This window comes from Thioclava marina, from assembly GCF_002020135.1.
GTDB classification, from domain to species: Bacteria; Pseudomonadota; Alphaproteobacteria; order Rhodobacterales; family Rhodobacteraceae; genus Thioclava; species Thioclava marina.
Genome location: NZ_MPZS01000001.1, coordinates 1,731,410 through 1,956,073 on the forward strand (window position 1 = coordinate 1,731,410; position 224,664 = coordinate 1,956,073).

Annotated in this window: 221 protein-coding genes and 4 tRNA genes (2 of these 225 only partly in view); 115 read left to right on the forward strand and 110 right to left on the reverse strand. The window is 63.6% G+C overall.

What is annotated here, in order from left to right; translation table 11 throughout:
• From narH to BMG00_RS08385, 4 genes are all read right to left on the reverse strand, one after another.
• On the reverse strand, nt 1–20 hold the 5' end (the start) of the coding sequence (gene narH / locus BMG00_RS08370; protein ID WP_078526345.1) for a nitrate reductase subunit beta. 1,504 nt of this gene lie to the left of the window's left edge; the window shows 20 of its 1,524 coding nt (coding positions 1–20); the start codon lies at nt 18–20; its stop codon lies beyond the left edge, outside the window.
• On the reverse strand, nt 17–3,745 hold the full coding sequence (locus BMG00_RS08375; RefSeq protein WP_078573951.1) for a nitrate reductase subunit alpha: 3,729 nt from the start codon (nt 3,743–3,745) through the stop codon (nt 17–19). The genes narH and BMG00_RS08375 overlap by 4 nt, the downstream gene beginning before the upstream one ends.
• A gap of 66 nt (nt 3,746–3,811) precedes the next feature.
• Nucleotides 3,812–5,206 carry a NarK family nitrate/nitrite MFS transporter gene (locus tag BMG00_RS08380; protein WP_078573952.1) on the reverse strand — a complete coding sequence of 465 codons (1,395 nt, stop codon included), beginning with the start codon at nt 5,204–5,206 and terminating at the stop codon, nt 3,812–3,814.
• Between the two features lie 76 nt (nt 5,207–5,282).
• Entirely contained in the window at nt 5,283–6,692 is a 1,410-nt protein-coding gene (locus BMG00_RS08385) for an MFS transporter (protein ID WP_078526351.1), read from the reverse strand.
• Between the two features lie 247 nt (nt 6,693–6,939).
• On the opposite strand from BMG00_RS08385, the gene BMG00_RS08390 reads away from it, so the two are divergent.
• The gene (locus BMG00_RS08390; RefSeq protein WP_078526353.1) at nt 6,940–7,650 is read left to right on the forward strand and encodes a cyclic nucleotide-binding domain-containing protein; all 711 of its coding nucleotides are present in this window, start codon (nt 6,940–6,942) and stop codon (nt 7,648–7,650) included.
• Nucleotides 7,651–7,653: 3 nt separating this feature from the next.
• Here the strand turns inward: BMG00_RS08390 and BMG00_RS08395 are convergent, their stop codons facing one another.
• From BMG00_RS08395 to BMG00_RS08440, 10 genes are all read right to left on the reverse strand, one after another.
• Nucleotides 7,654–7,896, reverse strand: coding sequence for a hypothetical protein (locus BMG00_RS08395; RefSeq protein WP_245794969.1), 243 nt, complete (start codon nt 7,894–7,896; stop codon nt 7,654–7,656).
• A complete protein-coding gene (locus BMG00_RS08400) occupies nt 7,877–9,397 on the reverse strand; it encodes a cytochrome D1 domain-containing protein (RefSeq protein ID WP_078574279.1) in 1,521 nt (506 codons plus the stop codon). Before BMG00_RS08400 ends, BMG00_RS08395 begins: the two co-directional genes overlap by 20 nt.
• A gap of 85 nt (nt 9,398–9,482) precedes the next feature.
• The gene (nirJ, locus tag BMG00_RS08405) at nt 9,483–10,694 is read right to left on the reverse strand and encodes a heme d1 biosynthesis radical SAM protein NirJ (protein ID WP_078573955.1); all 1,212 of its coding nucleotides are present in this window, start codon (nt 10,692–10,694) and stop codon (nt 9,483–9,485) included.
• A gap of 4 nt (nt 10,695–10,698) precedes the next feature.
• Nucleotides 10,699–11,175 (reverse strand): siroheme decarboxylase subunit beta, encoded by a 477-nt coding sequence (ahbB, locus tag BMG00_RS08410; protein ID WP_078573957.1) that lies wholly within the window; start codon nt 11,173–11,175, stop codon nt 10,699–10,701.
• On the reverse strand, nt 11,175–11,648 hold the full coding sequence (locus BMG00_RS08415) for an Lrp/AsnC family transcriptional regulator (protein ID WP_078573958.1): 474 nt from the start codon (nt 11,646–11,648) through the stop codon (nt 11,175–11,177). Before BMG00_RS08415 ends, ahbB (BMG00_RS08410) begins: the two co-directional genes overlap by 1 nt.
• Nucleotides 11,645–12,634, reverse strand: a complete 990-nt coding sequence (gene ahbB / locus BMG00_RS08420) for a siroheme decarboxylase subunit beta (protein WP_078526365.1) — start codon at nt 12,632–12,634, stop codon at nt 11,645–11,647. The genes BMG00_RS08415 and ahbB (BMG00_RS08420) overlap by 4 nt, the downstream gene beginning before the upstream one ends.
• A gap of 3 nt (nt 12,635–12,637) precedes the next feature.
• The gene (locus tag BMG00_RS08425; RefSeq protein WP_078573960.1) at nt 12,638–13,798 is read right to left on the reverse strand and encodes a cytochrome D1 domain-containing protein; all 1,161 of its coding nucleotides are present in this window, start codon (nt 13,796–13,798) and stop codon (nt 12,638–12,640) included.
• Nucleotides 13,795–14,103, reverse strand: coding sequence for a c-type cytochrome (locus BMG00_RS08430; RefSeq protein WP_078573961.1), 309 nt, complete (start codon nt 14,101–14,103; stop codon nt 13,795–13,797). Before BMG00_RS08430 ends, BMG00_RS08425 begins: the two co-directional genes overlap by 4 nt.
• Nucleotides 14,096–14,884: a uroporphyrinogen-III C-methyltransferase gene (cobA, locus tag BMG00_RS08435; protein WP_078573962.1), complete on the reverse strand. Its 789-nt coding sequence runs from the start codon at nt 14,882–14,884 to the stop codon at nt 14,096–14,098. Before cobA ends, BMG00_RS08430 begins: the two co-directional genes overlap by 8 nt.
• A 75-nt stretch (nt 14,885–14,959) precedes the next feature.
• Nucleotides 14,960–16,717 (reverse strand): nitrite reductase, encoded by a 1,758-nt coding sequence (locus BMG00_RS08440; protein ID WP_078573964.1) that lies wholly within the window; start codon nt 16,715–16,717, stop codon nt 14,960–14,962.
• 279 nt (nt 16,718–16,996) lie between these two features.
• Between BMG00_RS08440 and BMG00_RS08445 the strand changes: the two genes are divergently transcribed.
• The 9 genes from BMG00_RS08445 (at nt 16,997) to BMG00_RS08485 (ending at nt 26,694) form a co-directional block, all read left to right on the forward strand.
• Nucleotides 16,997–18,982, forward strand: a complete 1,986-nt coding sequence (locus tag BMG00_RS08445) for a NosR/NirI family protein (protein WP_245794970.1) — start codon at nt 16,997–16,999, stop codon at nt 18,980–18,982.
• Entirely contained in the window at nt 18,979–20,205 is a 1,227-nt protein-coding gene (locus BMG00_RS08450; RefSeq protein WP_078573967.1) for an NnrS family protein, read from the forward strand. Before BMG00_RS08445 ends, BMG00_RS08450 begins: the two co-directional genes overlap by 4 nt.
• Complete coding sequence (locus BMG00_RS08455; RefSeq protein ID WP_078573973.1) at nt 20,202–21,092, forward strand: FAD:protein FMN transferase; 891 nt, start codon at nt 20,202–20,204, stop codon at nt 21,090–21,092. The genes BMG00_RS08450 and BMG00_RS08455 overlap by 4 nt, the downstream gene beginning before the upstream one ends.
• Before the next feature lie 92 nt (nt 21,093–21,184).
• Nucleotides 21,185–21,640 (forward strand): c-type cytochrome, encoded by a 456-nt coding sequence (locus BMG00_RS08460; RefSeq protein ID WP_078526380.1) that lies wholly within the window; start codon nt 21,185–21,187, stop codon nt 21,638–21,640.
• Between the two features lie 19 nt (nt 21,641–21,659).
• A complete protein-coding gene (locus BMG00_RS08465) occupies nt 21,660–23,051 on the forward strand; it encodes a cbb3-type cytochrome c oxidase subunit I (RefSeq protein ID WP_078526382.1) in 1,392 nt (463 codons plus the stop codon).
• 39 nt (nt 23,052–23,090) lie between these two features.
• On the forward strand, nt 23,091–23,897 hold the full coding sequence (locus tag BMG00_RS08470) for a CbbQ/NirQ/NorQ/GpvN family protein (protein ID WP_078573974.1): 807 nt from the start codon (nt 23,091–23,093) through the stop codon (nt 23,895–23,897).
• An 8-nt stretch (nt 23,898–23,905) separates the two neighbouring features.
• On the forward strand, nt 23,906–25,852 hold the full coding sequence (locus tag BMG00_RS08475; RefSeq protein ID WP_078526386.1) for a nitric oxide reductase activation protein NorD: 1,947 nt from the start codon (nt 23,906–23,908) through the stop codon (nt 25,850–25,852).
• Nucleotides 25,849–26,412 (forward strand): cytochrome c oxidase subunit 3 family protein, encoded by a 564-nt coding sequence (locus BMG00_RS08480; protein WP_078526388.1) that lies wholly within the window; start codon nt 25,849–25,851, stop codon nt 26,410–26,412. The genes BMG00_RS08475 and BMG00_RS08480 overlap by 4 nt, the downstream gene beginning before the upstream one ends.
• 3 nt (nt 26,413–26,415) lie before the next feature.
• Nucleotides 26,416–26,694, forward strand: coding sequence for a hypothetical protein (locus BMG00_RS08485; RefSeq protein ID WP_078526390.1), 279 nt, complete (start codon nt 26,416–26,418; stop codon nt 26,692–26,694).
• On the opposite strand, the gene BMG00_RS08490 is transcribed toward BMG00_RS08485, so the two are convergent.
• Nucleotides 26,691–27,392 carry a Crp/Fnr family transcriptional regulator gene (locus BMG00_RS08490; protein ID WP_078526392.1) on the reverse strand — a complete coding sequence of 234 codons (702 nt, stop codon included), beginning with the start codon at nt 27,390–27,392 and terminating at the stop codon, nt 26,691–26,693. The genes BMG00_RS08485 and BMG00_RS08490 overlap by 4 nt on opposite strands.
• Nucleotides 27,393–27,672: 280 nt before the next feature.
• Here BMG00_RS08490 and BMG00_RS08495 point away from each other — a divergent pair, with 280 nt between their 5' ends.
• The 4 genes from BMG00_RS08495 to BMG00_RS08510 are packed head-to-tail and all read left to right on the forward strand — an operon-like array spanning nt 27,673 to nt 31,352.
• Nucleotides 27,673–28,362, forward strand: a complete 690-nt coding sequence (locus BMG00_RS08495; protein WP_146642585.1) for a CerR family C-terminal domain-containing protein — start codon at nt 27,673–27,675, stop codon at nt 28,360–28,362.
• Nucleotides 28,359–29,306: an HlyD family secretion protein gene (locus BMG00_RS08500; RefSeq protein WP_078573977.1), complete on the forward strand. Its 948-nt coding sequence runs from the start codon at nt 28,359–28,361 to the stop codon at nt 29,304–29,306. Before BMG00_RS08495 ends, BMG00_RS08500 begins: the two co-directional genes overlap by 4 nt.
• Nucleotides 29,299–30,219: an ABC transporter ATP-binding protein gene (locus BMG00_RS08505; protein WP_078573979.1), complete on the forward strand. Its 921-nt coding sequence runs from the start codon at nt 29,299–29,301 to the stop codon at nt 30,217–30,219. Before BMG00_RS08500 ends, BMG00_RS08505 begins: the two co-directional genes overlap by 8 nt.
• The gene (locus BMG00_RS08510) at nt 30,216–31,352 is read left to right on the forward strand and encodes an ABC transporter permease (protein ID WP_078573980.1); all 1,137 of its coding nucleotides are present in this window, start codon (nt 30,216–30,218) and stop codon (nt 31,350–31,352) included. The genes BMG00_RS08505 and BMG00_RS08510 overlap by 4 nt, the downstream gene beginning before the upstream one ends.
• Before the next feature lie 69 nt (nt 31,353–31,421).
• On the opposite strand, the gene BMG00_RS08515 is transcribed toward BMG00_RS08510, so the two are convergent.
• Nucleotides 31,422–31,595, reverse strand: a complete 174-nt coding sequence (locus BMG00_RS08515; protein WP_038075379.1) for a DUF1328 domain-containing protein — start codon at nt 31,593–31,595, stop codon at nt 31,422–31,424.
• A 191-nt stretch (nt 31,596–31,786) separates the two neighbouring features.
• Between BMG00_RS08515 and BMG00_RS08520 the strand changes: the two genes are divergently transcribed.
• From BMG00_RS08520 to BMG00_RS08530, 3 genes are all read left to right on the forward strand, one after another.
• The gene (locus BMG00_RS08520) at nt 31,787–31,981 is read left to right on the forward strand and encodes a PLD nuclease N-terminal domain-containing protein (protein WP_078526402.1); all 195 of its coding nucleotides are present in this window, start codon (nt 31,787–31,789) and stop codon (nt 31,979–31,981) included.
• 104 nt (nt 31,982–32,085) lie between these two features.
• The gene (locus BMG00_RS08525) at nt 32,086–32,505 is read left to right on the forward strand and encodes a phage holin family protein (RefSeq protein WP_078526404.1); all 420 of its coding nucleotides are present in this window, start codon (nt 32,086–32,088) and stop codon (nt 32,503–32,505) included.
• The gene (locus tag BMG00_RS08530) at nt 32,502–33,539 is read left to right on the forward strand and encodes a hypothetical protein (RefSeq protein ID WP_078573982.1); all 1,038 of its coding nucleotides are present in this window, start codon (nt 32,502–32,504) and stop codon (nt 33,537–33,539) included. Before BMG00_RS08525 ends, BMG00_RS08530 begins: the two co-directional genes overlap by 4 nt.
• 158 nt (nt 33,540–33,697) lie before the next feature.
• On the opposite strand, the gene BMG00_RS08535 is transcribed toward BMG00_RS08530, so the two are convergent.
• Nucleotides 33,698–33,895, reverse strand: coding sequence for a CsbD family protein (locus BMG00_RS08535; protein ID WP_078526408.1), 198 nt, complete (start codon nt 33,893–33,895; stop codon nt 33,698–33,700).
• Between the two features lie 150 nt (nt 33,896–34,045).
• On the opposite strand from BMG00_RS08535, the gene BMG00_RS08540 reads away from it, so the two are divergent.
• Nucleotides 34,046–35,107, forward strand: a complete 1,062-nt coding sequence (locus BMG00_RS08540) for an AI-2E family transporter (protein ID WP_078573983.1) — start codon at nt 34,046–34,048, stop codon at nt 35,105–35,107.
• Between the two features lie 3 nt (nt 35,108–35,110).
• On the opposite strand, the gene BMG00_RS08545 is transcribed toward BMG00_RS08540, so the two are convergent.
• From BMG00_RS08545 to BMG00_RS08560, 4 genes are all read right to left on the reverse strand, one after another.
• Nucleotides 35,111–36,679, reverse strand: a complete 1,569-nt coding sequence (locus tag BMG00_RS08545) for a phospholipase D family protein (protein WP_078573984.1) — start codon at nt 36,677–36,679, stop codon at nt 35,111–35,113.
• Nucleotides 36,680–36,742: 63 nt separating this feature from the next.
• Complete coding sequence (locus BMG00_RS08550; RefSeq protein ID WP_078573986.1) at nt 36,743–38,584, reverse strand: sensor histidine kinase; 1,842 nt, start codon at nt 38,582–38,584, stop codon at nt 36,743–36,745.
• Nucleotides 38,581–39,171 carry an RNA polymerase sigma factor gene (locus BMG00_RS08555; RefSeq protein ID WP_078526416.1) on the reverse strand — a complete coding sequence of 197 codons (591 nt, stop codon included), beginning with the start codon at nt 39,169–39,171 and terminating at the stop codon, nt 38,581–38,583. The genes BMG00_RS08550 and BMG00_RS08555 overlap by 4 nt, the downstream gene beginning before the upstream one ends.
• Nucleotides 39,168–39,314: a NepR family anti-sigma factor gene (locus tag BMG00_RS08560; protein ID WP_038076168.1), complete on the reverse strand. Its 147-nt coding sequence runs from the start codon at nt 39,312–39,314 to the stop codon at nt 39,168–39,170. Before BMG00_RS08560 ends, BMG00_RS08555 begins: the two co-directional genes overlap by 4 nt.
• A gap of 99 nt (nt 39,315–39,413) precedes the next feature.
• On the opposite strand from BMG00_RS08560, the gene BMG00_RS08565 reads away from it, so the two are divergent.
• The gene (locus BMG00_RS08565) at nt 39,414–40,211 is read left to right on the forward strand and encodes a response regulator (RefSeq protein WP_078526418.1); all 798 of its coding nucleotides are present in this window, start codon (nt 39,414–39,416) and stop codon (nt 40,209–40,211) included.
• A gap of 253 nt (nt 40,212–40,464) precedes the next feature.
• On the opposite strand, the gene mgrA is transcribed toward BMG00_RS08565, so the two are convergent.
• Nucleotides 40,465–41,496 carry an L-glyceraldehyde 3-phosphate reductase gene (gene mgrA, locus BMG00_RS08570; RefSeq protein WP_078573988.1) on the reverse strand — a complete coding sequence of 344 codons (1,032 nt, stop codon included), beginning with the start codon at nt 41,494–41,496 and terminating at the stop codon, nt 40,465–40,467.
• A gap of 103 nt (nt 41,497–41,599) precedes the next feature.
• Between mgrA and BMG00_RS08575 the strand changes: the two genes are divergently transcribed.
• A complete protein-coding gene (locus BMG00_RS08575) occupies nt 41,600–42,472 on the forward strand; it encodes a YihY/virulence factor BrkB family protein (RefSeq protein WP_158521700.1) in 873 nt (290 codons plus the stop codon).
• 45 nt (nt 42,473–42,517) lie between these two features.
• Here the strand turns inward: BMG00_RS08575 and BMG00_RS08580 are convergent, their stop codons facing one another.
• From BMG00_RS08580 to BMG00_RS08600, 5 genes are all read right to left on the reverse strand, one after another.
• Nucleotides 42,518–46,126, reverse strand: a complete 3,609-nt coding sequence (locus BMG00_RS08580; protein ID WP_078573989.1) for a translocation/assembly module TamB domain-containing protein — start codon at nt 46,124–46,126, stop codon at nt 42,518–42,520.
• Nucleotides 46,126–47,883, reverse strand: coding sequence for an autotransporter assembly complex protein TamA (locus BMG00_RS08585; RefSeq protein ID WP_245795006.1), 1,758 nt, complete (start codon nt 47,881–47,883; stop codon nt 46,126–46,128). The genes BMG00_RS08580 and BMG00_RS08585 overlap by 1 nt, the downstream gene beginning before the upstream one ends.
• 150 nt (nt 47,884–48,033) lie before the next feature.
• Nucleotides 48,034–48,558: an isopentenyl-diphosphate Delta-isomerase gene (gene idi, locus BMG00_RS08590; protein WP_078526429.1), complete on the reverse strand. Its 525-nt coding sequence runs from the start codon at nt 48,556–48,558 to the stop codon at nt 48,034–48,036.
• 142 nt (nt 48,559–48,700) lie between these two features.
• On the reverse strand, nt 48,701–49,201 hold the full coding sequence (gene secB, locus BMG00_RS08595; protein ID WP_078526431.1) for a protein-export chaperone SecB: 501 nt from the start codon (nt 49,199–49,201) through the stop codon (nt 48,701–48,703).
• 58 nt (nt 49,202–49,259) lie between these two features.
• A complete protein-coding gene (locus BMG00_RS08600; RefSeq protein WP_078526433.1) occupies nt 49,260–49,757 on the reverse strand; it encodes an FxsA family protein in 498 nt (165 codons plus the stop codon).
• Between the two features lie 118 nt (nt 49,758–49,875).
• Between BMG00_RS08600 and BMG00_RS08605 the strand changes: the two genes are divergently transcribed.
• Genes BMG00_RS08605 through BMG00_RS08615 form a run of 3 tightly spaced genes read left to right on the forward strand, consistent with a single transcriptional unit; the run spans nt 49,876 to nt 52,018 of the window.
• A complete protein-coding gene (locus BMG00_RS08605) occupies nt 49,876–50,535 on the forward strand; it encodes a Tim44/TimA family putative adaptor protein (RefSeq protein WP_078526436.1) in 660 nt (219 codons plus the stop codon).
• Nucleotides 50,469–51,428, forward strand: coding sequence for a murein transglycosylase A (mltA, locus tag BMG00_RS08610; protein WP_245794971.1), 960 nt, complete (start codon nt 50,469–50,471; stop codon nt 51,426–51,428). Before BMG00_RS08605 ends, mltA begins: the two co-directional genes overlap by 67 nt.
• Nucleotides 51,425–52,018 (forward strand): Smr/MutS family protein, encoded by a 594-nt coding sequence (locus tag BMG00_RS08615; RefSeq protein ID WP_078573992.1) that lies wholly within the window; start codon nt 51,425–51,427, stop codon nt 52,016–52,018. Before mltA ends, BMG00_RS08615 begins: the two co-directional genes overlap by 4 nt.
• On the opposite strand, the gene BMG00_RS08620 is transcribed toward BMG00_RS08615, so the two are convergent.
• The 3 genes from BMG00_RS08620 to hslV all read right to left on the reverse strand — a co-directional run bounded on the left by BMG00_RS08620 (nt 52,015) and on the right by hslV (nt 55,093).
• On the reverse strand, nt 52,015–53,043 hold the full coding sequence (locus BMG00_RS08620) for an alpha/beta hydrolase (RefSeq protein WP_158521702.1): 1,029 nt from the start codon (nt 53,041–53,043) through the stop codon (nt 52,015–52,017). The two genes, BMG00_RS08615 and BMG00_RS08620, sit on opposite strands and share 4 nt — an antisense overlap.
• 120 nt (nt 53,044–53,163) lie before the next feature.
• Nucleotides 53,164–54,471 (reverse strand): ATP-dependent protease ATPase subunit HslU, encoded by a 1,308-nt coding sequence (gene hslU, locus BMG00_RS08625; protein ID WP_078573995.1) that lies wholly within the window; start codon nt 54,469–54,471, stop codon nt 53,164–53,166.
• Between the two features lie 64 nt (nt 54,472–54,535).
• Nucleotides 54,536–55,093 carry an ATP-dependent protease subunit HslV gene (gene hslV / locus BMG00_RS08630; RefSeq protein ID WP_078526444.1) on the reverse strand — a complete coding sequence of 186 codons (558 nt, stop codon included), beginning with the start codon at nt 55,091–55,093 and terminating at the stop codon, nt 54,536–54,538.
• Between the two features lie 93 nt (nt 55,094–55,186).
• On the opposite strand from hslV, the gene BMG00_RS08635 reads away from it, so the two are divergent.
• On the forward strand, nt 55,187–56,092 hold the full coding sequence (locus tag BMG00_RS08635) for a hypothetical protein (protein WP_078573996.1): 906 nt from the start codon (nt 55,187–55,189) through the stop codon (nt 56,090–56,092).
• Between the two features lie 144 nt (nt 56,093–56,236).
• On the opposite strand, the gene trxA is transcribed toward BMG00_RS08635, so the two are convergent.
• The 8 genes from trxA to regB all read right to left on the reverse strand — a co-directional run bounded on the left by trxA (nt 56,237) and on the right by regB (nt 68,174).
• Nucleotides 56,237–56,557, reverse strand: coding sequence for a thioredoxin (gene trxA, locus BMG00_RS08640; RefSeq protein ID WP_038075443.1), 321 nt, complete (start codon nt 56,555–56,557; stop codon nt 56,237–56,239).
• A 54-nt stretch (nt 56,558–56,611) separates the two neighbouring features.
• The gene (gene addA, locus BMG00_RS08645; RefSeq protein ID WP_078573998.1) at nt 56,612–59,998 is read right to left on the reverse strand and encodes a double-strand break repair helicase AddA; all 3,387 of its coding nucleotides are present in this window, start codon (nt 59,996–59,998) and stop codon (nt 56,612–56,614) included.
• Entirely contained in the window at nt 59,995–62,961 is a 2,967-nt protein-coding gene (addB, locus tag BMG00_RS08650; RefSeq protein ID WP_078573999.1) for a double-strand break repair protein AddB, read from the reverse strand. Before addB ends, addA begins: the two co-directional genes overlap by 4 nt.
• Nucleotides 62,951–63,637, reverse strand: coding sequence for a nucleotidyltransferase family protein (locus BMG00_RS08655; protein ID WP_078574001.1), 687 nt, complete (start codon nt 63,635–63,637; stop codon nt 62,951–62,953). The genes addB and BMG00_RS08655 overlap by 11 nt, the downstream gene beginning before the upstream one ends.
• Nucleotides 63,621–64,607, reverse strand: coding sequence for an aminoglycoside phosphotransferase family protein (locus tag BMG00_RS08660; protein ID WP_078574002.1), 987 nt, complete (start codon nt 64,605–64,607; stop codon nt 63,621–63,623). Before BMG00_RS08660 ends, BMG00_RS08655 begins: the two co-directional genes overlap by 17 nt.
• Complete coding sequence (tsaE, locus tag BMG00_RS08665; RefSeq protein ID WP_078526458.1) at nt 64,600–65,067, reverse strand: tRNA (adenosine(37)-N6)-threonylcarbamoyltransferase complex ATPase subunit type 1 TsaE; 468 nt, start codon at nt 65,065–65,067, stop codon at nt 64,600–64,602. Before tsaE ends, BMG00_RS08660 begins: the two co-directional genes overlap by 8 nt.
• Before the next feature lie 39 nt (nt 65,068–65,106).
• Nucleotides 65,107–66,702 carry a PAS-domain containing protein gene (locus BMG00_RS08670; protein ID WP_093469944.1) on the reverse strand — a complete coding sequence of 532 codons (1,596 nt, stop codon included), beginning with the start codon at nt 66,700–66,702 and terminating at the stop codon, nt 65,107–65,109.
• A gap of 89 nt (nt 66,703–66,791) precedes the next feature.
• Complete coding sequence (gene regB, locus BMG00_RS08675) at nt 66,792–68,174, reverse strand: sensor histidine kinase RegB (protein WP_078574004.1); 1,383 nt, start codon at nt 68,172–68,174, stop codon at nt 66,792–66,794.
• 110 nt (nt 68,175–68,284) lie between these two features.
• On the opposite strand from regB, the gene BMG00_RS08680 reads away from it, so the two are divergent.
• From BMG00_RS08680 to BMG00_RS08690, 3 genes are all read left to right on the forward strand, one after another.
• Nucleotides 68,285–68,947 (forward strand): SCO family protein, encoded by a 663-nt coding sequence (locus BMG00_RS08680; protein WP_078526463.1) that lies wholly within the window; start codon nt 68,285–68,287, stop codon nt 68,945–68,947.
• A 54-nt stretch (nt 68,948–69,001) separates the two neighbouring features.
• Nucleotides 69,002–69,556, forward strand: a complete 555-nt coding sequence (locus BMG00_RS08685; RefSeq protein ID WP_078526465.1) for an ActR/PrrA/RegA family redox response regulator transcription factor — start codon at nt 69,002–69,004, stop codon at nt 69,554–69,556.
• Nucleotides 69,557–69,623: 67 nt separating this feature from the next.
• The gene (locus tag BMG00_RS08690) at nt 69,624–69,929 is read left to right on the forward strand and encodes an H-NS histone family protein (protein ID WP_078526467.1); all 306 of its coding nucleotides are present in this window, start codon (nt 69,624–69,626) and stop codon (nt 69,927–69,929) included.
• Nucleotides 69,930–69,990: 61 nt separating this feature from the next.
• On the opposite strand, the gene BMG00_RS08695 is transcribed toward BMG00_RS08690, so the two are convergent.
• Nucleotides 69,991–70,575 carry an HD domain-containing protein gene (locus BMG00_RS08695; protein WP_078574006.1) on the reverse strand — a complete coding sequence of 195 codons (585 nt, stop codon included), beginning with the start codon at nt 70,573–70,575 and terminating at the stop codon, nt 69,991–69,993.
• A gap of 149 nt (nt 70,576–70,724) precedes the next feature.
• Here BMG00_RS08695 and BMG00_RS08700 point away from each other — a divergent pair, with 149 nt between their 5' ends.
• The 3 genes from BMG00_RS08700 to BMG00_RS08710 all read left to right on the forward strand — a co-directional run bounded on the left by BMG00_RS08700 (nt 70,725) and on the right by BMG00_RS08710 (nt 73,285).
• Complete coding sequence (locus tag BMG00_RS08700; RefSeq protein WP_078574007.1) at nt 70,725–71,222, forward strand: hypothetical protein; 498 nt, start codon at nt 70,725–70,727, stop codon at nt 71,220–71,222.
• A 75-nt stretch (nt 71,223–71,297) separates the two neighbouring features.
• Entirely contained in the window at nt 71,298–72,689 is a 1,392-nt protein-coding gene (ahcY, locus tag BMG00_RS08705) for an adenosylhomocysteinase (RefSeq protein WP_078574009.1), read from the forward strand.
• 254 nt (nt 72,690–72,943) lie between these two features.
• Nucleotides 72,944–73,285 (forward strand): DUF2853 family protein, encoded by a 342-nt coding sequence (locus BMG00_RS08710; RefSeq protein WP_078526475.1) that lies wholly within the window; start codon nt 72,944–72,946, stop codon nt 73,283–73,285.
• Nucleotides 73,286–73,340: 55 nt separating this feature from the next.
• Here the strand turns inward: BMG00_RS08710 and BMG00_RS08715 are convergent, their stop codons facing one another.
• Nucleotides 73,341–73,958, reverse strand: a complete 618-nt coding sequence (locus BMG00_RS08715; RefSeq protein WP_078527231.1) for an enoyl-CoA hydratase/isomerase family protein — start codon at nt 73,956–73,958, stop codon at nt 73,341–73,343.
• A gap of 115 nt (nt 73,959–74,073) precedes the next feature.
• Between BMG00_RS08715 and BMG00_RS08720 the strand changes: the two genes are divergently transcribed.
• From BMG00_RS08720 to BMG00_RS08730, 3 genes are all read left to right on the forward strand, one after another.
• Nucleotides 74,074–75,561, forward strand: a complete 1,488-nt coding sequence (locus tag BMG00_RS08720) for a DUF2125 domain-containing protein (protein WP_158521703.1) — start codon at nt 74,074–74,076, stop codon at nt 75,559–75,561.
• A 69-nt stretch (nt 75,562–75,630) separates the two neighbouring features.
• Entirely contained in the window at nt 75,631–76,980 is a 1,350-nt protein-coding gene (locus tag BMG00_RS08725; RefSeq protein ID WP_078526479.1) for a TldD/PmbA family protein, read from the forward strand.
• Complete coding sequence (locus tag BMG00_RS08730; protein ID WP_078526481.1) at nt 76,967–77,752, forward strand: 3'(2'),5'-bisphosphate nucleotidase CysQ; 786 nt, start codon at nt 76,967–76,969, stop codon at nt 77,750–77,752. Before BMG00_RS08725 ends, BMG00_RS08730 begins: the two co-directional genes overlap by 14 nt.
• A 3-nt stretch (nt 77,753–77,755) precedes the next feature.
• Here the strand turns inward: BMG00_RS08730 and BMG00_RS08735 are convergent, their stop codons facing one another.
• The gene (locus tag BMG00_RS08735; protein ID WP_078574025.1) at nt 77,756–78,385 is read right to left on the reverse strand and encodes an NrsF family protein; all 630 of its coding nucleotides are present in this window, start codon (nt 78,383–78,385) and stop codon (nt 77,756–77,758) included.
• Nucleotides 78,382–78,933: a sigma-70 family RNA polymerase sigma factor gene (locus BMG00_RS08740; protein WP_245794972.1), complete on the reverse strand. Its 552-nt coding sequence runs from the start codon at nt 78,931–78,933 to the stop codon at nt 78,382–78,384. The genes BMG00_RS08735 and BMG00_RS08740 overlap by 4 nt, the downstream gene beginning before the upstream one ends.
• 156 nt (nt 78,934–79,089) lie before the next feature.
• Here BMG00_RS08740 and BMG00_RS08745 point away from each other — a divergent pair, with 156 nt between their 5' ends.
• The 5 genes from BMG00_RS08745 (at nt 79,090) to BMG00_RS08765 (ending at nt 82,096) form a co-directional block, all read left to right on the forward strand.
• The gene (locus tag BMG00_RS08745) at nt 79,090–79,362 is read left to right on the forward strand and encodes a BufA1 family periplasmic bufferin-type metallophore (protein ID WP_078526485.1); all 273 of its coding nucleotides are present in this window, start codon (nt 79,090–79,092) and stop codon (nt 79,360–79,362) included.
• 52 nt (nt 79,363–79,414) lie between these two features.
• Entirely contained in the window at nt 79,415–80,257 is an 843-nt protein-coding gene (gene bufB, locus BMG00_RS08750; RefSeq protein ID WP_078574026.1) for an MNIO family bufferin maturase, read from the forward strand.
• The gene (locus BMG00_RS08755) at nt 80,241–81,014 is read left to right on the forward strand and encodes an HvfC/BufC N-terminal domain-containing protein (RefSeq protein WP_078574028.1); all 774 of its coding nucleotides are present in this window, start codon (nt 80,241–80,243) and stop codon (nt 81,012–81,014) included. Before bufB ends, BMG00_RS08755 begins: the two co-directional genes overlap by 17 nt.
• Complete coding sequence (locus BMG00_RS08760; RefSeq protein ID WP_078526491.1) at nt 81,011–81,478, forward strand: DoxX family protein; 468 nt, start codon at nt 81,011–81,013, stop codon at nt 81,476–81,478. The genes BMG00_RS08755 and BMG00_RS08760 overlap by 4 nt, the downstream gene beginning before the upstream one ends.
• An 81-nt stretch (nt 81,479–81,559) precedes the next feature.
• On the forward strand, nt 81,560–82,096 hold the full coding sequence (locus tag BMG00_RS08765; RefSeq protein ID WP_245795007.1) for a flavin reductase family protein: 537 nt from the start codon (nt 81,560–81,562) through the stop codon (nt 82,094–82,096).
• Here the strand turns inward: BMG00_RS08765 and BMG00_RS08770 are convergent.
• Genes BMG00_RS08770 through BMG00_RS08785 form a run of 4 tightly spaced genes read right to left on the reverse strand, consistent with a single transcriptional unit; the run spans nt 82,084 to nt 85,942 of the window.
• The gene (locus BMG00_RS08770) at nt 82,084–82,647 is read right to left on the reverse strand and encodes a PqiC family protein (RefSeq protein WP_158521704.1); all 564 of its coding nucleotides are present in this window, start codon (nt 82,645–82,647) and stop codon (nt 82,084–82,086) included. The genes BMG00_RS08765 and BMG00_RS08770 overlap by 13 nt on opposite strands.
• A 12-nt stretch (nt 82,648–82,659) precedes the next feature.
• Nucleotides 82,660–84,699 (reverse strand): PqiB family protein, encoded by a 2,040-nt coding sequence (locus tag BMG00_RS08775; protein ID WP_078526497.1) that lies wholly within the window; start codon nt 84,697–84,699, stop codon nt 82,660–82,662.
• On the reverse strand, nt 84,699–85,331 hold the full coding sequence (locus tag BMG00_RS08780) for a paraquat-inducible protein A (protein ID WP_078574030.1): 633 nt from the start codon (nt 85,329–85,331) through the stop codon (nt 84,699–84,701). The genes BMG00_RS08775 and BMG00_RS08780 overlap by 1 nt, the downstream gene beginning before the upstream one ends.
• Nucleotides 85,307–85,942, reverse strand: a complete 636-nt coding sequence (locus tag BMG00_RS08785) for a paraquat-inducible protein A (RefSeq protein WP_078526501.1) — start codon at nt 85,940–85,942, stop codon at nt 85,307–85,309. The genes BMG00_RS08780 and BMG00_RS08785 overlap by 25 nt, the downstream gene beginning before the upstream one ends.
• A gap of 124 nt (nt 85,943–86,066) precedes the next feature.
• On the opposite strand from BMG00_RS08785, the gene BMG00_RS08790 reads away from it, so the two are divergent.
• From BMG00_RS08790 to BMG00_RS08810, 5 genes are all read left to right on the forward strand, one after another.
• Nucleotides 86,067–86,915: a flagellar motor protein MotB gene (locus BMG00_RS08790; protein WP_078574031.1), complete on the forward strand. Its 849-nt coding sequence runs from the start codon at nt 86,067–86,069 to the stop codon at nt 86,913–86,915.
• 97 nt (nt 86,916–87,012) lie between these two features.
• The gene (locus BMG00_RS08795) at nt 87,013–88,347 is read left to right on the forward strand and encodes a flagellar hook protein FlgE (RefSeq protein WP_078526505.1); all 1,335 of its coding nucleotides are present in this window, start codon (nt 87,013–87,015) and stop codon (nt 88,345–88,347) included.
• Nucleotides 88,348–88,377: 30 nt separating this feature from the next.
• Nucleotides 88,378–89,832, forward strand: a complete 1,455-nt coding sequence (gene flgK / locus BMG00_RS08800) for a flagellar hook-associated protein FlgK (protein ID WP_078526507.1) — start codon at nt 88,378–88,380, stop codon at nt 89,830–89,832.
• 1 nt (nt 89,833) lies between these two features.
• Nucleotides 89,834–90,838: a flagellin gene (locus BMG00_RS08805; RefSeq protein ID WP_078574034.1), complete on the forward strand. Its 1,005-nt coding sequence runs from the start codon at nt 89,834–89,836 to the stop codon at nt 90,836–90,838.
• Complete coding sequence (locus BMG00_RS08810) at nt 90,835–91,932, forward strand: flagellar basal body P-ring protein FlgI (protein ID WP_078574036.1); 1,098 nt, start codon at nt 90,835–90,837, stop codon at nt 91,930–91,932. The genes BMG00_RS08805 and BMG00_RS08810 overlap by 4 nt, the downstream gene beginning before the upstream one ends.
• A 152-nt stretch (nt 91,933–92,084) precedes the next feature.
• On the opposite strand, the gene BMG00_RS08815 is transcribed toward BMG00_RS08810, so the two are convergent.
• The 4 genes from BMG00_RS08815 to BMG00_RS08830 form a co-directional block, all read right to left on the reverse strand.
• Nucleotides 92,085–92,160: transfer RNA gene (locus BMG00_RS08815), tRNA-Thr, on the reverse strand.
• A gap of 52 nt (nt 92,161–92,212) precedes the next feature.
• The gene (locus BMG00_RS08820) at nt 92,213–93,682 is read right to left on the reverse strand and encodes a heme biosynthesis protein HemY (RefSeq protein ID WP_078526513.1); all 1,470 of its coding nucleotides are present in this window, start codon (nt 93,680–93,682) and stop codon (nt 92,213–92,215) included.
• A 10-nt stretch (nt 93,683–93,692) separates the two neighbouring features.
• Nucleotides 93,693–95,003: a COG4223 family protein gene (locus tag BMG00_RS08825; RefSeq protein ID WP_078574039.1), complete on the reverse strand. Its 1,311-nt coding sequence runs from the start codon at nt 95,001–95,003 to the stop codon at nt 93,693–93,695.
• Between the two features lie 69 nt (nt 95,004–95,072).
• Entirely contained in the window at nt 95,073–95,795 is a 723-nt protein-coding gene (locus BMG00_RS08830) for a uroporphyrinogen-III synthase (protein WP_078574041.1), read from the reverse strand.
• Nucleotides 95,796–95,868: 73 nt separating this feature from the next.
• Between BMG00_RS08830 and tsaD the strand changes: the two genes are divergently transcribed.
• From tsaD to phoB, 11 genes are all read left to right on the forward strand, one after another.
• On the forward strand, nt 95,869–96,963 hold the full coding sequence (gene tsaD / locus BMG00_RS08835; protein WP_078574043.1) for a tRNA (adenosine(37)-N6)-threonylcarbamoyltransferase complex transferase subunit TsaD: 1,095 nt from the start codon (nt 95,869–95,871) through the stop codon (nt 96,961–96,963).
• Nucleotides 96,960–97,916 (forward strand): NAD(P)H-dependent glycerol-3-phosphate dehydrogenase, encoded by a 957-nt coding sequence (locus tag BMG00_RS08840; protein WP_078574045.1) that lies wholly within the window; start codon nt 96,960–96,962, stop codon nt 97,914–97,916. Before tsaD ends, BMG00_RS08840 begins: the two co-directional genes overlap by 4 nt.
• Nucleotide 97,917: 1 nt before the next feature.
• Entirely contained in the window at nt 97,918–98,187 is a 270-nt protein-coding gene (locus tag BMG00_RS08845; RefSeq protein ID WP_078574047.1) for a YciI family protein, read from the forward strand.
• On the forward strand, nt 98,187–98,609 hold the full coding sequence (locus BMG00_RS08850; protein ID WP_078574049.1) for an EVE domain-containing protein: 423 nt from the start codon (nt 98,187–98,189) through the stop codon (nt 98,607–98,609). Before BMG00_RS08845 ends, BMG00_RS08850 begins: the two co-directional genes overlap by 1 nt.
• A 246-nt stretch (nt 98,610–98,855) precedes the next feature.
• A complete protein-coding gene (locus BMG00_RS08855) occupies nt 98,856–99,542 on the forward strand; it encodes a sirohydrochlorin chelatase (RefSeq protein ID WP_078574051.1) in 687 nt (228 codons plus the stop codon).
• Between the two features lie 130 nt (nt 99,543–99,672).
• The gene (locus BMG00_RS08860) at nt 99,673–100,713 is read left to right on the forward strand and encodes a substrate-binding domain-containing protein (RefSeq protein WP_078526529.1); all 1,041 of its coding nucleotides are present in this window, start codon (nt 99,673–99,675) and stop codon (nt 100,711–100,713) included.
• 72 nt (nt 100,714–100,785) lie between these two features.
• Nucleotides 100,786–101,994: a phosphate ABC transporter permease subunit PstC gene (gene pstC, locus BMG00_RS08865; RefSeq protein ID WP_078574053.1), complete on the forward strand. Its 1,209-nt coding sequence runs from the start codon at nt 100,786–100,788 to the stop codon at nt 101,992–101,994.
• Nucleotides 101,991–103,340 (forward strand): phosphate ABC transporter permease PstA, encoded by a 1,350-nt coding sequence (pstA, locus tag BMG00_RS08870; protein WP_078526534.1) that lies wholly within the window; start codon nt 101,991–101,993, stop codon nt 103,338–103,340. Before pstC ends, pstA begins: the two co-directional genes overlap by 4 nt.
• Nucleotides 103,341–103,352: 12 nt before the next feature.
• Nucleotides 103,353–104,150 carry a phosphate ABC transporter ATP-binding protein PstB gene (pstB, locus tag BMG00_RS08875; RefSeq protein ID WP_078526536.1) on the forward strand — a complete coding sequence of 266 codons (798 nt, stop codon included), beginning with the start codon at nt 103,353–103,355 and terminating at the stop codon, nt 104,148–104,150.
• Between the two features lie 12 nt (nt 104,151–104,162).
• Entirely contained in the window at nt 104,163–104,864 is a 702-nt protein-coding gene (gene phoU / locus BMG00_RS08880) for a phosphate signaling complex protein PhoU (protein WP_078526538.1), read from the forward strand.
• Nucleotides 104,865–104,867: 3 nt separating this feature from the next.
• A complete protein-coding gene (phoB, locus tag BMG00_RS08885; RefSeq protein WP_078526540.1) occupies nt 104,868–105,560 on the forward strand; it encodes a phosphate regulon transcriptional regulator PhoB in 693 nt (230 codons plus the stop codon).
• On the opposite strand, the gene BMG00_RS08890 is transcribed toward phoB, so the two are convergent.
• Nucleotides 105,545–106,429, reverse strand: coding sequence for a ribokinase (locus BMG00_RS08890; RefSeq protein WP_078574062.1), 885 nt, complete (start codon nt 106,427–106,429; stop codon nt 105,545–105,547). The genes phoB and BMG00_RS08890 overlap by 16 nt on opposite strands.
• An 82-nt stretch (nt 106,430–106,511) precedes the next feature.
• Nucleotides 106,512–108,779 carry an NADP-dependent malic enzyme gene (locus BMG00_RS08895; RefSeq protein WP_078526545.1) on the reverse strand — a complete coding sequence of 756 codons (2,268 nt, stop codon included), beginning with the start codon at nt 108,777–108,779 and terminating at the stop codon, nt 106,512–106,514.
• 117 nt (nt 108,780–108,896) lie between these two features.
• Between BMG00_RS08895 and mutS the strand changes: the two genes are divergently transcribed.
• Complete coding sequence (gene mutS, locus BMG00_RS08900; protein ID WP_078574063.1) at nt 108,897–111,542, forward strand: DNA mismatch repair protein MutS; 2,646 nt, start codon at nt 108,897–108,899, stop codon at nt 111,540–111,542.
• Nucleotides 111,543–111,600: 58 nt separating this feature from the next.
• Here the strand turns inward: mutS and BMG00_RS08905 are convergent, their stop codons facing one another.
• Together BMG00_RS08905 and hrcA are read right to left on the reverse strand one after the other, a co-directional pair.
• Nucleotides 111,601–112,149, reverse strand: coding sequence for a nucleotide exchange factor GrpE (locus tag BMG00_RS08905; protein WP_078574064.1), 549 nt, complete (start codon nt 112,147–112,149; stop codon nt 111,601–111,603).
• Between the two features lie 5 nt (nt 112,150–112,154).
• Complete coding sequence (hrcA, locus tag BMG00_RS08910; protein WP_078526552.1) at nt 112,155–113,216, reverse strand: heat-inducible transcriptional repressor HrcA; 1,062 nt, start codon at nt 113,214–113,216, stop codon at nt 112,155–112,157.
• Nucleotides 113,217–113,336: 120 nt separating this feature from the next.
• Between hrcA and rph the strand changes: the two genes are divergently transcribed.
• Genes rph through BMG00_RS08935 form a run of 5 tightly spaced genes read left to right on the forward strand, consistent with a single transcriptional unit; the run spans nt 113,337 to nt 116,547 of the window.
• Entirely contained in the window at nt 113,337–114,050 is a 714-nt protein-coding gene (gene rph / locus BMG00_RS08915; RefSeq protein ID WP_078526554.1) for a ribonuclease PH, read from the forward strand.
• A complete protein-coding gene (rdgB, locus tag BMG00_RS08920; protein ID WP_078574065.1) occupies nt 114,047–114,655 on the forward strand; it encodes an RdgB/HAM1 family non-canonical purine NTP pyrophosphatase in 609 nt (202 codons plus the stop codon). The genes rph and rdgB overlap by 4 nt, the downstream gene beginning before the upstream one ends.
• A gap of 1 nt (nt 114,656) precedes the next feature.
• Nucleotides 114,657–115,040 (forward strand): RidA family protein, encoded by a 384-nt coding sequence (locus BMG00_RS08925; RefSeq protein ID WP_078574066.1) that lies wholly within the window; start codon nt 114,657–114,659, stop codon nt 115,038–115,040.
• Nucleotides 115,040–116,194 (forward strand): radical SAM family heme chaperone HemW, encoded by a 1,155-nt coding sequence (gene hemW, locus BMG00_RS08930; RefSeq protein ID WP_078574282.1) that lies wholly within the window; start codon nt 115,040–115,042, stop codon nt 116,192–116,194. Before BMG00_RS08925 ends, hemW begins: the two co-directional genes overlap by 1 nt.
• A complete protein-coding gene (locus BMG00_RS08935; protein WP_078574067.1) occupies nt 116,194–116,547 on the forward strand; it encodes a YbaN family protein in 354 nt (117 codons plus the stop codon). The genes hemW and BMG00_RS08935 overlap by 1 nt, the downstream gene beginning before the upstream one ends.
• On the opposite strand, the gene BMG00_RS08940 is transcribed toward BMG00_RS08935, so the two are convergent.
• From BMG00_RS08940 to BMG00_RS08970, 7 genes are all read right to left on the reverse strand, one after another.
• On the reverse strand, nt 116,548–117,429 hold the full coding sequence (locus BMG00_RS08940) for a ParB/RepB/Spo0J family partition protein (protein ID WP_078574068.1): 882 nt from the start codon (nt 117,427–117,429) through the stop codon (nt 116,548–116,550). It lies immediately after the preceding gene.
• Nucleotides 117,430–117,432: 3 nt separating this feature from the next.
• Nucleotides 117,433–118,248 carry a ParA family protein gene (locus tag BMG00_RS08945; RefSeq protein ID WP_078574069.1) on the reverse strand — a complete coding sequence of 272 codons (816 nt, stop codon included), beginning with the start codon at nt 118,246–118,248 and terminating at the stop codon, nt 117,433–117,435.
• On the reverse strand, nt 118,241–118,858 hold the full coding sequence (rsmG, locus tag BMG00_RS08950; protein WP_078574070.1) for a 16S rRNA (guanine(527)-N(7))-methyltransferase RsmG: 618 nt from the start codon (nt 118,856–118,858) through the stop codon (nt 118,241–118,243). Before rsmG ends, BMG00_RS08945 begins: the two co-directional genes overlap by 8 nt.
• Entirely contained in the window at nt 118,855–120,717 is a 1,863-nt protein-coding gene (mnmG, locus tag BMG00_RS08955; protein WP_078574071.1) for a tRNA uridine-5-carboxymethylaminomethyl(34) synthesis enzyme MnmG, read from the reverse strand. Before mnmG ends, rsmG begins: the two co-directional genes overlap by 4 nt.
• A gap of 12 nt (nt 120,718–120,729) precedes the next feature.
• A complete protein-coding gene (gene mnmE, locus BMG00_RS08960) occupies nt 120,730–122,013 on the reverse strand; it encodes a tRNA uridine-5-carboxymethylaminomethyl(34) synthesis GTPase MnmE (protein ID WP_078574072.1) in 1,284 nt (427 codons plus the stop codon).
• Between the two features lie 34 nt (nt 122,014–122,047).
• Nucleotides 122,048–123,319, reverse strand: a complete 1,272-nt coding sequence (rho, locus tag BMG00_RS08965; RefSeq protein WP_078526572.1) for a transcription termination factor Rho — start codon at nt 123,317–123,319, stop codon at nt 122,048–122,050.
• Between the two features lie 137 nt (nt 123,320–123,456).
• A complete protein-coding gene (locus tag BMG00_RS08970; RefSeq protein WP_078574283.1) occupies nt 123,457–123,921 on the reverse strand; it encodes a CopD family protein in 465 nt (154 codons plus the stop codon).
• A 402-nt stretch (nt 123,922–124,323) separates the two neighbouring features.
• Here BMG00_RS08970 and BMG00_RS08975 point away from each other — a divergent pair, with 402 nt between their 5' ends.
• From BMG00_RS08975 to nadC, 7 genes are all read left to right on the forward strand, one after another.
• Nucleotides 124,324–124,917, forward strand: a complete 594-nt coding sequence (locus tag BMG00_RS08975) for a Maf family protein (RefSeq protein ID WP_078574073.1) — start codon at nt 124,324–124,326, stop codon at nt 124,915–124,917.
• Nucleotides 124,914–125,753 (forward strand): shikimate dehydrogenase, encoded by an 840-nt coding sequence (locus BMG00_RS08980; protein WP_078526576.1) that lies wholly within the window; start codon nt 124,914–124,916, stop codon nt 125,751–125,753. The genes BMG00_RS08975 and BMG00_RS08980 overlap by 4 nt, the downstream gene beginning before the upstream one ends.
• Nucleotides 125,750–126,337, forward strand: a complete 588-nt coding sequence (gene coaE, locus BMG00_RS08985; protein WP_078574074.1) for a dephospho-CoA kinase — start codon at nt 125,750–125,752, stop codon at nt 126,335–126,337. The genes BMG00_RS08980 and coaE overlap by 4 nt, the downstream gene beginning before the upstream one ends.
• A gap of 4 nt (nt 126,338–126,341) precedes the next feature.
• Nucleotides 126,342–127,040 (forward strand): DNA polymerase III subunit epsilon, encoded by a 699-nt coding sequence (dnaQ, locus tag BMG00_RS08990; protein ID WP_078574075.1) that lies wholly within the window; start codon nt 126,342–126,344, stop codon nt 127,038–127,040.
• 102 nt (nt 127,041–127,142) lie between these two features.
• Nucleotides 127,143–128,195: a quinolinate synthase NadA gene (nadA, locus tag BMG00_RS08995; RefSeq protein ID WP_078526582.1), complete on the forward strand. Its 1,053-nt coding sequence runs from the start codon at nt 127,143–127,145 to the stop codon at nt 128,193–128,195.
• A complete protein-coding gene (locus tag BMG00_RS09000; protein ID WP_078574076.1) occupies nt 128,192–129,742 on the forward strand; it encodes an L-aspartate oxidase in 1,551 nt (516 codons plus the stop codon). Before nadA ends, BMG00_RS09000 begins: the two co-directional genes overlap by 4 nt.
• A gap of 1 nt (nt 129,743) precedes the next feature.
• Nucleotides 129,744–130,580 (forward strand): carboxylating nicotinate-nucleotide diphosphorylase, encoded by an 837-nt coding sequence (gene nadC / locus BMG00_RS09005; RefSeq protein WP_078574077.1) that lies wholly within the window; start codon nt 129,744–129,746, stop codon nt 130,578–130,580.
• 4 nt (nt 130,581–130,584) lie between these two features.
• On the opposite strand, the gene BMG00_RS09010 is transcribed toward nadC, so the two are convergent.
• The 7 genes from BMG00_RS09010 to BMG00_RS09040 all read right to left on the reverse strand — a co-directional run bounded on the left by BMG00_RS09010 (nt 130,585) and on the right by BMG00_RS09040 (nt 137,541).
• Nucleotides 130,585–131,070, reverse strand: a complete 486-nt coding sequence (locus BMG00_RS09010) for an RNA pyrophosphohydrolase (RefSeq protein WP_078526588.1) — start codon at nt 131,068–131,070, stop codon at nt 130,585–130,587.
• 32 nt (nt 131,071–131,102) lie between these two features.
• The gene (locus tag BMG00_RS09015) at nt 131,103–132,500 is read right to left on the reverse strand and encodes a S41 family peptidase (RefSeq protein ID WP_078574078.1); all 1,398 of its coding nucleotides are present in this window, start codon (nt 132,498–132,500) and stop codon (nt 131,103–131,105) included.
• 2 nt (nt 132,501–132,502) lie between these two features.
• The gene (locus BMG00_RS09020) at nt 132,503–133,645 is read right to left on the reverse strand and encodes a murein hydrolase activator EnvC family protein (RefSeq protein WP_078574079.1); all 1,143 of its coding nucleotides are present in this window, start codon (nt 133,643–133,645) and stop codon (nt 132,503–132,505) included.
• Nucleotides 133,642–135,165, reverse strand: coding sequence for a 2,3-bisphosphoglycerate-independent phosphoglycerate mutase (gpmI, locus tag BMG00_RS09025; RefSeq protein WP_078574080.1), 1,524 nt, complete (start codon nt 135,163–135,165; stop codon nt 133,642–133,644). Before gpmI ends, BMG00_RS09020 begins: the two co-directional genes overlap by 4 nt.
• A gap of 59 nt (nt 135,166–135,224) precedes the next feature.
• The gene (rlmH, locus tag BMG00_RS09030) at nt 135,225–135,692 is read right to left on the reverse strand and encodes a 23S rRNA (pseudouridine(1915)-N(3))-methyltransferase RlmH (protein ID WP_078526596.1); all 468 of its coding nucleotides are present in this window, start codon (nt 135,690–135,692) and stop codon (nt 135,225–135,227) included.
• Nucleotides 135,693–135,702: 10 nt separating this feature from the next.
• Entirely contained in the window at nt 135,703–136,059 is a 357-nt protein-coding gene (gene rsfS / locus BMG00_RS09035; protein ID WP_078526598.1) for a ribosome silencing factor, read from the reverse strand.
• A gap of 138 nt (nt 136,060–136,197) precedes the next feature.
• Nucleotides 136,198–137,541: a mechanosensitive ion channel family protein gene (locus BMG00_RS09040; protein WP_078526600.1), complete on the reverse strand. Its 1,344-nt coding sequence runs from the start codon at nt 137,539–137,541 to the stop codon at nt 136,198–136,200.
• A 246-nt stretch (nt 137,542–137,787) separates the two neighbouring features.
• On the opposite strand from BMG00_RS09040, the gene leuC reads away from it, so the two are divergent.
• From leuC to BMG00_RS09065, 5 genes are all read left to right on the forward strand, one after another.
• The gene (gene leuC / locus BMG00_RS09045) at nt 137,788–139,212 is read left to right on the forward strand and encodes a 3-isopropylmalate dehydratase large subunit (protein ID WP_078574081.1); all 1,425 of its coding nucleotides are present in this window, start codon (nt 137,788–137,790) and stop codon (nt 139,210–139,212) included.
• Nucleotides 139,213–139,224: 12 nt separating this feature from the next.
• A complete protein-coding gene (gene leuD / locus BMG00_RS09050) occupies nt 139,225–139,830 on the forward strand; it encodes a 3-isopropylmalate dehydratase small subunit (protein WP_078526604.1) in 606 nt (201 codons plus the stop codon).
• A 115-nt stretch (nt 139,831–139,945) separates the two neighbouring features.
• Nucleotides 139,946–140,458, forward strand: coding sequence for an HdeD family acid-resistance protein (locus BMG00_RS09055; protein WP_078526606.1), 513 nt, complete (start codon nt 139,946–139,948; stop codon nt 140,456–140,458).
• A gap of 269 nt (nt 140,459–140,727) precedes the next feature.
• Nucleotides 140,728–141,555, forward strand: coding sequence for a hypothetical protein (locus tag BMG00_RS09060; RefSeq protein ID WP_146642589.1), 828 nt, complete (start codon nt 140,728–140,730; stop codon nt 141,553–141,555).
• A 47-nt stretch (nt 141,556–141,602) separates the two neighbouring features.
• Complete coding sequence (locus BMG00_RS09065; protein WP_342745844.1) at nt 141,603–142,592, forward strand: endonuclease/exonuclease/phosphatase family protein; 990 nt, start codon at nt 141,603–141,605, stop codon at nt 142,590–142,592.
• Here BMG00_RS09065 and BMG00_RS09070 read toward each other — a convergent pair.
• Nucleotides 142,556–143,476: a Rossmann-fold NAD(P)-binding domain-containing protein gene (locus BMG00_RS09070; protein ID WP_078574083.1), complete on the reverse strand. Its 921-nt coding sequence runs from the start codon at nt 143,474–143,476 to the stop codon at nt 142,556–142,558. The genes BMG00_RS09065 and BMG00_RS09070 overlap by 37 nt on opposite strands.
• 215 nt (nt 143,477–143,691) lie before the next feature.
• Between BMG00_RS09070 and leuB the strand changes: the two genes are divergently transcribed.
• The 3 genes from leuB (at nt 143,692) to BMG00_RS09085 (ending at nt 146,024) form a co-directional block, all read left to right on the forward strand.
• Nucleotides 143,692–144,795 carry a 3-isopropylmalate dehydrogenase gene (gene leuB, locus BMG00_RS09075; protein ID WP_078526612.1) on the forward strand — a complete coding sequence of 368 codons (1,104 nt, stop codon included), beginning with the start codon at nt 143,692–143,694 and terminating at the stop codon, nt 144,793–144,795.
• Between the two features lie 116 nt (nt 144,796–144,911).
• On the forward strand, nt 144,912–145,895 hold the full coding sequence (locus BMG00_RS09080) for a DMT family transporter (protein ID WP_078526614.1): 984 nt from the start codon (nt 144,912–144,914) through the stop codon (nt 145,893–145,895).
• Between the two features lie 52 nt (nt 145,896–145,947).
• Nucleotides 145,948–146,024: transfer RNA gene (locus BMG00_RS09085), tRNA-Pro, on the forward strand.
• Nucleotides 146,025–146,482: 458 nt separating this feature from the next.
• Here BMG00_RS09085 and BMG00_RS09090 read toward each other — a convergent pair.
• The 3 genes from BMG00_RS09090 to BMG00_RS09100 are packed head-to-tail and all read right to left on the reverse strand — an operon-like array spanning nt 146,483 to nt 148,092.
• The gene (locus BMG00_RS09090; RefSeq protein ID WP_078526616.1) at nt 146,483–147,223 is read right to left on the reverse strand and encodes an SDR family oxidoreductase; all 741 of its coding nucleotides are present in this window, start codon (nt 147,221–147,223) and stop codon (nt 146,483–146,485) included.
• Nucleotides 147,224–147,251: 28 nt separating this feature from the next.
• Complete coding sequence (locus BMG00_RS09095) at nt 147,252–147,716, reverse strand: cyclophilin-like fold protein (protein WP_245794973.1); 465 nt, start codon at nt 147,714–147,716, stop codon at nt 147,252–147,254.
• A complete protein-coding gene (locus BMG00_RS09100) occupies nt 147,697–148,092 on the reverse strand; it encodes a (R)-mandelonitrile lyase (protein ID WP_078526620.1) in 396 nt (131 codons plus the stop codon). The genes BMG00_RS09095 and BMG00_RS09100 overlap by 20 nt, the downstream gene beginning before the upstream one ends.
• A 113-nt stretch (nt 148,093–148,205) precedes the next feature.
• Between BMG00_RS09100 and BMG00_RS09105 the strand changes: the two genes are divergently transcribed.
• The 6 genes from BMG00_RS09105 (at nt 148,206) to BMG00_RS09130 (ending at nt 153,584) form a co-directional block, all read left to right on the forward strand.
• The gene (locus tag BMG00_RS09105; protein WP_078526622.1) at nt 148,206–149,093 is read left to right on the forward strand and encodes a LysR family transcriptional regulator; all 888 of its coding nucleotides are present in this window, start codon (nt 148,206–148,208) and stop codon (nt 149,091–149,093) included.
• Between the two features lie 255 nt (nt 149,094–149,348).
• Nucleotides 149,349–149,921, forward strand: coding sequence for a dTDP-4-dehydrorhamnose 3,5-epimerase (gene rfbC / locus BMG00_RS09110; protein WP_078526624.1), 573 nt, complete (start codon nt 149,349–149,351; stop codon nt 149,919–149,921).
• Nucleotides 149,918–150,955, forward strand: coding sequence for a dTDP-glucose 4,6-dehydratase (gene rfbB, locus BMG00_RS09115; protein WP_078574085.1), 1,038 nt, complete (start codon nt 149,918–149,920; stop codon nt 150,953–150,955). The genes rfbC and rfbB overlap by 4 nt, the downstream gene beginning before the upstream one ends.
• A complete protein-coding gene (gene rfbD, locus BMG00_RS09120; RefSeq protein WP_078526628.1) occupies nt 150,952–151,797 on the forward strand; it encodes a dTDP-4-dehydrorhamnose reductase in 846 nt (281 codons plus the stop codon). The genes rfbB and rfbD overlap by 4 nt, the downstream gene beginning before the upstream one ends.
• Nucleotides 151,797–152,663: a glucose-1-phosphate thymidylyltransferase RfbA gene (gene rfbA / locus BMG00_RS09125; RefSeq protein ID WP_245794974.1), complete on the forward strand. Its 867-nt coding sequence runs from the start codon at nt 151,797–151,799 to the stop codon at nt 152,661–152,663. Before rfbD ends, rfbA begins: the two co-directional genes overlap by 1 nt.
• A 6-nt stretch (nt 152,664–152,669) precedes the next feature.
• On the forward strand, nt 152,670–153,584 hold the full coding sequence (locus BMG00_RS09130; protein WP_078574086.1) for a glycosyltransferase: 915 nt from the start codon (nt 152,670–152,672) through the stop codon (nt 153,582–153,584).
• A 3-nt stretch (nt 153,585–153,587) separates the two neighbouring features.
• On the opposite strand, the gene BMG00_RS09135 is transcribed toward BMG00_RS09130, so the two are convergent.
• Nucleotides 153,588–154,226, reverse strand: coding sequence for a ChrR family anti-sigma-E factor (locus BMG00_RS09135; protein WP_078526634.1), 639 nt, complete (start codon nt 154,224–154,226; stop codon nt 153,588–153,590).
• A complete protein-coding gene (locus BMG00_RS09140; RefSeq protein ID WP_211274116.1) occupies nt 154,223–154,810 on the reverse strand; it encodes a sigma-70 family RNA polymerase sigma factor in 588 nt (195 codons plus the stop codon). The genes BMG00_RS09135 and BMG00_RS09140 overlap by 4 nt, the downstream gene beginning before the upstream one ends.
• Before the next feature lie 189 nt (nt 154,811–154,999).
• Here BMG00_RS09140 and BMG00_RS09145 point away from each other — a divergent pair, with 189 nt between their 5' ends.
• Genes BMG00_RS09145 through BMG00_RS09160 form a run of 4 tightly spaced genes read left to right on the forward strand, consistent with a single transcriptional unit; the run spans nt 155,000 to nt 158,790 of the window.
• Nucleotides 155,000–156,310: an NAD(P)/FAD-dependent oxidoreductase gene (locus tag BMG00_RS09145; RefSeq protein ID WP_078574088.1), complete on the forward strand. Its 1,311-nt coding sequence runs from the start codon at nt 155,000–155,002 to the stop codon at nt 156,308–156,310.
• Nucleotides 156,307–157,059, forward strand: a complete 753-nt coding sequence (locus BMG00_RS09150) for a DUF1365 domain-containing protein (RefSeq protein ID WP_078574089.1) — start codon at nt 156,307–156,309, stop codon at nt 157,057–157,059. The genes BMG00_RS09145 and BMG00_RS09150 overlap by 4 nt, the downstream gene beginning before the upstream one ends.
• Complete coding sequence (locus BMG00_RS09155) at nt 157,059–158,222, forward strand: SAM-dependent methyltransferase (protein WP_078574284.1); 1,164 nt, start codon at nt 157,059–157,061, stop codon at nt 158,220–158,222. The genes BMG00_RS09150 and BMG00_RS09155 overlap by 1 nt, the downstream gene beginning before the upstream one ends.
• A 1-nt stretch (nt 158,223) precedes the next feature.
• Nucleotides 158,224–158,790 carry a DUF3833 domain-containing protein gene (locus BMG00_RS09160; protein WP_078574090.1) on the forward strand — a complete coding sequence of 189 codons (567 nt, stop codon included), beginning with the start codon at nt 158,224–158,226 and terminating at the stop codon, nt 158,788–158,790.
• Here BMG00_RS09160 and mtgA read toward each other — a convergent pair whose 3' ends face one another.
• The 8 genes from mtgA to BMG00_RS09200 all read right to left on the reverse strand — a co-directional run bounded on the left by mtgA (nt 158,791) and on the right by BMG00_RS09200 (nt 170,113).
• Nucleotides 158,791–159,534, reverse strand: a complete 744-nt coding sequence (gene mtgA, locus BMG00_RS09165; protein ID WP_078526642.1) for a monofunctional biosynthetic peptidoglycan transglycosylase — start codon at nt 159,532–159,534, stop codon at nt 158,791–158,793.
• A 31-nt stretch (nt 159,535–159,565) separates the two neighbouring features.
• Nucleotides 159,566–160,492, reverse strand: a complete 927-nt coding sequence (locus BMG00_RS09170) for a Hint domain-containing protein (RefSeq protein ID WP_078574091.1) — start codon at nt 160,490–160,492, stop codon at nt 159,566–159,568.
• A gap of 138 nt (nt 160,493–160,630) precedes the next feature.
• Nucleotides 160,631–161,206 (reverse strand): DUF1269 domain-containing protein, encoded by a 576-nt coding sequence (locus BMG00_RS09175; protein WP_078574092.1) that lies wholly within the window; start codon nt 161,204–161,206, stop codon nt 160,631–160,633.
• Nucleotides 161,207–161,281: 75 nt separating this feature from the next.
• Nucleotides 161,282–165,820 (reverse strand): glutamate synthase large subunit, encoded by a 4,539-nt coding sequence (gene gltB / locus BMG00_RS09180; RefSeq protein ID WP_078574093.1) that lies wholly within the window; start codon nt 165,818–165,820, stop codon nt 161,282–161,284.
• Nucleotides 165,817–166,575 (reverse strand): hypothetical protein, encoded by a 759-nt coding sequence (locus BMG00_RS09185; RefSeq protein WP_211274117.1) that lies wholly within the window; start codon nt 166,573–166,575, stop codon nt 165,817–165,819. Before BMG00_RS09185 ends, gltB begins: the two co-directional genes overlap by 4 nt.
• Nucleotides 166,576–166,611: 36 nt before the next feature.
• A complete protein-coding gene (locus tag BMG00_RS09190; protein WP_078574094.1) occupies nt 166,612–168,045 on the reverse strand; it encodes an NAD(P)-dependent oxidoreductase in 1,434 nt (477 codons plus the stop codon).
• A 219-nt stretch (nt 168,046–168,264) separates the two neighbouring features.
• On the reverse strand, nt 168,265–169,062 hold the full coding sequence (locus BMG00_RS09195) for an undecaprenyl-diphosphate phosphatase (RefSeq protein ID WP_078526652.1): 798 nt from the start codon (nt 169,060–169,062) through the stop codon (nt 168,265–168,267).
• 64 nt (nt 169,063–169,126) lie between these two features.
• On the reverse strand, nt 169,127–170,113 hold the full coding sequence (locus tag BMG00_RS09200; protein WP_078526654.1) for a complex I NDUFA9 subunit family protein: 987 nt from the start codon (nt 170,111–170,113) through the stop codon (nt 169,127–169,129).
• Between the two features lie 160 nt (nt 170,114–170,273).
• Here BMG00_RS09200 and BMG00_RS09205 point away from each other — a divergent pair.
• Nucleotides 170,274–170,358: transfer RNA gene (locus BMG00_RS09205), tRNA-Leu, on the forward strand.
• A 150-nt stretch (nt 170,359–170,508) separates the two neighbouring features.
• Here the strand turns inward: BMG00_RS09205 and BMG00_RS09210 are convergent.
• The 8 genes from BMG00_RS09210 to BMG00_RS09245 all read right to left on the reverse strand — a co-directional run bounded on the left by BMG00_RS09210 (nt 170,509) and on the right by BMG00_RS09245 (nt 178,744).
• Complete coding sequence (locus BMG00_RS09210) at nt 170,509–170,859, reverse strand: hypothetical protein (protein ID WP_245794975.1); 351 nt, start codon at nt 170,857–170,859, stop codon at nt 170,509–170,511.
• An 11-nt stretch (nt 170,860–170,870) separates the two neighbouring features.
• Nucleotides 170,871–171,647, reverse strand: a complete 777-nt coding sequence (locus tag BMG00_RS09215) for a DUF6478 family protein (protein WP_093469953.1) — start codon at nt 171,645–171,647, stop codon at nt 170,871–170,873.
• A gap of 157 nt (nt 171,648–171,804) precedes the next feature.
• A complete protein-coding gene (locus BMG00_RS09220; RefSeq protein ID WP_146642591.1) occupies nt 171,805–172,446 on the reverse strand; it encodes a hypothetical protein in 642 nt (213 codons plus the stop codon).
• An 83-nt stretch (nt 172,447–172,529) separates the two neighbouring features.
• Nucleotides 172,530–173,168 (reverse strand): ATP-binding cassette domain-containing protein, encoded by a 639-nt coding sequence (locus BMG00_RS09225; RefSeq protein WP_078574096.1) that lies wholly within the window; start codon nt 173,166–173,168, stop codon nt 172,530–172,532.
• On the reverse strand, nt 173,165–174,820 hold the full coding sequence (locus tag BMG00_RS09230) for an ABC transporter permease (RefSeq protein ID WP_078574097.1): 1,656 nt from the start codon (nt 174,818–174,820) through the stop codon (nt 173,165–173,167). Before BMG00_RS09230 ends, BMG00_RS09225 begins: the two co-directional genes overlap by 4 nt.
• 7 nt (nt 174,821–174,827) lie before the next feature.
• Nucleotides 174,828–176,015: an ABC transporter substrate-binding protein gene (locus tag BMG00_RS09235; protein ID WP_078574098.1), complete on the reverse strand. Its 1,188-nt coding sequence runs from the start codon at nt 176,013–176,015 to the stop codon at nt 174,828–174,830.
• Nucleotides 176,016–176,027: 12 nt separating this feature from the next.
• Nucleotides 176,028–176,633, reverse strand: a complete 606-nt coding sequence (locus BMG00_RS09240; protein ID WP_078574099.1) for a CDP-alcohol phosphatidyltransferase family protein — start codon at nt 176,631–176,633, stop codon at nt 176,028–176,030.
• On the reverse strand, nt 176,630–178,744 hold the full coding sequence (locus tag BMG00_RS09245) for an FAD-dependent oxidoreductase (RefSeq protein WP_078574100.1): 2,115 nt from the start codon (nt 178,742–178,744) through the stop codon (nt 176,630–176,632). Before BMG00_RS09245 ends, BMG00_RS09240 begins: the two co-directional genes overlap by 4 nt.
• 134 nt (nt 178,745–178,878) lie before the next feature.
• Here BMG00_RS09245 and BMG00_RS09250 point away from each other — a divergent pair, with 134 nt between their 5' ends.
• Both BMG00_RS09250 and nagA read left to right on the forward strand, forming a co-directional pair.
• Nucleotides 178,879–179,700 (forward strand): glucosamine kinase nucleotide-binding domain-containing protein, encoded by an 822-nt coding sequence (locus BMG00_RS09250; protein ID WP_078526670.1) that lies wholly within the window; start codon nt 178,879–178,881, stop codon nt 179,698–179,700.
• On the forward strand, nt 179,688–180,830 hold the full coding sequence (gene nagA / locus BMG00_RS09255; RefSeq protein ID WP_078574101.1) for an N-acetylglucosamine-6-phosphate deacetylase: 1,143 nt from the start codon (nt 179,688–179,690) through the stop codon (nt 180,828–180,830). The genes BMG00_RS09250 and nagA overlap by 13 nt, the downstream gene beginning before the upstream one ends.
• A 4-nt stretch (nt 180,831–180,834) precedes the next feature.
• On the opposite strand, the gene serB is transcribed toward nagA, so the two are convergent.
• On the reverse strand, nt 180,835–181,707 hold the full coding sequence (gene serB / locus BMG00_RS09260) for a phosphoserine phosphatase SerB (RefSeq protein ID WP_078526674.1): 873 nt from the start codon (nt 181,705–181,707) through the stop codon (nt 180,835–180,837).
• A 159-nt stretch (nt 181,708–181,866) separates the two neighbouring features.
• Here serB and BMG00_RS09265 point away from each other — a divergent pair, with 159 nt between their 5' ends.
• The 3 genes from BMG00_RS09265 (at nt 181,867) to BMG00_RS09275 (ending at nt 185,480) form a co-directional block, all read left to right on the forward strand.
• Complete coding sequence (locus tag BMG00_RS09265; RefSeq protein ID WP_078574102.1) at nt 181,867–183,012, forward strand: phosphoserine transaminase; 1,146 nt, start codon at nt 181,867–181,869, stop codon at nt 183,010–183,012.
• Nucleotides 183,013–183,084: 72 nt separating this feature from the next.
• The gene (serA, locus tag BMG00_RS09270; RefSeq protein WP_078526678.1) at nt 183,085–184,680 is read left to right on the forward strand and encodes a phosphoglycerate dehydrogenase; all 1,596 of its coding nucleotides are present in this window, start codon (nt 183,085–183,087) and stop codon (nt 184,678–184,680) included.
• 65 nt (nt 184,681–184,745) lie between these two features.
• Nucleotides 184,746–185,480, forward strand: coding sequence for a metallophosphoesterase family protein (locus BMG00_RS09275; RefSeq protein ID WP_078574103.1), 735 nt, complete (start codon nt 184,746–184,748; stop codon nt 185,478–185,480).
• 3 nt (nt 185,481–185,483) lie between these two features.
• Here BMG00_RS09275 and BMG00_RS09280 read toward each other — a convergent pair whose 3' ends face one another.
• On the reverse strand, nt 185,484–186,356 hold the full coding sequence (locus BMG00_RS09280; RefSeq protein ID WP_078574104.1) for an MBL fold metallo-hydrolase: 873 nt from the start codon (nt 186,354–186,356) through the stop codon (nt 185,484–185,486).
• 165 nt (nt 186,357–186,521) lie between these two features.
• On the opposite strand from BMG00_RS09280, the gene BMG00_RS09285 reads away from it, so the two are divergent.
• Nucleotides 186,522–187,697, forward strand: coding sequence for an acetyl-CoA C-acyltransferase family protein (locus BMG00_RS09285; protein ID WP_078574285.1), 1,176 nt, complete (start codon nt 186,522–186,524; stop codon nt 187,695–187,697).
• A gap of 128 nt (nt 187,698–187,825) precedes the next feature.
• Nucleotides 187,826–190,045, forward strand: coding sequence for a response regulator (locus tag BMG00_RS09290; RefSeq protein WP_078574105.1), 2,220 nt, complete (start codon nt 187,826–187,828; stop codon nt 190,043–190,045).
• Here BMG00_RS09290 and recQ read toward each other — a convergent pair.
• Together recQ and BMG00_RS09300 are read right to left on the reverse strand one after the other, a co-directional pair.
• Nucleotides 190,036–192,099, reverse strand: a complete 2,064-nt coding sequence (gene recQ, locus BMG00_RS09295; protein ID WP_078574106.1) for a DNA helicase RecQ — start codon at nt 192,097–192,099, stop codon at nt 190,036–190,038. The genes BMG00_RS09290 and recQ overlap by 10 nt on opposite strands.
• On the reverse strand, nt 192,099–192,398 hold the full coding sequence (locus tag BMG00_RS09300; protein WP_038146533.1) for a YggT family protein: 300 nt from the start codon (nt 192,396–192,398) through the stop codon (nt 192,099–192,101). The genes recQ and BMG00_RS09300 overlap by 1 nt, the downstream gene beginning before the upstream one ends.
• Nucleotides 192,399–192,526: 128 nt before the next feature.
• Between BMG00_RS09300 and BMG00_RS09305 the strand changes: the two genes are divergently transcribed.
• The 9 genes from BMG00_RS09305 (at nt 192,527) to dxs (ending at nt 201,176) form a co-directional block, all read left to right on the forward strand.
• Nucleotides 192,527–193,057 carry a thioesterase family protein gene (locus BMG00_RS09305; protein WP_078526690.1) on the forward strand — a complete coding sequence of 177 codons (531 nt, stop codon included), beginning with the start codon at nt 192,527–192,529 and terminating at the stop codon, nt 193,055–193,057.
• A gap of 333 nt (nt 193,058–193,390) precedes the next feature.
• Nucleotides 193,391–194,740, forward strand: coding sequence for an MFS transporter (locus BMG00_RS09310; RefSeq protein WP_078574107.1), 1,350 nt, complete (start codon nt 193,391–193,393; stop codon nt 194,738–194,740).
• A gap of 2 nt (nt 194,741–194,742) precedes the next feature.
• Nucleotides 194,743–195,636, forward strand: a complete 894-nt coding sequence (gene mepA / locus BMG00_RS09315; protein ID WP_078574108.1) for a penicillin-insensitive murein endopeptidase — start codon at nt 194,743–194,745, stop codon at nt 195,634–195,636.
• Entirely contained in the window at nt 195,609–196,538 is a 930-nt protein-coding gene (locus tag BMG00_RS09320) for an esterase-like activity of phytase family protein (RefSeq protein WP_078574109.1), read from the forward strand. Before mepA ends, BMG00_RS09320 begins: the two co-directional genes overlap by 28 nt.
• 87 nt (nt 196,539–196,625) lie before the next feature.
• A complete protein-coding gene (locus tag BMG00_RS09325; protein ID WP_078526698.1) occupies nt 196,626–197,258 on the forward strand; it encodes a queuosine precursor transporter in 633 nt (210 codons plus the stop codon).
• Nucleotides 197,259–197,609: 351 nt separating this feature from the next.
• Nucleotides 197,610–198,005 (forward strand): c-type cytochrome, encoded by a 396-nt coding sequence (locus BMG00_RS09330; protein ID WP_078574110.1) that lies wholly within the window; start codon nt 197,610–197,612, stop codon nt 198,003–198,005.
• A gap of 123 nt (nt 198,006–198,128) precedes the next feature.
• Entirely contained in the window at nt 198,129–198,365 is a 237-nt protein-coding gene (locus BMG00_RS09335; protein ID WP_038075727.1) for an exodeoxyribonuclease VII small subunit, read from the forward strand.
• Nucleotides 198,366–199,232: a polyprenyl synthetase family protein gene (locus BMG00_RS09340; protein ID WP_078526703.1), complete on the forward strand. Its 867-nt coding sequence runs from the start codon at nt 198,366–198,368 to the stop codon at nt 199,230–199,232.
• Nucleotides 199,233–199,253: 21 nt separating this feature from the next.
• Nucleotides 199,254–201,176, forward strand: coding sequence for a 1-deoxy-D-xylulose-5-phosphate synthase (gene dxs, locus BMG00_RS09345; RefSeq protein ID WP_078574111.1), 1,923 nt, complete (start codon nt 199,254–199,256; stop codon nt 201,174–201,176).
• Nucleotides 201,177–201,218: 42 nt separating this feature from the next.
• On the opposite strand, the gene BMG00_RS09350 is transcribed toward dxs, so the two are convergent.
• From BMG00_RS09350 to mbfA, 5 genes are all read right to left on the reverse strand, one after another.
• Entirely contained in the window at nt 201,219–201,836 is a 618-nt protein-coding gene (locus BMG00_RS09350; RefSeq protein WP_078574112.1) for an HAD family hydrolase, read from the reverse strand.
• The gene (locus tag BMG00_RS09355) at nt 201,829–202,287 is read right to left on the reverse strand and encodes a YaiI/YqxD family protein (RefSeq protein ID WP_425444000.1); all 459 of its coding nucleotides are present in this window, start codon (nt 202,285–202,287) and stop codon (nt 201,829–201,831) included. Before BMG00_RS09355 ends, BMG00_RS09350 begins: the two co-directional genes overlap by 8 nt.
• Entirely contained in the window at nt 202,284–203,114 is an 831-nt protein-coding gene (gene fghA / locus BMG00_RS09360) for an S-formylglutathione hydrolase (RefSeq protein WP_078526712.1), read from the reverse strand. The genes BMG00_RS09355 and fghA overlap by 4 nt, the downstream gene beginning before the upstream one ends.
• A gap of 10 nt (nt 203,115–203,124) precedes the next feature.
• On the reverse strand, nt 203,125–204,042 hold the full coding sequence (locus tag BMG00_RS09365) for an AEC family transporter (RefSeq protein ID WP_078574114.1): 918 nt from the start codon (nt 204,040–204,042) through the stop codon (nt 203,125–203,127).
• Nucleotides 204,043–204,229: 187 nt separating this feature from the next.
• Nucleotides 204,230–205,207, reverse strand: a complete 978-nt coding sequence (gene mbfA / locus BMG00_RS09370; protein ID WP_078526716.1) for an iron exporter MbfA — start codon at nt 205,205–205,207, stop codon at nt 204,230–204,232.
• 158 nt (nt 205,208–205,365) lie between these two features.
• Between mbfA and BMG00_RS17615 the strand changes: the two genes are divergently transcribed.
• Nucleotides 205,366–205,530 carry a hypothetical protein gene (locus BMG00_RS17615; protein ID WP_158521705.1) on the forward strand — a complete coding sequence of 55 codons (165 nt, stop codon included), beginning with the start codon at nt 205,366–205,368 and terminating at the stop codon, nt 205,528–205,530.
• Here BMG00_RS17615 and trhO read toward each other — a convergent pair.
• A complete protein-coding gene (trhO, locus tag BMG00_RS09375; protein WP_078574115.1) occupies nt 205,527–206,432 on the reverse strand; it encodes an oxygen-dependent tRNA uridine(34) hydroxylase TrhO in 906 nt (301 codons plus the stop codon). The genes BMG00_RS17615 and trhO overlap by 4 nt on opposite strands.
• A gap of 98 nt (nt 206,433–206,530) precedes the next feature.
• Between trhO and pncA the strand changes: the two genes are divergently transcribed.
• A complete protein-coding gene (gene pncA, locus BMG00_RS09380) occupies nt 206,531–207,130 on the forward strand; it encodes a bifunctional nicotinamidase/pyrazinamidase (RefSeq protein ID WP_078574116.1) in 600 nt (199 codons plus the stop codon).
• A gap of 3 nt (nt 207,131–207,133) precedes the next feature.
• Complete coding sequence (gene pncB, locus BMG00_RS09385) at nt 207,134–208,441, forward strand: nicotinate phosphoribosyltransferase (protein WP_078526723.1); 1,308 nt, start codon at nt 207,134–207,136, stop codon at nt 208,439–208,441.
• A 4-nt stretch (nt 208,442–208,445) separates the two neighbouring features.
• Here the strand turns inward: pncB and BMG00_RS09390 are convergent, their stop codons facing one another.
• The 7 genes from BMG00_RS09390 to dapF form a co-directional block, all read right to left on the reverse strand.
• Nucleotides 208,446–209,933, reverse strand: a complete 1,488-nt coding sequence (locus BMG00_RS09390) for an inorganic phosphate transporter (protein WP_245794977.1) — start codon at nt 209,931–209,933, stop codon at nt 208,446–208,448.
• Between the two features lie 83 nt (nt 209,934–210,016).
• Nucleotides 210,017–210,460, reverse strand: coding sequence for an NUDIX hydrolase (locus BMG00_RS09395; protein WP_093469958.1), 444 nt, complete (start codon nt 210,458–210,460; stop codon nt 210,017–210,019).
• The gene (locus BMG00_RS09400) at nt 210,457–211,434 is read right to left on the reverse strand and encodes a phosphotransferase enzyme family protein (protein ID WP_078526727.1); all 978 of its coding nucleotides are present in this window, start codon (nt 211,432–211,434) and stop codon (nt 210,457–210,459) included. The genes BMG00_RS09395 and BMG00_RS09400 overlap by 4 nt, the downstream gene beginning before the upstream one ends.
• A complete protein-coding gene (locus BMG00_RS09405; protein ID WP_078526729.1) occupies nt 211,431–212,693 on the reverse strand; it encodes an aspartate aminotransferase family protein in 1,263 nt (420 codons plus the stop codon). Before BMG00_RS09405 ends, BMG00_RS09400 begins: the two co-directional genes overlap by 4 nt.
• A complete protein-coding gene (gene arfB / locus BMG00_RS09410) occupies nt 212,683–213,105 on the reverse strand; it encodes an alternative ribosome rescue aminoacyl-tRNA hydrolase ArfB (RefSeq protein WP_078574287.1) in 423 nt (140 codons plus the stop codon). The genes BMG00_RS09405 and arfB overlap by 11 nt, the downstream gene beginning before the upstream one ends.
• A gap of 196 nt (nt 213,106–213,301) precedes the next feature.
• On the reverse strand, nt 213,302–214,564 hold the full coding sequence (gene mtaB, locus BMG00_RS09415; RefSeq protein ID WP_078574117.1) for a tRNA (N(6)-L-threonylcarbamoyladenosine(37)-C(2))-methylthiotransferase MtaB: 1,263 nt from the start codon (nt 214,562–214,564) through the stop codon (nt 213,302–213,304).
• The gene (dapF, locus tag BMG00_RS09420) at nt 214,561–215,397 is read right to left on the reverse strand and encodes a diaminopimelate epimerase (RefSeq protein ID WP_078574118.1); all 837 of its coding nucleotides are present in this window, start codon (nt 215,395–215,397) and stop codon (nt 214,561–214,563) included. The genes mtaB and dapF overlap by 4 nt, the downstream gene beginning before the upstream one ends.
• Nucleotides 215,398–215,503: 106 nt before the next feature.
• Here dapF and BMG00_RS09425 point away from each other — a divergent pair.
• Nucleotides 215,504–215,579: transfer RNA gene (locus BMG00_RS09425), tRNA-Lys, on the forward strand.
• A gap of 114 nt (nt 215,580–215,693) precedes the next feature.
• On the forward strand, nt 215,694–216,305 hold the full coding sequence (locus BMG00_RS09430; protein WP_078526735.1) for a DedA family protein: 612 nt from the start codon (nt 215,694–215,696) through the stop codon (nt 216,303–216,305).
• Nucleotides 216,306–216,311: 6 nt separating this feature from the next.
• Here the strand turns inward: BMG00_RS09430 and BMG00_RS09435 are convergent, their stop codons facing one another.
• Nucleotides 216,312–217,076, reverse strand: coding sequence for a sulfotransferase family protein (locus tag BMG00_RS09435; RefSeq protein ID WP_078574119.1), 765 nt, complete (start codon nt 217,074–217,076; stop codon nt 216,312–216,314).
• 267 nt (nt 217,077–217,343) lie between these two features.
• Between BMG00_RS09435 and BMG00_RS09440 the strand changes: the two genes are divergently transcribed.
• The 8 genes from BMG00_RS09440 (at nt 217,344) to BMG00_RS09475 (ending at nt 223,038) form a co-directional block, all read left to right on the forward strand.
• Nucleotides 217,344–218,174 carry a hypothetical protein gene (locus BMG00_RS09440; RefSeq protein ID WP_078574120.1) on the forward strand — a complete coding sequence of 277 codons (831 nt, stop codon included), beginning with the start codon at nt 217,344–217,346 and terminating at the stop codon, nt 218,172–218,174.
• A gap of 81 nt (nt 218,175–218,255) precedes the next feature.
• Entirely contained in the window at nt 218,256–218,870 is a 615-nt protein-coding gene (locus tag BMG00_RS09445) for a ribonuclease D (RefSeq protein ID WP_078574121.1), read from the forward strand.
• Entirely contained in the window at nt 218,851–219,807 is a 957-nt protein-coding gene (locus BMG00_RS09450) for a KpsF/GutQ family sugar-phosphate isomerase (RefSeq protein ID WP_078526743.1), read from the forward strand. Before BMG00_RS09445 ends, BMG00_RS09450 begins: the two co-directional genes overlap by 20 nt.
• Nucleotides 219,807–220,409 (forward strand): hypothetical protein, encoded by a 603-nt coding sequence (locus BMG00_RS09455; RefSeq protein ID WP_078526745.1) that lies wholly within the window; start codon nt 219,807–219,809, stop codon nt 220,407–220,409. The genes BMG00_RS09450 and BMG00_RS09455 overlap by 1 nt, the downstream gene beginning before the upstream one ends.
• Before the next feature lie 8 nt (nt 220,410–220,417).
• A complete protein-coding gene (lptA, locus tag BMG00_RS09460) occupies nt 220,418–220,918 on the forward strand; it encodes a lipopolysaccharide transport periplasmic protein LptA (RefSeq protein ID WP_078526747.1) in 501 nt (166 codons plus the stop codon).
• Entirely contained in the window at nt 220,918–221,697 is a 780-nt protein-coding gene (gene lptB, locus BMG00_RS09465) for an LPS export ABC transporter ATP-binding protein (RefSeq protein WP_245794978.1), read from the forward strand. The genes lptA and lptB overlap by 1 nt, the downstream gene beginning before the upstream one ends.
• 265 nt (nt 221,698–221,962) lie before the next feature.
• Nucleotides 221,963–222,538, forward strand: a complete 576-nt coding sequence (gene hpf, locus BMG00_RS09470; RefSeq protein WP_078526749.1) for a ribosome hibernation-promoting factor, HPF/YfiA family — start codon at nt 221,963–221,965, stop codon at nt 222,536–222,538.
• 35 nt (nt 222,539–222,573) lie between these two features.
• On the forward strand, nt 222,574–223,038 hold the full coding sequence (locus BMG00_RS09475; RefSeq protein WP_078526751.1) for a PTS sugar transporter subunit IIA: 465 nt from the start codon (nt 222,574–222,576) through the stop codon (nt 223,036–223,038).
• 61 nt (nt 223,039–223,099) lie between these two features.
• Here BMG00_RS09475 and BMG00_RS09480 read toward each other — a convergent pair whose 3' ends face one another.
• Nucleotides 223,100–224,491, reverse strand: coding sequence for a nodulation protein NodH (locus BMG00_RS09480; protein WP_078574122.1), 1,392 nt, complete (start codon nt 224,489–224,491; stop codon nt 223,100–223,102).
• A gap of 1 nt (nt 224,492) precedes the next feature.
• Nucleotides 224,493–224,664, reverse strand: partial view of a DUF5927 domain-containing protein gene (locus tag BMG00_RS09485; protein WP_078574123.1) — the final stretch only. 1,526 nt of this gene lie beyond the right edge of the window; the window shows 172 of its 1,698 coding nt (coding positions 1,527–1,698); the start codon falls outside the window, past its right edge; its stop codon occupies nt 224,493–224,495.

Here is a 224,664-nt window from a genome sequence, read left to right on the forward strand (position 1 = left end):
ATTTGTGCGCGGACTCTCATTCTGCTGCCTCCTGGGTAGCGGGCTCATCGAGCCAGTCGATCTTCTTCATCTTGCGGACCACGACGAATTCGTCCCGGTTCGCACCGACGGTGCCGTAGTAGTTGAAACCGTAGGCGAGTTGAGCGTAGCCGCCGATCATATGCGTGGGCTTGAGCGTGGCGCGGGTCACCGAGTTGTGGATCCCCCCGCGCAGGCCCGTCTTCTGGGAGCCCGGCGTGTTCACGATCTTCTCCTGCGCGTGATACATGAAGATCGTGCCTTCCTTCATCCGCTGCGAGACGACCGCCCGCGCGGTCAGCGCGCCGTTGACGTTGTAGGCCTCAACCCAGTCGTTATCTTCGATCCCGGCTTTCTTCGCGTCGGTCTCCGAAATCCAGACCACCGGCCCGCCGCGGTTCAGCGTGAGCATCAGCAGGTTGTCGGTATAGGTGGAGTGGATGCCCCACTTCTGGTGCGGAGTGATGAAGTTCAGCACGACATGCTTGTCGTCGCCGGCGAGCACATCTTGCGTCACGGTCTTCAGGTCGACCGGCGGGCGATAGGACACGAAGCCCTCGCCGAAAGCGCGCATCCAGAGGTGATCCTGATAGAGCTGCTGACGACCCGATAGGGTGCGCCACGGGATCAGCTCATGCACGTTCGTGTAGCCGGCGTTGTAGCAGACTTCCTCGCTCTCGATACCCGACCAGGTCGGGGACGAGATGATCTTGCGCGGTTGCGCGGCGATATCGCGGAAGCGGATCTTCGTGTGCTCCTGCCCTTCGGCAAGGTGCTTGTGCCCGCGGCCGGTGGGTTTCTCGAGCGCCCCCCAAGCCTTGACCGCAACCTCGCCGTTGGTTTCAGGCGCGAGCATCAGGATCACCTCGGTTGCATCGATATCGGTATCGATTTTCGGGCAACCTTTGGCGGGACCATCCTCCCATTCGCCATTGAGTTTGCGAAGCGCTTCGACCTCGTGCTTGGTATCCCAGCCGATCCCCTTGCCGCCATTGCCCAGCTTGTCCATCAGCGGACCAAGCGCCACGTACCGATCGTAGATCGCGCCGTAGTCGCGCTCGACCGTGACGTAGTTGGGCGCGGTCTTGCCCGGGATCAGGTCGCATTCGCCCTTCTTCCAATCGCGCACCTCTGGCTGAGCCAATTCGCCCGCCGTGTCGTGCAGGATCGGCGCCTGGACAATGTCGGTTTCCTTGCCGAGAACCTCCGGTGAAACCTCCTGGAATTTCTTGGCGATCGCCTTGAAGATCTCCCAGTCGGACTTCGACTCGTAGGCAGGGTCCACAGCCGCTTGAAGCGGGTGAATGAACGGGTGCATGTCCGAGGTGTTGAGGTCGTTCTTTTCATACCAGGACGCGGTCGGCAGAACGACGTCGGAATAGACCGCGGTCGTCGACATACGGAAGTCGATGCAAACGAGCAGGTCGAGTTTGCCTTCCGGCGCCTTGTCGTGCCAGACCGCCTCCTTCGGCTTCGCCCGACCTTCCTCGCCAAGATCCTTGCCGAGAATCCCGCTGTCGGTGCCGAGCAGGTGACGAATGAAGTATTCGTGCCCCTTGCCCGACGAACCCAGAAGATTCGAACGCCACACATAGAGATTGCGCATCCAGTTTTCCGGGGCGTCAGGGTCCTCGCAGGACATCTGCAGCTCACCGGACTTCAGCTTTTCGGCCACGTAATCCTTGGGATCCATGCCGGCAGCCTTGGCGGCCTTGGTGACCTCGAGCGGGTTCGTCTTGAGTTGCGGAGCCGACGGCAGCCACCCCATCCGTTCAGCGCGGATGTTGTAGTCGATCAGCGAGATGTCCCAGTCACCCTTCGGCGCGGTGGGCGAAAGGATCTCGCTCACGCCGAGCGTCTCGTAGCGCCACTGGTCGGTATGGGCGTAGAAGGCCGAAGTTCCGTTCATCTGCCGCGGCGGGCGCGACCAGTCGAGACCGAAAGCCAGAGGCAGCCAGCCGGTTTGCGGGCGAAGCTTTTCCTGTCCCACGTAGTGGCTCCAGCCACCGCCTTCCTGACCGACGCAACCGCACATCACCAGCAGGTTGATGATACCGCGGTAGTTCATGTCCATGTGATACCAGTGGTTCAGACCGGCCCCGAGGATCACCATGGACTTGCCATGCGTCTTCTCGGCATTGGTCGCGAACTCACGGGCCACGGCGATGATCTTGTCGGCCGACACGCCGGTGATCTTCTCCGCCCAGACGGGGGTGTAGGGCAGGTCATCGTCGAAATTGTGGCTCACCCAGTCGCCGCCCAGCCCCCGGTCGAGACCGTAATTGGCGCAGAGCAGGTCGAACACGGTAGCGACCATGCCTTCGCGGCCATCGGCGAGCGTGACCTTTTTCACCGGCACGTTGCGAGTGAGCACATCGGGATGCTGGCACTTGACGAAATTCTCGGTGGCAGCGCCGCCGAAATAGGGGAAATCGACCCCGACCACGTCATCGTGGTCCTCTTCCATCACCTGGCTCAGGCGCAGCCGCGTCTCCTTTGCACCGGCGCGGTCCTCGAGGTTCCATTTGCCTTCTTCGCCCCAGCGGAAGCCGATCGACCCGTTGGGTACGACCAAATTGCCGGAGGTTTCGTCATGGGCGACGGTCTTCCAGTCGGGGTTGTTCGCCTCACCCAGCGCGCCGTCGAGATCGGAGGCGCGCAGCATCTTTCCGGGAACGTGACGCCCGTCTTGCTCGTCGAGCAGCACCAGCATCGGCATGTCGGAGTAGCGCCGCGCGTAATCCTCGAAATACTCGGCCTGTCGGTCGAGGTGGTACTCGCGCAGGATCACATGCCCCATCGCCATGGCGAGCGCACTGTCGGTGCCCTGCTTCGGGTTGAGCCAGATGTCACCGAACTTGGAGGCTTCCGAGTAGTCGGGGCAGATCACGGCAGACTTGGTGCCGCGATAGCGGGCCTCGGTATAGAAATGGGCGTCCGGCGTGCGGGTTTGCGGCACGTTCGAGCCCCAGATCAGCAGATAGCCCGCGTTATACCAGTCGGCGGATTCCGGGACGTCGGTCTGCTCGCCCCAGGTCTGCGGCGAGGCAGGCGGAAGATCGCAGTACCAGTCATAGAAGGACAGACAGGTGCCTCCCAGAAGCGAGAGGTAGCGCGCACCGGCAGCGTAACTGACCATCGACATCGCCGGGATCGGCGAGAAGCCGAAGACGCGATCGGGCCCGTAGGTCTTCGCAGTATAGGCATTCGCGGTCGCTGCGATCTCGGTCGCCTCGTCCCAGCTCGCGCGCACAAAACCGCCCTTCCCGCGGGCCTTGGTGTATTCGGCGCGCAGCAGAGGATCGCTCTGGATGGCGGTCCATGCCGCGATTGGCGACTTGGTCTTGCGCATCTCGCGCCACATTTTCAGCAGCTTGCCGCGTACCATCGGATATTTCATCCGCGCCGCGGAATAGAGATACCAGCTATAGGAAGCGCCTCGAGCGCAGCCGCGCGGCTCGTGATTGGGCAATCCCGGCCGGGTGCGCGGATAATCGGTCTGCTGCGTCTCCCAGGTCACGATCCCGGATTTCACGTAGATCTTCCAGCTGCACGACCCGGTGCAGTTCACGCCGTGGGTCGAACGCACGATCTTGTCGTGGCGCCAGCGGGAGCGATAGGTGTCTTCCCATTTGCGGTCCTCGCGGGTCACTTGCCCGTGGCCATTCGAGAACTGCTCCAATTCCTTCGATTGCAGGAAGTTAAGTCTGTCGAGCAAGTGGCTCATGTCGCGTCTCCTTGCGGAAATGGGTTAGAGGCGCGCGCCGAGGGACGACGGCGCGCGCCGGTCGTGTCAGCAGGGAACGGACGCACCCTTGCGGCTGTAGAAGAACCAGGTGACCACCACGCAGAGCGCGTAGAAGATCATGAAGCCCCACAGTGCCGCATTCGGTGCGCCGGTCAGGCTGATCGACGTGCCGTAGAATTTCGGGATGAAGAAGGCGCCATAGGCCGCGATCGCCGAGGTGAAGGCGATGATCGCCGAGCTTTCCAGCTCCGATTGCTTGAGAGTGGCGGCAGCGTCCAGATGCGGGTTCAGACGCGGCACTTCCTGACGCATGATCGAGGGGATCATCTGGAAGGTCGAGGCATTGCCCACGCCGGTCAGGAAGAACAGCGCCATGAAGCAGGCGAAGAAGCCCCAGAAGTTGCCTGCGTCACCGGCCGAGGGCAGGAACTGCAGAACGCCCCAGACCGCCACTATCATGCCGACGAAGGTCCAGAAGGTCACGCGACCACCACCGAACTTGTCCGAGATCCAGCCCGTGCCAGCCCGGCTCAGCGCACCCACGAGCGGACCGAGGAAGGCGTATTGCAGAGCGTCCACTTCGGGGAACTGCGTCTTCATGAGGAGCGGGAAGCCCGCCGAGTAGCCGATGAAGCTCCCGAAGGTGCCGGTGTAGAGCACGCACATCACCCAGTTGTGGAAGCGCGAGAAGATCACCGATTGCTGCTTGAACGAGGCACTGGCCGACGCGATGTCATTCATCCCGAACCATGCGGCGATCGCCGAAAGCACGATGAAGGGCACCCAGACGAAGCCCGCGTTTTGCAGGAAAAGCTCACCACCGGCAGTCAGTTGCTGCGGCGCGCCGCCAAGCGCGCCGAACACGCCCGAGGTGATCACGATCGGCACGACGAACTGCATCACCGACACGCCCGCATTGCCAAGACCCGCGTTCAGCGCCAGGGCATTGCCCTTGGTCTTCTTGGGGTAGAAATAAGCAATGTTGGCCATCGAGGAGGCGAAGTTGCCGCCGCCGAAACCGCACAGCAGAGCGAGCAGCAGGAAGACGGTGTAAGGGGTATCGGGGTTCTGCACCGCAAAGCCGATGCCCAGTGCGGGCAGAAGCAGCGTCGCGGTCGAGAAGGCCGTCCATTTGCGGCCGCCGAAGATCGGGATCATGAAGCTGTAGAAGATGCGCAGCGTCGCGCCCGAAAGACCCGGCAGCGCCGCAAGCCAGAACAGTTGGCCGGTGGAGTAGTTGAAGCCGATCGCCGGAAGCTTTGCGACCACGACCGACCACACCATCCAGACCGAAAAGGCCAGCAGCAGGTTCGGGATCGAGATCCAGAGGTTGCGCGCCGCAATGGCACGGCCACGCGATGACCAGAACTCGGGATCTTCAGGACGCCAGTCGACAAGGGTGTGGCCTTGCTGCGCGACCGCTTGGGATGAGGTTGCCATGGGTTGTTCCTCCCGTTTGGCGGATTGATGGAATTGCGGGGCCCGGCGCGTTCTCGTCGCGCCCCGCGGTCGCGCGTCAGGCGCTGGCTACGGCCACTTTCCGGGTCTCGATCGCGTTGAGAGCGTGTTCGAGCTCGGCATTGGCCTTGTCGGCGCGTTTGCGCAAAGTCTGGATGTTGGCGATCGCGAAAGCCGCGCGCTCCTCATCTTCCTGCCTCGTGGAGAAGCGGACGAAGAAGGCGAGGAACGAGGCGGCGGTGACCACCATGCCCAGGATCAGGAAGGCCTCGTGCCAGTCCATCGCGCCCTTGAAGAGGAAGCCGGCGAGCACCGCACCGGCGTTACCGCCCGCGCCCACGACACCGGCCACCGCGCCCAGCGCCTTCTTGTTGATGAAGGGCACCACCGAATAGGTCGCCCCTTCCGCCATCTGCGTGAAGAGCGAGAAGACGATCAGCGACGGAAGAGCGAGGAAAAGCACCTGCATCTGGCTGAAGATCATCAGCGCGATGCCTTCGAAGAGGAGGCACATGAAGAGCCAGAAGGACCGGCCGCGCAGCCCCCAGAGCGAGCCGAAATTGTCACCGAACAGACCGCCCAGCGTGCGCGCGAAGATGTTCATCAGGCCGAAGGAGGCAGCGACGAGGCCGGCGGCCACGAGGCTCAGGTTGAAGTAGTCCGCGAAATAGAGCGCGGCGACGTTGTTGATCGTCAGCTCGATGCCGAAGCACGCGCCGTAGATCACGAACAGCATCCACACGCGGTAGTCAGCCATCGCGGTCCAGTAAGCGCCGGTGACGGTCTTCTTTTCCGGCATCATGCCACGGGCGCGCAGGTCGTCGTAATTGCCGTCGGGCGCATCCTGCGTCAGGAAGTAGTAGCCGATCCCGATAAGAAAGATGATCACGCCGACGACGACCATCGACAGGCGCCAGCCGAGCGCCTCGGAGAAGCCGAAGCCCACCACGAAGACCGAGAAAAGCAGCGGCATCACGAATTGCGTCACCCCGCCGCCGAGGTTGCCCCAGCCCGCCGAGGTGGCGTTGGCCTGGCCAACCACGTTCGACGCGAACATCACCGAGGTATGGTATTGGGTGATGACGAAGGACGCCCCGATCCCGCCGATCAGGATACGGAAGATCAGGAAGGTGGTGAAGTCATGCGCAAGGCCGATCCCCATCACCGGCAGAGAGCCGAGGATGAGCAGCCAGGTGTAGGATTTGCGAGGGCCAATCCGATCCACGAGCCAGCCGATGAACAGACGCGCGAAGATCGTCATCGACACCGAGCCGATGATCGCCCAGCCCACCTGGCTCTTGGTCAGGTGCAGTTCGTCGCGCACCACCGCCATGAGCGGCGCGATCCCGAACCATGCAAAGAAGCAGGCGAAGAACGCAAACCACGTCATGTGGAAGGTTCGGATCTGCACCATCGTCACGTTGAAAAAGTTTGGCCACAGGGAGGTGGCCTTGTTCTGGAGCTCCATGCTCTGTCCCTCCTGGTATTTCATCCGTTGCGAAACGGAAGCGTCACGAGGAGGTATGTCGAGGCACGCACGCAGGAGGCTTGATCAAGATCAAACTCTCCCGGAAGCTGGAGCGAAATAAACGGCGCCGTAGAATCAGTCAGGTCGCATGACGCAACGCATCAAGGCGCCATGGGTGGCATGTCAGCCGCACGCTTGATAAATATCAAGTCAACACCACGCACCAGCCCTGAGCGAAGGAAAACGAATGCCGATTCGGGTCAAGGATGACGAAGCCGCAGAGGTTCGGGCGCTCGATCTTTTCACGGGCCTCGAAGACGATGACTTCGCAGCCTTGATGCGGGGTGCCTATGTGCAGACCTTCCCTCCCCGTATCGAACTGGCCAGTCAGGGCGAGCGCAGCGATTTCCTGCATGTGGTCACTGGCGGCGCGGTCGAGATGTTCGCGAGCTGGAACGGGCGCGAGACCGTGATGGCCACGCTCGAACCGGTATCAACCTTCATTCTCGCGGCGACGATCTGCGACGCGCCCTATCTCATGTCGGCGCGCACGCTCGAGAAATCCCGTATCGTTTTGGTGCCATCGGAAGACGTGCGGAAGATCTTCGATATCAACGCCGATTTCGCGCGAGCGGTCGTCACGGAACTGGGTCGCAGCTATCGCGCGGTGGTCAAGAGCACCAAGAACCTGAAACTGCGCACGTCGCTGGAGCGGCTCGCCAATCACCTGCTGCAGCGCTACGCGATGGAAGGCAATCCCACCGCCTTCGAACTGGGGCAGGAAAAGCGCCATCTGGCTTCCTATCTCGGGATGACGCCGGAAAATCTCAGCCGGGCGATCCGCCAGTTGGAGCCTTACGGTGTCACTTTCGAAGGCAATATCGTGACGATCACGAACCCGGAGGATCTGACGAACTTCGCCAAGCCTTCGCCGCTGATTGACGATCCCTGGTCGTGATCGTCAGCGCCGACCCTCTGCCTCGTCGATCAACCCTTTCACCCAGACGGAAAAGCCCCATGACGCGGGCACGCCCAGCGGCAGCGAGAGCGCCAGCGCCACGAGCGGCGGGATTGCGGGCAGGCCGATCCATTGCCCCATCAGCCCCAGCATGAAGAGGTTGATCGCGACCGCCGCCGCGGCGAAGGGATAAAGCAACACCATCAGCCGCGACAGGCGCGGTCCCTCAGTGGCTGGTGCCGTCATCGAAGGTGATCTTGTTCCAGACATTGTATTTCCCCGAGGGCTTGCGCATCGGCAGCCGCTTCACCTCTTCGAGCGTCTTCGCATCATAGACGATGACCGCGCCGTCATCCTCCCAGATCGAGACCAGCGCATAAGAGCCGTCCTTGGTGAATTCGACATGGGCGACCGTCTTGCCCGGCGCGGGATCGAGCGTCTTGACGATCTCGAGGCTCTGCTTGTCGATGACGTGCATCTTGTCCTTGTTCGGACCGAAGAAGACATCGGCCCAGACATAGGGCGAATTCTCATGGCTGCGCAGGAAGAACCCCGGCCCCATCGTCTTGATCTGGCGCACAAGCGACCAGTCCTTCATATCGATGACCGAGAGCACGCCTTCCTTGAGATGCGGCGTCGCCATCACGCGAGAGCCATTGCGCTCCCAGCTGATCCCGGAACCCAGATGCGGCATTCCCGGCAGCGGCAGTTCGGAGATCGCGCGGCCCACATCGAGATTGACCACCACGCCCTTGTCGCCGTCGCGGTTTGCACCGATCAAATTGCGATAGTCGGGCGAGAAGAAGAAATCGTCGAGCGGCTCGTCGATCAGGATGCGGCGGCGTGCGAACAATCCCTCCTCGGCGCCGAGCTGTTCTTCCATGCTCTGCTCGTGGCTGTGCACGAAGCCGTCATGGAAGGGCCCGGCGTTCGGGCTGGTCGCGATTTCCCAGATTTCCGGCGCATCCTTGAGCGCGAGAACGAAGCTTTCGCGCTGCGGCGCCTGATAGACCGCCGAGACGCGCGATGGCGTGCCGTCGCGGGCGACCACGTCGCGCACTGTGACCACCGACAGATCCTCGGTCGACAGGATGGTCAGCGTGCGTGGCAGGTAATTGGCGACCGCGAGCCATCTACCGTCATGGCTCATCGCGATGTTGCGGCTATTGAGGCCCGCGCGCACCTGACCGACCACCTGCAGTGACCAGATATCGTATTTCTGCACCCAGCCGTCACGGCTCATGATGAATACATAATGCCCGTCGGGAGAGAATTTCGGGCCACCATGGACTGCGAAAGGCGTCGCGAAGCGGTCGAGCACCTCGAACGTGTCTCCATCGAGCACCGACACATGGTGATCTCCAGTTTCCACGACGAGGGTGATGTTCATCGGATCGGCGGTGAAGACCGGCGCCTTGGCGGGTTTGTAATCCGGGTTCAGCTCCAGGCTCTCATTCGCCATCTCGACCGACCACCGCGGCACCTCGGCGAGCGGCGTTTCGACATAGCGCGAGATCGCGGCGATCTGCTCTGCAGTGAGCTGATCGGAAAACCCCGCCATCTGCGTCGCGGGACGGCCCTCGGCGATCACTTTTTCCAGCTTGGGCCCATACATCCGCCCGAGCGTTTCGGGGATCAATGCCGGACCCGTGCCGCCAAGACGCCCTTCGCCATGACAGACTGCGCAATGCTCGTTGAAAAGGGCCGCCGCGCTCGGTTCGGCCTCGGCGGCTTGTGCGACGCTCATCACGGCAAGCAACACGACGATGCTCGTCACCAACCCCCCGGCCGGAAGCGCCAGCGAGCGGTGCAGAGGATAGCGGGCGAGCGGATCAGAAGAAGCGATGCGCGGGGTCATGGCTCTTGCCTCGGAAACGGGTGACGGTGACGCGCTGAGCCTCGGCATCGAGGCCGATCTCGGACGCGCCAAGATAGCAGGCCGGATCTTCGGCCCAGGGATCGCCGGTCAGTTGCAGCGCGCGGATCCGGGTATTGCCGCCGCAGACCGACTTGTAGGCACAGGCACCGCACCGCCCCTTGAGCGGGCGGGGCCGCGTGCGCAATGTGGCCAGCATCGGATCGTCGCCGGTCCAGAGGTCCGAGAACGGCGTCTGCTTGACGTTGCCGATCGTGTAATCGGACCAGTAGGTGTCGGGATGCACACGGCCCAGCGTGTCGATATTGGCGACGCCAAGTCCCGAGGAGTTCCCGCCCCATGCCTCCAGATGCGCCCGGATATGGGAGGCTCTCTCGGGGAAATTCTTCTCGACCCAACGCAGGAAATAGACCGCATCGGCATCGTTGTTGCCGGTGACGATCTCCAGCGGCTGATCTTCGGCCACCGCGACCCAGGCCCTGTCGAGCAACTCGTCGAGGGCCGCGCGGGTGCGGCCATGTTCGGTGTCATCGCCGCGGTGCTTGTCGCCCCGCCCGGCATAGACGAGATGCGAGAGGTAGAACTTGTCGGCACCCTCGCGGTCGCACAGATCCATCATCTGGCCCAGCTGATCGGCGTTGTCCTCGGTGATGGTAAAGCGCAGCCCCACTTTCACATTCCGCGCGAGCAGCTCGCGCACCCCCGTCAGCGCCGCGTCATAGGCTCCTTCGAGGCCACGGAACCAGTCATTCGTCGCCCCGATGCCGTCAAGCGAGATCCCGACATAGTCGAAGCCCAGATCCGCAATCCGACCGGCATTCTCGGCATTGATCAGCGTGCCATTCGTCGAGAGCGACAGGTGGCGGAAGTTCAGCGCCTTCGCACGCTCGGCCAGTTCGAAGAAATCGAACCGGGAGAGGGGTTCGCCGCCCGAGAGGATCAGCGCCGGAATGCCGTAAGCCTTGAGATCGTCGAGGACCCCCATCGCCTGCTCGTGGCTCAGCTCGCCGGGAAAATTCACATCGGCCGAGGTGGTGTAGCAGTGACGGCAACGAAGATTGCAACGCCGCGTGAGGTTCCAGATCACCACCGGCTTCACCGGCCCCTCGCGGCGGCGCACCGGGGTCGGATGGACCAGTTCGCGCATGTATTGGGTCAGTCGAAACATCGTCTCAGTCCTTCCTCAGCCGCAGCCCGGTCTTCTTCAGGATGCGGGTCGAATAGAGAATGTCGCTCTCGCGGCAGGCTTCGCCCAGGAGGGCCGCGATCTGGGCGCGCTTGGTCTCGACCTCGGCGCGGTCGTGTCCGTGGATCATCGCGAAGAGATTGTAGGGCCAGCCCTCGCCGCGCGGACGCAGGTAGCAATGCGAAACGAAGTCGAGCGCGCCGATCATGGGACCGAGATCGCGAACCTTTTCGTCGTCGACGTCCCAGACCGACATGCCATTCGCCGTCATGCCGAGCGCGTAATGATTTGGCGCAAGCGCGATGCGACGGATCACTCCGCGCGCCAGCATGTCACGCATCCGCGCCATGACCTCGTCTTCGCTCAGACCGATCTGCGAAGCGATCTGGGCGTAGGGCTGCGGGCACAGGGGCAAGCCGCCTTGCGTGGCCGCGACGATCCGTTTCTCGATTGCATCCAACATCAGGCTGTGACCCTGAAACCCACGAAGAACTCTTCGAGTTTCGGGAAACGGAGCACCTTCAGCCCCGTTTCCCGCTCGATCTCATCGGCTGTTGTCTCGATACCTTCCGGAGCTACCGCGGCGAGGACGAACCACATGTTCAGCCGATGAGTGCGTTCATAATTGTGGGCGACCTCCGGGTGGGCATTGACCAAAGTCATGACCCTCTCGAAATCACTTTCGGGCACCTCCATCGCGCAGAGGCAGAACTCTCCACCCATCGGCGCGACGTCGAAGAACGGACCGAAACGGGTGATCGCCCCGATCTCGCGCAGGTTCGCAAGCCGGTCGATCAACTCCGCCCCGGTCACGCCAAGACCGGCCCCCGCCTCGTCGAAGGGACGCGACGCGATCGGAAAGCCGTCTTGAAGGGTGTTGAGAATAGCGCGATCGATCGCGTCGAGCGCATCATCGGGAAGCGGCTGACGTCTCATTGCGCAGCCTCCAGCCTGGGACGATCGAGCAAGGCACCGGTCTGCTTGAAGCAGCGGATCGAGAACAGGACCTGATGGCTCGCACCCGCCAGTTCCGGCAGTGCGGCGGCCTTTTCGACCGCCGCCAACGCCTCACCGCGGGTCTTTGCGTGGATCATCGAGAACAGCGTGTGATCCCACTCCGGCGTGCCGCGACGCTCGTAGCACAGCGTCACCTCGGGCAGGTTCACCAAGGCATGGCCAGCGGCGGGCACACGTTCCTCGGGCAGTTTCCACACCACCATCGCGTTCGAGCGCCAACCCAGGGCGCGGTGACGCACGATCACGCCAAGGCGGGTGATGATGCGCGCATCGAGAAGCGCCCGGATACGGGCCAGAATATCGGCTTCGGAGCGACCGAGATTGCGCGCAAGCTCCGCATAGGGTTCCTCGGTGATCTCCAGCCCGTCGGTCAGCGCCTGCAAAATCGCTCGGTCGCCTTCCTGGATCGCCCCGGTATCGGCCCCTTCCCCCATGCGCAGACCATGGCGTGGTCCGTTCAGCTTGAACCCGAGATCGACATTGAAAGCCCGCTTGAGCGGAAGATCGAGAACCGGCAGACCCGTGCGCGCCTCGATCCGCGCCAGTGTCGCCGCCAGCATCTCGGCATCGGGGGCGGTGGCGACAAACCAGATGTTCCAGTCGTGCTCGCGCAGGTAGGAATGGTTCACGCCGGGTTCCTGCCCCACGATCCGCGCCATCTCGTCGATCTGCCACTCCGGCGCGGCAATTGCCGCGAGCGTCGAGACACCGACCGTGTTGGGTCGGCAGGTCGCCCCGACCCGCGCGACCGTGCCTTCGGCCACCATTTCGCGCAGACGCGCAATTACCCGGGGGACCCCGACGCCCAAGTCGCAGGCGATCGCGGAAAAGGGCTCGGGCGTCACCGGAAAACCGCGCTGCCAGTCGTCAAGCAGACGGTGATCCAAATCGGTCAGGTAGGCCATGTTTCAAAGCCCCAGTCTGTGGGCGCGCGCGGTGAAGAAGATCCCCGAGGGGCTTTCCGCCGCGATCTCGCCGATGGGTTGCAACGTCGTCGTGTCGTAGATCACCACCTTGTTTTCATCGCGCACCGAGACCCATGCCTCCGTGCCGCGCGACGTGAATTCCATGTGCAGAACCGCCGGGCCGGGTTTCATCTCGCCGACGATCTGGTGCGTCATCGAGTCGATCACCTGCACCGTGTCATTGAGCGGGTGGGCGAAGTTCACCCAGACCTGTCGACCGCCCGGCCGCGCCATCGCGAAGACCGGCTGGCCATAGGTCTCGGTGCGGCCGGTCTCTTCGAGCGAGCGCGAGTCGATCCAGAGAACCTCGTGGTGATGGACCGCCGGCAGCACGATCTGGTCGCCCGCCTTCGCCCAGCCCTCGAGATGGGGCATCTTGTAGACGGGCATTTCCTCCTGCCCGCGTCCGTAATGCGGCAGGATGCGTCGCGGCTCGGGAGTCTCGTCCCACAGGTCGATCGCGGCGAGCCCGTCCTCACCGAATAGCCCCGCGATATAGGTGCGCCCGTCATCGGTCACCAACGCATCATAGGGTTGCTCGCCCACATGGGCGAAGGTCGTGATCCTGGGCTCTGCCCCCGACATGTCGACGATCCGGGTCTCGCCCGTATCCCAGACCGAGAAGACGAATTTGCGGCCCGGGGCGTCCTCTAGCCCCAGCGCTTTTCCCTCGGCCGGGATATCGGCCACGAGATCGAGCGTGTCGGCATCGAAGATCTTGATCCCGCCGGGCTCGTAATTCGCCACCGCGATCAGCTTGCCGTCATCCGAGATCGCCCCGCCGATCGAATTCCCCGATTGCAGGATTCGCTTCACGATTTTCTGCGAGAGAATGTCGATCTTGCTCAGCCCGCCATCGCGACCGAACACATAGGCAAAGCGTTCGTCGGGCGAGAAGACGAGAGAGGCGTGCGAGAGATCTCCGAGCCCTTCGATACGCCCGATCGCGGCATGTTCGGACTGGTCGATGATCAGGACCGAGCCCGTCGCGCGCTCGACGATCACGCCGAGATCTCCGGTGGCACGCAACTCGGTCGCGCCGAGCGGGGCGGCCAGCGCGGAACAAAGCAGCAGGGCGGATGAGAGTGTGAGGGCGCGTTTCATTTCTCTGCCTCCAGCAGATAATCGGCAATCCAGTAGGCTTCCTCTTCGGTCATGATCGGACGCCAGGGCGGCATCGCGCTGCCGGGCATGCCGTCGAGGATGATCGTGGCGAGAGTCTCGCGGTCCTGGCCGTCGAGAGCCTCGCGGGTGAGCGGCGACCCGAGGCCGCCCTTGCGGGTCAGGCCATGACACGAGCCGCAATCCTGTTCGACGAGATGGCTCAGCCGCGTCGCGTCGGCGGCGGTGATCTCGCCGGCGCCCGCTGGCAAGGCGGCGAGGATCAGCAGGGCTGCGAGGCTACGCATGGGCCGCAAGGCCGTGGCGCTCCAGCCAGTCAGAGACCGGCAGGCCGTGCGCCTCCTCCGCTTTGTAGAGCGAAACCACCTCGCCGATGAAGAACAGCACCGGCGCCTTGAGACCCGTTGCGGCCTCGGCGATCGTGTCGAGCTGCCCGACGACGCGACGTTCGCGCGGGGTGGTCGCCGAAGCGATGGCCATGGCGGGCGTGCTCGCAGGCAGGCCGCGCGCGATCAGTTCGGCGGAAATCGTGACCATATTGGCGGCGCCCATATAGACGACGAGCGTGGTCTCGGGCGAGGTCAGGCTGTCCCAGTCGAGATCGAGATCGGCATCCTTCGCGCGATGTCCGGTGACGTAGCGCACGCCCGTCGCCAGCCCGCGATGGGTCAGCGGCACATGGGTCGAGCTGGCGGCACCCTGAGCGGCGGTGATGCCCGGAACATAGTCATAGGGGATACCGGAGGCCTCGAGTTCGGCGGCCTCTTCCGAGCCACGTCCGAAGATCAGCGGGTCTCCCCCCTTCAGCCGCGCGACGCGCAGCCCCTCGCTCGCAAGCTCCACGAGAATTTCGTTGATCCGATGTTGCGGCACGCAATGATAGCCGGCCTCCTTGCCGACCGCGACCAGTCGCGTCGTGGCGGGGATCAGCGCCATGATTTCGGGAGAAACGAGGCGGTCATAGACCACGACATCGACCTCTTTGAGCAAGCGCAGCGCCTTGCAGGTCAGCAGTTCTGGATCGCCCGGACCAGCGCCGATGAGATGAACCTTGCCAAGCTGGGTCATATGTCGTCTCCCTTGCAGCTCGCTCGCGTGAGGATGGGAAGGGCCAGACGGCCCCTCCCCTGTTTTCCAAGAGGATCAGTAGATATCCTTCTGGGTGTTGGTGACGTTGAACTTGCCGGTCGGCGTGATCAGGCGCGGGTCCTTGATCACCTGTTTCAGCTCCAGCGTCTTGTCATCGACCACGACGATCGCGCTCTCCTTGTCCTTGGCGTTCCAGACCGAGAACCAGACTTCCGTGCCTTCCTTGTTGAATTCAGGCTGCACGACGCGCGGCTGGCCATCGGTGATGCCCGACCATTCGACGATCGGCAGGACCTTGAACTCGGGATCCGCATCCGCCGTCATCGAGTCGATGTTGAACACCGCGACCGAGCCCGAGATATCGGCTTCGGGGTTGAGCGGCGCGTCCACATAGAGGTGGTTCGAACCCGGATAGGTCTTGATGAAGAGCGAGCCGCCACCCAGCGCGTAGAACGTGTCCACGAGTTTCCAGGCATTGTCGGCATGGCCCTCGGGGTCGGTCCCGATCAGAGCCACGGTCTCGTCGCCCAGGTGCGAGGTCGCCCAGACCGGCCCGAAGACCGGGTGGTTGAAGTTCGCCCCCCGACCCGGGTGCGGCGTCTGGCCGTCGGTTTCGACGATGCCGACGAGCTTGTCTTCCTTGGTGTCGACGATCGCCACCTTGCCGCGCGCGTTGGCCGCCACGAGGAAATAGCGATGGGTACTGTCGAACCCGCCATCGTGCAGGAACCGTTCCGCTTCGATCTCGACCGTCTTGAGGTTCTTCAGATCGGTGTAATCGACAAGAAGGATCTTGCCCGTTTCCTTCACGTTGACGATGAACTCGGGATTGTAGTGCGAGGCCACGATCGAGGCGACGCGCGGTTCCGGGTGGTAGGTCTGCTCGTCATAGACGTTGCCGCGGGTCGACACGATCTTGAGCGGCTCGAGCGTCTCGCCGTCCATGATCACGTATTGCGGCGGCCAGTAGGAGCCGGCGATCGCATACTTGTCTTCCCAGCCTTCGAATTTCGACGTCTCGATCGAGCGCGCTTCCGAGCCCACCTTGATCTCGGCCACCGTGTCGGGCTTTTCCATCCACAGGTCGATCATGTTGACCTTGGCATCGCGGCCGATGACGAACAGGTAGCGACCCGAAGCCGACAGGCGTGAGATGTGAACCGCATAGCCGGTGTCGATCACGGCGTGGATCTCGTAGGTCGCGCCGTCGATCAGCGCCACCTGACCGGAATCGCGCAGCGTGACCGACATCAGATTGGTGATGTCGATATCGTTCATCTTCTGGGTCGGACGGTCTTCGGGCGCGACGATGACCTTCCAGCTGTCTTTCATCTCCGGCATGCCGAATTCGGGCGGCGCGGGCGGCTCGAGTAGCACGTAGCGCGCCATCAGGTCCACTTGCTCTTCGCTCAGTTCGCCGGAGGTCCCCCAGTTCGGCATCCCCGCCGGTGAACCGTAAGTGATGAACGCGTTGAGGTGATCGTAGCCAAGTTCCCGCGTGATATCGGGCGTCAGGGGCTTGCCGGTCGCGCCTTTGCGCAGCACCCCGTGGCACCCCGCGCAACGCTGGAAGTAGATTTTCTTCGCGGTGTTGAACTCGTCGGCGGTCATCACCGGATCGCCCGGTTTCCGACCCGGAAGTTCGACCTGAATCTCGGCCAGAGTCGTCATCGAGGGCTCATAGGCCGCGGCGGGCGTGTCGCCATGGTCGGCGGGCTTTTCCTCGGCCCAGGCGCCGGAAACGCCAAAGGTGAGCGCCAGGGCTGCGCTGGCGAGCAACGTCGTCCTTGCTTTTTGAGCTTGGGTTTTCATCACGGGAATCTCCGTTCGCTGGTGAGGCTGAGCGGAAGATGGCGCTTCACGCGGGCGTGATCCTTGACTTTCGTTAAGGCGGCAGACGGCCCTGTTCGCGATTGTGCGGGCAGTTTCCTTGGTAGATCCCACATGACACCAAAGACTCACTGTTTCCCTACGACTTGCGCGCGCGTCTTCGGACGCCGCGCAGTTTTTTGTCTGGGAATTCTTCTCTCTTCCTTCGCGCTCGCTCAGGCGCAGCATCTCGACGCTCCGGCCCGCTCGGGAACCGGAGGCGTGGCCACTGACGCGATCAGCGCAGCCCAGCCCGACGCCACCCTCGCAACCGCCTTGCTCGGCGTTGCCGGACCCGTTTCGCTGCGCCGGTCGGCAGAAGGCGTTCCCGGATGGGGCGTCGTCTCGGCAAGCGGCGAGACGCTCGGCTATATCGGCTCGACCTGGGAAATCGCAGGGTCGGTCGGCTATTCGGGGCGCCCGCTTGATATTCTCGTCGCGATCGACACGAAGGCGAAGATCGCCGGCGCGCGGCTGATGCGGCATTCCGAGCCGGTGCTGACACTTGGTATTTCCGAAGCGGACATCGCCGCTTTCGTGAACGGTTTCGCGGGGATCGACCTTGCGGCCCCGCGCTCTGAAATCCTCGAGCCCCAGGAGGGCGCCCCCGACGTGATCGCCCGCGCCACGGTTTCGACCGGGGTGATCCGCGACGGCATCTTGCGCACCGCCCGCACCCTCGCGATCGGGCGCGGGCTGATCTCGGACAGTGCCGGCATCGACCGGATCAGCTATGCGCCCTCGGACTGGAATGCCCTTCTCGCCAAGAAAGCCCTGCGCCGCGGCTTCGCGAGCATGAGCGACGCGGCACTTGCCTCAGCCGAAGCGAAAGTTTCGGTGCAGCCGGGCGAGGCTCCCTTCCTCGAATTCTGGACCGGCTTGATCGACCCACCGACCGTCGGACAGAACCTGCTTGGTCAACAGCTCTACACGCAAGCTGTCGGCTCACTCGGTCCGCGTGATGCTGCGCTGATCGTGATCTCGCGCGGGCTCTATTCGCCGCGCGGTCCGCTCTGGCGCAGATCGGGCCAGTTCGACCGGCTTACCATCTTGCAGGGCGCAACGCGCTATCACCCCAAGGCCGAGGATGTCCTGATCGTCAAGCGCCTCGCCATAACGGGCGCCCCCGAGATCAAGGAGGCGAGTGTCTTTCGCCTGCCCGGAGACGCGATCGATCCGACTTTGCCCTTCCGGGTCGAGGTCACCGCAAGCTGGCCCGCCAGGACCGGCGCGCAGATCGTCTATGTGATCGGCGCCGATTACGCACTGCCGGCAATCTGGCGCCTCGCACCGCCCGCCCCGCCCGAGCCTCTATGGCGGGAAATCTGGGCGGCCAAGCGCATTCAAACCGGCATCGTCGCGACCATGCTTGGCGTGCTGACACTGATCCTCTTTGCACAGGAATGGATCGTGCATCGCCCGAAACTGTGGCGCCGGTTGCGGCTCGGCTTCCTCGCCACCACGCTTTTCGTGCTCGGATGGGGGCTCAACGGTCAGCTTTCGGTGGTGCAGGTCGTGGCCTTCGTTCAATCGCTGTTTTCCGGCTTCCGCTGGGAGACCTTCCTGATCGAACCGGTGATCTTCCTGCTCTGGGCTTTCGTCGCCTTGGGTCTGTTGTTCTGGGGGCGTGGTGTCTTCTGTGGCTGGCTCTGCCCCTTCGGCGCGTTGCAGGAGTTGCTCAACGAGACCGCACAGAAACTCGGCATCAGGCAAATCTCTGTTCCGCAGGCGCTCCACGAGCGGCTCTGGGCGCTGAAATACACGCTCTTTGTCGCGATCGTCGCGCTCTCGTTCTATTCGATGCATGACGCGCTGGTCCTCGCCGAGGCCGAACCCTTCAAGACCGCGATCTCCCTGCGCTTCCTGCGTGCCTGGCCCTTCGTCCTGTTCGTGCTGGCGCTTCTGGTGGCGGGCCTCTTCGTCGAGCGGTTCTATTGCCGTTACCTCTGCCCGCTGGGCGCGGGGCTCGCGATCCCGGCAAAGCTGAAGATTTTCGACTGGCTCAAGCGCCGCCCGCAATGCGGCCGCGAATGCCGATATTGCGAGACGCAATGCACCGTGGGCGCCATCGACCCGCTGGGCCGGATCAACCCCAATGAATGCGTGCTCTGCCTGCGTTGTCAGGTGATCCAGCATGACGAGACCGCCTGCATGATCCTCAAGCGTCGCGTCCGCGCCGCTCAAGCCGCGAAGGAGAGCAACAAATGAGTGCCATGAAACGCCTCTTCGGAGAAGGATTCCGGGTCTTCTTCCTCGCTGCCGGGATCTGGGCCGTGGTCTCGATCCTTGTCTGGGGACTTTATCTGGGCATCCACGCGGCGGGCGGGATGCTCTGGGATCTGCCCTTCACGATGGCCCCGCATCTCTGGCACGGCCACGAGATGATCTTCGGATACGGCACCGCGGCAATGGCGGGGTTCTTCCTGACCGCCGTGCCGAACTGGACGGGCGCACAGGCCGCGCGCCATGCCTTCATCGCGAGCGCCGCGGCCCTGTGGCTCGCCGGGCGGGCCGCGGTCTGGTATTCGGCGGCTTTGCCCGACTCGCTCGTCGCATCGATCTGCCTCGGGTTCCTGCCGCTCCTCGGCGCAAAGCTCGCAATGCAGCTCGTGAAACGACCAAAGCCTCAGAACATGATGTTTCTCGGGCTGATCACGCTGCTCTGGCTTGGAGAATGGCGCGTTCAACTCGACTGGATGGGCCTGCCCTGGGGCGACGCCGAGGCCGGACTGCGCGGCGGGCTTTACGCACTCGTCGCGATGATTGCCGTTCTTGGCGGGCGCGTAACCCCCGCCTTCACCCGCAATGCGATCATCCGCGAGTCGCTTGAAGCGCATGGACACGAGCCCGCCGAAACCGCCTTGCCGGAGAAACGCGCCCACCTTGAAAAATTGGCCATCATCGCCGCCATCGCCACCGCCATCGGGGCGCTCGCAGGGCTTCCCGATTTCATCGAGGGCACGGTGATGCTGGTTTTCGGCCTTGCGCAGATGACCCGCATGATCGGCTGGAAAAGCGGCTTCGCGATGACGCGCCCGATCCTCGCGGCTCTGCATCTGGCGATGGCGCTGACCGGGCTGGGCGCGCTGCTGGGAGGGCTGGCTCTGCTCGGCTTCGGCTCCGAGATCGGAGCGCTGCATGTCACGGCGATCGGCGGCGTGGGAGGGATGACACTCGCAATGATGAGCCGGGCAACACTAGGCCATACCGGCCGGCCGCTCATCGCGCCCTATGGCATCGCGCTCTCCTATGCCTTGCTGCCACTGGCCGCGGCGCTTCGTTGGGTGGCGTCGGCCTTCCCCGCCGAGTTCTACTTTACCGGAGTGCTCGGTTCGGCCCTCGTCTGGACCTTCGCCTTCGCACTCTATCTGGCCGCGCTCTGGCCCGCCTTCTGGTTGCCACGCCTGCCGCGCATGGAGACTTCGAGATGAACCGGCGCCAAGCCCTGACCCTGATCGCCGCCGCAGCCGCCATGCCGGTGCTGTCCGCGCGCGGTGCGCCATTGCGCCAGACCTGGGAAGGCCGCGCGATGGGGTCCCCCGCCCGGATCACGCTGAGCGGGGTCACTTCCGAGCGCTCTTTCACCATTTTCCAGAAAGTAGAGAAAGAGATCGAGCGGCTTGAAAACATCTTCTCCTTGCATCGGGATAGCGCCCTGACCCGGCTCAACCGCGACGGAAGACTGGCCTGGCCCGAGCCGGAGATGCTCGAGGTGATCGAGATCGCGACTTCCGTTCACGCCGCCACGCTCGGCGCCTTCGACCCGACGATCCAGCCGCTCTGGCAGGCGCTTGCGCTCGGGCGCGATCCGGCAATGGCGCGCGCCCTCGTCGGCTGGGAGAATCTTTCCGTGAACGAACGCGAGATCCGCCTCGCGCGCCCCGGCATGGCACTGAGTTTCAACGGGATCGCGCAAGGCTACCTCGCCGATCGGATCTCGGCGCTGTTGCGTGCGGAAGGTTTGCGCGATGTGCTCGTCGACATGGGCGAAATCGCGGCCCGGGGGCAGCGCCCCGAGGGCGGTCCCTGGCGGGCGGCACTGGCCGATCCGCTCGGCACGATCAAGGGCGAAACGGACCTGAGCGATCGCTGTCTCGCGGTCTCCTCCCCGCGTGGCACATTGATCGGTCCGGAGGGAGCGCAGTCCCATATCCTCGGGCCGCAGGGTCAACCCCCGCGCTGGTCGCTGGTCGCGATCACTGCGCCTTCGGCGGCGTTGGCCGACGCACTTTCAACCGGGGCCTGCCTGTTGACGCGCGAAGCGATCGACGCCGCACTCGGCCAGTTCCCGGACGTCCAGCTCGCGCATATTTCCTGACGCAATCGCTCACGATTGACTTTCGTTAAGGCGAGTCGGTTCACGACGGGGTGATCTGCCGACATCGACAATCGCTCCGAAAGGAAGGCGCAATGCGCGAAGTCATGACCAAGAGCATGGCCCGCAATATTTTCTATGGCGGATCCCTGTTCTTCATCCTCATCTTTCTGGGCCTGTCAGCCCATAGCCACTTCTACATAACGAACACCTCGACGAATGCCGAAACGCTCACGCCCTCGGTGATCGCCGGCAAACGGATCTGGGAAGAGAAAACCTGCATCAACTGCCATACGATCATGGGCGAAGGCGCATACTTCGCGCCGGAACTGGCCAATGTGATGACCCGCTGGGGGATCGAGCCAGACGACCATGAGGGCGCGAAGGACGCGCTATCGGGCTGGATGCAAGCGATGCCCACGGGCATCGAGGGGCGCCGCCAGATGCCCCATTTCGACCTGACCGACGAACAGTTCCAGGAACTCGCCGATTTCCTTCTCTGGGTCGACACGATCGACGCCCAGAATTGGCCGCCCACGGATGCCGGCTGAGGCGAGAGGAGACAGATCCATGAAATACCAGACCCAGAAAATCGCGCTCGTCTACATGGGCACCGCGCTCGGCCTCTTCGCCATTCAGGTGACGATGGGCCTCATCATCGGCTGGATCTATGTGCAGCCGAACTTCCTTTCCGAGCTGCTGCCCTTCAACGTCGGCCGCATGCTGCATACCAATGCGCTGATCGTCTGGCTGCTGCTGGGCTTTTTCGGCGCGGCCTATTTTCTGCTGCCCGAGGAAAGCGAGCGCGAGATCCACTCGCCGACGCTGGCCTATCTCCAGCTGATCATCCTCGTGGTCGGCACGCTGGGCGCGGTGGTGACCTACACCTTCAACCTCTTCGAAGGGAATATCTTGCTCGGCAAGGAGGGGCGCGAGTTCCTCGAACAGCCGATCTGGGTGAAGGTGGGCATCGTCGTGGCCGCGCTGATGTTCCTCTACAACGTCACGATGACGGTGCTGAAGGGGCGCAAGACCGCGATCACCAACATCCTGCTGCTCGGCCTCTGGGGGCTGGCGCTGCTGTTCCTCTTTGCCTTCTACAACCCCGGCAACCTCGCGCTCGACAAGCAATACTGGTGGTATGTCGTGCACCTCTGGGTCGAAGGCGTGTGGGAACTGATCATGGCCTCGATCCTCGCCTACCTGATGCTGAAACTGACCGGCGTTGACCGCGAGGTCGTCGAGAAGTGGCTCTACGTGATCGTCGCCGCCGCGCTGTTCTCGGGCATCCTGGGCACCGGGCACCACTATTACTGGATCGGCACGCCGGGCTACTGGCAGTGGATCGGCTCGATCTTCTCCTCGCTCGAGGTGATCCCCTTCTTCGCGATGATGGCCTTTGCCTTCGTCATGGTCTGGAAGGGCCGCCGCGACCACCCGAACAAGGCGGCGCTGCTGTGGTCGCTCGGCTGTGCGACGCTCGCCTTCTTTGGCGCAGGCGTCTGGGGCTTCCTGCACACGCTGCACGGGGTGAACTTCTACACCCACGGCACGCAGATCACGGCGGCCCATGGTCACCTCGCCTTCTTCGGCGCCTATGTCGCGCTGAACCTCGCGATCATGTCCTATGCCTTCCCGATCCTGCGCGGACGTGACCCCTATAACCAGGTGCTCAACATGGCCTCGTTCTGGCTGATGGCGGGCGGCATGACCTTCATGACCTTCACGCTGACCTTCGCGGGTACGGTGCAGACCCACCTGCAGCGCGTGATGGGGATGAACTACATGGAGGTGCAGGACCAGCTCTGGGTGTTCTACGTCATGCGCTTCGGCTCGGGCGTGGCGGTTGTGCTGGGTTGCGTGCTCTTCATCTACGCACTGGCCTTCCCGGGTCGTGAAGTCGTGGCCCCCGGCCCCGCCCAACGCTCCAAGGAACCCCCTGAAACCGTCCCGGCCGAGTAATCCCGGCCCGGACGCCCACCAATGACAGGAGTGCCAGGAATGAACGCGCATATGAAACTGGAGGGGGCGGCCGAAGCCCCCTTCTACCTGCCCCAAGGCGATGAGTGCGACGTTTTCGCAACCGCCGCTCAAGCCGATTTCCCGGTTCTTCTCAAGGGACCGACCGGCTGCGGCAAGACCCGCTTCGTCGCGCATATGGCCGCGAAGCTGGGCCGGCCACTCTACACGGTGGCCTGCCATGACGACCTCTCAGCGGCCGACCTGATCGGACGCTACCTGCTGAAGGGAGGCGAGACGGTCTGGGTCGACGGTCCGCTGACCCGCGCGGTGCGCGAAGGCGCGATCTGCTATCTCGACGAGGTGGTGGAGGCCCGCAAGGACGTGACCGTCGTGCTCCACCCGCTGACCGACGACCGGCGCATCCTGCCGATCGACCGCACCGGGGAAGAGCTGGAGGCCGCACCGGGCTTCATGCTCGTGGCCTCCTACAACCCCGGTTATCAGAACATTCTCAAGACTCTCAAACCCTCGACCCGCCAGCGCTTCGTCGCGATGGAGTTCGACTTCCCCGCGCCGCAACGCGAATGCGAGGTCGTCGCGCGCGAAAGCGGGCTGGCCGAGGACCGCGTGAAGCCGCTCGTGCGTCTCGCCGGAAAGCTGCGCTCGCTCAAGGGGCAGGATCTGGAGGAAGGGGTCTCGACCCGGCTCGTGGTCTATGCCGCGAGCCTGATCGCGCTTGGCATGAGTGTCGAACGCGCGATCGACACCGCAATGATCGAACCCTTGTCGGATGATGAGGACGTCAAACGCGGGCTCCGCGATCTTGTCACGGCCGTTTTCGGGTGAGGCCGGCCGTGTCCAGGATCGAATTCGAGCCATGGGAACCCGAAGAGAGTGTCGGGAAACTGTGGCACGCAATCGCCAGCCGTCTGGACGCCCCAGAGGCGTATGACGGAGCCCGCGTTGACCTCTCCGAGGTCGGCGGACGGCTGGCAGTCTTCTTCCGCGCGCTCGGTGGCCCCGCAGCCACCGAACTGCGCCCCGTTGCCCATGAGGTGAGCCGGCACCGGCTCTCCTTTCTGCGCCGCCTCGGTACCGAGGCCGAGACCGCGCCACGCGCGAGCTTCGATGGCGAGGCCCTGCGTCTGCCCGCGCAGATCGCAATTTTTCCCGCGCGCGAAGCCAATGCCGCGGTGTATCTATGGCTTGCCGCCTGCGCGTCGCAAGCTCCGGTCATTTCAGCCGCGCCGGACGATCCGTTGCAGGCAGATCTCGCCCGGATTGCAGACGCGAACCGGATGGTGCGCGCCACGCTCGCGGAGGCGCCGGGTCTTCGCGCGCTTTACGCCGATCTCGCCGCGGCGATCGCCAGCTTGCGGCCGATGCCTTCCCTGCCGCCTTCCGAAGCCGCCGTCGAGGCACTGATCCGGGCCGAGCTCGGAGATCCCGCCGAACTTTCCGATCTGGCCCACAGCTACCGCGATGCTCTGCGGGCGGGCGAACTGGGGTCGATCTGCGCGCCGCGCGGCTACCGCCCTGCGCGCCCGGTCGCCCTTTGGCCCGATCTACGCCAGACAGGCCGGTCCGAGCCGACCGCGGTGGAAACCCGCGCGGCAGAGCCCGCCGCCGAAGAGGCGAGCGAAAGCGACAAGATGCATCGCGCGCGCCGCCGCAAGGCCGACCAGATCGAGCGCAATGACAGCTTCATCCTGCACAAGTTCGAGGCGATCCTCAGCTGGGCGGAATTCCTCAACCTGAACCGCCGCGTCGACGATGACGAGAATGACGACGCTAAGAAGGCTGCCGACGACCAGGAGGAAATCGGGCTCGGCCAGATCTCCAAGGCTCCTGCGACGCGGTTGAAGCTCCACCTCGATCTCGCCCCGGAAGATGCCGATCGCGAGCGGGTTTCGGGCCGGTTCCTCTACCCCGAATGGGAGGCGCGCTCTGGCGCCTATCTGCCCGACCACTGCTGCGTCCTCGCAAGTCCCGCCGATCCGTCCGAGGAATCGCCCGCCTTCGTCACCGACACCAAGGCCGCGCGGCGTGTGCGCGCCGTGAAGCGCCAATTCGAGGCCCTGCGCCCGGGGCGGGTGACGACATCCGGCCATCTCGACGGCGACGATCTGGACATGGAATCGACGGTGCGCGCCGCCGCCGACTTACGCGCAACCGGCGAGGCGAGCGAGCGCATCTGGCGCCAGTCGCGGCCCCTGAAGCGCGATCTCGCAGTCTCCATCCTGCTCGATGTGTCGCGATCCACCGAAAGCGCGGTCTCTGGCCGCCAAGTGATCGACATCGAACGCGAGGCGCTGGCGGCGCTGGCCTGGGGGCTCGATGCCTGTGGCGATGATTTCGCGATTCACGCGTTTTCGTCGCTCAAGCGCGACCGGGTCTACATGCTCGGCTGCAAGGAGTTCGGGGAGCCGATGGGCCCTGCCGTCGAAAGCCGGATCTCGGCGCTGAAACCGGGCTTTTACACGCGACTTGGCGCCGCGATCCGTCATGCCTCCGCCGATCTCGCACGGCAGGCGCGCAAACGTCGGCTTCTTCTCGTGATCACCGATGGCAAACCCAATGACCTTGACCATTACGAAGGTCGCCACGGCATCGAGGACAGCCGCATGGCGGTGCTCGAGGCGCGCCGCTCGGGCGCGAGCGTCTTCGGCATCACCATCGACCGCGAGGGCAAGGCGTGGTTCTCGCGCATTTTCGGACGTGGCGGTTTCGCGGTGATCCCGCATCCCGACCGGTTGACGGCGGCGTTGCCCGAAATCTACCGGCAGTTGGTAGGCGCATGAGCGAGACCGGCACAGACGATTTCTCCCCGCTCGACCAGCTTCCGGGCGACCTGATGATGTGGGTTCTGATCGTCTCGGAACTGCTCGTCTTCGGGGCGGGGCTGGCCGCTTTCCTCGGGGTGCGGATCACCGATCCTGCGGGCTTCGCGGCGAGCCAGGACCTGTTGCACCGCACTGCTGCCGGGGTGAACACGCTGGTTCTCGTGACCTCTGGCTTCCTCGCAGCCCTCGCGGTGCGTTCTGCCGAGGCGGGACGGATCGGCGCCACACGAGTGCGTCTCGCCGCGGCATCGGCACTGGGCCTCGTCTTTCTTGTGATCAAGGGTTTGGAATATCTCGAGAAAGCCCGCCACGGCATCGGCATCGAGACCGACAGCTTCTTTACCTTCTATTACCTGCTGACCGGGTTTCATGCCGCCCATGTCATCGCCGGGATCGTGATCCTCGGCCTGGTCGGCATTCGTTGCGCACCACGCACCGTCGAGGTGGGCGCCGCCTTCTGGCACATGGTCGATCTCGTGTGGGTGTTGCTTTTTCCCGTCATCTATCTGTTGAGGTAAGCCATGCGCGCGCTTCGTGATCCTCTGATCCGCGCCTGGGCCTGGCTGATCGCCCTGTCGGCAGCCTCCACCGCGCTGGCGGTCGCGGTGAGCCAGGGCCTTCTGAGCGGGCGCGGCGTCACCCTCGGCGGGGCGGCGATCCTGATCCTCGCCTGGGCCAAGGCGAACGTGATCCTGTCGCGCTATCTCGGACTCGCGCAGGCGCCGTTCTGGCATCGCGGCTTTCGGATCGTGCTTGGCCTCTATGCAGTGCTGCTGCTCGGTCTCTACCTGATCGCCTAGCGCTTCGCCCAGGCCTCTGCCGGGTCTTCCTCGACATAGTCGCGCAGAGCCTCGATGTCGTCGATGATGGCGAGGCTCTGTTTCACCTGCACACCTTTATCGCGCAGCTTCGCAAAGGCACGGCTGAGGCTCTCGGGCTTCATCCCGAGACGTCCAGCAATCAGCACCTTGTCGTAGGGCAGCGCAACTTCGCAACAGCCCTCCTCGCAGGGCGCAAGCTCAAGCAGGAACTCGGCCACGCGCTGCGCCCCGGTCTGCGCCTTGAGCTGTTCGATCTGTGCCACGAGCCGATGCAGATGCGCGAAGGTTGCAGACAGCAGCGAGAGCGCGAGACCCGGCTGCCGTTCGATCAACCTCAGAATCGCGTCCGTTTCGAGACGGATCAGGGTCGCTTCGGTCGCGCATTCCGCCGAGACCGGATAGGCATCGTGCGAAAACGCCACCGCTTCGCCGAAACTGTGACCCTTGGTGAAGACCCCGACCACTGCCTCGGACCCGTTCGGCGCGATGCGATAAAGCTTCACCCAGCCGCTGACGACGATATAGACCGCGCGCGCCTGCTCACCCTGGAGAAAGATCGTCGCCCCCCGATCGAGTTGCCGCAGCATCGCGGTCGAGAGTATCGCGTCCTGCGCATCGCGCGGCGCGCTCGCCAGAAGCAAAGATCGACGGGCGGTTTCAAGATAGTGACTTTGCATATGGCGTCCCCTTCGTCGGGACTTCTTCGCATTTTCAGACTGTCAGGTGAAGGGGCGAACGCCATCGAAACGAAGACAAAGGGCGCGTTACGCAGAGCCAAACTTTGTTGAAACCTTTGATGAAACTGGCATTCTCGGCCTCGCAGATGAGGATAAGCGGATTGCTTCGTCTTCGGTCTCGCAAAGCCCCCAAGCGACTGCGAAGCTTGCAAGACATGATCCCTGCGAACGCGGCAGTTGTTTGGTCGTCACTTAGCGGCGATCATCACCAACATGCGAATTGACTTCAATCAAACGTTTGATTAATTTTCTGCGCATGGACCCCGTGATCGCCCCTCCGCCCAAAGGTACTGCGCTTGCACTGATTGATGCGGCTATTGCCCTCTTTGGCACGAAGGGCTTCGCGGCGACCTCAACGCGCGAAATTGCCGAGCGCGCCGAGACGAATGTCGCCTCGATCTCCTATCATTTCGGGGGCAAGGACGGCTTGCGCCGCGCCTGCGCCGAGGAATTCGTACGCCGCATGCACGAAATCCTTGGCCCGCCCGTCGCCCTCGAGCACCTGAGCCCGACGGAGGCGGAAACCCTTCTCAAGAACCTCCTGCACGTGATGACCGTCCGTGTCCTGACGGAATCCAGCAATGCCTTGATGGTCAATTTCGTTATTCGCGAAATTACCGAAAAAAGCGAAACGATTGATATTTTTTATAATTCATTGATTGCGGTCGCCCATAAGCGCCTCAGCATGCTTTGGTCGATCGCGACTGGCGCACGGGCCGACAGTCCTGAAACGGCGCTGCGTGCCTTTTCGGTGATCGGTCAGGTCGTCTACTTCCGCCTCGGCTCCGAGATCGTCCTGCGCCGCATGGGTTGGGCCGAGCTGGGCCGCGAGCAAGCCGAAGACATCTACCGCGTTCTGCAGCGCAATCTCGACGCCTTGCTCGACCAAGCCCGGAGGGCTGCACCATGATCCTATGCTCGATCCCGATCCTGTCCGGCTTCCTGTCCGCCTGCACGGTTCCGGCCCCGCTCGCCACCGGCTATGTCGAGGGCGATTACGTCCTGATCTCGCCGGTCACCACCGCCCAGATCGAAACCCTCCCCGTGAAACGCGGCGACCGCGTGACAAACGGCGAGATAATCGCGGGGCTCGAAAAAAGCGATGCGAAGATCGCCGTGGCACAGGCCGAGGCTTCGGTCGCCAAGGCGAAAAGCGAACTGGCTAACCTGCTCGAAGGCAAGCGCCCCGAGGAAATCCAGGTGATCGAAGCCACGCTCGCCTCGGCACAAGCGCAGGAGGCCGAGGCGAAACGCTCCGTCGATCGCATCGCAACGCTGGTCGAGCGCGGCGCGGCGACCCAGACCCAGCTCGACGACGCGCGCACCACGCTCGAGGTGGCCACCGCCAAGGTCGCGGAAGCGAAGGCCAATCTTAATGTCGCGAAACTGCCTGCCCGCCCGCAGCAGATCGCTGCCGCCGAGGCCGCCGTTCGATCGGGACAGGCCGATCTCGACAAGGCGAACTGGGTTCTGGAGAAACGCGACCTCCATGCGCCCGCCGACGGGATCGTCTCGAATGTCATCCACCGCGCGGGCGAGATCGTCTCGCCCTCCACGCCGATCCTCTCGATCCTGCCCGACAACGCGGTGAAACTCAGCCTCTTCCTGCCGGAAAAGAGCCTTTCCGGCGTGACGGTCGGCGATACGCTTTCGGTTCATTGCGACGGCTGCGCGCCCGATCTGACCGCGACCATCACCTATATCGCGGACGGGCCTGAATTTACCCCGCCGGTGATCTACTCGCTGCAAAACCGGCAGAAGCTCGTCTACCTCGTCGAGGCGCGCCCCGACAAACCCGGCGCACTGAAACCCGGCCAGATCGTGGATGTGACGCGGGAAGGGACCGATGGCTGAGCAAAACGCCATCGAGGTTTCGGGCCTGACCAAGCGGTTCGGCGAGAAAACCGTCGTCGATCACGTCTCGCTCGAGGTGAAGCGCGGCGAGATCGCGGGGTTTCTTGGCCCCAACGGCTCGGGAAAGACGACGACGATCCGCATGATGTGCGGGCTGCTGACGCCTGACGAGGGTCAGGGCCGCGTCCTCGGCCATGACATCTTGCACGAAGGTCCGACCATCAAGCGCGAGGTCGGCTATATGACCCAGCGCTTTTCCTTCTACGAAGATCTCACGATCGAGGAGAACCTCGCCTTCGTCGCGGGCGTCTACCAGCTCGGCCGTCAGGCGGTGCGCGACACGCTGGCCGATCTCGGACTGACTTCGCGGCGCACGCAGCTTGCGGGCGCGCTTTCGGGCGGCTGGAAACAGCGCCTCGCGCTGGCGGCCTGCATCATGCACCGCCCGCAGCTCCTGATGCTCGACGAGCCCACCGCGGGCGTCGACCCCAAGGCCCGGCGCGAGTTCTGGGACGAGATCCACGAACGCGCCGCCGACGGGCTGACCGTGCTCGTCTCGACCCATTACATGGACGAGGCCGAGCGCTGCCATCGGATCAATTACATCGCCTATGGCAAGCTGATCACCCGCGGCACGGTGCCCGAAGTGGTGCGCGATGCAGGGCTTTCGACCTTCGTTCTGAAAGGTCCGCGCCTGTCCGAAGCCCAGCGCCTTCTCAAAGGCAAGCCCGGCGTCGATCAGGTCGCGCCTTATGGCACGGATTTACACGTAATCGGCCGAAACTGGGTCGAATTGGAGCGGTCCGTCACCGAGGCAGCCAATGCCACCGGCAGCGAGGCCGAAGCCGCCGAGACCAGCCTCGAGGACGTGTTCATCCAGCTCATGGGCGAAGCGCAGGACAATATGGCATGAACCGGTTTCTCAATTTTCGCCGCCTGCTCACGCTGATCCGCAAGGAGGCGATCCAGATGCGCCGCGACCGGCTGACCTTCGCGATGATGCTGGGCGTGCCGCTGATGCAGCTGATGCTGTTCGGCTTCGCGATCAACAACGACCCGAAGCACCTGCCCGCCGCCCTCGTCGCGGCCGATGAGGACAAGTACACCCGCGCGATGGTCACCGCGCTGGAAATGACGGGTTATTACGATTTCACCTATCCCAATGCGAGCGCCGCCCAGGCCGAGCATCTTCTGGCTTCGGGAACGGTCGCCTTCGTGGTCACCGTTCCTTCAGATTTCGGCACACGGCTCGAGCGCGGCGACAATCCCAAGATCCTGATCGAGGCCGATGCGACCGATCCGGCGGTGGCGTCGGGCGCGGTCTCGACACTCAGTCAGGTCGCCTCCGACGCGGTCACCCGCGCCACGGGCCAGGAATGGGACAAGAAGACCAAGACCGCCCAGCAGGTTCAGGTCGTCGTGCACAAGCTCTACAATCCCGAGGGGCTCACGCAGTTCAACATCGTCCCCGGCCTTCTCGGGGTGATCTTGCAGATGACGATGGTGATGATGACCTCCATGGCGCTGACGCGCGAGACCGAACGCGGCACGATGGAGAACCTGCTCTCGATGCCCGTCTCCCCCCTCGAGATCATGCTCGGCAAGGTGCTGCCCTATTTCGGTGTCGGCGCGGTGCAGGTGATGGTGGTGCTTTTGGCTTCGAAACTCATTTTCCACGTGCCCTTCATGGGCAGCTTGTGGCTTCTCTTCGCGGGGATCCTGCTTTTCGTGATGGCACTGGTGATCCTGGGCTACCTGATCTCGAGCGTGGTGCGCACGCAGATGCAGGCGATGCAGGTGACGATCTTCTATTTCCTGCCCTCGATCCTGCTCTCGGGCTTCATGTTTCCATTCCGTGGCATGCCCGACTGGGCGCAATATCTGGGCGAGACCCTGCCGCTCACCCATTTCCTGCGGATGATCCGGGGCGTGATGCTGAAAGGCGCAAGCTTTGCAGATGTCTCGGGACCGCTCTGGGTGCTGGGGCTCTTCGTGGTGGTCTTCGCGCTGGCAGCCCTCAGCCGTTTCCGCCGCACGCTGGACTGACAGCAGGACGAATTGAAGAAAGGGCCGCCCCCGAAGGAACGGCCCTTTGAAATTCATCTCATCCCCGGATCAAACCGGCGGCTTACCGCGAACTGCGCGGGCGACCATGGCCACCACGAACAGGATCAGGAAAACCACGAACAGGATCTGTGCGATCCCGGCCGACGCGCCAGCGATGCCGCCGAAACCAAGCGCCGCGGCAATAAGCGCGATGATGAGGAAAGTCAGGGCCCAACCAAGCATGGGTCTTCTCCTTGCATCTGTTTCAAACAACGGCGCGACTTGCTGCGCCTTTCATGGCAGACAAACACGCCCAACGGTGTCAGGTTCCGGAATCGGGGCCGAACTTATTTCGGGAACCTCATGCGCGGCGAAACGTTCCGCGTGCGCGAATCTTTTGAGTCGGTAAGCTCATCGGGAGAAAGGCAGAGGCGATGCATTTCAACATGACACATCTGGGCGGCTTCTGGGGAATCGTCCTGCTCGCGCTGGATATCTGGGCGCTGGTCTCGATCGTGGGATCGAACCGTCCCACCGGCACGAAAGTCCTTTGGGCGCTTCTGGTGTTCCTGCTGCCGCTCGTGGGCTTCTTGATATGGCTCATCGCCGGACCGCGCGCGAAGTCGTAAATTGCGGGCTTACGGTTCACCTGCCGGCGGGAACCCACATCCTCTGATCGCGTTGAGAGATCAGACGGCGTGGCATCCCGCCGCGCACCGTTCGGGAGACTTTGATGAGCGAACATCATGGCGATGATGACACGGGCCACCGCAAGCGGGGCAGTGTCAGCGAGCTGCTTGAACGCGTGGTCGAACAGACCCGCGAGATTGCGCGCGCCGAGGCCGAGCTCGTCCGGGCAGAGGCGGCCCATCGTGCAAGCCTCTTGCGCAACGCGGTGGTCCTCGCCGCGATCGCGCTGGTCTTTGCATTCGGCGCCATTTTCCCGCTGACGCAGTCGGCTGTCCTCGGCCTGCAATGGGCCGGGATCGCCGAGGGCCCCGCGACGCTGATCGTGGGCGCGGTGCTGCTCATCTGCGGCATCATCCTCGCGCTCGTCGCGGCCTCGCTGCTTCGCAAGGTCTCGAGCCCTCCCGACCGGATCAAGGAGAACCTGTCCGCTGATGCGCGGACCCTCAAGGAGAGCTTGAAATGACCGAGAAGAGAACGATCAAGGAAATCGAAGACCGCCTGCGCGACGATCGTGCCGATCTCGCCTCGATGCTGGCTGACCTGACGGGTCGCGTCGCCCCCGATTACCTGTCCGATCAGGTCTCGCAGTTGGTGCGCGAATACGCCAAGCCCGTCGCGAAACGCGCCGAAGAGGCCGTGCGTGAGAACCCCGTGGCCTTTGCACTGGCTGGCGCCGGTCTCGCCTGGCTGCTGTTGAAAAACCGCAAACCCGACAGTCCGGAAATCGAAGACGACATCGCCGAGGCCGATCCGCTGATGATGTCGGGCGTACCGGTCAGCGATGACTGGATCGACGAGATCGACGAGCTGCGCGCCGAAGCCTCCGCGCGCCTCGACCAGATCGAAGTCGATGCGAGTTCCGCCAAGGACAGCGCCCGCGATTTCGTCAAGGAACGCGCCGAGGTCCTCGCCGATTTCGCTTCCGACCTGCGGGGCACGCTGGCTTCCGGGCTTGGCGAACTGAGCGAAGAGGCGCGCGAGCGCATAGTCAAGGCCCGCGAAGCGGCCTATTCCGCGCGAATGAAAATTCAGGACAGCGCGGTGAAGGCCGGTTCGAGCGGGACGCAGATGATCAAGGATCACCCGCTGATCGCCACAGCGCTCGGGATCGCCATCGGCGCGGCCATCGTCAGCGCCCTGCCCAAGCCCGAGATCAGCCGCCGCAGCTTCGGCCCGCGCGCGAATCGTCTGATCGACGAGGCCCAGCGTCTCTATGCCGAAGAGAAATCGCGTGCGCGCAAGGTCGCCAGCGAGGTCGCGGGCGAGTTCAGGAAAACCGCTCGTTCGGTCACCGAGACCGCAAAGGACGAAGCACGCCAGACCGCGCGTGACATCTCGGATCAGGCCGTGAGCGCGAGCCAGGATCTGGCGGAGCGGCTCGCCCAACAGCTCGCAAACGAGGCCAACCGTGCGCTGCGCGACGTCGGCAAGTCGCTGCGCGAGGGTAAGGCCGAGGCAACCCGTCCGAGCGGTTCGGGCAATCACATCGCGCATTGATCGCGCGCTGAACGAACGACCGAAAGGCCGGGCCTCGCGCCCGGCCTTTTGCTTTTGCATCGCATCCCTCTTCCGCGCCCGTCACCCCCTTCACCCACCCAAAGAAAAACGGCGCACCGGTTTCCCGGCACGCCGTTTTCCCTTGAATCAGTCTCTGATCAGACCTTGTCGAACCAATCGTCTACTTCCTTCTCGGCAGCCTCTTTGGTCTTGCCGTATTTCTGCTGGACCAGACCCACGAGCTGTTCACGATGGCCTTCGGCCTGCGCCAGTTCGTCATCGGTCAGCTCGCCCCATTTCTCGCGAGCCTTGCCCTTGAGTTCTTTCCAGTTGCCTTTGATCTCATCCCAATTCATCGCGCCTCTCCTTTCAGGGTCGCAGTTGAAGTCTCTGCAGGCTCAACGCTCCGCCCGAGGCGCTGTTCCACTTTCGCCAAGCAATAAAAACGGGAACCACAAGCCCGAAGCGACGTTGTCAGCGAAACACCGGGAGACTGTTTACTCACAATGTATCGCCTGGAGACCCTCTCGCGCGCGTCGGTTGTCGTAATCGCCGTAATTGCCGTCGTCGCCGCGCTCGAGCAGGTGGAGAGCCTCTTTGCCCCCGTGACGCTTGCGTTGGTGGTCGGCATCGTGCTCTCGCCGATTTCCGATGCATGGGAGAAAAGAGGATACGCGCCCGTCTGGGGGGCGCTCACCTCGCTCGTGATCTCGCTGATGGTGGCGGCGCTGCTGGTTCTGGTGATCCAGCCCGTCGTGTCCGAACTCTCGCGCCAGGCGCCGAAGGTCTGGAACGACATGCGCTCCACCGTCATCGAGATGCGCCAAATGGTGCAGGGCATTCAGGACGCTTCCAATCAGGTGAGCGAAGCCATTGCCCCCGCCGCCGACACCGCCAAGCAGAAAGCGGCGACCGACAAGGCCGCGATGCCCGATGCCGCCGATATCGTGATGCTGGCACCGGCGCTTCTGGCCCAAACGCTGATCTATATCGGTACGCTGTTCTTCTTCCAGCTGTCGCGCCCGCAGATCTATAACTGGATCGCCAAGCACCTTGCCGAACCCGCCGAGCGCGGCGCGACAGCGAACCGGCTGCGCACCGCCGAGACCCGGGTGTCGCGGTATTTCCTGACGATCACGGTGATCAATGCGGGGCTCGGCTTTCTCGTCGGGATCGCGATGCAGGTGATCGGTCTGCCCAACGCCCCGCTCTGGGGGGTCGTGGCCTTCCTGATCAACTACATTCTCTATCTTGGCCCCGCGACGCTCGTGGTCGCCCTGGTCTTCGCCGGGGTCGCGGCCTTCGACGGGGCACGCGTGATCCTGCCGCCGCTGGTCTATATCGCGCTCAACAGCACCGAGGGCCAGTTCGTCACCCCCGCCGCGATCGGACGGCAGATGCGGATCAACCCGCTTCTCGTCTTTCTCTCGCTCACTTTCGGGATCTGGCTCTGGGGTCCGCTGGGCGGTGTGGTGGCGATTCCGCTCCTGCTCTGGGCCCTCGTGCTGACCGACAGCCTGCCCGAACCGCGCGAGCCCACCACCTCAAGCCCCGAAGCCGAGAGCTGATCCTCAGACCATTTCCTCGGGGATGAAGGGCAAGCGCCGCCCGGCCCGTTTCGCCGCATCCAGATCGTAGGGCAGCAGGAAGCCGCGCCGGTCCTCGACGGGTTGCGCCGCATTCATCCGCGCAAGTTCCGCCCAGGCCGAAACTGCCCGCGTAGGGTCGAAAAATGCCTCTTCGGGCGCGCTCGGCAACCAGTGGCGCATGATCCGGTGGCGCATCGCCTCGATCCCGTCATTGCGCCGCAGATAGACCCCTGCCTCGGTATCCCAGCGAAGCGACCGCCCGTTGAGATTGGCCGAGGTGATCAGCGCCGCCTCATCGTCGAAGATCGACACTTTCGCATGAACGTAAACGAGCGGCGCCCCCTTGCTGCGGATCACACCGTCATCCTGCGCATCGGGCGTCCGGGGCCTTGCGGGACAGCCGACGAAAAGACGGCTGCCGAACCCTTCCATCAACGTCTCGATCGCGCGCGCCTGAAGCGCCTCGCCATAGCGCACGTCCAGACCGGGCTTGTCGGCAAAGGCCAGATCCTCGGGCGCGGCGGGCAGCATCAGGATCAGCCCGAGCCTCGGATTGGAGCGTGCCGCCTTCGCCAGATGCCGCGCAAGATCGCGCGAGCGGAAATACTGCGTCTCGAGATAGATCAGCTGCTGGGCGCGCGAGATCAGCATCTCATGCGCGCTCTCGATCTCGGTGCGATAGATCCGTGGCGCGATGTGAAACAGGTTGCGTTTCCGGCGCTGCGAGAGCGTGCGCAGCAGGCGGCGCGGCGGTCGGGCCTCGTCCGCCCCGGAGCAGCTTTCGTGAAAGCCCTCCAGATGCGCCTTGGCTTCCTTCACCACCGGACCGCTCATCATCAGCTGGACATCATGCCATGTCTGCTCGCCCTTGCGCGCGTGAGCCGGCGTGTCATAGCGCCGGTCATCAAGGTCCAATCCGCCGATATAGAGCCTCTTTCCGTCAAAAACGGCGAGCTTCTGATGATGCGTCGCGGGGCAGAGCTCGGGCAGAATTCCGGGCTTGCGCGAAAAGGTGCCGTCATCGCCCTGGCTGAGATATTGCGCCAGCCCAGGCATGTCACGCAACGCCGTCAGGCGCTCCGTCTTCGGCATCTCGTTGAGCCAGCCGGAATGGCCCTTCAGCTTGCGCCAGACCAGCGGAGTGAAAGCCAGACGAGGCACGATCCCGGCCCGCGCCGGGTGCATCAGCGCGCGCACCCGCAGCTTCGCGCGCGGCCCCGCCAGTTCGCGCGCGGCGGCGAACATCCGAATCGAGCTCCAGGTCATCCGGTGCAGTTCCGGTCGAGCACAGGGATCGAAGTCGCACAGATCCATGCGGATCTCGACCCCGCGCCGCAGCACGTAAACGATCAAGTCGAACCAGGTGTCCCCGACCTCGCGCGCCCGGCTGGAGCGCAAAGTCGTGTTGAGATCGAAGACGCGGAAAGAGGCCAGGATTTCGTGACGCGAATCAAGAAATGCGGCCTCGAGTGCCGGATAGGCCTCAGCCGCTGTCAGGAGCAGCTTCGCCCTGCTCTCTGCCCGAATTCCCGCTTTCCTCAACCGATCCATACGGCCTGCTTTGTGACGGCCGCGACGGCGCGAAGCCCATCACGGCGGCGTGAAACCCATGCGTTACTCTGATGAACCTGTTTCACCCTGAGAAGATTTCAACCCTTCGGCGTGGCGCAACTCGCTCTCGACGAGTGGGCGAAGGACAAAATCCGCTTCGAGGATGTATTCGGTTTCCAAAGTCTCGATACGCAGCTGCCCTGCGAGCTGCTGCACGAAGGCGTTGACCAGCTGCGAGCCGAGCCCTGTGCCGTCAACCGTCTCGGAATGTTCCGCGTCAGGATCGACGGTGTTGGCAACGCGCAGCCGCGCCTGCATCCCCTCGCCCCGCCGCAAGCTGATGTCGAGCTTCGGCGTGCCTTCTTTGGCGGAGGCATATTTCATCGCGTTGGTCATCGCTTCGGTCAGCAGGAGCGACAGCGGCACGGCCTGATCCGGTGTCAGGTGGATTTCGTCGATCTGGCAATCGACGGAAATATGCCGCCCCGGTCCGGTCGCGAGCCGCGTGATCTGGCGCACGATATCGGGCAACAGCTCCTGCGCGCGAATGTCGGTGAGGCCCGAGGTCTGGTAGAGGCCCCGGTGAATCGTCGCAAGGCTGATCACCCGCTCCTGCAGGCCCTTCATCAACCCCTTGGCCTCTGGCGTCCTTGCCTGGCGCATCTGCATGTTGATGATCGAGGCGATGAGCTGGAGGTTGTTCTTCACCCGGTGATGCACCTCGCGCAGCAGCACCTCCTTGTGATGAACCATATCCTCGAGTTCGGCCTCGTCATGCAGGATCGTCTCGGTCATCCGGTCATAGGCTTCAGCGAGGTCGCGGATCTCCGAAGGGGCGCCCGAAAGGTCGAGCTTGCCCACGATACGGCTGCCTGTCGCGAAATTCGAAAGCGCGCGCGAGAGCTTGCGCACATGGCCGATCACCAGCTTCTGCATCGCGAAATAGGCCACCAGAAGGCTGGCCGCCCACATCAGCGCCGGGAACAGAACGGGCGAGATATCCGCAAAGGGGCTGAGCGCCGAGGCCGCCTGCGCGGGCCAGCTGCCCAGCGCATAAAGTTCGTCCGGCACCAGTTCGACAACGGAATAGACCCGCTCGTTGCCCCGGTTGGAATCGCCCGAGAAGGTCACCGCCCCCGCCTGCGCGAGAAGCTTGAGCGAACGATCCGCGGGCAGATGCGACTGCGTGTTCGACAAGCCGTCCGAGGAGGTCAGGATCGTGCCTTCCCTGTCGAAGGTCATGATCACCAGCGGGCGGTCATCCGCGAGTTTGGGACCATCCTCGGCCAGCGACAGCTCGGTATGGGGCATCGAGATCGCGACGATCCCGATATGCTGGCCGACATTGTTGAAAACCGGCTGCGCGACCCCCAGCACCGAAGTGCCCGAGACCGGCGCTTGGCGGTTGACGAAGAAGGTCGTGGTCTTGGATTTCGAGATTCTCTCGTAAATGTCCTGCCCGGCGAAATCATAGGCCTGACGGGTGTTCGAGCAGGTCATCTTGCCCGAATCGGGAATGAAGGCCACGAGCGAGAAACTCGGGAAGGCCTGTGCGATCTCGCGCATCCAGCGGCTGCAGGCATCGGCATTGCCCACCAGAGGCTGCACCGTGTTGGCAAGAACCCGCGCCGCGTCCTGAGCGTGCTGGATCACACGGGTCTCCCCCGCCACGGCGCGCATCGTCTCGCCCATCAGCGCGGCTTCGGACCGCGCCTGCGCCTCGCGCACCACAGAGGTGGATTGCAAGATCGCGATGATCAGCAGCGGGAAGAGTGCGACCGCCAGCATCAGCGCCAGCCGCACCCCCAGCCCGTCGAACGAGACAAGGCGCCGCCGCTTCCGATCACGGATCGGGGCGGCGCCGGTTTGATCTTCCACTGCCGCATCCGCAGCTTGAGAACTCATGCGGCGGCGACTCCGGACTTACCCATAACGGCGAGCGAGTTCCGGTCGGCTCCGGCAAGGATGTCCTCGCCTTCTTCGAGACCGAGCATTTCCGCGAGCCGTGCCCGTGCGCGGTTTGCCCGGCTCTTCACCGTACCGACGGCGACGCCCATCATTCCGGCCGCTTCCTCGTAGGAGAACCCCGAAGCCCCCACCAGAGTCAGGACTTCGCGGTGTTCGGGGCTGAGCTGATCGAACGCCTGCACGAAGTCATTCATCGCGAGACGCCCGTCATGCGCCGGCTTTTCGTACAAGGTCGCGGCATGGATCCCCTCGGGGTCGGCCACCTCGCGCTTGCGCTTGCGTCGATCGGAATAGAACGTGTTGCGCAGGATCGTGAACAGCCAGGCGCGCAGATTGGTGCCGCGCTCGAACTTTTCGATATTGGACCAGGCTTTCACGATCGTGTCCTGGACCAGATCGTCGGCGGCCGCGGAATTGCGCGTCAGCGACAGCGCGAAAGCGCGCAGGGCACCCAGATGTTCAGGCAATTCATCGCGCGGATCGCGCGCTTCGGTGGCCGGGGTGGCGCGGGAGGACGTCGTCATTTGCCGCCCTCCTTTGCCTTGAGTTGAGCCAGGAGATCCTTGAACCGATCCGGCACCTCTTCCTGAAGCGCCTCTTCGTAAACCCGCTTGAGGTTTTCATTGATCTGCTCTCGGATACTGGCCTTGGACTTTTCGTCAGGCATGTCACTATACATTCCGGTTCCCGATCCCATCATTTTGCACGGAACCAAACGCGGGACCAGATCGTTTGGTTCCCGAAAAACGTCAAAAAGGGGGTTTTCATGTCCGAAGACATCGCCGGCACCATCGGGGCCAATCTGCCGTATCTGCGGCGCTACGCCCGTGCCCTTACCGGCAGCCAGGACAGCGGCGACCGTTACGCCGCGGCCACGCTCGAGGCCATTCTCGAAGATACGTCGCCTTTCGAGAACAACGACCCGAAAGTCGCCTTGTTCCATGCTTTCCACCTCGTCTGGGCCTCGGCCGGTTCACCTTTGGGTGAACCCGACAACCGCCTGTCGGCGCGCGCGCAGGACCATATGTCCTCGCTCACGCCCAACACGCGCGAGGCGCTTCTGCTCCACTCGATCGAGGGATTCCGCGTCGAGGAAATCGGCGCGATCATGCAGATCGAGGCCGATGAAGCCAAGGAACTGATCGACATCGCCATCCGCGAAATGGAAAGCTCGATCGCGGGCAAGATCATGATCATCGAGGACGAAGCCATCATCGCGATGGATATTCGCGCCATCGTCGAGGATATGGGCCATTCCATCACCGGCATCGCACGCACCCGCAGCGAGGCGGTGGAGCTTGCCGCAAAGGAAAAGCCCGACCTGATTCTCGCCGACATCCAGCTCGCCGACAATTCCTCGGGCATCGACGCGGTGAACGACATTCTCGCGCAGTTCGGCCCCGACCTGCCCGTGGTCTTCATCACCGCCTTCCCCGAGCGCCTGCTGACCGGCGAGCGCCCGGAACCGGCCTTCCTGATCACCAAGCCCTATACCGAGAGCCAGGTGCAATCGGCCGTCAGCCAGGCGATGTTCTTCTCCTCGACGGAGACGCTCGCGGCCTGATTTTCGCTGGAATAGAGCCTGATTAGAAAGCCCCGGAGGATGCTCCGGGGCTTTTTTCTCAAAGATGGCTCCTCGGTTCTTGGGTTGGCGCGGGGCGACCAGCCCCGGGCCGCGCCCGACCCTCCCCCCGGGAGGGCGCATTGGTGATGGCATCGCCGGTACAAGCGACCTGCGGGCTTATGAGATAAACCGCAGACCACAAGCGCAGCAAAGCGCCCACCCAGGGGTCGGGCGCGCCCCTTTCCGTCTTGCCTCAAACCCCTTCCGTGGACCGCGCCCAGAGGTTGATCTCCTCGTCGCTCGCATGGCTGTCGATCTCGGCAAGCTCATCGTCGGTGAACTCGAGGTTCGACACTGCACCGGCACAATCCACCACCTGCTCGGGCTTCGAGGCCCCGATCAGCGCCGAAGTGATGCCGCCATTGCGCAGCACCCATGCAATCGCCATCTGCGCCAGGGTCTGCCCGCGCCGCGCCGCGATTTCGTTGAGCGCACGGACCTTCTCCAGCGCCCCTTCGGTGATCGTGCCCGGATCGAGCGATTTGCCCTGATCGGCCCGCGAGCCTTCGGGAATCCCGCCCAGATATTTCTTCGTCAGAATCCCCTGCGCCAGCGGCGTGAACGCGATCGAGCCCACGCCCAGCTCTGCCAGCGTATCCTTCAGCCCGTCGCGTTCGACCCAGCGGTTGAGCATGTTGTAGCTCGGCTGGTGGATCAGAAGGGGCACGCCCATCTCCTTGAGGATCGCCGCCGCCGCGCGGGTACGCTCGGAATTGTAGCTCGAAATCCCGATATAGAGCGCCTTGCCCGAGCGCCAGATATGCTCCAGCGCGCCCATCGTCTCTTCCAGCGGCGTCTCCGGATCGAACCGGTGCGAATAGAAGATATCGACGTAATCGAGCCCCATCCGCTTGAGCGACTGGTCGCAGGACGCGATCAGGTATTTCCGGCTGCCCCACTCGCCGTAGGGACCGGGCCACATGTCATAACCGGCCTTCGACGAAATGATCAGCTCGTCGCGATAGCCCGCGAAATCGGTGCGCAGGATTTCCCCGAACGCTTCTTCCGCCGACCCGGCAGGCGGGCCGTAATTGTTGGCTAGATCGAAATGGGTGATGCCGTGATCGAAGGCGGCCTGACAGATCGCGCGTTTCGTCTGATGCGGCGTGTCATGGCCGAAATTGTGCCAAAGCCCCAGCGAGACGGCGGGAAGCTTGAGGCCGGATCGCCCGCAATAGCGGTAGGTCATGCGCGAATAGCGATCCTCGGCGGGATGGTAGCTCATCTGATCCTCCTGAGATGTTAGCGGAAACAGACCACAGCCGGAGCTCCGCCGCAAGTTGCGCTCGCGAAGGGCTTGCGCAATGGTGAGCGCAAAGGAGATCCGCGTGAGAGAAACAGCGAAATTCGGCCTCAGCCTGTTCGGGCGACTCGTGGAATCGAATATCACCCTCGTGTCGGCCGGCGTCGCCTTCTACGCGATGCTCGCGATCTTTCCCGGCATCTCCGCCACCATCGCGATCTGGAGCGCCTTTGCCGATCCGGCGGTGATCCACACCTATCTCAAGGTCGCCTCCGAGTTCATCCCGCCCGAGGCCTATGCGCTGATCAACGATCAGATCCAGAGCTGGCTGATCGGGCCGCGCCCGTCAATCGGGTTGGGGGTGATCATTTCAGCCGCGGTGACCTTGTTCTCCGCACGCGCGGGTGTGGCGGCGCTGGTGCTCAGCCTCAACGTGATCCACGGCACCAAGCCCCGCGCGACGATCTGGAGCTTCATCATGGGCTACCTGATGACGGTTTCTCTGGTGGGCGTGATGCTCGCCGCGCTGGCGACCGTCGTCATCGTGCCGATAGTCGTGAATTTCCTTCCTTTCCATGAGGTTACCAAGATTCTCCTCTCGGGCCTGCCTTGGGGCGCGATGATCCTCTTGATGTTCACCGCGCTGGGGATTCTCTACCGTTACGGGCCGAATACCGAAGGCAAGCGCGACCCGATCCTCACGCTTGGCGCAGTCCTGGCGGCGGCAGTCTGGAGTCTCAGCTCGCTCGGACTGACCTACTACCTCGCGAATTTCGGCAATTACAACAAGGTCTACGGATCGATCGGGGCGGTGATCGCGCTTCTGGTCTGGCTCTACCTGAGCGCCTTCTCGGTGCTGCTGGGAGCGGCGCTGAATGCCGAGCTGAGCGCATTTCGCAAACGTCAGGCCATCGCGGCTCAGGAAGCCGAAAAGGACGCGCAGCCGCAGACTGAATAAGCGCAGCTTATCCGTTCCCTCGGGAAATAAGCTGCGCTTATGCGATCAGTAGTTGCGCTCGAAATAGACGCCGAGCGTGCTCTGCCCCTCGGAGTCGACCGATCCGCGCGCGGTCACGTTCTTCGTCACGTCGAGATTGAGATTGACCTGCGAGGTGCCGTCGCCGCTCACCGTGACATCGGTATAGATATTGTCGGTGAGATATTTCCCGACCTTGAGCTGCGTGTTGCCCTCGGCATCGGTCGATACGTCGAGATCGTCGAGCCCGAAATTCTTGCGCAGGTTTCCGATGATCCCCTCGCCGCCCTTGCCCGCCAGCGTCGCCACGGCCGAGGCCAGTTGCGCGGCTTGCAACACCGAGAGATTCTCGATCGAGCGCCCGAAGATGAGCCGCGCGAGAACCTCGTCCTGCGGCAGCTCGGGCGAGGAGGTGAAGGTCACGTTCGGCTCGGTTGCGCGGCCCTCGATATTGATCGAGATCGTGTAGTCGTCCTGACTCGTGGTCGCGGTGAAGGTCAGCCAGGGAACGAGCGCGCCCTGCAGCGCGATCTTGCCCTGATCGAGCGTGAAACGCTGACCGAGAATGTCGAGACGCCCGCGCACGAGGTTGAACTGCCCGATCGGGATCACGTCCGAGGTGGTTCCGGTGACGCGCAGGCTGCCGCCGAGTTCGGCATCGAGGCCGCGCCCGCGCACGAAGATCCCGCGCGTCGAGGCGATCGTCACATCGAGCGGATAGGACGGACCGGCCTTTGCTCCCGCCGCATCGGCGGGTTTCGTCGAGAGCAGGCCCGCCCGGTTCAGCGTCTGGCGCACCGCCGTGCTTTCGCCGACATGGGTCATCCCCTCAGGCACCGCCGCCCCGCCGCCAAGCCCCGAAGAGGGCACGCGCAGTTCGGTATCCTCGAGCGTGATCAGCCCAGCGATCTTCGCGCCGCCCGCAAGAGGCCCATCCATCGTGATCGTGCCCGAGGCGCGGGTGTCGTATAGCTCGGGATCGCGCAGCCGCGCGCGATCGAGGCGGATCGTGAGATTGCCGTCATAGGGCGCGGAAAGCGCGACTGGCCCGCTGACGCTCAGCGACCCGCCGGTGCTGAGCCGTCCGTTCAGATCGAGCTGCGCCGACCCGCCCGAGAGGTTCACCGTGGTATTCACGTCCTGAAGCACCATGCCGAGATTGGGCGCGACGATCTTGGTGCCATTCGCGCTGACCGTTCCCGAGAGCGCCGACAAACCCGGCTTGCCATTGAGCCGCAGGTCGAAGCTGAGCGGGCCTTGCAGCGAGCGCGGCTCGATGAAGGCATTGACCAGGGCGGTCTGGGCCTGACCGGTGATGCTCAGATCCGCATCGCCGAAATCGGACGAGACGCGGCCCGAAACCTTCGCCTCCGTGCCCCCCGGACCAGAGCCCGAGAGGGCAAGGTCATAGCCCTTGCCATCGTCGCCAATCGTGCCCGACAGGTTCACCGGTCCGGCGAAGCCTGGCGCGAACAGCGCCGCGTTGGACAGGCGGGTGACCAGGTCGAGCGTGCGCCCGGTCTCCCCGGCCGTCCCCGTGGCCGAAACCTCGAGTTGGGGGTTATCGAGTTGCAGGTCGCGGAGCAGGATCTGGCCCGCAGTATAATCGGCCAGGAGCGAGAGCTTGGTCGTGCCAGCCAGAACCTTGTCGGCCTCGGCCTGACCGAGCGCGAGCGAACGGCCCGTCCCGTCGAGCTTGAGCGTGTAGGTCTCGCCCGCGAAGGTGACGGTCGCATCCGCGTCAAGCGCGCCGCTATAGCCACCGCCAAGGATCGAGAGATCCTGCGCGCTCAGCTTCGCCGTCAGCTTGCCGTCCTCGCTCGCCAAACTGCCCTGCGCCTGAAGCGTGCCCGCGGCGGTCTTCACGTCGAGCAGGTCGAGCGTCAGGCCGGTCTCGTCGCGTCTGGCCGAAGCGATGATCTCGGAGCGGCCCGCGAGCGCGCGGTCGGCCTGGGGCTGGTCGATCGTGATGTCCTGACCGACGACATTGAGATCGGCGTCGAAGGCGCCGGTCAGCACCGTGTAGCTGCCGGCGACCGAGGCCTGCGCCTTGCCCGAAAGCGTGCGGCCCGCCAAGCCCGAGATCACGCCCAGATCCGCGTGATTGACCTCTGCCTTGCCCTTGATCGTCACGCCCTTGTCGAGATCGGAGATCGTGAGATTGGCGTCGGCGCGATAGTCGCGCCCCAGAAGCGAAAGCTGCGAGAGGCGCAGCGGCTTGTCCTGTTGCCAGGAGAACACCGCCTTGGCCGTGGCGAAGGGACCGACGGCCTCACTGAGTGCGGGATCGGAGAATTCGAGACCGTTGAGGCCAAGGAGCACCGTGCCGCCGAGGCTGGGCGGCGCGCTTTGACGGATGCGGCCCGACCCCGAGAGGTTGGCGGTCAGCATCTTCGTGCCGTCCTCGCGGCGCAGCTGGTCGAGCCTGCCCGAAAGTCTCCAGCCATCGCCCTGCGCCTTGTCATAGGCGAGGTTGATGGTGCCCGATTGCACCCAGGTCTTCGTGCCCGACAGCGGCAGCAGAACCTCCTGCCCGTCGCCAACCCCGAGCTGGCCCGTCAGCTCGAATTTCTCGGGCATGTTGTTGGTGCCGATCAGCGCAGAGCCGCTCAGCTGGAGCGCGCGCGACTTCAGGTCGAGCCCCTTGATCTGGGTCTGCCCCGAGGCGCTGCGGCTGCCGGTCACGACAAGCGCGACTTCCTCGCCGAAGAAAGCGCGGTACTCTTCGGGCAGAAGCGGGCGCACGTCACCGCCGAAAGCGGCAGAGAAACTGGTCTGGGCGGGCGCGCCTTCGGGGGCGCCTTTCGGCACCGCCTTTTTCACCGTCACCTGTCCGGCGAGGCGCTGCTGGCCCTGCGTGCTCAGCACGATATCGGCGGTGAAATCGTCGATCGGGCCGCTGCCCGAAACCGCGAGCGTCATCGGCGGTTCGCCCGGCAGGCCGATGCGCTTGGTGATGATGCCGCCCTGCCCCTCGTCGACAAGTAGATCGAGGCCCAGCTCGCGCGAGCCATTGTCATAGGAGGCCGTCAGCGAAAAGGTGCCCTTTTCCCCGTCGATCCGGTCGATCGCGAGTTTGGCCTTGCCCTCGCCCCCGGCCAGAGACATCGAGCCGCTGACCTTCACCGTCGCGGGTTGCCCGAGGATCGGTGCGCCGAGGATCACCTTCTTCGCGTCGATCTTGCCGATATTCACCGAAACCGGCAGATCGGGGAGCGCGAAGGGTTTCGCCTCGGGGCTGGGGGTGCCGTCGCTGGCTTGCGCACCGGGCAGGCGCGGCAGGTCGATCTCGGCGGCGGACAGCTCGTCGATCTCGATCTTGCCGCTCAGAAGGGCCGTGCGGTTCCACTGGATCGCGCCGTCCTTGATCGTGATCCACGCCCCGTCCTCATCGGAGATCGTGAGCTGGGTGAAGGTCGCGCGCGAACTCAGCGCGCCCGCGAACCCGTCAAGCCGCACCGTGCGCCCCGCGCCCGAAAGGTTATCCTCGATCAGCCCGGTCAGATAGGAACGGTCGCGCGCGGTCTGTTCGGCCGTGGCGGCGCCCGCCCCGGCATCGGTCGGGGGCGTGGTGTCCTGCGCGCCGGCGATCAGCGGGGTCAGGCAGAAAGCGAAGAGGAGCGCGAAACGTTTCATCAGAAAGCCTGCCCGATACCGATATAGATCTGTGCGCCCGAGCCGGTGCCGCCCGAAACCGGGAAGCCGACATCGAGGCGGATCGGGCCGATCCCGGTCTTGTAGCGCACACCCAGACCCGCACCGGCCTGCGAGCCGCTCTCGCCGCCGCCCGAGACATAGCCGTAATCGTAAAAGGCCACCGCGCCGATGTTCTTCGTGATGCCGAAACGCGCCTCGCTCTGGATGCCGACGAATTCGGTCCCGCCCGTGGTGAGCGTGCCGCCATCGAGCACCGTCACGCCGAGAGACTGGTAGGGCTGGCCGCGCACCGTGCCACCGCCTCCCGAGTAGAACAGGTAGTCGCGCGGGGTCTCTGCGAGGTCGGCGCCGACGACACTGCCGAGCTGCAACCGGCCCGCCAGAACGAAGCGCTTGCTTTCGCCGAAGCTCTTGTAGGCGCGCAGGTCACCGGTGAGCTGGGCTCCCGTCCCTGTGTTCTGGTCGAGCCCGAAGAAGGGCGTCACCCCGGCCTGCACGTAATAGCCCCTTGTCGGGTCCATCTTGTTGTCGCGGTCGTCCCAGGTGAGCTTGGTGGGCAGGTACACCTGGCGGAAGATCGTCTCGCCGCTGCTGTCGGTGACCTTCGACCAGCCGTAATTGATCGAGATGTCGCCCGTGAGCTTGTCAGAGAAGATGCGCGTCAGACCGAAGCCGATATCGAAAGCATCCTCGTCGTAATCGTCTTCGTTCTTGTGGCTGAGTTCGGTCGTCACATAGGCGTTGGTATCGGGGTTGAAGGTCGCCGGACGGTCGATCCGCGCGCCGATCGAATAATCGATGCCGCCGGTCGCCCCGCCGATCCCGCTCACCCCGGTATCGATGCGGAAACGCTCACCGCCCCCGAAGAGGTTGCGATGCATCCAATAGCCCGAAAGCCCGAGACCGTCGGTGCTGTTGAGCTCTGCCCCGACCCCGATCTTGCGCTTTTTCTGCTCGACCACGGCAAGGCTCACATCGAGGCTGTCATCGGGGTTGAGAACCTTCGCCTCGGTCACCGCGACGGAGGAGAAGATGCCGGTACGCTGGAGCCGCGCCTGCACCTCGTCGAGCTTCTTCGGGTTATAGACTTCGCCGGTCGGGAAGCCCGCGATCTCACGCAGGCGCTTTGTGCGCAGGCGCTTGTTGCCCGAGGTCTCGAGCTTGCCGAAGGTCACGACCGGGCCGGGCGCGATGCGGATCTCGGATGAGAGGGTATTGGCGCGGTGATCGGCGACGATATCCTGTGCGGCGACCTGCGCCTTGGCATGACCCTCGTCGCGCCATTTCGTCGTGGCGGTGCTGGCCGCGTCGATGATCACCCCCGATTGCGCAACCTGACCCGGCGCATAGCCTTCGGGCAGGTCGGTGCCTTTCGCGAGGGGACCGATCGCGGCACGGGAGAAGTGGAAAATCGGCCCCGGCGTCACCGAGACGGTCACCTGCGTCACGCTGGCAGGCGCGTCGAGCGGCGGGATATTCGCCGCCTCGCGCCCGTCGAGCTTGATCGAGACGACACCCGAGTAATAGCCCTGCGCAAACAGCGTCGAGACGATGCGGTTGTAATCGGCGCGCGCGGCGGCGAGCACATCCTGCCCATCCTTGCCCTTCGCATCCTTGTTCTGAACGAGGAGAGAGGCGCCCTCGAGCGCCGATTTCAGACCGGATTCCGCGCCCGGGGTCTGAAAACTCAGATCATAGGTGAAGGCGGGCGCGGACAGAGAAACCAGTGCTGTCACACTCAACAGAAAAACTCGAACTCGCTTGGATGCCATCGTTTCGCGCCCCCGGACAATCAGCGCCAAACTCGCAGTATTCGGGTGGAATGGCCAGAGCGGGCGCAACCTTCCGCCCATCAAAACCTCTGGATCGGCGAAAAAACTCCGCCGTCAGCAGATCAGCGTCGGGAGGATCCGCTCCATGTGCTTTTCCATGTAAATCCGCAGCCAGCTCGAGAACCGATCAGGGTGGCGTTTGACCTCGGCGGCGAGGTCGTAAAGGCCCACCCAGCGCGTGTCGGAAACCTCGTTCGGATCGGGCGTGATCGCCATGCCGGGGCGTGCGAAGGCGATGTAGACGTCGACCACCTCATGCTCGACCAGCCCGCCATCGACCTCGGTGCGATATTCGACCCGGTCGGCATGGGCGGGATAGAGCCCCTCAATGCCCAGCTCGTCGCGCAGGCGCCGCATCGCGCATTGTTCGGGGCGCTCGCCCCAGTCGGGATGGCTGCAACAGGTGTTGGACCAGCGGCCGGGGGAATGGATCTTATTGGCGGAACGCTTCTGGAGAAGGATCTTCTCTCCATCCATGACGAAAATGGACACCGCCCTGTGGCGAAGCCCTTTCCGATGCGCTTCCATCAACTCGACCGGCGCCAATTCGCCGTCGATCCATGCCTGGATCTGTCCCATCTGTAACCTTGCGTCCCGTGCCGCGCCGGGGAATCCGGGGGCACGGGGCAAAGATGGGGCTGAGACCGCGTCGAGTCACGGCGTCAGCTTGTCCCTGAGGCAGCATGCCGCGCCTCCGGGCCCTCACGTTTGTGTCAGGCGCTCACGAAAGCGTCTGACCGGCCGCTTCGGACTGCTGGCGACGCGCCAGTTCGTTGCGGTAGAGCGCGACGAAATCGACGATCTCGAGGTTGAAGGGCGGGAAGCCGCCATCGCGGGTCACATCCGAGACGATGCGGCGCACGAAGGGAAAGAGCTGACGCGGGCATTCGATCAGCAGGAAGGGATGGAGCTGATCCTCCGGCACGCCCTCGACATGGAAGATCCCGCCGTAATCAAGTTCGAGCAGGTAGAGGGTCGAATTGTCGGCCTTGTTGGTCGAGACGACCTTGAACTTGGTGATCACTTCGTACTGGTGATCCTGCGCGCGTTTCTTCGCGTCGAGGCTCACCTGCACCTGCATCTCGGGCTGGACGTCGGCGGTTTGGAGCCCCTTCAGGGCGACGTTGTTCTCGAAGGACATGTCACGCACGAATTGCGCGAGAATGTTCATCCGCAGTTGGGACTGCTCGGCCGTGGCCGCGCCGTTTGCTTCTTCCGTCATGGACCTCTCCAGAATTGTCTGGGAGGGGTTTAGCACCCTGCCGCCCGCGCCTCAATTCTCAATGACGGGTCCAGCCGGAGGGGCCATCGGACGGCGGCCGGCGATGGATCATCTCCTCGGCCTCTTCGGCATCGAGGATCTCGGGATCGCTGGGCTGGCGATTGTCATAGGCGGTGGTGCGATAGGCTCCGCCCATCTCGAAGCGCGTCACCTTCACGCGGCCTGCGGCCTGTTTCATCACCCAGTCGCGGATGCCCGGGATCAGCAGCAAGATCCCCACCGCATCGGTAAAGAACCCCGGCGTGAGCAGCAGCACCCCGGCGACGAGGATCATCGCCCCATGCGCCAGCGGGCGGGAAGGATCGCGCAGTTCATTGAGCGAGTCGCGCAGGTCGTTCATCGCGCGCGCGCCTTCGCGGCGCACCAGCGAGGTGCCGATGATCGCCGTCAGAAGCACGATCCCCAGCGTCGGCCAGAGCCCGATCAGACCGCCCACCTTGATGAACAGCCCGATCTCGATCAGCGGGACGGCCACGAAGGCCAGAAAGATCCACATTGCATCCTCTTTCGTTCGTCCGCGACGCATGGGCGCGCCAGTGGACTTGAACCTGTCGAGGCCCTACATAAGTACCCAACGACCAAACGACAAACACAGCAAGAAATTCGGGGTCTCGATGTCCGGTGCCGTTATCCAGCTTATAGTTCTCGCGGCAATCGCGATCTTCCTGATTCTCAAGCTGAAAAGCGTGCTCGGCACGCGTGAGGGCTATGAGAAGCCGATCATCCCCGAAACAACGCCCGAACCCGCGCCGAAGCGCGATTTCGACGTGATCGAGGGCGGGCCCGACCACGATATCATCGACCATGTGCCCGAAGGCTCGACCGCGGCGGTCGCGCTGGCCGCGATGAAGCGCGTGGAGCCGAAATTCTCCGTCTCGCAGTTCCTGCAGGGTGCGCGCGGCGCTTATGAGATGATCCTGATGGCCTTCGAGACCGGCGATCTTGAAAAGGTGAAGCCGTTCCTGTCGCCCGACGTCTACGAGGCCTTCGAGACGGCTGTGGAGGCGCGCAAGGAACAGGGGCTCGACGTTCAGGCGGAGTTCCTCGGCCTGCGCGAACTGGTCCTCAGCGATGCCGATTTCGATCATGCCACCAACGAGGCCGAGGTGACGGTGCGCTTCGGGGCCGAGATCATCTCGGTCGCGCGCAATGCCGCAGGCGAGGTGGTCGAGGGCGATCCCAAGACGCCGCGCAAGCAGCGTGACGTGTGGACCTTCGCGCGCACGATGGGCGCCAACGATCCGAACTGGCAGCTCGTCGCGACGGGCGGCTGAGCCCGGTGGCGCTGGCCTTCAGCGATATTCCCGGCTGGGACCGGGACGATCACGCCGCCGCCTGGGCGGCGTTTTGCGTCACGGCCGATCTGAGCGGGCTCGCTCCGGTCGCGACGGATGATGCGAAAGCCGCTTTCGAGGCGCTGTTCGAACCGGTCGAGATTGCCGCCGAGGGAACGGCCCATTTCACCGGATATTACGAACCGGAACTGCAGGGCGCGCGCGAGAAATCCGCGCGCTTTGCCTATCCGCTTTATGCGAAACCCGCTGGAATAGGGTCTGAAAAGCCGTGGTTCACCCGTGTCGAGATCGTCGAGGGCGATTTGCTGGCAGGGCTCGAACTCGTCTGGCTCGACAACCCGATCGAGGCGTTTCTGGCGCAGGTGCAGGGCTCGGTGCGGATCCGGTTCGAGGATGGCGGCAGCCTGCGGCTTGGCTATGACGGCAAGAACGGCCACCCCTATCGCTCCATCGGAAAGGAACTGGTGGCGCGCGGGGTGGCGCCTGTCGAGGAGATGACTCCCGATCGCATCCGTCAGTGGGGGCATGAGAGCCCCGGCGAAGTGCAGGCGCTGCTCAATCACAACCCCTCGTTCGTGTTCTTCCGCGTACTCGACCTGCCCGAGGAAAGCGGTCCCCTTGGCGCGACGGGGCGACCGGTAAGCGCGGGGCGCTCGCTTGCGGTTGACCCGGATGTGGTGGCGCTGGGCAGCCCGGTCTGGATCGATTGCCCGGGCTTTGGCCAGCGGCTGATGGTGGCGCAGGATATCGGCTCGGCGATCAAGGGCGCGGGGCGCGGGGATATCTTCACGGGCTCGGGACCGCAGGCGGGCCGTATCGCGGGAGCGATCAACACGAAGGGCCGGATGATCGCCCTGCGGAGGCGCGCATGAGCAAGCGCCGCAAGCTCTCTCCCGAGGAGCGCGAACTCTGGGATCGCGTCGCCGCATCGACGCAACGCTATCGCCCGGAAAAGCCGGATTCTGCCGAAACAGAGCCTGTTTTGGCCCCGAATGCCAAGCCCAAACCCAACCGGCCCGAGCTGCGCGGCTTCCAACTGGGCCAGCATGCGAAACCCTGTGCGCCGCGCCATGACCTCGCCTCCGGACCGGGCGAAAATCTTGCCCGTCAACCGGTGGTGATGGACCGCAAGGCGCACAAATCGATGACGCGCGGCAAGATGAAACCCGAGGCCACGCTCGACCTGCATGGGATGACGCTGGCAGAGGCCCATCCCGAGCTGATCCGCTTCATCCTGAACGCCCAAAGCCATGGCAAGCGACTGGTGCTGGTGATCACCGGCAAGGGCAAGCGCGGCGACGATGACGGGCCGATTCCGCGCCGCGTGGGGGTGCTGCGCCATCAGGTGCCGCATTGGCTGCGGCTGATGCCGCTGGCCCCGGCCGTCATGCAGGTGAGCGAGGCGCATCTGAAGCACGGCGGATCGGGCGCCTATTACGTCTATCTGCGCCGGATGCGTTAACCGCCCGAGATCGGAGCCAACACGATCTGCGTCGCATTCTCCACGGTCAGAATCACCGCCTGCCCGAGCCCGGTGCGCCCGCGCTGATCCCCCTCGAGCACCTTGGCGATCTGGCCCGTGCTGTCGAGCAGCCGGATCAGTTCCGGCGAGGTCACCACATTGAAATGCCCGTCCCCGGTATTGAAGGCCGAGACATTGACCATCGTGACCTTGTAGCGCGCGATCCGGTTGAGATCCTCGAGATTGCCGAGCCGGTCGCTTTGCCCGGTCAGCCGCGCGGAAAGCTGCAAGGCGCGGTCCTTTTGCGAGGTGAAGATCACGAAGGGCTGAGGCAGCGTGCCGATCGCGTCGGCCTGGGTCTGGAAAACATCCACCGCGATATCTGGCGAGATCAGGATCACCCCGCCGAGACTTGAAAACAGACCCTGTTCATGCGCAATCGCCTCCTGACGCAGCACTTCCATCGTCAGTTCCGTACCCAGCGAATGCGCCACGAGCATAATACGGCGCGCCCCGGCTGTGCGCAGATCCCCGAGCAGCTCCGCAAGCCCGTCGCGCGCAAACAGCACCGAATCCCGATCATAGGCATAGCCCAGAACATTCGCCCGCGAGGGCCAGGCGTAATGCACCATCACGCCGGGCAGATCGAAATCCTCGCCCATCTGCGCCATGCGGTAGAGCCCTTCGGCGAAGGAATTGTTGAAACCATGCACGAACACCACCGCCTCGCCCTTGTTCTGGCGAAGGGCTGTGCGCAGCTCGGATTGGAATTGCGCGCGCGGCAGGTCGATCTGTGCCTGCGAGATCATGAATTGCGTCTTGGGATCGGTGGGTGTGCCACCGGTCGTGGGATAGTCGATCTGCGCAGTCTGGCGATCAGGCGGGGTGGCCACGTCGAACCGCGCCAAACGCAGCTCGGGGCTGCGTTCGAAGCCGAAGGGCTGACCGGTGACGGGATCGGGAGCACGGGTGGACCCCACGAAAATCGCGCGCGCCTGCGGGTCGGGGTGGTCGAGATAGGCCAAGCGCCCGCGGGGAGCGCAGGCGGAGAGCGTGATCAAAAAGAGGACAACCAGTAATCGACCCATACCCGGCCCCGAGTTTTCGGGGCCGAGGATAGCAGAGCCGCAGCGTGGTTCCAGAGCTCAGAGGACGTAACGGCTCAGATCTGTGTCGCGAGTGAGATCGCCCAGCTCGTTTTCCACGAAAGCCGCATCGACGGTGACGCTTTGGCCGCCCCGGTCCGGCGCGGTGAAGGACAGCTCCTCGAAGACGCGCTCCATGACGGTGTAGAGCCTGCGCGCGCCAATATTCTCGACCGAGCGGTTGACCTCTGCGGCGATGCGGGCGAGCGCGGCGATCCCGTCCTCGGTGAAGGTGACCTCGACCTCTTCGGTCTTCATCAGTGCCTGGTACTGGCGGGTGAGCGCATTGTCGGTTTCCGACAGGATGCGGGTGAAGTCTTCCTCGGTCAGCGCCTGCAATTCGACCCGGATCGGCAGGCGGCCCTGCAATTCGGGCAGCAGGTCCGAGGGTTTCGCGATGTGGAACGCCCCCGAGGCGATGAACAGGATATGGTCGGTCTTCACCGCACCGTATTTGGTCGAGACGGTCGTGCCCTCAATGAGCGGCAGCAGGTCGCGCTGCACGCCCTCACGACTGACATCGGCGCCACGGGTCTCGGCCCGCGCGGTGACCTTGTCGATCTCGTCGATGAAGACGATGCCGGAATGCTGCACGGCCTCCAGCGCGGCGGTCTTGACCGTCTCGTCGTCCAGAAGCTTGTCGGCCTCTTCCGAGATCAAGACCTCGTAGCTTTCCGAAACGGTCATCTTGCGACGGGTGGTGCGGTTGCCGCCGAAGGCCTTGAACAGGTCCTGAAGGCCCTGCATCTGGCTCTCCATCCCCGGCTGGCCGCCCATCATCCCGATCGGCATGCCCCCGGATACGTCGGCCACGTCGAGCTCGATGATCTTGTCGTCAAGCTCGCCATCGCGGAGCTTCTTGCGGAACATGTCACGCGTGCCCGCGCGCGCGTCCGAGCCCGCGAGCGCCGAAATCACGCGATCCTCGGCGGCCTTATGCGCCTTCGCCTTGACCTCTTCGCGCATGTATTCGCGGGTCTCGACCATCGCGACATCCATCAGGTCGCGGATGATCTGCTCCACATCGCGGCCGACATAGCCCACTTCGGTGAACTTGGTGGCCTCGACCTTCAGGAACGGTGCGCGGGCGAGTTTCGCCAAGCGGCGCGAGATCTCGGTCTTGCCGACGCCGGTCGGGCCGATCATCAGGATGTTCTTGGGATAGACCTCGTCGCGCAAGTCATCGGGCAGCTGCTGGCGGCGCCAGCGATTGCGCAGGGCCACGGCCACGGCGCGCTTGGCGTCCTTCTGGCCGATGATGAAACGGTCGAGTTCCGAGACGATTTCGCGGGGGGTCAGATCGGTCATGGATTGCTCCGTGGGGTGCGGCAGGCGAGGCATGCCGGGAATGTCTTGAAGGGCGTGGACCGGCTTAGCCGCCGATCGTCTCCACCGTCAGATTGCCGTTGGTATAGACGCAGATATCGGCCGCGATCGCCATCGCACGGCGCGCGACCTGTTCGGCATCGAGATCGGTCTCCATCAGCCCGCGCGCAGCGGCGAGCGCATAATTGCCGCCGGAACCGATCGCGGCGATATCGTGCTCGGGCTCGAGCACATCGCCTGCGCCGGTCAGAACGAACAGGTCCTTGCCATCGGTGACGATCAGCATCGCCTCGAGATTGCGCAGGTATTTGTCCATGCGCCAATCCTTCGCCAGCTCCACGCAGCCGCGGGCAAGCTGTCCGGGCGCGGCCTCGAGCTTCTTCTCCAGCCGTTCGAGCAGGGTGAAGGCGTCCGCAGTCGAACCGGCAAAGCCCGCGACGATGTCGTGCCCGCCGGGGCTGAGGCGGCGCACCTTGCGCGCGGTGCCCTTGATGACGGTCTGGCCAAGGCTGACCTGTCCGTCGCCCGCGACGACCACCTTGCCGCCTTTGCGGATGCCGACGATCGTGGTGCCGTGCCAGCCCGGGAATTTCTCTTCGGCCATGTCGTTCCTCCGTTTGCGCAAAAGATATGTAACCCCGAACGCGGCGCTGCAACCCCGCTTGCCCGTTCCCCGGCCCGAGGCTAGCCTCGCGCCATGACCGAACGGCATCTCTCGATCTATCTCGACGATTGGATTCTCGCCCAGGTTCGGGAGGGATCGCAGAACTTTTTCAAGCGATTGATCGGGGCGGTGGAGGAAGCCGACTGGACGGTTTCCCTGCATGAAACCGGCCCCGAGGCGCGGCGCGAAGCACTCGACAAACCTGGCTATGCACTGTTTCGGATGGAGCCGCCCACACATGAGCGCGCCCTGACCTGCCGGCGCACCTATCTCGGGGCGTTCTGGCATGTGGAGCGCGTCGCCGAACGTTGGGACTGGCCTGTGGCGAAGGCGACGTTCGTCGCGAATGACATTGACGGCGAGGCCGCACAAAAGTTCTTCTCGGCGACAAAAAACAGGCTCTATCCCGGCATAATTCCGAGCGACGAGGACAATCTGGCCTTCATTCCGCTTCAAGGGCGGTTGCTCGATCACCGCTCTTTCCAGGCGGTGAGCCCAGTGCAGATGATCGAGGAGGTGATCGCCCGCCATGAGGGGCCGGTCGTGGCGACTCTGCATCCACGCGAGAGCTATAAACCGGCTGAGATCGCTGCACTCGAAGCGCTAAGCGCCCGGTTCCCGCGCTTCCGCTTCCAGAGCGGCGGCTCGCTCGACCTGCTGCCGCGCTGCAAATTCGTGGTCACGCAGAATAGCGCACTGGCGCTCGAGGGGTTCTTCCTGCGCAAACCGGCGGTGCTGTTCGGGCTGTCGGATTTTCATCACATCGCCGGATCGGTTCCGCGCGACGGGATCGAGGCTGCCTTCGAAAAACTGCGCCAGACGCCTCCCGTGGCGCGCTACCTCTACTGGTTCTTGCAACTCAATGCGCTGAACGCGGGGCGACCGGAGTTCGAAGAGCGGTTGCGCGAGCAGCTGCGTGCCTGCGGGTGGCCGATCTGAGCCGCTAAAACGCTTTTGTCATGGATGTAGAATGGCGGGCAGAGCTCGCCCGGGCCGTGTCGCGGCTGTTCCGGGCGAAAGCAATCACTCAATGAAAAAGGGCGCCACCCCGGGCGCCCTCTTCCACAAATCCGTCCGATCCGATCAGATCGATTCGGTGATCCAGCTTTGCAGCGCGGCTTTCGGTGCGGCGCCAATCTTGTTCGAGACAACCTCGCCATCCTTGAACAGGAACAGCGCCGGGATGCCGCGAACGCCGAGAACGGCCGGGCTGTCCGGGTTTTCGTCCACGTTCACCTTCACGACCTTCACCTTGCCGGCCATCTCTTCCGAGATTTCCTCCAGCGACGGGCCGATCATGCGGCAGGGGCCACACCATTCGGCCCAGAAATCCACCACGACGGGGATATCGGATTTGCGCACTTCCTCGTCGAAAGTGGCGTCGGTAACAGCAACGGTAGCCATGTCAGCCTCCTGAGAATTCGGTTGCAGCGAAGGTATGTCCCGGCCCGCATCACGTCAAGATACGGGGGGTGTTCGCAATGCCGCATCAAGCTGTGCATCAGTGAGCGGCATGATCGCGCCGCTTCGCGTCCAGAGGATCGAACAGCGGATCGGTTGACCGGGATGGATCTGGCGCAGCGCGGCGCGGTAGGCGGCCATCTGCTTCACGATCCCGTCAGGGACATCCACGGGGCGTTCGGGGACGATGCGGTTCGACTTGTAATCGAGCAGCTCGATCCCGTCCGGCCCGATCCGCATCCGGTCGATGAACCCGTGAATGCGCGCGCCGAGCTCGGCGATTTCGGCTGTGATCTCCACCTCGGCCAGCGTGTCCGACCCCAGCCAATCCGCCATTCCGGGCGCGTCGAGAACCGTTTGCGCCTCGGTCAGAACAGGCTCTATTTCATCAGGGAGCAGCGCATCCTCGCCCTGCGAAAGCAGAATGCGTGCGGTCTCGGGCCACTGCGCGCGCGGGCGAAGCGGGAGATGTTCGAGCAGACGGTGCAGGTTGCGCCCATGCCGTTTCGCGGCCTCCTCGTCGCCTGCGCCGCCCTCGCCGAAAAGCGCTTTCTCCCCGCCGAGATCTGACGGCGAAAGCAGTTTCGGAGCAGGAGCGATCTCCGGTGCGGGATGCAGCGCCCAGGCTGGAAGCGACAGCGACTGCGATTGGTCAGCGGTTGCCGGGGTCGCAGCAGGCTCGGGCCAGTCTCCGTTGCAATGGCGCAGGATCTCGCCACGGGTGCGCAACTCTTCGGAAAGCGCCGAAACAGTCTCCGTTCCGGCATGATCGAGCCCAGATTGCATCCGCGCATACCAGCTTTCGTCGCCCTGACCGACATCGCCAGCCCCGGCCACGATCAGCCATTTCTCGGCCCGCGTCATCGCGACATAGAGAAGACGCAGAGCCTCTTCCTCGCGGGCGCGTTTCTCGGCCTCCGCCGCCGCCTCCTGCGCGGCGGGGGCCTGAGACGCGGCCTGGCGCCAGGCCGCTGGACCCGCTGGCAGGCGCAGGAGTTTCGGCGGATTAGGCTCTCTTTTCTTCGCGGTGTCGGGCAGGATCACGATCGGGGCCTCGAGCCCTTTCGAGCCGTGCACGGTCATCACGCGGATCGCGCGCCCTGCCCCTTCGAGCTGACGCTTCACCTCGACGTCATCCGCGTCGAGCCAGCCGAGGAAGCCGGTCAGGCTTGGCACCTCGTTGCGCTCGAAGGCCAGCGCCTGGGAAATCAGCTCGTCGATCCCGTCTTCGGCCTCCGGCCCGAGCCGCGCCAGCAGCCTTTCGCGCCCGCCATGCCGAGTCAAAAGGCGCTCGATCAGCTCGAATGGCCGCAGGAAATCGGCGTGGTCGCGCAGATCTTGCAGAATTTCGAGCGTGTCGGGACGGCTGGTATCGTGGCGCAGCGCCTCCCAGAGGAACCCCTTGCGCGGTTTGGCGAGCGCGTAAAGGTCTGCCTCGGACCAGTTCAGAAGCGGCGACCGCAGAGCCTCGGCCAGTGACAAATCGTCCTCGGACGTCGCCAGAAAGGCGAGAATAGAGCGGATATCGCGCACGGCGAGTTCCGCGCCGAGCTTGAGCCGATCCGCCCCCGCCACGGAAAGACCGATGGCCTTGCAGGCGCGGATCACCTCGGCGAAAAGCTCGGAACGGCGGCGCACGAGGATGAGGAAATCCCCCTCATGGACCGGGCGCGCCCCGCCCTTCGCCTCGTGATCGGGGATCTGGACGCCGGAGGCGATCATCTCGCGAATTTCGGCGGCAATCGCGCGCGAGAGCACCGAAACATCCGAGGCGCTGCTCGGCAGGTCGACCGGATCGGACCAGTCGCCCTCCTCGATGGCTTCCTCCTGCGCGATCACCGGCCAGAGATCGACGCGGCCGGGGAGCATTTCGCGGAAGGCGATATGCGAGGGCGCGCCGCCCAGACCCGCCTCGGCGCCGCGCGCGAAGCTCTCGTCGACGACACGCAGAACCGAGGCCGCCGAACGGAAGGAATGTTCGAGCTCCAACGTCACGAGCGCCTGTCCGATGCCACGGAACTTTTCGGTAAAATGGGCCCGCATAGTCTCGAACTGAGCCAGATCGGCGCCCTGAAAGGAGTAGATCGACTGCTTGCGGTCGCCGACGACAAAAAGGGTGCGCTGCTTGTCGCGCGCGCCCTCGCCGGCGGTGAATTCCTCGGCGATCCGCTCGATCACACGCCATTGGCGGGGGCTCGTATCCTGCGCCTCATCCACGAGAATGTGGTCGATCCCGCCATCGAGCCGGAACAGCACCCATTGCGCGACCGACGGATCTTCGAGAAGCGCCGCCGCGCGGTCGATGAGGTCGTCGAAATCGAGCCAACCGCGCGCGGCCTTATAGGCGTCGATCCGGGGCAGGAAAGCTTGGGCGAAGCGGTGCAGGATGAGGCTGTGCTCCGCCGCGACGAGGGCGAGACGCTTCGGACGGGCCTCGGAGATACGCTCCGACAGATCGGCCAGCCCCTCGAACGCGCCAGCGCCGAGCGTCTTGGCAAGACCTTTCGTCACGACCTTCTCACCCTTGGGCTGATAGGGCGGCCCGTCCTTGGGGCTCTTGACGCAGAGCACCTCTTCAAGCGCCTGCATCGCGCCAAGATCGAGATCCGTGATCGTCGCCAGCGCCCGACCGAGTTTCTGATCGGTCACACCGCTCGCGAGGCAGTAAGGCGTGACTTCGCGCATCAGCGCAAGATCGCCGGACCGGAAAGTCTCGGCCAGCAGGTGCGCGCTGTCGAAGCCGGCCGAAAGCCCGTAGGCGTTCTGAAGCGTTTCGAGGTCGATATCCTTGGGAAAACCGAGCCTGTTATGGCTGATTTGCCCCACGAGAACGGCCAGATCCTCGCCCGAATAGATCGACAAGAGCGCGTCGAGACGGTCGCGGTCGGCCCCGCTCGCCATCTCCTCCAGCACCTCCTCGCGCATCAGTTGCCCGGCGCGATCATCCATCTCGGAAAAACCATGCGGCACCTTCGCCTCAAGCGGGAACCGGCGCAGCAAGGCCGCGCAGAAGGCGTGGATCGTCTGGATCTTCAGTCCGCCCGGCGTCTCGATCGCCTGGGCGAACAAGCGCCGCGCGGTGGCAAGCTCATCTGCCCCCAGCGGTCCCTCGGCCCCGAGATCGCGCAGCGCCGACCGCAGCTCGACCTCCTCCATCATCGCCCATTTGCCCAGAAGACCAAGCAGACGGTTCTGCATCTCGGCCGCCGCGGCCTTCGTATAGGTGAGGCAGAGGATCCGGTGCGGCTCGGTCCCCGAAAGCAGCATCCGCGCCACACGGTCGGTCAAGACCTTGGTCTTTCCCGAACCCGCATTCGCCGCAAGCCAGACCGAATGGCTGGGAACCGAGGCCTGCTGCTGCCGCTCGCTTGCCGATCGGGTCATGCCGAGCCCTCCTTTGGCGGGGTATCGGTGATGTCCCATTCGCCAAAACGAGAGAGCTGGTCGTAATCCGAGATATCGCGCGCTTTCTGCATCGCCCGTCGTGCGGTGAACCCTTGCGAGGGGCGCAGGTAGCGCGCGATCAGTTCTTCCAGCTTGACCCAGTTGTCTTCAGGGGTCTCTTCACGGTCCTTGACCTTGATCGTCTGGCCCATCGTCCGCGTTTCGCCATCCCCACCGAGCCGGATATAGGTCATCGCCGAAACGTCTCGCGGCCCGATCTGCTCAAACGCGCCACGGCTCACCATCGCGGCCTCAAGCAGCATCTGCTTGTTGAAGGCCAGAACCTCCGCATCTCCCGGCGGTTTGCCGGTCTTGTAGTCGAAAATCTCGGCGCTGCCGTCTTCCAGAATGTCGATACGATCGGGTTTTGCGGAGAGCGTGAAATTCACCTTTTGCAGTGGAATAGAGCCTTTTTTTTCGATCACGGCCGGAGTGCCCTTCGCGCGCCGTTCTTCCTCGTCGCGGCAGAATTTCTCGGCGATGCCATGGATGCGCGCAAACCAGATGCGTTGCGTGCTCGGCCAGGGAATTTTCGTTTCGAGAACCTCTTGCGTGATCGTGAGAAGCCGCGCGCGGGCGCAGTCGAGCGTCTCTCCCTCGACATGGGTTTTCACGAAGGTCTCGACGATCTCGTGCAACACCTGCCCGCGCAAGAGCGGATCGGGCTCGGGGCGCAGCGGATCGAGTGGACGCAAACGCAGGATGCGGCGCGCATAGATCGCGTATGGGTCGCGGATCAGGGTCTGGATCGCGGTCACGGGAAGCTCGCGCGGGCGATCCTCGACCGGGGGTTTCGGCGAGGGGCGCGGCGCGGGGGTGAGCGAGATCTTCGGCCGCTCCAGCTCCTGCGCGAGATCGATCCATCGCTGCCCGCGCGCCTCCATCGCCTTGAGGGCGGCCACGCCATTTTGCTCTGGCAGCCCCTTGATCAGGTTCAGAAGACGGTTGAGCCAACGCGAAGGGATCGTCTGCGCCTCGGCGTCGCGTCCGGCACGACTGAGGATCACCTGCGGCGCGGCAACGGCTTGCTGGAAGTCATGGGAGGAAAGACCGATCTGCCTTTCGGGCAACAACAGACCCGCTTCCAGCCGCATCTGGCGACTCAGCCACGGGTCGGGCGCGGGGGCTTCGGGCCAGCTGCCTTCGTTCAGACCGCCGCAGATCACCAGCTTCGCACCCTGCGCCCGCGCCTCCAACGTGCCCCAGATCGCAATGAGCGGATGGGAGGTCAGGGTCTGGCGCACCATCCCGCCTTGCAGGTGGCGATTGACCAGATCGGCATAATCCGAAGCGCTGACCTCACCGGCATGACCGGCCTGTTCGCGCAGATCACTCATCAGGCGCAGCGCCTCGCGCCCCCCGGCCTCGCGCCAGAGCTCGCTTGCAGCGGGATCGCCTCCCGGGCCCGCGGCAATCGCTTCGCACAGCGCCAGATGCGCCTCGACGCGGGGCGGCAGTTGATCGGGCAGCGGCGCCACGATCTGCGACAGGATACCGGCAAGCCATTCCGCCCAGGTTTCGCGATCCTCCGGGGATTTCGCGGCCCAAACGGCAAGCGCATCCGCGTCCGGGAAGGCCGGCCCGTTGCGGCGAAGGAAAAGCTCCAGTTCGCGGGTGTTGCGCAGGTGACGGCCACGCGCCTCGCCTCCCGCCCCGGTCGCGGTGAGCGGATGCTTGAGCAGGATCATCAACTCGGCGATCGGCAGCCTCTGCCCGCTGATCTGCGCGACATGGCGCAACAACCGTCCCGGCGCAGTCTGCTGAAGCGGCTGGCCCGCACTGTCGTCGGGCACAATCCCCCAGCGGTCGAGCGCCGCCGCCACCCGCCGCGCAAGGAGCCGATCGGGGGTAATGAGTGCCGCCTGCACCTGCCGCTCGGCCGCCTCGCGCAGGGCCAGCGCGATCGCCAGCGCCTCTTCGCGCGGGTCGCGGGCGGTGATCAGTGAAAGCCCCGCGCAGGCCGTTTCGAGATCACCGAGAGAACCACCCTCTTCGCGCCACTGATCGGTCACAGGCGCGGGACGCAGGGCCAGTGAGACCAGTCGGTTTCGAGCAGGATCGGGAGCCGGAATCGCGCGCCAGTCCTGAACCGTCTCAGGCGCCAGATCGAGACTGCGGAGCAGCGCGAGAAATCGATATTGCGGGTGATCCTCGATGGGAAAGAGGCTGGAATCGAGACTATTCCAAGCCTTTTCAGTCATATCCCGGTCGAAACCCGGCAGGACGACCATCCCTTCGGGCAGGTGCGCGACAAGCCGCATGAACAACGACGTCGCCCCGCGCGAGCCGGTCGAACCGGCCACGATCACCGGATCTGCGGGCGGGGCGTCGCGCCAGGTCTGTGCGAGCGCCTCGACCACCATCCTTTGACGCGCCTCGGCGTCAAGCTCGCCATCGCTTTCGAAATAGCGCGCGATGATGCGGATGAAGGCAAGGCTTTGCTGCCAATGGCGGGCATGGGTCTCCGCGATCTCCAGCCGGTCGAGCCTTTCGGGATGCACGCCCTCGCTCTGCATCTCGGCCATCAGGCTTGCAAGGCTCTCGGCCAGCGCGAAATGGCTCGAACCGGCCTCGAATTCGGGTAGGCGTCGGGTGAGTTCCTCGACAAGGCGGGTCAGTTCGAGCTTGCGGCGCAGGCTTGGGACCGGCATCGGCAGCCCCGCGAGCGGATCGGCACCCAGATCGCTGATCAGCAGGAGCTGCGGCAGGTAGCGCGCGCCGTTCTCGAGAAAGCATTCCCTCACGCGGCGGCGCATCCGGCCCGAGTTGAGATAGAGCCGCGCCCGCGCCATCGCCTCGGGCGGGCGGTCCGCGAACCGTTCGATCAGCCCCGCGACCACCTCGCGGGGGAAATCGACGCCCGGTGGCAGGGCGAAGAGATGCGCGCCGGGATCAACCGCCATCGAGCATCCCCTCGGCCAGCGGGATCGACTCTGGGCGGCCGACATCGCACCAGCCCCCCTCGTGCACGATCCCGTAGAGACGCCCCTCGGAGATCATCTGGTTCCAGAGTAGGTTGAGGGAGAATTTTTCCTCCGAAATCGTCTCTATTCCAGCAGGATCGATGATTTGAGCGCCGGTATAGACATAGCCCGGACCGCGCCTCAGCCGCCCCTGATCGTCACAGGTGAAATCCCCTGCGCCCATATGGCCCAGTGCCTGTTCGGGTGGCACCAACATCAAGAGCGCCCCCATCCGGTCAGGCTCCCACGCGGCACGCAATCGCGCGATCGCATTCGGCCCGGTCCAGATCGCATCGGTATTGAGTGTAAGAACCGGCCCCTCGCCCAGAAGCGGCAGCGCCTTGCGCAAACCGCCGCCGGTTTCCAGAACCTCTTCGCTTTCGTCCGAGACCAGCACCTCGCGCCCGGCAAGATGAGCGATCATCTGATCGGCGAAATAATGGACATTCGCCACGATCCGCCGCGCCCCGCCCTCCTGAGCCAGATCGAGCGCGTGATCGATCAGCGGCTTGCCCGCCACCTCGACAAGCGGTTTCGGGCGATCATTGGTCAGCGGGCGCATCCGCGTACCCAAACCCGCCGCGAAGACCATGATGGCGTCAGGGGCTGGGGGCATCGGCTTGCAACTCCTTGATCAGCTCGGGCGTGACGGGGGGATAGGCTACGCGCAGGAAAGCGGCGATTTCGGCCAGTGTGGGATGGGCGAGGTTGCGCTCGATATAGGCCCAGACGCGCGGCATGTAGGCGAGGTAATGGGGCTTGCCATCGACGCGGCAAAGCTTGGCGAAGATGCCGAGGATCCGCAGCGCACGCTGAGTGCCGAGAAGGGCGTAGATCGCCGCGAAACGGTCATGATCGAGGCCGGCGGCGGCGGCGTAATGGGCGATCTGTGTGCGTTCGACCGCAGGCGACACGTCTCGGCGCGCATCCTGAAGGGCGGAGACGAGATCATAGGCGGGATGCGCCTGCACCGCGTCCTGAAAGTCGAGCAGCCCGAGCCGTGCGAGACCGGGCCGGTCGAGCAGGATGATATTCTCGGCATGGAAATCGCGCAGGCACATCACGAGCGGCTCTTGTGAGAGCGTGTCGAACGTCTTTGCGATGGCGGTTTTCAGTTGCGCGGCAGCGGCAGGGTCGGTGCAGGGATAATGCGCGGGCACGAGATCGAGAAGAGAGGCAAGCCCTGCCCCGTCAAGCCGTGCGAGATCCTCGAGCGGCGTGTGCCGATGCAGCGCGAGAAGCATCTCGGTGATCTCGCGATAAAGCGCGGGTTCTTCCTCGGGATGCTCGGCCAGGCGCCGCGCCATCAACGCGTCGCCGAAATCCTCCAGCAGCAACAGCCCCTCTTCATCCGAGCGCGCCAGCGGTTGCGGCGTGGAGAACCCGGCTTGCGAGAGCCAGGCGCCGATCCGCAGGAACCGCTCGATTTCGGGGCCGGGCGGGGCCTTCATCAGAATGGCGGTCTGCCCCGCGCGGGAGAGGCGCTCGTAGCTGCGCGCCGAGGCGTCACCTGCGAGCGGCGCGCGCGTCGCATCTGCCCATCCAGCGCGGGCGAGAAAGGCTATGATAGAGCCTGTTTCAGCCATTCCACGCCTCCAGAACGGCATCAACCAAGGGCGTTTGCGCACTGAAACAGACCCGGCGCGCGGCGCCATCTTCGGTCTGCTCGAACCGCAGGCGCAGCGCGCCCTCAGGCGTGGCCGAGCCCAACCGGTCGGGCCATTCGATAAGGCAGATTGCGGTCTCGAAAGCGGTGTCGAGGCCCAACTCGTAGACCTCGTCGGGATGGCTGAGCCGATAGAGATCGGCATGCCAGATCTCGCAATCGGCCTCGTAGGTCTGCACAAGGGTAAAAGTCGGCGAGGGCACATCCTCCGCGCGGCCCAACCGCGATTGGATCAATGATCGCGCGAAATGGGTTTTGCCCGCGCCGATCGGCCCTTCGAGAAGCAGAACATCGCCGGGATGCGCGAAACGCGCGAAAATCGCCCCGAGGCGGGTCGTGGCGTCCGGATCGGGAAGGTCGAGGCAAGGCATCTCGGGCATGGGTCGAGTTTTACCCTGCCCCACGTCCGCTGCAAGCGGTTAACCCTGATCGAGAAGCGCCATCGTTTTGCGCGCGGGCTTGGCGACATCACCGGGCGCGGTCGGGACAAAACGCACCAACACGGCCCCGCTGGGCAGGCTTTGCAGCGAACAGATGATACGCGCCCCATTGCGCAGGCTGACGGTCTCGGACAGCGCCTCGGGTCGGCCGAATTCGCGCGCCACAGCGTGCAGGCGCGACCAGAGCGCGGAAGGATCCGCCTGCGCCTCCCACTGGCTGATCGCGTCAGACAAGGTGATCCGCCCGAGCGTTGTTTCCGGCTCCAGCCCCCACAGCCGCGCATAGGCAGCATTGGAAAGCGCAAGTTCCCCCGACGGATGGAAGACGACCACCGCATCGGGCAACGCGTCGAGCACATCCTGCCCCATCTCGATCTCGCCGCGGAAACGCCGCGTCAGTGATATCTCGGCCGAGATATCCTCGAAGAGAAACGCCACCGCGCCATCGGCATGCGGGCGGCCGGTGACTCGATAGGTCTGGCCGTTGGGCAGATTCCAGGTCTCGGAATGAAAGCCCGAGGCGGCAGCCTGCTCAAGCTCTGTCATCTGGATGCGCCAGCTACGGTAATCCTTTGGCTCGGGCATCATCCGGGTCTCACGCAGCCGGTCGAGAAAGGCGTAGAGCGTCGGTCGTCCAGTGAGAAAATCCGGGCCTAGTTGCAGCAGGTCGATGAGCGCGGGATTGAAAAGCTGAAGCTGCCGGTTTCGGTCGAAAATCGCGAGGCCTGTGGTGAGATCGGCGAAAATTTTGGTGAGGGTTTGCACGAAATCGCGCAACGCCCCTTCGGCACGCACGGTCGCATCCGCGGGAAGCGCGAAATGGATCGCTCCACCGGGCACGGCGAAGGATTCGCAGTCGTACCAACGCGCACCCTCATCGTCTTTCGTAAGTTTCGCGCGGACGGGGCCTCCATCGGCCTCCCCCTCCGCCGGCAAATCGAACAATGACGGCAGAGGCCATGTGAACCCCTCTCCGCCCTCCTCGAACGCGTCCGTACGCAGCAGATAGGCGCGATTGGCCCAGGTCACGGTGCCTGCCGTATCGCTGCGCCAAACCAGAATGGGCGAGCGATCAAGCGTCGAGCGCATCATCTCCAACTCGTCTTCGAGCGCGCGCTGCGACAGGGAATCGACCCGAACACCGCGCCCTTCCGTGCCCGGATCGATCAGGGTTATCCGCGCGAAACCTCCGACATCCTCGGCGATCATCCGCATCCTCTCGGGACCAGGTGTTTCCGCGTTTTCGGTCATCTCGATCTGCCCATGCTCGGCCAGGGTGGCCATGCGGGCGCGAAACTCCGAAAAACGCGGCGCGACAAAGGACGAGAGCCGCGCCCAATCGCTGACGCTGATTGGCGTGGCCTCGAGCAGACGCCGCGCCGAGGGCGTCGCGTCAACCAGTTCCTCATTGTCGAAGAGGAAAACCGTTTCCTCCAACCCGTCGGGATGCGCAGGCTCCAACCCCTGAACGTTTTTGCGCCCGATCACCAGCCAGACGATCAGAAGGGCAATGATCGCCGCCCCGACCGAAGTCAGGGAGATCAAAGCAGCTTCAAGCCATGCGCTGTTCATCATCGGGCGACTCCAACCTGTCCGGGTCGGAGCTTGTCGCTGAAATGGTTAATTCCGGGTTAAACCCAAATTTGCGGCGCTGTCCGTAGGTCTCAGAGCTCGATCGGCTGATTGAACCCCAGCGCTCCTTCCTTCTGCGCGAGGATGCGTTGGGCAGGCCAAACCACTTCGACCACCGCACCGGAACGGGTCGGGTTGTCGGAAGCCGAGGCATAGGGCGCATCGCCATTGGCAAAACTGAGCCGCCCGCCGGTGCGTTCGATCAGCGTCTTGGCAATGAACACGCCAAGCCCCATTCCCTCGTAATCCTTGCGCTCCGACGCGTTCGAGCGCGGTTGCAGGAACGGATCTCCGATACGGTTGAGGACATTGGCCGGAAAGCCCTTGCCGTCGTCGATAACCCGCACCGTGATCCGCTCGGCATCCCATTCGGCCTCGACCCAGACGGTCGAGCGCGCGAAATCCACCGCGTTCTGAATGAAATTGCGCAGCGCATGGATCAGCTCGGGATAGCGATAGATCGTCGGCTGGCGTTCAGATCCGCCCTCGGCGGGATGCGCATCGAAGACGATCTCGATTCCGCGCTCAAGATGCGGATCCGCCGCCTCGCGCAGCACCGCCAGGAGCGGCGCGGTGCGCATATGCAGATCGTCTTTTCCGACACGTCCCATCGAGTGAAGGATATCGCGGCACCGATCAGCCTGCTCGCGGATGAGCAGCGCATCGTCGCGCAGCTCGGGCTTGTCGTCGAGTTCGTCGGCAAGCTCGGAGCTTACCAGCTTGATCGTCGCAAGCGGCGTACCCAGCTCATGCGCTGCGGCAGCCACGACCCCACCTAGATCGGTGAGCTTCTGCTCGCGCGCGAGCGCAAGCTGGGTCGCGCGCAGGGCGTCCCCCATCGAGCGTACCTCGGTCGAGACCTTGTGCGCATAAGCCCCGAGGAAGGCCACCCCGATGATGATCGCAAGCCAATAGCCGAATTCGAAGACGTCCGGCACGGCGATCACCTCGCCGGTCTTGCTGACCAGAGGCAGGTAAATGACGGCCACGATCGAGATCATCACCATCGTCGAGAGGCCGAGGAAGATCGTTGCCGAACGCTCGAGAGCGGTCGCGGCGATCGTGACCGGAACCAGGATGAGAAGGGCGAAGGGATTGTTCATCCCGCCGGTGATCGACAGGAGCAGCGCCAGTTGCGCCATATCGAACAGAAGCGTCGCCGCGGCCTCGGTCTGGGTCAGCCGCTTGGTGTCGGGAAAGAGGAAGATCGCGACGAGGTTGGCCGCGACCGCCGCACCGACCGTCGCAAGACAGAGCGGCAAATCAAGGGCGATATCATAGACATAATAGGTGACGAGAATCGCGCCGAGCTGCCCGAGGATCGCCGTCCAGCGCAAGATTATGAGTGTGCGCAGCCGCACCCAGTCGTGATGCGTCTCGGCCGGGCCGGGCTCGGCTTCCAGGCGTTGGGCCATGTTTCCTCCGCGTCGAAACCGCGCAACGTGAAACAAACGCCGCACGAAAACATTGATAATCGGCCCTCTTCGCGCGATCAATGCACCGCGGACACGAGGGAGACGAGCAAATGAACACTGTCGCGAAATTTTCGGCCATCGGGGCCGCGATTGCCGTGGTGGCGGGTTTGGGGATCACCTGGTTTGCCAGCACACGCGTCGCGAATGACGATATCTTCGCGCAATGCCGCTCGAGCGTGGTTGCGGGCGGCACCGGCCAGATCGGCGGGCCTTTCACCCTCACGGACGAGAACGGCAAGACGGTGACCGACAAGGATGTGATCACCGAGCCGAGCATCATCTATTTCGGTTATACCTATTGCCCCGATGTCTGCCCGCTCGACAGCGCGCGCAACGCCGAAGCCGTCGCCATCCTGGAAAGCCGCGGCTACTCGGTCACGCCGGTCTTCATCTCGGTCGATACCGCGCGCGACACGCCCGAAACGCTACGCGCCTTTACCGAACTCATGAGCCCGAAAATGATCGGCCTCACCGGCACGCCCGAGCAGATCCGGAAAGCCTCCCAGGAGTATCGGACCTATTTCAAGGTTCAGGATCCGGACGACCCCTATACGCTGATCGATCATTCGACGCAGAGTTATCTCGTTTTCCCGAAAATCGGCTTCGTCGAATATTTCAATCGCGACACCACGCCCGATCAGATGGCCGACAAGGTGGCTTGTTTTGTCGATGCCTGGAAGAAAGCCGGCGAGACCGCCGCAAGCGGAAATTGACCCCGAAGGGTCAAGAGCTTAAAACCGAAGCAGGAAAACAGGACGGGGGTTTCCATGGTCGAGGATAACAGCGCGGATATCGGACCGGACAAGTCACTTCTCATCGTGGATGACGACGTTCCGTTCCTGACGCGGCTCGCCCGCGCGATGGAAAAACGTGGCTTCGAACCGCAAACCGCGGAAACGGTGGCCGCCGGACGCGCAATCGTTCAATCCAACCCGCCCGCCTATGCGGTGATCGACCTGCGTCTTGAGGATGGTAACGGGCTCGACGTGGTCGAAGCGCTGCGCGAGAAGCGTGCCGATGCGCGGATCGTGGTTCTGACGGGCTATGGGGCGATCGCCACCGCCGTCGCCGCAGTGAAAATGGGCGCAACCGATTACATCGCCAAGCCGGCCGATGCGACCGATGTCACCAATGCCCTTCTTGCCAGAGGTGAAACCGCCCCGCCGCCGCCGGAAAACCCGATGAGCGCCGATCGCGTGCGCTGGGAACATATTCAGCGCGTATACGAATTGTGCGACCGCAACGTCTCGGAAACCGCGCGCCGTCTGAATATGCATCGCCGCACGCTTCAGCGTATTTTGGCGAAACGCAGCCCGCGTTAATAAAAAATCGGTTGAAATTAATTCCTGTATGCTATCAATGCTCCGGAAAAATTCCGGAGCATTTCTCATGAATCTCGACACGATGTCGCTCGACGAACTGAAAACCCTGCGCAAACAGGTCGACAAGGCGATTGCCGGTTATGAAGACCGCAAGAAAAAGGAAGCGCTCGAGCAGCTTGAAAAAGCCGCCCGTGATATGGGTTTCTCGCTGGCAGAGCTGACCGGTGGCTCGTCCAAGCCGCGCCGCACCGTTGCGCCGAAATACGCCAACCCCGCCGATTCCAGCCAGACCTGGACCGGCCGCGGCCGTAAACCGCGCTGGGTCGAAGAGGCGCTCGCCTCGGGTAAATCCCTGGATGATCTCGCGATTTAAAACTCGCGCCTTGATTGAAATCTGAATTGAAAATGCCCGCAAATCGCGGGCATTTTTATTTTCAGATTTCCGCCAATAGAGCCTCGTGCCGCGCCGTATAATCCTTCCGGACTTCCGAAGGAGGACGCAAATGGATTTTGAACCGCTCGGTATATTCCGGACCGATCTTGCCGAAAATCTTGTCGGCCTCCTTGGTCGAAAATCCCGCGATCTGTTCCGCTTCGAGCCGCGCGGAGACGATATCGGCCTTCTTGATCGCCCGCTTGATTTTCACCGGCAATGCCGCGGGCAAACCGAAGCGGATATGCACCGCCGCATCGAGCTTCGCATCGAGCACCCCATAGCCTTCCCCGATTGCCGCCTTCACCGGGCTGATCATGTCGCCCAGCACATATTCGGGCGCATCATGCAGCAGCGCCGCGAGTTTCCAGCGCGGCTCGATCTTCGGGTTCTGATGGCTGAAGATCTGTTCGACCAGCAGCGAGTGCTCGGCCACCGAATAAGGCCAGTCGCCGAAAGTCTGCCCGTTCCAGCGGGCCACGAAGGCGAGCCCATGCGCGATATCCTCAATCTCGATATCGACGGGCGTCGGATCCAGCAGGTCAAGCCTGCGCCCCGAAAGCATGCGTTGCCAGGCGCGTTTCATGCGAGCCTCTCTGAATGGTGTCGTCAGCGCTTTGGACAGCTTTGCCGTGACTACCCAAAGCACCTCCGCCTGTAAACGGCAGAGCCTGCGGGAACATTTTCCCGCCTTTCTCGTTTCAATGTCGACAAGGAGAGAGAAGGAGGACGCAGATGCACGCCTCAAAGACATCCATTCTTACCGCCGGAATCGTGGCCCTCACCATTCCCGCGACGATCGCGATCGCCAAGGTCACGAATGAGGTCGCTCCGTTGGAGCAATCCCCGCGGCAGATCATGCTGAACGGGTACGAGGGCGATGGGCGTCCGATGGACGATATCGGCTCGAACATTCCCTATGGCGACCTTTCCGCCTTCGACAAGATTACGACGATCGGCGCGGCACAGAGCCCCGACGTGCCCTATTGCGACGAGCGTGCGGCCTTGCTGAAAACGCTCGATCACGATTTCGCCGAGAGTCCCCGCGTCAAGAAAGCTCTTGGCGACAACCGTTCGGTCGAGCTTTGGGCATCCTCTGTCATGGGCACCTGGACGGCGGTTTACACCCGTGCCGATGGCGTGTCTTGCGTGGTCTCGTCGGGAATGGGCTGGGAACAGGGTGACAACCCGGTCGCTCTGCTCGGTCGCGAGGGCATCCTCCCCGCGACGTGACGGCACGGCAGGCTTCATTGCCGGTTCACCAATGCAGTGCTACATAGCGCCCAAATTCAGATTTGGGAGCCGCAGATGGCCGACTACATCATCAAGGATATCGCCCTGGCGAATTACGGCCGCAAGGAGCTCGACATTGCCGAAACCGAGATGCCGGGCCTGATGGCCTGCCGCGCCGAATTCGGCGAGAGCCAGCCGCTGAAAGGCGCGCGGATTGCGGGCTCGCTGCACATGACGGTGCAGACCGCCGTGCTGATCGAGACGCTCAAGGCGCTCGGCGCGGATGTTCGCTGGGCCTCGTGCAACATCTTCTCGACGCAGGATCACGCGGCGGCGGCGATCGCCGCGGGCGGCACCCCGGTCTTCGCAATCAAGGGCGAGACGCTGGAGGAATACTGGTCCTACACCGACAAGATCTTCCAGTTCGAGGAAGGCACCTGCAACATGATCCTCGACGATGGCGGGGATGCGACGCTCTATATCCTGATGGGTGCCCGCGTCGAGAATGGCGAGACCGGCCTGATCGAAGTACCCACGTCGGAAGAGGAAGAGGCGCTTTTCGCCCAAATCAAGAAGCGCATGAAGGAAAGCCCCGGCTGGTTCACACAGCAGCGCGACGCGATCAAGGGCGTCTCGGAAGAGACCACGACCGGCGTGCATCGCCTCTACGATCTGCACAAGAAGGGCCTCCTGCCCTTCCCGGCGATCAACGTGAATGACTCCGTCACCAAATCGAAATTCGACAACAAATACGGCTGTAAAGAGAGCCTCGTGGACGGCATCCGCCGTGCCACCGACACGATGATGGCCGGCAAGGTCGCCGTCGTGTGCGGCTATGGCGATGTGGGCAAGGGCTCGGCCGCTTCGCTACGCGGCGCAGGCGCCCGCGTGAAAGTGACCGAAGTCGATCCAATCTGCGCGCTTCAAGCCGCGATGGACGGGTTCGAAGTCGTCGTGCTGGAAGACGTCGTCGACAGCGCCGACATCTTCATCACCACCACCGGCAACAAGGACGTCATCCGCATCGAGCATATGCGCGCGATGAAGGACATGGCGATCGTCGGCAATATCGGCCATTTCGACAATGAAATTCAGGTGGCGAGCCTGAAGAACCACAAATGGACCAACATCAAGGACCAGGTGGACATGATCGAGATGCCCTCGGGCGCGCGCATCATCCTTCTGTCGGAAGGCCGCCTGCTGAACCTCGGCAACGCCACCGGCCACCCGAGCTTCGTGATGTCGGCGAGTTTCACCAACCAAGTGCTGGCGCAGATCGAACTGTGGACCAAGGGCGAGGAGTATGCGCCCGGCGTCTACATCCTGCCCAAGCATCTCGACGAAAAGGTCGCGCGCCTGCATCTCAACCGGATCGGCGTCAAACTCACCGAGCTGCGCCCCGATCAGGCGGAGTATATCGGCGTCACGGTCGAAGGGCCCTTCAAGCCCGAGCATTACCGCTACTGATCGACGCGACTATCGCATCGACAAGGCCGCGCCTCCGGGTGCGGCCTTTGTTTGTCGCAAGCCCCCTGTCGCGCTAGGCTGAGGCAATCCCGCAGCCCGCCTCGACCCCGACCCGACCTTTATCCAGCGCCTCTCGTGTCGCGGGGGAAAGTGACGCCGCTTTTCCCCAAGATTTTGGCTTTGTATTTTCTTTATCCGGGCTTACCCTGCGCCTGCCACAATTTCGAATGATCTAACTTCAACAGGTGGGACTCATGGGTAAAAGAGACGAGCTGATCGAGAAATATGCTGACGATCTGAAAACCAAATGCGGCATGACGCCGGATATGGATCTGCTGACCAAGGTCACGATCGGCTGCGGCCCCTCGATCTACGATGCGGATGCCTCGACCGTCGCCGGTTCGGACAAGGGCGAACTGGAAACCGTCAAGAACAACTTCCTCGTCAAGAAGCTCGGCCTCGCCGATGGCCCGGAACTGATGGACGCGATCGACAGCGTGATCGAGACCTACGGCCGTTCGGAGCGCAACAAGTATCGCGCCGTCGTCTATTACATGCTGACCAAGCATTTCGGCAAAGAGAGCGTCTACGCCTGAGCGGACCCTCTTTCGCAATGCTTACGGCCCGGGGATGACCCGGGCCGTTCGCGTTTCAGGGGATAAGACCCTTGATCCCCGCGACATGGGACGGTTTGGCCCCGCGCGCATCGGCCGCGAGACCTGCCACGGTCTCCATCAGAGCCTCGGGCGCCACGATCCGGTCGATCAGCCCCCAACCCAGCGCCTCCTCGGCCTCGATCTTCTGACCCGCCATCAGGATCATCTTCGCCCGCGCGGGCCCGATCAGAGCGGCCATGCGCGGCGGGTCCGAAGGCTGCGGCAAAAAGCCCAGCTTCATCACCGGGTAGAAGAACTTGGCCCCCGGGACCGCGATGCGCAGGTCGCAGGCCAGAACCATTCCCATCGCGCCTCCCGCCAGCGTGCCATTGAGCGCCGCGATCGTCAGGCAGGGCAGCGCCGCGATCGCGCCCGAGAGCCGCTCCCAAACCGGATCGGTCGCCAACGTGCCGCTACGCGCCTCATCCAGATCCGCCCCGGCGGAAAACACTTTCCCGATGCCCGTCAGCACGAAAACCCGCGCCTCCTCGGCCTTGGCGCGTTCGGCCAGATCCGCGATTTCATTCAGCATCGCCTGCGTGAGCGAATTGGCCTTTTCGGGCCGGTCAATCGTCACGGTCCAGAGCCCGTCCTCGATCTGGTGGCGGATCATCACAATCTCCAGCTTTGGCATCCTCCCTTCGATCTAACAGCGATACCGGGCCTTGACCATCGCGCATCCCCACGGGAGGATGTGCCGATTTTGTTTTCTATCGAAAGGTATCGTCATGTCCTGGTTGAAACCCGCCGGAACCGGCGCGGTGATTGTCACGCTTCTTTCGACCACAGCCGGGTTCGCGGATGTCACGCCCGAGCAGGTCTGGGACGGCTGGCAAAAAGGCTATCAGAGCTATGGCTATGACGTGATGGTCGGCAACTCCGACCGCAGCGGCGATACGCTTACCGTCACGGATGTGAAGATCACGAACGAGATGGACGATTCCAGCTTCACGATGACGATCCCCGAGCTGAAGCTGCGCGATCGCGGCGATGGCACGGTGGAAGCCACGATGTCGGAGAAGATGACCGGCGTGGCGAGCTCGGACCTGCCCGATCAGCCGGCGATGTCGCTCGACATGGTGATGACGCAGACCGACAGCTCGATCGTGGTCTCGGGAACGCCCGAGGACATGATCTACGCCATCGACGCGCCCAAGGTGACGGTCGAGATGGACCAGAGCGGCGATGCGGGCGATCAGTCCATCCCGGTCAAGATCTGGCTCGCGATGGAAAACACCACCGGCACCTACGAGATGAAGCTGGGCGAGGCGCATGACGTGACCTCTGCGATCAAGACCGGTCTGGTGAAATTCACCGCATCGGGCGCCGATCCTGAGGGCGGCGGCACTTTCAACTTCGATGGTCAGGTCTCGGATGTCACCTATGACGGCCGTTTCGTGCTGCCCAATGGTGTGCCGATGGAGAAGCTCGACGAGGCGCTCAATGCCGGTGCGAATATTCAGGTCGCGCTGAAATACGCGGCCTCGGAATACGCGATGAACGTGGACAGCCCCGACGGGCCGGTCTCGCAAAAGACCACCGACAGTGGCGGCGCGCTTGATATCGGGATGTCGAAGGACGGTATCCACTTCGCCGGCACGAGCGAGGGCAGCAAGGTCGAAATGACCACGAAAGAACTGCCCTTCCCGGTCAATCTGGCGCTGGAATCGGCGAATATGGATTTCGCGATGCCGGTGTCGAAGGGTGATGCGGATCAGGACTTCAAGGCGAAGTTCGCTCTCAACGGGCTGACCGTCTCCGATGATCTGTGGAACATGTTCGATCCGGGCCAGAACCTGCCGCGCGACCCGGCGACGCTGAGGATCGACGTGACCGGCAAGATGACGCTGTCCGATGATCTCTTCTCTCCGGCCGTCGCCGCCATGCCGGCACCGCCGATGCAGGTGAATTCGGTCGACATCAAGGACGTGCACCTGTCCGTCGTGGGTGCCGAGTTGAACGGCTCGGGTGCGCTGGAAATCCAGAATGACGGGCCGATGCCGATGCCCAAGGGTGCGATCGACCTGAGCCTGACCGGAGCGAACGCGCTGATGGACAAGCTCGTCGCGATGGGTCTGGTGCCGCAAGATCAGATCATGTTCGGCCGGATGATGTTGGGCCTCTATGCCAAGCCGACCGGCGATGACGCCTATGAATCGAAGGTCGAGTTCAAGGATGGCGGGGAAATCCTCGTCAACGGCCAGCGCGTCCAGTAAGGACAACACATAACGGCGCGGAGCCGTCCGGGACACCCGGGCGGCTCCGGTCTTTCTCAAGAGGTGGAAATGTCCGAGCAGTCCCTGTCCGATCTGACCCAGGCGCTTCTGGAAGCGGCGAAACGCGCGGGCGCCCCTGCGGCGGATGCGATCGCGGTGGACGGACGCTCGGTCGCGATCGACGTTCGCGAAGGCAAGCTCGAACAGGCCGAGCGCTCCGAAGGGATCGAGATCGGTCTGCGCGTGCTCTTCGGTGGCAAGCAAGCCTGCGTATCCGCCTCCGATATCTCCAGCCGCACGCTTGACGAGATGGCGCAGCGCGCGGTCGCGATGGCTCAGGAAGCGCCCGATGATCCCTTTGCCGGTCTCGCCGATCCTTCGCAGCTGTCGCAGACCCGCGATGCCGCCGGGATGGAGCTTGCCGATCCGAGCGCAGAGCCGTCCGCCGTCGATCTGCAACGCGACGCTCTGGAGGCCGAGGCGGCGGCGCTGGCCGTAGACGGGGTCTCGCAGGTGCAATCCGCCTCGGCCGCCTATTCCTACCGCCGGATGCACCTCGCCGCGTCGAACGGGTTCGAAGGTGGCTACGATCGCAGTGCGCGGTCGGTCTCGGCGGTCGCGATCTCGGGCGAAGGCCTGTCGATGGAGCGCGACTGGGCCGCCGAAAGCCGCGTGTTCCAGGCCGATCTGCCCAGCGCGCGCGAGGTGGGCCAACTGGCCGGCGAACGCGCCGTGGCCCGCGCCAATCCGCGCCGCCCGAAAACCGGCGCCTATCCGGTGCTGATCGACGAGCGCGTCTCGGGCAGCCTGATCGGGCATCTTCTCTCGGCGATCAACGGCCAGTCGATCGCACGCGGGGCCTCGTGGCTGCGCGACGCGATGGATCAGCCGGTACTGCCCGATCATCTCTCGCTAAGCGAGGAGCCGCATCGCAAACGGGTCTCGGGCTCACGCCCCTTCGACGCCGAAGGCCTGCCGACCACGCGTCGGATGATCGTCGAGAACGGCGTTTTGAAAAGCTGGACGCTCGATCTCGCGACCGCGCGCAAGCTCGGGCTGCAATCGACGGCCAATGCCGGGCGCGGCACCTCTGCCCCGCCCTCGCCCGGTGTCGGCAACGTTACCCTGACCCAGGGCGAGCAGAGCCGCGAGGAGCTACTGGCCGAGATGGGCACCGGCCTTCTCGTGACCTCTTTCATCGGTGCCACGATCAACCCCAATACAGGCGATTACTCGCGCGGAGCCTCGGGCTATTGGGTCGAGAATGGCGTGCCCGTCTATCCGGTCAACGAATGCACCATCGCAGGCAACCTGCGCGAGATGCTGCGTAGCCTGCGGCCCGCCAATGACGCGCGTCTGCATTTGAGCCATATCGTGCCCTCGCTACTTCTCGAAGGGATGACGCTTGCCGGAGACTGATCTGACGCTGCTGACAGAGGCCGCGAAGGAGGCCGGGAAGCTCGCCCTGAAATATTGGAAGAAAGCGCCGACCTCATGGGAGAAGGATGGCGGTGCGGGACCTGTCTCCGAGGCCGACCTCGCCGTCAATGACCTGCTCGAAGAGCAGCTGCGTGGCGCGCGTCCCGATTACGGATGGCTGTCCGAGGAAAGCGCGGACGATCCGGCGCGTCTGGCGGCGCCCGCGACCTTCATCGTCGACCCGATCGACGGCACCCGCGCCTTTCTCAACGATGATGGAAGTTTCGCCCATGCGCTTGCGGTGGCCCGTGGGGGCGAGGTCGTGGCGGGCGTCGTTCACCTGCCGGTGCATGACCTCACCTATACCGCGACGATCGACGGGCCGGCCCTGCTCAATGGCGAGCCGATTGCCCCGGCAGCGCGTTCCGAGCTGGAGGGCGCAAGCGTGTTGACCTCGAGGCTTTCGGACAACCCCACCCTTTGGAGACACGGGCTGCCGGGGTACAAACGCAACTTCCGTTCCTCTCTCGCCTGGCGGCTCTGCCTCGTGGCAGAGGGCAAATTCGATGCGACGATTTCTCTGCGCAAGGCATGGGAATGGGATATTGCGGCGGCAAGCCTGATCGCGCGGCGCGCCGGGCTGCTGGCGACGGACCGGCACGGCAAGGAGCTCCACTTCAACCGCGCGCCTCCGCTGTCGAACGGGTTGATCGTGTCGAATGCGGCCCTGCACGCCGCTTTTCTCGAAAACCTCGCATTTTGGCCGGAATAGACCCTACCAGCGTAGCAAGAGCCGTCCCAGAAGCGCCCCTGCGATCACGGTGATCGCGATCCCTGCGCCATACCAGGTTACATAGAAAAGCGGGCTGTCCTCGGTGCAATGGAGCGCATAGATCGCTGTGCCGAGCCCTCCGGCGGCAAGCCCGGCGGCTGCCCCCGCGCGCTCGGGTGCCATCACCGCGCCCTGACGCAGGCTGGTGAGCACGGCTGCGAGGATAGGCGCGGAAAACATCGGGATCGAAAGCAGGCAGGGCAGGATCGTCTTGCCGCGAAAATCCATCATGCGCTGGCTTTCGGGCGTGGTGAGATAGGCATAGCCGATCAGAAGCAGCCCGATCACCGGGAATATCCACACCCAGCTCAGCCGGGCGCGCGCAAGCGGACGGGCGAATTTCAGCGCGACCGGCATTGCGATCACCCCGAGCAGAAGCGGCAGGTAGAATTTCGGGGCAATATCCGGCGTCATCAGGGTCTTTTCCATCGGAAAGCGAACCCCCAAAAGCCCCGCCATCGCGAGCGCCGACAGGATCAGCGCCGGGATCAGCCAGTGCCAGAGCACCCTTCCCGCATGCGGCTCGCGCAGCTCGTCCTTCTCCAGTAATGCCAACAGATCTTCGGTCTTCATATCTCGATCAGTCTCTCTCGAAGCGCGGCCAGTTTCTTGAGCGAGCGGTGCAGCATCACGCGCACCGCCCCCTCGCTCATATCCATCGCGTCACCTATCTCGGCGATGCTTTTCCCTTCCAACCCGATCGCCCGGACCAGTTGCTCGGCCCTCGGCTCCAGATGGCTCAAAAACGTCTCAATATCGGCCTGCTCGGTCGGATCAGCCTCGGGCGCCGCAGGCAGGATCTCGGCGAAATCCTCAACCGGAAGGTGGATCCGACGGCCCCGCTTGCGAAACGCATCGACCACCTTGTGCCGGGCGATCGCATAACACCAGGGCGCGGCCGGTTCGTCCTCGCGCCAAGTGTGGCGCTTGAGATGGATCGCGAGCAGAACCTCCTGCAAGACATCCTCGCAATCGGCCTCCGGCAGGCCCGCCCCGCGCGCCCGCACGACTGCGCGCAGCACCGGAGTCACCGCGTTCAAAAACAGACCGTAGGCGCGCGCATCGCCTGCGTTGGCGGCCCTGAGAAGCCGCGTCCAGTCTGCCTGCCGATCATGCATCATCGCCTACCCTTCGTTGCCGATCATGCCTTCGTTACGGTGCGCGGGAAAAACTTTTTTCGATCACGGAAGCGTGAGCCTGTAACGCCGCCGCGATCCACCCCGAAGAGAGGTCAGGACCGCAACGGGTCCGATACAGATCCAATCAGGGAGATCACCATGAAGACCGAAACCACCCTTGGCATTGCTGCCGCTCTGAGCTGCGCGATGGGCATCGCGAGCGCTGCACATGCCGACGAGATGAAGATGGAGAAGTGCTACGGCGTCGCGATGGCGGGCCAGAACGACTGCGCGGCGGGCCCCGGCACGACCTGCGCCGGTACTGCAACGAAGGATTATCAGGGCAACGCCTGGAAACTCGTCCCGGCGGGCACCTGCGAGACGATCGAGACGCCGCACGGGATGGGCTCGCTCATGCCGAAGGAGATGTGATCACAGGTCGGGGCGGGCCTGTCCCGCCCCTCCTCTGTTAAGGGAGGCCACCATGACGCTGCCGCGCAAACCGGGACTGGGATTCAAGCCCGAGCATTTCCCCACCATCGCCGAAACCAGGCCCGATCTGGGGTTTTTCGAAATCCATGCCGAGAATTACATGGGCGCGGGTGGTCTGCCCCATGCGATGTTGCAAAGGCTGCGAGAGGATTACGCGCTGTCGGTTCATGGCGTTGGCCTGTCTATCGGCGGGCCAGATCCGCTCGATCGCGGTCACCTTGCGCGGCTCAAAGCGCTTTGCGATCGCTACGATCCGGAGAGCTTTTCCGAACATCTCGCCTGGGCGAGCCATGGCGGGGCCTGGATGCATGACCTGCTGCCACTACCCTATACTCAGGAGACGCTGAATCTCGTATGTGATCACGTAGACGAGGTGCAAGAGCATCTGGGGCGTCAGATGCTGCTCGAAAACCCCGCCACCTATGTTCTCTTCGATAATTCCGACATTCCCGAGACCGCGTTTCTGTCCGAGATCAGCCGGCGCACCGGCTGCGGGCTGCTTCTCGATGTGAACAACGTTTTTGTCTCCTGCGTGAACCATCGGCAGGATCCGCGCGCCTATCTCGCGGAGTTCCCGTTGGCGCAGATTGGAGAGGTTCATCTGGCCGGGCATGAAGAGGAAGATCTGCCCTCCGGACCATTCCTGATCGACAGCCACGGGCGGGAAGTCGCAGAACCCGTTTGGGCACTTTATGCTGAAATAGTCTCGAAAATTGGGCCTCTTCCCAGCCTGATCGAATGGGACAATGACGTTCCTGCCTTCCCGGTTCTGATGGCCGAAGCAGAGCGTGCGCGCACCATATTGGAAGGGCAAAGCCATGCTCTCGCATCGTGATTTCGCGCGCAGCTTTCGTGATGCGATCAGGGGCGGCGTCGCGCCCGAGAACGCAACCGCGTGCCAGCCTGCCGAGACAGAGCGGCGTTTTGACGTCTACCGCAATAACGTCGCGCACAGCCTCTCGCAGGCCCTTGCACGCCATTACCCGGTGATCGAGCGGCTACTGGGCGAGGAGTGTTTCAATGGGACGGCACGGCTTTTCATCGACCAGTATCCACCGCGAACACCGGTCTTGACCGAGTGGGGCGAGGAATTCGCAGCGTTCCTCGCCGAAATAGAGACGTTTCAGTCGCTGACCTACCTGCCCGACGTTGCGCAGATCGAATGGGCGCGCAGTCGCGCCTATCACTCGGCCGATGCGGACCCAATGATGCCTCGGGATCTGCAGGCGATTGCGCAAGAGGCCGGGGAGAAACTGCGGCTTTTCCTCCACCCGTCGGTGCAGGTTTTACAAATGCTCACTCCGGCGGGGTCGATCTGGGCGTCGCAACAACCCGGCGGAGCGCCCGCACCGACAGCTGCGCAATGGGCGCCTGAGACGGTTTTGATCGCGCGCAAAGGGCTCGCCGAAGTCGTCACCCGCACCGTGCCCGCACCGATCGGGCGCTTCATTTCCGCCCTGCTAAACGGCCGAACCTTCGCCGAGGCCCAGGCATCCGCTGGAGAGGGATTCGAGTTGAACGCAGCATTTCTGCTGCTTGTCGAAAACGCGCTGATCGTTGGCGCGGGCCGAAAGGGAGGGAATGGGAAATGACCAGCGCAATCGGAGCAAGACCACAGAAAAAGGGTCTATTCCACCTCTATCGAGGAATCATCCGAGCGACATCCCTTATCCCTCGTGAGCTGCCCCTGATCGCCGCCCGGATCTTTCCGGCGGCAGTGTTCTGGATGTCGGGACGCACCAAGGTCGAGGGGATCAGGATCAAGGACTCGACCTTCACCCTATTCCAGTACGAATACGCCCTCCCCTTGATCCCTCATAATTGGGCGGCGGTCTTGGCAACATTTGCCGAGCATTTCTTTCCGGTCCTTCTCATCCTCGGCCTGGCGACACGGCTCTCGGCGCTGGCACTACTGGGAATGACGCTGGTCATTCAGATCTTCGTCTATCCCGGCGCCTGGGTGACGCATGGGCTCTGGGCCGTGGCATTGCTCACCGTGATCACGCGAGGCCCGGGGCGGTTTTCTCTCGATCGGGTGATCGGATTGGAGCGCTGAGCCTTGCCCTCCCCGCCCGGGCCATTATGTCTGTGCCCAAAGGGAGATCGGATGAGCGAAAGCGACGATATCGATGCCGCCATGAACCGGGCGGAGCGCGCGGTACGTGGCGGGGAAATGCCCGACCCGTCCGAGACCCGACGTCTGCGCAACGCTCTGGGGCGCTTTGCGACCGGTGTGACCGTGATCACGGCCTGCGAATGCGACGACCATCTCGGTCCGGTCGGCATGACGGTCAACAGTTTTGCCTCGGTCTCGCTCGATCCGCCCCTGATCCTGTGGTCGGCGGCGCGGAGCTCGATCCGCCATGCGCATTTCACCAAAACCCCGTCCTTCGCGGTGCACGTGCTGCGCCACGATCAGGAATATCTCGCGCATCGCTTCACCCGCCGCGGCACCGGGTTTTCCGGGCTGGATTATACGCAGAACGAGGCGGGCGTGCCGCTTCTGGCCGACCCGCTCGCGCGGTTCGAATGCGTCACGGAGGCACGCCATGACGGTGGCGATCACACGATCATCATCGGCCGGGTGACACGTTTCGAAAGCGCTGCGGAAGGCACACCGCTCATCTTCTCGGGCGGACAGTTCGGCAGCTTCCGCCCCGATCAGTCGAGCTGAGCGATCCGCCGCGCGAGAACGGTCACCGCGGCGCTCTGCGCCTTGGCGATCGTACCCGGCTCCTGATCCGCGATCGGTACGGTGAAATCGAAGCGCCGCACGACATCGCGCCCGCCTTCGTAGCCAGCGGGCGTCACAAAATAGACCCCAGCGACATGCAACTGACCATCCGCACCGGGCAGCATCTGCTCGATCCGGACCTCGACACGGCGCGAGGGCGGATCGGCGAGCGGCCAAGGCTCGGAGATCACCGTCGCCCCCGAGAGCGCCGAGATCTGGCGTGCCAGTGACAGTGTGAAGGCACGTGACGGATCATCCGCCCACAGATTGTCCGGGTTCGAACGCAGCGCGCCATCGGCGGTCTGGAAGGCGATTTCCTGCGCCGTCGCGTATTGCGGCATCGAAACCTCACGCAGCTCCGCACGCCCCAACCGGTTCGGCAGCGCCTTCTCGGCAGTGGGCGGATCGATCGGGTAGCGCGCGATCTTTTCGGGATCCGAGCAGGCGGCAAGAGCCAGCAGGCAGAGCGGCAAAATCTGGAAGGGTTTCATCGTCATCTCCTGTCAGCGGCCCAGAATGAAGGACTGCGGATTGCGCTCGATCATCCGCGCGAGCGATCCGATATCGGCAATCGACCGGCGCAGCTCTCGCAGCATATTGACCGTCTCGTTCGAGAAATTCGAGCCCCGGCCATAGGTCGCGACCAGCGCCTGCGCCTGATCGACGAGCGATTGCAATTGCCGGGTCAGCTCGGGCAAGCGATCACTCGCCTTCGAGACGGATTGCGCGGCACTTTGCGCGGCGTCGAGCGTTTCGTTGAGCTTCTCGGCCGCGCCCGCCTGGCGCAGTTGCTCGAGGATCGCCGCGGTTTGTTCCAGCGTGGCGTTGAGCGATTGCGGCAGATCCTGCGTGCCGGGCTTGTTCAGAAGCCCGTTGATATCGGCAAGGATCGCATCAAGCTTGTCACCCATATCCTTGAGCGGCATATCCGCGATGGCCGAGGCCGCGCGATCGGCGGAGGCCAGCGTCTGATCGAGGCCCGAGATTTCCTCCAGCACCGAAGAGGCCGCCTCCGTCACCCGATCGAGCGCGGCGACGGTCTTGTCGGCCGCATCCTTTTCGTTGAGATCGGACGCGAAGGTCTTGAGCTGTTCGAGAAGCCCCGACAGTTCACCCGGCACCTTGCGCGTGTCCTCGCTCTCGGCCACGGCGGAGATCGAGTCGAGCGTGCGGATCGCGGAGTTCATCAGATCCTCGATCGGCAGACCCTCGATCCGCTTGAATACGCCCTTGGCCGATTTCGCCAGATCGTTCTCGGCTGCCGGCGCGGTCGGGATTGACGGGAAGGGCTGGGTGTCGAGGTTCATCTCGGCGGCAGCCACATCTGGGACATCCGAAAGCTCGATCACCATTGTCCCGCCCAGAAGACCGATTGCCGCGATCCGGGCACGCAGCCCGCCCTCGACCTCGCCTTGCAGGAACTGCGTCACCGATTCCGCATCGGCATCCCGCGCGAGCCCCAGCCGGTCGGGCGAAAGGGCGATCGTCACCTGCTGTTGGGCATAGCGCTGCCCCGACGCATCGGTATGGATCTTGATCGCGAGCGCGGTCACCTCACCCGCCTCGACGCCGCGGAACTGCACCTTGGAGCCGATCTCCAGCCCCTGCACGGGGTCATCGAACAAAAGCGTGTAACGCGGCGGGTCGACCACATCCGACTGGAAGACAGAGTTTTCGGCCGTATCCTTGCTGCCATAGAGCCGGAACGCATGGCCATTCTCGACAAGATCACCACCCGAGGTGAAGGTCTCGAACTCCACCCCGCCCTGCACCAGAGTCGCCAGCGAGCGCACGTCAAGCGTAAGCCCCGACGCATCGAACTTCACCGAGAAGCCGGACGTGTCCCAGAACCGCGTCGCGGTGGTCAGAAGCTGGTTATGCGGCGCCTCGATGAAAGCGTCGACCACGACACCCGAGCCGTCCTTGTCGAGCCGCAGGTTCTGCAAATGGCCCACCGTCAGCCCGTGATAGAGCACCGGCGCACCATCGACGATCCCGCCCGCATCCTTGGCGCGCAGCTCGATGATCGTGCCGCGCGTCGGGTCTGGGGAAATCGGCGGTTGCTCGAGCCCTTCGAAGCGGGTCTGCGGTGCCGCTGCCTTGTCGTTCCAGAAGCCCTCGATATAGGTGCCCGACAGCACCGTGCCGAGATTTTCGATCCCGCGCGCGGAGACCTCGGGACGCACCAGCCAGAACTTGGTTTCGTTATCGACATAGGGCGCGACATCCTTGTCGACCCTCACGCCAAGCCGCACCTTGGTCAGATCCGGCGTGAATCCGATCGTTTCGACCTTGCCGACCTCGACCTCGCGGAATTTCAGCGGCGTGCCGATCTCGACACCGGTGGCATCCTTGAAGTCGATCTCGATCAGCATGCCCCGGTCGGAAAACGTCTTCCACGCAACCCCGAGCGTAATCAGAAGAGCGATCAGCGGCACCACCCAGACGACCGAAAGCCGCGTCCAGATCGGGCGCGGAGCCTCGGAGGTTTCAAGCTGGGCCGGCATGGGCTCTGAGGAGCCGGGGTCGGAATTGTCACTCATCAAATCACTCTTTCGGGGCCGCGCCAGATCAGGCGCGGGTCAAAGCTTTGGGCGGAAAGCATGGTGAATGCAACCGACAGGGCAAAGGACGCCGCGGCCGGTCCGGGATGGATCGAGGCGACAAATCCCAGTTGCACCAGCGCCGAGAGGATCGCCACCACGAACACGTCGATCATCGACCAGCGGCCAATGAACTCGACCACCTCAAAGAGACGCAGATGCGGATGCCCGCCGCGGCGTTTCTCGTTGCCCACCGCAAGCGCGAGATAGGCGACCGCGATGAACTTGCCGATCGGGATCATCACCGAGGCAACGAAAATGATCAGCGCGACGCCGTAATTGTGATGCCGCCAGAGCTCGATCGCACCGCCGACGATGGTGTTTTTCTGCTCCGCGCCAAGCGTTGCGGTGCGCAGCATCGGATAGAGGTTTGCCGGGATGTAGAAAATCAATCCCGCCAGCCACCACGCCCAAACCGCTTGCAGGCCATGGGTGTCCACCTTGCGCAGTTTTGCGCCGCACCGCTCGCAATAGCTGTGATCGCGCGTCCAGACCTTGCCGCAGCGCGTGCAGCCGATCAGCCCCGCATCGGTCGCGGTGAGCACGTTTACTTGCGTTCGATCGCGTCCCATATCGTCCACTTGCTGACAAAGGAATCCTTCAGGGCGATCACGATGATCAGCGCGCAAAACGCCCAGAAGGCGGGCCCGAGCGAGACCTTGGCGAGCCCCGCGAGCTTCACCAGTGCCACTGCGGTCCCGATGATGAAGATCTCGGCCATCGCCCAGGGCTGGCTTTCTTCGGCCAGCCGGAACATCGTCGCGGCATGCGGCCAGGCGGGCCGTCCGTTTGCCAGAGGCCAGAGCGTGTAGATCAACGCCACGAAACGGAAGATCGGCAGTGCCACGATCATCGACAGAACCGCGAAGGCCAACGGCGCGAGCCACCCTTCCGAAAACGCCATCGCAACGCCGAAGATCGAGCTTTCATGATGAAGACCACGCGCCGAAATCTCGAGGAACGGGAAGAAGATCGCCCCGATCATCAGGATCATGCCCGTAAAGGACAGCGCGATCACATGCAGGAAGGACCGTTCTCGCGGCGAGATCAGGACCGTCCCGCAACGTCGGCAGCGCGCACGCTTGCCGTCTGGCAGATGCTGGGCCTGGTGCAACGCATCGCATTGCGGACAAGCCATCAGCTGTGCCGGATCGAGTTCAAGTGGGGCGGACTGAAAGCTCATTGGACAAATTTAGTGATTGTCCGTTCCACGACAAGCAATCCGCGAAATAGCACGCATTTTATCCGTCAACGGGCTGTTAATGCGGCATTGCTACATCGGTCTTCGGGTGAAAAGAGGTGGTGGGATGAGCAACCGCGACAATGCGGCGCCAATCATCATCAAGCGCAAGAAGATTTCGGGCGGCGACGGTCACCACGGCGGGGCATGGAAAGTTGCCTATGCCGATTTCGTCACCGCCATGATGGCCTTCTTCATGCTGATGTGGTTGCTGAACGCGACAACCGAGAAACAACGCAAGGGGATCGCGGATTACTTCAATCCGACGGTCCCGATCAACCGGATCTCCGGCGGCGGCGAGGGCGCATTCGGAGGTGATTCCGTCTTTTCCGAAGACCAGATCGCGCAGACCGGAACCGGTGCGGCCTCATACCGCCCCACCGAAGAACGACAAGCCCGCGGGCAAAGCTCTGCCGAGGACAAGCAGGAAACCGACAAGGCGCAGTTCGACCAGATGTCGAAGTCGATCGAACAGGCGCTCACCGGGGTGGGTGGCGAGTCGATGGTCACCCAGCAACTCGCGCGCCACATCGTTACCAGGCTCACCGACGAAGGCCTGATCGTCGAGTTCTTCGATCTTCCCGGAGAACCACTGTTCTTCGCCGACAGTGCGGCACCAGAACCGATCCTCGAAGAGCTGGCGACCATGCTTTCGCGGGTATTCGGACTCGTGCAAAGCGATCTCGCGATCAACGGGCATACCCGCGCCTATCCGCAAATGCTCGCGCAAGACCCCGCCTGGGAACTTTCGAGCGCCCGGGCCCAGGCGATGCGCGGCCTGCTCGAAGGCGCCGGTTTCGAGAAACGCCGGATCCAGCGCGTCACCGGTTATGCCGACCGAAAACCTTCCGTGAAACAACCGATGGACGGGCGCAACAACCGGCTGGAAGTGATCTTGCTGCGCGACCGCCGCTAACCGTGTTTTCGGATTCTCGCGACTGTTAGGGGGATCTTAAACACCCGTGCGCCAGTGTGGCTGCCAATTTCGGACGCAGCAGCAGAAAGGCGCACTCATGTCCATTTCCTCCTCGCTGAACGCGGGCGTTGCCGGTCTGGCCGCGAATGCCACCCGGCTCGCCACGATCTCGGACAACATCGCGAATTCGGGTACATATGGCTACAAACGGGCAATCGCCGAATTCGAGAGCATGGTGATCAACCAGGCACGCGGCGCAGGCTCCTATTCGGCTGGCGGCGTACGCGCGGCGACAACGCGCCTGATCGAAGAACGCGGGTCGCTCGTCTCCACCGCCAATGCGCTCGACATCGCCGTGGCGGGGCGCGGCATGCTTCCGGTGATCCCCTCGGTATCGCTCGACAACACCACCGGCGATCAGCCGATGATGATGACAACCACAGGGGCCTTCCGCACCGATGCCGACGGCACGCTGAAAACGGATTCGGGGCTGGTTCTGCTCGGCTGGCCAGCCAATGCAGATGGAACGATCCCGGTCCTGCCGCGCGACACGACCTCTGGGCTCGAACCCGTGGTGATCAATGCCAACCAGACCGCTGGCGATCCAACGACGCGGATGAACCTCGGGGTGAATCTGCCCGCGGTCGATACCGATGCCGGCGCAACCGGAGAGGCACTGCCGCTGTCGGTCGAATATTTCGGCAACCTCGGCACTTCTGAGACGCTTGATGTCAGCTTCACGCCCACGATCCCGGCCACCGGTTCGTCGAACACCTGGACGATGGTGATCCGTGACAGCGCGACCGTCGACGATCCGGCGACCGTGGCGACGGATGAAAGCATCATCGGCGAATATACCCTGACCTTCGACGACAGCCGCGGCGCGGGCGGCACGCTGGCTTCGGTCACTGTGGTTTCTGGCGGCACCTACGATACGGCGACAGGCGCGCTCTCTCTCACCGTCGCGGGCGGTCCGCTCGAAGTGACGATCGGCAAGATCGGTGACACCAACGGACTGACCCAGCTCTCCGACAGTTTCGCCCCCACCTCGATCACCAAGGATGGCTCGCCCGTGGGCAATCTCACCGCGGTCGAGATCGACGAGAACGGCTATATCAAGGCGACCTACGACACCGGTTTCATTCGCACGGTCTACCAGATCCCGCTGGTCGATGTGCCCAACCAGAACGGGTTGATCGCGCTCGACAACCAGACCTTCCAGGTCTCGCCTACCTCGGGGTCGTTCTTCTTGTGGGATGCCGGCGACGGCCCGACCGGCTCGGTCGAGGGTTACGCACGCGAGGGATCGACCGTCGATGTCGCGCAGGAACTTACCAATCTGATCCAGACGCAACGCGCCTATTCCTCGAATGCGAAGGTGATCCAGACAGTCGACGAGATGTTGCAGGAGACGACGAATATCAAGCGCTGATCCTGACCGGATCGGCTCACGGAGGCCATCATGAGTATCTCTCAGTCCCTTTCCAATGCCGTGTCGGGCCTCAACGCGGCCTCGCGCATGGCCGAGGTCGTGGCCTCCAACACCGCCAACGCGCTGACCGAAGGCTACGCCAAGCGCGAGATCCGCCTGGGCGCGCAGGTGTTGGGGGGCAACGGCGCGGGTGTGCGCGTTCTGAGCGTCGACCGCATGGTGAATGAAGGCCTGCGCAGCGACCTGCGCCTCGCCGATGCAGCGGCCGGAAACGCATCTCTGCGCAGCGAATTCCATGCACAGCTCGAGGGCTGGCTTGGAACGCCCGAGGATCCGAACTCTCTGTCACAGAAACTTGCTGATTTCGAAGCGACACTTGTCGAAGCTGCAAGCCGCCCCGACAGTGACGCGCGCCTCGCCGCCGTTCTCGAAAGCGCAGATGCGATCGCCACTCATCTCAACAGCGTTTCGCGCAACCTTCAGGAAACCCGGATCGACGCCGATCAACAGATCGCGAAGCAGATCGACTTTCTCAACGACACGCTGACACAGATCGACGATCTGAACGCCACCATCCTCGCCGAGCGCGCCTCCGGCCACGACGCCAATGCGCTTCTCGACCAAAGGCAGGCACTCGTCGATCAGGTGTCGCAAATCGTGCCGGTACGGCAGGTCGCGCGCGAGAACGATCAGATCGCACTTTTCACCACCGGCGGCGCGATCCTGCTCGAGGGTACCCCCGCCCGGATCGGCTTTACTCCGACGGGCATCATCACTGCGGATATGACTGAAAACGGCGGGGCGCTTTCCGGGCTCACGCTGAATGGAATGGAAATTTCCAGCGCCGATGAGCGGGTGATGGGCGGCGGTACACTCGGCGCGCTCTTCGCGATCCGCGACGAGATTGCTCCTGACGCCCAAAGCCAGATCGACGCTTACGCCCGCGATCTGATCGGACGTTTTTCCGATCCTGCGCTCGATCCCACGCTCGCAAGCGGTGTGCCGGGTCTGTTCACCGACAATGGCGGCCCGGCCGATCCTCTCTCTGAGACCGGTCTCGCGAGCCGCATCGAGATCAACGCGCGGGCCGATCCCGCCCAAGGGGGCGCCCTCTGGCGCCTTCGCGACGGGCTAGGGGCAATTGCCCCGGGCCCGGTCGGAAATTCCGAGCATCTCTCTGCTCTGGTTGATGCGCTTGCTCGGGAATCCTTGCCCGTCTCGGGGGATTTCGGACCTTCCCTGCGTAGCAGTTCCGGTCTCGCCGCCGATCTGCTTTCCCGCGTTTCAACTGCTCGCCAGTCCGCCCAGTCACGCGAAATCTTCTCCGCAACGCGCCATGAGACCTTGAATACGATGGCGCTCTCCGAGGGCGTCGATACCGATCAGGAAATGCAGAACCTCCTTCGGGTCGAAGAACTTTACGCCGCCAATGCCCGCGTCATTCAAACCGTCGACGCCCTGATCCAACAGCTTCTGGAGTTGTGAGATGAACTACCTTTCCGTCGGTGACATGGCGCAGAGCTTTCAGATGCGGCAGCATAACCTGCAACTGAAGACCGCCATGACCACGCTGACCGAAGAAGTGATCAGCGGGATCAAGCAGGATCTCGGCGCCGCGGTTTCCGGCGATTTCATCTCCCTTGCCGGGATAGATCGCAGCCTCACAATGCTTGAATCCTACGATATCGCCACGACCGAAGCCGACCTGATTGCCGGGACCATGCAGCAATCGCTGCAAACGCTCCGTTATCTTAATGACGGCATTGGCGTAGCCCTGCTATCGGCCGCGACGACCGCGACAAAGCCTATGATCGATGCGACCGTCAACGACGCGGCGACGCGGTTTGATACGTTGATATCGACCCTGAACACGAATCTGGCCGGTCGATATCTTTTCTCTGGCGCTGCGACCGATACAAGGCCTCTGCCCGGGGCCGACGTGATCCTGGCCGCCCTTTCTTCCGAACTCTCCGGCGTTACCGATGCCAGTGACGCAATCACGCGGATCGACAACTGGTTCGATGATCCCGCGGGGTTCGCCGCCACACAGTATCAAGGTGACGCGTCACACTCTCAAATCCGGATCGCGGAGGGTGAGGTCACGCGGATCGAGATCACCGCGATCGACCCCGCGCTTCGCGACGCGATGAAGGGGTTCGCCATGGCGGCTCTGTTGGCGGAGGGCTTGTTTTCGGGCGATCTGGAAGCCCGGAGCAGCCTAGTGACCGCCGCAGGCGAGCGGGTGATCCAAGGAGACGACACACTCGCCGGTCTCGCGGCAAATCTCGGCACGGTCGAGGCCAGGATCGCCGATGCCAAGGTGAGAAACGGGGCCGAACGTTCCGCGCTCGAGATCGCGCGCACAGAATTGATCGGCGCCGATCCGTACGAAAGTGCAAGCGCGCTCGAAGCGGTTCGAACCCAGTTGGAAACTCTTTACACGCTCACATCGCGGCTTTCGTCGCTGTCGATGACGGATTATCTGCGATGAAAATCTTCCTTCTTCTCCTCACTTTGCTCCTCCCCGAGTTCGCAAGTGCCGCACCGATCCGGATCAAGGATCTCGTCGAATTCGACGGCGTCCGGGGCAACGATTTGATTGGCTACGGGCTCGTGGTCGGGCTCAACGGCACCGGCGACGGGCTGCGCAATGCGCCTTTCACGGAAGAAATCATGTCGAACATGCTCGAGAGGCTTGGCGTTAACGTTACTGGAGAGCAATTCCGACCGAAGAACGTCGCCGCCGTGATGATCACCGCGACACTTCCCCCCTTCGCCCGCGCTGGAAGCCAGATCGACGTTACGGTCTCGGCGATCGGCGACTCAAAGAGCCTGCTCGGCGGGACATTGGTGATGACACCGCTCAAGGCGGCGGACGGCGAGATTTATGCCGTTGCGCAGGGAACGATCATCGCCGGGGGCGCGAGCGCCGGGGGCCAGGGGGCCTCGGTCACGCAAGGTGTGCCGACATCGGGCAACATCCCCTCGGGCGGACGGGTCGAACGCGAGATTGATTTCACGATCAATGATCTCGCGACCATCCGTCTTGCCCTACGCACGCCCGATTTCACCACCGCCGCGCGGATCGAGGGCGTCATCAATCGTGAATACGGCAGGCGAGTCGCCGAGATGATGGATGGCGGGACGGTCGCGCTGAACATCCGTTCGACCGGGGCGCGCTCTGTCGCCCATGCGATCGGCCGGGTCGAGAACCTCTCGGTGGAGCCAGAGCAGCGCGCGCGTGTCGTCGTCGATCAGCGCTCCGGTACGATCGTCATGGGGCAGAACGTTCGTATCTCCCACGTCGCCGTCAGTCAGGGGAACCTGACACTGAAAGTCGAGGAGCATCCCCTCGTCGTACAGCCGAACCCGTTTTCGCAAGGCGAGACGGTGATCGTACCGCGTTCACAGGCAAGCCTCACCGAAGAGCCCGGACTCCGTATGGCCGAAATCGCGGAAGGCAGCACACTTTCGGAGGTGGTTTCGGGGCTCAACGCGCTCGGCGTGAGTCCCCGCGACATGATCGACATCCTCAAGAGCATCAACTCCGCCGGTGCGTTGCATGCTGAATTCATCGTGAATTGAATATGCGATTGAACATGCAAGCCCCGATGGTTGCATGATTGTCCCGCGGCGCAAGTTTCAGCCAAACGCCCTTTAGCGCGCATTTCGCAATGATCGAAACGAAAGCAGCCGCCCCTGAGGGCGGCTGCTTTTCGACTATCTTCTGAGGATAGTGGTGCCGGTGAAGGGACTCGAACCCCCGACCCCATCATTACGAATGACGTGCTCTACCAGCTGAGCTACACCGGCACTGTGGCGGGCGATTAGCATGCCATTTCGGGGATGTGTAGCCCCAAAATGCTCACTTCGTCGCGGTTTCCGCCTCTTGCTGTCCTTCCTCCACGCCGTCGACGATCTCCGCCTCGGGAATTTCGGCCTCGACCACCGGCTCGCTCGGCTTGCCCACGATCAGCGGAAGCATCTCCGCCCCATGCGGCAGCGGTGCAGCCCCCTTTTGGGGCTCGCGCCAGCTCAGCGTGTCGAAGCCACCGCAATTGTCACAGACAGGGGACCAGTCCGCCTGAATGTTCTGACACTTGTCGCAGCACCATTGCGGGCCACGCGGCGCGGTGAGCGCCCGGGCAAGCCAGCCGCGCACGACCACGTCGTCCGCGCCTTCGCCCCTTTCGACTGCCGCCATGATGGTCAGCACGCGTGCGGTTGGGTGAGTCTCGACCAGATCGCCCAGAGCGCGGCGCGCGGCCGGGAAGTCCTCGGCCGCGATGTTCAGCTCGGCTTTCAGCAGGCGCGTCTCTTCGTGATCGGGTCGCGCCGACAGGAGGGTCGCAAAGCGCTTGAGCCGCGCCTCGGCAGTCTCGTCGGGTTTGATCTCGGCATAGGCGGCAGCTAGGTCGGGATGCGGTTGCGCCTCCCAGGCCTTGCGTAGAATCCGCTCGGCCGCGCGCGGCTTGCCCTTGTCGATATAGGCGCGCGCCGCCATCACCACGGCCGGGATCAGGTCGGGCGAGGATTTCGCCGCCGCGATCGCCGCCTCGCGGGCTTCGACGCTCGCGCCTTCCTCCATCACGCCTTTCGCCTCCTGCAACGCCAGCACGGCGTCACGACGCTTATGCAGGTCGCGCGGCAATTCGCCTTGGCGCAGTTTGGCCTGAAGGATCTCGCGCGCACCCTTCCAGTCACCTTTCTCGGTCTGAAGCGACAGCAGCGTGTCCTGCATCTCGCGATGACGCGGCTTGAGCGCATAGGCTTTCTGCGCCAGCTTCAGCGCGGTTTCGGTATCACCCTCGTCGAGCTTCTGTCGCAGCAACCCGCGGATGCCGACAAATCGCGTGCGATTATCCGACAGCAGCCGTTTGTAGCCTTCGGTGGCGCGCTTCTTGTCGCCAGCGATCTCGGCCGCCTGCGCCATCAGGAGGTTCGTCAGCTCGGGCCGCTGCAAGTAGCGCTCGGCCTTTGCCGCCTTCGAGAGCGCAAGCCGCCCCTCGCCCGAAGCCGCTGCGAGCATCCCTTCGGAAAGCGCCTGATAGCCCTTGCGTTCACGATTACGGTCGAAGTAGCGGGTAATCGCCGTCTCGTCGCCCGCGAGGAACCGCAGGAAGGCGACCACGAGACCAACGACCTTGATCACCAGCCAGATCAGAAGGAAGACGACGATCGCCGCGATCACTGCCTGAAGCGGGCCGAGAGTAAACTCCATGCCCATCGTGGTGAGCCGCAGTCCGCCCGACATATCCGCGAGATGGGCGAGGCCCAGCGTGGCCGCCGCGACGACGATCAGGAAGAGCGCGATTTTGATGAAAGACCAAAGCATCTGCGTCTCCTTACTGCGCCGCGCCAAGCTGGTTGGCCGCGTCGAGAGCCGCCACCCGTGCCTGCGCCTTGCTCACCCAATCGGCCAGCGGTGCTTGCGCCGGCTCGGGCAGTTTGCCGATCTCGTCAAGCGCAGCAGCGATCTGCCCCGCATCCACGTCCGCCTGTGCTCGCGAAAGCACCGCATCAGCCCCGTCCCCCTCTTTCGGCGCAACCGAGCGCGCGCCGATTTGCGACATCAGGAAGGCACCGGCGCGATCGCCGAGGCTCGTGCCAGCTTCGGCGCGACGCGCCGCATCGAGCGCCGCCCGCGCCGCATCGGGAAAGCTCGCCTGCAGCGATTGCAGAGTGGGAATATCACCAGAGAGCGCGGCAGGAACCGCAATCCCGGCTGCACGCAGATCCGCCAGCGGCGAATCGAGCGGGGCGCCCGCATCAAGCGCGGCCTTCACACGCGCCGCCGCGGCCTGGGTCATTGTCGCCTTGGCCGCAGCCTCGGACTGCGCCTTGAGAGCCTGCGCCTGCTCTTCGGCCTGTTTGATCCGCTCTTCGGCCGCCTTCGCGGCAGCCTCGATCCCGGCCTGTGCGGCGCCATTATCGCCTTGAACCATGCCGGCAATCTGGGTCTTCAGGTCTTCGACCGCGGATTTGTTGCCGCGAACCTCCGCCGATATCTGATCGAGCGCGGTCTGCACGCCCGAGAGATCCGGGGCCGGTGGCTGTACTGATTTGAGGCTCGCAAGATCTTCGCCCAGCGCATCGATTTTCTTGGCCTCCGCGTCGAGTTTGGCCTCGAGCGCCGCGAGCCGCTCAGCATCCTGGGTCGAACCAGCGAGCCCGAGTTTTTCGATCATGGACGGCGGCAACTGCGGCAATGCGTAGATCGCGGCCCCCGCGCCGATCACCGCGGCCACGACGCCACCGATCAAGGCAGAGCCGAAGCCGCCCTTCTTGACCACGACCTGTTGAGGTGCCGCCACGGGTTCCGGTGTCGGCTCGGCCGGAGGTTCAGCTTCCGGCTCCACGCTCTCTTCGGGCTCCGACGTGTCGATCGTCTCCGAATGGTCTTCGGCGCTGGTCTCGGTTACGCTTTCCGCATCCGTGGCGGTGGTCTCCGCGGCATCACTCTCAAGCGTCTCACTCTCGGTGGGCGCGGAGACAGGTTCCGCCGCCTCGACGGCCTCTTGCGCCGAAACATCCTCGGAAGGCTTCACCTCGTCAGTCGCGGGCGCCTCTACCGCAGTCTCTTCGAGGGCCGCGTTTTCCTGCAGATCTCCCGGCTTATCCTCGCTCTTCGAGCTCCGGGTTGTTCGTTTCGCCATGATCTGCACCCTCCACTGCCGCGCCGAAATTGCGCGTCGAAATCAATCTAGAAGCCTGCCTCGTTCGGCTCAACCCGCCTTTTGCGTACGCAGCAAGGTCGCGATCGCGCCGAGCATCCCCTCCGCGTCGGGTCTGGGTGCGACCTGGATCGCTGTGAAACCAGGATTTTCACAGGCTTTGGCCACGGATTCGCTCATCGCCGCGGCCCACAGAGGCGCGGTCTTCACCGGCAAGATTTCGCACAGGCGCCGCGCCGCGTTGGGTGAAAACAGCGGGATAAGACAGGGCGCGTCGCCCTTCAACGCAGCCAGCGCCGCGTCGCTCGGCGGTACCGGTTCCTGACGGTACAAAACCACCTGTTCAGTCTCTATTCCTGCGGTATCGAGCCACTTCGCAAGATCGAAAGCCACCTCTTCGCCGCGGGCAAACAGCAAGCGTCCACGCGGCTTTTCCGCGGCAATCAGCTCTCCGAGGGCCTGCGCATCGCCCGGGCCGGTCACCGGAGTGAACCCCGCCGCGCGGGCCGCCTCTGCGGTGCGTTGGCCCACGCAATAGGCGACCCTGCCTGCGCCTGCCTCGCGCGCAGCCAGACCCGCAACCGCGTGCTGTGAGGTGAAGATCACGGCATCGGCCGGGGGAATATCCGCTTCAATTTGCCCTATCCGCATGAGGGGCGAGATCACGATGGGCCAGTCGTCACCGAATCTTTCGCGAAACCGCGCGGCAAAGCGCTCTGCCCCGGCGCCGGGCCGGGTCACGAGAAGAATCGGTCGCGCGAGCTCCTGGACCATTCGCCGCCCCGGGATTGTGTGAACGCTCCCCCGGTGTTACCTGCGTTGAAACACCCACGCAACATGGCGCCGGATGACGAAGACGCTCACCTTTCTCGGTCTGGAATCGAGCTGCGACGATACCGCGGCGGCGGTCGTGCGCGTCACGGATGGCCAGCCCGAGATCCTCGCGTCGGTTGTAGCCGGCCAGACCGAGCTGCACGCACCCTTCGGCGGCGTCGTCCCCGAGATCGCGGCGCGGGCCCATGCCGAGAAGCTCGATCTCTGCGTCGAAGAGGCTTTGGAGCAGGCCGGTCTCGGGATCGATGCGCTTGACGGGATCGCCGTGACCGCCGGTCCGGGGCTGATCGGTGGCGTGATGTCGGGAGTGATGTGCGCCAAAGGCATCGCCGCCGGATCGGGGCTGCCGCTGGTCGGGGTAAATCACCTCGCGGGTCACGCTCTGACGCCGCGCCTGACCGATGGGCTGGCCTTTCCCTACCTGATGCTGCTCGTCTCGGGCGGGCACTGCCAGTTCCTGATCGCGCACGGGCCAGAGGAGTTCACCCGCCTCGGCGGCACGATCGACGATGCACCCGGCGAGGCCTTCGACAAGGCTGCGAAACTGATGGCGTTACCACAACCGGGCGGGCCCTCTGTCGAGGCCGAAGCTGCGAAAGGCGATCCAAAGGCCTTCGCCTTCCCGCGCCCGCTGCTCGATCGTCCGGGATGCGACATGTCCTTCTCGGGGCTCAAGACCGCGCTGCTGCGAGCCTGCGATCAGGTCGTGGCCGAACATGGCGGACTGCCGCGTCAGGTCCGTTCCGATCTATGCGCGTCGTTTCAACAGGCCGTGGCAGATGTTCTGGTCGAGAAATCGCGCCGGGCCTTGAGTGACTATCTCACCCACGAACCGGATCATCCGGGCTTCGCCGTGGCGGGTGGCGTGGCCGCGAACAAGGCCATTCGCGCTGGTTTAGAGACCATTTCCAAGGAAATGGGCGCTGAATTTCACGCCCCGCCCCTGCGACTTTGCACCGATAATGCGGCAATGATCGCGTGGGCCGGGATCGAACGCTTTCAAAGTGGCGCGCGTGACGGGATGGATCTGATGGCACGTCCGCGCTGGCCGCTCGACAAATCCGCGGCCCCCCTTCTGGGCTCGGGCAAGAAGGGGGCGAAAGCATGAGTATCGCGGTTCTTGGAGCGGGTGCTTTCGGAACGGCCCTCGCGGTCAGCTACGCGCAGAAAGGCCCAGTCACGCTCTGGGCGCGCGACCCCGATCAGGCGGATGCGATGCGTCAAACGCGCGAGAATACGCGGCGGCTTCCGGGCGTGAAATTGCCCGAAAACGTCTCTGTCACAGCGGAAACCGCGACCGCTTTCACAGCCGAGACCCTCCTCCTCGCGATGCCGATGCAGCAGATGGCGGGCTTTCTGAAGGCTCATGCCGCGACGCTTTCGGCGAAGACGCTGGTGTCGTGTTCAAAGGGGATCGACCTTGCGACGGGACAGGGACCGACCGGGCTGATCCGCTCGCTCGTGCCGGGCTCGCGTGCCGCCGTCCTGACCGGGCCGAGCTTTGCCGCCGATATCGCGCGCGGGCTTCCCACCGCTCTCACACTGGCCTGCGCGGATCATTCCGAGGCGCTTCAGGCCGAGCTGTCGACCCCGACGCTTCGCCTTTACCGCACCACCGACACGACCGGGGCGGAACTGGGCGGCGCGCTGAAGAATGTCTACGCGATTGCGGCGGGAACGGTCATCGGCGCGGGTCTGGGCGATTCCGCTCGAGCAGCCCTGATGACCCGTAGCTTTGCGGAGATGCTGCGCGTCGCACTGGCGCTCGGCGCGCGAGCCGAAACACTCTCGGGCCTCTCGGGGTTCGGTGATCTCGTATTGACCTGCACCTCCGAGCAATCGCGCAACTTCAGACTAGGCCATGCGCTGGGTTCCGGAGCTGGCTTCGATCCTTCAATCACCGTCGAGGGCGTCGCCACCGCAGAAGCCCTCAACGCTCTGGCAAAGAAACATCAGATCGAAATCCCGGTCGCGGCGATGGTAACCGCCCTGACCCAGCAGAAAATCAGCGTGAGCGAAGCAATGAAAATCCTGCTCGCACGTCCCTTGAAGGAGGAATGACATGTATTTTGCCGTCATCTGCCGCGACAAACCCGGCGCGCTTCAGATCCGCCTCGACACCCGCGAGAAGCACCTCGCCTATATCAAGGAGACCGGCATCGTCTTCATGGCGGGCCCGTTCATCGAAGAGGGCCAGATGGCCGGTTCGCTGGTGATCCTCGAAACTGACAGCCTTGAGGCCGCGAAGGACTGGGCCGCGGGCGACCCCTATGCCGCCGCAGGCCTTTTCGAAAGCGTGAGCGTGCAGGAATGGAAGAAGGTGATCGGCTGATGCGCTACTGGCTGTTCAAATCCGAACCCAACAAGTTTTCCTGGGACGATCTCGTCGCCAAGGGAGATGCGGGCGAGGAGTGGGACGGGATCCGAAATTATCTCGCGCGCAACAACATGCGCGAGATGAAGATCGGCGATCGCGGGCTCTTCTATCATTCGAATATCGGTAAGGAAGTCGTGGGGGTCTGCGAGGTCGTTGCCGAGAGCCATCCCGATTCGACGACCGATGATCCGCGCTGGGATTGCGTGGATCTCAAGGCGGTGCGCCCCTTCACCAAGCCGGTCACGCTGGCCGATGTGAAGGCCGAACCGCGTCTTTCAAACATGTCGCTGGTGACCTCCATGCGTCTATCGGTACAGCCCGTGACCGAAGAAGAATGGAACATCGTCTGCGCCATGGGCGAGACCGATCCGCACTGAAAAGACATGGAGGGTTCCGGCACCCCTACCAGAACCCTCCGTCACCCACGCGCACCCCTTCGCACCACACGTGAAACTGTAAATCGGGTCTGGCCATCCTAGCCGGTCTCTTTTGCATAGCGGACCGACCGGCTTCGCGCAAATTTATAGTCCTGCAAATCTTTCTCAAATTCAGGCCGTTAATCTTTTTCCGCTGCGAGTCCCGAGTCGATTGCACATCACTCAAACGCCGCTAGTTTATTCGCCATGAACCCGGTCATCCTCATCGCGCACGGCTCTCCGTCAGACCCCGAACCGCAGGAAGAGGCGCTTCGCGCTCTGGCGGGGGCGGTTGGCGCGCTTCTGCCCGGCCGTGAGGTCCGAGGCGCGACGCTGGCGATGCCTGGCTCGCTCGAAACCGCTCTCGAAGGGCTCGAATCGCCGTGGATCTATCCGTTCTTCATGGCCGAAGGCTGGTTCACACGCACGGAACTTCCGCGCAGACTGGCCGCGCTGGGGGTCGAGGCCCGCCAACTCGCGCCGTTTGGCGTTGATCCGGCCCTGCCCGATCTGATCACGCGAGTGCTCAAGGCTGCGGCGCGCGAGACCGGCAAGCCGCTGACCGACTCACCGCTGATCCTCGTCGCGCATGGGTCCAAAATTGCGCGCAAATCGCGCAATTCCGTTTACGAAATGGCCGAAACGCTCGGCAGAAATCCCGGTATGTCCCCGATTCATGTCGCGCTGATCGAGGAGCCGCCCTTCCTGAAAGACGTGGCCGAAACGGTTTCAGACGGGCTATGCCTGCCCTTCTTCGCCCTGCGAGCGGGTCACGTCATGGGCGATATTCCCGAGGCGCTTCAAGAGGCTGGCTATCACGGACGGCTCTTGCCCGAGATCGGCGCCCATCGTGAAGTTCCCGCCCTTATCGCGCAGGCGATTTCGCGCGGTTGATCACGGTCATTCACGGCGGCGTGGATTGTCATTATTCTGTTACAAAAGGTTTGCATAAGCGTCACGCTAGCGCCGTAGGACCCCCTCGAGGCCCAAGTTGGCCCGAGTATTTGAACACTGGGAGTGATCCATGAAATCCGTGAAACTCGCCGTCTCCGCGATCGCGATCGTCGCCGCCACCGGCACCGCCGCCTTCGCCCGCGACAACATCCAGGTCGCCGGTTCCTCGACCGTGCTGCCCTACGCCTCGATCGTCGCCGAAGCTTTCGGCGAGAACTTCGACTTCCCGACCCCGGTCGTGGAATCGGGCGGCTCGTCCTCGGGCCTGAAGCGCTTCTGCGAAGGCGTTGGCGAAAACACGATCGACGTGGCAAACGCCTCGCGCAAGATCAAGGACAAGGAAATCGCGACCTGCGCCGAGAACGGCGTGACCGATATCATGGAAGTCCGCATCGGCTATGACGGCATCGTCTTCGCCAGCCAAAAAGACGGCCCGGCATTTGACGCCTTCAACCCGGCCGACATCTATAACGCGCTCGGCGCGAAGGTGATGAAAGACGGCCAGCTCGTCGACAACACCTATGCCAAGTGGAACGAGTTCAACTCGGCCCTTCCCGACGCCGACATCATCGCTTTCATCCCGGGCACCAAGCACGGCACCCGCGAAGTCTTCGAAGAGAAGGTTCTCGAGGCTGGCTGTGAAGCCACCGGCGCCATGGAAGCCTATGTCGCCTCGGGCATGGACGAGAAAGCCGCCGCGAAAGAGTGCATGAAAGTGCGCACCGACGGCAAAGCCGTGGACATCGACGGCGACTACACCGAAACCCTCGCCCGTATCGGCTCGAACCCGAACGGCATCGGCGTCTTCGGTCTGGCCTTCTATGAGAACAACACCGACAAGCTGAAAGTCGCGACCATGTCGGGCGTGAGCCCCTCGACCGAGACCATCGCTTCGGGTGACTACCCGGTGTCGCGTCCGCTCTTCTTCTACGTCAAGAAGGCGCATATCGGTCAGATCCCGGGCCTGAAGGAATACGCCGAGTTCTTCGTCTCCGACGATATGGCCGGCGCCGACGGTCCGCTTGCTCAGTACGGCCTCGTGTCGGATCCGGAACTGGCCAAGACCCAGGAAGCCGTGGCCGCCGAAACAACGATGAACTCGGGCATGTAATTCTTGCCCCGGGGGCGGCCCAGTGCCGCCCCCACTTCCTTTTAGGTCCTTTTCCAAAGACAAGAGTTCCCGATGGCTGTTTTGTGGATTGCTGTGCTCCTCGCGGCACTGACGCTTGGCGGGTTCTTCGCCGGGCGCATGCGTGCGTTGCAAACCGCAGGTGGCGATCCGCGCCTGCTGCATTCCCTGCCGAGCTATTCGGGAACACTGGTTGCGATGGCGACGCTGCTGCCCGCGCTCATTCTCTACGTCCTTGTTGTCGTCTTCCGTGCCGATCCGGTTCTGCAAATCGTGGTCACGGTGGTCGGCGCGCTGATCGGCCTCGCGCTGAGCCTTCGCCTGATCGCGCGCGATTTCCGTGCGCGCAACGCGGTCGAAGCCGGAATCAAGGGTCTGCTGATCGCGGCGGCAAGCCTCGCAATCCTGACCACGATCGGCATCGTTCTCTCGCTCGTCTTCAACACGATCGAGTTCTTCCGCCTCTACCCGATCACCAAGTTCTTCTTCGGCACCGAATGGACCCCGAGCTTCGGTGGCGGGTCGGAGCTAGGGATCCTGCCGCTTCTGTGGGGCACGCTTTACATCTCCTTCATCGCACTGGCTGTCGCCGTGCCGATCGGGCTGTTCGCCGCGATCTACCTCTCCGAATACGCGACGCGCTCGGTACGCGGCGTCGTCAAACCGCTGCTTGAGGTGCTCGCGGGTATTCCGACGATCGTTTACGGTCTCTTCGCGCTTCTCACCGTCGGCCCGTTCCTGCTGTCGATCTTCGGTCCCGCTGGCCCCACGGCCGCCTTCGCCGATGGCGGTTGGATGCATGCGGGCACCGCGGTGATGACGGCGGGTCTCGTGATGGGGATCATGCTCATCCCCTTCGTCTCCTCTCTTTCGGATGACATCATCAACGCGGTGCCGCAAAGCCTGCGTGACGGCTCTTACGGGCTGGGCGCGACGAAATCCGAAACCATCAAGCAGGTCGTGCTGCCCGCCGCCCTTCCCGGCATCGTCGGCGCGGTTCTGCTGGCTGCGTCGCGCGCCATTGGTGAGACGATGATCGTCGTGCTCGGCGCGGGCGCCGCGGCCCGTCTCAGCATGAACCCGTTCGAAGCGATGACCACCGTCACCGCGAAGATCGTCAGCCAGCTCACCGGTGACGCGGACTTCGCCTCGCCCGAGGCGCTGGTCGCCTTTTCGCTGGGCATGACGCTCTTCATCCTGACGCTGGGGCTCAACATCTTCGCGCTCTACATCGTGCGCAAATACCGGGAGCAATACGAATGAGCGACGCGACCCTGCACGACGCGCAGCCGACGAAACGCTCGCTGCACCAGATCGACGCGCGCACCAAGCGCCGCAACGCCGCCGAATCCCGCTTCAAGATGCTCGGCATCGGCGCGATCGGCATCGGCATCGCCTTCCTGGTGATCCTGCTCTCGACGATCGTCGTGAATGGCGTCTCCGCCTTCCAGCAGAGCTTTCTCGAAGTGCCGGTCTATCTGGACCCGGCCAAGCTCGACAAAAAGGGCAACCGCGACCCGGCCGATCTGAAGAAAGCCACGACTTTCACCTATGCGCCGCTGATCGAGAAGGGTCTCCTCGAAGTCGTGCAAACGGCCGGGATCGAGACTCCGCTCTCGAAGACGAAGGACATGAAGAACCTGATCTCCAGCTCGGCCGCCGCCCAGCTGCGTGACCGCGTTCTCGCCGATCCCTCGCTGATCGGGCAGACGGTGACGGCGAAGATCCTCGCCTCCTCGCGCGTCGACGGCTACCTCAAGGGCCGCGTGCACCGCGCCGAGATCGCTCAGGACAAGAACATCACCGTCGAACAGCTTGATCTGGCCGACGCGCTGATCAAGGCCGGGATCCTGCACAAGAGTTTCAATCTCGATTTCATCCTCGGCTCCGACGCCTCGGACAGCCGTGCCGAGCAAGCCGGGATCGGGGTGTCGATGCTGGGCTCGTTCTACATGATGCTGGTGGTGCTGGTGCTGGCGCTGCCGATCGGCGTCGCCGCTTCGATCTATCTCGAGGAATTCGCGCCGAAGAACCGCTTCACCGACCTGATCGAGGTGAATATCTCGAATCTCGCGGCTGTTCCCTCGATCGTCTTCGGTATTCTCGGCCTCGCCGTCTTCATTCAGTTCGCGCACCTGCCGCAATCGGCCCCGCTGGTCGGTGGCCTCGTGCTGACCCTGATGACGCTGCCGACGATCATCATCTCCACCCGCGCCGCGCTGAAGGCCGTGCCGCCCTCGATCCGCGATGCGGCACTGGGGATCGGCGCCTCGAAAATGCAGGCTACGTTCCACCATGTGCTGCCGCTCGCGATGCCCGGCATCCTGACCGGCACGATCATCGGCCTCGCGCAGGCTCTGGGGGAAACCGCTCCGCTCCTGCTGATCGGGATGGTGGGCTTCATCGCCACGAATGCACCTGACGGGTTCTGGGACGGTTTCGTCTCTCCGAACTCGGCCATGCCTGCGCAGATCTACGAATGGGCCAAGCGCGCCGACCCGGCATTTTACGAACGCGCCTGGGGGGGTATCATCATTCTGCTGATCTTCCTTCTGGGCATGAACATCATCGCCATCATCCTGCGCCGCAAGTTCGAGCGCCGCTGGTAAGGAGGCAGGATCATGAACGATATGACGTTTACGGAGAGAGCCGTGACTACGGACGAGATCAAGATCACCGCGCGCGACGTGCAGGTCCATTACGGCGAGACCCACGCCATCAAGGATGTCAGCGTCGATATTCTCGACAAGACGGTCACCGCCTTCATCGGCCCCTCGGGCTGCGGGAAATCGACCTTCCTGCGCTGCCTGAACCGGATGAACGACACGATCGACATCTGCCGCGTCGAGGGGGATATCCTGCTCGATGGCGAAGATATCTACGACAAGCGCGTCGACCCGGTGCAGTTGCGCGCCAAGGTGGGCATGGTGTTCCAGAAACCGAACCCCTTCCCCAAGTCGATCTACGACAATGTCGCCTACGGGCCGAAGATCCACGGGCTGATCCGCTCGCGTGCGGAACTCGACGAGGTCGTCGAAAGCTCGCTGCGCAAGGCTGCGCTCTGGAACGAGGTCAAGGATCGCCTGCACGCACCCGGCACCGGCCTTTCGGGCGGCCAACAGCAGCGCCTGTGCATCGCCCGCGCCGTGGCAACCTCGCCCGAAGTGCTTCTGATGGACGAGCCCTGCTCGGCACTCGACCCGATCGCAACCGCCCAAGTCGAGGAACTGATCGACGAGCTTCGCGCCAATTTCTCGGTGGTGATCGTGACGCACTCGATGCAGCAGGCCGCGCGCGTCTCGCAGAAAACCGCATTCTTCCACCTCGGCAATCTGGTGGAATACGACGATACCGACAAGATTTTCACCAATCCGACCGACCCGCGGACGGAAAGTTACATTACCGGCCGAATCGGCTGAGGAGGAACAGGCATGAGCGAGCATATTCTTTCCGCCTTTGACCGCGACCTGGAAAAAGTTCAGGCGCTGGTCGTGAAAATGGGCGGCCTCGTCGAGGAACAGATCCTCGAGAGCGCCCGTGCACTCGAAGAGCGCGACGGCGAACTCGCACAGCGTGTCCGCGATCAGGACAAGGCTGTCGATGCGCTGGAAGAAACGATCAACGACGAGGCCGCGCGCCTCATCGCGCTGCGCGCCCCGGCGGCTCGCGACCTGCGCGTGACGCTCTCGGTGATCAAGATCTCCGCCAGCCTCGAGCGTGTCGGCGATTACGCCAAGAACATCGCGAAACGCAGCCAGGTCCTGCTTGAAAGCCCGCAAATCAACGGCACCGCCGCCGCGATCCGCCGCATGGCTCAAGCGACCGAGTCGATGCTGCGGGATTCGATCGACAGCTATATCCAGCGCGATGCGCAACTCGCCGCGGATGTGCGCGGGCGCGATATCGAAGTCGACCAGATGTATAACGCGCTGTTTCGCGAATTCCTGACCTACATGCTGGAAGATCCGCGCAATATCACGCCCTGCATGCACCTGCATTTCATCGCCAAGAACATCGAGCGCATGGGTGATCACGCGACCTCGATCGCCGAGCAGGTGATCTACCTCGTTACCGGCGAACTGCCCGAGGAATCTCGCCCCAAGAGCTCGAGCGTGGTGAAGACGGAGGCCTGATAGATGTCGCCCGCCCAACAGCCCTGCGTTCTTGTCGTAGAGGATGAATCCGCGCAGCGCGAGGTTCTCAGCTACAACCTCGAAGCCGAAGGATTCCGTGTCGTGATGGCGGAGAACGGCGACGAGGGGCTGCTGCTCGTGAACGAGGAAAAGCCAGACCTGATCGTGCTCGACTGGATGCTGCCCAATGTCTCGGGAATCGAGATCTGCCGCCGCGTGAAGGCCAATTCCGAAACCCGCAACATCCCGATCATCATGCTCTCGGCGCGTTCCGAAGAGGTCGATCGGGTGCGCGGACTGGAAACCGGCGCCGACGATTATGTCGTGAAACCCTACTCGGTCGTCGAGCTGATGGCCCGCGTGCGCACCCAGCTGCGCCGTACCCGCCCGGCCACGATGGGCGAACGGCTGAGTTTCGAGGATATCCTTCTCGATGCCGAGGAACACCGCGTCTTCCGCGATGGCCAGCCGCTGAAACTCGGGCCCACCGAGTTCCGTCTGCTCTCGACCCTGATGGAGAAACCCGGCCGCGTCTGGACGCGTGATCAGCTTCTCGACCGGGTCTGGGGCCGCGACATCTATGTCGATACCCGCACCATCGACGTGCATGTCGGACGGTTGCGCAAGGCGCTGATGGCCTATGGCGGATCGGACCCGGTGCGCACGGTGCGCGGAACCGGTTACGCTCTCGGCTGAGCGGCGAGGAAATCAGCGACCTCGGCTCCGGTCGGGATCGCATCCGCCGTGCCCGGCCGCGTGACCTTCAGCGCGGCGGCAGCCGCAGCGACCCGCATCGCGTCGTTCACGGCCAACCCTTCAGAAAGGCTCGCGACGAGATAGCCCGCATAGGTATCGCCCGCTCCGGTCGTGTCGACCGCGTCGACGGGAAAACCCTTTACCCGGATCTCATGGCCCCGCGCGACATCGTGCCAGACGGCACCCTTGGCCCCCAGCGTCACCAGAACGTTCTCGACCTCAAGCTCCCCAAGCGTGACGCCCAGCGCCGAGCAAAGCTGCGCCGCCTCAACCTCGTTCACGATCAGAAGCGAGACATGGGGCAACACCGCGCGCGTGGCTTCCGCATCGAAAGGCGCGGCCGAATAGATCACGAACAGACCCTGTTCCTGCGCAAAACGGGCTGCTTCCACCTGCCCGCCTGTCTCGTTTTGCATGATCAGTGCATCGCCCGCCCCGGCACCGTCCAGCGCCTGTTTCACGTGGGACAGCGGGATCTCCCGGTTCGCGCCCGCATGGATCACGATGGCATTCTCGCCAGCCGCATCGACGGTGATGATGGCATGGCCTGAGGCCCCTTCGACCTCGGCGATATGGGAACAATCGACCCCGGCCGCTTCGAGACGCTCGACCATCCAGCGCCCATCAGCCCCGACCGCCCCGATATGGCGCACCTTCGCCCCGGAGCGCGCGATCGCGACAGACTGGTTCGCGCCCTTTCCACCCAGACCCAGCGTATAGCTCTGAGCCGCAAGCGTCTCTCCCGGCGCGGGAAGATGCTCCAGCCGATAGAGGTGATCGGCATTGATCGACCCGAAATTGAAGATCATCGCCGCACCCCTTCGACTTGGAGAAAAATATCCCGGGGGCCGCGCGGTAGCGCAGCGGGGCAGAGCCCCTCCCCGGCCCGGATCAATCCTTCAGGCAGAGCTTGCACGACGCCAGCGCCGCCATGTTCAGGATATCGTTCACCGTCGAGGAGGTGGAACAAAGCTGGATCGCGTGGCTCGTCCCGGTCAGGATCGGCCCGATCACCGTGGCTCCCGCCATCTCCTGCATCAGCTTGACCGAGATCGAGGCCGAGTGGCGCGCCGGCACGACGAGAATATTCGCCGGGCCCGTCAGACGGCAGAACGGATAGTTCTTCATCTGCTCCATGTTCAGCGCCACATCGACGGTCATCTCGCCATCATATTCGAAATCCGCCCCGCGCTCGTCGAGCACTTTCGGCGCGACATGCATTTTCGTGGCACGCTCCGACACCGGATAGCCGAAGGTCGAGAAAGAGCAGAAAGCCACCCGCGGTTCAAGACCCAGGCCCCGTGCGACATGAGCGCCCGCCGTCGCGATATCGGCCAGATCGTGTTCATCGGGCCATTCATGCACCAGCGTATCGCCGATCAGCACGACCCGGCCCTTGTTCAGGACCGCGGTGATACCGACAGCCCCGTCCGAGGGCTTGGCATCGACCACCTTGTTGATCAGTTCCAGCACATGGGCCGATTTCCGCGTGGCCCCCGTGACCATCCCGTCGCCATGGCCATGCACCAGCATCAGCGCGGCAAAGACATGCCGGTCGCGCGTGGCGAGTTTGTGGGCGTCTTCCTTGTCGACGCCCTGACGTTGCAGGCGCGAATAAAGGAAGTCCTTGTAAGTCTCGATATGCTTGGAATTGGCCGCGTTGACGACACGCAACTCGCGATAGGCATCGCCGAGCCCCGCCGCTTCGAGCTTTTCCTTGACGTCCTGCTCCCGGCCCACGACCAGAGCCTGCCCCATGCCCGAGCGCTGATAGGCGACGGCAGCGCGAAGGACGCGCGGATCGTCACCTTCCGCAAAGATCATCTTCGCCTGCGCCTGACGGGCACGGCTATGGATGCCTTGCAGGATCGAGGCGGTCGGGTCCATGCGGGCTTTCAGGCTTTGCGCATAGCCCTCCATGTCGATGATCGGGCGGCGGGCCACGCCGGTATCCATCCCCGCTTTCGCCACCGCCGGCGGAATCACGTGGATCAGGCGCGGGTCGAAGGGCGTCGGGATGATGTAGTCACGGCCGAAGCTCAACTTGCGGCCATAAGCCATCGCGACCTCGTCGGGCACATCCTCGCGGGCAAGTTCGGCCAGCGCATTGGCGCAGGCGATCTTCATCTCGTCATTGATCGCGCGGGCATGGATATCGAGCGCGCCGCGGAACAGGTAGGGAAAGCCCAGGACGTTGTTCACCTGGTTGGGGTAATCCGAACGCCCCGTCGCCACGATCGCATCGGGGCGCACGGCATGGGCCTCTTCCGGCGTGATCTCGGGATCAGGGTTCGCCATCGCGAAAATCACCGGATTGTCGGCCATCGCCTCGACCATCTCGGGCGTCACGGCACCCTTCGCGGAGACGCCCAGGAACACGTCGGCGCCAACCATCGCCTCTTCCAGCGTGCGCGCCTCGGTCACCGCCGCATGGGCCGATTTCCATTGGTTCATGCCTTCGGTGCGGCCTTGATAGATCACGCCCTTGGTGTCGCACATGATGCAATTGTCGTGCTTCGCACCCATCGCCTTCACGAGTTCCAGACAGGCGATCCCGGCCGCGCCCGCGCCATTGAGCACGATCTTGCAGTCCTCGATCTTCTTGCCCGACAGCTCCAGCGCGTTGATGAGACCGGCCGCGCAGATCACCGCGGTGCCGTGCTGGTCATCATGGAACACCGGAATGTCCATGATTTCCTTGAGCCGCTGCTCGATGATGAAGCACTCCGGCGCCTTGATATCCTCGAGGTTGATCCCCCCGAAGGTCGGCCCCATCAGTTTCACCGCGTTGATGATCTCGTCGGCATCCTCGGTATCAAGCTCGATATCGATCGCGTTCACATCCGCGAAACGCTTGAAGAGAACCGCCTTGCCTTCCATCACCGGTTTCGACGCCAGCGCGCCGAGATTGCCCAGCCCGAGAATAGCCGACCCGTTCGATATCACCGCAACCATGTTGCCCTTGACCGTGTAGTCATAGGCCAGCTCGGGGTTCTCCGCGATCGCCTCGACCGGAACGGCGACGCCCGGGCTATAGGCCAGCGAAAGATCGCGCTGTGACGTCATCGGTTTCGAGGCCGTGATGTCGTATTTTCCCGGATGCGGGTCGAGGTGATAAGCCAGCGCCTCTTCGGGCGTGATACGGTTCTTGGTGGGCATTGGGCCGGTGCTCCTCCTGCAGTCCGCCCCTCTTAACGTCCCGTGAACGTCCACTCAACGGAATTGCGCCCGAATCCGGGGTTTTGTAGGGTCGCCCGACAGCGATTTGGGGGGCACATGGCCAAGCCGACCGTCACACCGATGATGGAGCAATATCTGGGGATCAAGGAGGCCAATCCGGGCGCGCTCCTGTTTTACCGGATGGGCGACTTCTACGAGATGTTCTTTCAGGATGCGGTCGATGCGGCGGCCGCCCTCGATATCGCCCTGACTAAGCGCGGCCAGCATCTGGGCGAGGATATCGCGATGTGCGGCGTGCCGGTTCACGCCGCCGAGGGCTACCTGCTGACCCTGATCCGCAAGGGCTTCCGCGTCGCGATCGCCGAACAGATGGAAGATCCGGCCGAGGCGAAGAAGCGGGGCTCGAAATCGGTCGTGAAGCGCGACGTGGTGCGGTTGGTGACCCCCGGCACGCTGACCGAGGAAAGCCTGCTCGAAGCACGCCGCCACAACTTCCTCGCCGCCTGGGCAGAGGTCCGCGACGAGGCCGCGCTGGCTTGGGTCGATATCTCCACGGGCGAGTTTCGCGTAACACCCTGCCCGCTGTCGCGACTGGGACCCGAGCTTGCGCGCCTCGCCCCGCGCGAAGTGCTTGTCAGCGATGCGAAAGAGGCGGATTGCGCTGAAATAGTATCTGATATGCGCGCCGCGATGACCCCACTTTCGCGCGCGAGCTTCGACAGTCAGGCCGCCGAGACGCGGCTGCAAACGCTCTATTCCGTCGGCTCGCTCGACGCTTTCGGCAGTTTTACCCGCGCCGAAATGGCGGCGATGGGCGCGATCGTCGATTACCTCGAGATCACCCAGAAAGGGAAACTTCCCCTGCTGCGCCGCCCGATCCACGAGGAAAGCGGCGCCGCGATGCAGATCGACGCCGCGACCCGGCGCAATCTGGAACTGACGCAGGCCTTGTCTGGCGGGCGCGACGGCTCACTTCTCAACGCGATCGACCGCACCGTGACTGCTGGCGGTGCGCGACTGCTCGAACGGCGTCTGTCCGCGCCTTCCCGCAAGCTCTCGGAAATCCACGCCCGTCACGATGCCGTCCGCTTCCTGCTCGAAGCGACCCGTTTCGCCGAGGATCTGCGCGCCGATCTCAAACGCTGCCCCGACATGGACCGCGCCCTGTCGCGCCTCGCGCTCGATCGGGGCGGCCCGCGTGACATGGCCGCGATCCGCAATGGTCTGGAACAGGCCGAACGGATCGCCGGGGCGCTTGGCTCGGTCGATGCACCGGATCTTCTCTCCGGTGTGGCCAAGGCATTGGTCGGCCATGAAAGCCTGACCGCGCTTCTCGATGCGGCCCTGATCGCCGAACCGCCGCTGCTCGCGCGCGACGGCGGCTTCATCGCCGCTGGCTATGACGACGAGCTCGATCAAACCCGACAGCTGCGCGACGAAGGCCGCGGCGTGATCGCGAAAATGCAGGCCGACTATATCGAGGCCACGGGGATCAATTCGCTCAAGATTAAGCACAACAATGTTTTGGGCTATTTCATCGAAACCACGGCCACCCATGCCGAGAAGATGCTTGCTCCTCCGCTGTCAGAGCGCTTCATCCATCGCCAGACCACCGCGAACCAGGTGCGTTTCACGACCGTCGAACTGAGCGAGATCGAGACCCGCATCCTGAACGCGGGCAACCACGCGCTCGAGATCGAAAAAAGGCTCTATTCCAGCCTCAAAAGCGCCATTCTGGATCACGCCGGCCCGATCAACGAAGCCTCGCGCGCCCTGGCCGAGATTGACCTTGCAACTGCCTTTGCGACGCTCGCGCGGGCCGAGGACTGGGCAGAACCACAAGTCGATGACAGCCGCGCCTTCGTCATCGAGGGCGGACGCCATCCGGTCGTCGAAGCCTCGCTGAAGAGGTCCGGCGAGCCCTTCATTGCCAATGACTGCGAACTAACCGAAGGCACGACGCCCGCGATCTGGCTGCTCACCGGTCCGAACATGGCCGGTAAATCGACCTTCTTGCGCCAGAACGCCCTGATTGCGCTCCTCGCACAGGCCGGCAGCTTCGTTCCGGCGAAATCCGCGCATATCGGCCTCGTCTCGCAGCTCTTCAGCCGCGTCGGCGCGGCGGACGATCTCGCGCGCGGGCGCTCGACCTTCATGGTGGAAATGGTGGAAACCGCCGCGATCCTGAATCAGGCGGATGACCGCGCCCTCGTCATCCTCGACGAAATCGGCCGCGGAACAGCCACCTATGACGGGCTCTCGATCGCCTGGGCAGTGATGGAACATCTGCACGGCGCGAACCGTTGCCGCGCGCTTTTCGCCACCCATTACCATGAGATGACCGCGCTTTCGGCCAAGCTCGACGGTGTGGAGAACGCCACCGTCGCGGTGAAGGAATGGGAAGGCGAGGTGATCTTCCTCCACGAGGTCCGCAAAGGCGCCGCCGATCGTTCCTATGGGGTTCAGGTCGCCCGCCTCGCGGGCCTGCCTAATTCCGTCGTGGAGCGTGCCCGCGTGGTGCTCGATGCGCTGGAAAAAGGCGAGCGTGAAGGGGGCGGCAAGAAACAGGCGGTGATTGATGATCTGCCGTTGTTTTCAGTCTCTAATTCACCGCAGCCGGCACCAAAGCCGCAAGGCAATACAGAGCTCGAAGAGCGGCTGAAAACGCTGATTCCCGATGACATGACGCCCAAGGAAGCGCTCGACGCTCTTTACGAGTTGCGCGCCCTTCTCAAGGAGTGATCTTCATCTTGCGAAAAATACCTCGGGGGTCTGGGGGCAGCGCCCCCAGCCTATCCGATCAGCTCTTCGGCGTGGAGCTCACGCCCACTTTCGCCGGCCGCAGCAGCCGGTCGTGGATCATGAACCCGTTTTCCATGACCTGAATAATATCTCCGGCCTTTGTGCCGGGCACCGGTGCTTCGAACATCGCCTCATGCATTTGCGGGTCGAATTTCTCGCCCAGCTCGGGCTTGACGGCGGTGATGCCGTGGCGTCCGAAAACATTCAGAAGCTCGCGCTGTGTCAGCTCGACACCTTCGACGAGCGCGCCTGCTTGGGCACGCACCTCTTCATTCGCTGCCTCCAAGGCCCGCGAGAGCGCGTCGAACACCGGCAGCATGTCACGTGCGAGGCGCGTGCCCCCGTAGTTCGAGGCCTCCTGACGTTCCTTGTCCGCCCGCTTGCGCGCATTCTCGGCATCGGCCAGCGCGCGCATGAATCGGTCGCGAAATTCGTCACGCTCGGCCCGCAACGCCTCGAACTCATCAGCCTCTTCGGCCATCACATCTTCGAACGTCTCGTCAATCTGCGCCTGATCTTCGGCAATCTCGTCTTTCTTCTCGCTCATGCCATTCACCCTTTGCCCTGGCCGGAAATCATCCGCCCGACCAGTTGCGCTGTGTAATCCACGATCGGCACGATCCGCCCGTAATTGAGCCGCGTGGGCCCGATCACACCGACCGCACCGATGATCTTTCGGTCAGCGTTCATATATGGAGAGACCACCAAAGAGGAACCCGAAAGAGAGAAAAGTTTGTTCTCCGAGCCAATAAAAATGCGCACGCCTTCGCCATCTTCGGCCAGATCGAGGAATTCGGCAATGTCGCGTTTGCGTTCGAGGTCATCGAAGAGCGAGCGAATGCGGTCGAGATCGTCCTCCGAGCCCAGCAAATTCGCCCGTCCGCGTACGATCAGTCGCTCGTAGCTCTCGCCCTTGTTCTCCCAGGCGGCCAGGCCGCTGTCGATCAGTGCTGTCGCGAGCGAATCGATCTCGGAACGGTGCTTGGCGATTTCGCGCTGGATATGGCCGCGCAGCTCCGAAAGTGTGCGCCCCTCGGCCATCGCATTCAGGAAATTCGCGGCCTCGCGCATCGAGGACGGTGTCTGACCGATCGGGGGTGTGAAAACCCGGTTCTCGACCTGCCCATCGGCGAAGACCAACACGACCAGTGCCCGATCGGGCGCGAGCGAGACGAACTCGATATGCCGGATCGGCGCTTCGTGTTTTGGCGCGAGCACGAGGCTCGCCCCTTGCGTCATCCCCGAAAGCGCGTTCGACACGCGATCCAGCAAAGACCCTACATCGCCGGAATTCGCGCCCATCGTCGCATCGAGCGCGGCGCGGTCCTCATCTCCGAGATGGTTCACCTCCATCACCCCGTCGACGAAAAGCCGCAGCCCCATCTGCGTCGGAATCCGCCCCGCCGAGACATGCGGACTGTCAAGAAGCCCGAGATATTCGAGATCCTGCATCACGTTGCGGATCGTCGCCGCCGAGAGCTTCTCGCTCATCGCGCGCGTCAGCGTGCGCGAACCGACCGGGTCGCCGGTCGACAGATAGCCCTCGACCACCCGGCGAAACACTTCGCGGGAGCGGTCGTTCAATTCGGAGAGAATGTTGTTCTGTTCACTCATCGCGCTTCATCCATGTTGAATTAAAGCTGCGTGAAGCCGGAGGTCAATCGCGGCAGAGGGGTTGCATCGCATCTCCGGCACGATCAAATGAGGCCGTAACCACGAAGAGAGGACCACACCATGCGCCCTTCCGGCAGAGAGTTAAGTGAACTTCGCCCGATTTCAATCGAGACTGGTGTGACGAAACACGCTGAAGGCTCGTGCCTGATCAAGATGGGCGACACCCATGTGCTGTGCACGGCGACGATCGAGGATCGTGCGCCTTCATTCCTGAAGGGCTCGGGCCTTGGCTGGGTGACGGCGGAATACGGGATGCTGCCGCGCGCGACCAACACCCGAAACCGCCGTGAAGCGGCTGCGGGTAAGCAAGGCGGCAGAACCGTCGAAATTCAACGCCTTATCGGTCGTGCACTGCGCGCTGGCGTCGATCGTTCCGCGCTGGGTGAGCGTCAGATCGTCGTCGATTGCGATGTGATCCAGGCTGATGGCGGCACGCGCTGCGCCTCGATCACCGGCGGTTGGGTCGCCCTGCGTCTGGCGGTGAACAAGCTGCTGAAGACCGGCGCCTGCACTTCCGATCCGCTGATGGACCATGTCGCGGCGATTTCCTGCGGCATCTATGCGGGCCAGCCCGTCGCCGATCTCGATTATGCCGAGGATAGCGAAGCGGGCACGGACGGGAATTTCATCATGACCGGCGCGGGCAAACTGATCGAAGTACAGATGTCGGCCGAGGGCGCGACTTTTTCGCGCGATCAGATGACCAGGCTGCTCGATCTGGCCGAGGCAGGTGTCGCCCAGCTCGTGACCGCACAAAAGGCCGCTACCGCATGAGGGCCTTCACCGACAAGAAACTGCTGGTCGCCACGCATAACGCGGGCAAGCTCGAGGAGATCAAGGCGATCCTCGAGCCCTTCGGCATCGAGGTTGTCGGCGCGAAGGAGATGAACCTCCCCGAGCCCGAAGAGACCGAGAGCACCTTCGTCGGCAATGCCCGGATCAAGGCCCATGCCGCGGCGAATGCGACCGGCCTGCCCGCTTTGGCCGATGATTCCGGGATCGAGGTCGATTGCCTGAACGGCGCGCCGGGCGTTTACACCGCCGATTGGGCGACCACGCCGACCGGGCGCGACTTTACCATGGCGATGGAAAAGACCTGGAAAGCTTGCGACGAGATCGCTGCGCCCGCGCCGCGCACCGCCCGGTTCCGCGCGACGCTCGTTCTTGCCTGGCCGGACGGGCACGATGCAGTGTTCGAAGGCCGCGTTGAAGGTCAGCTCGTCTGGCCGATGCGCGGCAAGCTTGGTCATGGCTACGATCCGATGTTCCAGCCCGACGGTTACGACCTGACTTTCGCCGAGATGGACGCCGAGCAGAAGAACGAGATCTCGCATCGCGCAGATGCTTTCCGCAAATTCGTGAAAATTTTCGAGGCCTGACATGTCCAAGCGGCAAAATATCTCGGGCGGTTCGCCCTATGAGCCGAAACTCGGCTATTCGCGCGCCGTCGTTCAAGGCGACTGGTGCTTCGTTGCGGGCACCACTGGCGCGGACCCGGAAACCAAGGTTCTCCCCGATTCCGTGCTGGAACAGGCTCGAAATACACTCGCGACGATCCGCGGCGTGCTGGAAAAGGCGGGCTTTTCGATGAGCGATGTCGTCCGGGCGAATTACATCATCACCGACCCGTCCTACGTGGAAGAGATCATCCCCGCGCTCGGCGATGCATTCGGTGAGATCCGCCCCGCCGCCACGATGATCGTCGCTGGTCTGGTGAACCCCGCGATGAAGGTCGAGATCGAAGTCACGGCTTTCCGCGGATGATCGAAGATTGGCGGCATGGGGGCTTTGGCCTCTATCTTCACTGGCCGTTCTGTGCCGCCAAATGCCCCTATTGCGACTTCAATTCGCATGTCGCGACCACGATTGACCAGAAACGCTGGCAATCTGCCTACCTGACCGAAATCGACCGCGCCGCACGGGAAACCGAAGGCCGAATTCTGAACACGGTCTTCTTCGGTGGGGGCACGCCCTCGCTGATGGATCCCGATCTTGTCGCCGCGATCCTCGACAGGATCCGCGCCTCCTGGCCACTTTCGAACGATCTCGAAATAACCCTTGAGGCAAACCCCACAAGTATCGATTCAGGCAAGTTTAGAGCCTTTTCCGAGGCTGGCGTGAACCGGATTTCGATGGGGATGCAGGCGTTGAATGATGACGATCTCCGTCGTCTCGGGCGAATGCACTCGGTGGCCGAGGGACGCCGCGCGTTCGATATTGCACGCAACCAGTTCGACCGCGTCAGCTTCGACCTGATCTATGCGCGCCAGCATCAAACGCCCGATGCCTGGGGCGCGGAATTGAACGAAGCACTGAGCATGGCGATCGACCACCTGTCGCTCTATCAGCTGACGATCGAACCTGGCACGGTTTTCGGTGCTCGTCACGATTTGGGCAAGCTTCCCGGGCTGCCACAGGACGAAAGCGCGGCGGATATGTATTTTCTGACGCAGGAAATCTGTGAAAAGCACGGTTTTCCAGCCTATGAGACCTCTAATCACGCGCATTCGGGCGCGGAAAGTCGGCACAATCTGATCTATTGGCGCTATGGCGACTATGTCGGGATCGGCCCGGGTGCCCACGGGCGGCTAACGATAGACGGTCGCCGCCACGCGACCGAAACGCCGAAAGCGCCTGGTGAGTGGCTCAAACGAGTCGAAGAAACAGGGAGCGGCGAAAACACGCGGGAAGCGCTGGATGACGCGGAGCAGGCGATCGAGTATCTTCTGTTTTCGATGCGACTGTCCGAGGGGCTTGAAATGGCGAGGTTCGAGCAGATTTCCGGCGCTCCGCTTGACCCGGATGCTATCGCTCATCTCGAAGAAATCGGCATGATTACGCAGCAACAGGGTCGAATTTGTGCGACAAAGGATGGCCGACCGGTTCTCAACGCCATCATTCGGGAGCTGATGCCCTGATGCGCATCCTCTGGCTCATCCTTGGCATGGTTTCTTTCGCGATTGGAGTGATCGGGATATTTCTTCCACTCTTACCGACCGTGCCGCTGATGCTGCTTGCGGCTTTCTTCTTCGGCAAATCCTCCGAGCGGCTGCACCAATGGCTGATCACCCACCCGCGCTTCGGACCTTCCATCCAAGATTGGCAAGAGCGCCGCGCGATCTCGAAGCGCGCCAAGATTGCGGCGTCGATCTCGATTGCGGCAGCTTTCGCCATTTCGGTGGTGATTGGATTGAAGCCGATGCTTTTGGCGATTCAGGCGGCGACTCTCATCGCCGTCTCCATCTTCATCTGGACGCGGCCGAATAGCTGATCAATGGCCACCGCTGAGGAGTTGGCACAGCCGATCGAGCTCCTCAAGATCGTCATATGACACCACCAGCTTGCCTGAGCCGTTGCTGCTGTGTTCGATTGCGACCTTCATCCCGATTGTCGCCGAAAGATCCCCTTCCAGCGCCCGCGTGTCCGCATCCTTCTGAGGCTTCGGTCGCGGAGCGCGCTCCGGCGTCTCAGCTTTCTTTGCCAAACGCTCGACGTCGCGCACCGACAGCGATTTCGTCACAGCCTGGCGCGCGAGCGCGACCGGATCGGGCGCGGTGATCATTGCCCGCGCATGTCCGGCCGAAAGTTTGCCCTCGCGCAGATACGTCTGCACTTCTTCGGGCAATTGCAGGAGACGCATCAGGTTCGCGATATGGCTGCGACTCTTCGAGAGCGCCTCGGCTAGCTTCTCTTGTGTATGGCCGAACCGCGACATCAACTGCTTGTAGGCAAGCGCCTCTTCCAACGGATTGAGATCGGCGCGCTGAATGTTCTCGATGATCGCGACTTCGAGCACTTCGGTGTCATTGAACTCGCGCAGGATGATCGGCAGCTCATGCACTTTGGCCATCTGAGCCGCGCGCCAACGACGTTCGCCGGCAACGATCTCGAAATGATCCGGCTTCGACGGGTGCTTGCGAACGATCAGCGGCTGAATGACGCCCTTCTCGCGAATCGAAGCCGCCAGCTCTTCCAGCGCTCCGGGTTCGAAATCGCGGCGCGGCTGGTCAGGATTGGGTTCGATCCGCTCGACCGGCACATATTGCTCGGCGCGACGCGGCGCAGCGCTCGGCTCGCGCGGATTGAGATCGACATCGGCCATAAGCGCCGACAGACCACGCCCGAGACCCCGTTTTTCGCGCTTTTCCGCCATGGATCATGCTCCCTTTTTCACTGCCGCATGGCGCGAGATCAGCTCATTCGCCAAAGCGCGATACGCAACCGCCCCGCGCGACGCGGTGTCATAGCTGAGCACCGGCATCGCGTAAGATGGCGCTTCGGATACCCGCACGTTACGCGGAATCATCGTCCGAAACACCAACTCTCCCAACGTCGCGCGCGCATCCGCCTCCACCTGCTGCGAGAGGTTGTTGCGCACATCATACATCGTCAACACGATGCCCTCGATCCGCAGGCTGCGATTGGCGCTTTGCCGGATCTCACGGATCGTCAGCATCAGCTGCGAAAGACCTTCGAGTGCGAAAAACTCTGCCTGGAGGGGCACCAGAACCGAATGCGCCGCGACCATCGCGTTAACCGTCAGGAGACTGAGCGACGGCGGGCAGTCAATCAAGATGTAGTCGAATTCATACGTATCAACATCAGGATGTCGTAGGGCATCGTGAAGAAGATAGCTGCGCTTCTCGGTCGAGACGAGCTCCATATCCGCAGAAGACAGGTCGGTTGTGGCCGGACACAGGTAGAGCCCCTCGATCTCGGTTTTATGCAGAACAGCCGAGACCGGCGCGTCTTCGATCAGAAGATCATAGGTCGTCATATCGCGCTGATCGGGTTCGATACCAAGTCCTGTGGAGGCATTTCCCTGCGGATCAAGGTCGATCAGCATCACTTTCCGCCCGGATTCGACAAGCGCGGCCGCCAGATTGATCGCCGTCGTCGTCTTGCCCACCCCACCCTTCTGATTCGCGATCGCTATGATCTTCGGCTCTTTCACGCGAATTGGATCAGACACGCTTGGCTCCGTTTATCTTGAGGACAACACTGTTCGGATCACTCAGGCTTGGGTTCGCCTCGCAATCAAAGGACCAGCTTTCCCGTGCTTGTGCAAGTTCTTCCTGCCAGCGTGCGCCTTTCGGAAAGAGCGCGATCCCATCGTGGCGCAAGTGACGCTCTGCAAATTCCAGAAGCTGTACGAGCGGTGCAAGCGCGCGAGCGGATAGGATTTCGACGCCGAGCGGTTCGATTTCCTCAATTCTTTTGGCCAGAACCCGGGTTTTTAACCCGAGTTCGCGACTCACTGTCGAGAGAAACGCGGATTTACGCAGGTCGGATTCCACGAGAACAATCTCACGCTCGGGCGCTTTCTCTAGCGACAAAACGGCAATAACGAGGCCCGGAAAGCCGCCCCCTGCCCCAAGATCCGCCCAGGATTGTGCTTCTACCGGCGCCAGGTCGAAAAGTTGGGCCGAATCGAGAAAATGTCGCGACCACGTATCTGCCAAGGTTGATTTCGAGACGAGGTTGATCGCCGGATTCCATTTCGCAAGCAGCGCCTCATAGGCTTCAAGCCGCTCCAATGTTTCACGTGAAACATCGAAGCGCTCCGCCTCGATCTGGCTCATGCCGTTCTTTCCCGCTTGGCCTGGCGAAGCTTGGCGAGGATCAGCGTGAGTGCTGCCGGGGTCACGCCGTCCACCCGTCCGGCCTGGCCGAGCGTATGCGGGCGGGCGCGCTCCAGCTTTGCCTTGAGTTCATTCGACAGCCCATTGAGCGCGGAATAGTCGAACCCCTCCGGAATTTCCCAACCCTCGTCACGCTTAAGAGATGCGGCATCAAGCTGCTGGCGCGCAACGTAATTGGCATAAAGCGCATCGATCGAGAGCTGCCCCGCCACATCAGGCGGCAGTTCAGCGAGCTCAGGCAGCGCCTCTTGCAGCTGATCCATCGTGATATCGGGAAAAGACAGAAGGTCGAACGCCGAGCGGCGACTCCCGTCCTGATTGACCTTGAACCCTTTATCCTTCGCAGCCTTCGGCGTGAGGACAATCGACTCCATCAGCTCACGACCCACCGTGAGCCCGTCCATCTTCGCTTCGAAGGCAGTGCGCCGCGCGTCGCCAACACACCCCAAATCGATCCCCATCTGCGTCAGACGCTGATCAGCGTTATCCGCGCGCAGCGTCAGTCGGAACTCGGCCCGCGAGGTGAACATGCGATAGGGTTCGGTCACGCCGCGCGACACGAGATCGTCGATCATCACGCCGATATAGCTTGAGGTCCGGCTGAAATGAACCGGCTCCGCATCGCGGGCGGCAAGCGCCGCATTGAGGCCTGCGACCAAGCCTTGCGCTGCTGCCTCCTCATATCCTGTGGTTCCATTGATCTGACCCGCAAGATATAGACCTGGAAGCGCACGCAGCTGCAAAGAGAGATCGAGCGCACGCGGATCGACGAAATCATATTCGATCGCATACCCGGGCTGGAGAATCCTCGCATCCTCCAGACCGAAGATCGAGTGAACGTAATCCTCCTGAACCTCGACCGGCAGAGAGGTGGAAATCCCGTTCGGATAGATCGTGTCGTCGTCGAGCCCTTCCGGCTCGAGGAAGATCTGGTGCGAGGTCTTCTCGGCAAACCGCACGATCTTGTCCTCGATCGAAGGGCAATAACGCGGCCCTACTCCCGAGATGTGGCCGCCATACATCGCAGAACGATCGAGGTTCGTCCGGATGATCTCATGCGTTTTCTCGTTCGTGTGGGTGATCCCGCAAGCGATCTGCCGCACGGACGGTTTCCGGTTCAGGAAAGAAAACATCACCGGATCATCGTCGCCCGGCTGCGTCTCCAGTCGCGACCAGTCGATCGTTTTCCCATCGAGCCGCGGTGGCGTGCCCGTTTTGAGCCGTCCAAGCGGAAGATCCAGCGACTTCAGCCGCTCTGCCAGAGCGACCGATGGTTTATCGCCGATCCTCCCACCAGCGCGTTTCTGATCCCCGATATGGATGACACCGTTCAGGAACGTCCCGGAGGTCAAAATGGCAGCGCGGCAATCAAGCTGCACGCCATCGGCCAGACTTACACCGGTCACACGGCCGCCTTCGACGCGAAGATCAGTAACCTCCCCCTCGATCACCGTCAGATTCGGTTGAGCTTCGGTCAAACGCTGCGCCGCTTCGCGGTAGAGTTTGCGGTCGGCCTGAGCGCGCGGGCCTTGCACGGCAGGCCCCTTCCGACGGTTCAGCAAGCGAAACTGAATTCCTGCCTCGTCCGCGATCCGCCCCATAACGCCATCCAGCGCGTCAATCTCGCGCACGAGGTGACCCTTGCCTAGCCCGCCAATCGCCGGGTTGCACGACATCACCCCGATCGCATCGGCCCGCAAGGTCACCAGCGCAGTATTCGCGCCCATCCGGGCCGCCGCATGGGCTGCCTCGGTACCGGCGTGCCCGCCGCCAATCACGATGACGTCGTAATGTTTCACGTGAAACACTCCTTACTTGCCGATGCAGAAGCTCGAGAAAATCTCATCCAGAAGGTTCTCGACATCCACCCGACCGAGCAGCGCCTCCAGCGCCCACGTGGCCTGGCGCAGCGATTCCGCCGCCAGCTCACTCCGGTCAGACCCGCGCAATACCTCATCTCGCGCTGATTCCAAAGCCCCGAATGCACGCTCCATCGCAACCCTGTGGCGCTCACGCGTCATGACCCCTGCACCCGCGCTGAGCCCGGACAGCCGCTCTTCGATTGCCGCCAGAAGTGCCGTCAGCCCCGCCCCGGTCTTACCGGAGACGCTCAACCCTTTGTTCGGCGCGACATCGGCCTTGCCGTGAACGACCAGATCGCCCGGCTCGGGCGTGATCAGGGGGACTTCCGCTCCGTCGAGCAGAAACAGCCGCAGGTCGGATTGTCGTGCCCGGTCGAGCGCACGCTCCACTCCGATCGCTTCCACCACGTCCTCGGTTTCGCGCAAGCCTGCGGTGTCGAGCAAAGTAACCGCCTGTCCGCCGATCTCCATGCGCACCTCGATCACATCGCGCGTCGTACCCGCAATCTCCGAGGTGATCGCTGCCTCGCGACCCGCGAGCGCATTGAGCAGCGTGGATTTCCCGGCATTCGGCCGCCCGACGATCGCCACCTCGAAGCCTTCGCGAATACGTTCCGCTGCCCCGATCCTCCGCAATTCGTCGCGCAACCCTGAGGCCACAGCGTCAATCAGTTCAAGCACTTCGGGCGAAACATCGACCGGCACCTCTTCATCGGCAAAGTCGATCGTCGCCTCGATCAGAGCCCCCGCCCGGATCAGTTTCGCGCGCCAATCTTCAACCAGATCACCCACCGCGCCCGACAGAACCTTCAGCGCCTGTTTACGCTGCGCCTCGGTCTCGGCTTCGATCAGATCGGACAGGCCTTCGACCTGTGACAGATCCAACCGCTCATTTTCCAGTGCGCGCCGGGTAAACTCCCCCGGCTCGGCCAAGCGTAGACCGTCGATCTGCCCCAAGGCCCGCAGCACAGCCGAAACGGTCGCGATAGCGCCGTGGATATGCAACTCAGCGACCTCTTCGCCGGTAAAGCTCGCGCCCTGCTCGAAGCACAGCACGACAGCCTCATCGAGCTCTTCGCCCGCCAGCCGCAGCTTGCGCAGCCCGGCCAGACGCGGCTCCGGCAGCGATCCTGCCAGCGCGCGCGCAGCCTCCCAGGCCAGCGGTCCCGAAATACGAATGACGGCCACGCCCGCTTTTCCGCGGGCCGTGGCCAGAGCAAAGATCGTGTCCATCGCAATCCTCTTCCCAAGGGAAGATAGGACGGCCTCAGCCGTTCATCGAGTCGAAGAATTCCGAGTTCGTCTTGGTCTGCTTGAGCTTCGAGATCAGGAACTCGATCGCATCCGTGGTGCCCATCGGGTTCAGGATGCGGCGCAGCAGATAGGTCTTCTGCAGATCTTTCTGATCGACGAGCAGATCCTCTTTCCGGGTGCCGGACTTGAGAATGTCCATTGCCGGGAAGACGCGCTTGTCAGCGACCTTGCGGTCGAGCACGATTTCCGAGTTACCCGTACCCTTGAACTCTTCGAAGATAACCTCGTCCATGCGCGAGCCGGTATCGATCAGCGCGGTCGCGATGATCGTCAGCGAGCCACCCTCTTCGATGTTCCGCGCCGCACCGAAGAAGCGCTTGGGGCGTTGCAGCGCGTTGGCGTCCACACCACCCGTCAGCACCTTGCCCGAGCTGGGAACAACGGTGTTGAAGGCGCGACCCAGACGGGTGATCGAATCGAGCAAGATCACCACGTCGCGCTTGTGTTCGACCAGACGCTTGGCCTTCTCGATCACCATCTCCGAGACGGCCACGTGACGCGTTGCCGGTTCGTCGAAGGTCGAGGAGATCACCTCACCCTTCACCGAACGCTGCATGTCGGTCACCTCTTCCGGGCGTTCGTCGATGAGCAGAACGATCAGGTAGCACTCGGGGTGATTGCGCTCGATCGAATGCGCGATGTTCTGGAGAAGAACCGTCTTACCCGTACGCGGCGGCGCCACGATCAGCGAGCGCTGCCCCTTCCCGATCGGTGCGACGAGGTCGATGATCCGGGCCGAGCGATCCTTGATCGTCGGATCCTCGATTTCCATCTTCAGACGCTCATCGGGATAAAGCGGCGTGAGGTTGTCGAAGGCCACCTTGTGGCGCGCTTTCTCAGGCTCTTCGAAGTTGATCTGCTCGACCTTGGTCAGCGCGAAGTAACGCTCATTCTCACCCGGCGCGCGGATCACACCCTCGACCGTGTCACCGGTGCGCAGGCTGTGCTGGCGGATCATGTCAGGCGAGACGTAAATGTCATCCGGGCCCGGCAGATAGTTCGCTTCGGTCGAACGCAGGAAGCCGAACCCGTCCTGCAGAACTTCGAGCACGCCATCCCCGCCGATGACCCAGTCATCCTCGGCGTGCTCCTTCAGGATCGAGAACATCATCTCGCCCTTGCGCATCGTCGAGGCGTTTTCGACGTCCCATTCTTCGGCCAGGGCCAGCAACTCCTTGGGGCTCTTGGCTTTGAGATCGGAGAGATTGAGGCGGGTTTCGCTCATGGCATCACCTGAAGCAGGCGCCTCACCGGGCGGTCCGGAGGCGCGGAAGATTGTCTATGGTCTGAAAAACCGGTCGGCCAGGACGGCCGGGGCTTAAAGCGGGAGATAAGCGCAACAGCGCTCGGAGTCAATGAAACTTAGAATTTCACGATCACCGAGGACACGATCACGATCATGAAGATCGTCGGCACCTCGTTCATCATCCGGTAATAGCGACCCGTGCGATCGGCCGACCCGTCGGCCAGCGCTTTGCGTTCCTTCGCGCACCACATGTGAAACCAGGTCATTCCGAGGACCGCGACCGCCTTGGTCCAGGGCCAGATCGTCGACCAGTCCACGATCCCGGGGGTAAAGACCAGCATCAGACCAAAGAGCCAGCTCGCGATCATACCCGGATTCATGATGGCTTTCAGAAGGAGGCGTTCCTGGTGGCGAAACAAAAGCTCCTGGTCCGTATCGCGCACGATGCCTTTCTTGTTCAGCCCCTCGACGTGGTAGACGTAAAGCCGAGGAAGATAGAACAGCCCAGCCATCCACGTGATGATCGACATAACGTGCAAGGCTTTGATCCAAGGGTACCAGTTGCTCAGGAAATCGGTCATCTCGCCTCCGGGAGTCATCTCCTCTTCTTCTAAAATAAAGAAATAAGAAAAGAGATGATGTTGTTGTTGGTCCTGTTGATGATGTGGATTAACACTTTATCACCAATTTCTCCACAGTTGGAAAAGCCGCACCCTCGGGGAATTATTTCTTCGTCGGATGAGACGTAACTATCTGAAATAAAAAGACATATGAAAATTTTACGCTTAGGTCATCCTGTGGATAAACCTATGGATGATTTTCTGGATCAACGATTTTTTCCCCACCCGGGGAAAAGCGCATTCCCCAGGTGGAAAACTTTCGTAAACTTGCCCTGAACGTGCCGGATTTTGTGGAGATATCGGTCGAACCCGGTTATGCCCAGTTTCGCCCAGAGAGTTCTACAGCCCCTTATCCACAGTTTCATGAACATCCTTCTCGCTTCCGCCTCCGAAATCCGCGCCCAGCTGTTGCGCAATGCCGGTCTGAGCGTGACGGCCGAGCCGGCGCGCATTGACGAAGAGGCGATCAAACGCAGCCTCGAGGCAGAGGGTGCAAAGCCGCGGGACGTGGCGGATTTCCTGGCGGAAATGAAGGCGGCGAAGTTGTCCTCACGCAATCCGGGTATCCTGGTGATCGGGGCCGATCAGGTGCTCGAACTCAAGGGCGCGGTGTTTTCGAAGCCCGGCACGCCCGAAGAGGCGAAGGAACAGTTGCGCGCCCTGTCGGGTCAGACGCACAAGCTCCTGTCCGCCATGGTCGCGATCCGCGATGGCGAACCGCTTTGGCGCCATGTGGGCGAGGTGCGACTGACGATGCATGAGTTGTCCGACGCTTTCATCGACGATTACGTGACGCGGAACTGGGACAGTATCCGGTGGTCGGTTGGCAGCTACAAACTGGAGGAAGAAGGCGTTCGGCTTTTCTCCCGCGTTCAAGGCGACTACTTTGCGGTTCTGGGCCTGCCCCTGATCGAATTTCTGAATTGGCTGCATGCCCGAGGAGAGCTGACGACATGAGTGATCATCCGAGGATTCCCCTGGCCGGTGTCATTGGCTCTCCGATCGCGCATTCCCGCTCGCCCGTTCTGTTTCGTCACTGGCTCGATCAATACGGGATCACGGGATATTACGTGCCGATCGACGTGGCTGCGGATGATCTCGAGACCGTTCTGCGCACCCTGCCCAAGGCTGGGTTCGTCGGGGTGAATGTCACGATTCCCCACAAGATCCGTGCGCTTGAAATCGCCGACGTAATTTCAGACCGCGCCGCTCTGATCGGCGCCGCCAACACGCTGATCTTTCGCCCGGATGGAAAGATTTACGCTGACAATACGGATGGCTACGGATTCATCGCCAATCTGAAACAGAATGCACCCGGCTGGGATGCCGCGACCGGACCGGCGGCCGTTCTCGGCGCAGGGGGGGCTGCGCGCGCGATTGTGGCGTCGCTTCTCGAAAGCGGTGCACCCGAGATCCGGATCTCGAACCGTACTCGCGCCCGTGCCGATGCGTTGCGGGCGGAATTCGGCGCACGGCTCGTCGTCTACGACTGGGTTCAGGCTGGCAATATGCTGGAAGATGCGACGACGGTGGTGAACACGACCTCGCTCGGAATGGTCGGCAAGCAGGAATTCCGCGTGCCACTCGATGCGCTCAAGCCCGGTGCGACGTGCTGCGACATCGTCTACACGCCGCTGAAGACGAAATTCCTCACCGAGGCCGAAGAGGCTGGCTGCGTAGTCGTCGATGGTCTCGGCATGCTTCTGCATCAGGCCGTCCCCGGTTTCGAACGCTGGTTCGGTCAGCGCCCCGAAGTCACGGATGGCTTGCGCGACGCGGTCCTGAACGCATGAGCCGCCCCTTCCTTCTCGGGCTGACAGGTTCGGTCGGGATGGGCAAATCCACGACCGCCGCGATGTTCGCCGAGGAAGGCGTTCCGGTCTGGGATGCGGATCGCACCGTGCATGAGCTCTATGAAAAAGGCGGGGCCGCGGTCGCCCCAATTGCTGCGGTTTTTCCTTCTGCGATCATCGAGGGTGCGGTCGATCGTGGCGCGCTGAAAGAGATCCTTTCCGCCGATAAACAGGCTCTATCCCGCCTTGAATCGATCGTACATCCGCTGACTACCGCGTCACGTGAAGCATTCATCGCGGATCACCGCAGCGCCGATCTGATCTTGCTTGATATCCCGCTTCTGTTCGAGACCGGTGCCGATAAAAGCTGCGACGCGACGCTTGTGGTCTCGGCCCCGGCCGAGGTGCAACGCGCTCGCGTCCTTGCCCGTCCCGGCATGACCGAGGATCAGCTCGATTTCATCCTTTCGCGGCAGATGCCCGACGCCGACAAACGCGCCCGCGCGACTTACATTATCGAGACAGTGAACCTTGAGGACACCCGCCGAGATGTGCGAAACCTGATTGCGAAACTCAGGGGGTAGCACCATGCGAGAGATCGTTCTCGATACCGAAACCACCGGCTTCGAGCCCGAGGAAGGACACCGCATCGTCGAGATCGGCGCGGTCGAGCTGTTCAATCACATGCCGACGGGCAACACCTATCACCAATATATCAACCCCGAACGCTCGATGCCGCAGGAGGCCTTTCAGGTTCACGGGTTGGGCGACGAATTTCTCTCGGACAAACCGAAATTCGCGCAGATCGGCCTGGAATTTCTTGAATTCATCGGCACGGATTCCGTGCTAGTGATCCACAACGCCAGGTTCGACATGAAATTCCTCAACGCCGAGCTCCGCTGGGCCGGGATGCCGCTGATCGAGGATCAGCGCGCGCTCGACACTCTGGCGATGGCGCGACGGAAGTTTCCGGGCTCGCCCGCGACGCTTGATGCGCTTTGCCGCAGGTTCAGCATCGACAACTCGTCCCGGACTTTGCACGGCGCATTGCTTGATAGCGAGATTCTGGCCGAGGTTTATCTTGAGCTGATCGGTGGGCGCCAGCCGGGATTTGGATTGCAACCCGTTGATACCGGACGGAAATCCGGCGCCGGATCTCAGGAAGCCTGGCGCCCGAAACCCCGTCCAGAGCCCCTTCCGCCCCGGCTCACCGCCGAGGAAACAGAAGCACATGCCGCCTTCGTCGCGAAGATCGGAGAGAGTGCGATCTGGCATCGCTACGACTGAAAACTCCATTTTTGCGGGCTTTCCCGCAACTTTCCCATTTAACCGGGCGTCAACAATCTTTAAATCCAAGGTCTGTTCCGGGCACCAGGGAGAGGAAGACCCATGCTGGACCTGACCGAAATGCGCGCCACGCTGGCCGAGAGCTACGATCTCGCGCCGTCGATCGAACTGGCCGAGGAGATGCACGAGATCCATGAGAAAATGGACCGTGTGATCCCCCTGCCCGATTTCGCGCGTTACGCCCCCTATATCCGCGAAATCAATCGCCTCAAGCGTGAGAAGAATGCGGTGATCCTGGCGCATAACTACATGACGCCGGAAATCTATCACGGCGTTGCCGATGTTGTGGGCGACAGCCTTCAGCTCGCGATCGAGGCGACGAAGGTCGAGGCTCAGACCATCGTGCAATGCGGTGTGCATTTCATGGCCGAGACCTCGAAGATCCTGAACCCGTCGAAGACGGTTCTGATCCCCGACATGAAGGCGGGCTGTTCGCTTGCGGAATCGATTACCGCCGAAGGCATCGCCGAGATGCGCGCGAAATATCCCGGCGCCCCGGTAGTGAGCTATGTGAACACCACCGCCGAGGTGAAAGCGGCGTCCGATATCTGCTGCACCTCGTCGAATGCCGCGCAGATCGTCCGCGCCCTGCCCGAGCACACCATCATCATGACGCCTGATCAGTATCTTGCGCAGAATGTCGCGAACCAGGTGCCTGAGAAGAACGTGGTCTGGTGGGCGGGCTCCTGCATCGTGCACGAGCAATATACCGCGAAGGATATCAACGACTTCCGCGCCCTGCACCCGGATACGCGCATCATCGCGCATCCCGAATGCCCGCCCGATGTCGTCGCGGCGTCGGACTTCTCGGGCTCGACCTCGGGCATCATCAACTATGTTGCGAGCGAGAAGCCGAAAGAGGCAATGTTGGTCACCGAATGCTCGATGGCTTCGAACATTGCCGACGCGCTGCCCGAAGTCGATTTCGTGGGCCCGTGCAACATGTGTCCCTACATGAAGAAAATCACACTCGAGAAAATCCTCTGGTCGCTCCATACCGGCACCGAAGAGGTGATCGTCGATCCGCAAATCGCCGAAAAGGCGCGTGTTGCAGTGGAACGTATGATCGAGCTTTCGCAGGCGACCGCGAAGTGATCGAGACGCAGCGGATCGTCATTGTCGGAGCGGGGCTCGGTGCACTTTACGCAGCCCTAAGCCTTGCGCCGCGCCCGGTTCTGGTAATCTCGCCCGAAACCTTGGGCGAAGGCGCGTCTTCTGCCTGGGCGCAGGGTGGCGTTGCAGCGGCGATGTCGGTTGGCGATACGCCCGCTTCGCATGCACGTGACACCATGACCGCCGGCGCGGGCACCGTTTCTCCCGAGATTGCCCGTCTGGTGACCGAGGATGCGCGTCGGCATATCCTTGCGTTGACTGAACTCGGCACACCGTTCGATCGCAATGACGCGGGCGACTACGTCATGTCGCGCGAAGCCGCGCACAGTCAGGCGCGCGTCGTGCGGGTGAAAGGCGATCAGGCCGGCCGCGAGATCATGCAAACCTTGATCGCTGCGGTTCGACAGGAGCCGTCGGTGCAGGTGCTTGAGGGCGTTCTGGCTTCCGGGCTCGAAGTCGAGGACGGCCGCGTGACCGGCGTCTGGATCGAGCGCGCTTTTGAGCCCTCCGGGGCTATTCTGGTGAAATGCCCTGCGGTTTTGCTGGCGGGCGGGGGCTCGGGTGGCCTTTTTGCCGTCACGACGAACCCGCCGCGCATTCGGGGCCAGGTTATCGGGATGGCCGCGCGTGCCGGCGCCCGGATTGCCGATCCGGAATTCGTGCAGTTCCATCCCACCGCGATCGCGAGCGGCGAAGACCCTGCCCCGCTCGCGACCGAAGCTCTACGTGGCGAAGGCGCCACGCTGATCAACAATCGCGGCGAGCGGTTCATGATCCCGGTCCATCCCGATGCCGAACTGGCTCCGCGCGATATCGTCGCCCGCGCCGTCTATGTCGAACGGCAAGCGGGCCGCGAGCCTGCGCTCGATACACGGGCCGTTCTGGGTGAAGAAGTGCTCACGCGCTTCCCGGCCGTGGCCGATGCGTGCAAACGCGCCGGAATAGACCCTGTTTTGCAGACCATTCCGGTCGCGCCCGCCGCGCATTACCACATGGGCGGCGTCGATACGGATGAACATGGGCGCAGCTCGCTTGATCGTCTTTGGGTTTGTGGCGAGGCGTCGTCGACCGGGCTGCACGGGGCCAACCGTCTTGCATCGAACGGGCTTCTCGAGGCGCTGGTCTTTGCGCGGATCTGTGCATTGGGTATCGCGGCGGAGCTTGGAAGTCTCGACGCGGCGCCCGAGATTGCGCCGGATTTCCCATCCGGCGATATTCCGGTGAACGAAGCGGCGCTGCAACGGATGCGCAAGGCGATGACCGATGGGGTGGGCGTGGTGCGCGATGCGGCGGGGCTGAAATCGGCCTTGCGCGTCATCGCCGAGGTCGAAGCCAACGCCATGACCGAAACGATGCGGAACATGACGGCGACCGCGACGCTGATCGCGGCAGCTGCGCTCGCGCGTGAGGAAAGCCGCGGCGGGCATTTCCGCTCTGATTTCCCCGAAGCTGACCCTAAAATGGCCCATAGAACGAAAATGACGCTGGCCGAGGCGCTGAAAATCCGCGCCGCCGCCCTGGAGGACTGACATGCTGCCCGATCTGCTGCTCGAACCGATTGTCCGTGCCGCTCTGGTGGAAGACCTCTCGCCGATGGGCGACGCGACGACGAAAGCGGTGATCCCGGCGGGAAAGACCTATTCGGCGCGGCTCAATGCACGTGAAGATGGCGTTGTCTCGGGAATGCAGGTCGCGGCGATGGCGTTCCGTCTGGTCGACCCGGGTCTGCGGATTGCGGTTCTCGTGGGCGATGGAAAACCCTGCAAAAAGGGTGAGACGCTGATGACGATCGACGGCTCGGCGGCCTCGATCCTGATGGGAGAGCGCGTGGCGCTCAATTTCGCGGGTCGCTTGAGCGGCATCGCGACGAAAACGGCGGGCTTCGTCGAGAAAACCAGGGGAACGAAAGCGCGGATCACCTGCACGCGCAAGACGACACCGGGTCTGCGTGTTCTGGAAAAGGCGGCAGTGACCCATGGCGGCGGGTTCAATCACCGCTACGGCCTGTCCGATGCAATTCTGATCAAGGACAATCACGTCGCGGCGGCGGGCGGGATCCGTCAGGTGCTCGAGGCGGCGAAGGCCGCGCGCAGCCATATGATGCGGATCGAGCTTGAGGTGGATACGCTGCGCCAGATGGAAGAGGCGCTGAAGATCGGTGGAGCGGATGTGATCCTGCTCGACAACATGGATACGTCGGAATTGCGCGCTGCCGTGGCTCTGAATGCGGGCCGTGTCGTGCTGGAAGCCTCGGGCAACATGACGCTGGAGCGCATCGCGGAAGTCGCGGCAACTGGTGTCGATTACATCTCGTCGGGCGCGCTGACCCACTCGGCGCGCACCCTCGACCTGGGCCTCGATTTCTGAAGATTCAGCCGAGATAGTCTCGAAATTCGGCGCGAACCGCCTCGTAGACCGAGCGTTTGAACGGCACGATTTTCTCGATCAGCTCGTCAAAGGGCATCCATTGCCAGATCGAGAATTCCGGGTGATCGGTCTCGATCTTCACCTGATCGTCCGACCCCAGAAAGCGGTACAGGAACCATTTCTGTTCCTGCCCGCGCCAGCGCCCGTTCCAGATCTTCGGCACAAGATCATGCGGCAGGTCATAAGTGACCCATTCGCCGGTTTTCGCGACGAACTCCACAAGATCGGGGGTCACCCCGGTCTCTTCTTCCAGCTCGCGCAGCGCGGCCTGTTTCGGCTTTTCGCCCTTGTCGATACCGCCTTGCGGCATTTGCCAGGCGGGTTCGGGGTTGTCGATGCGCTGACCGGCAAAGACGAGCCCCGCCGGGTTCATCAGAACGACGCCGACATTGCGGCGATAGGGAAGTCTGGCGATGTCTTCGGGCGTCATTTGAAAAAGGGACCCTCGCGGGCCCCCTCCCCTCAGTTTTTCTTGGTTTCTTCCGCCGCGGTGGCCGGAGCAGCAGCGGCTTTCTCACCCTGCATTTCCGGCGCGAGCGCGGACAGGCCTTTGATCAGGTCGATCGCGTAGGACATCTGGAAATCGTCGAGCCGGCGTTTCGCGGCTTCTTCCGCCTTCGCGCGTTCATCCTCGGCTTGTTTCTTTTCGTCATCGGTCATCGAGTCATTGGTGATCGCGCCCCGCAGATCGGCCTCGGAGGTCATCTGATGCGCGGCCTTGTCATCCTCTGCCTTCTGGTCGGCTTTCGGCTGATCGGGTTGCGGCACCACGACGTCGGGTGCAATACCCAGCGACTGGATCGAACGGCCCGAAGGCGTGTAATAGCGCGCGGTGGTCAGGCGCATCGCACCCTCACCCTGGATCGGCATGACGGTCTGCACCGAGCCTTTGCCGAAGCTCTTGGTGCCGACGACGATCGCGCGGTGATGATCCTGAAGCGCGCCGGTCACGATCTCGGAGGCTGAGGCGGACCCGCCGTTGATCAGAACGACGATCGGCTTGCCATCCGCCTGATCGCCCGGGGTTGCGTTGAACCGCTCGCTGTCTTGCGGGTTGCGGCCACGGGTCGAGACGATTTCCCCCTTGTCGAGGAAGGCATCGGCCACCTTGATCGCCTGGGTCAGCAACCCGCCGGGGTTGTTGCGCAGGTCGACGATGAAGCCGTCGACCTTGTCCATGCCGCCGATCTCCTCGACCTGTTTCTTGATCGAGTCTTCGAGGTTCGGATAGGTCTGGTCGTTGAACGTCGTGATACGCAGGATCACGGTGCTGCCGTCATGGCGGCCACGCACGGCGGTGAGCTTGATCGTGTCGCGGGTGAGCGTCACATCGAAAGGCTCCTGCTCACCTTCGCGCACGAGGGTGATGGTGATCTCGGAGCCAACCGGGCCGCGCATCTTGTCCACCGCCTGGTCGAGCGACATACCCATCAGGGATTCTCCATCGACCGCGGTGATGAAGTCACCCGATTGGATCCCGGCATCGGCGGCCGGCGTCCCATCCATCGGCGAGACGACTTTCACGAAGCCGTCTTCCTGCGTGACCTCGATCCCCAGACCACCGAAGGAGCCGCGGGTCTGCACGCGCATATCGGCATAGTCATCGGGCGGCAGATAGCTCGAATGCGGGTCGAGCGAGCTCAGCATGCCGTTGATCGCGGCATCGATGAGCTTCTTGCTGTCCACGGGCTCGACGTAATCCTGGCGGATCTTCTCGAAGATATCGCCGAACAGGTCGAGCTGTTGGTAGACGGTGTCGGGCTGCTTGGTTTCCTGAGCCATCAGCGGGGCCGCCACCTGCGTCGAAAGAACTGCGCCCGCGATCGTGCCGCCCAGCGCTGCCATCATGAACTTTTTCATACTCAACCCTTGTCGTCTTTCGTCTGAATGAACCACGGTGTCGGGTCCACGGGCTTGCCGCCCTCTCTCAGCTCCAAATAAAGCGTCTCGCTGCGATCTGCACCAGCGCCATCTGACGCGGCCTTGACGAATTCCTCGCCGAATTCCTTCGCTCCCGGCTGGATTCCGCCCATGAGGCCGATTGGTGTTCCCTTCTGCAAGACGTCACCCACCTCACCATAGACGGTCCCGAGCCCGGCAAGAACCAGAAGATGACCCTCGGCCGGTTCCAGGACCATCACATTTCCGTAGTCCAGCAGGGGCCCACGATAGCGGATCGTCGCAGGCCAGGGCGTCGTGACGAGTGCGGCTGGCTCCGTTGCGATCACAAGTCCGGGACGCCTGATCCCGGCTGCATCGGTTTCGTTGAACCCGCGCAGGACCGAACCGATCACCGGCAGTTTCAGGCTGCCTTTTGCGCCTTCGAAATCATCCATCGGCGGGCCGATATCGTTTTCGAGCCCGCTCAGCCCCGTTGCGAACCCCTCCAGCGTATCGGCGCTCTGGACGAGTTTGGTCAGCTCTTCGGGTTCTTCGAGGTAGCGGCGCGGAAGCTTGTTGCGCTCCGAGATCGCCTCTGACAGCGCGGTGCGCGCTCTCGTCACCGAGACCATCCCGTCTTCAAGGACCGCGCGCGCGCCCTCCTGCAATTTGCGCAGGGTCGCGATCTCGTCGAGTTGCTTGCTGAGGACCTCTGCCTCTTCCTGAAGCGCCGGTGCGACCGAGGACAGAACCATGCCCGAGCGTGCAGATCCCTGAGGACCGGAGGGGTGGAGCAGCAGCAGCGGCCCGTCCGATTGCTGCATCGTCGACATCACCGCCAGAAGCCCGCCAAGCTCTTCGCGCTTCGCATCAAAGCCCTGCTTGATCTCGCGTTCGCGGATGGCTGCACGGCGCAGCCCGTCGCGCAAAGCGGCAAGACCGGTCTCATAGGCCTGGATCGTCTGTGTCAGCGCCGCGATCCGGTCCGCCTTGGTCTGCGCATCGTCGAGCGCGGTGATCGCCGCGCGCAGATCGGAGGAAGCCTTGATGGCCGTGTCGGCCGCGCTTTCTGCCCAAAGCGGCGCGGCCGAAATCAGCAAGGCTGCAAGCGCAAGGCGGATCACGATACGATCAGACTCTTTCCGGTCATCTCCTCGGGCTGGGGCAGTTGCATCAACTCCAGCAGCGTCGGCGCGAGATCGGCAAGTCGCCCTTCGCGCAGCTTCGCCCCCTCCGGCCCGCCGATCATCGCGACCGGCACGAGGTTGGTCGTATGCGCGGTATGCGGTCCGCCCGTCACCGTGTCGATCATTGTTTCGCAATTGCCGTGATCTGCAGTGATGATCATCGCACCGCCCGCCTTTTCCAGCGCCTCGACGACACGGCCGATATCGCGGTCGATCTCTTCCACCGCGGCGATCGCGGCCTCGAGCGAGCCGGTATGGCCGACCATATCGGGGTTGGCATAATTGACGATGATCAGGTCATAGCCCTTTTCGATCGCCTCGACGAATTTGTCGGTGACTTCCGGCGCGCTCATCTCGGGCTGAAGATCATAGGTCGCCACTTTCGGCGATTTCGGCATGAAACGATCCTCGCCTTTCCAGGGCTCTTCCTTGCCGCCGTTGAGGAAGAAGGTGACATGCGGATATTTCTCGGTCTCGGCGAGGTGGAATTGGGTAAGGCCTTGTTTGGAAACCCATTCACCGAGCGTATTGACCAGTTCGCGCTTCGGATAGGCGGTGGTCATATAGGCGTTGTGCCTGTCGGAATATTCGACCATGCCCAGCAGAGCGGCCCAATCCGGGCGGGTGCCCGTGTCGAATTCCGAGAAACCGGGTTCGCCAATGGCACGCAGGATCTCGCGCGCGCGGTCTGCGCGGAAGTTGAGGCAGAAGAAGCCGTCCCCATCCTTGGCGCCCGCGTAATCGCCGATCACGGTGGGCTTGATGAATTCGTCCATCTCCTTGCGTTCGTAGCTTGCCTCGACCGCAGCGACTGGCGTCTCGGCACTCGGCCCCTTGCCGTTGATCATCGCGTCATAGGCAAGGCCCACCCGTTCCCAGCGGTTGTCGCGGTCCATTGCGTAGTAGCGGCCATCGACCGTTGCGACGGTGCAGCCCTCGGGCAGCCGGTCGCAGAGATCGGCGACAAAGCGCTTGGCGCTGTCGGGCGCCACGTCGCGCCCGTCGGTGATCGCGTGGATCAGCACCGGCACGCCCGCCTCCGAGACCATCTTCGCGGCGGCCAGCGTGTGCTCGATATGACCATGCACCCCGCCATCCGAGATCACGCCCATCAGATGCGCGCGCCCGCCGGATTGCTTCAGCGTGTCGATGAAAGCCAGGATCGCTTCGTTCTTGAAGAACGACCCGTTCTCGATCGCAAGGTCGATCTGGCCGAGATCCATCGCCACCACCCGGCCTGCGCCGATATTGGTGTGGCCGACCTCGGAATTGCCCATCTGACCGCTTGGCAGCCCGACATCGGGGCCAAAGGTGATCAGGGTCGACTTGTTCGGGTTGTTCCAGATGATCCGGTCGAGGTTCGGGCTGTTGGCCAGCAAAGGCGCGTTGCCCTCGCGTTCCTTTCGCTCACCAAAGCCATCGAGAATGCACAGGACGACGGGTTTCGGGCGGGTCATGGCGGCCTCCGTGATGTGTTGACCCCTCTTACGCCCAGCGGGGCTTTGCTTCAACAGGATCAGACGCGGTGATAGGGGGTGCCGGCGATGATCTGGCCGGCGCGGTAGATCTGTTCGGACAACATGACGCGGGCCAGCATATGCGGCCAGACCATCTTGCCGAAGGAAATCGAGAACTCGGCGCGCTCGCGTAACGACGGGTCGATCCCGTCCGCTCCGCCGATGACGAAGCAGACATCGCGCGCGCCATCGCGCCAGCCTTCCAGCTTTTTCGCGAATTCCGGCGAGGAGATCAGGCTGCCGCGCTCATCCAGCGTAACGATGACCGCGCCATCGGGGATCGCGCGTGCCAGAAGTTCCGCCTCCGCGCCCTGCCCCAGACCCTTCTTGTCCTCGACCTCGACGACGGAAGCCGGACCGAGCCCGAAGGCCCGTCCGGATTTCTCGAAACGTTTGAGGTAGTCGTCGATCAGCTCACGCTCGGGACCCTTGCGCAAGCGGCCCACCGCGCAGATCGTGATCTTCATATCGTCAAGCTCAGACGGGAGCGCCCGCGGGCATCCACATCTTCTCGAGCTGGTAGAACTCGCGCACTTCCGGGCGGAAGACGTGAACGATCACGTCGGAGCTGTCGATCAGCACCCAGTCACCCTGATCTTTCCCCTCGACCTTGCAGATGCGGCCGAAGTCCTCTTTGAGCCGTTCGGTCAGCTTTTCGGCGATCGCGCCGACCTGACGCGAGCTGCGACCCGAACAGATCACCATGTAATCACCGATCGAAGACCGGCCACGTAGGTCGATCGTCACGATGTCTTCGGCTTTGTCATCTTCGAGGGAAGAAAGAACGCGAGCGAGGATCTCTTCGCTCGTAGCTTCGGCGTTCACGGCCTTCATACTCATGGCCGCCGCCTTTGTGCCGGCATCACTCGGCACGAGAGAAAGATGAGACAGGACATGGTCCTCCAGAGGTTGCGCGCCGGAAAGGCCCCGGCGCAGGCCATGTTTTTAAGGTAGCATCGCCTCTGCACGATTTCAATTTTCCTGCGGCGGTTTTTCGCGGTCAGGCTGAACGGCAAGTTGCGAGCCCTCCACCACGCGCACTTCGCGTTGCGGGAAGGGAATTGTGATGCCGTTCTCGTGGAAAGCGTCCCAAAGCGCAAGATAGACCGCACCACGTACATTAGTCAGCCCTTCGACCGGGTCAGTAATCCAGAACCGCAGGATGTAATCGACCGAGCTGTCGCCAAAACCCGTTATGTGACAGACGGTTGGACGGTTCTTCAGCACGCGCCCCACCGATTGCGCGGCCTCGACCGCGAGCTTGCGGACCTTGTGGGGGTCGTCGTGATAAGACGTTCCGAAATGCAGGTCGATCCGCACGAACTCGTCGGAATGGGACCAGTTGACCACCTGCCCCGTGATCAGGTCCTCGTTCGGGATGAGGTATTCGCGACCGTCGCGCGTGACCACAGAGACATAGCGCGCGCCCAGAGAATTGATCCAACCGAAGGTTTCTCCTAGGCTGATCACGTCGCCGGGCTTGATCGACTTGTCCATCAGGATGATCACGCCCGAGACGAGGTTCGAGACGACTTTCTGCAGGCCGAAGCCGAGGCCCACGCCGATCGCGCCCGACAGAACCGCAAGCCCGGTCAGATCGAATCCCACCGCCTTGATGCCAATGAAGATCGCCGCGCCGTAGAGGGCGACCTGCATGACCTTGATCACCAGTTCGCCCATCGAGGGGCTGATATCCTCGTTCGTGCGAATGCGCACCGAGGTGCGGCCCGAGACGATCCGGGCGACCGAAAGCAGGATCGTCGTCAGCACCAGAGCTTTCAGAAGCGCATAGGCTGTAAGGCGGAAGCCGCCGAACTCGATCGCCGCACCCTCGAGGATCTTCACCGTCTCGTCCCACAGACCGAGATAGTAAAGCGTGACCCAGATCCACGCGCCCCAGCGCACGATGGCGCGCAGGAAACCGTTGCGGATCAGCCGTGCGACAAGGCCCACGAAGAGCCAGGCTGTGACGAGCGTCGCGGCGAGCACGACAAGAAAACGCCATGAATAAAAGCCCTTGAGAGCATCGAGGCCCAGAACAGCTCCCCAGGCGAGGATGATGAAGATCAACCCGCGCAGACGTTGGCGCAGCAAGATCACCCAGCGTTTCTGGCGTGTGCTCAGTTCGCGGTTGCGCGCCCAGTCATCGACCTTGGGCGCCAGCCAGATCCGGCCGAGATGGGCGAGCGCGAAGCAGCCCGCGATGATCCCGAACTGCCAAAGCCGCGAGGGCAGCACCATCGAATTGAGGAAAATCTCGATCTGGCTCCAGATCGAGCCGAGTATCTTCAGAATGTCCCCGTTCGCGAAATCCATCCTGTCACGTTAGCTTGCTTTGCGTGCTGCGCCAAACCCTGACTCTTCGATTGCCTCAAGGGCGGATTCGCCGTATTTAGCGCGCCATGACATTCGTTTTCGACATGGACGACCGCGCCCGCCTCCGCGAGCGCTTCTACGGCGAGAGCCGCTCGGTGCTGGCCCGACTTTGACGGCGCGCCGCCCTTGGGCGTTCGCGCCCGCATTCCCATGTCCAAAACCAGCTATCCAAGGAAAGTGAGAGCCATGTCCGCTCCGAAGACCCTCTATGACAAGATCTGGGACGCGCATGTCGTGTCCGAAGACGAAGACGGCACCTGCCTGCTCTATATCGACCGCCACCTGGTCCACGAAGTGACCTCGCCGCAGGCCTTCGAGGGTCTGCGCATGGCCGGTCGCAAGGTTCACGCACCCGAAAAGACCATCGCCGTGCCGGACCATAACGTGCCGACCACGACCGACCGCGCCTCGGGCGTGATCGAGAACGAGGAAAGCCGCATCCAGGTTGAGGCGCTCGACAAGAACGCCAAGGAATTCGGCGTGAACTACTACCCGGTGAACGATGTCCGTCAGGGCATCGTGCATATCGTTGGCCCCGAACAGGGCTGGACCCTGCCGGGCATGACTGTCGTGTGCGGCGACAGCCACACCGCGACCCATGGCGCGTTCGGTGCCCTCGCCCATGGCATCGGCACTTCGGAAGTGGAGCACGTTCTGGCAACCCAGACGCTGATCCAGAAGAAATCGAAGAACATGAAGGTCGAGATCACCGGCCATCTGCGCCCGGGCGTGACTGCCAAGGACATCACCCTCTCGGTGATCGGTGCGACCGGCACCGGTGGCGGCACCGGCCATGTCATCGAATATTGCGGCGAGGCGATCCGCGATCTGTCGATGGAAGGTCGCATGACCGTCTGCAACATGGCGATCGAGGGTGGCGCGCGCGCTGGCCTGATTGCGCCCGACGAGAAGACCTTCGAATACGTGAAGGGCCGTGCCCATGCGCCGAAGGGTGCTCAGTGGGAGGCCGCGCTGAACTGGTGGAAGACGCTCTACACCGACGAGGGCGCGCATTTCGACAAGGTCGTGACGATCAAGGGCGAGGATATCGAGCCGGTCGTGACCTGGGGCACCTCGCCCGAGGATGTGCTGCCGATCTCGGGTGTCGTTCCCGCGCCGGAAGATTTCACCGGCGGCAAGGTCGAGGCGGCGAAGCGTTCGCTCGACTATATGGGCCTGAAGCCCGGCACCAAGCTGACCGACATCAAGATCGACGTGGTCTTCATCGGGTCCTGCACCAACGGCCGGATCGAGGATCTGCGCGCCGCTGCTGAAGTGCTCAAGGGCCGCAAGATGGCGCCGGGTGTGCGCGGCATGGTCGTGCCGGGCTCGGGCCTCGTGCGCGCACAGGCCGAGGAAGAGGGTCTGGACAAGATCTTCCTCGATGCCGGCTTCGAATGGCGCATGGCGGGCTGCTCGATGTGTCTCGCGATGAACCCCGACCAGCTGGCCGAGGGCGAGCGCTGCGCCTCGACCTCGAACCGCAACTTCGAAGGCCGCCAAGGCTACAAGGGTCGCACCCATCTGATGAGCCCGCAAATGGCTGCCGCCGCGGCCGTCACCGGGCATCTGACCGATGTGCGCGAGATGATGGAACTGGAAGACGCGTAAGGAGCGACGAGAATGGAAAAGTTCGAAAAAGTCACCGGGATCGCCGCCCCCATGCCGCTGGTCAATATCGACACCGATATGATCATCCCCAAGGGCTTCCTGAAAACCATCAAGCGCACCGGCCTCGGCGTCCATGCGTTCGACGAGATGCGCTATGACCGCCAGGGCAACGAGATCCCCGATTTCGTTCTCAACAAGCCGCAATATCGCGAAGCCTCGATCCTGATCGCGGGCGACAATTTCGGCTGCGGCTCCTCGCGTGAGCACGCTCCCTGGGCGCTGGCGGATTTCGGCATCAAGGTGATCGTCTCGACCTCCTTTGCCGACATCTTCTACAACAACAGCTTCAAGAACGGCATGCTGCCGATCGTGTTGCCTCAGGAGCAGGTCGATCTGCTCATGAAGGATGCCGAGAAGGGCTCGAATGCGCGGATGACGGTGGATCTCGAAAATCAGGAGATCACCACCTCCGAGGGTGAGACGATCAAGTTCGACGTCGATCCGTTCAAGAAGCATTGCCTGCTCGAAGGGCTCGACGATATCGGCCTGACGCTGGCGAAGGCCGCGGCGATCGACGCCTTCGAAGCGAAGGCCGCACAGGCGCGTCCCTGGGTCTGATCGCACTCTTTACTGAAGCGAAGGCCGTCTCTCGGGGCGGCCTTTTGCTTGAGCGCAGGGAACCGGCCCCCATGTTCTGCGTTTGTCATTTGACATATTTCACGGGAGAGATGCGATGAAACCTTCCACGCTTTTTTTCGCAAGCGGTGGCGCGATGATCCTCTTTGGCCTGTTGGCGCTGGCCAACCCCTTCGCGGCGTCACTCGCGATCACCACCTTTCTCGGAGCGCTCTTTCTGATCGGCGGGGTCATTCAGGCTTGGCTGTCCTTCAATGATCGGGGCGGAGCATACCGCGTCTGGCATGCCGTGGTTGCCTTTCTCAATATCGTCGTGGGCGTGTGGCTGATGGCTGATCCGCTTTCGGGGACGGTGTCCCTCGCTGCGGTGGTCGGCGCGCTGTTTCTGATCATGGGGGCGCTGCGGCTATTGATCGGGATGCAGCTGCCCAACGGGCAACTGCGCTGGATGCTTTTGCTAGCCGGGATCGCCTCCATCGTGATCGGGGTGCTCGTGTTCTCCGATTTCCAGAACGCGGCCACGGCAATCCTCGGGCTCTTGCTGGGGATTCAGCTGCTGGCCGACGGAATTGGTCTCGTCGTTTTTGGACTTTCGTCGCGCAACCTATGATTGTATAGATGCGTAAAATCCTTTAACCACAAGATATTGTGACACCTTCTAGAGCGCCACATTTTCGCTGCTTTATTGATGCAAAGCCGCACCAGTTCTTCCCCCAAATAGGCAGAAACAAACTGTTAATCTTAAGGAAAGATTGCCAGGGGGCATGAATATGGGCAAATTCATGGCAAGAATGAGGCAAGCCGTCACAATTGACGGCGATCACGAGGAAACGTGGTTCGACAATGTATCGAACCCGACCGTGATGAAGGGGTAGGGCAGTGTTTTCACGTCTGGCAGGGGCGCTTGTACGCGCAATTCTGATCGCGGTGGTGATTTCCATCCCCGCTTTGATCCTTCCCGATACCAATAGCGATACTGCTCAGATCGTGGCGCTGATCTCGCTGTTCGCGGCGGCGCTGACTTTCTTCGAATATGCGTCGGTCTATCCGGGCCTCGTCGAGTTCCGTGACGCCCCGCCCTTCAACCGTATCCGTTTCATCTCGCTATTCGCGACGGTGTTGTTGCTCACACTGGCAGAGCTGTCCCAGTTCTACCCGTCCACGCTTACGCGTTTCATCGAGGTGATGGGATCGACCGTGGCCTCCTCGATCGACGTGCCCTATAGCCCGGTTCGCCTGCTGCAGCTTGCGCTGCCCGCCGACGCGGGCGCACAGCATATCGCGATGGTGCGCACGGCTGCGGGCATGGCCTACCTGATCTCGCTGATCACGCTGGGCTATTTCGTCGTCATCCTGCGTCTGATCGGCTGGCCGCAAGCGCAGACGAAATTCAATGTCTGGGTCAACCTTCCCACGTTTGATCCGACCGCGGGCGGGGATGTCGTCGAACGGCTGCGCCGCGACGCATGGTTCAACATCGCGCTGGGGTTTCTTCTGCCCTTCCTCATTCCCGCGGTGCTCAAGATTGTCTCGATCAATTTCGTCGTGGTGACCTTGGAAAGCCCGCATACGCTGATCTGGATGGTGACCGCATGGGCTTTCCTTCCTGCAAGCCTGTTCATGCGTGGCATCGCGCTGGGCCGGGTTGCGCATATGATCGAAGAAAAGCGCCGCCTTCAGGACGCAAACGAGTATCTGCCGGCCTGATCGCGGCACTGTTTCTGGCCGGACCGGCCGCCGCGGAAACGCTGCGCGTGGCCACCTGGGATGCCGGGTTGAGCCGCTCCGGTCCGGGATTGCTTTTGCAGGACATCGAGAAAGGCGATCCTCAGGTCGTTGCTGTGCGCGAAGTGATCGACACGGTCTCGCCCGACATCCTTCTGCTGACCGGGATCGACTGGGATTATGATGGGCAAGCGCTGGATGCGCTCAATAGATCGCTCGCCACGCCCTACCCCTATTTCTATGCGTCCCGCCCCAATAGCGGAATGCAGAGCGGCGCGGATCTCGACGGCAACGGCGTGCTTGGAGAGGCGCGCGATGCGCAGGGCTATGGGCGCTTTCCTGGGCAGGGTGGCATGGCGCTCCTGTCCCGCCGCCCGATCCGGGCCGACGCCGCGCGGGATTTCTCCGACCTGCTGTGGCGCGACCTGCCGGGGAGCGCGATCGGCAAAACCGGGATGTCGGACGAGGCGCAGGCGGTGCAGCGACTGAGCTCCAGTGCGCATTGGGATGTTCCTGTCGAGATCGGCACAGGCGCGCCGCTGCATCTCCTCGCATTCGCCGCGACACCTCCTGTTTTCGACGGCCCCGAAGATCGCAATGGCTGGCGCAACCATGACGAGGCGGCGTTCTGGCTGCGCTACCTCGATGGCGATCTGCCCGAGACGCCGCCCGCGCGGACGTATATCCTGCTCGGGGATGCCAATCTCGATCCGGCCGACGCAGAGGGGCGGCGCGCGGCGCTTCAGTCCCTCCTCAGCGGTGGGTTTCTGCAAGATCCCGCGCCCCGAAGCAAAGGCGCCGAGCTTGCCGCGGACGCAGATCACAAAGGCGATCCGGGGCTCGATACGGCCGATTTCGATGGGCCGGGCAATCTGCGCGTCGATTATGTGTTGCCCTCGAGCGATCTGAAAATCGCGGCAGCGGGAGTGGTCTGGCCTGCCCCGGATGCCCCGCTTGCCAAAGCTGCCGCGCGTGCGTCGCGTCAGAAACTGGTCTGGGTCGACATCGTCTTGCCCTGATCGGGAACGACCTTCAGGCCGCGAATGTAGAGATGTTCGAACACGATCCGTTCAAGCGTTTTGGGCGTCATGTCGGGGAAGCGCGCAGAAAAGTCATTGCCGTCGATCGAGTGGCTCATATCGTAGAGATAACGCATCTCGCGCAATTCCCGCGCCAGCTCCCAGACCGGAGAGGCCAGCAACAGCGCCGTCCAGGGAAACCGCCTGATCGCGATCTCGCGCCCCATCTGGCGCGACAGTTCCGTGGCCAGTTCCTGTGCCGAGAAGACCGTGCCCGGAAACCCGAGATCGAGCAGCCCCGGCTCGGCGTCGCCCGTTTCGGCCATTCGCACAGCAATGCGGGTCAGATCGTCGAGATCGCCATAGGTTCGACGGGCTTCCGGTTTGCCGAGCGTCGTGATCCGGCCCTTGCGCAGATCCTTAAGCATAACCCGGTTGAGGATCGTATTCGTGGCCTCGGCATGGATGAAATCGCCGCTGCGCAGGATCACCACGGAATGCCCGTCCGCGGCATGGGCATGGTAGCGTTCCTCCATCTCGGCGCGAATGCGGCCTTTCCGGGTGCAGGGGTGATGGGGCGTCTGCGCGGACCAGGGCGAGGGCTCGCGCCCGAAGACATAGACATTGCCCGGCACCATGACCGAGGCGCCACTATCGCGTGCGGCCGCCAGAACCTGGCTGGTGATCTTGGGGATTTCGCCGGCCCAATCGTGATAGTTGGGCGGGCTCATCGCGTTCACGATCCAGCGCGCCCCGCGCGCGGATATCCCCATATCGGTCCCGCGCCTGTAGCGATCGACATCCCAACCGGCCGCCCGGAACGCCCGCGCGGCGGCGGATCCGAACACGCCGCCCATTCCCAGGATCAGCACCCTGCGAGTCATTTCCGGCCTCATTTCATCTCTGCTCTTGTGCGCAAGCATGCGCCGATCCGCGTGCGGGTGCCACTCGGTCCCGTCGCGATCCGCAAAACCCCGCCGAACCTTCGGCAAGCCATTGCCGATCGTCCAGACACGCTTTCGCGACCTCTGCCGCTTGACCAAGGGGCGGGCAGGGGATAGGCCCTTCGCAACCCTGTTTTTCTTGGGAGATAAGCCTCATGTCCAACCCCTCCATCCTCATCCTGCCCGGCGACGGGATCGGCCCCGAAGTCATGGCCGAGGTGCGCAAGATCATCGACTGGTTCGGCGCCAAGCGCGATCTCGTCTTCGATGTCAGCGAAGACCTCGTGGGCGGTGCCGCCTATGACAAGCACGGCGTGCCGCTGGCCGATGAGACCATGGCCAAGGCGCAGGAAGTGGACGCGGTGCTGCTCGGCGCCGTCGGTGGGCCGAAATACGACGTGCTCGACTTCTCGGTGAAGCCCGAGCGCGGCCTGCTGCGTCTGCGCAAGGAGATGGACCTGTTCGCGAACCTGCGTCCGGCGCAATGCTTCGACGCGCTGGCCGATTTCTCGTCGCTCAAGAAGGATGTCGTGGCCGGTCTCGATATCATGATCGTGCGCGAACTGACCTCGGGCGTCTATTTCGGCGAACCGCGCGGTATCTTCAACGAGGGCAACGAGCGCGTGGGCATCAACACCCAGCGCTACACCGAGTCCGAGATCGAGCGCGTTGCCCGCGCCGCCTTCGAGCTCGCGATGAAGCGCAATAAGAAGCTGTGCTCGATGGAAAAGGCCAACGTCATGGAGTCGGGCATCCTCTGGCGCGAGGTCGTGACCCGCGTCGGTCAGGACTACCCGGAGGTCGAGCTGTCGCACATGTATGCCGACAACGGCGCGATGCAGCTGGTGCGCGCGCCCAAGCAGTTCGACGTGATCGTGACCGACAACCTCTTCGGCGACATCCTCTCGGATTGCGCGGCGATGCTGACCGGGTCGCTCGGGATGCTGCCTTCGGCCTCGCTCGGCGCGCCGATGGAAAACGGTCGCCCGAAAGCGATGTACGAGCCCGTGCACGGCTCGGCCCCCGATATCGCGGGTCAGGGCAAGGCCAACCCGATCGCCTGTATCCTCAGCTTCGCCATGGCGCTGCGCTACAGCTTCGATCAGGGCGATGAGGCGACCCGCCTCGAAACCGCGATTGAGAAGGTGCTGGCAGACGGCGTGCGCACGGCGGACCTGATGGGTCCCGAAGGCGGCGTGCCAGTTTCGACCGCCGAGATGGGCGACAAGATCATCGCGGCGCTCGACGCCTCGCTCTGATCCAGTCAGACAGTCAGTCAAAAGGCGCGGGCAAAAGCTCGCGCCTTTTTCGTCTGACAGCCTTGCAACTCCCGCGCAACCGCTCAAGATGTGAGCGGTAACACCGGGAAGCTCGAATGTCCGAAATAGGCGGAAAATCCAATGCGCGCGGCGCGGGTCTTGGCCTGTTGTCGATGGCGATCTTTGCCACGCATGACGTTATCATCAAACATCTCGGCCAGACCTATTCTCCCGTGCAGATCGTTTTCTTCGCGGCGCTTTTGTCGTTTCCTCTTCTGTCGGTCATCCTGCTCAACGACAAGCGCGAAGGCAGCCTGCGCCCTGTCCATCCAGGTTGGGTCATCGCGCGGGTGATCACCACCGTCGTGACCGGTCTGTGCGCCTTCTACGCGTTTTCGACACTGCCTCTCGCGCAGGTCTACCCGCTTCTCTTCGCGATGCCGCTTCTGGTGACGGTCTTCTCGATCCCGCTTTTGGGCGAGAAGGTGGGCATTCATCGCTGGGCGGCGGTGATCCTCGGGTTGATCGGCGTCGTGATCGTGGTGCGGCCGGGTCAATCCGATCTGGCGCTGGGCCATTTCGCGGCAATGACGGCGGCGGTGACCGGTGCGCTGGCCTCGGTGATCGTGCGTCGGATCGGCTCGGAGGAACGCTCCGTCGTTCTTCTCCTTTCGCCGCTTCTGGGAAATGTGATCGCCATGGGGCTCTCGCTCCCCTTTGTCTGGGTTCCGCTGCAACTCCCCGATCTGGGGCTGATGGCGGTGATCGCGATTTTCGGGCTGACCGCATCGTTTCTGCAAATTCTGGCCTACCGCGCCGGCGAGGCGGCGATCGTCGCGCCGATGCAATATTCGCAGATCCTCTGGGCGATTTTCTACGGCTGGGTGTTCTTCCATGAAAGCGTCGATCTGCCGACGCTGATCGGGGCGGGGGTGGTGATTGCCTCGGGCCTCTACATCGTTTTCCGGGAGGCGACGGCGCATACTTCGGACAACCAGCCCGTGCTGCGCACCCGTGGCCGGAGTGAAACGGTGACCGCCCCGCGCTCGTCGATTCTGGGTCGCGTTCTGGGCCTGCGTGCACGCAATTCAAGAAGCTGAACGAGACCCCCTTGCAAAAGCCTGCACAAGCCGCTAATTCCCCGCCCACGGTCGGAGCGTAGCGCAGCCTGGTAGCGCACCTGCTTCGGGAGCAGGGGGTCGGAGGTTCGAATCCTCTCGCTCCGACCATTTCCCGAAATTCAAGGTCAGGGCATTTCCCCCTGTGGTGTCACAAGCCGCCCCTTGGGTGATCTGGCACCTCGTCTTCGCTGGCTCGACGGTCAAGCGCCTAGACCTGATCGGCGGGCAGTTCGGGCCCGCACTGCCTCATAAAAACATGAATGACCTGCGGGACTATCACAGCAAGTGAGATGTGGCTTGGGCCAGCGAAGCGGGCGGACAGCTTCCCGCATTGCGAAGGCAAATTCGTCACCAGACTGAGGCTAGCGCACCGGTGGAGTGGTGCCAAAGCCGTGGTTTTCTTGGCGGGTGGCATCACTTCATCGACAGCAACTGAAAATCCGGCGGTCAGAATCGCCTTGCTTCGCTCTCGTCGAACGGTAGTCCCGGTGACGGCGCGGCCCCTCAAGTGGCATCCGGACCGCATGGGTCAGGGCGGCGGAGCCATCGCCCCGCCGCCCATCGCATCACCAGGCCTGAACGGTCGGCCCGACGGTCAGTTCGCTGACATTGGTGTCCGCAGGCTGCTCGATCGCAAAGGCCACGACATTGGCGATCCGGTCGGGGGTGATGCCGACCTGTTCATAGAGCGCAGCCATGCCCGCCGCGGTGCCCGGCTCGCTGATCGTGTGAAGAAGCTCGGTGTTGATGGCGGCGGGGAAGATCGTCGCAGTGCGAATGTTGGTGCCTTCCATCGCCGACTCCATGCGCAGGATTTCCATGAAATCGCGCACGAAGAATTTGGTGCCGCCATAGACCGCCGCTGCCGGATAGGCCTTGAGCCCCGCCACTGAAGAGGTGGCGATCACATGGCCCGATTTCTGCGCGACGAATTCGGGCAGAACGGCCGCGACACCATTGAGCACGCCCTTGATGTTGATATCGACCATCGCATGCCAGTCGTCGGTCTTGAGCGCCGAGAGCGGCGAGCTGGGCATGATCCCCGCATTGAGGAAAATCACGTCGACGCGGCCATAGGTCTCCTTCGCCAGTTTCACGATGGCGTCGTTGTCGGCCTGTCTGGTGACGTCGAGCACCTGCCAGATGGCCTCGCCGCCCGCCGCGCGGATCTCCTCGGCCAAAGCCTTCAGCCGCTCTTCGCGCCGCGCACCGAGGACGACCTTGGCGCCCTTTTCGGCCAGCAGTTTCGCGGTGGCCTCGCCGATACCGGACGAGGCGCCGGTGATGATGATGACCTTGTCTTTCATGTCGGTTTCCTTTCGTTGAAACAGGCCCTCAGCCATGAGAGATCACGTTGAGGGGATAGGTGCCGCGCAGCTTGAGCGGGGCGATGTCGCCCTCGACCTGGCCCAGCCGGATCAGGCCACGGGAATAGCGATAGGGTGCGTGGAAAAACACGAGGTTGCCCCAGGGCGCATAGGTGCAGACATCCCCAATCGCCTCGTCCGAGAAGGCGGTCGCGCCCTGCTCGGTCAGCTTGCGTGGCAGATAGGCGATCTTTTCGTTCTGCGCGTAATCCTCGATCGTCAACTCGAGCGGGAGCAGCGACAGCAGATCGCGCGCCGCCCGACTGTCGTTCAGCGTGACGTCAAAGGACTGATCGGCAAATCGGCAGGTGAGGCGCATCGGAGGCTCCTTTGGTGTCGCGCGCGCGGGGCGGCTCATCGGCAGCGCACAGGTAGCGCCTACGACAAAGCCACGCCGCGTCATCACGGCGGATTCAGCCGCGGTAATCCGCATCACTGACCTTCTCGAGCCAGGTGACGACCTCACCGTCGACCGCTTCCTGAATGGCGATATGGGTCATTGCCACGTCGGGGGCGGCGCCATGCCAGTGCTTCTCCCCTGCCGGGAACCAGACCACATCGCCGGGGCGGATCTCTTCGATTGGGCCGCCATCGCGTTGCACCCGGCCAAGTCCTGCGGTCACGATCAGCGTCTGGCCCGCCGGGTGGGTGTGCCATGCGGTGCGTGCGCCGGGTTCGAAGGTCACGGCCGCCCCTGCCGCCTGACCGGGCGGTTCGGCCTGAAAGAGCGGGTCGATCCGGACTGTGCCGGAAAACCAGTCATCCGGTCCCTTGACCGAGGGCGTACTGCCTGCGCGGGTGATTTTCATGAGAGCCTCCAGCTTTCGGGTTGCTGTGGTTGTTATATGGCTTGCCGAGACTTATTGATTAGGGTCGGAGCCTCGTTTGAACTTATCGACTACAGCCATGAATTGGAGCCGCGATGGCACAGACCGATTTCAACGATCTGATGTGGTTTCTCGCCGTCACTGAGGAGGGTAGCTTCACCCGCGCGGCGGCCAAGCTTGGCGTGGTGCAATCAACATTGAGCCACCGGATCAAGAAACTCGAGACGAAGATGGGCATGCGTCTTCTGGCGCGCACGACCCGCTCTGTCTCCACGACCGAGGCGGGCGAGCGGTTGCGCCGGACGCTGGCACCACGTGTGAGCGAGATCGAGGAAGAGATCGCGGCATTGATGGAGCTGCGTGACAGGCCTGCGGGTTCGGTGCGGATCACACTGTCGCATCATGCGCTGACGCAGCTGATCTGGCCCAAGCTACGGCCCGTCCTGCGTGACTATCCCGACATCCGGCTGGAGCTGAGCGTCGATGGTGGTTTTCGCGACATTGTCGAGGATGGATTCGATGCCGGGATCCGATTGGGCGAGAGCGTCGAGCATGACATGATCGCCCTGCGCGTCGGGCCGGATTGGCGATTGGTCGCGGTCGCGACCCCCGACTATCTCGCCGCCCGGGGGCGCCCCGCTCATCCGCAGGACCTGCTTGCGCATGACTGCATCAACCGGCGTCTGGTGACGGCGGGCGGCCTTTATGCATGGGAGTTCGAGAAGGACGGCAAGGAGTTGCGGGTGCGCGTCGAGGGGCGCTTGACGCTGAATGACGAAGCAACGATCGTCGCGGCGGCGCTTGATGGTGTCGGCATCGCCTATGTTCCCGAGGATATGGTCGCCGAGCATCTTGAAAGCGGAGCGCTCGAGCTTCTTCTGGATGACTGGTCGCCGCGCTTCGCCGGATATCACATCTACTACCCGAGCCGGCATCAGAACCTTCCCGCCTTCAAGGTCGTCGTGAACGCATTGCGGCATTGAGGGCGGCGGCTCGAACGCCTCGGCCCCCTCGAAACGTGACCCCCGCTGCGAGACAGGCGCGCTTGCCCTGCAACTCACGCAATGCCTCTTTACCTCGAAGTGGCCCTCGAGTTTTCATTGGGTTTGCGAGGGGTGCGAAAACGACAAATCCGGTGTGCCTCCATAACATCCCCCGAATTCGAGCCGCGCCCCAAAGCGTCTGGCTTTTGTGGCCCGGCTTTGGCACAAATCCACAAAGCAATAAAGGCAGGTCGGATGCAGGTTGAGACAACCCCTTTGAGCGGCGTTCTGGTGATCACGCCCCCGCGCTTTGGCGATCATCGTGGGTTCTTCTCGGAGAGCTACTCGGCGAAGCGCTTCGCCGAGGCGGGGATCGCGATCGGTTTCGTTCAGGACAATCACTCGGTCTCGGAAACCTTGGGCACCGTGCGCGGTCTGCATTTCCAGGCGCCACCCCATGCGCAGGCAAAGCTCGTGCGTTGCGGGCGGGGGCGGCTTTGGGATGCCGCGGTCGATATCCGCAAGGGCAGCCCGACTTATGGCCAGTGGTTCGGCACGGAACTCAGCTTCGAGAATGGCAAGCAGCTCCTGATCCCTGCGGGCTTTGCGCATGGGTTCGTCACGCTCGAGCCGGGCACCGAGATCGTCTACAAATGCTCGGATTACTACGCGCCGGAGTGCGAGGGCGCCATCCGTTGGGACGACCCCGATCTGGCGATTGACTGGCCGCTTTCCGCAGGAACAGAGCCTGTCCTGTCGGGCAAGGATGCCGAAGCGCCTGCCTTCGCCGATCTCGACAGCCCCTTTGTCTGGGAGGGTGCGGCATGAAGATCCTCGTCACAGGCGGCGCCGGGTTCATCGGCTCGGCGGTCGTGCGCCTCGCCGTCTCGCGCGGCCATAAGGTCGTCAACCTCGACGCGCTGACTTATGCCGCCTGCCTCGAGAACGTCGCCTCCGTGGCCGATAGCCCGCTCTACGCGTTCGAGAAGGCAGATATCCGCGACCCCAAGGCGCTGGCCGAGATCTTCGTGCGTCACAAGCCTGACGCGGTGATGCATCTGGCGGCGGAAAGCCATGTGGATCGCTCGATCGACGGCCCCGGCGCCTTCATCGAGACCAACGTGATGGGCACCTACAACATGCTGCAGGCGGCCCGCAGCTTTTGGGAGGCCGAGGGCCGCCCCGAGGGCTTCCGCTTCCACCACATCTCGACCGACGAGGTCTATGGCACGCTTGGCCCGACGGGGCAGTTCACCGAAGAGACACCCTACGCGCCGAACAGTCCCTATTCCGCCTCGAAAGCGGGCTCGGACCACCTCGTGCGCGCCTGGCACGAGACCTATGGGCTGCCGGTCGTGCTCACCAATTGCTCGAACAATTACGGCCCCTACCACTTCCCCGAAAAGCTCATCCCGGTGGTGATCCTCAACGCGCTCGCGGGCAAGCCGCTGCCGATCTATGGCGACGGCTCGAACGTGCGCGACTGGCTCTATGTCGAGGATCACGCGGATGCTTTGCTTCTGGTGCTGGAGAAGGGCGCTTTGGGGCGCAGCTACAATATCGGCGGCGAGAACGAGCGCTCGAACCTCGAACTGGTGCGCACGATCTGCGCCATTCTCGACCGGTTGCGCCCAGCCAAGCAGCCTTACGCCGAGCAAATCACCTTCGTCACCGACCGCCCCGGCCACGACGCGCGTTACGCGATCGACCCGACCCGCATCCGCGAGGAACTGGGCTGGCGGCCGAGCGTGACGGTCGAGGAAGGGCTGGAGCGCACCGTGCGGTGGTATCTCGAGAACGAAGACTGGTGGCGGCCGCTCTTGGAGCGGCACGGCGTCGGCGAGAGGTTGGGCAAGGCATGATCCTGGTCTTTGGACAGACGGGCCAGGTTGCGCAGGAGATGCAACAGCTCGTGCCTGATGCGACGTTTTTGGGCCGTGATAGGGTCGATTTGAGCGAGCCCGAAGCTGCCGCCACAGCAATCCGCGAGGCAAATCCGAGTGCCGTGATCAACGCGGCCGCCTATACGGCTGTCGATAGAGCCGAAGAGGAAGAGGCACTCGCGAAGGTGGTCAATGGCGACGCTCTCGGCGCAATGGCCGAGGCCTGTCGTGACCTGGGAATTCCGCTCGTTCATATCTCGACCGATTACGTGTTCGACGGTTCGGGCGAACGACCGTTCACGCCGATCGATCCGACCCGGCCCCTTGGTGCCTATGGCAGGACCAAGCTCGCGGGCGAAGAGGCAATTCGCGCGGCGGGTGGCCCCTATGCGATCCTGCGCACCAGCTGGGTCTTCTCCGCCCATGGCGCGAATTTCGTAAAGACGATGCTGCGCCTGTCGGAAAGCCGCGATCATCTGCGGGTGGTGGCCGACCAGATCGGTGGGCCGACGCCTGCCCGCGCTATCGCCGAGGCCTGCCTGACGATCGCGCAAGACTTGCAGCGCGCGCCGGAGAAAAGCGGCGTTTACCATTTCTCAGGGGCTCCGGATGTAAGCTGGGCAGGCTTCGCACGAGAGATCTTCGCGCGGGCCGGGCGTCAGGTAAACGTGGAGGAGATCCCCTCCACCGCCTATCCGACGCCTGCGAAACGGCCGCTCAACTCACGACTCGACTGCAGCGATCTGGCCGTGTTCGGCCTGCAAAGACCCGATTGGAGATCGGGATTGGATGAAGTTTTGACCGAATTGGGGGCGATATGATGCGCAAGGGGATCATTCTGGCAGGCGGTTCCGGCACGCGGCTTTATCCGATCACGATGGGCGTCTCGAAGCAGCTCCTGCCGGTCTATGACAAGCCGATGATCTACTATCCGCTGACGACGCTGATGCTGGCGGGCATTCGCGAGATCGCGGTGATCACCACGCCCCACGATCAGGAGCAGTTCATCCGGACGCTGGGCGATGGCAGCCAATGGGGGCTGACCCTCACCTATATCACCCAACCCTCGCCCGATGGTCTCGCGCAGGCCTATCTGCTGGCCGAGGATTTCCTTGCCGGCAGCCCTTCGGCAATGGTTCTGGGGGACAACATCTTCTTCGGCGCGGGGCTTCAGAACGTCTTGAGGTCCGCCAACGAGCAGACCGAGGGCGGCACTGTCTTCGGCTACCGCGTCCGCGACCCCGAGCGCTATGGCGTGGTCGATTTCGACGAGAGCGGCAAAGCCCGCGCGATCATCGAGAAACCCGAGGTCCCGCCGTCGCAATTCGCGGTGACCGGGCTCTATTTCCTCGACGGGACCGCGCCGGAGCGAGCGAAGACGATCACCCCCTCGGCCCGCGGTGAGCTGGAAATCACGACGCTCCTCGAGACCTATCTGCACGAGGGCAACCTTTCGGTCACCCAGATGGGCCGCGGCTTTGCCTGGCTCGACACCGGCACCCATGGCAGCCTGCTGGACGCGGGAAATTTCGTGCGGACGCTGGAGGAACGTCAGGGGCTGCAAAGCGGGTCGCCCGACGAGATCGCTTATGAAAAAGGCTGGATCAGCGACGAGCAACTGGCTGACCGAGCGAAGAAATTCGGCAAGAACAGCTATGGTGAGTATCTGCTGCGTCTGATCGAGTGAGCCGGGATGGCTCGCGTCACGATCTTGATGGCGGTGCATGAGCCGGGGCCGGAACTGGCTGAACAGCTTGCCAGTTTCTCGGCTCAGACACATCGGAATTGGCATTTGATCGAGAGCGACGACAGCAGGACCGCGTCGGCGCGCGCGGCTCTGGACCGCTTTGAAGCGGAGGGGCATTCGGTTATCACGGTGCAGGGGCCGGGGCAGGGCCCAGGTCCGAACTTTCAGTTTCTTTTGCAGCACACCGACGCGAATGCGCGGGATTTCATTGCTTTTTCAGATCAGGACGATGTCTGGTTTCCCGAGAAACTCGAACGCGCGCTTCTGGCGCTGAAGGCTGAAGATTGCCCTGCGCTTTACTGTTCACGCAGCCTCGTGACCGGGGCGTCGCTCGAAGATCCGCAGCCGTCGCCGCCACGTCCGCGCCCGCTCGGGTTTCACAACGCGTTGGTCCAAAACGTCGCCGCGGGCAACACGATCGTGCTCAACCCGGCGGCGGCGCGGCTCGCGCGGGAGGCGGCGGCCGAGGCCGGGCCGATCCTCAAGTTCGATTGGTGGCTGTATCAAGTGCTGTCCGCTTGTGGTGCGGCGTTGATCCATGATGATCGTCCGACGCTTTATTACCGCCAGCACGGCGGCAATGCCGAAGGGGAGAACCTGTCCGCCCAAGCGAGGGTAAGCCGCCTGCGCCGTTTTCTCAAAGGCGAATGGCGCAACTGGACCGATGCGCAACTGAGGGCACTGGCTGCCTCGCGCCACCGTTTCACCCCTGAAAACCGGGTGCTTTTCGATAGATTCGTTCGGATACGCCAAGCGCCCCTGCCGTCCCGTTTCACGCAATTCGCGCGGCTCGGGCTTTATCGCCAAAGCCGGGCGGGAACGGTTGCGATCTGGTTCGGGGCGCTGTTTCGGCTGATATAGAGCCTAAATGCGGAAGATCGGTTGCAGCAGCCGCGGCAGGAAGCTCTTGAATTTCAGTGGCGCGTCGGTTGCTGCAAGGCAGATGCAGACGTCCTCCATCCCGGCAACCGGGGTGTGGTCGAGATCGTCGCTGGCCACTTCCACGTCACCGACGCCGAACCGCCCGGTCTCATCCGAGAACGAACCCTGCAAGACCAGTGTCAGCTCCAGCCCGTTATGGCCATGATCGGGCACGGCCATGCCCGGCGGGATGTAAAGCAATCGGGCCGAGCCCTCGCGATCCTCGCTCAGGATTGCCTGACGAATACCGCCGCCAAGCGCGCGCCAGCGCGGTTCGGCCCCACCCATCGCCTCGACGACGGCACCGGGATAAATGCCCGAGCGCGCGGGTGCGGTGAATGCCGCCGGCGGATCGCTGTCGAGCCCGTCAAAGACCCGTTTGCGCAGATCGTCGCTTGCAGAGACCGCGTCGAGCGATTCCAGAACGACCCCCCCGGCCAACTCCTCGGCTTCCAGCCGCGCCCGACAGTCGTCGCATTGGCTCACATGTGCCGCCACGACCAGCGAAAACGCATGGCCCAGCGAGCCGGTCGCATAGGACCGGATCAGCCAATCGGGCAAATGATGCGTAATCTCCGTCATTCCTCTCTCAGATCCTTCAATTCGTGCCGCAGTTTCTCCAGCGCCAACCGGATCCGCGACTTGATCGTTCCCAGTGCAAGGCCCGTTGCCTCGCGAATTTCTGCCTGAGTGAGCTCGCCCACATAGGCGCGCTCGATGATCTCGCGCTGCGCTTCGGGCAGGGTCTCGAGCGCCTGGCGCAGCTGTGCGGCTTCCTGTTCCAACCCGACCAGAGCATCGGCCTCGGGCGACTCGCGCGTTTCGGCCTCGGCAATCATCTCGTCTGGAACGGGGCGCGGGCGCCTCCGGATCACATCGATCTGCCGATTGCGCGCGATCCGGTAAATCCAGGCCGAAGCCCGGGCCCTGCTCTCATCGTAGAGATGGGCCTTGTGCCAGATCGTCAGCATCACATCCTGCACCACGTCTTCCGCCGCCGCGCCGGACATCCCCGAACGCATCAGCATCCCCTTCAGACGCGGCACGAAGTGATCGTAGAGCCGCGCGAAGGCTGCCTTGTCGCGTCGATCCCGCACCGCGACCAGCCATTCGGTCTGTTCGCAGGCCTCGTCGGACGCATTTGCTGACGTTTTGCGGTTGTCCATTCTCTTCCCGGCAGAGGCGAGCCCCGCCGCCATTGGCGCGGGCAATTTCGTCTCAAGGTTTGTGGTCGCTTCCCTCAGCATGAACCAACTACGCGCACAATGCGCAGACAGATCACACGGAGGCGAAAAAACTTCTGATCCAAACCCTAACATCCGCCGTTACGTCTTCAAGTCTTTGGGAGAACTGCGATGTCCTTCGATGCCTTGCATCCTCACGCCCAGCGGATCGCCATAATTGGATCTGGGATCTCGGGTCTCGCCGCGGCCTGGCAGCTGGCGCCGCACAACCGCGTGACGGTGTTCGAGGCGGAAGCGCGTCTTGGCGGCCATTCGCGCACGATCGTTGCGGGGCGCAATGGCGATCAGCCGGTCGATACGGGCTTCATCGTGTTCAATTACGCTAATTATCCCCACCTGACGCGGCTTTTCTCGGAGCTGGATGTGCCGGTGGAAAAATCGGATATGGGGTTTGGCGTCACGATCGATCAGGGGCGGATCGAATACGCGCTGCGCGACCTCGGCAGCCTGTTTGCCCAAAAGCGTAACCTGTTGCGGCCGGGATTTGGCCGGATGATCGCCGATATCGCGAAGTTCAACACCAAGGCGGTCGCGCTGGCGCAAAGTGACGATGTGACGATCGATCAGCTGCTTGACGAGCTGCGTATGGGAGAGTGGTTCCGCCGCTATTATCTTCTGCCCATCTGCGGCGCGATCTGGTCGACCCCGGCGGACACGATCGGGGAATTTCCGGCCCGCAGCCTTCTGCGCTTCTTCGAGAACCACGCGCTCTTGTCGGCCACCGGGCAACATCAGTGGTGGACGGTTTCGGGCGGCTCGATCGAATATGTGAAGCGGCTGGAGCGTGCCTTGCGCCTGCGCGGGGTCGAATTCCGCCTAGGCTCGGCAGTGAAAGCGATTCAGCGCAGCCCGAAATCAGTCACTATTTCAGTGGAAAATGCTGCTCCGGAACAGTTCGATCAGGTGATCATCGCCACGCATTCCGATCAGGCACTCAAGCTTTTGCCGAACCCGACCGGGGAGGAGCGCACGGCACTTTCGGCGGTGCGCTATCAGCCCAACGATGTCTATCTGCATCGCGACGAACGCCAGATGCCCGTGCGGCGTGCCTGCTGGTCGAGTTGGGTCTATCAGGCGCAGACGCGAGCGAACGAGACCCGCCTTGGCGTGACCTACTGGATGAACCGGTTGCAAAATATTCCCGAGAGCGATCCGCTCTTTGTCACGCTCAATCCCGAGAACCCGATTGCCGATGAAGCGATCTATGATCACGAGGTTTTCTGGCATCCCGTTTTCGACCGCGCGGCCCTGCGGGCTCAGGAACAGATTCAGGCGATTCAGGGCCAGAACCGGACTTGGTATGCGGGCGCGTGGCTGCGGCACGGGTTCCACGAGGACGGCTTTGCCTCGGCGGTACGGGTTGCCCGCGCGCTCAATCGCGGCGCCATCCCCGCATCCGAGCTTGAGGCGGTCCCCGCATGATCGCCCAGTTCTGCCCCGGCGAAACGACCCATGCGCGCCGCGGCTCGATCGGGCACAAGTTTCGCTATCACGTGGATTATGTGTTGCTCGATCCCGAGGCGCACGGTCCTTGGCCGCGCCTTTTCTCACGAAAGGGCGGCAATCTCGCGCGGGTGGATGACCGCGATTATGGCGGGGCGCCGGGGAAGGGCGAGGGGGCGGCCTGGGTGCGCCGCAAGCTGGCCGAATTCGGGGCGCCGGAGCCTGCACGGCTGTTTTTGCTGACGCAGCCGCGGATCTTCGGCTCGGGCTTCAATCCGGTGAATTTCTGGCTGGTCTATGATGGCGGGGATAAGCTCCGCTGTGTGATCGCGGAGGTGAACAATACTTTCGGCGACCGGCACTCCTACCTCTGTGCGACACCCCAATTCGACCCTATTACAGCGGAAACCGAGCTTCAGGCGGAGAAAATCTTTCACGTTTCTCCCTTTCAGAAGATCGCGGGCGAATACCGCTTCCGCTTCCATATCGACGCCGAGCGGATCCGCATCCGCATCGACCATCGCAACGGTGAGGAGGGGGTGATCGCCACGCTCACCACCGCACGCCGCCCGCTCAGCTCGAAAGCGCTGCTGATGGCTGCGATACGCCGTCCGCTTACTCCGATCCGCACGCTGGGCCTGATCTATTGGCAGGCTCTGCAACTCAAGCTCAAAGGCGCGCGCTACCTGCCGCGTCCGACACCCCCAAGCGAGGAGATCAGCCGATGATGCCCTTCCTGACGAACCGCATCCGCGCGGAATTTCTCGATATGTGCGAGCGGATTTCGCACGGGTCCCTGACCCTGCGCCTTCCCGACGGCACGCGGCGCCATTTCGGACGTGGCCAGCCGCAGGCCGAGATGGAGATCCGCGACTGGCAGGCGGTGGTGATGATGGCCTCGCGCGGCGATGTCGGCCTGGGCGAGGCCTATATTGCGGGTCTCTGGGAGACGCCCTCGATCGAAGCGCTTCTGAGCGTTGCGCTCAAGAACCTCGAACTGGTCGACAGCTACGCCTATGCGGGCTTCTGGTCGAACCTGAAATTCCGGATCATCGACCGGTTGATGCGGGCGAATTCTCTGCGTGGCGCCTCGCGCAATATCCGTGCGCATTACGATGTCGGCAACGAGTTCTACCAGATCTGGCTTGATGAGGGGATGAGCTATTCCTCTGCGCTTTTCGCCCCGGGCGATCGCGATCTTCACCGGGCGCAGAACCGCAAGCTCGACCGGATTCTCGATAGTCTGGGCGATGGCGAGCGGGTGCTGGAGATCGGCTGCGGCTGGGGCCATTTTGCCGAGCGCGCGGCCGAGCAGGGGCGCCACGTCACGGGCATCACCATCTCGCCCAGCCAGAAAGGTTACGCCGATGCGCGGCTCGACGGGCGGGCGGAAATCCGGCTTCAGGATTACCGCAAGACCCCCGGCACATTCGATCACATCGTGTCGATCGAAATGATCGAGGCCGTGGGCGAGCGCTATTGGCCAACCTACTTCGCCACGCTCAAGGAGCGCCTGAGCGAGGGTGGATCTGCGATGATTCAGGCCATAACAGTTTCTGATTCCTACTTCCCGACCTATCGCAAGACGTCGGACTTCATCCGCCAATATACGTTCCCCGGCGGGATGCTTCTGTCGGACGGCGTGATCCGCGATCAGGCGGCGAAGGCGGGGCTTGCGGTCAAGGAAAGCTTCGCCTTCGGTCAGGATTACGCAGAGACCTGCCGACAATGGGCAACCCGGTTGAAAGAGCGCAGCGCGCGCGCCGCCCAGCTTGGCTTCGGGCCGGAGTTTCTGCGCAACTGGCAGTATTACCTCGAGGCCTGCGCGGCCGCCTTCGCGGTCGGTCATACCAACGTGGTGCAGGTCCAGCTGGCACATGTGAGGGCTTGAGATGTTGACCAAGATCCTTCTGGCTTTGGCGATCCTCATTTTGGCGGCGATCCTGATCCGTCACCTCTTCTTCGCCTTCCCCGCGCAGACCAGCGCGGACTATGCCGCCGAGACCCCGGAATTCGACATTCGCCGCGCTTTCGAGGGGCCCGTTGAGGCGCATGGGATGATCTACGGCCCGACCGGCCGCATCACGTCGCGGTTTCGGGCGATCATGCGGGGCAGCTTCACCAATGAAGGCGGCGTGATCGAGGAAGAATTCGACTATGCCTCGGGCCGCCGCCAAACCCGCGCCTGGAACATCCAGTTCGGGCCCGATGGCGAGATCAGCTCCACCGCCGCCGATATTGAGGGCACCGCAGAGATGGAGCAGATGGGCAACGCCCTGCGGATGCGCTACCGGCTGCGCCTGCCGGAAGATGCGGGCGGGCATGTGCTCGACGTGACAGACTGGATCTACCTGATGCCGGACGGGACGATGCTGAACCGCTCGCAGATGCGCAAATTCGGGGTCAAGGTAGCAGAGCTTTTCGCGGTCATGCGCCCGATGGTCGAACCGGCCGAGTGATCACTCGAAACAGCTTGCGCGACCGTCATTCTTGATCGTCGCGGCCCCATCCATGATCGACTGCGCCCGCCGCGCGAGGAATTTCGTAGGCTTCGCGGCGGAGCGATCCTTCGGATCGGGGAGCACGGCGGCGATCAGGGCGGACTGATACGGGCTGAGCTTGTCGGGCGAGGTGCGGAAATAGCGGAAGGCGGCCGCATCGACCCCGAAGGCGCCCTCGTCGAACTCGGCGACGTTCAGATAAATCTCGAGGATGCGGCGCTTGCCCCAGATCGCCTCGACGAAGGGGGTCAGAACCGCTTCCATCGCCTTGCGCGGCCAGCTGCGTCCTTGCCAGAGAAAGACGTTCTTGACCGTTTGCTGGGTGATCGTCGAAGCGCCGCGATTGCCGCCCTCGTCGAGGGCCTCGCGGATCGCGCGCATGTCGAAGCCCCAGTGATTGCAGAAATTCGCATCCTCCGCGGCCACGACAGACCGCGCGAGCACCGGTGAGATCTCCTCGAGGGCGACCCATTGCTGATCCACTGCACCAAGGCGCTGGCGTTCGCTCCACATCGTCCAGGTGGTCGGCGGGTTCACGAATTTGAACGTCACGATCAGCGCCAGAAGCACCGCGACGAAAACGAGTGCGCCCCGACCAAGCCATTTCAACGCCACCCGAAACGGGGCGCCTGCCGCTTGGCTGAGGCCGGAACGGGCCTTGCGCTTGCCCGAGGTTCTGCTCGTTTTCTTCTTCGTCGCCATGCGCCCATAAGTCATGGGGAGGCGGGACCGGTCAAGCCGCCAGAAGTGCGATTTCCGGTCCGCGCGCGACCTGTCGCGCAGTTACCATGGTCTCGATCGGCCGGGTGCTGCGGCGGGCCCAGGCGGCGCGGATTTCGGCACTGATCCGGCGGTCTTCTTCAAGGATCATGTTGCCGGGAAAGAGGCTCTCGCTGGGCGCCCCTTCGGCGATGAGAATGTGATGCGCATCGAGGAGAACATGAACATAGTGCAGATGCGCCATCTCGGTCAGGCGCACAGATTGTCCGTCAACCAGATGCTTTGCAGCGACCAGAACCTCGTCGGAGCCGCAGGCAAGCTCGGCGCGCCAGCCGCTTACCAGCATCCGGTGCTGTTGCGACACCAGAAGCGGGCGCGAATTGCCCAGCGAACCGGTTTCGAACCGGACCGGCGCGTAGCTTCCATAACCGCGCACCTGTCGCCCGCCCGTCCAGAGGATGGGCTGCGGTCCCGCGTCGCGTGTCATCACCAGATCGCCGATGCGCAGCCATTCGACGGGTTTCTCCCCCTCGGGCGTGGCGATCATCGTGCCGGCGGTAAAGCACTCCGGGCCGAGATCACCCACCGCCATTTGCGTGCTCTGGGTGACATAGGTCGAGCTGATGAAGGTGGAATTGTGCAGGATCGAGCCATCGATCGGGGTAAAGACCGCCCTGCCGTCTTGAAGATAGAAGGTGGTGCCGGTGATCGAGTATTCGACGCCATTGGGTTTGGCGAGCGTGATCGTATCGCCTTCCCAGACCGCCGTGACCCGAACGCCATCGACCATGTCATAGCGGCCACCGCCGCCGGTCGTGGGGGTGACCCAGCCGTCATTGTTTCGATCGTTGATCGAGAGCGTCGCAGGCGACACAGCCGTACCCAGAGGAGGCGGATTCCCCGGATCAAGCGTGTAAAACTGATCGTAATAGATTGCCATTAGCGCTGCTCGATGGCGATTTTCGCCGTTTGATTGTTTCCAATCTAACGACAGAATGTGGCGCAAATGGGGCGCGTGTCCGCGCGCTATCTAGTGTTTACGTAGGTTTGCATTAGGTTTTGCAGGGGTTCTGGGCTCTCAGAGCGCCGAGGGACCGACCATCCGGGCCAGCGACCCGGTCGCCCCTTCCGCGATCTCTTCGCCGGTAAAGGCCGTTGTGCCGCCCGTCTTGAGAGCGGTTTCGAGGCGTTGGTGAAAGTCTTCGGGCACGGGGATCTTGAGGACGCGACCCGTCGCGTGGCCCAGCGTCTGCATGCGCTCCAGCATATCGGCCGCCGTGCCTTTGCGCAGCAGCACGAACACCGCAGACCCGCCCAGCGGCAGGCTTTGACCGGCATCGCGCAGGAATTCGTCATTGATCCCGAGATCGGTCGCGTGACCGGCGACTGCGCCCGCTCCCGCCCCGATCGCGGCGCCCACCACCGGCGACATGAAGACGAGCCCGATCAGCCCGCCCCACACCGCGCCGCCAATTGCGCCCAGGGCGGTTGTATTCGTGTCCTGATGCAGGCGGACCTCGCCGTTTTCCTCGCGCGTCACGACGACGATATCCTCGGCATCGAAGAAGCCCTCCTTGCGCAGCGCCTCCAGTTCCTCGCGCATCGCGAAACCGGCGGCTTCCGTTTCATGGGCCATGACGAGCAGTTCGGACATCGTTACCTCCAGACAAAGCAAAGGGGCGAGACTTGCGCCTCGCCCCCTCAACGTATGCTGTCCGGGAAGGTTCCCTTATTCCGCCGGGACCGCCTGGGGCTCGTCGCTCAGCGGGTAGGGCAGGTGGATGAGCATCTCCTTCGGGCAGATCTGCAGGAAGTTCGCACGCTCCGCCTCCCAGTGCTGAAGGATATCGGCTGCCTTGCGCGAGCCGGTCTCGGCCACGTGGCGCTCGATCAGGCCCTTCAGCTGGGCTTCCCAATGCTCGTGGCCCAGTCCGCAGGTGACGAGGCTTTCGAGGTTGATCTGCTCCTCGGCGATGTTCTCCGGGTCATAGACATAGGCCATGCCGCCCGTCATGCCCGCGCCGAAGTTCGGCCCGATCGAGCCGAGGATCACCGCGACGCCGCCGGTCATGTATTCGCAGCCGTTCGAGCCGCAGCCTTCGACCACGACCTTCGCACCCGAGTTACGCACCGCGAAACGCTCGCCCGCGCGGCCCGCCGCGAAGAGGTAACCGTCGGTCGCACCGTAAAGCACGGTGTTACCGATGATCGTGTTTTCGGCGGCCACCAGCGGCGAGGCCATCGGCGGACGCACGACGATCGTGCCGCCCGAGAGCCCCTTGCCCACATAGTCGTTGGCATCGCCCGACACTTCCAGCTTCAGACCCGGTGCGGCAAAGGCACCAAGCGACTGGCCGCACGACCCCGTCAGCTTCACTGTGAGGTGGTCGGGTTGCAGCGCATTGCGCATCCCGAAGTTCTTCACGATGTGGCTGGACGCGCGCGTGCCGATGGTGCGCAGCGTGTTGCGCACCGCGTAGCTGAGCTGCATCTTCTCGCCTTCCTCGAAGAAGCGGTGACCATCCTTGATGATCTCCGCGTCGAGCGTGTCAGGCACCCAGTTGCGCGGCTTCGAGCGGTCGTAGACGATCTTGTCCCAGCCATCGACGGTGATCAGCAGCGGGTTCAGGTCGAGATCGTCGAGATGGGCCGAGCCACGGCTGACCTGCGTGAGCAGATCGGCGCGACCGATCACCTCGTCGAGCGAGCGCGCGCCGATCGAGGCGAGGATCTCGCGAACTTCCTGGGCGTAGAAGGTGATCAGGTTCACCACCTTGTCCGCCGTGCCGGTGAACTTGGCGCGCAGCTCGGGGTCTTGCGTGCAGACGCCCACCGGGCAGGTGTTCGACTGGCACTGACGGACCATGATGCAGCCCATCGCGATCAGGGCCGCGGTGCCGATGCCGTATTCCTCGGCGCCCATCATCGCCGCCATCACGATGTCGCGGCCCGTGCGCAGACCGCCATCGGTGCGCAGGGTGACGCGTTCGCGCAGGTTGTTCATCGCGAGCACCTGATGCGCCTCGGTCAGGCCCATCTCCCACGGCAGACCGGCATATTTGATCGAGGTCGCAGGGCTCGCGCCCGTGCCGCCATTGTGACCCGAGATCAGGATGATGTCGGCCTTCGCCTTTGCCACACCGGCCGCGATCGTGCCGACGCCGGACGACGCCACCAGCTTCACCGTCACTTTGACCTTCGGGTTGATCTGCTTGAGGTCGTAGATCAGCTGCGCGAGGTCTTCGATCGAGTAGATGTCATGGTGCGGCGGCGGCGAGATCAGAGTCACGCCCTTGGTCGAGTGACGCAGGCGCGCGATCAGGTCGGTGACCTTCATCCCCGGAAGCTGGCCACCCTCGCCCGGCTTGGCGCCTTGGGCGACCTTGATCTCGAGCTCTTCGCAATGGTTGAGGTATTCGGCGGTCACACCGAAACGACCCGAAGCCACCTGCTTGATCTTCGCCGAGGGGTTGTCGCCGTTGGGTTCGGGCACGAAATGCGCCGGATCCTCGCCGCCTTCACCGGAATCCGACTTCGCGCCGATCCGGTTCATCGCGACGTTCAGCAGCTTGTGCGCCTCGGGCGAGAGCGCGCCGAGAGACATGCCGGGGGTGACGAAGCGCTTGCGGATCGAGGTGATCGATTCCACCTCCTCGATCGGGACGGCTTTACCCAGCGGCTTGATGTCGAGCATGTCGCGAATGTGGATCGGCGGGTTCGCCCGCATCATCGAGCTGTATTGCTTCCAGAGGTCATAGCTCGCGCGGTTGCAGGCCGATTGCAGCATATGCATCGACTGCGCACCCCAGGCATGGGTCTCGCCGGTGCGGCGCGACTTGTAGAAACCGCCGATGGGGAGCACGTCCTGACTGCCCTTCCAGCCCTTGGCGTGCACCTGCTCCAGCTTGTGCTGGATGCCGTGCAGACCGATGCCGGAGATGCGCGAATGCATGCCGGGGAAATACTCCGCGACCATCGCCCGCGACAGGCCAACGGCTTCGAAGTTCAGACCGCCGCGATAAGACGAGATCACCGAGATCCCCATCTTCGACATGATCTTCAGCAGACCGGAATCGATCGCATCGCGATACTTGCGCATCGCGTCGACGAGCGTACCGCCAAGCAGTCCGCGGTCGATGCGGTCGGCCAGCGTATCCTGCGCGAGATAGGGGTTCACCGTCGTCGCGCCGGCGCCGATCAGCACCGCGAAGTAATGCGGGTCGATGCATTCGGCCGAGCGGACATTGATCGAGCAGAAGGTCCGCAGACCCTTTTGCGTCAGCCAGCTATGCACGGCCGAGGTCGCGAGGATCATCGGCATCGCGACCTTGTCCTCGCCCTGATCCTTGTCGGTCAGCACGATATGGAGCGAACCCGAGCGCACCGCGTCTTCGGCCTCGTGGCGGATCCGGGTCAGGCCATCGCGCAGCGCTTCCTGATCGGCATTGGCCGGGAAGGTACAGTCGATCATCGTGACCTGCTCGCCGAATTCCTTGAGCATCACGTCGAATTCGGAATTCGCGAGGAACGGGCTTTCGAGGATCCAGATCTCGGTCTGCGAGCTGTCCTCGTCGAGCACGTTCTTGAGGTTGCCGAACCGCGTCTTGAGCGACATCACGCGGCTTTCGCGAAGGCTGTCGATCGGCGGGTTGGTGACCTGGCTGAAGTTCTGACGGAAGAAGTGGCTCAGCGGACGGTATTGCTTGGACAGAACCGCGGGCGGGGTGTCGTCGCCCATCGAGGCGATCGCCTCCTTGCCGTCCTCGGCCATCGGCGCGAGGATCTGCTCGATCTCTTCGACCGAGAAGCCCGCAGCGATCTGGCGCTTGCGCAGTTCGGCGCCCGAATATTTCGGCTCCTCGGGCACGTCCACGAGGATCGCGTTGAGGTCCGTGACCTTGCCGACCCACTCGCCGAAGGGCTGGGCCGCCGCGAGTTTGTCCTTGATTTCAACGTCGTGGTAGAGCTTGCCCTCGGCCATATCGACCGCGATCATCTGGCCCGGACCAAGTGCACCCTTCTCGACCACCGTGGCCTCGTCGACCGGCACCATGCCCGCTTCCGAACCCGCGATGAGCAGGCCATTGCCGGTGATCACGTAGCGCAGCGGACGCAGCCCGTTGCGGTCGAGACCGCCGCAGACCCAGCGGCCATCGGTCATCGCCAGAGCCGCAGGACCGTCCCAGGGCTCCATCACGGCGTTGCAATAGGCATACATGTCCTGCCACGCCTTCGGCATGTTCTCGGTGGATTTCGACCACGGCTCGGGCACGAGCATGGTCTTCACCATCGGTGCGTTGCGGCCCGAACGGACCATCAGTTCGAACACAGCATCGAGCGCACCCGAATCCGACGCGCCCGCGGGGATGATCGGCTTGATGTCCTCGGCGCTCTCGCCGAAGGCCGACGAGGCCATGCGGATCTCGTGGCTCTTCATCCAGTTGATGTTGCCCTTGATCGTGTTGATCTCGCCGTTATGGGCCAGCATCCGGAAGGGCTGCGCCAGCCACCACTGCGGGAAGGTGTTGGTGGAGTAGCGCTGGTGATAGATCGCGAAGGCCGACTCGAAACGATCGTCCTTGAGGTCGGGGTAGAACTCGGCGACCTGCTCGGCGAGCATCATCCCCTTGTAGATGATCGAACGGCACGACAGCGAGCAGATGTAGAGCCCGTTGATCTGCGCAGCGATCGCCGCTTTCTCGATGCGGCGGCGGATGATGTAGAGCTCGCGCTCGAATTGCTCCTGGTCGATATCCTTCTCGTTGCGGATCAGGATCTGCTCGATCTCGGGGCGCGTCGCGTTGGCCTTATCGCCCAGAACCTCGGTGTTCACCGGAACGTGGCGCCAGCCGTAGATATAGTGGCCCATCCGCAGGACTTCGGATTCGACGATCGTGCGGCAGCGCTCCTGCGCGCCGAAATCGGTGCGCGGCAGGAAGACCTGACCGACAGCGACCATCTTCTCCATGTCCGGCTCGTGGCCGGTGCGGCGGATCTGGTCATAGAAGAAGGGGGCGGGGATCTGGACGTGGATGCCCGCGCCGTCGCCGGTCTTGCCGTCGGCATCGACCGCGCCGCGGTGCCAGATCGCCTTCAGCGCGTCGATGCCGTTCTCGACGACCTTGCGCGAGGCCTTGCCGTCGATCGAGACCACGAGACCAACGCCGCAGGATGCCTTCTCGTCATCCTCTTTCCACAGCGAATGCTCATTCATCCACTGGCGCTTGGCTTCCTCGGCGGCCACCCAGGCTTCATCATATTTGGTCATCTCAGTGCCTCCTTGGAGAATGAGCGGGAATTGGGGGCGAGCCCGATGCGCAACGGCGCCGGAACGGTCGCCTCGGTCATCATCAGGTCGCAGTCATATTCGGGAACTTCGGTCGAGAAACCGGGATCCCCGGGAAAGTCGAAGCGCACGGGGCTGTCGTCATATTCGACGACATCGCCCTGCGCGTTCTCGAACCGCTCGGCGCCGCTGAGAAACAGACGGTGCTTGCGGCTGACATATTGCGTGCCGGTCCGGTGCGAGAGAAGCGCGCCGGTTTCATCGTCTTCGCGCAGATCGAAGGTGATCGTCTCGAGCGGCACGTCGTCGATCGTGACCGACTGGCCGGTCAGCGTATCGGTGCCGCGATAACGCTGGAGACCGCGGAAATTGCTGCGCGTGACGAAATCGTAATCGTCCTCGCCATCCGAGAGCAGCGCCGAGAAGGACGGCGCGTCCTTCGACGCACCCGGATCGAAAAGCTCGATCTCGCCGGTATCGGTCGAGATGCTTTCAATCCAGCGCGTCTCGGCATCGATATGGCTGATGTAATAGACGCCCTCGCCATCGGCATAGGCCGACCATTGATCGCCCGCCGGATCGCCCGCGCAGGTGTAGTAGTTGGCAACTTGGCAATTGCGCATCTGCACGGTCATGTAGATCTCGCAGCCCTTCGGCGGGGCGAAATTCGCGGCATGGGCCGAGAGGGCGCTGAAGAGCACCCCGCCGATCGCCAAGCCGAGAGAGTTCGACCGCATTGCCAGTTCATCCTTTCGCGAAAGCGCGGGGGCGGATCACTCCGCCGCGACCGCCGCCTGGTTCTCGAGATAGCGCAGGATCGCATCGCCCGCCTCGCGACCGTCGCGGATCGCCCAGACGACGAGGCTCGCACCGCGCACGATATCGCCCACCGCATAGACGCCGGGGATCGAGGTTGCATGGGTGCCGAAGGATGCTTTCACCGTGCCCCAGCGGGTCGTTTCGAGATCCTTGCTCTCCCACTGGTTCGCGAGATCCTCGGGCTCGAAGCCGAGCGCCTTGATCACCAGATCGGCCTCTTCCTCGTACAGACCGCCCTCGATCTTCTCAGGGCTTTGACGGCCCGAGGCATCCGGCGCGCCGAGGCGCATCTTCTGCACCGTCACCGAAGAGACGGGATTGCCCGAGAAACCGGCCGGAGCCGCGAGCCAGACGAATTCCACGCCCTCTTCCTCGGCATTCTGCACTTCGCGCTGCGAGCCCGGCATGTTGGCACGGTCGCGGCGGTAGAGACATTTCACGCTCGTCGCGCCCTGGCGGATCGCGGTGCGCACGCAGTCCATCGCGGTGTCGCCGCCGCCGATCACGACGACGCGCTTACCTTCGGCATTCAGCGTGCCATCCTCGAATTCGGGAACCTCATCGCCGAAGCTGAGCTTGTTCGACACAGTCAGGTAATCGATCGCGCGCACGATGCCCGCCGCGTCCGAGCCCGGATCGGTCAGCTCGCGCGTCTTGTAGACGCCGGTCGCGATGAGCACCGCGTCATGCTTGCCGCGGATCGCGTCGAAGGAGATATCGGTGCCGACATTGCAGTTCAGCACGAACTCGACGCCGCCATCTTCGAGCTGCTTCACGCGCTGCATGACGATGTCTTTTTCCAGCTTGAAGCCGGGGATGCCATAGGTCAGCAGCCCGCCCGCGCGGTCATAGCGGTCATAGACCGTGACCTGCACGCCCGCGCGGCGCAGCACGTCGGCCGCCGCGAGGCCGCCGGGGCCGGCGCCGATGATGCCGACGCTTTCGGCACGCTCGGTGGCGGGCTTGATCGGCTTGACCCAGCCCATGTCCCAGGCCGTGTCGGTGATGTATTTCTCGACCGCGCCGATGGTGACGGTGCCGTGGCCCGACTGCTCGATCACGCAATTGCCTTCGCACAGGCGGTCCTGCGGGCAGATGCGGCCGCAGATCTCGGGGAAGGTGTTGGTGGCCTGGCTGATCTCGTAGGCCTCTTGCAGACGGCCCTCGGCGGTCAGACGCAGCCAGTCGGGGATGTTGTTATGCAGCGGGCAATGCGTGTGGCAGTAGGGCACGCCGCACTGGCTGCACCGGCTCGCCTGCTCCTTCGCCTTTTCATCGGCAAACTCGCGATAGATCTCATTGAAGTCATGGGAGCGGACATCCGCATCGCGCTTTTGAGGCATCTCCTTCGCCGTGTGGACGAACTTGAGCATCGGTTGCTTGGCCATGTCGGCGCCTCCCTGGGTAAATCTTGGGTGCGCATTGCTACACCGCTTCGCGCGGCATTAAAAGTAAACTATGCTGACCTATTTGTAGGAAAAACGATGCCAAACGCGACGAATATGCGTCGACACCGTGAATTTTATGTCAGTGTCTGTTACCTAAACCTCGCGGGACCCTGAAAATCTTGAGGTTGCGAAGGTCGGAAATAGTGATTCGCGACGTAGTCAGCCTAGCACGCCGATGCCCGCAAGCGTCAGAAGAAGCCCGCCGAAGAGGATCCGGTAGATCGCGAAGATCGTGAAACGGTGCCCCTGAATGTATCCGAGCAGCCATTTCACCGCGATGAAGGCGGTGACGGTCGAGACCACGAAAGCGATCCCGAGGCCTGTCCAATCCTCCGATTGCGCGCTGCCCGAGGTGAATTGCTTGAGCAGCTCATAGCCGCTCGCTGCATACATCGTCGGGATGCCGACGAGAAAGGCGAACTCCGTCGCGGCGGCGCGGTTCGACGTGCCCAGCAGCATCGCCACGAAGATCGTGGTTGCCGAACGCGACGTACCCGGGAAGATCCCGGCGACGATCTGTGCGATGCCGACCGCAATCGCCACGCGCCAGAAGATCTCGGAGTTGTCCTCCTGCCGGTCGGCGACACGTTCGGCAAAGAGCATCCAGAAACCGCCGATCACTAGCGCCCAGGCGACGGGCTGGATCGTGGTGGGCAGCTCGAACCCCATCTTTTTCACGATCAGGCCGAGAACGGCGGTGATCAGGAAGGCGACGGTCAGTTTCGCGAGGTAATCGCGGTTCTCCGGCTCACGCCAGTTGAACAACAGCTCCATCAGCCGCCGCCAGTAGATCAGCGTCACGGCAAGGATCGCCCCGGCCTGAATGACGATATTGTAGGTATCCGAGCGCGTGCCCAGCCAATGCTCGGCGAGGATCAGGTGCCCGGTGCTCGAAATGGGAAGGAACTCGGTGATCCCCTCGATCACACCGAGCAGCACATCGTTGAGATAAATCACGAAATCTTGCCTTGTTCAGATGCGCGACGCGCGCGGGACACTCGTATCAGACCCCGCGCAGGCCTCAGATCTTGCGCAGGTTCTTCGCCGATGCCTTGATTGCATCATACTGCCCGCCCGGACGGAAGCGCCACAGGTAGCCCGGCAGAATCGCGCCCATTGCGACTGGCTGGATGCCGAGATCGGCAAAGCTCTTCGCGCCTGCGGCGACGACATTGTCCGCTTGCAGGTTCTTCACCTGATCGCGCGTGAGGATGCGGTTGACCAGAAGCCCGCCGGTGACGGCCTGCACCAGATCGAACGCGCCACCCAGGATCGAGGCGATCCAGCGCGGCAGCGACAGCACGACGCGGCGACGGTTGATCACCTCGAGCATCTGCTTCATCAGGTCGTGGAAGGTTTCGACATCGGGCCCGCCAAGCTCGTAAATGCCCGGGGCGACCTTGCCTTCAGCGCCCAGAACCGCCGCCTTGGCCACGTCATCGACGAAGACCGGCTGGAATTTCGTTGCTCCGCCAGTGATCGGCAGGACCGGGGTGAATCGCGCCATCGAGGCGAATTTGTTGAAGAACCCGTCTTCGTTGCCGAAGATGATCGAGGGGCGAAGGATCACCGCCTGCGGATAGGCTTCGAGGACGGCTTTCTCGCCGGCGGCCTTGGAACGCGCATATTCGCTCTCGCTATTGGCGTCGGCCCCGATTGCCGAGATCTGCACTAGCGACTTCACGCCCATTTCCGCAGCGATCTTGGCCACGCGGCCCGCGCCTTCGGTCTGCACCGGGCCGAACTTGTTCTTGCCCTCGTTCACGAGGATGCCCACGCAGTTGATCACCGCATCGGCGCCCTGCATTGCGGCGCGCACGCTCGCGTCGTCGCGGATGTTGCACAGAACGGGTTCGACCTGTCCCACGGCGCCGTAAGGTTTGACGAAGAGCGCCTCATTCGGACGACGCACCGCGACCCGGATGCGCCAGCCATCCTTGGCCATGCGCCGCGCGATATAGCGCCCTACGAACCCCGAACCGCCATAGATCGTGACCAGCTTGGACATGGGCAGAGGCCTTTCCTTGCGACAAATTTGTCCCTTGATTACCGCCAAGACCCCACAGGAACAAGGGTAAAGACCCGCAACCGGCGCGGGCGCGAAAATTTCCTGCCGATCCCCGTTGACAGTGCTCGCGGGCCTCTGTATCTCGCGCTCCACGACACCTGCCCAGGTGGCGGAATTGGTAGACGCGCACGGTTCAGGTCCGTGTGCCGCAAGGCGTGGAGGTTCGAGTCCTCTCCTGGGCACCAAATACAGCCAAGAGCCCCGAGACCATCTGGTTTCTCGGGGCTCTTGCTTTTCCGGGCATGGGAAATTCGGTCCGAATGACCAGGACTTCGCGCGGTTCACAATCGCGGAAAGATCCCCGAAATCTTTGAAATAAAAGCCTGTCGGCGCGATCAGCCGTCGCTTTCGGCGCAATGCTGGCGGAAGGCGCGCTTGAGCAGGTCAAGTTCGGCGCGCAGCAATTCGATCTCGGCGCGAAGATCCTCGGCCAGCGGCGCGCCGGCGACGAGGGTGAAGCGATCCACGATTTCCTCGTGCCCTTTGCGGCAAACAAGAAAGGTCAGAACCCCTTCGTTCAGGAGTTCGGGGGGAATCGGCTGAACGATCCGCCAGTCGCCCGGTCCGCCGCTCACCTCAAGCCCGTCAAGCACCTCGCTCAGATGGCGCACTTCCAGCTCGGGGCAATCCTGCGCTTTCGACCGGGCTTCCCAGCGCCCACCCTTGATCCGCGTCCTCTCCAGCATGCGCGTCTCCCTCAGATTTCCGCCCGCGGATAGCGCGCGAAGGTCACGTCCCGCAGCTCGATCTCGTTCAGGCGGGGGCTTTCAAAGATAATGTCGACCCAGGCCTTCTCGAGGCGTTTCTCGTTCATCCGGGTATAGGCGAGGTCGAATTCGACGAATTGCGCGCCCTCGCCACCAGGCATTTCGCGCACCAACTGCTCGTGATTGGGGCCGTGCTTGATGTTGAGCCGACAGAAAATCTCGAGCGGGCGCTCCAGCGCCAGATCCATCTCGAGGCGCAGCAGGTGATTGAGCTGCAATCCGTGCAGCGCGCTTTCGGGAAGGTCGATCACCAGCGACAGGAAACTGCCGTCGAAACCCAACACATCCATGCGCAGCCCGTAAGGCGCCACGGTGTCGGCACCCGTGTTGCGCAGCTGGCGCAAGGTGATCTCGGAGCGGGCACAATCGTGAAACAGCGTCAGTTCGTGCCCGAGCTTCGCCCGGTTTTCGGCCCCTGCGAGCCCGATCGGCCGCACCGGCGCGCGCCAGAGTTCGGGCCGCCAGACCCAGTCGCTGCCCGGGGGCTGGGCGGGTGAGACCGTGTCGGGAAAGGCGGCTTGAAGCCGGGATTGCGTCGCGCGCAGCACGGCATCGAGTTCATTGCGCAGACCACGCGCCTGACCGCGCAGACTGCGCAGCCCGTCGGCGTCCAGACCATCGAGCGATTTCGCCGCGCGCTGCCAGCGCCGAAGCGTCCGGCGCTCATTCATGCGGTCAAAGAAGGAAGAGCCTCGCCCCACGGCCATCATCCTGTAAACGTTTACAAAACCTAGGCCTTGCGGGATGCGAAGCCGTTTTCATTGATCCGAGTTATTTCTTAAAATCCACCCTTACGAAAGGGGAATTCTGAGAAAAACAGCTCATAAAACAGGGCGTTGGTGCCGCGCCGGCGGCATTCAGGCGTCAGTTCGCCGCCCGGATCGCCGCCGCGAAATCGCGCATCAGCCCGCGCTGGGCATCGGCGCTCATTTCGCCGTCTTTCAAGGGCATGACCGCCAGCGCGGTGATCCGGCCGCTTAGATCGGTGATCCCGCGCAGATAGGTCGTCGCGATCGGCGGGCCGCCGGATTTCGAGCGATCGCTGATGGTGAGCAACAGCATGTCGTCGGCGATTTCGGATTTCTGGATCGTCACGTCTTTGGCTTCGCCCGAGCGGGCCAGTGCGGCACGTCCGATCTCGGAGCGGAAGAATTCCCCGATCTTCTGAAGCCGCGCCTTCGACAGTTTTCCGGCCTCATCTTCGATGGCGGGCGGGCCGACTGTGACGCTCAGCAGCGCGGGCTGGCGCGCATGGGAGTCGTCAGGATTTTTCGAGATCGCGGCGCAATTTCCGAACAGGGCGAAGCCGCCCGCCCCGGAGTTGCGCAGGCTCTTGGGGTCGATGCACCAGCCCTTCGGCGCCGCCACCGTCAGCGCGCCATTGGCGAGCGAGGTGCGCGATTGCGCGACCTGGGCGGTGCCGAACTCCCCGGGTACGCAGCCGCTCAGAAGCCCTGCGATCGCGAGGCTCGCGACAAGCGCGGTGACAGGACGGAACAGAGACATCGAGACATGGCCAAACATGGCAAAGGGGATAATTCCAAGGCGGCTCTCCCGCAAGCCCGGGCAGGTCGGCAAACCGGCGGCTTTCAGCCGTGCAAGGTGACAGTGCGTGCGGCGGCGAGCGCGTCGCCCTCGTCATGGCTGACCATTAGCGCCGGTATTTCGCGCGCGCGAATGTGATCGAGGACGAAGCTGCGGATCTCTTCGCGCAACCCGGTATCGAGCGCGGCGAAGGGTTCGTCGATGAGGATCGCGCGCGGTTGGGCGAGCAGCGTGCGCATCAGCGCCGCCCGCGTGCGCTGCCCGCCCGAGAGCGTCGCCGGATCGCGGTCTTCCATCCCCGCAAGCCCTGCCCGTTCGAGCGCCTCGCGCACGGCCTCGCGCCTTGCAACCCTCCCGCGCAGCTTCGGGGTCAGGCCGAAGGCGAGATTGTCACCGACCGAGAGATGCGGGAAAAGCTGCGCCTGCTGGAACAGCATTCCAATTCCACGTTTCTCGGCGGGCAGCGCGGTGACATACTGCCCGTCGAGCCGAACCTCGCCCGTGGTGCGAAACCCGCGCGCCAGGTGGCCGCCGATATGGGCGAGCAGGCTCGATTTGCCGATGCCCGATGGCCCCATGACGCAGACCACCTCGCCGGGCTCCACACTCAGCGACAGGGCTGCGAACAGCGGTGCGTCGGCCCCCGGCGCGGTCAGGCTCAGCTCGATCAGTTCCAATGTCATACTGCCCCTCCGCGCAGCCCGCGCCGATTGCGATGCCACCATGCGGGGACCGCGAGCGCCAGCGCAAATCCGGCCCAGGGCAGCGCCGCCTGCATCAGCGCAAGGATCGCCGCCAGCCGCCGATCCGCCCCCGAGGCCAACGCCACGGCCTCTGTCGCCAGTGCCTGCACCCGGCCCGCAGCAGGCAGCAGCACGGCGAGATATTGCGCTACCGAAACCGCCACTCCGATCGCCGCCGCCGCGCAGATCGGACCAAGCAGCATCGGCAGTTTCACCGCGACAAGCCTGCGCCAAGGCCCCGCCCCGAGGCTCGCCGCGCTCGCGAGATGCGCGCGGTCCAGTGCCCGCCACGGCCCCGCCAGCGCGATCATCACATAGGGAAAGACGAACAGCAGCTCCGCCCAAGTCACCGCGAGCGCCCCGGGCGGCAGGCCAAGCCAGAGAAACCCGGTCGTCAGCCCCTGCAGGAACCCGATCTGCGGCAGTAGCAGCGGCAGGACGATTAGCGCGCCCAGATGCAGGCGCTTGCCGGATCGATCTTCACTCTCCAGCCAGAGCACGGCGAGGATCAGGGCGAGCAAGGTCGACGCCACCGCAAGGTTAAGGCTGGTAAGCGCAGGCCCCGCCCAATCGGCACTGGCCCAGCGTTCGAGCGTCAGGCGCGCAGGCAGCGCATCGGGAAAGCGCCAGAAGCTCGCGAGGCTCCAGAGGATCAGCGCGCCGAGCGCTCCAAGCGCCAGCGCGCCGCCCGCGCCGATCAGCCCGGCAGCGGCCCAATTCCCGCGCGACACCCCGCGATGTCCCTGCTGGATCAGGGCTTTTGCAAGCCGCGCCACGGCCTTCTCGCCCGCCAGCCATAGCACCACGCTCCCCGCCATCACCGCCAGCAGCAGCACCGCCAGCGCCGAAGCCGGGACCGCCTGCGCCGGATCGGGCGCCCCATAGAGCCGCAAGATCCGCACCGCGAGCGTCGGCGGGTTCGAAGGCCCGAGGATCAGCGCCATGTCCACCACCGACAGCGAAAACGCCAGAACGATCAGCACCGGCAGCCGCAGCGCCGAGTAAAGCTGCGGCCAGACGATGCGCGTCCAGACCCGCCCCGGCGCATAGCCAAGCGCCCGGCCCGCCGCCATCTGTCCACAGACCGGGCGCTGCGCCGCGGCTACCAAAGTCATCAGTGTCAGGAACGGCACCTCTTTCAGCATCAGCCCGAGGATCAGCGACAGCCCCCAGGGGTCGCCCACCGTCACGACCTGCGGCGGCAGCGCCCACCCCGTCGCCCAGGGCGAGACCAGCCGCGCGGCCCAGCCCGAGGGCGCGATCAAAAAGGCCAATCCGATCGCCAGCGCCGCATGGGGCACCGCCAGCAAGGGCGTCAGCCACCGCGCCGCGGCCTCTCGCGTCACCAGCCAGCGCGCGAGCGGGATCGAGGCCGCCAGCGACAGAACCGTCGCGCCGATCCCCGTCACCAGCGTCAGCCGCAGCGAGGTCAGGATGCCGGGGGCGCCGAAAGCGTCGACAAATCCCTGCCAACCCAGATCGACCCGTCCCAGCCCCGGCTGCCAGCTGAACGCCGTCGCGAGCGTCAGCGCCGCGCCGATCATCACCGGCGCGCCGATCACCAGCGTCAGGATCGCCCCGGCGAGCCGCATCAGGACCTCACTTCGTGTAGCGCTGGGCCCAATCCTCGGTAAGCCGCGTCATCCAGCTTGGATGCGGCTCGGGCAGGGTCGGGCCGAGTTCGTCGAGCGTCGGCAGCGCAGGCGCGGTGGGCAGCGCCGCGAAGGCCGCCTTCGCCCCTTCGTCCAGCTTCGCCGGATCGAGCACCGAGAAACTGCCCAGCACGCGGATATCCTGCATATGCGCCTGCGTGGCCGGGTCGAGCAGGAAATTCGCCACCAACTCCGCCCCCGCCCTATGCGCCGCGTTAGAGGGGATCGCGACGTAGGAGATATTCCCGATCGTCCCGCCTTCGGGCACCCAGACGCGCACCGAGGGCGGCAGCACGCCCTGCTCGATCATCGCCGCCGGGGCGGCCGGATCGAAATGCATCCCGAAATCGACCTCGCCATCGGCCAGAAGCTGCGCCTGCACGCTCTCGTTCTCCGGGAAGGCCTCTCCCTCGCGCCACATCAAGGGGCGCAGCGCGTCATACCAGGCCCAGAGCGGCGCAGTCTCTGTCGCATAGGTTTCATCCGTCACCGGCTGCGCCAGTGCCGCCGGATCATGCGCCATCCCGACAAGCGCCTGTTTGAGGAAGGTCGCGCCGATGAAATTCGACGGGTTGGGATGGGTGAAGCGGCCCGGGTTCACCTGGGCCCAGTCCAGAAGCCCCGCCATATCCTTCGGCGGGGTCTTCACCCGCTCCTCATCGTAATCGAACACGAATTTCGCAAGCCGCCACGGGCTCTCATAGCCATCGGTCGGCACGGTAAAATCGGTGCTCGCCGCCGCGCCTTCCGACAGATCCAGATATTTCGCATTCGGCAGATCGGCCACGAAGGGCCCGTGCAAAAGCCCCGCCTCTTTCATCGCCAGAAAGTTCGGCCCGTTGATCCAGATAAGATCGACCGCCCCGCCCTCGTCCTTGCCCGCCGCCTTCTCGGCCTGCACGCGCGAGACGGCCTCGGCGGTGTCGGTCAGCTTCACCTGCTCGACCGTGACGCCGTATGTCTCCTGCATTTGATCCGAGACCCATTCGATGAAGGCGTTGGTGCGCGGATCGCCGCCCCAGGCGTTGAAATAGACCGTCTGGCCCTTGGCCTCGGCTTGCGTTTGCGCCCAGTCGGCGAAGGCAGGCGTCGCGAGCGACAGCGTTATGGTAAGGGCGGCAAGAAGGGGTCTCATACTTTCTCCACTTTAGGAAAACGCCCGCCAGCCCATCAGCCAGCGGGTCAGGGTGGTCACGAAACAGGCGGCGGAAAAGATCGCGGCAAGGATCGGGAAGGCCTGCGGAAACAGGCAGATCGCCGCGAAGAAGAGTATCGTCTCGGCCCCCTCAGTGAGGCCGCCAAGGTAGTAGATGCCCTTGGTCGGGTAGCTCTCAGCGCTCATCCCGCGCTTCGCGGCGATCGAGGCGAAGGCGAGAAAGCTCGACCCGGTGCCGACGAAAGCGGCGATCAGGATCGCGGCGGGCAGCGCATTGCGCGCCGGATCGGCCAGAGCGAAGCCCACCGGGATCAGCGCGTAGAACAGGAAATCGAGTGCGATATCGAGAAAGGCCCCGCGATCGGTCGGGCCCTTGATCCGCGCGATGGCCCCGTCGAGACCATCCGCGATGCGGTTCAGCAAGATCAGCGCCAGCGCCAGCCAATAGGCATGCAACGCGATGGCCGGAATCGCCAGCAGGCCCAGCAAGAAGCCCGCCACCGTCACCTGATCGGCCCGGATTCCACGCGCGGCCAGCGCCTCGGCGGGCGGCTGCAACATCGCGCGTTGCAGGGGAAGGAGAGCGGCGTCGATCATCCGCGCCTCCAGGACATGAAGCGCTCCGCGATCTTCAGTGTGCTTGGGTTCACATGGGCCTGCCGCCAGCGCCCCGCGGCGTTCTTCGCGGCCTCGGACCAGCTCGGATAGACATGCGGCGTCGCGAGGATCTTGCCCAGCCCCAGCCCGTGGCGCATAGCCAAGACGAATTCCGCCAGAACCTCGGCGGCATGGGCCCCGCAGATCGTCACGCCAAGGATCTTGTCGGAGCCTTTCGCGGTCACGATCCGCACGAACCCCTCTCCCGCGCCTTCCGCCAGCGCCCGGTCGAGATCGCCGAGCGGATATGTCGTGACCTCATGCGCGACACCCTCCGCCTCGGCCTGGGCCGCTGTCATGCCCACCCGCGCCAGCTCGGGCGCGGTGAAGACCGCATGCGGGATCGGCGCGGCATGGGCCTTGAAGCGCCAGAACGGGGAGGCCAGCGCATTGGCCGCAGCAATCCAGCCCTGATGGCCGGCCGCATTGGTCAGCTGCATCGGCCCCGCCACATCACCCGCGGCGTAGATATTCGGCATCAGCGTCTCGAGATAATCGTTTGTCTCGATCACTCTGTCGGCCGGAATACCGAGGTCTTCCAGCCCGAACCCCTCCAACCGCGCCTTGCGTCCGACCGCGACCAGCAGCGTATCGAACTGAAGTTTCGATCCGTCCTCCAGCTCCAGCCATTTGCCCGCATCGCGCCCGAAGCGGATCGCCTTCGCGCCAGTCATCACTTCGATCCCATCCGCGCGCAACGCAGCCTCAATCGTCTCGGCCGCCTCCGCATCCTCGCGGATCAAAAGCCGCTCCGCCGCCTCGATCAGGGTCACCCCCGCCCCAAGCCGCGCCAAGGCCTGCGCGATCTCACAGCCGATCGGACCGCCGCCGAGGATCACCATCTTCCCGGGCGGCGCAGCCATCGCCGCGAGCGCGTCCCAGAGCGTGTCCGAGGTCAGCGGCTCCACCGTCTCGATCCCCTCGATCGGCGGGATCACCGGCGCGGCGCCGGTCGCCAGAACGATCCCGCGCGCGGTCAGGCGTCGTTCACCCACCCGCACCGTCCATGGGTCTTCCAGCCGCGCATGGCCCTCGATCACCTCGACGCCTAGCCCTTGATACCGCTCGACGGAATCATTCGGCGCGATCTGCGCGATCACCTCGGAAATACGGCGCATAACCACGGGCCAATCGACACTAACCTCGGCCTTCACACCCAGATCAGCGGATCTCCGCGCCACGCCCGCCGCGCGCGCCGAGGCAATCAGCGCCTTCGACGGCACACAGCCGAAATTCAGGCAATCGCCCCCCATCGGGCCTTCCTGCACCAGCGTCACCTTCGCCTTGGCCTGCGCCGCGACATACGACGCCACCAGCCCCGCCGCCCCGGCCCCGATCACGATCAGGTTGCGATCGAACTTCGCCGGACGCTTATACACGCGATAGGCCCGCCTCCGCGTCCAGATCCGCAGCGCCGCCCGCGCAACCCACGGAAACACCGCCAGCGCCGCGAAGGCTCCCAGCAGCCCCGGCGAGACGATGCCCGACAGGCTGTCCAGCTCCCCAAGCTGCGCGCCCGCCGCGACATAGACCGCCGTTCCGGGCAGCATCCCGAGCTGCGACACGCCATAGAATTTCCACGCCTTCATCCGCGTCAGCCCAAAGGCGAGGTTGATCACGAAGAAGGGCACCACCGGGATCAGCCGCAGCGAGAACAGGTAAAACTCGCCGTCGCGCGCCGCTCCTTTCTCGATCTTCGCCAGCCGCGGCCCGAGCCGCCCGCGCACCCAATCCCGCATCAGGTAGCGCGCCACCAAGAACGCCAGCAAAGCACCGAACGAGGAGGCAAACGAGATCAGCACCAGCCCCTGCCAAAAGCCCAGCAATGCCGCCCCCAGCAGCGTCAGCCAGACCGCAAAAGGCAGCGACAGCGCCGTCACCACGACATAGGTCACGAAAAAACCGATTGGCAGCGCAAGCGGATGTGCATCGCGCCAATCCACCAGACCGTCGCGCAAAGAACGCAGCTTGTCGGGATCGGGATCGGCGACAAGCACCGCCGCGATTACCGCCAAAGCGATCAGGCTCAGAAATATCAGGGGCTTGCGCATGGTTCTCCCGCAGCTCACGCCCCAGTGATAGAGGCGTTCCGATCTTTCCCCAAGTCGTTTTGCGCGCACTCTTCGTTACGCGCTTTCTCTCGGGCGCATGATTTGGCACTGTTACGCGCAAAACGGAGGCGGGGATGCATTTTCTGGGTGTCGATGGCGGAGGCAGCGGGTGCCGGGCGGCTCTCGCCGATGCGTCTGGCCGCGTGATCGGGCGCGGCGAAGCGGGCCCGGCCAATATCGCCTCCGACCCGGAAGGGGCCCTCGGCAATATCCTCGCCGCGTGTTCGGCCGCGATGGACGAGATCCCCGCGCAGGACATCCGCGCCGTTCTCGGGCTCGCAGGCGCCAATCTGACCCCGAATGGCGAGGCGTTGATCGAGAGACTGCCTTTTCGTGCTCGTGTGGTTCAGGACGTGACGACCTCGGTGCGCGGAGCGCTGGGTTCGTCGGACGGTATCGTTGCGGCGATCGGCACCGGGTCGGTCTTCGCGCGCCAGATCGGTGGGAAGATCCATTCGATCGGCGGTTGGGGGCTGCGGCTGGGCGACGAGGCCTCGGGCGCGTGGATCGGCCGCGCGCTGGGTATGCGCGCGGGGCGGGCGCTCGACGGGTTCTGCGACGTGACGCCCCTGTTGCGCGCCTTTCTTGAAGAGATCGACGGGCGCTCGGGCCTGATCGCATTCAGCCTGCGCGCCACACCCGCCGACTGGGCGCGCTTCGCCCCGCGCGTGCTTGAGGCGGACGATCCGGCAGCGACTGCGATCCGGGTTGCGGCGGCCGAGGAAATTCGTGCGGCGATCACGCTTTTGCAACCCGAAGACCGGCTGCCGGTGACCTGGATCGGCGGGCTCGGACCGGCACTGGCGCTGGACGACTGGCCCCGCGCCGAGGCGAAGGGCAATGCGCTCGACGGGGCCCTGGCGCTGGCAATGGAGGATGTGTTTTGGACCGGTTGATCCTGACGGCTGCGCGCGTTTTCGACGGCACAGCTTTCCATGAAAACCATGCCATCGTGCTGGAACAGGGTCGAATTTCGGCGCTCTGCCCGATCGCGGAGCTGCCCGAGGGCCAAGTGATCGAACTCCCCGGCGGCACGCTCGCGCCGGGCCTTGTCGATTTGCAGGTGAATGGCGGCGGTGGCGTGATGCTCGACGGGCACGCAACGCTCGACACACTCGCGACGATCTGCGCGGCGCACGCTCGGCTTGGGGCAACGACGATCCTGCCCACGCTGATTACCGACACCCGCGCCTCGACCCAGACCGTGCTGGCCGCAGGAATCGCCGCGGTGTCGCGGGTGCCGGGGTTTGGCGGGCTGCATCTCGAAGGCCCGCATCTCGACCCCAAGCGCCCCGGCTGCCACCCGTCTGACCGCATTCGTCCGATGGACCAGGACGACATCGAGACGCTGCTGGAGGCCAAGACCGGCCTGCCCGCGCTGATCGTCACCCTCTCGCCCGCCAACGCCACGCCCGAACAGATCGCGCGCCTGTCCGAGGCCGGGATCGCGGTCAGCCTCGGCCATTCCGAATGCACGTTCGATCAGGCTCAAGAGGCCATCGCCGCAGGCGCGCGCATGGTCACGCATCTCTTCAACGCTATGAGCCAGCTTGGCAGCCGCGAACCGGGGCTGGTCGGCGGCGCCCTCGCGACCCCGGTCTCAACCGGCCTCATTGCAGACGGAATCCATGTCCACCCCGAGTCGATTCGGCTGGCATTGGCCGCGAAACGACAGGGCGAGATCTTCCTCGTCTCCGATGCGATGGCCTGCGCGGGCTCGGACCTGACCGAATTCACCCTCGCCGGCCGCCGCATCCTGCGCTGCGACGGCGCGCTGCGGCTGGAGGATGGCACACTTGCGGGCGCCGATCTGTCATTGCCTCAGGCTGTGCGCTTCATGATCGAGACGGTCGGCGTCACCCCGGAACAGGCGCTCGCCATGGCGACCCGCATCCCGGCCGAGGCCATCGGTGCGCCCGTGGGCCGGATCGCGCCGGGCCTTGTCGGGGATCTGGTGCATCTCGATGAAGATTGGCGCCTGACCGAGGTCTGGCAGGGCGGTCAGGCGAAGTCCCCGATCGCGTAGGCGATCAAGCGAAATCCTCGACCGCGTAGCCCTGGATGTAGAGCAGCGCGCTCAGATCACCGAAGTTGATCCGGATGTCGCATTCCGCGGCGACCGAGGGTTTGGCATGCAGCGCCACGCCCGCCCCGGCGAGCTTGAGCATGCCGAGATCGTTCGCCCCGTCGCCCACGGCCATCACCTGCGCATGATCAAGCTTCAGCATTTCCGAGATTTCCAGCAAAGCCTGAACCTTGGCCTCGCGCCCGAGGATCGGCTGCGAGGGCACGCCGGTCAGCTTGCCTTCCTCGACCAGCAGCAGGTTCGCGCGGTTTTCATCAAAGCCCAGCGTCTCGGCGACATAGCCGGTGAACGCCGTGAACCCGCCCGAGACCAGCGCGCAATAGGCCCCGTTCGCCTTCATCGTCGCGATCAGGTCATGCCCACCCGGCATGAAGGTGATACGTTCCTCGATCACCCGCGCGATGACTCCCTCGGGCAGCCCCTTGAGCAGACCGACCCGCTCGGTCAAGGCGCCCTCGAAATCCAGCTCGCCATTCATCGCCCGCGCGGTGATCTCCTTCACGCGCTCTCCCACGCCCGCTACATCGGCCAGCTCGTCGATGCATTCCTGCTGGATCATCGTCGAATCCATATCCGCCAGCAGCATCTGTTTGCGCCGCCCTTCACTGGGCTGCACCACCAGATCGACGCCGAGCCCCTGAAGCCCTTCCCAGGCCTCCCAGCGATTCGACGGCACCTGTTCGACGCTGAACTCCGCCGCGACATTCGGGTTGAGCCAGCGCGCATCGCCCCCGCCCCAGGCGCCGCACAGCGCATCGAGCGTGGCCTGATCCAGGTTGGCCTCTTTCGGGTCGGCGATCAGCGTGGCGGTAAACATGCGCGCTCCTTGAGGAAAGTCCGTGGAAATGTCGGTTCCGTGACCTGATGCGGCGCATTAGACCAAAAATTTCCCTTGCGCCAGAGCGGGCGCGGGCGTAATGGCGGCGGTGGGACACCCTTCCCCAACGAAGGGCGCTTATCTGGAAGGATACCAGCAATGGCTATCGACGCTCCGGCCGCGCGGCCGGCAAATCCGCGCTTCTCTTCGGGCCCCTGCACGAAGATCCCCGGTTTCTCCCTCGACATGCTCAACGACGCGCCCCTGGGCCGTTCGCACCGTGCCGCTATCGGCAAGGCGAAGCTGAAAGAGGCGATCGAAACCACCCGTGAAATTCTTGGTGTGCCCGCCGATTACCGCATCGGTATCGTGCCCGCCTCCGACACCGGCGCCGTCGAAATGGCGCTGTGGTCGCTGCTCGGCGCTCGTAAGGCGACCATGTGCGCCTGGGAGAGCTTTGGTTCCGGCTGGGTGACCGATGTGGTCAAGCAGCTCAAGATCGACGCCGAAGTGAAGACCGCCGAGTATGGCGACATCGTCGATTTCGCCGACGTGGACTTCAACACCGACGTCGTCTTCACCTGGAACGGCACTACCTCGGGCGTGCGCGTCCCCAATGGCGACGCGATCCCGGCGGATCGCGAAGGCCTGACCATCTGTGACGCCACCTCGGCCGCTTTCGCGATGGAGCTGCCTTGGGAAAAACTCGACGTCACCACCTTCTCCTGGCAGAAAGTGCTGGGCGGCGAGGGCGGTCACGGCGTTCTGATCCTGAGCCCCCGCGCCGTCGAGCGTCTGGAAAACTACGCCCCCGCCTGGCCGCTGCCGAAGATCTTCCGCATGACCAAGGGCGGCAAGCTGATCGAAGGCATCTTCAAGGGTGAGACGATCAACACCCCCTCGATGCTCTGCGTCGAAGACTACCTCGTCTCGCTGAACTGGGCGAAATCGGTCGGCGGCCTGAACGGCCTTGTCGAGCGCGCGAATGCAAACGCGAAAGCCGTCTGGGATTTCTGCGACGCGCGCGACTGGATCGCGAATCTCGCCAATGATCCGGCGACCGCTTCGACCACCTCGGTTTGCGTGAAGTTCACCGATGACCGCATCAAGGACGGCGCGGCGTTTGCCAAGGCTGTGGCCAAGCGGCTTGAGGCCGAAGGCGTGGGCCTTGACCTCGGCGCCTATCGCGACGCCCCGGCCGGTCTGCGCATCTGGTGCGGCTCGACTGTCGAAAAGGCGGATGTCGAAGCGCTCCTGCCCTGGATCGAATACGCTTTTGAAGCCGAGATCGCGGCGCAAGCCTGATCTGAAAACAGAGACGGCGGGCCGCGCGGCCCGTCTTTCCCCGATTTTCTGAAAATTCAAGGAGCCCCGAAAATGGCGCCCAAAGTTCTCGTCTCCGACAGCCTCTCCGAAACCGCTGTCCAGATCTTCCGCGACCGTGGCATCGAGGTCGATTTCGAACCCAAGCTCGGCAAGGATAAGGAAAAGCTCGCCGAGGTGATCGGCAAGTATGACGGTCTCGCGATCCGCTCGGCCACCAAGGTCACCGCGAAGCTGCTCGAAAACGCGACCAACCTGAAGGTTGTCGGCCGCGCCGGTATCGGCACCGACAACGTCGACAAGGAAGCGGCCTCGAAAAAAGGCGTGATCGTCATGAACACGCCCTTCGGCAACATGATCACCACCGCCGAGCATGCCATCGCGATGATGTTCGCGGTCGCCCGCCAGATCCCCGAAGCCGATGCCTCGACGCAGGCCGGCAAGTGGGAAAAGTCGAAATTCATGGGGGTCGAGCTGACCGCAAAGACCCTCGGCGTGATCGGCGCGGGCAATATCGGCGGCATCGTCTGCGACCGCGCGCGTGGCCTGAAGATGAAGGTCATCGCCTATGATCCCTTCCTCGGCGAAGAGAAGGCCGCGAATATGGGCGTGGAAAAGGTCGAACTCGACGAGCTGCTCAAGCGCGCCGATTTCATCACGCTGCACGTGCCGCTCACCGACTCGACCCGCAACATCCTGTCGCGCGAAAACCTGCAGAAGACCAAGCCGGGTGTCCGCATCATCAACTGCGCCCGTGGCGGTCTGGTGGACGAGCAAGCGCTGGCCGATCTCATCAAGTCGGGCCATGTCGCGGGCGCTGCCTTCGACGTGTTCTCGGTAGAGCCCGCCACCGAAAACCCGCTCTTCGGTCTGCCGAACGTGGTCTGCACCCCGCACCTCGGCGCCTCGACGACCGAGGCACAGGAGAACGTGGCGCTGCAAGTGGCCGAGCAGATGTCGAACTACCTGCTCGACGGCGCGGTCGAGAATGCGCTCAACATGCCTTCGATGACCGCTGAAGAAGCGAAGGTAATGGGCCCGTGGGTGAAACTCGCCCAGCACCTCGGCGGCTTCATCGGCCAGATGACCGACGACGCGATCAAGGCGATCAACATCACCTTCGACGGCGTGGCCTCGGAAATGAACCTCAAGGCGCTCGACGCCGCGGTGGTCTCGGGCATCCTGAAAGCGTCGCAGCCCGACGTGAACATGGTGTCTGCCCCGGTCATCGCGAAAGAGCGTGGCATCCAGATCTCGACCACCTCGCAGGATCAGACCGGCGTCTTTGAAGGCTACATCAAGGTCACCGTCGTGTCGGAAAGCAAGGAGCGTTCGATCGCGGGCACCGTGTTCTCGGATGGCAAGCCGCGCTTCATCCAGATCAAGGGCATCAATATCGACGCCGAAGTGGGCGAGCACATGCTCTACACCACCAACGAGGACGTGCCCGGCATCATCGGCAAGCTCGGCACCGTTCTGGGCGAGCATGGCGTGAACCTCGCGAACTTCACCCTTGGTCGCTCGAAGCAGGGCGGTGAGGCGATCGCGATTGCCTATGTCGATGACGTGGTTTCGCCCGAGGTGGTGAAAGCCCTCAAGGAAAGCGGCAACTTCAAGCAGGTGAAGCCGCTGGAATTCACCCTCGGCTGATCTAGCTGAGGCCGGACACAGGGCCCTCCGCACCTGCGGGGGGCCTTTTACATTCGGGGATCAAGATGCGGACCTATGCGATCGGAGACATTCACGGCCATCTGGCGAAACTGCGCGGCGCCCATGCGTTGATCGCAGCGGATCGCGCGGCCTGCGGCGATCAGGAGGCCCCGATCGTGCATGTGGGGGATCTCGTCGATCGCGGCCCGGAATCTGCGGGCGTGATCGACTATCTGATGAGCGGTCAGACGCGGGGCGAAGACTGGATCGTCCTGCGCGGCAATCACGACCGGATGTTCCTGGGCTTTCTCGACGATCCCTTCACCGAGGATCACCTGCTCAGCTCCGAGGTCTCCTATCTCAACCCGCGTGTGGGCGGCGAGGCGACGCTCGAAAGTTACGGCATCGCGGATGCGTTTTCCCGCCCGCTGGCAGAGATCGCGTCCGAACTCGGCGCCATCCCGCGGGCCCATCGCGACTGGCTCGCCTCCCAGCCCGCGTATTTCACCCGCGGCGAAGCGATCTTCGTGCATGCGGGGCTGCGTCCCGGTATCCCGCTCGAAGATCAGGTCGAGGATGATCTGCTGTGGATCCGCAAGCCTTTCCTGACCGACCCGCGCGATCACGGCGCGCTCGTCGTGCACGGTCACACCAATATCGAGGCGGCCACCCATTACGGTAACCGCCTCAATCTCGATTCCGGCGCGGGCTATGGCCGCCCGCTTTCGACCGTGGTGATCGAGGGCCGCGACGCATGGCTGCTCACACCCGAGGGCCGGGCGGAGCTGCCACGCGGCTGAACCTCAGCGCGGCTCGAAATAGTCGAGCGGGATCTTGAGGTAGGACCGCCCGTTGCCTTCCGCCTCGGGCTTGCGACCGCCACGGATATTCACCTGTAGCGCGGCCAGCATCAGTTTCGGCAGCGGCAGAGTCGCATCGCGCGCCTCGCGGGTGGCGATGAATTCCTCGCGGCTGACCCCGTCCTTCACATGCTTGTTGTGCGCGCGGTGCTCGGCCACCGTCGCCTCGCAACGCGGCTCTTCCCCCTCGCCGGGATAATCGTGACCGATGAACAGCCGCGTGTCGGCTGGCAGATCGAGGATTGCGCGCACCGAATCCCACAGCTCGGCCGCCGAGCCTCCGGGGAAATCTGCGCGGCTCGTGCCGCTTTCGGGCATCATCAGCGTGTCATGCACGAAGGCCGCATCGCCCACGACATAGGTGATCGAGGCCAGAGTATGACCGGTCGAAAGCATCACCCGAACATCGAGATTGCCGATCTTGAAGGTTTCGCCCTCGGCAAAGAGGTGATCCCACTGGCTGCCATCCTGCGGCAGATCGGGCGTGTCGTAGATCCCGGCCCAGAGGCTCTGCACCTTGCGCACGCGCTCGCCGATCCCGCGCCTGGCGCCCAGCTTTTCGGCCAGCCAGACGGCAGAGGAGAAGTGATCGGCATGCGGATGCGTATCGAGCACCCATTCCACCTCGATCCCGGTCTCGCGGATGTAATCGAGGATCTTCTCGGCATTTCCATAGCCCGTGGCTCCCGCTTGGTGATCGTAATCCCAGACCGGATCGACCACGGCGCCCTTCATCGTCTCGGGGTCGTGGAAGACATATTGCCAGCTTCCGGTGGGCTTGTCCCAGAATCCCTTCACAATCGGGTTCGCGCTCATTTCTCTCTCCTGTCTCACATTCGTCTTCATGAATGTGTTTGCGACCTCTCCTGTTTCAACCCCACCTGAGGGCGTTTATGACGTGTCGTCATTATGACGCAGTCGTGCTGGCCCGGGCTCCACCAAGGGATTACGCTCCCGCTCAAAGTAACCATGGAGGCCCCCATGACTGGCATCGTCATTCTTTCCGGCACCCGCACGCCCATCGGTACATTCGGCGGATCGCTCTCGGGTTTCGCACCCATCGACCTCGCCACCCTCGTCTCGAAAGAGGCGATCGCCCGCGCCGGCATCGCCCCCGAAAAGATCGACCAGGTCGTCTTCGGGCACATCATCAACACCGAGCCGCGCGACATGTATCTCAGCCGCGTCGCCGCCGTGCAGGCGGGCGTTCCGGTCGGCACGCCCGCAATGAACGTGAACCGCCTGTGTGGCTCGGGTGTTCAGGCGGTGGTCTCGGCGGCGCAGATGCTGATGCTCGGCGATGGCGATTTCGCCCTCGCGGGCGGCTGCGACGTGATGAGCAAATCGCCCTATATCGTGCCCGCTGCGCGCTTCGGCCAGAAGATGGGCGACACGCGGATGCTCGACATGATGACCGGCGCGCTGTCGTGCCCCTTCGGCACTGGCCATATGGGTGTCACCGCCGAAAACGTGGCTGCGGAGTGCACCATCTCGCGTGAGGATCAGGACGCCTTCGCGATGGAAAGCCAGGAACGCGCGGCCAAGGCGATCGCCGCGGGTCACTTCAAGGACGAGATCACCCCGGTCGAGATCACCTCGCGCAAGGGCACCGTCGTCTTCGACACCGACGAGCATCCCAAGGCGACCAGCCTCGAGAAACTCGCAACCCTCAAGCCCGTCTTCCAGAAGGACGGCTCGGTCACCGCCGGCAACGCTTCGGGCATCAACGACGGCGCGGCCGCGCTTGTCATTGCACGCGAAGAGGCTGCCGCCGCGGCTGGGCTGAAGGCGCGCGCCAAGATCACCGGCTACGCCATCGCGGGCGTGCGCCCCGAGGTGATGGGTCTCGGCCCGATCCCCGCCGTTCGTGCGCTCCTCGAGAAAACCGGCCTTTCGGCTGCGGATTTCGACTGGATCGAGAGCAACGAGGCCTTTGCGGCGCAGGCTCTCGCGGTTTCGCGCGAACTCGGCCTCGACCCGGCCAAGGTCAACCCCGATGGCGGCGCCATCGCGCTTGGTCACCCGATCGGCGCCACCGGCGCGATTCTGATCGTGAAGGCGATGCATGCGCTCGAGCGCACCGGCGGCAAGCGCGCGCTGGTGACCATGTGCATCGGCGGCGGCCAGGGCATCGCAATCGCGATCGAGCTGGCCTGACCCGGCGGCGGGAGAAAGATCGGATTTTCACAATTTTCTCCCGCCCACCTCCCCATCGCGGTTAAGCGGCTGTTCATGCGGCTCTGCCAACCTGCCTGCCGAAAGATTTTCGGGGGCAATCGGGCGGCATGCATGCGACGATCGCGAATAAACTCGCTCAGGAGCGACGCTCACGACTGGCCGCAGAGAAACTTCTGGAGCAAAAAAGCCGGGAGCTTTTCGCAGCCAATCAAAAGCTCGCGCTGCATGCGCGCATGCTCTCCGATCAGATCGTCGAACAGCGCGAGGGGCTCGCCCGGGCCTTGTCAGAACGCGCCAGCCTGATCGGCGAAAATGACCGCGTCCGCACCGATCTCGAACGCGCCAATTCGTTGGTAATGATCGCGCAGCGCCGGCTTTGGGATGCGGTCGACGCGATCTCGGACGGGTTCGCGGTCTATGACAGCGAGTTGCGCCTCGTTGCCGCCAACCATGTCTATCTCTCCTTTTTCGTGGGGGAGATCCCGATCGGCCCGGGCATTTCCTATGATGAGGTCACGCGCATCGCGGCGGATCGCGGCCTTTTCGACCTGCAAGGCCGCGACCCGCTCGACTGGCATTTCGAAATGAGCGAGCGGATCCGCCGCAGGGAAATCCCCCCGCTCGAGATCCAGACCCGTGACGGCCGCTGGTTTCGCATCAACAACCGCTGGGGTGCGCAGGGCGATCTGGTCACCTATGCGCAGGACATCTCCGACGCGGTCCGCCGCGAGGAAGACCTGCGCGAGGCACGCGACCGCGCAGAGGCTGCCAGTCGTGTGAAATCCGCCTTCCTGGCCAATATGAGCCACGAGATCCGCACCCCTATGAACGGTGTCGTGGGCATGGCGGATCTGCTCGCCGAAACCGACCTGACCGAGGAGCAACGCCTCTACGCCGATACGATCCGCTCCTCGGGCGAGGCGCTTCTGACCATCATCAATGATGTGCTCGACTATTCCAAGATCGAGGCAGAGCGGATGCGCCTCTACCCCGAGCCCTTCGATCTCGAACGCTGCCTGCACGAGATCATGGTGCTGCTGCAGCCCGGCACGAAGGATCGCGCGGTGAAACTGCTCGTGGATTACGACCTCTTCCTGCCCACCCGCTTCATCGGCGATCCCGGCCGTATGCGTCAGATCCTCACCAACCTGCTCGGGAACGCTGTGAAATTCACGCAAGCCGGTCATGTTCTCGCCCGCGTCGTCGGCTTCGAGCGCGACGCAGGCCGATACGAGCTCCACATCACGGTCGAGGATACCGGGATCGGCATTGCGCCCGAGCTGCTCGAACATGTCTTTGGCGAGTTCAATCAGGTCGAGGCGGAATCGAACCGCAAGTTCGAGGGGACTGGGCTGGGCCTTGCGATCACCCATCGCCTCGTGCAGCTGATGGGCGGAGAGGTCTGGGTCGACAGCGCGCCGGGGGAGGGGTCGTGTTTCGGCTTCAAGCTCACCTTGCCGCGCGCCGAACCCGCGACCCCAATCGACGCGCCGTGCCCGCCGATCACCCTGCGCACGGCCCTCGTGGTCGACGATCTTTTCGTCAACCGGGTCATCCTCGAGCGCCAGTTGCGGACCTACGGGCTCGACGTCACGCTTTGCCGCACCACCGAAGAGGCCTTGCGGGTGCTCGGCGACGGGGCGAAATGCGACGTCATCCTCACCGATCACCGCCTGCCCTCGCTTGACGGGATCGCCTTCGCCCAAAGCCTGAGCGCCTCCGGCTACGACGTGCCGATCCTGCTGATCAGCTCCGATCCCGAGCTGGCAGGCGCGGTGCAGCTCCCCGAAATCGCGGGCTGCCTGCAAAAGCCGGTGCTGCGATCAGAGCTGTTTCGCGCCCTGCAAGACCTCTCGCGGCGCAGCTTGCCTGACCCTGCCGCATTGCCCGATCCGCCGCCCGCATCCGACCCGCCGGCCCGCCAGATGCGCGTGCTCGCCGCCGAGGACAATCGCACCAACCAGCTCGTCTTTTCCAAGATGGTGAAGGATCTCGATATCGAGCTGCGCTTCGCCAACAACGGGCGTGAGGCGGTCGAGATCTGGCGGGATTTTGTCCCGGACCTGATCTTCATGGATATATCGATGCCGGAAATGGACGGGCGTGAAGCTACCCGCGCGATCCGCGCGGCGGAGGGGCCGGGGGCGCATGTGCCGATCTGTGCGCTCACCGCCCACGCGATGGACGGCGACAGCGAGTCGATCTTTGCCGCAGGGATCGACCACTACCTCACGAAGCCGCTGAAGAAGCCATTGATCGCAGAGCGGATCGGCGCCTCCGCTCACGGTCACATCCGCTCCCCGCTACCCGCAGCGGATCAGCGATAGGCGTCGAGAATTCCGAGGATGGGCTCGGCAAAGCGGTCGAGCTTCGACTCGCCCATTCCCGCAATCCGCCCCAGCGCGGTGCGGTCGCGGGGCCGCGTCTCGGCGATCTTGCGCAGCGTCGTATGGGTCAGCGAAAGGGGTTTGCCGATCCCGTCCTCGCCGCGCAGGAGCCGCGTGACCTCGGCCAGAAGTGCGTCGAAGATCTCGCCCTCCTGCCGTCCCGCGAGCTTGCGCCGCGTGGGGTGCATCTCCTCCACGGCGCCGGCGATCACCGACAGGAACTCCGCACCATAGCTTTCCAGTTTCTTTGCGCCCACACCGCCGATCCCCGCCATCTCGTCGAGGCTCATCGGCCGCTTCTCGGCCATCTCGATCAGGGTTCGGTCGGTGAAGACGATATAGGCGGGCACGCCCTGCGCCTCGGCCAGCGCACGGCGCTTGGCCTTGAGCGCAGATAGAAGCGGCGCGTCTTCCTCGCTCACCAGCGTCTTGATCACGTTTTTCGCTTTGGCCGATGCCACCAGATCGCGGCGCAAGGTGATCGACTGTTCGCCGCGCAGGATCGGACGCGCCGCCTCGGTCATCACCAATGCCCCGTGCCGCGCCGCATCGGGGCGGATCAGGTCATGGCCCATCATCTGCCGGAACACCGCCTGCCATTGCGCACGGCTCAGATCCCTGCCCACGCCGAAGGTCGGCAGCTTGTCATGGCTCCATTGCCGGATCTTGTCGGTCTCGGACCCCAGCAGGATCTCGATCAGGTGGCCCGCGCCGAAGCGTTCCTCCGAGCGCAAAGCCGCCGAGAGCGCCTTGCGCACCGCTTCCGTCCCGTCGAACAGCTCGGGCGGGGTGTCGCACAGATCGCAATTCCCGCACGGGGCCGCTTTCTCACCGAAATAGCGCAGCAGCTTCACCCGGCGGCATTCGGTCGCCTCCGCGAGACCCAGCAACGCATTGAGCCGCCCGTGATCAGCCTCCTTGCGCTCGGGCGGCGCCAGCCCCTCGTCGATCTGGCTTCGCCGCAGCTTGATATCGTCGGGCCCGTAGAGCGTCAGCGTCTCGGCGGCCGCGCCATCCCGGCCCGCGCGGCCGATCTCCTGGTAATAGGCCTCGATCGATTTCGGCAGATCGGCATGGGCGACCCAGCGGATATCGGGCTTGTCCACGCCCATCCCGAAGGCCACGGTCGCGACCACGATCAGCCCGTCTTCCTGCTGGAAGCGCACTTCCACCGCACGGCGGTCATCCGCCTCCATCCCGCCGTGATAATGGCAGGCCAGATGCCCCGCCTCGGTCAGCGCCTTCGCCAAGGTCTCGGTCTTGGCCCGCGTGCCGCAATAGACGATCCCCGACTGCCCCTTGCGCGCGGCGGCGAAGTTCAGGATCTGACGGCGCGGCTGATCCTTGGGCGAAAAGGCGAGGTGAATATTCGGCCGGTCGAAACCGCGCAGGAAACTCTCCGGCGCCTGCCCGTCGAACAGCCGGTTGACGATCTCGGCGCGGGTTTCTTCATCTGCGGTGGCGGTGAAGGCCGCAAGCGGCACGCCGAGGCTGCGCCGCAGCTCGCCGATGCGCAGGTAATCGGGGCGGAAATCATGGCCCCACTGGCTGACGCAATGCGCCTCGTCCACCGCGATCAGGCTCACGCCCGCCCGTCTGAGCAGCTGATGCGCTCCGCCCGAAGCCAGCCGCTCGGGCGCCATGTAGAGGAGTTTCAACCGCCCCTCTTCGATCGCGGCAAAGACCTCCTCGGTCTCTTCGTCGGTGTTCCCCGAGGTCAGCGCGCCCGCCTCGACGCCTGCTTGCCGCAGCGCGCGCACCTGATCGCGCATCAACGCGATCAGCGGCGAAATCACCACCGTCACGCCCTCTCGTGCCAGTGCAGGCAATTGATAGCAGAGGGATTTTCCCCCACCCGTCGGCATGATCGCAAGCACGTTATGCCCTGCGATCACCGCGCGCACGATCTCTTCCTGACCGGGCCGGAAGGCATCGAACCCCCAGACCCGCGCCAGTAGCTCGGCGGGGGCTTCGGCTGCCGCAGCCGCAGGCATCAGAAGCTGTTGCCGTAGAAGAAGGCCGCGTTGTTGAAGAGCGCCTGGCGGATGATGATCAGCGCGATGAAGGCCACCAGCGGCGCCAGATCGAGCCCGCCCGTGTCAGGCAGGAAGCGCCGGATGCGCCCGTAGATCGGCTCGAGCAGATTGTTCAAACCGAACCAGATCTGTGCCACCAGCGGCTGACGCAGGTTGAGCACCTGGAAATTGATCAGCCAGCTCATGATGATATGGGCGATCATGACGAACCAGATGACGTTCAGGATCAGCACGAGCGCCTGAAAGAGCGTGACCATCGAACACCTCCGCTTTGGGTCGCAAAGACAGGTAAGCGAGCCGCCCGGCCTTTGCAACCGCAGGCTGGGTGGCATTTTCCGTAACGTCGTTCTTGACGCTTCCGCTGCGTCGCAGCACCACTGATCGCATGTATCCCGTCGTTCGCATGGCCAAAGAGATCGTCAAGTTCCGCAATGCGCCTGCGTTGCCGATCACGGGCACCCATGTCAGCCACCATATCTGCTGGCCCTGGGACATCGACCTGTGGATGGAGCTCAATAACGGGCGCACGCTGACGCTCTACGATCTGGGGCGTATCCCGCTGGCGATCCGCACCGGGCTTTGGGACACGCTCAAGCGCAACAGATGGGGTATCGTCGTCGCGGGCAACACCACCCGCTATCGCCGCCGCGTTCAGGCCTTCCAGAAATTCGAGATGCGTTCGCGCTGTCTTGGGTGGGACGATCGCTGGATGTGGCTCGAACACGCGATGTTTACCCGCGGGGAATGCTCCTCGCATATCCTGATCCGTGGGGCCGTGACTTCGAAGCAGGGAATGATCCCGCCCGCGCGCGTACTCGAAGAGATGGGCGTGAGCGAACCCTCCCCACCGCTCCCCGAATTCGTCACCGCCTGGTCCGAGGCGGATGCGAAACGCCCCTGGCCGCCGGAGTTCTGAGGCGGGTCAGAGCCTTGAATTGACACGCAGGGCAGCGCCCGACCGCCGGGTGTGACTATACCGTTCGGACTTTGGCGCGGGCGTCCGGCCTTCGCTATGCTCAGGCGTTCGCCAGGAGGGCGAATTGGCGATGGCTCGCGGGGACAGCCGGCATTCGGGCTTTCGAGATAAGCCGCAGACCCCAAGCAGAGCACAGCGTCCACCCGCGGCTCGGGCGCGTCCCTCCCCTCATACCTTTCACGGTGACGCTTGCGCCGACGCCCCTTTTCAGGCTTCATCGCCCCGAAAGGCCGCCAGCTCCAACAGGCGCGCCGCATGAGGGGGACAGGGCAGATGATCACCGCAAAGAAACGGATCTGGGGCTGGTGGTTCTTCGATTGGGCCAGCCAACCCTACAATACGCTCCTGATCACCTTCATCTTCGCGCCCTTCGTGAAGGACCTGATGGGCTCGGGCACCGCGGCGCAGACGGTGTGGGGCTATGGCGTGGGGCTCGCGGGGATCGTCATCGCGCTTGCCTCGCCCTTCCTTGGCGCTATTGCGGACCGCTCGGGGCGGCGGATGCCGTTCATCTGGGTCTTCTCGGTGATGTATTTCGTGGGCGCATGGTTCCTCTGGTATGCGGAGCCCGGCAATTTCCACCTCATCGCGATCATGATCGCCTTCGCGATCGGCATGATCGGGATGGAGTTCGCCACCACCTTCACCAACGCGATCCTGCCCGATCTCGGCCCGCGCGAGGAAATCGGGCGCATCTCCGGCTCGGGCTGGGCCTTTGGCTATATCGGCGGGATGATCACCCTGATCATCATGCTGCTGCTGCTTCAGGCCAATCCCGACACCGGCAAGACGATGCTCGGGATCGACCCGCTCTTCGGCCTCGATGTGACCACCCGCGAGGATACCCGCGCCGTCGGTCCGCTCACCGCGATCTGGTACGCGGTCTTCATGATCCCCTTCTTCCTCTGGGTGAAAGAGCCGCGCAAGGCCGACGCGCTGCCGGTGCGTACCGCGCTGCGCGGCGCCTGGCCGGAGCTGCGCGCGACGCTCAAGGCGCTGCCGCACCGGCGCTCGCTGTTCTCCTTCCTGCTCAGCTCGATGTTCTACCGCGATGCGCTCAACGGCATCTACACCTTCGGCGGGCTCTATGCGGCGGGGGTGCTGAACTGGCCGATCATGATGATCGGCATCTTCGGCATTCTCGGCACGATCACCGGCGCGGTCTTTGCGTGGCTCGGCGGCAAGGCCGATGACCGCTGGGGGCCCAAGGCGGTGATCGTGACCACGGTGATCGTGCTGACGATGGTGGTGGTGGGCATCGTCTTCGTCTCGCGTGAGAGCGTGTTCGGCGTCGCCGTCCCGCCCGAGAGCTCGCTGCCCGATATCGCCTTCTACATCCTCGGCGGCATGATCGGCGCCTGCGGTGGCGCGCTGCAATCGGCCTCGCGCACGATGATGGTCCGTCAGGCTGATCCCGAGAAGATCACCGAGCATTTCGGCCTCTACGCGCTCACCGGCAAGGCCACGGCCTTCATCGCGCCGCTCTCGATCGGGATCGTGACGCAGGTCTCGGACAATCAGTCGATCGGCATCACCCCGATCATCGTGCTTTTGATTCTTGGCCTGCTGCTGCTAGGCTGGGTGCGAACCAATGGAGACCACAGCCCCCACGGACAGCCCTGACCATGATATCCAGATTTTTCGCCACAGCCCTTTCTCTCACGCTCATTGCCACACCCGTCGCCTCCGAGCCGCTCGCCCGCGTGCTCTTCGGCTCGAAATCCGCGCCCTCCGCTCAGGCGCCCTCCGCGATCGGCTTTTATTCGCGCGGCTGTGCGGCGGGGCTTCAGGCGATGCCCGAGACCGGGCCGACCTGGCAGGCGATGCGGCTGTCGCGCAACCGCAACTGGGGTCAGCCCGAGATGCTGACCTATCTTCAGGACCTCTCGGCCTACGCTGCGACCCTGCCCGGCTGGAAAGGTCTCTATATCGGCGATATCAGCCAGCCGCGCGGCGGCCCGATGACCGGCGGCCATGCGAGCCACCAGATCGGTCTCGACGCCGATATCTGGATGCTGCCGCCGAAACGGCTCGACCTCAGCCGGTCCGAGCGCGAGAAGATCTCCTCGATTTCCGTGCGCACCGCCGATCAGCGCAGCATCAACGGCAACTGGACGCCCCAGCATATGGCGCTGTTGCGCCGTGCCGCTTCCGACCCGCGCGTTGACCGCATCTTCGTCGCCGCGGCGGCGAAGATCGCGATGTGCAATTCCGCGCCGCGCGGCGACCGGGCCTGGCTCCAGAAGATCCGGCCGATCTACGGGCATAACACGCATTTCCACGTGCGCTTGAAATGCCCGCCCGGCGCGCGCTATTGCGAGACCCAGAAACCCACGGTCGCGCACCTGTCGAAGGGAGGCGATGGTTGCGATGACACGCTGATGTGGTGGGTGACGGAGTATCTCAACCCGCCCAAGACGGCGCCGAAGCCGCCCAAGGGCCCGCCGAAGAAGAGCGCCAAGACCTACGTCATGTCGGACCTCCCCTCCCAATGTCGCGCCGTTCTGTCCTCGCGCTAGCCTTCGGCGCGGGACTGGCCCTCTTGGCGGGGCTCGCCCCGGCCGGGCCGCATCCGCGCGCGCAATTCCTGCAAAGCTACCACTGGACCATGCCGGGCGTCAGCGTCTTCGGCGGGTTCTCGGGGCTTGAGCTTGGTCCCGACGGGCGCGACTTCGTCACCCAGTCCGATCGCACCACCCTCTGGCGGGGTCGTCTCGACCGCAGCGCCTCGGGTCGGATCACCGGCGTCACCGTGACGCGGGGACCGGACTGGCTGCACAGCTCCGAGGGTGCGGTTCTGACCCGCCACCAGGGCGACAGCGAGGGGCTGGCGCTCGCCCCTGACGGATCGGTCTACATCTCCTTCGAGGGGCTCGCGCGGGTGTCGCATTTCCCGTCCGACGATGGACCGGCCGAGCTGCTTCCGCGTCCCGAGGCCTTTGCGAAAATGCCCAGCAATGCCTCGCTCGAGACGCTGGCCATCGACGATCAGGGCACGCTCTACACGATGCCCGAAGACTCGGGCAGCACGCGCAAACCCTTCCCGGTCTGGCGCTACCGCAACGGCAAATGGGATCAGCCCTTCGCGATCCCGCGCGACGGCAACTGGCTGCCGGTGGGGGCGGATTTCGGTCCCGACGGTCGGCTTTATGTGCTCGAGCGTGATTTCTGGGGGCTTCTGGGCTTTCTCACCCGCGTACAGGTCTTCGACATTCAGGGCGATACGCTTTCGGGCGGCGAGGTGCTGATCCAGACCGGGGCGGGGCGTCACGACAATCTCGAAGGCATCGCGGTCTGGCGCGATACGAGCGGCGCGATCCGCCTGACGATGATCTCCGACGACAATTTCTTTCCGTTTCAGCGCACCGAAATCGTCGAATATCGCCTCCTGTCCCAGCAGCGCAGCGCCAAGAGGGATTGACGCACGCGTCACAACCGCGTATCGCGCGCCCTTGCCCGGAACGGTCCGGGCCATGTCTCCGCTACCATGTAAAAACGGTTGAACATCATGACCCGCTATATTCCTGGCATTCTTGCCATGGCCATCATCGTTGTGGCCTCCAACATCCTGGTGCAGTTCCTTCTGGGCAACTTCCTCACCTGGGGTGCGTTTACCTATCCCTTCGCCTTCCTCGTCAATGACGTGATGAACCGCATCTACGGCCCGGGCGCTGCCCGCCGCGTCGTCTTCGCCGGTTTTGTCGTTGGCGTGATCTGCTCGCTGATCGGCAGCCAGATCATGATTCAGGGCGACGGCTTCGAATATCCCGCCGTGACGCTGCGTATCGCGATCGGCTCGGGCACGGCCTTCCTGATCGCGCAGATGGCCGACATCCTGGTCTTCGACAAGTTGCGCAACGGCGTGTGGTGGCAGGCCCCCGCGGTCTCGACCCTCGTCGGCGCCTCGCTCGACACGATGATCTTCTTCTCGATCGCTTTCGCGGCCTCGCTGACCTTCCTCGAGCCCTCCAACGACGTGTCCTGGGCCAACGATCATCTGCCGCTTCTGGGCTTTGGTCCGCAGGTTCCGCTCTGGGTGTCGCTCGCCTGTGCCGACTGGCTTGTCAAACTCGCCTTAACTTTGGTCGCTCTGCTGCCTTTCAAGGCAATTGTTACCAAACTTTCTCCAAGGATTGCGTAATTTTTCTTGCCACACACAAAATCTGTGGCACGCTGTGGATAACGGCAACGCATTGAAAGGAGGTGGTCCAGTGTCGAGAGTGATAGTGGAGAGAGGTGTCGGGACAGTCAGGGGGGCCGTGGCCTGAGGGCAAACCCTAGGGCAAAAGAGCCCTGACTGGGACGGCTGGATCCTTCGGACCCTAACCGGACCATCTCCGTAGATCTCGGAGGGCCGTCTCGCTCAGAGACGGCCCTTTTCGATAGGGCGCTCCATAGCACATGGGGCGCCCTGTTTTGTTGATGGAGATCACTGAAGTAATCGCGCTTCGGGCGTAGCCTTCCCTAACGTAAATCTTTGTGGGAGGAGAAAATGCGCTTCATCACCTGCTGTCTGGCGCTCTCGGGCGCCATGACGATGACCCCGGCCGTCGCTCAGAACGCCGATATCGGCAAGCAGCTCTACGGCCAATACTGCGCCAGTTGCCATGGCGAAGGCGGCTCTGGCGACGGTCCGATGGCCGAATACCTGACCGTCAAACCGAGCGATCTCACCGGGCTCGCCGCGGCCAATGACGGGAAATACCCGATGCTCGACGTCATCCACATCATCGACGGACGCACCGGCGTGCGCGCGCATGGTGGCCCGATGCCAGTTTTCGGAGAGGTGTTCACCGAAGGGTCCGGCACGGGCTCCTATGCCGATGTGCTGGTCACGCGCGGTCGCGTCCTCTCGCTCGCGACCTATATCGAGTCGCTTCAGCCTTGAGGCGGAGGAGCGCTCACGCCCGTTTCGACGTGAGGGCCGATCTCGACTTCACGGGCCGGATATGCTTTTGAAGTGCGGGGGCGCGAGTCCCCGCATTTTCAGAATGTGCAGGGGTTGAGGCGAATGAGCGATATTGACGCGATGAGCTTTGAAGAGGCGATGAAGGCTCTCGAAGAGGTCGTGGGCCAGCTGGAGCATGGCGACGTCCCGCTGGATCGCTCGATCGAGCTTTACGAGCGTGGCGCGAAGCTCAAGGAGCGCTGCACGAAGCTGCTCAAGGAAGCTGAAGAGCGGGTCGAGAAGATCACTCTCGGCGCCGACGGATCCCCGCAAGGTACGGCGCCGGCCGAAGGTCTGTAAATGTTCGAGACCCGACTGAAAGAAGTCCAGCGCGATGTTCAGGTCGCGCTCGACGCCGCCGTGGCCCGCCAGCCCGAAGGCCCGCTGCGCGCGCCGATGCATTACGCGCTGCAAGGCGGCAAACGCCTGCGCGCCTTCCTCGTGCTCGAAAGCGCCGCAATCTTCGGGATCGCGCAGGCCCAGGCCATGCCCGCCGCCGCCGGTGTCGAGGCGCTTCACGCCTATTCGCTCGTGCATGACGACCTGCCCTGCATGGATGATGACGACCTGCGCCGCGGCCAGCCGACCGTGCATGTCAAATGGGATGAGGCAACCGCCGTACTGACCGGCGACGTGCTGCAAACCCTCGCCTTCGAGCTGTGCGCAGATCCCGTCCTCGGCGCGGCAGATCGGCGCATCGCGCTCGTCACCGCGCTCGCGAAAGCCTCGGGTGCTGCCGGTATGGGCCATGGTCAGGCGCTCGATATCGCCGCCGAGACCGCACCCGAGCCCCTCACCCTGCCGCAGATCATCACGCTTCAGGCGGGCAAGACCGGAGCATTGATCTCCTTCGCCGCCCGCGCTGGCGCGATCCTCGCCGGGGAAGACGAAAAACCCTTGCAGGCCTATGCCGAGGCGGTGGGTCTTGCCTTCCAGATCGCCGATGACATCCTCGACGTCACGGGCTGCGAGAAGGCCACCGGCAAGCGCGTCGGCAAGGATAGCGACGCGGGCAAGGCCACCTTCGTCTCGCTTCTGGGTCTCGACGGCGCCCGCGCCCGCGCCGATGCCCTGATCTGCGACGCGATCGACGCCGTTTCCCCCTACGGAGACAGGGCAGAAAACTTGCGAGCCGCCGCGCGTTTCGTTATCTCCCGCGAGATGTAGCGCGCCTCAGGGGGCCAGCCGATGACCGATACGCCGAACGAACCGACCGCAACGCCGACCCTCGACCGGGTGCGCCTGCCGTCCGATCTCAAAAGCCTCACCGATGCCGAGCTGAAAAAGCTCGCCCATGAGCTGCGCACCGAAACGATCTCGGCCGTGTCGCAGACCGGCGGGCATCTGGGTGCGGGGCTCGGCGTGGTCGAGCTGACCGTGGCTCTGCATGCCGTGTTCGACGCACCCCGCGACAAGATCATCTGGGACGTGGGCCACCAGTGCTACCCCCACAAGATCCTGACCGGCCGCCGCGACCGCATCCGCACGCTGCGCACCAAGGGCGGTCTGTCGGGCTTCACCAAGCGCTCTGAATCCCCCTATGACCCGTTCGGCGCGGGCCATAGCTCGACCTCGATCTCGGCGGCTGTCGGCTTCACCATGGGCCGCGAGCTGGGCGCCGAGACGGGCGACGCGATCGCGGTGATCGGCGATGGCGCGATGTCGGGCGGCATGGCCTTCGAGGCGATGAACCACGCGGGCCATCTGGGCAAGCGGATGTTCGTGGTGCTCAACGACAACGAGATGTCGATCGCCCCACCGGTCGGCGCGCTCTCGACCTACCTCACCCGGCTCTATTCCGAAGCCCCGCTGCAGGATCTGAAATCCGCCGCGAAAGGCGCGATGAGCCTGCTGCCCGAGCCGTTCCAGGAAGGCGCGCGCCGCGCCAAGGAAATGCTCAAGGGCATGGCCATGGGCGGAACGCTCTTCGAAGAGCTGGGCTTCTCCTATGTCGGCCCCGTGGACGGGCATGATCTCGACCAGCTCCTGCCGCTGCTGCGCACGCTCAAGGCCCGCGCGACCGGCCCGGTGCTCATCCATGCGCTGACGAAGAAGGGCAAGGGCTATGCGCCTGCCGAAAGCCGACCCGATGGCGGCCACGCCACCGCGAAATTCGACGTGGCGACGGGCGAGCAGAAGAAATCCCCCTCGAACGCGCCAAGCTACACCAAGGTCTTCGCCGAGAGCCTGATCAAGGAAGCGGCGAAGGACGAAAAGATCGTCGGCGTCACCGCCGCGATGCCCGACGGCACGGGGCTGAACCTCTTCGCCGCGCAATTCCCGCGCCGCTGTTTTGACGTGGGCATCGCCGAGCAGCACGCCGTGACCTTCTCGGCCGGGCTCGCGGCCTCGGGGATGAAGCCGTTCTGCGCAATCTACTCGACTTTCCTGCAACGCGGCTACGACCAGATCGTGCATGACGTGGCGATCCAGCGCCTGCCGGTGCGTTTCGCCATCGACCGCGCGGGTCTGGTGGGCGCCGATGGCGCGACCCATGCCGGCAGTTTCGATATCGGCTTCATGTCGTCCCTTCCGGGCATGGTCGTGATGGCCGCCGCCGACGAGGCGGAACTCGTGCACATGGTCGCCACCGCCGCAGCCCATGATGAAGGCCCGATTGCTTTCCGTTACCCGCGCGGTGAGGGCATGGGCGTCGACATGCCCGAGACAGGCGTGCCGCTGGAAATCGGCAAGGGCCGGATGATCGCGGAAGGCTCGCGCGTCGCGATCCTGTCCTACGGCACCCGTCTGGCCGAGGTTCTGAAAGCCCGCGAGGCGCTCGCCGCGCGCGGACTTGCGCCGACGATCGCCGATGCGCGGTTCGTCAAACCGCTCGACACCGATCTGATCGACCGGCTCGTGGCCGAACACGAGGCGCTGATTTGTATTGAAGAGGGCGCGGTGGGCGGCTTCGGCAGCCATGTCGCGCAATACCTGTCGGATCGCGGCGTCTTCGATCACGGGTTCAAGTTCCGCTCGATGGTCCTGCCCGACACCTTCATCGACCACGCCTCGCCCGAGGACATGTACCACACCGCCGGGATGGACGCGCCGCAGATCGAGGCGAAGGTGCTCGAGCTTCTCGGCGTCGCGGTCGCGAAACGCGCCTGAGATAAGCTACGCTTATCCAGGCGGGGCCTGCATAAGCGTAGCTTATGCGGCCTCGGCCTCGCTCAGCAGCCCTTCCGAGACCAGCCGCGCGGCCCAGCCCTCCGGCCCCTCGAAGAGATGCGTCTTCCAGCCGAAAGTATGTGCCGTCGCGATATTGTCCGCGCGGTCATCGGTGAAAATCAGCTGCGCACCCGAAAGCCCCGTCGCTTCTTCGACCATCGCGTAGATCTTCGGATCGGGCTTCGTCACGCCCATATGGCCCGAAATGAAATCGCGGTCGAATTCGCGCAGGAACGGGTAGTGCGTGGCCGCATAATCATAGCTACCGATCCCGAAATTCGTCAGCGAGAAAACCGGCATCCCCTTGGCCTGCAAGGCTTTCATCAAGCGCAGGGAATGCGGAATGTCGGGGGCTGCCATCTCGATCCAGTCATCGTGCCAGCGCCGGATCGCATCGCGCCAGGTCGGGTATTTCTCGGCCCATTCGTAGATCGTTTCGCGGAACGGCGCGCCGCGGTCGATCTCGTCATTCATGCCGTGCAGATCGACCTCGGCGAACATCGCCTCGCGCGTCTCGCGGGGCATGATGCGGTCGTAATGCCGCTCGGGCTGCCATTCGATCAGCACGTTGCCGATATCGAAAATCACCGCTTCAACCATTCTCTGCCTCCCTGATCGCCGCGCGCGCCACCCGGTCGAGCGCGTCCGAGAACCGCGCCCGATCCGCCTTGGAAAACGGCTTGCCGCCGCCCTGCCGGAACGGATCGGCCGAGCGCAGGTCCGCCATAAGATCGCGCGTTGCCAAGACGTTACCGATATTCGCAGGGGTCAGCGCCTCGCCATCGGGGCGCAGCACCCGCGCGCCCGCCTCCACGCATTTCGCGGCCAGCGGAATGTCGTTTGTGATCACCACATCGCCCCGGCCCGCGCGCTCGGCGATATACATGTCGGCCACGTCCGGCCCCTGATCGACATAGACCATCTCGACCAGCGGGTTGGGCGAGGGCCGCAGCCCCCCGTTCGAAACCAGCATCAGCTTGACGCCCAGCCGCGTCGCCACGCGCTCGGCCTCGGCCTTTACCGGACAGGCATCGGCATCGACCCAGATCACGCCCAGAGCGCCTCGGCGTGGAAAGCGAGGTGATCGGGGATGAAGCTTTGCACGAAGTAATAGCTGTGATCGTAGCCCTTCTGCATCCGGAAGGTGCCGGGCTGACGGCGCGCGGCCATGGCCTCGGCCAGCGCCTCGGGCTTCAGCAGATCGAGGAACTGATCCGAGCCGCCCTGATCGATCAGAACTTCACCCTCGAAGCCGACCTCGCGCATCAGAAGCGTCGCGTCATGTGCGGCCCATTGGCTTTCGTCATCCCCCAGATAGGCACTGAACTGCTTGCGCCCCCAGTCGCTTTGCGTCGGGTTTGCGATCGGCGCGAAGGCCGAGACCGAACGGAAACGCTCGGGCAAGGACATCGCCAGCGTCAGCGCGCCATGCCCGCCCATCGAATGGCCGGTGATCGCCTGCCGCTCGGGGTCGATCTCGAAAGCGGCGTCGATCGCGTTGGGCAGTTCCTCGGCGATGTAATCCCACATCCGGAAATGCGGCGCCCAGGGCGATTGCGTGGCGTTGACGTAGAAGCCCGCGCCTTGACCCAGATCGTAATCCTCGTGATCGGCCACGCCCTCGCCGCGTGGCGAGGTGTCGGGGAAGACCAGCGCGATCCCGTGCTCGGCGGCGAATGCCTGCGCACCGGCCTTGGTCATCGCGTTCTCATGCGTGCAGGTCAGTCCCGAGAGATACCACAGCACGGGCACCGGCCCGTCCTCGGCCTCGCGCGGCAGGAACAGACCGAAGGTCATCTCGCAATCGTTCACCTTTGAAGCGTGCGAATAGACGCCCTGAACGCCTCCGAAGCAGCGGTTTTCCGAGATCGTTTTCATCAAAGCCTCCTCAGCCGTGAACCCAATGGATGACCGCCGGAACCGTGAGGATCGAGACGGCGGTCGAGACGAGAATGGCGGCCGAGACGCGCTGCGGCGCCACCCCGAAATGCTGCGCCAGAATATAGACATTGCCCGCGACGGGAAGGGCGGCGGCGGCGATCATCACGCCGGCCGCGTAGGGCTCGACGTCGAAGATCAGAAGTGCCGTGACCGCGATGGCCGCCGGATGCAGGAAGAGCTTGCCGAAAGAGAGCCATATCGCGGGCGCGGGCTTTTCCGCCGATTTGCCCGCGAGCGAGGCGCCGATGGCAAAGAGCGCACCCGGCGTGGCCGCGGCCCCCAGCAGCGTCATGAATTCCTCGAGCGGGCCCGGCATCGGCAGTTTCAGGCCGGCCCAGGCAAGCCCCGCCAGCATCGAGACGATCATCGGGTTCTTCACCAGCCCCAGCGCGATCGGTGCGAGCGAGACCTTTCCGTGCCGCGAGGCGGTGATGAAGATGGTGATGATCGAGGAAAACACGATCAGGTCACAGGCGAGCACCATCAGCACCGGCCCGACGGCAAGCGGACCGAGCAGCACCACCAGCATCGGCACTCCGAGAAAGCCGGTATTCCCGGTCATCGAAGTATGCGCCTCCATCGCGGCGAGCGCGGTCGGCAGCTTGCGGGTCTTTGCCACCGCGAAGCTCACCAGCCAGACCGCGCCCGAGCCCGTCAGATAGGCAAGGATGAATTGCGGGTCGAACAGTGCGCCCAGATCGAGATTGGCGGAGAATTTGAACAGCATCGCCGAGAGCGCGAAATAGAAGACGAATTTCGTCAGCCACGCGGTCGCCTCGGCGGTGAAAAAGCGGATCTGCCCGGCGAACCAGCCAAGCCCGATCAGGGCGAAGAAGGGCAAGGTCTTGAGAAAGATCTCGAGCATGGACAAGCGCTAGCATGCGGTTTGGCCAAGTGCCAGACAGGGAATGCAACCCGAGCGCGGCGTGGAGAGCGGGTCATGCCTCCGGCGGGGATATTTGGACCAAGTCGAAAGGGAACGCGCGCTTTCGAATTGGCTCAAATATTCCCCGCGGAGCGACCGTCGCGCGCAAGGGGCGCGGCGGTCGGGATCAGCCGCCGCCGATCAACACGCCCGCTGCGAAGACCAACGCCCCGCCGAGCACGACCTGGAAGGCGGCGCGCAGGAAGGGCGTCTCCATGTAGCGGTTCTGGATCCAGGTGATCGCCCAAAGCTCCAGGAACACGACGACGAAGGCGATGGTGGTCGCGGTCCAGAAATCGGGGATCAGGTAGGGCAATGCGTGACCCAGGCCGCCGATCGCGGTCATGATGCCCGAAGCCAGGCCGCGCTTGAGCGGCGAGCCACGTCCCGAGATCACGCCGTCGTCATGGGCGGCCTCGGTGAAGCCCATCGAGATCCCCGCGCCGACGGATGCGGCGAGACCCACGAGCAGGGTGGTGTGCGGGTCATGGGTCGCGAAGGCGGTGGCGAAGATCGGGGCGAGGGTCGACACCGAGCCGTCCATCAGCCCCGCGAGGCCCGGCTGCACCCAGGTCAGAACGAACTGGCGATGCGCGGCGCGGTCTTCCTCGTCCTTCTCGCTTTCGGGCAGGTTGGTCGCCGTCAGCTCTTCGGCCTTCTTCTCGTGGCCGAGTTCCGCAGCGGCGAGATCGCCCAGCAACTCGCGGGTGCTGGCATCCGAACTGCGCTGGGCGGCGAGGGTGTAGAACTTGCCCGCCTCACGCTCCATCGCCTCGGCCTCGCCGCGGATCGTGTCGAGCGAGAGGTTCTTTGCCAGCCAGACCGGCTTGCGATTGTAAAAGCCCGCGACATGTTCGCGGCGAATGAGCGGGATCACCTCGCCGAAGCGTTCCTGATGGCGCGCGATGAGGCGGCGGCGGTGCTCGTCCTCTTCCTCGGCCATGCCCTCGAAGATATTGGCTGAGGCGGGGAAATCCTTGCGCAGGTGTTCGGCATATTGGCGGTAGATGCGTGCGTCATCTTCTTCGGAGGAGATGGCGAGCGCGAGAACTTCCTGTTCGGACAGGTCGCTGAACCGCCGACGGGAGGCAAATCCGGGAAGCATGGGGGAGACCCTCTCTTTTAGAACAATTCCAAAATAGCGGGGTTTGCGCGCAATGCAATGCGGCATTTCGAACTAAGCAGTTCAGAATCTCTTGTAATCTGAACGGATCGGTTCATATTCCCAAAATGAACGAACGAGTTCAGTTATGGAGATTCGTCATGAAACGCTTCGCTTATGCCCTGCTCCTGAGTCTGGCCGGTGTCACGGCCGCCTCGGCCGGTATCGGGGATTTCACGCTGCCGCGCCTCGATTTCCCGAGCACGGGAAGCCCCGTCGTCACGCAGGGCTGCAATGATCTGACGCAGAGCTGCGCCGGGAATTAATCCCGCCCGAGATGCGTCTCTCCGCGTTGGGCGGCGAGGCGCATCTGGTGCTCGCGTTCGCGGAAACGCGCGCGATCGGCGTCGGAATACTCCCCGATGCAACGATGACAGGAAACGCCCTCTTCGTAATCGGGATGGCGTTTGTCCTCGGCGGAAACCGGACGGCGGCAGGCGTGACAGCTATCGTAATCGCCCTGTTTGAGCCCGTGGCGCAGGCTGACGCGCTGGTCGAAGACGAAACAGTCGCCGTGCCAAAGCGAGCCCTCCTCGGGCATTTCTTCCAGATATTTCAGGATGCCGCCCTTGAGGTGATAGACCTCGGGCACGCCCTCGGCGAGCAGGAAGTTCGTCGATTTTTCACAGCGAATGCCGCCGGTGCAGAACATCGCGACGCGCTTGTTGTGGAAGCGATGCGCATTGTCGCGCCACCAAGCGGGAAACTCGCGGAAGGATTTCGTGCCGGGGTCGATGGCGCCCTCGAACGTGCCGATCTCGATCTCGTAATCGTTGCGGGTGTCGATCACCACCGTGTCGGGCGAGGAGATCAGTTCGTTCCAGTCCTGCGGCTCGACGTAATGGCCGACGCGGGCCTTCGGGTCGATATCGGGCTCGCCCATGGTGACGATCTCGCGCTTGAGCCGCACCTTCATCCGGCCGAAGGGCATCTGCTCGGCGGTGCTTTCCTTCCACTCCAGATCGGAACAGCCCGGCAGCGCGCGGATATGGGCGAGAACCGTGTCGATCCCCTCACGCGGGCCCGCGATGGTGCCGTTGATCCCCTCGCGCGCGATCAGGAGCGAGCCTTTCACCCCTTGCGCGCAGGCGAGCTTTGCCAGCGGGGCCTTGAGGGCCTCGGGATTTTCGAACCGGGTGAAATGATAGAGCGCGGTGACGGTAAACATGGGGCAGGGATTAGCGCCGCGCGGGGGCTTTAGGCAAGAGCCGTTGACCATGCGGGGTCCGCGCCCTACCCATGAGTGGACCCTGCGGGAGAGATGAGATGACCAAAGCCCTGATCGTGATCGACGTGCAAAACGACTTCTGCCCCGGCGGCGCGCTGGCGGTGGCGGGCGGGGACGAGATCCTGCCGCGCGTGAACGTGCTGATGACCGAGTTCGATACGGTGGTGCTGACGCAGGATTGGCACCCTGCCGACCATTCCTCGTTCGCGAGCCAGCATGAGGGCGGCGCGCCGTTTACGCAGGTGCATATGGATTACGGGCTGCAGACGCTCTGGCCGGATCATTGCGTGCAAGGCACCAAGGGCGCCGAGTTTCATCCCGATCTGGCGGTGGACCGGGCGCAGATGATCATCCGCAAGGGTTTCCGCGCGGGCGTGGACAGCTATTCGGCCTTTTTCGAGAATGACCACAAGACCACGACGGGGCTTGCGGGCTACCTGCGCGACCGGGGCATCGAGGAGCTGAGTTTCGTCGGGCTCGCCACAGATTTCTGCGTGGCCTGGTCGGCGCTGGACGCGGCGAAGCTCGGGTTCAAGGCGACGGTGCTGGAAGGCGCGTGCCGTGCTATCGACCTCGACGGCTCGCTCGCGGCAGCGCATGAGGCGATGCGCGCGGCCGGCGTGAAGCTGGAGGCCTGATCCATGGTCGATATCGCCACCCGCGTTTATAACCACAAGTGGAAGATCGACCCGATCGTGCGGTCGCTCATCGACACGGATTTCTATAAGTTGTTGATGTGCCAGTCGATTTTCCGCAACAAGCCCGACACCAACGTCACGTTCAGCCTGATCAACCGGACGAAATCGATCCGGCTTGCGGACCTGATCGACGAAGGCGAGCTGCGTGAACAGCTCGATTATGCGCGCTCGCTGAAATTGGCGCGGGGCGAAAGCACCTGGCTGCGCGGCAACACGTTCTACGGCAAGCGGCAGATGTTCCGCTCGGATTTCATGGAGTGGTTCGAGGGCTATCAGCTGCCGCCCTATCATCTCGAAAAGCGCGACGGGCAATATGAGCTGACCTTCGAGGGCAAATGGCACGAGGTCATGCTCTGGGAGATCCCGGCGCTGGCGATCCTGATGGAGCTGCGTGGGCGGGCCGTGCTGAACCGGATGGGGCGGTTCGAGCTGCAGGTGCTCTATGCCCGCGCGATGACCAAGGTCTGGGAGAAGATCGAGGCGCTGCGCGAGCTGGACAATCTTCGGATCGCGGATTTCGGCACGCGGCGGCGGCATTCCTTCCTGTGGCAGGACTGGTGCGTGCAGGCGATGCTGGAGGGGTTGGGCGATGTCTCTGAAGGCGGAGCATTTACCGGCACGTCGAACTGCCTGATCGCGATGCGGCGCGATATCGAGGCGGTGGGCACCAACGCGCATGAGCTGCCGATGGTCTATGCCGCGCTGGCCGAGAGTGACGCGGAGCTGGCCCAGGCCCCTTACAAGGTTCTCGCCGATTGGCATGAGGAGCATGAGGGCAACCTGCGCATCATCCTGCCCGACACTTACGGCACGAAGGGGTTTCTGGAGCACGCGCCGGACTGGCTGGCGGGTTGGACGGGGATCCGGATCGACTCGGGCGATCCGGCGGCCGGGGCTGAGATCGCGATCGACTGGTGGAAGTCGCGCGGGGAAGACCCGCGCGAAAAGCTGGTGATCTTCTCGGATGGGCTGAGCGTCGACAAGATCCGCGAGCTTCACGCGCAATTCGTGGGCCGGGTGAAGGTGAGCTTCGGCTGGGGCACGCTTCTGACCAACGATTTCCGGGGGCTGGTGCCGAATGATGCGCTCGCGCCGTTCAGCCTTGTGTGCAAGGCGGTGGAGGCGAACGGCCATCCGACGGTGAAGCTGTCGGACAACCCGGAGAAGGCGATGGGACCGGCAGACGAAATCGCCCGCTACAAGCGCGTATTCGACGTGGGCCAGCAGCAGGCGATGAAGGTCATCGTCTGAAGCGTCAGGTGATCGCGTTGAGGATCAGGTAGAGCACGGCTGAGAGCGCAGCCGAGGCCGGGACGGTGACGACCCAGGCCGCGGCCACGGTCAGCATATGCGAGCGGCGCACGAGAAGGCGGCGCTTGCGCTCCTCGGGGGGGACGGGCTTGCCCTTGCTGATGCCCAGCTCGCGGGCGCGTTTCTCGGCATGCCATTCGCGGTAGAAGCCCACGCCGAAGATGCCGCCGACCGCGATATGGGTCGAGGAGACCGGCAGGCCCAGCCACGACGCCACGATCACCGTGATCGCCGCCGAAAGCGCCACGCAATAGGCGCGCATCGGGTTGAGCTTGGTGATCTCGTTGCCGACGAGGCGGATCAGCTTCGGTCCGAAGAGCAGCAGACCGACCGAGATCCCAAGCGCGCCTACGGCCATGACCCAGAACGGGATGCCGACCTGTGCGGCGATGTCGCCCTGCTCGACCGTGTGGACGATGGCCGCAAGCGGGCCGACCGCGTTGGCCACGTCATTCGCGCCATGAGCGAAGCTCAGCAGCGCGGCCGAGACGACGAGCGGCATCGCGAAGAGCGACTTGAGCGATTTCTTGCGGTTCTCCATCCCTTCCGACTGACGGCGGATCAAGGGGATCGTGATGAGCCAGCCCGCGCCGCCGACGATCACGCCGATCATGACGGCCTGAAGAAGGGTGATCTTGAACAGATGCTTGAGGCCCTTCAGCGCGAGATAGGCGGCGAAGGCGCCTGCCATGATGCCGATCAGGATCGGCACCCATTTGCGGGCGGCGGCGATCTTGTCATCGACATAGATCACCTTGGATTTGATGATCGCGAGGAAGAAGGCGGCGATCACGCCCCCCATCACGGGCGAAATCACCCAGCTTGCCGCGATCATCCCCATCGAGGCCCAGTCCACCGCGCCGAAACCGGCCGCCACGATCCCCGCACCCACGACGCCGCCGACGATGGAATGGGTGGTCGAGACCGGTGCGCCGAGCCAGGTCGCGAGGTTCAGCCAGAGGGCGGCCGCCAGAAGCGCCGACATCATCGCCCAGACGAAATGCGTGGAATCGGGCAGCGCGCTGGGCTCGATGATGCCCTTGGCCACGGTCTTCACCACATCTCCGCCCGCAACCAGCGCGCCCAGGCTCTCGAAGATTGCCGCGATGATCAGCGCCAGCAACAACGTCATCGCCTTGGAGCCCACTGCGGGGCCCATGTTGTTGGCGACATCGTTCGCGCCGATATTGAGCGCCATATAGGCCCCGATCCCGGCCGCCGCGATCACCACGAGCTGTCCGGGCTGACCGCCCATCAGCACGGCGGCCACCAGACCGGCGAGCACGATGAAGGCCAGCGCCAGACCCGGTGCGACGAGCCCACGCGCCACGAATTGCGTGCCTTCCTCGACCCGGCCGATCCGCTTGAGATCCTTGTCGAGGGTTTTCCACTGATTGACGCGGGGGTCGGGGTTCTGGCTGGCCACTGTCACGAACCTGTCGTCTGGGTGTCACAAATTCCCGGTGCCCTAGCGGGAATGAGTCTGTGTGACAAGCCTGCGCGGGAGTGTCTCTCTCAAAGGTTGCGCAGAATCTTCTGCAGGCCCTCTTCGGCGACGAGGCCGGCAGCCTCTTTGGGTGCGAACCACTTGCGCTTGCGCTGGCCGACCTCGGGATAGGTTTTCTCCAGCTGCTCCACCCGGAGCAAGAAGACGATCACATCCGTGGGCACCGCAAGCCCGCTGTCGAGGATCTTGTCGTAGTGAAAATCGCCGATCGGTTCCTTTTCGACCAAGCCGCGCGCGCCGGCCTCTTCCCAGGCTTCCTGCTGGGCGGCTCCCGAAAGCGAGCGGCCCCGCATCGGCCAGCCCTTCGGCAGCACCCAGCGACCGGTATCGCGCGAAGTGATCAGCAGAACCTGGGTCTTTCCGTCGCGCACACGCAGGCACAGCGCCGCCACCTGCAACGAGGCGGGGCGATGGCCGAGAATGCCCTTCGCGACGGTTTTGGCCCATTTCATCTGCCGGTCTCCCATGGCGGCGTATCGTCGATCAGATGACGCGCGAGATCGAGCGCGCGATCTAGGTACAGTCTCTGGCGCGGATCGGAAGGGGTCGCACGGGTCACAATCCAGCCAGCTGACGCAAAGGCACGTAGTGCTATGAAAAGCGGCAGCAACGCCTCTTGTTCGGGCGGGAACGGACGCGCGCCGCGATAGCCTGCCACCAGCCCCTCGGCCTGCTCGGCCCAGAGCGGGTCTCCCCAGCCCTGAACGAGCGCGGTCGCGAGGTCGTAGAGCCGATATCCCGGACCGCAGTCGTCGAAGTCGATCAGCGAGAGGCCCGCCGGACCGCTCAGCACGTTCTCGCGCAGGACATCCGCATGGATCGGGCCGAAATCGCTGGCCAGCACGAGCCGCTCCCGCGCCAGATCGCGCGCCTCGATCAGGGTCGCGGCCTCGTCTGCGCTGAGTTGGGGATGCTCCCAGAACCGCCCCCAGAGCGCGCGCTCGCCCACAAGCCCCTCGATGTCCCAGGCATGGCGCGTGAAGTCATGCGGCGGGGCGGCGTCGCAGGCGGAATGAAAGCGCGCGATAAGCGCGCCTAGCGCCTCGGCATCGCGGCGCACCTGCGCGCCATCAGGCCCGAGCGGCAGATCGCCCGCCCCGATCGGCGCACCCTCGAGCCACTCCACGCAAGAGGTCACCCGGTTGCGCACCGATCCCGTCAGCTCCCCGTTCAGCGCGCGCACCGGGCGCGGCACCGGCAGGCCCTGATCGGCCAGCGCCTCGCACCAGCGCAGCTCGGCCTCGATGCCTTTGCGCCCCTGATAGCCGGGACGGTGCAGGCGCAGGGCGACGCGGTGACCGTTCTTCAGATGCGCCTCGAAGACGATATTCTCGCGGTTCTTCACCAGCCGGGGCGGTTCGGAGGCCTGCCCCCAGGAATACAGCGCAGCCTCCGCCATCGCCTGTGCGATCTTGTCCGAACTCATGCGGGCAGCTCCTCGAAACAGTCCGAGAGCTTGCCGATCAGCTCGTCGGCATCCGCGCGGGAAAAGACCATCGGCGGGCGGATCTTGAGGATGTGCTGCGCGCGGCCCACCCGGCCCATCAAGACGTGACGATCGCGCATCGCCTCGACGATGCGACCGGCCTCAGCGCTCGCAGGCTCGCCATCCCGGGCCAGTTCGATCCCGAGAAAGAGGCCAAGCCCGCGCGTGTCGGCGATCAACGGATGAGACAGCTCGCGCAGCCCGTCGAGCAGATAGGCCCCGACCTCGGCCGCGTTCTCCTGCAAGCCTTCCTCCTCGATTACCCGCAGTACCTCCATCGCCGCGGCGACCGAGACAGGATTGCCGCCGAAGGTGTTGAAATAGCCAAACGCCTCGCGGAAGGCGGCCATCACCTGAGGCGCCGCCACCAGCCCCGCGACCGGGTGGCCATTGCCCATCGGCTTGCCCATCGTGACCACGTCGGGGGTGAAGCCGAGCCACTCGTGGCCCCAGAAATTCGACCCTATTCTGCCGAAACCGGGCTGAACCTCGTCGCACAGGATCAGCCCGCCCGCGCGGCGGATCACCTCCACCGTGGGGTCGAGGAAACCGGGGGCGACGCCGGGCATCCCCTCATTGGCGAAGATCGGGCAGAGCATGAAGCCCGCGAATCCGTGCCCGCTCGCCTCCAGCTCGTCGATGGCGCGGGCGACGTTCGCGGCGAAGGCCTCGGGCTGCGCGTCAAGCGACCCGCCCAGGGGCGCAAGACTGTCCGGCGCGGGCACCCGGCGGATGTGATCCGGCCAGCCCCCGATCGGCGGGCGCCGGGTGGACAGATGCGCCACGGCGGTCGTGTTGCCGTGATAGGTGTTGTCGGTCGCGATGAAGCCGCGCTTGCCGGTAACTGCCTGCGCCATCCGCAAAGCGACGTCATTGGCCTCGGACCCGGTGCAGGTCATCAGAAGCTGGCCGGGGAAACTGACCTTGCCCAGCAGTGTCTCGGCATAATCGAGAATGCCCTCATGCAGGTAGCGCGTATGGGTATTGAGCACCCCGGCCTGCTCGCAGATCGCCTTGACGATACGCGGATGGGAATGGCCGCAATGGGCGACGTTGTTATAGGCGTCGAGGTAACGCTGCCCCCGCGCATCGAACAGATACGCGCCCTGCCCGCGCACGATCTCCACCGGGCGGTCGTAGAAAATCGGCACGTTCGGCCCCAACAGCCGCGCGCGCCGCTCCAGCAGATCATTCCCCATCCGATACCTTCCCGCGCAGCGCCTTCACCTCGCCCCGGATCGTCTTCGCCTTCAGCCGCCGCTTCTTCGAACCCAGCGTGGGCCGCGTTGCGATCCGCTTCTTGGGCTTTTCCAGCGCCTTGCGGATCATCTCGGCCAGACGCTCGCGCGCGATTTCACGGTTGCGCGCCTGCGAGCGCGTATCCTGAACCTGCAAGACGATCGCCCCCTCCGTCGTCCATTTCCGCCCCGCGATCCGGCGCAGACGCGCCTTCACCGGCGGTGGCAGATTGGGCGAGCGTTCCGCCTCGAAGCGCAGCTCGACGGCGGTCGAGACCTTGTTCACGTTCTGCCCGCCGGGGCCCTGCGCCCGGGTGAAGCTTTCGGTGATTTCCCAATCCTCGATGGCAATCTGATCGTTGATCCGCAGCATGGGCCACAAGCTAGCTTACGCAGAGAAAAACGAAAGCCCCCTTCCTCTTGGTCCAAATATCCCGGGGGTGAGGCGCGACGCGCCGAGGGGGCAGCGCCCCCTCTTTCTTCGTCATTTGTCGCTCTCCGGCGACGGCGGGGCAGGGCCCCCTCTCTGACGACGAAATGTCGCCCTCCGGTGACGGGGCAGCGCCCGCTTACCCCGCCAGCAAGCGCGTCCCGTCATGGCCGCTGATGCGCACGCTCATCAACGTGCCTTCGGGCTGATCCGCTCCGAAAGCCACCTCGGCAAAGCCTTCGGTGCGCGCCACGCGCGGGCCTTCGGTCAGCACGACCTGTTCGGTCCCCACCTGCGCCTGAAGATGGGCGGCCAGCGCCGCCTCGCCCTTGGCGCGCAGCCGCGCGGCGCGCTCCTTGATGATCGGGCCCTTGACGGCGGGCATCCGGGCGGCGGGCGTGCCCTTGCGCGCGGAGTAAGGGAAGACGTGCAGGAAGGTCAGGTGACAATCATCCACGAGCCGCAGGGAGTTTTCGAACATCGCTTCGGTCTCGGTCGGGAAACCCGCGATGATATCGGCGCCGAATACGATGCCGGGGCGCAGCTTGCGCGCCTCCTCGGTGAAGCGAATCGCGTCGTCGCGCAGGTGGCGGCGCTTCATCCGTTTCAGGATCATGTCGTCGCCGGCTTGCAAGCTCAGGTGAAGATGCGGCATCAGGCGCGGCTCGGTCGCGATCGCGAGCATCAGGTTCTCGTCGGCCTCGATCGAATCGATCGAGGAGATCCGCAGGCGCGGCAGGTCCGGCACCAGACGCAGGATCCGCATCACCAGATCGCCCAGCCGCGGTTCGCCGGGCAGATCGGCGCCCCAGGAGGTCAGGTCCACCCCGGTCAGCACGACCTCGTTGAAACCGCGATCCACGAGACGCTTGATCTGCTCGACCACGACACCCGCGGGGACCGAGCGCGAATTGCCGCGCCCGAAGGGGATGATGCAGAAGGTGCAGCGGTGATCGCAGCCGTTTTGCACCTGAACATAGGCTCTATGCCGGCCGAATCCGTCGATCAGGTGACCGGCGGTCTCCTTGACCGACATGATGTCGTCGACCATGACGCGCTCGGTCTCGCCGATGAAATCGGGGCCCTGCGGGGCGAGCTGCGCCCAGGTCTCGGCCTGCATCTTCTCGTGATTGCCGATGACCTTGGTGACCTCGCCCATGGCTGCGAAGGTCTCGGGCTCGGTCTGCGCGGCGCATCCCGTCACGATCACCGGCGCGCCGGGGTTTTCGCGCGCCAGACGGCGGATTTCCTGCTTGGCCTTGCGCACGGCCTCGGCGGTCACGGCGCAGGTATTGACCACGACCGCGCCTTCCAGCCCGGCCTGCTCGGCCAGCTCTTTCATCGCCTCCGTCTCATAGGCGTTGAGACGGCAGCCGAGCGTCGAGAAAACGGGCGGTTTCATAGCGAGGCCAGAAATTCGGGGGTGAGCGTCGCGTCGAAGACATGCGCGGTCGGGCCGGTCATCCAGACGCCATCCTCGCGCCAGTCGATCTCGAGTTGCCCGCCATCGACATCGACGAGCACATGCTTGCCGGTCAACCCGCGCAGGTTGGCGGCGACGGCGGTCGCACAGGTGCCCGAGCCGCAAGCGAGCGTGATGCCGGTGCCGCGCTCCCAGACGCGCATGCGCAGATGGTCGGGGCCGATGAGCGAGGCGAATTCGACATTCGTGCGCTCGGGGAAAAGGGGATCGTGCTCGACCGCAGGGCCGCGCGCGGCCGGGTCCAAGCTGTTCGCATCCTCGACGAAGAAGACGCAATGCGGGTTGCCCATGCCCACCGCGATCGGATCGCCCTCGAGCGGCAGATGCGCGGGATCGTTGCCCGGCAGGACAGGAATCTGCGCGGCGTCGAGAATCGGTGCGCCCATATTGACCGAGACCATCCCGTCGGCCCGCCGAACCGCGCCAAGCTCTCCGCGTTCGGTCAGAAGCGTGACGCGATCCTGTCCGAGCTGGCGCATCATGTAATCGCTCACGCAGCGCGTGGCATTGCCGCAAGCGCCCGCCCGCGAGCCATCGGAATTCCAGAAATCGAGCGTGAAATCAGCCCCTTGCGCCGGACGGATCACCGCGAGCTGGTCAAACCCGACGCCGCGATGGCGATCTCCGAGCGCGCGTGCCAGCGCAGGCGTGACCGGATCGTCGCCCTCGCGGGCGTCGATCACGACGAAATCATTGCCGAGCCCGTGCATTTTCATGAAGGGCAGGCCGGAGGCTGTGCGCGCTGTATTCATGGCGCGCGATATACGCCTGCGGCCCGGTTTTTTCCAGATGCGTAGTTTTTGTGAATTTTATGCCTTGACCCCCCCGGCGGGGGTTTGTAGAGACGCGCCCTGTGATGGGCCGTTAGCTCAGTTGGTAGAGCAACTGACTTTTAATCAGTGGGTCGCAGGTTCGAATCCTGCACGGCTCACCATCACCTCGAAAACCCGGGCTTCGGCTCGGGTTTTTGCGTTTATGGACCGCTGTGGCGGGGTGGGCTTCGGAACCTTGCCGGGTGGGCATGCGTAACTCCTGCAAAGGAGGCACCATGTTTCAGTGGATCACCGGCGTTATCGCGGCTTTCGGCTATCTGGGCATTGCGGGGTTGATGCTGGCGGAGAATGTGTTTCCGCCGATCCCTTCCGAGCTGATCATGCCGCTGGCGGGTTACATGGCGGCGCGCGGAGATTTCTCGCTGCTCTGGCTGATCTTCGCAGGAACGGCAGGCTCGGTCTTGGGCGCGGTTCTGTGGTACTGGATCGGGCTGAAGATCGGGTTGGAGCGCCTTTGCGCCCTGTCGCGCCGCCACGGGCGCTGGATCGGGATCGCCCCGCGTGACATCACCCGCACGAAACATTGGTTCGACCGCCACGGTTGGGCGGCGGTGTTTCTCGGCCGGATGATGCCCGGAGCACGCACATTGATTTCGGTGCCGGCGGGTATGGCACGGATGCCTTTCGTGCCGTTTCTCGCCTATACGACGGTGGGGTCCGCGCTCTGGACGAGTTTCCTGACCATCGCGGGGTTCGTGCTGCACCGTCAATATGGCGAGGTCGCGAATTGGGTGAACCCGGTTTCGACGGGGCTGCTGATCGCGTTGGTGCTGGTCTATCTGTGGCGAGTGATCCGCTGGAAGCCGCTGGAGGAAGGCCGGGCGTGAAGGCTCTCAGAGAAGTTCCGTGGAATACCCGAACGCCGCGAAATCCGCCGCATAGAGCTTGCGGATGAGCGCTTCGCTCTTGTCGCAATAGGCCGTGCGGAGTTTTTCTTCCGCGTTCGTCGGATTGCCCGCGCGAGGCAGCTCTGCCGGGCCATCGCTCCCCCAGATCCGTTGCACGGCGGTGACGAGATCCGCATCGAGCGATTCCACTTTGCAGATATGATCGAACTTATCGAGCGGCAGCAGCATCAACGCGCTCTGCGGTGCCCAATGGGCATCGCGATAGAGCCCACCCTGATCGAGGAAGCGGCAAAAGGAGAGAAAGCTCGGCTGACCGTTTTCGTCGAGCTCGAGCATATGTTTCCAGCGCTCCATGCGGGGACCGCGCAGGATTTTGTCTTGATAGGACGACAGCACGCGGGTGAAGGGATTGCGCACGACGGTGAAGGTGAAAACGGCATCGCTCTCAAGCGCGGCTACCTGAGCGCGCGACATATAGGGCGGGCGCAGCCATCTGTGCTTGTCACCTTCGCCGGCGAGGGGGCGGCGATAGGACGAATGTTCCGACAGGATCCGGGCCACGGTCGTATTCGCGGCTTTGGGAATGCGATTGTAGAAAAACATGTCATCGGGAGAGAACGCGCCGCGCGGGATCATGTGGAAGAGGCTGCAGGGGCCGGAACAGGGATATTTGCGAAAGAACGGCGTGAGGGCATTGAAGCCGGGTCGTGCGATCCTGTCGCGCAGATCATGTGCCGGAAGGGAAGCCATGCAGGTTGAGTGTCTTCTCTCTAGTGGTGTCCTTTCCTTCCTTCGGGGAAATATGCCGATAAATCAACGCTTGAGATCATCGCCGCAAGACGCGGCGCGCTTGGAACGCGACGGATGCGAGGTTGGATCGGGGCAGCGGGCTTCGATCCTGACGGAATAACGGTGCAGTCGTGATTTGTGCCGGATAGGGGCTGAAAACTGTTGTTCGGGCTGGGCTGTAAAGCTACACCCACGCTCTGAAACGTGCCCGTTGCGTGAAGTGATCTCATGTCCGCCCAGAAACGCCGCATCATCATTCATCTTGGTTTCCCGAAGACCGGAAGCACGACGATTCAGGGGATGCTCGCCGCCAATGGCGACCGCTTGGGCGAGGGGATCGTCGCGTCGCCCAAGGATGAGCTGACCTATGGGCTGCGCAAATATGCGCTCAAATATCGCCGCAGCGGTCACCTGTTCTGGTGGAAGCTGCGCCACGAGATGGCCTTGCGCCAGATGGTTCGTACGATCGATGCGATGGATTTCGAGACTCTGGTGATCTCGGACGAAAATATGATCGGCATTGAATCAGGGAAGATTTTCGATCCACCCGAGCGAACCAACTACCTGCCTTGGGTCGCCCATCTCGACGCGGCGCTTTCGGCTTACGACGTTCACTACGTGATTTATCACCGGGAGCCGAAATCCTGGCAGCGCAGCGCATGGAACCAGGCGTTCAAGATGCGTCGCGTGAAGGCTGATTTCGAGGCCTGGGCAAAGGACCATTCGGACCTCGATGCGCCCCGCCGGATCATCGAGCAGTTCCGCGGGCTGCTGGGTGAGCGGCTGCACGTGCTCGACATGGCCGAGGAAATTGGCGCGGATCGTCTGATGGGGCGCTTCATCCTCGAACTCGCGGGGGTCTCGCAGGACCGGATTGCCGAAGTCGTGCTTCCGCCACGCGAGAACGAAAGCCTGCCGCTGGCCTCGATCGAGTTGCTGCGGCTGATTCATGAGACCGGGAAGTTCCGTGGCGGCCGATATCGGACCCTGTCGCGGCTCTTCAAGGCGCATCCGGAACTCTTCGCGCCCAATCCGAAGCCCCCGCGCAAGAAGGGGTGACCGCGCCTGCGGTCTTCCCGCGTTGGCAAGCAAGGCGCAAAGCGCTTATATGCCCGGCAGAACGATCTGAGAGGACAAGCCGTGGCGATCCACCTGCATCACAATGACCTGCCCGAAGGGCTCGACCTTGGGCCTGTCGTGGCCATCGACAGCGAGACCATGGGGCTCGATCCGCGGCGCGACCGGCTGTGCCTGGTGCAGCTGTCGTCGGGTGATGGCGATGCGCATCTGGTGAAGATCGCGAAAGGTCAGACCGAGGCGCCGAACCTGTGCAGGATGCTGGCCAATCCCGCGGTCGAGAAACTCTTTCATTTCGCGCGCTTCGACGTGGCTGCGCTCTATAATGCCTTCGGGGTCGAGACGAAGCCGGTTTTCTGCACGAAGATCGCCTCGAAGATGGTGCGGACCTATACCGATCGTCACGGGCTCAAAGTGCTGGTTCAGGAACTGGTCGGTGTCGATATCTCCAAGCAACAGCAAAGTTCGGATTGGGGCGCGGCGGAGCTGACCGAGGCGCAGATGGAATACGCGGCCTCGGATGTGCTGCATCTTCACAAGATGAAGGCCGAGCTGGTGAACCGGCTCAAGCGCGAGAACCGGATGGAACTGGCGCAGGCCTGTTTCGACTTCCTGCCGACGCGGGCGAAGCTCGACCTGCTTGGATGGGAGGAACCCAATGACATCTTCCACCACTGATTATTCGGGCATCGCGAAACGCGTGATCGGGATCGAGGCGGCGGGGTTGGCGGCGCTGGCCGACAGTCTCGATGGCGAGTTTTCGCGCGCGGTGGCGATGATCCTCGAAACCAGGGGCCGCGTGATCGTCTCCGGCATGGGTAAATCGGGCCATATCGGGCGAAAGATCGCGGCGACTCTGGCTTCGACCGGCACGCCCGCGCAATTCGTGCACCCGGCCGAGGCAAGCCATGGCGATCTGGGAATGGTCACGCGCGACGATCTGGCGCTGGTGCTGTCGAATTCCGGCGAGACGCCGGAACTGGCCGACCTCATCGCCCATACGCGGCGTTTCGGGATTCCGTTGATCGGGGTGGCGAGTCGGCCGGACTCGACCCTGCTGCGGCAGGCCGATCTCGCGCTGGTGCTGCCTGCGGCCGAGGAGGCTTGCGGCACGGGCGTCGTGCCGACGACCTCGACGACGATGACGCTTGCGCTGGGCGACGCGCTCGCCGTGGCGCTGATGGAGCATCGCGAGTTCACGGCCGAGCATTTCCGCACCTTCCACCCGGGCGGCAAGCTGGGCGCGCGGCTGTCGAAGGTCTCGGACCTGATGCATCGCGAGATGCCGCTTGTCGGGTTGGAGACGCCGATGCCTGAAGCGCTGCTGGTAATGAGCCAGAAGGGCTTTGGCGTCGTGGGCGTCACCGACGAGGCGGGCCGTCTGGCGGGGATCGTCACCGATGGCGATTTGCGGCGTCACATGGAGGGGCTGCTCGATCACAAGGTGGCCGAGGTGATGACGGCCAATCCGCGCACGATCGCGCCGGGCCAGCTCGCAGAGGCGGCAGTGGCGCAGATGAACGAGCGCAAGATCACCTGTCTTTTCGTCGTTGAGGACGAAAAGCCCGTGGGCTTCCTGCAAATCCATGACTGCCTGCGCGCCGGGATCGTCTGATGATCTATGACAACCGCCATACGCAACTGGTGCACTGGGCGAAGGTCGTCCTGCCGCTGCTGGCGCTTGTCCTGTTGTCGACGATCTTCCTGATCTCGCGCCGGATCGATCCGAGCGCGGCGATCCCCTATGCCAAGGTGGATGTCGAGAAACTCGCACGCGAAAACGCGCTGACCCGGCCGGAATATTCCGGGATGACGGATGACGGCTCGACCCTTTCGGTGACTGCAAAACAGGCGCGCACCTCGCCCGAGGCAACGGGCGGCGCGAGTGCCGATCAGCTTGCCGCGAAGCTCACCGCGCCTGACGGGCATGTCACCGACCTGAGCTCGAATGCGGGTCTGTTCCGGCCCGATCTGGGTCAGGTCGAACTGTCGGAGAAGGTCGCGATGCAGACTTCGGACGGCTACCGGATGAACTCCGAGAAGATGGTCATGAAGACCGATGGCAGCCTGTTGAGCTCTCCCGGCCCGATCCATGGCGAAGCGCCGTTCGGCACGCTCGATGCGGGCTCGATGCAAATGACGCCCACGGCCGACGGCAAAGGGCATGATCTTGTTTTCAATGGCGGCGTGAAGCTGATATATCAGCCGCAACAGTGAGGGTTTTCATGTTTCGGACGCCTTTTCCCGCCGCTTTCCTGATCGCGATCGCGCTTCCCGCTCTGGCCGCAGCGCAGCAGCTGTCCTTCGCGGGCATCCGCGCGGACCAGAATGCACCGGTCGAGGTGCTTTCGGACAGTCTCAAGGTGAACCAGGAGAGCGGAAAGGCCGTGTTCAGCGGCGATGTGCGCGTCAATCAGGGCACGATGCATATGCAGGCCGCGGAGGTCGAGGTCATCTATGATCCGAAGGATCGCTCGAAGATCTCGACGCTGCATGCGACGGGCGGCGTGACGCTGGTTTCGCCGACCGAGGCCGCCGAGGCTCAGGAAGCCGTGTATGACGTGGTGGCGGGCACTGTGGTGATGACGGGCAACGTTCTGCTGACGCAAGGCGAGAACGTGATGTCGGGCAATAAGCTCAACGTCGATCTGCGCACCGGTACCGGCCAGATGGACGGGCGCGTGCGCACGCTGCTCAAACCTGCGACCAAGACCGGGGGCCAGTGATGTCGGGCATGACCGGGGTACAGGACGCGACCGGGCTCGCCCCGGTGGCGGGGCAGGGCGGCTTGCAGGTGCGCGGACTGCGCAAGAGCTATCGCCGCCGCCCGGTGATCCGCGATGTCTCGCTGGATCTTTCGCGCGGGGAGGTCGTGGCGCTGCTGGGGCCGAACGGTTCGGGCAAGACCACCTGTTTTTACAACATCGCCGGCTTGATTCGTCCCGATGCGGGGCAGGTCCTGATCGACGGACGCGACGTGACGGGCCTGCCGATGTATCGCCGCGCGCGACTCGGGATCGGTTATCTGCCGCAGGAAGCGTCGATTTTTCGGGGGCTTTCGGTCGAGGATAACATCATGGCCGTGCTCGAGATCGCCGAGGCCGACCCGCATACCCGCCGCGAGCGCCTCGAGGAGCTTCTGGGCGATTTCTCGATCGGCCATCTGCGCCAGGCCCCGGCACTGGCGCTTTCAGGGGGCGAACGGCGCCGCTGCGAGATCGCGCGCTGCCTCGCCGCCGATCCGAAATATCTCCTGCTCGACGAACCTTTTGCTGGTGTCGACCCGATCGCCGTGGCCGAAATCCGCGCATTGGTCTCGCAGCTCAAGGATCGCGGTATCGGCGTCCTGATCACCGATCACAACGTGCGCGAGACGCTCGAGATCGTCGACCGCGCCTATATCCTGCATGACGGGACGGTGCTGATGTCGGGCACGACCGAAGAGGTCGTGCAGGACGAAAACGTGCGCCGTGTCTATCTCGGCCAGCACTTCCGCATCCTTTGAGCGCTGCGTGAGTGCGGCTTTTGCGCTGCGGCGAAGGTGACCCGTTGACACCCCTGCGGTTCCATACCCAAATATGATTCAAATGCGTGACCGTCGTTTCCATTCCCTGCGCGCGCAGACCGAGCTCGTTTTCGGCCCGCGATCGCCTGTGGTCTTGCAACCGGGAGCACGGCCCGCTACGCGCTTTCGAGAAAAATTTAACTGGCTTGCAACTTGCCCCTGTCAGGGTCGGGTGAAGCAGGCCAATGCGTGAAGGAGGAAATCCATGCGTTACCAGATCAGTGGCAAGCAGATCGACATCGGGGAAGCCCTGCAATCCCATGTCAAAACCGAACTCGGCGAAGTCGTCGACAAATACATGCAGCGCCCGACCGATGCGACGGTCACCTTCTCCAAGAACGCCCATGAGTTCATCTGCGAAGCCACCGTGCACCTCTCGACCGGCCTGACGGCATCGGCGAAAGGTCATGCCACCGAGGTTTACGCGGCCTTCGACAGCTGCCGCGAAAAGATGGACAAGCAACTGCGTCGTCATAAGCGCAGGCTGAAAGATCATCACCGCGACCGCGTGGAACCGGTTGAATTCGAGGCCGCGGGCCTGTATGTGCTCGCATCCGATGAGAATGACGAGTCGGGCGAGGCGGCCGATGGCGCGCCGATGATCGTGGCCGAGATGGAAACCAAGGTTCCCACGCTCTCGGTCGGTGAAGCGGTGATGCAGATGGAGCTGTCGCACGCGCCCCTTCTGGTGTTCCGCAACGAGAAACATGGCGGGGTTAACGTCGTGCATCGCCGCGAAGACGGCAATATCGGCTGGATCGACCCGCGCAACAGCAAATGAGCGCCACGGAAAAAGGCGCGGAAAAGACGAGTTACATGGAACTTTCGAAATTGCTTGCGCCGGGCGCCGTGAAGGTGCTGTCGAACGTCACAAGCAAGAAGCGCCTTTTTCAGGATCTCGGCGACATCGCCGCGTCGGTCTACAGGCTCGCCGCGGCGCAGACGGTCGATGCCTTGCAGGAGCGTGAAAGCCTCGGGCCGACGGGTGTCGGTCATGGCGTGGCGCTCCCGCATGCGCGACTCGACGGGCTCGACGAGGTGGTCGGCGTCTTCCTGCGGCTGGAAAAACCGCTCGATTTCGACGCGGTGGACCGACTTCCGGTCGATCTGGTCTTCGCGCTCTTCGCACCCAAGGATTCCGGGGTGGAGCACCTGAAGGCGCTCGCACTCGTGTCGCGCACCATGCGCGATCCGGAAATCTGCGAGAAGCTGCGTGCCAATACCGATCCGGCGGCGCTGCACGCGGTGCTGACCGAGGCGCAGGGCCGTCAGGCCGCCTGATCTGCCTCGATATGAGATTTGAAAGCGCGTCGGTCCGTCCGGCGCGCTTTTTCCGTGTCGCTCAGGCTTTCCAGGGGCCGAAGCCGAACTGCATCATGTCACGCGTATAGGTTTCGCGGGCGGCAGCTTCGAGATCCGGGGTCCAGAAATCGGCCAGCTTGATCGGGGCGGTATCGCTATCGGCCTGTCCAAATTCCGGCGCCTCGATCCCGGCGGAGCGCGCGAGATAGGCCAGATCCTCCGTCAGCCTTTCCTCGCGCAGAAGCATGTCGGGCAGGGCGAACTGGGCGATCCCCTGCAACTGGGCCGATTGCGTGGCCCAGAGCGCGTTCACCGGCAGGCTCGTCTGGTTGGCGAGGTTGGATTTGAGCCAGCCAAGAAAAGCGATCAGCGCCTCTGCATAGGCTTCGGGCGCGATAGCGTCGCCTTCCGGGGGGATCGGCAGCTTGTAGCTTTGACGCAGTACCGCGCGTGTCTCGAGCATGTTGTCCCAATTCAGGACGGCCGAGAAGGCGAGATGGGCGCGCATCAGGGGGTGGCGCAGCACGGTGAAGCTGCGATGACCCGGATGGCGGCGCTTCCACTGGCGCAGGGTCTTTTGCGAGAAGCTTTCCTCAAGCGGGCCAAGCCGGGCCAGCCAGTCGCGGATCGGCGCGTCCATCGCGGGACGCATCGGCATGTAGAGCAGCCCCGCCTCACTCGCGATGAAACCGGGCACGCCGGGGCCGCGACGGGGCTCGAAATTCGGGGTCTTCGAGAGGTTGAAGCGGTCGAGCCGCGCGAGCGAAGCCTCCATCCCCGGGAAATTCGAGACCTTCGCCTCCAGCGGCTCGGGGTTCTGCACTTTGAGGCTGTCGGGCAATTCTTCGAGCCGCGTCTCGACGCCGAGCCATTTCGCGATCCCGTTGAGCAACTCGACCGACTGCGCATCCTCGTAATCAATGTAGAAGGCGGTCTGGCCCGAGCGTTGCAGCGCGTTTTGCAGCGTGACCTGAAAGCCCTGCAACTCTTCGAGATGGGCCTCGAACTCCTCGGCATCGAAACGCGCCTTGCTCGCCTTGCGGTGCTTGGCGTCGCCGAGCTTCCACTGGCCGGTCGCGCGGGCGATCATCAGACTCACATAGCTTTCGATCGGATTGCGGGTCAGCACGATCTTGGCGCATTTGGGATCATCGACGAAGACTGCGAGCATGCGCGGGTCGTGATCGTGGAAATAGCGACAGCCGTTGAGCCCGTCCTGCGCCTTGATCGCCTTCCACAGCACCAGCGGATCCGCATCGCGTTCGGCCATGGTCACGCCCAACAGGTCCGTGCGGTTGGGATAGCCGATCAGGACGAGGTTGAACGCCTCGCCATGACAGGTCACGCCATCCAGGCTGTTGAGCGCGGCCTCGAGCAGGTTCGATCCGGTCCGCATCTCGGCGAAGACCACGAAACTGTCGAACCTCGCCATGTCACTTCACCAGATAGGGGCGACCGCGCCGGTTCGCGTGGCGCCCTTCCCCGGCATTGAGCGGGAAATCCCCCATCACGAGCGGCTGCATGCCCTGGTTCTTGAGGTTTTGCAGGAATTGCGGGAAGCCCGTCAACTCGACCATCTGCGGCGCCTCGGTCAGGCGGCGCGTG

Bases quoted from the DNA above. Each gene is read 5' to 3' on its own strand.
- BMG00_RS08925 (WP_078574066.1), top strand. From the start codon at position 114,657: ATGTCCAAGCGGCAAAATATCTCGGGCGGTTCGCCCTATGAGCCGAAA.
- BMG00_RS09280 (WP_078574104.1), bottom strand. From the start codon at position 186,356: ATGAGCGCGAACCCGATTGTGAAGGGATTCTGGGACAAGCCCACCGGA.
- serB (WP_078526674.1), bottom strand. From the start codon at position 181,707: ATGTTTACCGCCACGCTGATCGCCGACCCGAAAGAGGCCAACCTGGAT.
- BMG00_RS08740 (WP_245794972.1), bottom strand. From the start codon at position 78,933: ATGATGCATGATCGGCAGGCAGACTGGACGCGGCTTCTCAGGGCCGCC.
- BMG00_RS08560 (WP_038076168.1), bottom strand. From the start codon at position 39,314: ATGCCTGACGAAAAGTCCAAGGCCAGTATCCGAGAGCAGATCAATGAA.
- BMG00_RS09155 (WP_078574284.1), top strand. From the start codon at position 157,059: ATGCCCTTCCTGACGAACCGCATCCGCGCGGAATTTCTCGATATGTGC.
- rdgB (WP_078574065.1), top strand. From the start codon at position 114,047: ATGAGGGCCTTCACCGACAAGAAACTGCTGGTCGCCACGCATAACGCG.
- rfbA (WP_245794974.1), top strand. From the start codon at position 151,797: ATGCGCAAGGGGATCATTCTGGCAGGCGGTTCCGGCACGCGGCTTTAT.
- cobA (WP_078573962.1), bottom strand. From the start codon at position 14,884: ATGACCCAGCTTGGCAAGGTTCATCTCATCGGCGCTGGTCCGGGCGAT.
- nadA (WP_078526582.1), top strand. From the start codon at position 127,143: ATGCTGGACCTGACCGAAATGCGCGCCACGCTGGCCGAGAGCTACGAT.
- BMG00_RS08670 (WP_093469944.1), bottom strand. From the start codon at position 66,702: ATGATGAACAGCGCATGGCTTGAAGCTGCTTTGATCTCCCTGACTTCG.
- BMG00_RS09480 (WP_078574122.1), bottom strand. From the start codon at position 224,491: ATGGCGAGGTTCGACAGTTTCGTGGTCTTCGCCGAGATGCGGACCGGA.
- BMG00_RS08715 (WP_078527231.1), bottom strand. From the start codon at position 73,958: ATGATCCGCCACCAGATCGAGGACGGGCTCTGGACCGTGACGATTGAC.
- BMG00_RS09160 (WP_078574090.1), top strand. From the start codon at position 158,224: ATGTTGACCAAGATCCTTCTGGCTTTGGCGATCCTCATTTTGGCGGCG.
- pstC (WP_078574053.1), top strand. From the start codon at position 100,786: ATGGCTGTTTTGTGGATTGCTGTGCTCCTCGCGGCACTGACGCTTGGC.
- rfbC (WP_078526624.1), top strand. From the start codon at position 149,349: ATGCAGGTTGAGACAACCCCTTTGAGCGGCGTTCTGGTGATCACGCCC.
- BMG00_RS09365 (WP_078574114.1), bottom strand. From the start codon at position 204,042: ATGCTCGAGATCTTTCTCAAGACCTTGCCCTTCTTCGCCCTGATCGGG.
- serA (WP_078526678.1), top strand. From the start codon at position 183,085: ATGGCGCCCAAAGTTCTCGTCTCCGACAGCCTCTCCGAAACCGCTGTC.
- hrcA (WP_078526552.1), bottom strand. From the start codon at position 113,216: ATGAGTGAACAGAACAACATTCTCTCCGAATTGAACGACCGCTCCCGC.
- trxA (WP_038075443.1), bottom strand. From the start codon at position 56,557: ATGGCTACCGTTGCTGTTACCGACGCCACTTTCGACGAGGAAGTGCGC.
- BMG00_RS08480 (WP_078526388.1), top strand. From the start codon at position 25,849: ATGAGCGAGACCGGCACAGACGATTTCTCCCCGCTCGACCAGCTTCCG.
- mtgA (WP_078526642.1), bottom strand. From the start codon at position 159,534: ATGGCGACGAAGAAGAAAACGAGCAGAACCTCGGGCAAGCGCAAGGCC.
- lptA (WP_078526747.1), top strand. From the start codon at position 220,418: ATGTTTCGGACGCCTTTTCCCGCCGCTTTCCTGATCGCGATCGCGCTT.
- mepA (WP_078574108.1), top strand. From the start codon at position 194,743: ATGATATCCAGATTTTTCGCCACAGCCCTTTCTCTCACGCTCATTGCC.
- BMG00_RS08450 (WP_078573967.1), top strand. From the start codon at position 18,979: ATGAGTGCCATGAAACGCCTCTTCGGAGAAGGATTCCGGGTCTTCTTC.
- rho (WP_078526572.1), bottom strand. From the start codon at position 123,319: ATGAGCGAAACCCGCCTCAATCTCTCCGATCTCAAAGCCAAGAGCCCC.
- BMG00_RS09455 (WP_078526745.1), top strand. From the start codon at position 219,807: ATGATCTATGACAACCGCCATACGCAACTGGTGCACTGGGCGAAGGTC.
- BMG00_RS08735 (WP_078574025.1), bottom strand. From the start codon at position 78,385: ATGAAGACCGAAGATCTGTTGGCATTACTGGAGAAGGACGAGCTGCGC.
- rfbD (WP_078526628.1), top strand. From the start codon at position 150,952: ATGATCCTGGTCTTTGGACAGACGGGCCAGGTTGCGCAGGAGATGCAA.
- recQ (WP_078574106.1), bottom strand. From the start codon at position 192,099: ATGCCTGCGGCTGCGGCAGCCGAAGCCCCCGCCGAGCTACTGGCGCGG.
- BMG00_RS08895 (WP_078526545.1), bottom strand. From the start codon at position 108,779: ATGCCCACCAAGAACCGTATCACGCCCGAAGAGGCGCTGGCTTATCAC.
- BMG00_RS09215 (WP_093469953.1), bottom strand. From the start codon at position 171,647: ATGGCCGTGGGGCGAGGCTCTTCCTTCTTTGACCGCATGAATGAGCGC.
- BMG00_RS08725 (WP_078526479.1), top strand. From the start codon at position 75,631: ATGTCCGAGCAGTCCCTGTCCGATCTGACCCAGGCGCTTCTGGAAGCG.
- BMG00_RS08765 (WP_245795007.1), top strand. From the start codon at position 81,560: ATGAACCGGGCGGAGCGCGCGGTACGTGGCGGGGAAATGCCCGACCCG.
- BMG00_RS09055 (WP_078526606.1), top strand. From the start codon at position 139,946: ATGAAACCTTCCACGCTTTTTTTCGCAAGCGGTGGCGCGATGATCCTC.
- BMG00_RS08680 (WP_078526463.1), top strand. From the start codon at position 68,285: ATGAACACTGTCGCGAAATTTTCGGCCATCGGGGCCGCGATTGCCGTG.
- BMG00_RS09275 (WP_078574103.1), top strand. From the start codon at position 184,746: ATGCGGACCTATGCGATCGGAGACATTCACGGCCATCTGGCGAAACTG.
- BMG00_RS09105 (WP_078526622.1), top strand. From the start codon at position 148,206: ATGGCACAGACCGATTTCAACGATCTGATGTGGTTTCTCGCCGTCACT.
- BMG00_RS08695 (WP_078574006.1), bottom strand. From the start codon at position 70,575: ATGAAACGCGCCTGGCAACGCATGCTTTCGGGGCGCAGGCTTGACCTG.
- BMG00_RS09285 (WP_078574285.1), top strand. From the start codon at position 186,522: ATGACTGGCATCGTCATTCTTTCCGGCACCCGCACGCCCATCGGTACA.
- BMG00_RS08375 (WP_078573951.1), bottom strand. From the start codon at position 3,745: ATGAGCCACTTGCTCGACAGACTTAACTTCCTGCAATCGAAGGAATTG.
- BMG00_RS09430 (WP_078526735.1), top strand. From the start codon at position 215,694: ATGTTTCAGTGGATCACCGGCGTTATCGCGGCTTTCGGCTATCTGGGC.
- BMG00_RS08850 (WP_078574049.1), top strand. From the start codon at position 98,187: ATGCGCTACTGGCTGTTCAAATCCGAACCCAACAAGTTTTCCTGGGAC.
- BMG00_RS08710 (WP_078526475.1), top strand. From the start codon at position 72,944: ATGGGTAAAAGAGACGAGCTGATCGAGAAATATGCTGACGATCTGAAA.
- BMG00_RS08565 (WP_078526418.1), top strand. From the start codon at position 39,414: ATGTCCGAAGACATCGCCGGCACCATCGGGGCCAATCTGCCGTATCTG.
- BMG00_RS08535 (WP_078526408.1), bottom strand. From the start codon at position 33,895: ATGAATTGGGATGAGATCAAAGGCAACTGGAAAGAACTCAAGGGCAAG.
- BMG00_RS08840 (WP_078574045.1), top strand. From the start codon at position 96,960: ATGAGTATCGCGGTTCTTGGAGCGGGTGCTTTCGGAACGGCCCTCGCG.
- BMG00_RS08400 (WP_078574279.1), bottom strand. From the start codon at position 9,397: ATGAGCGTCGCACAAGCCGCCGAGGCCGAACCGAGCGCGGCGGCCCTT.
- pstA (WP_078526534.1), top strand. From the start codon at position 101,991: ATGAGCGACGCGACCCTGCACGACGCGCAGCCGACGAAACGCTCGCTG.
- BMG00_RS08470 (WP_078573974.1), top strand. From the start codon at position 23,091: ATGAACGCGCATATGAAACTGGAGGGGGCGGCCGAAGCCCCCTTCTAC.
- phoB (WP_078526540.1), top strand. From the start codon at position 104,868: ATGTCGCCCGCCCAACAGCCCTGCGTTCTTGTCGTAGAGGATGAATCC.
- mgrA (WP_078573988.1), bottom strand. From the start codon at position 41,496: ATGAGCTACCATCCCGCCGAGGATCGCTATTCGCGCATGACCTACCGC.
- dxs (WP_078574111.1), top strand. From the start codon at position 199,254: ATGACCGATACGCCGAACGAACCGACCGCAACGCCGACCCTCGACCGG.
- rsfS (WP_078526598.1), bottom strand. From the start codon at position 136,059: ATGAAGGCCGTGAACGCCGAAGCTACGAGCGAAGAGATCCTCGCTCGC.
- BMG00_RS09350 (WP_078574112.1), bottom strand. From the start codon at position 201,836: ATGGTTGAAGCGGTGATTTTCGATATCGGCAACGTGCTGATCGAATGG.
- rsmG (WP_078574070.1), bottom strand. From the start codon at position 118,858: ATGAGCCAGATCGAGGCGGAGCGCTTCGATGTTTCACGTGAAACATTG.
- BMG00_RS08520 (WP_078526402.1), top strand. From the start codon at position 31,787: ATGCATTTCAACATGACACATCTGGGCGGCTTCTGGGGAATCGTCCTG.
- nadC (WP_078574077.1), top strand. From the start codon at position 129,744: ATGCTGCCCGATCTGCTGCTCGAACCGATTGTCCGTGCCGCTCTGGTG.
- tsaD (WP_078574043.1), top strand. From the start codon at position 95,869: ATGACGAAGACGCTCACCTTTCTCGGTCTGGAATCGAGCTGCGACGAT.
- ahbB (WP_078526365.1), bottom strand. From the start codon at position 12,634: ATGGCCTACCTGACCGATTTGGATCACCGTCTGCTTGACGACTGGCAG.
- BMG00_RS08970 (WP_078574283.1), bottom strand. From the start codon at position 123,921: ATGACCGATTTCCTGAGCAACTGGTACCCTTGGATCAAAGCCTTGCAC.
- BMG00_RS08380 (WP_078573952.1), bottom strand. From the start codon at position 5,206: ATGGCAACCTCATCCCAAGCGGTCGCGCAGCAAGGCCACACCCTTGTC.
- BMG00_RS08855 (WP_078574051.1), top strand. From the start codon at position 98,856: ATGAACCCGGTCATCCTCATCGCGCACGGCTCTCCGTCAGACCCCGAA.
- BMG00_RS08440 (WP_078573964.1), bottom strand. From the start codon at position 16,717: ATGAAAACCCAAGCTCAAAAAGCAAGGACGACGTTGCTCGCCAGCGCA.
- BMG00_RS08690 (WP_078526467.1), top strand. From the start codon at position 69,624: ATGAATCTCGACACGATGTCGCTCGACGAACTGAAAACCCTGCGCAAA.
- BMG00_RS08755 (WP_078574028.1), top strand. From the start codon at position 80,241: ATGCTCTCGCATCGTGATTTCGCGCGCAGCTTTCGTGATGCGATCAGG.
- BMG00_RS09145 (WP_078574088.1), top strand. From the start codon at position 155,000: ATGTCCTTCGATGCCTTGCATCCTCACGCCCAGCGGATCGCCATAATT.
- regB (WP_078574004.1), bottom strand. From the start codon at position 68,174: ATGGCCCAACGCCTGGAAGCCGAGCCCGGCCCGGCCGAGACGCATCAC.
- BMG00_RS09325 (WP_078526698.1), top strand. From the start codon at position 196,626: ATGACCCGCTATATTCCTGGCATTCTTGCCATGGCCATCATCGTTGTG.
- pncB (WP_078526723.1), top strand. From the start codon at position 207,134: ATGGTCGATATCGCCACCCGCGTTTATAACCACAAGTGGAAGATCGAC.
- leuC (WP_078574081.1), top strand. From the start codon at position 137,788: ATGTCCGCTCCGAAGACCCTCTATGACAAGATCTGGGACGCGCATGTC.
- rfbB (WP_078574085.1), top strand. From the start codon at position 149,918: ATGAAGATCCTCGTCACAGGCGGCGCCGGGTTCATCGGCTCGGCGGTC.
- BMG00_RS09070 (WP_078574083.1), bottom strand. From the start codon at position 143,476: ATGACTCGCAGGGTGCTGATCCTGGGAATGGGCGGCGTGTTCGGATCC.
- fghA (WP_078526712.1), bottom strand. From the start codon at position 203,114: ATGAAAACGATCTCGGAAAACCGCTGCTTCGGAGGCGTTCAGGGCGTC.
- rlmH (WP_078526596.1), bottom strand. From the start codon at position 135,692: ATGAAGATCACGATCTGCGCGGTGGGCCGCTTGCGCAAGGGTCCCGAG.
- BMG00_RS08940 (WP_078574068.1), bottom strand. From the start codon at position 117,429: ATGGCGGAAAAGCGCGAAAAACGGGGTCTCGGGCGTGGTCTGTCGGCG.
- BMG00_RS08720 (WP_158521703.1), top strand. From the start codon at position 74,074: ATGTCCTGGTTGAAACCCGCCGGAACCGGCGCGGTGATTGTCACGCTT.
- BMG00_RS09135 (WP_078526634.1), bottom strand. From the start codon at position 154,226: ATGACGGAGATTACGCATCATTTGCCCGATTGGCTGATCCGGTCCTAT.
- BMG00_RS09130 (WP_078574086.1), top strand. From the start codon at position 152,670: ATGGCTCGCGTCACGATCTTGATGGCGGTGCATGAGCCGGGGCCGGAA.
- BMG00_RS09040 (WP_078526600.1), bottom strand. From the start codon at position 137,541: ATGGATTTCGCGAACGGGGACATTCTGAAGATACTCGGCTCGATCTGG.
- BMG00_RS08500 (WP_078573977.1), top strand. From the start codon at position 28,359: ATGATCCTATGCTCGATCCCGATCCTGTCCGGCTTCCTGTCCGCCTGC.
- BMG00_RS08770 (WP_158521704.1), bottom strand. From the start codon at position 82,647: ATGAAACCCTTCCAGATTTTGCCGCTCTGCCTGCTGGCTCTTGCCGCC.
- BMG00_RS09310 (WP_078574107.1), top strand. From the start codon at position 193,391: ATGATCACCGCAAAGAAACGGATCTGGGGCTGGTGGTTCTTCGATTGG.
- hpf (WP_078526749.1), top strand. From the start codon at position 221,963: ATGCGTTACCAGATCAGTGGCAAGCAGATCGACATCGGGGAAGCCCTG.
- pncA (WP_078574116.1), top strand. From the start codon at position 206,531: ATGACCAAAGCCCTGATCGTGATCGACGTGCAAAACGACTTCTGCCCC.
- BMG00_RS09265 (WP_078574102.1), top strand. From the start codon at position 181,867: ATGGCTATCGACGCTCCGGCCGCGCGGCCGGCAAATCCGCGCTTCTCT.
- BMG00_RS08505 (WP_078573979.1), top strand. From the start codon at position 29,299: ATGGCTGAGCAAAACGCCATCGAGGTTTCGGGCCTGACCAAGCGGTTC.
- BMG00_RS08820 (WP_078526513.1), bottom strand. From the start codon at position 93,682: ATGCTTTGGTCTTTCATCAAAATCGCGCTCTTCCTGATCGTCGTCGCG.
- BMG00_RS08905 (WP_078574064.1), bottom strand. From the start codon at position 112,149: ATGAGCGAGAAGAAAGACGAGATTGCCGAAGATCAGGCGCAGATTGAC.
- BMG00_RS08760 (WP_078526491.1), top strand. From the start codon at position 81,011: ATGACCAGCGCAATCGGAGCAAGACCACAGAAAAAGGGTCTATTCCAC.
- BMG00_RS09330 (WP_078574110.1), top strand. From the start codon at position 197,610: ATGCGCTTCATCACCTGCTGTCTGGCGCTCTCGGGCGCCATGACGATG.
- BMG00_RS09185 (WP_211274117.1), bottom strand. From the start codon at position 166,575: ATGCGGTCGAACTCTCTCGGCTTGGCGATCGGCGGGGTGCTCTTCAGC.
- BMG00_RS09140 (WP_211274116.1), bottom strand. From the start codon at position 154,810: ATGGACAACCGCAAAACGTCAGCAAATGCGTCCGACGAGGCCTGCGAA.
- nirJ (WP_078573955.1), bottom strand. From the start codon at position 10,694: ATGTTTCGACTGACCCAATACATGCGCGAACTGGTCCATCCGACCCCG.
- dnaQ (WP_078574075.1), top strand. From the start codon at position 126,342: ATGCGAGAGATCGTTCTCGATACCGAAACCACCGGCTTCGAGCCCGAG.
- BMG00_RS08805 (WP_078574034.1), top strand. From the start codon at position 89,834: ATGAACTACCTTTCCGTCGGTGACATGGCGCAGAGCTTTCAGATGCGG.
- lptB (WP_245794978.1), top strand. From the start codon at position 220,918: ATGTCGGGCATGACCGGGGTACAGGACGCGACCGGGCTCGCCCCGGTG.
- rph (WP_078526554.1), top strand. From the start codon at position 113,337: ATGCGCCCTTCCGGCAGAGAGTTAAGTGAACTTCGCCCGATTTCAATC.
- BMG00_RS09010 (WP_078526588.1), bottom strand. From the start codon at position 131,070: ATGACGCCCGAAGACATCGCCAGACTTCCCTATCGCCGCAATGTCGGC.
- BMG00_RS17615 (WP_158521705.1), top strand. From the start codon at position 205,366: ATGAAACGCTTCGCTTATGCCCTGCTCCTGAGTCTGGCCGGTGTCACG.
- BMG00_RS08390 (WP_078526353.1), top strand. From the start codon at position 6,940: ATGCCGATTCGGGTCAAGGATGACGAAGCCGCAGAGGTTCGGGCGCTC.
- BMG00_RS08550 (WP_078573986.1), bottom strand. From the start codon at position 38,584: ATGAGTTCTCAAGCTGCGGATGCGGCAGTGGAAGATCAAACCGGCGCC.
- BMG00_RS08425 (WP_078573960.1), bottom strand. From the start codon at position 13,798: ATGAAACGCGCCCTCACACTCTCATCCGCCCTGCTGCTTTGTTCCGCG.
- BMG00_RS09230 (WP_078574097.1), bottom strand. From the start codon at position 174,820: ATGCGGCTCGCCGGGGCGATCCTGACGCTGGTGATCGGCGCGCCGGTG.
- BMG00_RS08465 (WP_078526382.1), top strand. From the start codon at position 21,660: ATGAAATACCAGACCCAGAAAATCGCGCTCGTCTACATGGGCACCGCG.
- addA (WP_078573998.1), bottom strand. From the start codon at position 59,998: ATGACCCGATCGGCAAGCGAGCGGCAGCAGCAGGCCTCGGTTCCCAGC.
- BMG00_RS08455 (WP_078573973.1), top strand. From the start codon at position 20,202: ATGAACCGGCGCCAAGCCCTGACCCTGATCGCCGCCGCAGCCGCCATG.
- BMG00_RS08830 (WP_078574041.1), bottom strand. From the start codon at position 95,795: ATGGTCCAGGAGCTCGCGCGACCGATTCTTCTCGTGACCCGGCCCGGC.
- trhO (WP_078574115.1), bottom strand. From the start codon at position 206,432: ATGTTTACCGTCACCGCGCTCTATCATTTCACCCGGTTCGAAAATCCC.
- bufB (WP_078574026.1), top strand. From the start codon at position 79,415: ATGACGCTGCCGCGCAAACCGGGACTGGGATTCAAGCCCGAGCATTTC.
- BMG00_RS08600 (WP_078526433.1), bottom strand. From the start codon at position 49,757: ATGTGGATCTTTCTGGCCTTCGTGGCCGTCCCGCTGATCGAGATCGGG.
- BMG00_RS09340 (WP_078526703.1), top strand. From the start codon at position 198,366: ATGTTCGAGACCCGACTGAAAGAAGTCCAGCGCGATGTTCAGGTCGCG.
- BMG00_RS09395 (WP_093469958.1), bottom strand. From the start codon at position 210,460: ATGAAATGGGCCAAAACCGTCGCGAAGGGCATTCTCGGCCATCGCCCC.
- pstB (WP_078526536.1), top strand. From the start codon at position 103,353: ATGAACGATATGACGTTTACGGAGAGAGCCGTGACTACGGACGAGATC.
- addB (WP_078573999.1), bottom strand. From the start codon at position 62,961: ATGGCGGTTGATCCCGGCGCGCATCTCTTCGCCCTGCCACCGGGCGTC.
- BMG00_RS09290 (WP_078574105.1), top strand. From the start codon at position 187,826: ATGCATGCGACGATCGCGAATAAACTCGCTCAGGAGCGACGCTCACGA.
- BMG00_RS08430 (WP_078573961.1), bottom strand. From the start codon at position 14,103: ATGCGTAGCCTCGCAGCCCTGCTGATCCTCGCCGCCTTGCCAGCGGGC.
- BMG00_RS08555 (WP_078526416.1), bottom strand. From the start codon at position 39,171: ATGACGACGTCCTCCCGCGCCACCCCGGCCACCGAAGCGCGCGATCCG.
- BMG00_RS08510 (WP_078573980.1), top strand. From the start codon at position 30,216: ATGAACCGGTTTCTCAATTTTCGCCGCCTGCTCACGCTGATCCGCAAG.
- BMG00_RS08775 (WP_078526497.1), bottom strand. From the start codon at position 84,699: ATGAGTGACAATTCCGACCCCGGCTCCTCAGAGCCCATGCCGGCCCAG.
- BMG00_RS09250 (WP_078526670.1), top strand. From the start codon at position 178,879: ATGCATTTTCTGGGTGTCGATGGCGGAGGCAGCGGGTGCCGGGCGGCT.
- BMG00_RS08395 (WP_245794969.1), bottom strand. From the start codon at position 7,896: ATGACGGCACCAGCCACTGAGGGACCGCGCCTGTCGCGGCTGATGGTG.
- BMG00_RS08490 (WP_078526392.1), bottom strand. From the start codon at position 27,392: ATGCAAAGTCACTATCTTGAAACCGCCCGTCGATCTTTGCTTCTGGCG.
- BMG00_RS08385 (WP_078526351.1), bottom strand. From the start codon at position 6,692: ATGGAGCTCCAGAACAAGGCCACCTCCCTGTGGCCAAACTTTTTCAAC.
- BMG00_RS08785 (WP_078526501.1), bottom strand. From the start codon at position 85,942: ATGAGCTTTCAGTCCGCCCCACTTGAACTCGATCCGGCACAGCTGATG.
- BMG00_RS09090 (WP_078526616.1), bottom strand. From the start codon at position 147,223: ATGAAAGACAAGGTCATCATCATCACCGGCGCCTCGTCCGGTATCGGC.
- BMG00_RS08790 (WP_078574031.1), top strand. From the start codon at position 86,067: ATGAGCAACCGCGACAATGCGGCGCCAATCATCATCAAGCGCAAGAAG.
- dapF (WP_078574118.1), bottom strand. From the start codon at position 215,397: ATGAATACAGCGCGCACAGCCTCCGGCCTGCCCTTCATGAAAATGCAC.
- BMG00_RS09305 (WP_078526690.1), top strand. From the start codon at position 192,527: ATGTATCCCGTCGTTCGCATGGCCAAAGAGATCGTCAAGTTCCGCAAT.
- gpmI (WP_078574080.1), bottom strand. From the start codon at position 135,165: ATGACCCGCCCGAAACCCGTCGTCCTGTGCATTCTCGATGGCTTTGGT.
- ahbB (WP_078573957.1), bottom strand. From the start codon at position 11,175: ATGTTGGATGCAATCGAGAAACGGATCGTCGCGGCCACGCAAGGCGGC.
- BMG00_RS09475 (WP_078526751.1), top strand. From the start codon at position 222,574: ATGGAACTTTCGAAATTGCTTGCGCCGGGCGCCGTGAAGGTGCTGTCG.
- BMG00_RS08655 (WP_078574001.1), bottom strand. From the start codon at position 63,637: ATGCCCCCAGCCCCTGACGCCATCATGGTCTTCGCGGCGGGTTTGGGT.
- BMG00_RS08890 (WP_078574062.1), bottom strand. From the start codon at position 106,429: ATGATCTTCAATTTCGGGTCGATCAATGCCGATCACCTCTATCGGCTG.
- BMG00_RS09220 (WP_146642591.1), bottom strand. From the start codon at position 172,446: ATGTCTCTGTTCCGTCCTGTCACCGCGCTTGTCGCGAGCCTCGCGATC.
- BMG00_RS09405 (WP_078526729.1), bottom strand. From the start codon at position 212,693: ATGGGGAATGATCTGCTGGAGCGGCGCGCGCGGCTGTTGGGGCCGAAC.
- BMG00_RS09015 (WP_078574078.1), bottom strand. From the start codon at position 132,500: ATGAAAAAGTTCATGATGGCAGCGCTGGGCGGCACGATCGCGGGCGCA.
- BMG00_RS09440 (WP_078574120.1), top strand. From the start codon at position 217,344: ATGTCCGCCCAGAAACGCCGCATCATCATTCATCTTGGTTTCCCGAAG.
- BMG00_RS08780 (WP_078574030.1), bottom strand. From the start codon at position 85,331: ATGGGACGCGATCGAACGCAAGTAAACGTGCTCACCGCGACCGATGCG.
- BMG00_RS08980 (WP_078526576.1), top strand. From the start codon at position 124,914: ATGAGTGATCATCCGAGGATTCCCCTGGCCGGTGTCATTGGCTCTCCG.
- mtaB (WP_078574117.1), bottom strand. From the start codon at position 214,564: ATGAAACCGCCCGTTTTCTCGACGCTCGGCTGCCGTCTCAACGCCTAT.
- BMG00_RS08605 (WP_078526436.1), top strand. From the start codon at position 49,876: ATGTCCGGTGCCGTTATCCAGCTTATAGTTCTCGCGGCAATCGCGATC.
- mbfA (WP_078526716.1), bottom strand. From the start codon at position 205,207: ATGCTTCCCGGATTTGCCTCCCGTCGGCGGTTCAGCGACCTGTCCGAA.
- BMG00_RS08660 (WP_078574002.1), bottom strand. From the start codon at position 64,607: ATGGCTGAAACAGGCTCTATCATAGCCTTTCTCGCCCGCGCTGGATGG.
- BMG00_RS08685 (WP_078526465.1), top strand. From the start codon at position 69,002: ATGGTCGAGGATAACAGCGCGGATATCGGACCGGACAAGTCACTTCTC.
- BMG00_RS08635 (WP_078573996.1), top strand. From the start codon at position 55,187: ATGACCGAACGGCATCTCTCGATCTATCTCGACGATTGGATTCTCGCC.
- BMG00_RS08545 (WP_078573984.1), bottom strand. From the start codon at position 36,679: ATGGATCGGTTGAGGAAAGCGGGAATTCGGGCAGAGAGCAGGGCGAAG.
- BMG00_RS08460 (WP_078526380.1), top strand. From the start codon at position 21,185: ATGCGCGAAGTCATGACCAAGAGCATGGCCCGCAATATTTTCTATGGC.
- BMG00_RS09100 (WP_078526620.1), bottom strand. From the start codon at position 148,092: ATGAAAATCACCCGCGCAGGCAGTACGCCCTCGGTCAAGGGACCGGAT.
- BMG00_RS08825 (WP_078574039.1), bottom strand. From the start codon at position 95,003: ATGGCGAAACGAACAACCCGGAGCTCGAAGAGCGAGGATAAGCCGGGA.
- hslV (WP_078526444.1), bottom strand. From the start codon at position 55,093: ATGGCCGAAGAGAAATTCCCGGGCTGGCACGGCACCACGATCGTCGGC.
- flgK (WP_078526507.1), top strand. From the start codon at position 88,378: ATGAGTATCTCTCAGTCCCTTTCCAATGCCGTGTCGGGCCTCAACGCG.
- idi (WP_078526429.1), bottom strand. From the start codon at position 48,558: ATGGGACAGATCCAGGCATGGATCGACGGCGAATTGGCGCCGGTCGAG.
- BMG00_RS09210 (WP_245794975.1), bottom strand. From the start codon at position 170,859: ATGCTGGAGAGGACGCGGATCAAGGGTGGGCGCTGGGAAGCCCGGTCG.
- BMG00_RS08515 (WP_038075379.1), bottom strand. From the start codon at position 31,595: ATGCTTGGTTGGGCCCTGACTTTCCTCATCATCGCGCTTATTGCCGCG.
- secB (WP_078526431.1), bottom strand. From the start codon at position 49,201: ATGACGGAAGAAGCAAACGGCGCGGCCACGGCCGAGCAGTCCCAACTG.
- arfB (WP_078574287.1), bottom strand. From the start codon at position 213,105: ATGCTGCGGATCAACGATCAGATTGCCATCGAGGATTGGGAAATCACC.
- BMG00_RS08935 (WP_078574067.1), top strand. From the start codon at position 116,194: ATGCGCATCCTCTGGCTCATCCTTGGCATGGTTTCTTTCGCGATTGGA.
- phoU (WP_078526538.1), top strand. From the start codon at position 104,163: ATGAGCGAGCATATTCTTTCCGCCTTTGACCGCGACCTGGAAAAAGTT.
- hslU (WP_078573995.1), bottom strand. From the start codon at position 54,471: ATGACCGATCTGACCCCCCGCGAAATCGTCTCGGAACTCGACCGTTTC.
- BMG00_RS08975 (WP_078574073.1), top strand. From the start codon at position 124,324: ATGAACATCCTTCTCGCTTCCGCCTCCGAAATCCGCGCCCAGCTGTTG.
- BMG00_RS08485 (WP_078526390.1), top strand. From the start codon at position 26,416: ATGCGCGCGCTTCGTGATCCTCTGATCCGCGCCTGGGCCTGGCTGATC.
- BMG00_RS08580 (WP_078573989.1), bottom strand. From the start codon at position 46,126: ATGAAACGTTTCGCGCTCCTCTTCGCTTTCTGCCTGACCCCGCTGATC.
- BMG00_RS09300 (WP_038146533.1), bottom strand. From the start codon at position 192,398: ATGGTCACGCTCTTTCAGGCGCTCGTGCTGATCCTGAACGTCATCTGG.
- BMG00_RS09435 (WP_078574119.1), bottom strand. From the start codon at position 217,076: ATGGCTTCCCTTCCGGCACATGATCTGCGCGACAGGATCGCACGACCC.
- gltB (WP_078574093.1), bottom strand. From the start codon at position 165,820: ATGACCAAATATGATGAAGCCTGGGTGGCCGCCGAGGAAGCCAAGCGC.
- BMG00_RS09240 (WP_078574099.1), bottom strand. From the start codon at position 176,633: ATGATCGACGCCGCTCTCCTTCCCCTGCAACGCGCGATGTTGCAGCCG.
- BMG00_RS09320 (WP_078574109.1), top strand. From the start codon at position 195,609: ATGTCGCGCCGTTCTGTCCTCGCGCTAGCCTTCGGCGCGGGACTGGCC.
- BMG00_RS08860 (WP_078526529.1), top strand. From the start codon at position 99,673: ATGAAATCCGTGAAACTCGCCGTCTCCGCGATCGCGATCGTCGCCGCC.
- BMG00_RS08700 (WP_078574007.1), top strand. From the start codon at position 70,725: ATGCACGCCTCAAAGACATCCATTCTTACCGCCGGAATCGTGGCCCTC.
- BMG00_RS08540 (WP_078573983.1), top strand. From the start codon at position 34,046: ATGTATCGCCTGGAGACCCTCTCGCGCGCGTCGGTTGTCGTAATCGCC.
- BMG00_RS09450 (WP_078526743.1), top strand. From the start codon at position 218,851: ATGACATCTTCCACCACTGATTATTCGGGCATCGCGAAACGCGTGATC.
- BMG00_RS09235 (WP_078574098.1), bottom strand. From the start codon at position 176,015: ATGAGACCCCTTCTTGCCGCCCTTACCATAACGCTGTCGCTCGCGACG.
- BMG00_RS09225 (WP_078574096.1), bottom strand. From the start codon at position 173,168: ATGACATTGGAACTGATCGAGCTGAGCCTGACCGCGCCGGGGGCCGAC.
- BMG00_RS08615 (WP_078573992.1), top strand. From the start codon at position 51,425: ATGAGCAAGCGCCGCAAGCTCTCTCCCGAGGAGCGCGAACTCTGGGAT.
- BMG00_RS09400 (WP_078526727.1), bottom strand. From the start codon at position 211,434: ATGAGTTCGGACAAGATCGCACAGGCGATGGCGGAGGCTGCGCTGTAT.
- mnmE (WP_078574072.1), bottom strand. From the start codon at position 122,013: ATGGACACGATCTTTGCTCTGGCCACGGCCCGCGGAAAAGCGGGCGTG.
- BMG00_RS08525 (WP_078526404.1), top strand. From the start codon at position 32,086: ATGAGCGAACATCATGGCGATGATGACACGGGCCACCGCAAGCGGGGC.
- tsaE (WP_078526458.1), bottom strand. From the start codon at position 65,067: ATGCCCGAGATGCCTTGCCTCGACCTTCCCGATCCGGACGCCACGACC.
- BMG00_RS09335 (WP_038075727.1), top strand. From the start codon at position 198,129: ATGAGCGATATTGACGCGATGAGCTTTGAAGAGGCGATGAAGGCTCTC.
- mutS (WP_078574063.1), top strand. From the start codon at position 108,897: ATGGCCAAGCCGACCGTCACACCGATGATGGAGCAATATCTGGGGATC.
- BMG00_RS08745 (WP_078526485.1), top strand. From the start codon at position 79,090: ATGAAGACCGAAACCACCCTTGGCATTGCTGCCGCTCTGAGCTGCGCG.
- BMG00_RS08810 (WP_078574036.1), top strand. From the start codon at position 90,835: ATGAAAATCTTCCTTCTTCTCCTCACTTTGCTCCTCCCCGAGTTCGCA.
- BMG00_RS09200 (WP_078526654.1), bottom strand. From the start codon at position 170,113: ATGTCCAAGCTGGTCACGATCTATGGCGGTTCGGGGTTCGTAGGGCGC.
- coaE (WP_078574074.1), top strand. From the start codon at position 125,750: ATGAGCCGCCCCTTCCTTCTCGGGCTGACAGGTTCGGTCGGGATGGGC.
- BMG00_RS09245 (WP_078574100.1), bottom strand. From the start codon at position 178,744: ATGCGCAAGCCCCTGATATTTCTGAGCCTGATCGCTTTGGCGGTAATC.
- BMG00_RS09150 (WP_078574089.1), top strand. From the start codon at position 156,307: ATGATCGCCCAGTTCTGCCCCGGCGAAACGACCCATGCGCGCCGCGGC.
- BMG00_RS09095 (WP_245794973.1), bottom strand. From the start codon at position 147,716: ATGCGGATTACCGCGGCTGAATCCGCCGTGATGACGCGGCGTGGCTTT.
- ahcY (WP_078574009.1), top strand. From the start codon at position 71,298: ATGGCCGACTACATCATCAAGGATATCGCCCTGGCGAATTACGGCCGC.
- BMG00_RS09175 (WP_078574092.1), bottom strand. From the start codon at position 161,206: ATGTCCGAACTGCTCGTCATGGCCCATGAAACGGAAGCCGCCGGTTTC.
- BMG00_RS08845 (WP_078574047.1), top strand. From the start codon at position 97,918: ATGTATTTTGCCGTCATCTGCCGCGACAAACCCGGCGCGCTTCAGATC.
- BMG00_RS09190 (WP_078574094.1), bottom strand. From the start codon at position 168,045: ATGGCCAAGCAACCGATGCTCAAGTTCGTCCACACGGCGAAGGAGATG.
- BMG00_RS09080 (WP_078526614.1), top strand. From the start codon at position 144,912: ATGTCCGAAATAGGCGGAAAATCCAATGCGCGCGGCGCGGGTCTTGGC.
- BMG00_RS08415 (WP_078573958.1), bottom strand. From the start codon at position 11,648: ATGAGACGTCAGCCGCTTCCCGATGATGCGCTCGACGCGATCGATCGC.
- BMG00_RS08795 (WP_078526505.1), top strand. From the start codon at position 87,013: ATGTCCATTTCCTCCTCGCTGAACGCGGGCGTTGCCGGTCTGGCCGCG.
- BMG00_RS08530 (WP_078573982.1), top strand. From the start codon at position 32,502: ATGACCGAGAAGAGAACGATCAAGGAAATCGAAGACCGCCTGCGCGAC.
- leuD (WP_078526604.1), top strand. From the start codon at position 139,225: ATGGAAAAGTTCGAAAAAGTCACCGGGATCGCCGCCCCCATGCCGCTG.
- BMG00_RS09170 (WP_078574091.1), bottom strand. From the start codon at position 160,492: ATGGCAATCTATTACGATCAGTTTTACACGCTTGATCCGGGGAATCCG.
- leuB (WP_078526612.1), top strand. From the start codon at position 143,692: ATGTCCAACCCCTCCATCCTCATCCTGCCCGGCGACGGGATCGGCCCC.